Genomic DNA, 230,686 nt, shown 5'->3' with positions numbered 1-230,686 from the left:
TTTGTCGGCGTGGTGCTTGACCGGCGCAGCATCATTCGGCAGTGAACGGTGGCGTTGGAACCACAAGGCACCGACGGCGGCCAGCAGGTTCAGCATCGCCGCCGCCAAGGCACTGCCGCGTACACCGAGGGTCGCAATCAACACAAACGCGGCGAGCAGGGTGCCGGCGATGGCCCCGGCGGTGTTCGCGGCATAGAGCTGCCCGCCGGCCTTGCCCAGCTGTTGCGGGTTTGCTGCCAACGAGCGAACCAGCACCGGCAGGGTGCCGCCCATCAGCAGTGCCGGAATGCCCACCAGCGCAAACGGCAATACCCAGGCGAGCAGACCGACATGTTGCTCTAGCCAGGCAAATGGGCTGGCCGCGAGACTCATGGCAAAGGTCGCACCGACACCGAGCACGGCCACTAGCACCTCAAGCCCTGCATAGAGCAGAACCGGCTTTTGCAAGCGATCGGCCCATTGACCGAACAACAAGCCGCCTAACGCCAACCCGGCAAAAAAGGCGCTGATCCCGGTGGTGATGGCGTACACCTCGACGCCGACTACCAGCGACAGCTGCTTGATCCACAGCACCTGATACACCAGCGCTGCGGCACCGGAGACGAACAGCAACAGGGCGGGAATCAGCAACGCCGGAGCTTTGATCCGAGTGGCGGGTAGGGCCGACGACTTGCTGGCGACACGTGAGGACATTGCGGATTGCCTTGTGCAGAACCTGAAATAGTTATGTTTCTACGGTGGACACAAACCTTTGTAGCAGCTGCCGAAGGCTGCGTCCGGCTGCGAAGCAGTCGTAAGTTCAGACGACTCGCTAGACCAGACAGTCCGCGGCGCATGTGGAACGAGGACTTCGTCCTCGAACGCAGCCTTCGGCAGCTGCTACAGGGAGTTGTGTGCACGCAAAACAAGGCCGCTCACCGGTGAAGGCGAGCGGCAGTCAAGCGGTCTTACTGTGCAGGCTGGTTCTTCATTTTTTCAGCGATCTTTGCATCCACGGCCGCGCGGATCTGATCAATGCTGAAGCTGGCCGGTTTCTGGCTTGGCGGATACTCGATGAACGTTTGCAGGAACTGCGCCGACTTGCCGACGGCTACAGAGGCCAGATAGACGTTCTTGGTTTGCCAATCGTAATACTGATCGGAAACGATGTCGGCCCGCTCATACGGATCCATCCGCAGATTGAAGATTTTCGGTACCCGCAAGCATACGAACGGCTCGCTCCACACCTTGAACCCGCCCGGCGCGCGTTGTTCGCAGAACACTGCTTTCCAGTTATCGAAACGCATGGACACCAGTACACCGTCGTCGTTGAAGTAGTAGAACTCCTTGCGTTCGCCTTTAGGTTGTTGGCCGGTCAGGTAAGGCAGTTGGTTGAAGCCGTCCAGGTGCACTTTGAAGTTGTTGCCACCCGAAGTGGGCGCCCAGCCTTTGAGCAGTTTGCCTTTCACGTCCGCATCGCCTGCTGCCGCCAGCAGGGTTGGGAACCAGTCCATGCCCGAGAACATCTCGTTCGACACTTCACCCGCCTTGATCTTGCCCGGCCAGCGAACGATCGCCGGTACCCGATAGGCGCCTTCCCAGTTGGAGTTCTTCTCGTTGCGGAACGGCGTGGTCGCCGCGTCCGGCCAGGAGAACTGGTTCGGGCCGTTGTCCGTGGAGTAGACGACGATGGTGTTGTCGGCGATTTTCAGGTCGTCGAGGGTTTTCAGCAGTTTGCCGACGTCACCGTCATGCTCGAGCATGCCGTCCGCATACTCGTTGCCGGGCATGCCGCTCTGGCCCTTCATCGAATCGCGCACGTGAGTGAACAAGTGCATGCGGGTGGTGTTCATCCAGACGAAGAACGGCTTGTCCGCCTTGGCCTGTTTCTCGATAAATGCTTGTGCCGCAGCAGTGGTTTCGTCGTCGATGGTTTCCATGCGCTTGGCGGTCAAGGCGCCGGTGTCTTCGATCTTGCCGTCAGCGAAGCTGTGAATCACACCACGCGGGGAGTTGGCCTTGACGAACTCAGGGTCATCCTTGGGCCAGTACGGGCGTTCGGGTTCTTCTTCGGCGTTGAGGTGGTACAGGTTGCCGAAAAACTCGTCGAAACCGTGGTTGGTCGGCAGGTACTCATCCCGGTCGCCCAAGTGGTTCTTGCCGAACTGGCCGGTGGCGTAGCCCTGGGACTTGAGTGCCTGGGCGATGGTGATGTCACGTGTTTGCAAGCCCACCGGGGCACCCGGTATACCGACTTTCGACAGACCGGTGCGCAACGGAGTCTGCCCGGTGATGAATGACGAACGCCCCGCAGTGCAGCTGTTCTCCGCGTAATAGTCGGTGAACATCATGCCTTCTTTGGCAATTCGGTCGATGTTCGGCGTCTTGTACCCGACCACCCCCATGGAATAGGCGCTGATATTGGTCTGGCCGATGTCATCGCCGAAGATCACCAGAATGTTGGGTTTTTCAGCGGCTCCGGCTGTTGCCGAAATCGCCATCACCGAGGCTGCCACCAGGGCGAATTTCGGTAGCCACTTGTGTATGCGAGTCATCTGACTTGCTCCTTTGCTCACTTGCGTCGCTCAAGCGCGACAAACGTTTTTTGCAGTCCTGCGTTTACGCTTTTTTATTGCACGTGCTCGGGTGCGGCGGCCTCGAAGGGATAGATCCGGCGCCATTCGGCGGCCATATCCACGATAGTCCAGCCACGGGTTTTTGCTTCGTCCAGAGCCTTGTCCAGGCGACCGATTTGGGATTGACGGTCATAAGCCCATTCGCGTTTGGCGTCGGTGTGATGCACCAGACCCATGAAGCGTTTGCCCGGTCCGGCGGCAGTCCACTGCAACATTTGCAGGTCGCCGTCGGAGTTGCCGAACGCAAGGATGGGACGTCGGCCAATAACCGCGTCGATGCTTTCCGGTTTGCCCGGACCATCATCGTTGTGGGCCAGTTTGGCGGTGCGCAGGATCGACGGTTGGCCGTCCTTGAGCTGGTAGGCGGTGACAAACGTGGTGCCGATCACTTGTTCCGGCGGGATGCCATAGACCTTCTCGGCGAAGGCGCGCATGAACGCGGTGTCACCGCCGGAGACGATGTAGGTTTTAAAGCTCTGGCTGCGCAGGTAGTCGAGCATTTCCAGCATTGGCTGGAAGATCATCTCGGTGTACGGCTTGCCGGTTTTCGGATGGCGCGCCTGGGACAACCAGGTTTTGGCGTAGTCGTCGAAGGCTTCGGTGGTCATGCCGGTGTGGGTGGCGCCGAAGATTTTCAGGATGCCGTCCATGCCTGACTCGCCCAAGGCCTTGTGATCATTTTCGAGCACGGCCTTGAAGGGCTGGGTGGTTTTCCATTCCGGGTGCTGCGGTGCGGTGCGCTTGACCTCTTCCAGGGCAAACAGCAATTCGAAGTACATCGGCTGCTCGCTCCACAGCGTGCCGTCGTTGTCGAACACGGCGATTCGATCGGCGGGTTTGACGAAGTCCTTGCCGCTTTGATCGGTCACCGCCTGGACGAACTCGATGATGTTCGTTTTCGCCGGGCCGTCGTTCCACGAGGGCAGGGGCTCGCCGGTCTGGGCCAGCGCCGGGAGGCTCAGTGCAAGGGTTAACAGCAACGTCAGCCCATAGCGGTGGCGTAGCGATATCGGGTTCGTCATGGCACATCCTTCTCGTGAGCGGGATTGAGTGGACGCAGTGCAGGTGCGGCTGACGCTGTGTCGCGTTTGGCCTGACTATGCAGCGTAGCCAAGGATTGCTTTAGTTGGCGCAGCGCTTGGTCTGCGCTGGGTTGACGGCTGTAACAGGCGCGCAGCAGGTCTTGCAGGCGCGGACCAAGGTTCGTCAGTTTCAGGCCCATGCGGCTACGTCTGGCCCACAGGTACAGGGCGCTCAACTGTGCGGGTTTGCCGTCGATTTGCCTCGAAATCTGCCGCCAGGCGTAATCGGCGGACTCCAGCCACGCGGCGCGTCGGACTCGGCGCCGGGTTTGCCATTGAAGGTACACACGATGGACGAGCGGACGGGCAAACCAGCCGAGTAATGTCACAGCCACCAGCAGCGCTAAAAGCACCAGCCAATGCCCGGAGAGATGCACGCGACCTTGCTGACCGAGTTCTTTCAGGTCTTCGGTGATCGAAAATACCGGTCGATAGGCGCTGTTGGCCCTGGCATCGAAGGTCACGGCCGGGATTTGGGCCATTCGGGTCTGTCCGGTGCTGGCGTCCCACCATTTCAGTCCGATTGCCGGCAGGTGATGGCGGCCTTTGGTGTCGATCCGATAGGTTGCAGTGTCGATGCGCTGGCCGCCGTTGAAATGGCCGCGACCGTCGCCAAGGTCGCTGATTTGCGCGGCTTTCGGATAACGGCTGAGGCCGTCGACATCGTCCAGTGACGGCGCGGGCAGTGACATGGCCAGGGCGTTGTCGGCTTGCAGCGTGAGTTGCCGGGTGATGCTGTCACCGACCTTCAGGGGTGTTGCCGAGTTGACGATGGTTTGCGTGAAGCGCAGCCCTTGGGCCACCAGCACCGGTTCGCCGGACTGGAACCCCGGTGGTTGTGTGGCGCGAAAGTGCAGTGGCTGGCTTTGGGCGGACAACGGCGCGCTCGCCTGACCGGGCATGGCGCGCACTGTCAACGCCGGAATGTCGAAACCCTGGGCCAGATTCGGGGTGATCCGGTAGCGGTAGCGCATGCCGTTGAACGACTTGCCGTCGAGCGTCTGGTTCAGGTGTTCGGCATGGCCGTCGGGCGGCATGACCAGTGCACCGGGCAGTTTCAGGTCGGGCAGGGTGGGGGCGTCGGTGAACCAGCTGTCGGTGAGGACATCGAGTTGCAGTTCCAGAATGCCGCCGACCATGACCGAGTCTGCGGGTTGCAGGCGGGTCTGGATTCGCAGCTCGGGTTCGGTGGCCAGAGCAGCGGTGGTGATCAGGCACAGGAGTAAGGTGCGAAGACCTTTGGTGACTGGACGGGCGCCATCGCGAGCAGGCTCGCTCCCACATTTGATCCGGGTGCACCGCAAATCCCCTGTGGGAGTGAGCCTGCTCGCGATGGACGCGACTCGGCCTACCAGACGGATCATGGCTTGCCCCCCGCCTGATCCTGCACACTGAATTTCTGCTTCAGGAATTTCGCCGGCGACGTACTGAGGTTTTGCAACCACAGCGCATCCGACGCCGCTTGCTCGGTCTCGACCGGTTTGCTCTGGCCCTTGCCCGGCGCCTTGTCCATTTTGATGTCGTCGGGTTTGACCTCAGGTGCGTTTTGTTCGGCGCTGTCGGTGTCTTTCTGCAAGGCGATGGCCAAGGCCAGGTTGGAGGTGGCTTCAGGGAATTGCGGTTGCAGCTTCAACGCCTGGGTATACGCGGCGATAGCCTGGTCAAACTTGAAGCGGCGCACGTAAATATTGCCCAGATAGAAATACACCTGCGGTGTGTCCAGTCGCGCGAAACTGGCCAATGCCAGGTCGTAATCGGCGGCGTTGTAGGCAGCGATGCCTTTCCAGTAGGGATCGACGAAGTGCGTGGCGGCCTGCGGGAAGTGTTGGTGCTCGAAAGCCCAGCGGCCTTGCTGGTCAGGGGTGAAAAAGGCATCGGTCAAGGGGTTGGCTTCGGCCGGTGCTGGTTGCAAGCCAATGCCCAGTGCCAGCAACCACCCGGCCGTCCAGTTCAGACTCCAGCCCTTGCGCACGCTGAAGAAGGCGATCAGCAGCAACGGCCAGCACAGCCAGTAACCGGCATCCTTCCAGTGCAGTTCACGCTGTTCATCGCTGGCCGCCTGGAAGTGCTGCTGGGCGTGCAGCTCGATCCAGTCCAGGTCGTCGTCATTGAGCGTCAGGCTGCCCAACGGCGCATCCAACGTTGATCCCAGCTGTTTGAGTGCGGCCTGATCAAAACGGCCGAGTGCCGGACGACCGTTGCTGTCGGTACGTGGCTGGCCGTTGGCATCGTGGATGACCCCGCCATCCTCGCTGCCGACGGCCAGAATCAGCACTTGCAGCGCGCTGTCGTCCAGTTGCTGGTCCAGACCGCTGAGTTGTGAGGTGTCGGCGCCGTCGGTGATCAGCAGCAGGGTTCCCGGCGTTTTCTCGGCGATCAGCAGGCGTTTGGCTTGCTCGACCACCGCGCCGACATTTTTCCCCGGTTTGGCAATCAGGTCGGTGCTCAGGGCTTGAATGAAGGTGTCGAGCAGGGCGGGATCGTCGGTCGGCGGCAACACCAGATGCGCGCTGCCAGCATAGGCGATCAACCCGCTGCGAGCCCCGGCGCGACGCTGGATCAGGTCATGCAGCTTGTGTTTGGCCGCTTCCAGACGACTTGGCTGTATGTCGGTGGCGTCCATCGACGGTGACAGGTCGATGGCGATGATCAGTGGCGCGCGATTTTCCAGAAAGTCCGGACGGTCCTGCTCCCAGGTGGGCCCGGCAGCGGCGATGGCGCCCAGCATCAACACCACGCAGGCCAGATGCACGGGCCGAAAACGCTGCTGATCCTGCGGCGTAATCAGCAAATGCGGCAACAAGTGCTCGGCGATGTTGCTACGCAAACGCCGTTGCACGTCACGGCTGCGGCGCCACAGCCAGGGCAACAGGGCGCCGAACGGCACCAGTAACAGCCACAGTGGACGCAGGAAATGGAAGTCACTGAGATTGATCTCCATCTCAAGCCTCCTGCCGCTGACGCGAGAGTGTCAGCTGCGGACGGAGCAGGGCGCCTAAGTGGTAGAGCACGAGCAAGCCGATCGCGGTCCCCATTGGCCACCAGAACAGATCCTTTTTCGGTTGATGGCTGAGGGTTTTCACTTGATGCGGCGTGAGTTTGTCGAGGGTGGCGTACACCTGATCCAGCGCATTGCGATCTTCAGCACGGAAGAACTTGCCGCCCGTGGCCTCGGCGATTTGCTGCAAACCCTGAAGGTTGACCTTGGCTTCACCCGAAGCGTCAGGGTCGCCAATGCCGATGGTGTGAATGACCACGCCTTTGGCAGCCGCCATGGACGCCGCGTGATCCGGGGTAATGGCGCTGCTGGTGTCGTTGCCGTCGGTGAGCAGGATCAGGACTTTTTCCTGTTCGTGGGCCTGGTCGAGCAACTTCAGGCTCAGACCGATGGCGTCGCCGATGGCCGTGTTGGGCCCGGCCATGCCGATGCCGATGTCGTCGAGTAACAGCGACAGGCTGGTGTGATCGAGGGTCAGCGGCGCCTGCGGGTAAGCACCACTGCCGAACACGATCAGGCCCAGCCGATCATCTTTGCGCTTGTCGATAAAGCCACGAACCACGTCCTTGACCGCTGCCAGGCGGTTGATCTTCTGGCCGTTGGCGTCGGTGAAATCGGTGGCTTCCATGGACTGGGAAATGTCGATGGCCAGCATCAGGTCGCGCACCGGTTGCTGGCGCTCGATGGGTTTTTCGACGAACACCGGGCGAGCGGCGGCCAGCAGCAATAGCGCCCAGACCAGCAGGTTCAGCAGTAACTGCCAGCGATTGCTGCGGGTACCGGCCTGGCTGGGTGCCTGGCCGACCGCCCGGCTCATGGCAGCGAAAAACGGTACGCGCACGGCGCTGCGGGCTTCGCGGTAATCGGGCAGGAAGCGGTAGCCGAACCATGGCAAAGGCAAAAGGACCAGCAGCCATGGGTAATCAAACTGCCACATGGTGATGCTCCACCCAGTGTTTGCAGGTAGCGAACAGTTGATCGCGCTGAATGCTTGGCAACGCAAGCAATACGGTGTCCGGCGCATAAGCAAGCTGCGCCAGTTGCTGGCTGAAATCCGCCGGTAATGGCTGCGCACTGTGCAGCTCCAGGAATGCTTGCCAATCTTTCCCGCCTAACGCCGTCACCTGTGGGAGCGAGCCTGCTCGCGATGGCGTCATGTCAGTCGACATCAATGGTGAATGTAAGGGCCTCTTCGCGAGCAGGCTCGCTCCCACAGGGGGGGTATTCCAATCGGTGGGCATCGACAGGGCTACGCGTTTGAGTAGCTCTGGCAGTTCGCGCAGGGCGCCGAGTTGATCGTCGCTGTTTTGCAGTTCAACCAAACGCACCAACGCCTCGCGCCGATAGCGATCCCGCCGCCACTGCCAGTACCTCCGTGCGCTGACCAGCAAAACGGCGATCACTAACAGGCAGAGCAGAACCCACCAACCCCACGTCTGCGGCGCATAACTCACCGGCGCGGGCAGGGCGATCTCCTTGAGCTGTTCGATGCTCGGGATGTTCGGGTTCATCGCCGCCCTCTGCCGAGCTTGCCCAGTTCGGCGCGCAATTGTTCCTGTGCCTCGGTGGCGGTGCTGAACATCATCAGCGGCACCTGACTGCGGCGCAGCAACGTAGCGACGTCTTTGAGCCGACCACTGAGAAAGTCCCCCAGCGGCTGATGAACGCTGCGTTGCTCGACGGCCAGTTCCACCTGCAACTGACCTTGAGTGATCAGCAAACGGCCATTCTTTGGCAGGTTCAGCGCCAACGGGTCGTAGACCTGCATCGCAATCACATCGTTGTGAGCCGCCAATTGGCGCATCAACTGCAAGGTGCGTTCACCGGCGCCGGCAAAGTCGCTAACGATGCAAATCAGGTGATCGTGACCGGCCACCGCCAGGCAACGCTGTAAAACCTTGTCGAGTTGATCCTCACCTTCGGCGTCCGGATTGGCTGCGTTCAGTTGTTGATTCTGCTCAGCGATGCGACTGCACAGCGCTTCGACACGTTTACGGCTGCGCAGCGGGGCAATGGCCTCGATGCGCAAATCATTGAACACCAGGCCGCCGACCCGATCTCCCGCGTGGAACACCATCCACGCGGCCAACGCGCCAAGTTCGGCGGCAATGGCGGATTTGAAACTGCGCTGGGAGCCGAAGAACATCGACATGCGCTGATCGACCAGAATCAACGCCGGGCGGTCGCGTTCTTCGGTGAAGGTGCGAACCACCGGTTTGCCGGTGCGCAGTGATGCCCGCCAATCCAGATGACGCAAGTCGTCTCCCGGCTGATAGCGGCGCAGTTCATCGAAGTTCAACCCACGGCCACGCAGGCGCGAGGCATGGTTGCCGGCGAGAATGCTGCCCTGCGGCTGACGCGCGAGGAAACTCAGGTCACGCGCCTTGAACTCCAGGGCCATCAACTGCGCCAGAGAGACATAGACCAGACCGTCTGCACTGTTCATTTCAACCTCAGGCCGGAATCGCGACGTTGTCGAGCAGGCGATCAAGCACCTGATCGGCAGAGACACCGTCAGCGACTGCGTCATAGCTCAGTTGCAGCCGATGACGCAGCACCGGATGCACCACGGCGCGAACGTTGTCCGGCGAGACAAAATCCTGCCCCTGTAACCAGGCATCGGCCCGGGCGCAACGATCCAGGCCGATACCGCCGCGAGGGCTGGCGCCGATGGCAATCCAGCGACCGAGGTCGGCATCGTAATCGGCTGGGTGGCGGGTGGCATTGATCAGGTCGATCAGGTAGCGGTCGATGGCCGGGGACACGTGAATGGCGCTGACTTCCCGACGCGCTGCGAAGATCACCTCCTGGGATAGCGCGAAGCCTTGCACCGCAGCCGTTTTCGCGCCCAGCGCAAACTCCTCTTCACGCAACAGGCGCAGCACCTGGCTTTCGTTTTCTGCGCTCGGGTAATCCAGCAGAACTTTCATCAGGAACCGGTCCATCTGCGCTTCCGGCAGCGGGTAAGTGCCTTCCTGCTCGATCGGGTTCTGGGTCGCCACCACGATGAACAGCTCCGGTAAAACATGACTGTTGCCTGCCACGGTGATCTGCCGTTCTTCCATGGCTTCCAGCAGCGCGGCCTGAACCTTGGCCGGGGCGCGATTGATTTCGTCGGCCAGGATCAGGTTGCCGAACAGTGGGCCGGGCTGGAACTGGATCTCGTTCCTGCCATCGATCTGGTGCAGCACCTCGGCGCCGGTGATGTCTGACGGCAGCAGGTCGGGCGTGAACTGGATGCGGCTCATCTTCGCGTCCAGGTGTTTGGCCAGCGCCTTGACCGTGCGGGTCTTGGCCAGGCCGGGCAGGCTTTCGAGCAACAAGTGCCCGTTGGCCAACAGGCCGAGGATAATCTGGCGGATCACCTGATCCTGGCCGAGTACGGCTTCGGCGATGCTGGCTTGCAGGGCGTTGAGGTCTTGGAGTGCAGTCATGGGATGTTCCTCTCCTAGAAAAACGCCAACGTCAGGTTGACGCTGAAGCCGTTGCCTTCAGGGCGGTTCTTGGTGTCGAACTCCGGTACCCAGCGCGCGCTGACGCTGGCCTGGGCATCGGCAAATTTTCCGGCCCAACCCACCACCGGACCGGCTCCGACGGAGCGGCCGCGAAAGCCGTTGAGTGAATCGGCGGTCTGGCCCTTGTCATCGGTGATCTGCTGCACGTAACCGCCGACAATGCCGGCGCTCCAGCCATTGCCGAAACCGTGGGTCCACAGCGCATCGAGGGTGAAGATGTTGCCGTTGCGATAGTCCGTGGCGTCGTTCTCGGTGTAGAACTCCAGGCCGCTCGACAGGGTGAACTCGCCGCCCTTGCCGTCCAGATGGGTGAAGGCCACGGTGGGCATGAAGGTGTAAGTGTTCTGGCCGGGGTTGGCCAGGCGATCGTCGTTATAGGCACCGGTCGGCACGTAGATCGGCAAGGAAAGCGAGAGGTGGTTGACCTCGTCGAAGTGGTAGCCGGCGGCGATCGGCGTGATCAGCATGTCGGCGAACTGTGTGCCGGTGTCTTCGGTGCCCAGTGTCCGCCCGCGCGGGCCGGTAATACTGATGCTGACGTCGGTGTACTGCACCGGCACGCCGATGGCCGAGGCGTAGTTCCAGCGACCTTTGCCGGTGTCCCAGATATGGGTGAAGTTGGCCATCGTGTAGGAGACTTTCATGTCCAGGCCTACACCGACTTCACCGGAAATCGGCGCCCCCTTGCCGCCCTTGAGCTCACCGTCATACCAGATGCTGGTGAAGGACGTGACCCAGCCGGGTTCTGGCGGCACGATCCCGGCATTGGAAAACACCTGTTGCCCGGTGATCGGCCGACCGACACCGCCCTCCGCCCCGAGAGTCAGTGGGCTTGTACCGAGCACGCACAGGGCCAGTAAAGGACGCACAACATAAGGCCTGAGCATGACGGCCCAGGCGCTGGTGCTCAGGGCGATCGACAGTGCGGTGAGCAGCATGCGGTTATTCATGAAACTTCCTTATAAAACGCTTGGGCGTCATTCCACAGCCGTGATGTCGTCGAGTTTCCAGCTTTTATCGAAGTAGGCTTCGGTGGGTGCGTACAGACGGAAATAGCTGAACCAGTGTTTGCCCGGCACGGTTTGCACCCAATTGTTTTCGAACCCTTGTGGCGCGGTCGGGCCGAAGTACAGGTCCACCGAGCCGTCAGGGTTCTTTTTCAGATCCTGACGGGACGACAGATCGGCCTTGCGCTGCGGGTTGTCGATCAGGCAGCGGCTGTCGATGTCATAGACGGTCATCGACCAGAACTGCTTGGCCGGCGGGTTGGCGCCGACGTGCAGGCGATAACTTTTGCCACCGTCGAGCCAGTTGCCCTTGGCGTCGGTGTAGGCGCCGAGGTAGGTCTGGCCCAGGCCCGGTGTCTTGGAAACCATGCCCTTGGTGTTGGTCACCGCTTCGTAGAACCAGGCGCTGCGCTCCCACAACTGGTCGTAATAAGCCACACGCTGGGACGGCTCGGCGATGTTCAGCACGGTGTCCCATTGCCGGTCTTTCCAGTACTGGGCGTCTGGAAAACGCTTGGCGAACGTGTTGGCCTTGGCGATCAGCTCTCCGACTTGTGCGCCTTGTTCCAGCGCCTTGCGTTGGTTGTCATTGGGGTTGAAGGGTTTGTCTTTTTCGATGCCCAGGCTGGCCAGCATTGCCATGTAGAAGCGATCACGTTCGTTGACCGGTTCTTTCTGAATGATTTGATGCAGCCGTTCCCAATAAGCCAGGCCGCGCGGCTGGGTGCCGGACCAGGCCTTGCCGCCGGGGGAGAGCAGTTGGGTCTTGGCCGGTTCGGCGCGTTTGGCGTACGGGTACATCTTGAACTGTTCGACCAGCGCCTTGCCCTTGGCCGGGTCGGGATCGAGGACGCGAAAACCCACCAGCACGTTCATCGTTTCCGACTTGGCGAGGTAATACTTGCCAGCGTCGGCCGGTGGCTCGGCACCCGGAGGCAGCACCAGATACTTGCCGCCCTTGCCTTTGTCGGGGCCGGTCTGGCCCATGTCGATGATTGCACGCTGCCAGAAATCACCCACACCACCCGCCGTCGGGCCGGGCGGCAGTTCGATCACCAGCGGACCGGTTTCATTCAGGTCGACGAAACCGAGGATGTACGGCGTGGTGGCGTTGGCGGTGATCACACCCAGTTTGTCTTCGTAACTGTCGAGCACCATCAGGTCGCCGCTGTGGGCTCCGAGTTTGTCGCGAAACGCTTCCTGCCATTGCGCGTAGGACACCAGCGGCAAGGCCCACAGGTAACTCTGGGTCGCCTGTTGGAAATCCAGCTCGGCGTAGAGTTTGGCAATGGATTCATGGGCCGGCAGTTCGCCTTCCATCGCGATCTTGCCGATCCGCGTATCCAGCTCCTGGGCGCCGACACCGCAACTGACAAACATGGTCATCAGGCTGAAACCGGCTGCGCGAATTGCACCGTGCATAGGAAAGTCCTTATTTGCCAAACGTGACATTGATCCCGGCAAACAGCGTGAACTGCGGCAGGCCATCGCCTTTGCGTTCCACTGTCCACTGAGGTTCGATGAAGGCATTGAGAATATTGGAACCTGATTTCCACACTTTGCCGCTACCGAACCCGATGGGGATGTAATGGGTGTCGTTTTTCAGGTCGAACGTCCAGATGCCGGTCGAACGCAAATACCAACCCTTTTCCAGGTTATGGATGATGAAAGGTTGCAGGGTTGCGGTTTCGACGTGGGCGCGATCATGGTCACCGGCGAACGAACTCTGGTACTGGACCAATGCGCCGAGCAGGCCACGAGGCGATGAATCAATTGCAATGGCCGCCAGGCCCGCCTGCCATTTGCCAGTGCCCAGTTCGTCCTGGTCGGCGGTGGGGGCGGTGATCAGCGGGCCGATACCCAGCTGCACACCGTCAGTCTTGAGAAGGAAGATGTCGAAAATATTCAGATCACCTTCACCAGTGCTGTAGCCGCCGTTTGGATCGGGGCGAGTGCTGATCGGCACGGTGGCGCGCAGCAATTGCGGCACACCAATGAAGTCATTGGGTGCGATGGGCAAAGTGCCGCGCATCAGGAGGTCGTTGGTGTGGGCATTGGTGTCGTAAAGCTTGGGTGTGTAGTAATCCTGAAGGTTGACGCCGGGCGCCAGGTTCAGCGGGTTGTTACTTTTGTTGGCCGTATCGGCGTTATCCGCGTGGGCATAAACGGCAGACGCCATCGATGCTGCCAATAGAAAGGCGTGTGTTCCCCAATTGTTCAACATGATTCCCCCCGTTCCTTCGTGGCTCATTGGACAACTCGGCACTGGGCGGCCGTTACTGCGAAATCTCTTTCCTATCAAGCCTGTAGGACACGTCTGTTGAAGCTAGCAGCTAACTAAGGGTTCGCCAGTCGAAGAGGGGAATCTTCGGTTTTTCGTACACGCGAGCGGGAGTTTATGCGTACTAAAAAGTTAATACGAAACAGGAGGTTGAGATCGACGGACTACTAGATGTGGCGAGAGGACAAGCCCCTTCGCCACAACGATCGGACAATTCAGGGTTTCTTCACCTGTGCACGCAGCCGCTCTTCCTGTTCCCGCAGTTCCGGTGTGAACTCGTCCCCGAAATCCTCGGCCTCGTACACCTGGCGAATCTCGATCTCGGCGTCGGTGCCTGGCATCGGGTTGGGGCAACGCTTGACCCATTCGATCGCCTCCTGTTTCGACTCCACTTGCCATATCCAGTAGCCGGCGATCAGCTCCTTGGTTTCGGCGAACGGGCCGTCGATCACCGTGCGCTGGTCACCCGAGAAACGTACACGAGCGCCTTTACTGCTGGGCTGCAGGCCATCGCAGTCGATGAGGATTCCCGCCCTGGCCAGTTCCTCGTTGAAATTGCCCATTGCAGTCATCAGTTCTTTGCTGGGCATCACACCGGCCTCGGAATCGGGGCTGGCTTTCACAATGATCATGAATCGCATGGTCTTGCCTCCGCTGGATGTGAGTGACTCACTGACTGGTCGAATGGCCGTCATTTAAATCGACAACGCTGGCTGCCTTTCGTCATGAACACCGGGTTGCAGGCGGCGAGGGCGGTACGCTGTACACCGCTCCCACAAGGGAATTGTGTTGATTGTCAGAGTTGTATCCAGTTTAGGGGGACAACACTTCACAATTTGTATTCTGGGCATAGGTCGTCGGGCCATTTCGTGGTTAACTTCGGCCTCTTCAAAATTCTCTACAACAACGTTCAGAAGGACTCCGTTCATGGCTCAAGTCACTCTTAAAGGCTCCCCGGTTCAAGTCAACGGCCAACTGCCACAAGCCGGTTCCAAGGCGCCAGCCTTTTCCCTGGTTGCCGGCAATCTGTCCGACGTGACCCTGGCGAGCTTCGCCGGCAAGCGCAAAGTGCTGAACATCTTCCCAAGCGTCGATACCCCGACCTGCGCGACTTCGGTTCGCAAGTTCAACGCCCAGGCCAGTGATGTCGCCAACACTGTCGTGCTGTGCATCTCCGCTGACCTGCCGTTCGCTCAAGCGCGCTTCTGCGGCGCCGAAGGCCTGGAAAACGTACAGAACCTGTCGACCCTGCGCGGTGCAGAGTTCATCGAGAACTACGGCGTTGCCATCGCTGACGGCCCGCTCAAAGGCCTGACCGCCCGTGCCGTCGTGGTGCTGGACGAAAACGACAATGTTCTGCACAGCGAACTGGTCAAGGAAATCGCTGACGAACCGAACTACGAAGCAGCACTTGCCGTTCTTAAATAAGTAAAGCATTACAATTGTTAACGGCCTGGCCCTGTCCAGGCCGTTTTCATTTGTGCTTCAGTGTCTTAGATAAATCTCCTGTTACGTAAGCCGAAGGTAAATTGCCGGTAAAGCCGCTTTGCTTAATGCCCGCCAGTGCTTATCGTTCAGCCTCCTGTAGAAGAAGCCCACGCGCCCAATGGTTGATCATTCCATGCAATCCTCCGTTTCCCGTAGTCCCCGTCGCTGGCTGTTCGGCCTGCTTGTCCTGTTGGTCATCGCTGGCCTGTGCTGGAAATTCTGGCCCGCCGGCACTGCCCAAAAAGAGGGCGCTGGGCAAAAAGCCGTTGCCGGGCAAACCGGCAGGTCGGGGGGGATGCGTCCCGGTTTCGGCGGGGCGACCGGGCCGGTCCCGGTGCGTGTCGCGCCAGCGGTGAAGGGTGATTTCCCGCTGTACTACAAGGCGCTGGGCACTGTGACGGCGCTGAACACCATCAATGTGCGCAGCCGCGTCGGTGGTGAGCTGATGAAGATCTCCTTCGAGGAAGGGCAGATGGTCAAGGCGGGCGATCTGCTGGCTGAAATCGACCCGCGTCCTTACCAGAACGCCTTGCTTCAGGCCGAAGGCACGTTGCTGCAGAACCAGGCCCAACTGAAAAACGCCCAGGTCGATGTCGAACGCTATCGCGGCCTGTATCGCGAAGACAGTATCGCCAAGCAGACCCTGGACACCGCCGAAGCGCTGGTGGGCCAGTATCAGGGCACGGTCAAGACCAATCAGGCGGCGGTCAACGACGCCAAGCTCAATCTGGAATTCACCAAGATCCGTGCGCCGATTGCCGGGCGTGTGGGCTTGCGTCAGCTGGATGTCGGCAACCTGGTGGCAGCCAACGACACCACCGCGCTGGTGATCATCACCCAGACCCAACCGATCAGCGTTGCCTTCACCTTGCCGGAAAACAGCCTGGAAACCGTGCTGGCCCGTTATCGCACCGGCGCCAAATTGCCCGCCGAAGCCTGGGACCGCGGCGACACCAAGTTGCAGGCCACCGGCGTCTTGCAGAGCCTGGACAACCAGATCGACGTCACCACCGGCACACTGAAATTCAAGGCTCGTTACGAGAACCGCGACCAGGCGCTGTTCCCCAACCAGTTCGTCAACGTCCACCTGCTGGCCGACACCCTCAAAGACGTGGTGCTCGCACCTTCGGCAGCGATCCAGTTCGGCACCAACGGTACGTTTGTCTACGCTCTCGACGGCGACAAGAAAGTCACGATTCGCCAGTTGAAAGTCGGTGCCAGTAATGGTGAAAACACCGTGATTACCGAAGGCCTGGCCGCAGGGGAGCGCGTGGTCCTTGAAGGCACCGACCGCTTGAAGGAAGGCAGCGAAGTGGAAGTGGTCAACGACACCAAGGATGTACCGACCACCCCGACCGGGCACCTGCAAGGCAAATCGGCCGCCACGGTGCCTGACGCGACGACCACCGACAAGGCGAAAAAGGGCGGCGCATGAACATCTCGCGGCTGTTCATCCTTCGCCCGGTCGCCACGACCCTGAGCATGCTGGCCATTATCCTGGCCGGCGTGATCGCCTATCGGCTGTTGCCGGTGTCGGCATTGCCACAGGTCGATTACCCGACCATCCGTGTCATGACGCTGTATCCCGGTGCCAGCCCGGATGTCATGACCAGCGCGGTGACTGCGCCCCTTGAGCGTCAATTCGGGCAGATGCCCGGCCTGACCCAGATGGCGTCGACCAGTTCCGGCGGCGCTTCCGTGCTGACCCTGCGTTTCAGCCTCGACATCAACATGGACGTCGCCGAGCAGCAGGTGCAGGCGGCGATCAACGCTGCGACCAATTTGCTGCCCAAGGACCTGCCGGCGCCGCCGGTGTACAACAAGGTCAACCCGGCGGACACCCCGGTGCTGACCCTGGCCATCACCTCCAAGACCATGTTGCTGCCCAAGCTCAATGACTTGGTCGACACGCGCATGGCGCAGAAAATCGCCCAGATCAGCGGCGTCGGCATGGTCAGCATTGCCGGCGGCCAGCGTCAGGCCGTGCGGATCAAGGTCAATCCAGAGGCACTGGCGGCCAATGGCTTGAACCTGTCGGACGTACGCACCTTGATCGGCGCGTCCAACGTCAACCAGCCCAAGGGCAACTTCGACGGCCCGACCCGGGTGTCGATGCTCGATGCAAACGATCAACTGACCTCGCCCAAGGACTACGCCAACCTGATTCTCGCCTACTCCAACGGCGCGCCGTTGCGGCTCAAGGATGTGGCTGAGATCGTCGATGGCGCGGAAAACGAACGTCTGGCAGCGTGGGCCAATGAAAACCAGGCGGTGCTGCTGAACATCCAGCGCCAGCCTGGCGCCAACGTCATCGAAGTGGTCGACCGGATCAAAGCCCTGCTGCCGAGCATCACCGACAACCTGCCGGCGGGTCTCGAAGTCACCGTGCTGACCGACCGCACCCAGACCATCCGCGCCTCGGTCACCGACGTGCAGCACGAATTGTTGATCGCCATTGCGCTGGTCGTGATGGTGACCTTCCTGTTCCTGCGTCGGGCCAGCGCCACGATCATTCCGTCGGTTGCAGTGCCACTGTCACTGATCGGCACCTTCGGCGTGATGTACCTCGCCGGTTTCTCGGTCAACAACCTGACCTTGATGGCACTGACCATCGCCACCGGTTTCGTGGTGGACGATGCGATCGTCATGCTGGAGAACATTTCCCGATTTATCGAAGAGGGCGACAGCCCCCTGAATGCAGCGCTCAAGGGCGCCAAGCAGATCGGCTTCACCCTGATCTCCCTGACCCTGTCGCTGATTGCAGTACTGATTCCGCTGTTGTTCATGGCCGACGTGGTGGGGCGGCTGTTCCGCGAATTTGCCATCACCCTGGCGGTGGCGATCCTGATCTCCCTTGTCGTCTCCCTGACCCTGACGCCGATGATGTGCGCACGGCTGCTCAAACGTGAGCCGAAGGAAGAAGATCAGGGCCGTTTCTACCGGGCCAGCGGCGCCACAATTGATTGGATGATCGCGGCTTACGGGCGCAAGTTAAAGTGGGTTCTCAAGCATCAACCGCTGACCCTGCTGGTGGCCGTTGGCACGCTGGTGTTGACCGTGTTCCTTTACATGGTGGTGCCCAAGGGCTTTTTCCCGGTGCAGGACACCGGGGTGATCCAGGGCATTTCCGAAGCGCCGCAGTCGATTTCCTTTGCGGCCATGAGCGACCGTCAACAGGAACTGGCTAAAGTGATCCTGGCGGATCCGGCGGTGGAGAGCCTGTCGTCCTATATCGGCGTTGACGGTGACAACGCGACGCTGAACAGCGGTCGTCTGCTGATCAATCTCAAATCCCACAGCAATCGCGACTTGAGCGCCACCGAGGTGATCGCACGTCTGCAACCGGAACTGGACAAACTCACTGGCATCCGCCTGTTCATGCAACCGGTGCAGGACCTGACCATTGAAGATCGCGTGAGCCGGACTCAATACCAGTTCAGCATGTCGTCGCCGGATTCCGAGCTGCTGAGTCTGTGGAGCGGTCGTCTGGTGGACGCCCTGGCCCAACGGCCGGAGCTGACCGACGTTGCCAGCGATTTGCAGGACAAGGGCTTGCAGGTGTATCTGGTGATCGACCGCGATGCGGCGTCGCGGGTCGGTGTGTCGGTGTCGAACATCACCGATGCGCTGTATGACGCTTTCGGTCAGCGGCAGATTTCCACCATCTACACCCAGGCCAGCCAGTACCGCGTGGTGCTGCAATCGCAGTCGGGCGAGAAGATAGGCCCGGAGGCGCTGAACCAGATTCACGTAAAAACCACCGACGGCGGGCAAGTGCGCCTGTCCAGTCTGGCGCACATGGAAGAGCGTCAGGCCCAACTGGCGATCACTCATATCGGTCAGTTCCCGGCGGTGATGATGTCGTTCAACCTCGCGCCCGGCGTGGCGCTGGGGCATGCGGTGGAGCTCATCGACCAGGTGCAGAAAGACATCGGCATGCCGATTGGCGTGCAGACCCAGTTCCAGGGCGCGGCCGAGGCATTCCAGGCGTCGCTGTCGAGCACCTTGCTGCTGATTCTGGCGGCGGTGGTGACCATGTACATCGTGCTCGGCGTGCTGTACGAGAGCTACATCCACCCGATCACCATTCTTTCGACCTTGCCCTCGGCGGCGGTCGGTGCCTTGCTGGCGTTGCTGTTGAGCGGCAATGATCTAGGGATGATCGCGATCATAGGCATCATTTTGTTGATCGGTATCGTGAAAAAGAACGCGATCATGATGATCGACTTCGCCCTCGACGCTGAACGCAATCAGGGCATGGACCCGGAAACGGCGATCTATCAGGCGGCGCTGCTGCGTTTCCGGCCAATTCTGATGACCACACTGGCCGCGTTGTTCGGCGCGGTGCCACTGATGCTGGCGACCGGTTCCGGCGCGGAACTGCGTCAACCGTTGGGTCTGGTGATGGTGGGCGGCTTGTTGCTGAGCCAGGTGCTGACGCTGTTTACCACTCCGGTGATCTACCTGTACTTCGACCGCCTCGGTCGGCGCTGGGGCCGCAAGTCTGAAACCGTGGAAGCGGCAGAACAGCCATGAACCTGTCCGGACCATTTATCAAGCGCCCGGTCGCAACGATGTTGCTGAGCCTGGCGATCCTGCTGCTGGGCGGCGTGAGCTTCGGCCTGTTGCCCGTATCGCCGTTGCCGCAGATGGACTTCCCGGTGATCGTGGTCCAAGCGAGTCTGCCCGGTGCGAGTCCGGAGGTCATGGCCTCGACGGTGGCCACGCCGCTGGAACGCTCCTTCGGCGCCATTGCCGGGGTCAACACCATGAGCAGCCGCTCCAGCCAGGGCTCGACCCGGGTGATTTTGCAGTTCGACCTGGACCGCGACATCAACGGCGCGGCGCGGGAAGTGCAGGCGGCGATCAACGCTTCGCGCAATTTGCTGCCGAGCGGGATGCGCAGCATGCCGACCTACAAGAAGGTCAACCCGTCCCAGGCGCCGATCATGGTGCTGTCGCTGACCTCTGACGTGCTGGAAAAGGGCCAGCTCTATGATTTGGCCTCGACGATTCTGTCCCAGAGCCTGTCTCAGGTGCAGGGCGTCGGCGAAGTGCAGATCGGCGGCAGTTCCTTGCCGGCGGTGCGCATCGAACTCGAACCGCAGGCGCTCAACCAGTACGGCGTGGCGCTGGACGATGTGCGTAACACCATTGCGAATGCCAACGTGCGCAGGCCCAAAGGGTCGGTCGAAGATGGCCAGCGGCTATGGCAGGTTCAGGCCAACGATCAACTGGAAAAAGCCAAGGACTACGAGTCGCTGATCATTCACTACGCAGACGGCGCGGCCCTGCGCCTGAAGGACGTGGCCAAGGTCAGCGACGGCGTCGAAGACCGCTACAACAGCGGCTTCTTCAACAACGACGCGGCGGTACTATTGGTGATCAACCGCCAGGCTGGCGCCAACATCATCGAGACGGTCAACGAAATCAAGGCTCAACTGCCGGCGTTGCAGGCCGTGTTGCCGGCCAGCGTGAAGCTGAACGTAGCGATGGACCGGTCGCCGGTGATCAAGGCGACCCTGCATGAAGCGGAAATGACCCTGCTGATTGCCGTGGCGCTGGTGATCCTGGTGGTGTTCCTGTTCCTCGGTAACTTCCGCGCCTCGTTGATTCCGACCCTTGCGGTGCCGGTGTCGCTGGTCGGCACCTTTGCGGTGATGTACCTCTACGGATTCTCCCTGAACAACCTGTCGCTGATGGCGCTGATCCTGGCCACCGGGCTGGTGGTGGACGATGCCATTGTGGTGCTGGAGAACATTTCGCGGCACATCGACAAAGGCGTACCGCCGATGAAGGCTGCGTACCTCGGGGCGCAGGAAGTCGGCTTCACCTTGCTGTCGATGAACGCCTCGCTGGTGGCGGTGTTCCTGTCGATCCTGTTCATGGGTGGGATCGTCGAAAGCCTGTTTCGCGAGTTTTCCATCACGTTGGCGGCGTCCATCGTGGTGTCGCTGGTGGTTTCCTTGACGCTGACGCCGATGCTCTGTGCCCGTTGGCTCAAGCCGCATACGCCGGGTGAGGAAAACCGTTTGCAGCGCTGGAGTCAGCGCGCCAACGAGTGGATGGTCGGCAAATACGCCACAAGCCTGGATTGGGTGCTGCGTCATCGCCGGCTGACCTTGCTTAGTCTTATCGTTACGGTTGGCGTTAACATTGCGCTGTATGTCGTTGTTCCTAAAACATTTATGCCTCAGCAAGATACCGGCCAGCTGATCGGTTTCGTGCGCGGCGACGACGGACTGTCATTCAGTGTGATGCAGCCGAAAATGGAAACCTTCCGCCGCGCCGTGCTCAAGGATGACGCAGTGCAAAGCGTCGCCGGTTTTATCGGCGGCACCAACGGCACCAACAACGCCTTCATGCTGGTGCGGCTGAAACCGATCAAGGAACGCAACCTGTCCGCGCAAAAGGTCATCGAACGTTTGCGCAAGGAAATGCCCAAGGTCGCCGGCGCGCAACTGATGCTGATGGCCGATCAGGACCTGCAGTTTGGTGGTGGCCGGGAACAGACCACGTCGCAGTATTCCTACATCCTGCAAAGCGCCGACCTCGGCGAGTTGCGCCAGTGGTATCCGAAAGTCGTTACTGCGCTCAAGGCCTTGCCGGAGCTGACGGCGATTGACGCCCGTGAAGGGCGCGGCGCCCAACAGGTGACCCTGATCGTCGATCGTGATCAGGCCAAACGCCTGGGCGTCGACATGGACATGGTCACCGCGGTGCTGAACAACGCCTACAGCCAGCGGCAGATTTCGACGATTTACGACAGCCTTAATCAATATCAGGTGGTCATGGAGGTCAATCCGAAATATGCCCAGGACCCGATCACGCTTAATCAGGTCCAGGTGATCACGGCTGACGGTGCACGGATTCCGCTCTCGACCATCGCTCATTACGAAAACAGCCTGGAAGACGACCGCGTCAGCCACGAAGGCCAGTTCGCCTCCGAGAGCATTTCCTTCGACATGGCCGAAGGCGTGGCGGTGGAGCAGGGCACAGCGGCCATCGAGCGGGCGATCGCCAGACTTGGCATGCCGGAAGACGTGATCGTGAAAATGGCCGGCACTGCCGACGCCTTTGCCGCGACCCAGAAGAGCCAGCCGTGGATGATTCTCGGGGCGCTGGTGGCGGTGTATCTGGTGCTCGGTGTGCTGTATGAAAGCTACATCCATCCGCTGACCATTCTCTCGACCTTGCCATCTGCCGGGGTCGGCGCGTTGCTGTCGATTTACGCGCTGGGCGGTGAGTTCAGCCTTATCTCGTTGCTCGGGTTGTTCCTGCTGATCGGCGTGGTGAAGAAAAACGCCATTCTGATGATCGACTTGGCCTTGCAGCTGGAACGGCATCAGGGCATGGCCCCGCTGGAATCGATTCGCAGTGCTTGCCTGCAACGTCTGCGGCCGATCCTGATGACCACCCTGGCGGCGATCCTCGGCGCGTTGCCGTTGCTGCTGGGCCGCGCCGAAGGTGCGGAAATGCGCCAGCCACTGGGCCTGACAATCATTGGCGGGCTGGTTTTCAGCCAGGTGCTGACCCTTTACACCACCCCGGTGGTTTACCTCTATCTCGACAAACTGCGCCATCGCTTCAACCATTGGCGTGGGGTGCGTACCGATGCTGCTCTGGAAACTCCGCTATGACTGACCGTTCGCTTATCACTCTGGCTGCACCGCTGGTATCGGCCCGAGGCTCGCGTTTGTTGAGCCTGGCGCTGTGCGTGGCGATGCTCAGCGCCTGCGCCATCGGCCCGGATTACCAGCGCCCGCCAGCGGCTGCGCCGGCGCAATACAAGGAAGCGGCAGGCTGGCGTCAGGCCAATCCCAGCGATTCCCTGGCCCGTGGCGCCTGGTGGGAGTTGTATGGCGATCAGCAGCTCAACGGCCTGATCGAAAAACTCAACAGTGCCAACCAGACCGTTGCGCAGTCCGAAGCCCAATACCGTCAGGCCCAGGCCTTGGTGCGCAGTGCCCGTGGCGCGTTTTTCCCGACCGTGGACCTGACCGTCGGGAAAAACCGCTCCAGCCAGGGCACCGGCAGCAGCAGTTCGAGCCTGACCAGTTCTTCCAGCGGGATTCGCGACACTTACACCGCACAGGCCGGGGTCAGTTGGGAGGCCGACGTTTGGGGCAAGTTGCGTCGAGGCCTTGAAGCCGACACCGCCAACGCCGAGGCGAGTTATGCCGATCTGGCGGCGATGCGCTTGAGCCAGCAGTCGGAACTGGTGCAGAACTATCTGCAACTGCGCGTGATCGACCAGCAGAAACGCCTGCTGGAAGCGACGGTCGAGGCCTATCAGCGCTCACTGACAATGACTGAAAACCAGTACCGCGCCGGTGTCTCCGGCAAGGACGCGGTGGCGCAGGCCCAGACTCAGCTCAAAAGCACCCAGGCTGACATGGTTGATCTGATCTGGCAGCGTGCTCAATTCGAGAATGCCATTGCCGTCCTGATCGGGTTACCGCCGGCCGAGTTCAGCCTGGCTGAAACCAAAGACATTCCTGCGTTGCCCCAGATACCGCTGAGCCTGCCTTCGCAATTGCTCGAGCGCCGCCCGGACATCGCCTCCGCCGAACGTTCGGTGATGGCGGCCAATGCCAACATCGGCGTGGCCAAGGCGGCTTATTACCCGGACCTGACGCTGAGTCTGAACGGCGGTTACAGCAGCAGCACCACTTCCAACTGGATCAGCGTGCCGAACCGCTTCTGGTCGGTCGGACCGCAACTGGCCATGACCTTGTTTGACGGCGGCCAGCGCTCCGCCGAAGTTGACCGCAGCGAAGCGGCCTACGACGAGACCGTGGCCAAGTACCGTCAGACGGTGCTCGATGGCTTCCGTGAAGTGGAAAACTACCTGGTGCAGCTCAAGGTCCTGGAAGACGAAGCGGGCGTGCGCCAGGAAGCACTGGACGCGGCGCGTGAATCCTTGCGCCTGACTCAGAACCAGTACAAGGCCGGTGTGATTGCTTACCTGGGCGTGGTGGTGGTTCAGGCCACAGCGTTGAACAATGAACGCAGCGTGCTGAGCCTGTTGCAGAGCCGGTTGATTGCCAGCGTGCAATTGATCGCGGCATTGGGCGGTGGTTGGGATGGGGCGTTGCAGGTGAGCGAAAAAGAGTAGATCCCCTTCTCTGAAGGCAACTCGATACTTTGTAGCAGCTGTCGAGCCTGCGAGGCTGCGTTCGGCTGCGCAGCAGCCGTAAAACCTGTATATGCGGTCTCCCTGAAACACCGAGTCGTCTGATTTCACGACTGCTGCGCAGCCGAACGCAGCCTCGCAAGCTCGACAGCTGCTACAGCTGGTCGTGGCCGTTGCGAGGTGTCAAACAAGCGTTTCATCGGCTTGATGGCCATTTGCTTATTTTGTCGGTGCGTTCGTTTGCGAAATCAGTACAATCGCCCGATTTGCCCCGCCGAGAACGGAAGCAGTACGGAGGGGCTGTCGCGAGTAGTCTCATGCTTATCGGTAGCTATTCCCCCACGCTGGTTATCATCTCGCTGTTTGTAGCGATTCTCGCCTCCTATACCGCGCTCGACCTGACCGGACGCATTGCCACGGCCAAGGGCCGGGCCGTGCATCTATGGACGGCGGGCGGCGCCTTTGCCATGGGGATTGGCGTGTGGTCGATGCATTTCATCGGCATGCTCGCGTTCCAGTTGCCCATCGACCTCGGCTACGACATCGGCATCACATTGCTGTCATTGCTGATCAGCATCCTGTCCTGCGGCTTTGCCCTGTGGCTGGTCAGCCAGCCACAATTGCCAGCCTGGCAACTGGCATTCGGCGCGCTGGTCATGGGCGGCGGGATCAGCGCGATGCATTACACCGGCATGGCCGCCATGCGCATGCAACCGGGTATCGATTACGATCCGACGCTGTTCAGCGCCTCGCTGCTGATCGCCGTAGTCGCCTCGGGCGCCGCCTTATGGATCGCTTTCCGCCTGCGCCAGCACACGCCTTATGTCGGCCTGATCCGTGGCGGCGCGGCGGTGATCATGGGGTTTGCGATCGTTGGTATGCATTACACCGGCATGGCGGCGGCGCGTTTCCCGGATGGCAGCTTCTGTGGCGCGGCCATCAGCGGCCTGAACGGCAAGGGCCTGGACAATCTGGTGCTGATCACCACCCTGGCAGTGTTGAGCCTTGCCTTGTTGACCTCAATCCTCGATGCGCGCCTCGAGGCCCGCACTGCAGGCCTTGCCCACTCATTGACCGAGGCCAACCGCGAACTGACTCAACTGGCCCTGCATGACACCCTGACCGGCCTGCCGAATCGCGTGTTGCTGGCTGACCGCATCGATCAGGCGATGTCCATGGTCCAGGAGCAGGGCGGTTGTTTCGCGTTGATGTTCATCGATCTCGACGGGTTCAAACCCGTCAACGATGCCTTCGGTCACCATATGGGCGATCTGTTGTTGCGTGAAGTCGGTCTGCGCTTGCGCGAGGATTTGCGCAGCCACGACACCCTGGCGCGGATCGGCGGTGACGAGTTCGTTCTACTGGTGCAGCTCGGCGAACAGAATGACGCATTGAGCCTGGCCGCCCGCCAGGTCGGGCTTATCGCGCGTTCGTTCCGGGTCGCTGAACATGACTTGCAGATTTCCGCCAGTGTCGGCATCGCGATTTATCCGGGTAACGGTGAAACCGCCGAAGAATTGCTGATGAACGCCGACGCGGCGATGTATCACGCCAAGGGCGCCGGCAAAAACGGCTATTCCTTCTTCGACGCCTCGATGAACAGCAACGCGCGCAAACAGCTGCAATTGTTGCAGGACTTGCGAATCGCCCTCGATCAGCAGCAGTTCAGTCTCTATTACCAACCCAAGTTCGATGCCAACAATGGTAAGCCGGTCGGCGCCGAGGCGTTGCTGCGCTGGGTGCATCCGACCCAGGGCATGCTGTTGCCGGACAAGTTCATCGAACTGGCGGAAAAGACCGGGTTGATCATTCCGATTGGCGAGTGGGTGCTCAACGAAGCCTGCCGTCAGATGCGCGAGTGGTACGTGCTCGGGTACACCGACTGGCGCATCGCCGTGAACCTTTCAGCCCTGCAGTTCTGCCACGCAGGCCTGGTCCAGAGCGTCGCCAAAGCCTTGGCCACTCACCATTTGCCGGCCAACAGCCTGACCCTCGAGATCACGGAAACCACCGCCATGAGCGATGCCGATGCGAGCATGACGGTGCTTCAGGAGCTGTCGGCAATGGGGGTCGACCTGTCGATCGACGACTTTGGCACCGGCTATTCGAGCTTGATGTACCTCAAGCGCTTGCCCGCCAATGAACTGAAAATCGACCGCGGTTTTGTCCGCGACCTGGAGCGTGACAGCGATGATGCTGCCATCGTTTCCGCCATCGTCGCCCTCGGTCAGGCACTGGGGTTGCGGATCGTCGCCGAAGGGGTGGAAACCGGTTCGCAGCAAGACTTCCTGACGCAACTCGGTTGTGATTCGCTTCAGGGTTATCTGCTCGGGCACCCGCTGCCGGCTGAACGCTTCATGGTGGATATTCTGCGTGCAGAGCAATTGGCGGTGAGTCTAGAGCAATGTGATTGATGTGGGTCCATGCAAAAGCCAGCCATGACGGTTATTCTTGGCCCTGACTGCTAACGCTTGGTATGGGGGAAATTTCGCATGGACAAAGTCATCGTCATCACTGGCGGCAGCCGTGGTATCGGCGCCGCCACAGCCCTGTTGGCCGCCGAACAAGGCTATAAGATCTGCATCAACTACCTGGCCGACGAATCCGCTGCGCAAACGGTGCTGGAGCAAGTCCGCTCCCTCGGTGCCCAAGCCATCGCGGTACGCGCTGACGTCAGCATCGAAGATGAAGTGATCGCCTTGTTCCACCGCGTGGACACTGAGTTGGGCCGGGTCACGGCACTGGTGAACAACGCCGGCACCGTCGGACAGAAGTCCCGGATCGATGAAATGTCGGAATTCCGTATCCTCAAAATCCTCAGAACCAACGTCCTGGCGCCGATCCTCTGCGCCAAACACGCGATCCTGCGCATGTCGCCCAAGCATGGCGGGCAGGGTGGCAGCATCGTTAACGTGTCCTCGGTGGCCTCACGCCTGGGTGCGCCCAATGAATACGTCGATTACGCCGCCTCCAAAGGTGCGCTGGATACGTTCACCATCGGCCTGTCCAAGGAAGTGGCTGGCGAAGGCATCCGCGTCAACGCGGTGCGCCCTGGTTACATCTACACCGACTTCCATGCGTTGAGCGGTGACCCGGATCGGGTCAGCAAGCTGGAGTCGGCGATTCCAATGGCTCGGGGCGGACGTGCGGAAGAAGTGGCCGAGGCGATTGTGTGGTTGCTGTCGGACAAGGCTTCCTATGCGACCGGGACATTCGTCGACCTTGGTGGTGGGCGTTAAGTCCATAGATTTACATTGTTTGGGCGGGCCTCATCGCGGGCAAGCCACGCTCCCACAGGATTTGTGTCGTTCACAACCTTCTGATCGACACCGTCCATTGTGGGAGCGTGGCTTGCCCGCGATGAGGCCGGTACCGGCAAAACCAAGCCCTCAGAACGACCGCACAATCCGCCCCAACGTTTCCATCGCCTTCTCGGCCGTCTCATCCCAGGGGCTGCCGTAATTCAGGCGGATGCAATTGCGAAAGCGCTGGGTCGGAGAAAAGATCGGCCCGGGCGCAATGCTGATTCCTTGCGCCAACGCCATCTGAAACAACTTCAGTGAATCCATCTGCGGTGGCAACTCCAGCCACAAAAAGTAGCCGCCGGCCGGTTGGCTGACGCGAGTCTGCGCCGGGAAGTAGCGCGCGATAGCGGCGAGCATGGCGCTCTGCTGTTCTTCCAGGGCGTAACGCAGTTTTCGCAGGTGCCGGTCGTAGCCGCCGTGTTGCAGGTAATCGGCGATAGCCGCCTGGGCTGGCATCGATGCGCACAGCGACGTCATGAGTTTCAGCCGTTCGATTTTCTGCGCATAACGTCCGGCGGCGACCCAGCCGATGCGGTAGCCGGGGGCCAGGCTTTTGGCGAACGAACCGCAGTGCATCACCAGCCCTTCGGTATCAAAAGCCTTGGCCGGTTTCGGCGCCTGTTGGCCGTAATAGAGTTCGGCGTAGACGTCGTCTTCGATCAGCGGCACCTGATGGCTGCGCAATAGCTCAACCAGTTCCTGCTTCTTCGCCTCGGGCATCGTCGCGCCCATCGGGTTCTGGAAGCTGGTCATGCACCAGACAGCCTTGATCGGGTGCCGTGCCAGGGTTTGCGCGAGTACGCCAAGGTCGACGCCATCGCGCGGATGCACGGGGATTTCCACGGCTTTGAGCTTCAGCCGCTCGAGGATTTGCAGGCACGCGTAGAACGCCGGGGCTTCGATGGCCACCAGGTCGCCGGGCTCGGTGACCGCTTGCAGGCACAGGTTCAGCGCTTCCAGCGCGCCGTTGGTGATCAGCAGTTCTTCCATGGGCAGCATCAGGCCGCCGACCATGTAGCGCAGGGCGATTTGTCGCCGCAGTTGCGGGTTGCCCGGCGACATGTCGGTGACGACCATGCGCGGGTCCATCTCGCGGGCGGCGCTGGCCAGGGAGCGGGACAGGCGTTGCAGCGGGAACAGGGTCGGGCTGGGGAAGGCCGAGCCGAAGGGCACGGTGTTCGGGTCCTTGATCGAATCGAGGACCGAGAACACCAGTTCACTGACGTCGACTTCTGTGGATTCATTGACCTGACTGCTGATCACCGGCTCCGAGAACGGGCTCGGCGCGTGTGCGTTGACAAAGTAGCCGGAACGCGGCCGAGCGCGGATCAGGCCGCGACGTTCGAGCAGGTAGTAGGCCTGGAACACCGTGGATGGGCTGACCCCGTAAGTCTGGCTGGCGTAGCGCACCGACGGCACACGCTGGCCGGGGCCGAGAACGCCGGAGCGAATCAGTTCAGCGATGTCATCGGCGAATTTTTCGTAGCGTTTCATCGAGTGCCTGGAATGAAGTTATTCAGGAGATACGCTGTTGTGGCGAGGGAGCTTGCTCCCGCTGGGGTGCGCAGCGCCCCTGAAATTTTACGACTGCTGCGCAGCCGAGCGGGAGCAAGCTCCCTCGCCACAGAGCTCCATAGTCTAGGGGATCATCTGTTCATCGGCGCAACAAACCGGCTCTTCGCCACGCTATAAATCTCAGGCTCATCACTGTCGGCGATCTTGAAGCTGATCGTCTGCGAACTGCTGCTCGGCCGTTCCGTGGTCATCGCCACCGACACCGGCACATCGATAATCTCGCCTGGTGCCAGGCTCAGTTCGGTCTTGCCTTGCAGCAGGAAGCCGTCGCCATCGACCAGGGTCAGGCGGTAATCCTGGCGTTGCTGGGTCTTGTTGATGACTTTCAGGCTGTAGATGTTCTCGATCTGCCCCTGACTGTTCTCGCGGAACAGGCCACGGTCCTTGCTCACGTCCAGCGAGACCATCGGCCGCTCCACCAGCGCCAGGGCCAGCGCACCGATCATTACTAGCAGGACCGCGGTGTAGCCGATCAAACGTGGCCGCAACAAATGCGTCTTGCCACCCTGCAATTGATGCTCGGAGGTGTAGCTGATCAGCCCGCGAGCGTAGCCCATTTTGTCCATGATCGAATCACAGGCGTCGATGCACGCGGCGCAACCGATGCATTCCATCTGCAAACCGTCGCGGATGTCGATGCCGGTCGGACAGACCTGCACGCACACCTGACAGTCGATGCAATCCCCGAGGCCGACTTCTGCCGGTGCCACGTCACGTTTGCGCGGGCCACGGTTTTCGCCACGGGCCACGTCGTAGGAGATGGTCAGGGTGTCTTTGTCGAACATCACGCTCTGGAATCGCGCATACGGACACATGTGCATGCACACCGCTTCACGCAGCCAACCGGCGTTGATGTATGTCGCGCCGGTAAAGAACAGCACCCAGAACAGGCTGACACCGCCCATCTGCAAGGTCAGCAGTTCTTCGGCCAGTGGCCGGATCGGGGTGAAGTAGCCGACAAAGGTCAGGCCGGTCAACAGGCTGATGGCCAGCCACAAGGTGTGCTTGGCCGAGCGGCGGATCAGCTTATTCAGGCCCCAGGGCGCGGCTTGCAGCTTGATCCGCTGGTTGCGTTCGCCTTCGGTGAGTTTCTCGCACCACATGAAGATCCAGGTCCAGGAGCTCTGTGGGCAGGTGTAACCGCACCAGACTCGCCCGGCAAACACGGTGATCGCGAACAGGCCGAACGCGGCAATGATCAGCAACGCCGACAGCAGAATGAAATCCTGTGGCCAGAAGGTCGCACCGAAGATATGGAATTTGCTTTCGGAAAGGTCCCAGAGCACCGCCTGGCGGCCGCCCCAGTTCAACCACACCGTTCCGAAGAACAACAAAAACAAAAAACCCGCGCCGCTCAGGCGCAAGGTGCGGAATAGACCGGTGAAGCTGCGGGTATGGATCAGGTTGTCGCTGGACTTGGCCTTCATCTTTGGGCGCGAAGGCTCATAGCTTTGAACGGACGGGGCACTTTCAACAATTCGGACGGGGATTCTATCGCTCATGGTCTTTCGCTCATCAGCCTCCATCAGGCCTGAGCACTATGAGCGGCGATCTGTTTGCATAACAGACTCACCTATTGCAATAAAAAGCGGATCAGATGGACATTGATCCGCTGCCTGCGACAAGTTGATGCACCCGCTACAGCGGGACCCGGACGCCTATATCAAGCGCCGGCGGGGGTTATTGATCCGGGTCAGTCAAATCACCGAACCACTGTCGGTGGCTTTCAAATGCCTACGCCCGTCGACTGCGCCTGCTACGGTCAATGCGTCGGCTTCTGCTTCGGTGATGTAGAAAGGCTTGTCATTGAGTTCCACCATCGACATGGATTTTTCCGGGTCGGTGACGATGGTGACGTCGGGACACAAACGAATTTCTTCGCCGTTCGCGGTAATGAAGAAGCAGGTCTGGTTTTCGATGCGCACAGTCATGAAGGTGTCCTTTTTTTCTGTGGTTTCTAAAACGTTAGGGCGCAGCCTTGGATCATCGTTCTGTGCAACTGATTAATGGTCGACGCGGTCCATCGTCAATAGAGCAACTTTCCATTAAGTCATCACAAGGACAACACCATGAACGCTTGGTGGCATGAGGTTTGGGTGACCCTGCAAGCGGAGTTCGCCGACATTGGCGATGCTTCACAACTGACGCGCATTACCGTGCGCTTGCTGATGGCTGCGGTGTTGGGCGGGATTCTCGGCTTCGAACGCGAGCACAAGGGCAAGGCCGCCGGGGTTCGCACCCACATGCTGGTGGCCCTCGGCGCGGCGCTGTTCGTGCTGGTGCCGCAAATGTCCGGCTCGCAAGCCGATGCCATGAGCCGGGTGATGCAGGGGGTGATCGCCGGGATCGGCTTTCTCGGCGCGGGGACTATTCTGAAAAACAACGATGGCGACGAGGGGCACGTCAAAGGCCTGACCACCGCCGCCGGGTTGTGGATGACCGCGGCCATTGGTGTTTCGGCCGGGTTGGGGCGAGAGGCGACGGCGGTGCTCAGCACGTTGTTGGCATTGGCGATTCTCGGCGTGATGCCCGCTGTTGTGCGGATGATCGACAAGGACAAGGACCAAACTCCGTGAATGATCGTTCCTACGCTCTGCGTGGGAATGCAGCCCGGGACGCTCCGCGTCCCATCCAGAGCCGAACGCGGAGCGTCCGTGGAGGCATTCCCACGCAGAGCGTGGGAACGATCAGTGCGCGATTATTCGGGGGTGACGACCACCGGTGGCATCGTCTCTGGCGGGTCTTCGCGTGGTGGCGCAGTGGTGCCGGGCGGGTCTTGCTCCGGTACAGGTGCAGGCTCGGTCGGCGGAATGGTTGGGCTGTCGATGTTTGGATCAGGCGTTTCGGCAGGGATCGGAATGCTCATGAATTCAACCTCCAGTGGCACATGGCGTAAGTCGTGCTTAAGTGTGTTGACCACTGCGCAAAGGAATTGATTCCTTCGAAGGCCCGGGCAAATCTTCGTGAACTTTTACCGGTGCCTGTCGCTCGGAACCTAAGTGAGTTCATTCCAGGGCGGACGATCCTGCGGGATGACTATCCTGTTACAAGCCACAGACACAAGAGCGTCCATGGGGCGTAAAGGAGAGATGCTCGATGACTGCTGAAAAACCGACAGAGCTGAACTACAACCCTCATATGCCGCTTTCGCAGGCTTTACTGCTGCCGCGCATTGCCATCGAAAACACCATGCCGACCCTCGATGGCGGGCAGTTCGCCGTCAAAGCCGTTGTGGGTCAGGACGTGGTGGTGACCAGCAAAGTGTTCGCCGACGGTCACGACAAGTTGGCGGTGCGGGTGCGCTGGCATGCCGAGGGCGAGGAAACCTGGCATAGCGAAGTCATGGCCGATCTGGGCAATAACGGTTGGCAGGGTCAGTTCCGGGTCGCGCGCCAGGGCCGTTATGTGTTTTGCATCGAAGCCTGGATCGATCAGTTCGCCAGCTTCTGTTATGAGCTGGAGAAAAAACACGCCGCCCGGGTGCCGATCAGCCTGGAGTTGCAGGAAGGGCGAACGCTGGTCCAGCAAGCTGCCGAACGCACCGAAGGACAACTGAGCGAGCAACTGGCGACGCTGCACCATGATCTGTCGGGGTTGCTCGAAATCGAGCAGGTCGAGCTGTTTCTGCACCAGCGTAGCGCCGAGCTGATGACGCTGGCCGATCATCGTCCCTATTTGAGCATCAGTCCTGAGTACCCGCTCGACGTCGAACGGGACCTGGCGCAGTTCGCCAGTTGGTATGAATTGTTTCCGCGTTCGATCACCGACGATCCGGCCCGTCATGGCACCTTCAACGATGTACATTCGCGGCTGCCGATGATCCAGGACATGGGTTTCGATGTGCTGTACTTCCCGCCGATCCACCCGATCGGCCGCAGCTACCGCAAAGGCCCGAACAATTCCCTGACTGCCGGGCCGGACGATCCGGGCAGCCCGTATGCCATTGGCAGCGAAGAGGGCGGTCACGAAGCCATTCATTCAGAGCTGGGCACGCGTGAAGACTTCCGGCGACTTGTCGCCAGGGCCGCAGATCATGGACTGGAAATCGCCCTCGATTTTGCCATTCAGTGTTCTCAGGATCACCCGTGGCTGCAACAGCATCCGGGCTGGTTCAACTGGCGTCCCGACGGCACGATCAAATATGCCGAGAACCCGCCGAAGAAATACCAGGACATCGTCAACGTCGATTTTTATGCCACCGATGCGATTCCGAGCCTGTGGGTCGAGTTGCGCGACATCGTCGTGGGTTGGGTCGAGGAGGGCGTGAAGCTGTTCCGCGTCGATAACCCTCACACCAAACCGCTGCCGTTCTGGCAGTGGTTGATCGCCGATGTGCGGGCGCTGTACCCCGAGGTGATCTTCCTGGCCGAAGCCTTTACCACCCCGGCAATGATGGCGCGGTTGGGCAAGGTCGGTTACTCCCAGAGCTACACCTACTTCACCTGGCGCAACAACAAGTCCGAGCTGGCCACTTACTTCACCGAACTCAACGAATCACCGTGGCGCGAATGCTTCCGGCCAAACTTCTTCGTCAACACACCGGACATCAACCCGGCGTTTTTGCATGAGTCGGGGCGCGCCGGTTTTCTGATCCGCGCGGCGCTGGCCACCATGGGCTCCGGTCTGTGGGGCATGTATTCAGGCTTCGAACTGTGCGAAGCGGCACCGGTGCCGGGCAAGGAGGAGTACCTCAACTCCGAGAAATACGAAATTCGCCCGCGGGACTTCAATGCACCGGGCAACATCATTGCCGAGATCGCCCAGCTCAACCGCATCCGCCGGCAGAACCCGGCGCTGCAGACGCATCTGGGCCTGAAGGTCTACAACGCCTGGAACGACAACATTTTTTACTTTGGCAAACGCAGCGCGGATGGCAGCAATTTCATTCTGGTGGCCGTCAGCCTTGATCCGCATAACGTCCAGGAAGCGAATTTCGAATTGCCACTGTGGGAAATGGGCTTGCCCGACGACGCCAGTACCCACGGCGAAGACTTGATGAACGGCCATCGCTGGACCTGGCACGGCAAGTACCAATTCATGCGGATCGACCCGGCGTATCAACCGTTCGGGATCTGGCGTATTACCGTTTAACTGATAAGCACTGATCGTTCCCACGCTCTGCGTGGGAATGCAGTCCGGGACGCTCTGCGTCCCATCCAGAGCCGAACGCGGAGCGTCCGTGGAGGCATTCCCACGCAGAGCGTGGGAACGATCTGGGACAAGGCGCTTTCCAGTTTTCAACAGGAGTTTCAAATGGCGAAGAAACCCAAGGCTGCCACCTTTATCAAGGACCCGCTCTGGTACAAGGATGCGGTGATCTACCAGGTTCACGTTAAGTCTTATTTCGACTCCAACAATGACGGGATCGGCGACTTTCCCGGTCTTATCGCCAAACTCGACTACATTGCCGATCTGGGCGTCAACACCATCTGGCTGTTGCCGTTCTATCCTTCGCCACGACGCGATGACGGCTACGACATTGCCGAATACCGTGGCGTGCATTCCGACTACGGCACCATGGCCGACGCCAAGCGTTTCATCTCTGAAGCCCACAAACGTGGCTTGCGGGTGATTACCGAACTGGTCATCAACCACACCTCGGACCAGCACGCCTGGTTTCAGCGTGCGCGCAAGGCCAAGAAAGGCTCGGCGGCACGGGATTTCTACGTCTGGTCCGATGACGATCATAAGTACGACGGCACCCGCATCATCTTTCTCGACACCGAGAAGTCCAACTGGACCTGGGATCCGGTGGCCGGCCAGTACTTCTGGCATCGCTTCTATTCCCACCAGCCAGACCTGAACTTCGATAACCCGCAAGTCATGAAAGCCGTGCTGTCGGTGATGCGCTACTGGCTGGACATGGGCATCGATGGCTTGCGTCTGGATGCGATTCCGTACCTGATCGAACGCGACGGCACCAACAACGAAAACCTGCCCGAGACCCACGACGTCCTCAAGCAGATCCGTGCCGAAATCGACGCCAACTACCCGGACCGCATGCTGCTGGCCGAGGCCAACCAATGGCCGGAGGACACGCAACTGTACTTCGGCGACACCGACGCCAAAGGCCTGAACGGTGACGAATGCCACATGGCGTTCCACTTCCCGCTGATGCCGCGCATGTACATGGCGCTGGCCCAGGAAGACCGTTTTCCGATCACCGATATCCTTCGTCAGACTCCGGAGATCCCGGCCAACTGCCAGTGGGCGATTTTCTTGCGCAACCACGATGAGCTGACGCTGGAAATGGTCACCGACAAGGAGCGCGATTACCTGTGGAATTACTACGCGGCCGACCGTCGGGCGCGGATCAACCTGGGGATTCGCCGCCGCTTGGCGCCGTTGATGGAGCGCGATCGTCGTCGCGTGGAACTGCTCAACAGTTTGCTGCTGTCGATGCCCGGCACGCCGACCCTGTATTACGGCGATGAAATCGGCATGGGCGACAACATCTACCTCGGCGACCGTGACGGCGTGCGCACGCCGATGCAGTGGTCGATTGACCGTAACGGCGGTTTCTCCCGCGCCGACCCGGCCAGCCTGGTGCTGCCGCCGATCATGGACCCGCAATATGGTTACTTGTCGGTCAACGTCGAAACCCAGGCCGGCGACCCGCATTCGTTGCTCAACTGGACCCGGCGCATGCTCGCCGTGCGCAAGCAGTCCAAGGCCTTCGGCCGCGGCACCCTGAAGATGCTTTCGCCGACTAACCGGCGAATCCTGGCCTACACCCGGGAATTCACCGGACCGGACGGCAAGCACGAAATCATCTTGTGCGTCGCCAACGTGTCCCGCAGCGCGCAAGCAGCGGAGCTGGACCTGTCGGCCTACGTCGGCATGGTGCCGGTGGAGATGCTCGGCGGTAACGCCTTCCCGCCTATTGGCCAGTTGAATTTCCTGCTGACCCTGGCGCCTTACGGCTTCTATTGGTTTGTATTGGCGGCGGAAAACCAGATGCCGAGCTGGCACGTGGAACCGGCGCAAAGCCTGCCGGACTTCACCACGCTGGTGCTGAAGAAACGCATGGAAGAACTGCTCGAAGCGCCGTCTCGCGACACGCTGGAGCAGGGCATCTTGCCGAGCTGGCTGCAGAACCGTCGCTGGTTTGCCGGCAAGGACGCGGCCATCGAACAGGTCAACATCGCTTACGGCGTGCGCTTCGGCGATCCGCTGCATCCCGTATTGCTGAGTGAAATCGATGTCACCAGCGGCGGCCAGACCAGCCGCTATCAGTTACCGTTCGGTTTTATCTCTGAAGATCAGGTGGGCGCCGCGTTGCCTCAGCAACTGGCCTTGTCGCGGGTCCGGCGCGTGCGTCAGGTCGGCTTGATCACCGATGCCTTCAGCCTTGATACCTTCGTGCATGCAGTGTTGCAGGGCATGCAAAGTAATACCGTAGTGCCATCCAGTGCGGGCGATATCTGCTTTGAGCCAACGTGGGAGCTGGCGAAACTCGGCCTGACCGGGGAATCGGAAGTGCGTTACCTGTCCGCCGAACAGTCCAACAGTTCGGTGGTAATCGGCAACTGTCTGGTGCTGAAGCTGATCCGCAAGATCGCGTCCGGCGTGCACCCGGAACTGGAAATGAGCGCGTACCTGACTCACGCCGGTTTCCGCAATATCTCGCCGCTGCTGGGTTCAGTGGTTCGCCGTGATCCGGCGGGCGAGGAAACGTTGCTGATGATTGCCCAAGGCTACTTGAGCAATCAGGGCGACGCCTGGGAATGGACCCAGAACAACCTCGAACGGGCACTGCGCGACGAACTGGCCGACGCCGTGTCCGAGCAGGAGCAACACTACAACGCCTTGGGTGAACTCAAAGACTTCGCCGGCATGCTCGGCCAGCGCCTGGGTGAAATGCACCAGGTACTGGCAGCGCCCAGCGACAATCCGGACTTCGCCCCGCAGGTCACCACCCAGAAAGATGCCCTGGCTTGCACCAAGGACGTGGTGGCGCAACTGGAACACGCGCTGAAGTTGCTCAAACAGCATCAAAGCGAATTGAACCCGGCAGACAAAGCCTTGGTCACTCATTTACTGGACAACAAAAAAGCCATCCTCAGCCATGTTCAGGAGCTGGGCAAAAAAGCCGTTGGTGGTCTGCGCATTCGCGTCCACGGCGACTTGCACCTGGGCCAGGTGCTGGTGATCAAGGGTGACGCCTACCTGATCGACTTCGAAGGCGAGCCGGCGCGGCCGCTGCATGAACGACGGGGCAAACACAGCCCGTACAAAGACGTCAGTGGGGTATTGCGCTCCTTTGACTACGCTGCGGCGATGGCGATGAATGTGCACAACGTCGACAACACGGTCGATGCCCAAGCCGCTCGTCAACGTGTCGCCGATCGCTATTTGATTGAAGCAAGACAAGCATTTGTCGACGCTTATCGGCTGGCGGCAGCTAGTCTTGCTCATGCATGGCAAGATCCGGAAGGCGAGGACGCCGCATTGGCGTTGTTCGGCCTGGAGAAGGCAGCGTATGAAGTGGCCTATGAGGCGGAAAATCGCCCCACATGGTTGCCCGTGCCGTTGCACGGTTTGTATGGGTTATTGAGTGGGCTTAAACCCTTTTCCGATCTTGGTGGAGAGTAGTCATGAGTTTCTCGAACAAGGAACAGGGACACGCTAAAGAAGCGTTGCTGCCCAGATCGCGGGACATCGACGCGCTGGTACGCGCCGAACATCACGACCCTTTTGCAATTCTTGGTCCCCACGGCGATGGTGCCGGCGGGCAATTCATTCGGGCCTATTTGCCGGACGCCTTGAGCGTGCAGGTCCTGGCCAAGGACTCCGGGGAAGAACTCGGCAACCTTGAGGCCACCCAGACGCCGGGCCTGTTCGTCGGGCACTTCGATCGGGCGCAGCCGTATCTGCTGCGAACCCGGTGGGCTGGCGGCGAACAGGTTTGCGAAGACCCTTACAGCTTTGGCCCGTTACTCGGCGAGATGGACTTGTACCTGTTCGCCGAAGGCAATCACCGCGATCTGAGTGCTTGCCTGGGCGCGCAGCTGAAAACCGTCGATGGTGTCGATGGCGTGCGGTTCGCCGTGTGGGCACCGAATGCCAAAAGGGTGTCGGTGGTCGGGGATTTCAACAACTGGGACGGTCGTCGGCACCCGATGCGCCTGCGCCATCCTACCGGCGTATGGGAGATTTTCATCCCGCGCATGCAAGCGGGGGAAACGTACAAATACGAAATCCTCGGCGCCCACGGCATTCTGCCGCTCAAGGCCGACCCGATGGCGCTGGCCACTTCGCTGCCGCCGGATACCGCGTCAAAAGTCGCATCGCCGCTGAACATCGATTGGCAGGATCAGGAGTGGATGCAATCGCGGGGCGACCGTCATCGGCCAAGTGCGCCCCTGTCGATCTACGAATTGCATGCTGGCTCGTGGCAATGTGAGCTGGATGATCTGGGTGAGGTCGCCCGGCAGTACACCTGGCATGAGTTGGCAGAACGGCTGATTCCCTACGTGAAGGAGTTGGGTTTTACCCACATCGAGCTGATGCCGATCATGGAACACCCGTTCGGCGGTTCCTGGGGCTATCAACTGCTGTCGCAATTCGCCCCGAGCGCCCGCTACGGCTCGCCGGATGACTTCGCCGCGTTCGTCAATGCCTGCCACCAGGCCGACATCGGTGTAATCCTCGACTGGGTGCCGGCACATTTCCCGACCGATACCCACGGCCTGGCGCAATTCGATGGCACTGCGCTGTACGAGTACGGCAACCCGCAGGAAGGCTTCCATCAGGATTGGGACACGCTGATCTACAACCTGGGTCGCACCGAAGTGCACGGCTACATGCTGGCTTCGGCGCTGCACTGGCTCAAGCATTTCCACGTCGACGGCCTGCGGGTCGATGCCGTGGCGTCGATGCTGTATCGCGATTATTCGCGCAAGGCCGGCGAATGGGTGCCAAACCGCCACGGCGGTCGGGAAAACCTCGAAGCCATCGACTTCCTGCGCCATCTCAATGACGTGGTCGACCTCGAAGCCCCCGGCGCGCTGGTGATCGCCGAAGAATCCACCGCATGGCCGGGTGTCAGCCAGGGCACGCAACAGGGCGGACTAGGCTTCGACTACAAGTGGAACATGGGCTGGATGCACGATTCGCTGCACTACATCCAGCAAGACCCGGTGTACCGCGCCCATCACCACAACGAACTGAGCTTCGGTCTGGTGTATGCCTGGTCCGAGCGCTTTATCCTGCCGATTTCCCACGACGAAGTGGTACACGGCAAGCACTCGCTGATCGACAAGATGCCCGGCGACCGCTGGCAGAAATTCGCCAACCTGCGCGCCTACCTCAGTTTCATGTGGGCACATCCAGGCAAGAAGCTGTTGTTCATGGGGTGCGAGTTTGGTCAGTGGCGTGAGTGGAACCACGATCAGCAACTGGACTGGTACTTGCTGCAGTATTCGGAACACAAAGGAGTGCAGAAACTCGTCGGCGATCTGAATCGGCTGTATCGCGAAGAACCGGCGCTGCATGATCAGGACGACGCGCCACAAGGCTTCCAGTGGTTGATTGGCGATGACGCCACCAACAGCGTCTACGCCTTCATGCGCTGGAGCAGGGATGGGCGGCCGGTGTTGGTGGTGGCTAACTTCACGCCGGTGCCGCGTGAGGGTTATCGCATCGGCGTACCGTTTGCCGGGCGTTGGACCGAGGTGATCAACAGCGATGCGGCCACTTACGCCGGTTCGAACTATGGCAACAGCGGCGGGGCGTTTACCGAGGACGAGGCGAGCCACGGCCAGGCACTCTCATTGGTATTGAACCTGCCACCGCTGGCAGTGTTGATGCTGCGTCCGGAGGGTTGATCCAGAACCGAGTCGCTCCCATCGCGAGCAGGCTCGCTCCCACATGATCGTTCCCACGCTCCGCGTGGGAATGCAGCCCGGGACGCTCCGCGTTCCTACGATGTGACGCAGAGCGTCACTGGAGGCATTCCCACGCAGAGCGTGGGAACGATCATTTCACCACCGCATCCGCACACCCAGACTCCCAATCAACCCGTTCAAATCATTGTCATCCACATCACTGCTGTAGTCGGCGCTGACGTAAAGACTCACGGCAGGTGTCACTCTGGCCACCAGGCCCAAACCCACTTCGACGGTCGATGAATAACGGCTGCTGCTGATCTTCTCGACCTGATCGAGGTTCACCGTATTGCCGGTGTACACCGTGTGCCACAGGTTGGTTCGCACATAGGGTTCGACCCCCAGCCCGTTGATGTCGTAACTACCTTTCAAGCGTGCACCGACCCGCCCGCTCCAGGACGTCAGTTCGCTGGACGAGGCATTGCCAGACCCGCCATACGGGGTGTCCAGGGTAATGCGTTGATTGATCAACTGCGCCTGGGGTTCAACGACCCAATTGTCGCTCAGGCCAATGGGGAAACCACCTTCTACCGACAGCGTCACCGCGCTGCCTTCGGTCGCCATTCGGGCGCCCTGGTCATTGCGGGTATAGCCGTTGACCCGACCGCCGCTGGCCGTCAAATCCACGTGCCAGCCCTGGGGACCGGTCAAACTCCAGTAAGCACCGAGGCTTTGGCCTTCGAGGCTGAGGGTGTCGTGGCTGGGGTCAGCATGGGCGCGACCGGTCAGCAGCCCGTTGCTGTTGCCTTGTAACTGAGTGGTGCCGCCAACCAGTCCGACTCGCTGGGTATGACCGCTACCGCTTTTCAGAGTCAGGATCGCCGGACCTTTGAATTCGCTACTGCCAGGGCCGGCAAACCCCTGAGCCAGAACATCGGTTTGCGCTTGCCGCGAAGCTTGTCCATATACCTGATCCCAGGCCGAAGGCGCAGCGTCCTCGATGGTCAGGCGCGAACTTCGAGTATCGGAGGCGGCGCTGAAGCGGCGGGAGTAGGGAGCGGTGAAAGTGACAGCGGGTAAGGTCATGACCGGAACATCCTGACGGTACCAAGGCGTGGCTTCATCCGCTGCCGGCCCTGCCTGCACTTCCATGGACGAGCACAGAAGGAGTGAGCTCGATACAGTGCAAAAAGTAACTTTGATCTCTTGTTGGGTGAATGAAGTTTTCATGGAGGTCTACCTTGCAATCGCATGCGGTATCTCGCTCTGGCGTCTCTCCTACCCCGAATGAGGGGCGACCGAATGTAATGGGGCAAGCCTCTGGCCGCCCGTTTTTGCGGGTGTCTGGAGGCTTGCCCCTGGTGTATTTCCGGGGGTAGTAACGTGTAGCTAAGAAGACCCTTGATACTGCGTCAAGAAAATGGCCGATAAGTGGTACGTGTATTTTAGGGTTCGCAAGTGACTGATTTTCGCCGCACATCTAAGCTGTTGTTTGTTCGAAAAATCGTCAAGAAACCTGCGTCCCAGAGCGTTTTTTAATAGTGGGCTACCGGTCTACCAACTCACCCTGACACCGATATTTGCAGACGTTGCGCGCTGCTGATGACTGTCGATATTGCTGGTGTAGTCGACTGCGCCATACACGCTCACGCTTTTCGCGAGGCTAACCACAACACCGACACCGAGGTCGGCCGATGACGATTTTTGCTCGGTATCGATCCGGTCCACACCGTCGAAGGTGACCGAGTCGGTACCGGAAAGGGTGTGCCACAGATTGGCTCGAATGTAAGGTTCCAGTGGTCGTCCGCTGACTTGGTAGCGGCCTTTTAGTCGAGCGCCGAGGCGACCGGTCCAGGCTCCGTCGGAGTCGAATGAGACGTGGGAAATGCCGTCGTCCTGGCTGTCCAGCGAGACTTTTTGATGGATGAGCTGCACCTGGGGTTCGACCACCCAGTTACCCGTCACTTGAGCTGGATAGCCGGCTTCCGCCGAAGCAGTCAAGGCATGGCCTCGGTTATCCAGCTTGAGGCCGCGTTCGGAGTGGCTGTCACCGTCGAGCCGAGTGCCCATGAGGACGGTGTCGACGTACCAGCCCTTGGGATCGGTCAACGTCCAGTACACGCCATAACTGTCGCCTTCAAGTTCCACTTTGCCTGCACGTTTGTTTTCGAACCCTTGGTTGAAACCGTCGACATCGCCCTGCAAACGCGTATGCCCGACAAAAAAACCAATGCGTTGGGTCTGTCCATGGACAGTCAGTGAGCTGTACACATCGTTACCCACCTGAAAGCCGCTGAGCGAACCGTCGAGCCTTGGCGTTACGGTGCCGGCCCAGGTCTGATTCACATTCTTGCCATAGACCCGGCCCCAGCCAGCGCCAAAGGCCCCGGTTTCGTGGAGCAGGCGCTGGTCGCCTTGGCGATCATGGAAAGTGCCGAGTGCATTGAGGGTCAGTTGCGCGGCGGCGGGAGGCAGTACCGACCAGGTTGGAACCTCGGGGCGGTACAGCGCAATCGGTGACGCGCCCGGTACGGCTGTCGGCAAAACCGGCAACGGTGGGCTGCCGACGGGTGCAAGTGCGGGTACCGGCGTTGCGACAACCGGGACGACAATCGGTGGCAAGGCCGGATCCGGGTTGGGGAGGGTGAGGGTCGTGGGGGCCACAATGGCAGAGCGCAAATACCAATTGTTTTGGCTGTTTGCGGTAACGCCACCTTTGAACAAGTAGTAATCGAAGGCACCCGCAGAGACCGGACCTTTGAGCGCAAACGCATCGGGGGTGCTGACAGCAGTGCCTTGCGCCTGTACCAACTGGATACCGTTCTGCCGCGTCAACCCGCCGGTTCCGCCCAGATTGGTGACCGTGATCAATGTGCTGCCGGTCAATGTCCCATCGTTCACCACCAGTTTGTCACTGGGGGAGTTGTCATCGCCGACTGCACTTTGCAAAAACAACTGGCCGTTGTTACCCGAATAATTACCCTGCACCGTGAGCGTATCGTCGGTCCGGCTATTGCCGCTGCTGAGGTCGATTAGCCCGGCATTGTTCAAGGTTGCACGCTGGCCGGCGGTGAATGGCGTGATGCGGCCCTGGGTCGACGTCAGCGTGCTGCTGCCATCGATATTGAATACACCGGTGCCGCTGGCACTGTCGCCCAATACAAAAATGCCGGTCAGATCGATCTGCGAACCATTGTTCAGGTTGACCGTTTCCCAGTTGATGTACCGGGGAGTACCCGCTGCGGTGGTGTCATCGAAGGTCAGCAGGTCTGTGCCGTCTCCACCATCAATGCTCGGGGTGAGGGCGAGGGTGCTTTGGCCGAGATTTCCCAAGGTGGCACTGTCATTGCCGGTGCCCATGAGGATGGCAGAGCGGATGATGCCGCCACCATTCCACACCAACGTGTCATTACCGGCGCTGGCACGGACCTCGCCGAGGATCTCGCCACCCGTCACGGTGATGCTGTCATTGCCGCCGCTGACACTGACGTTGCCGCCGATTCGCCCGGCGGACACGATGATCGTGTCGGTGCCGAAACCAGTCACCAGGTTGCCGAGGATCTGGCCGCCGGACATGTCGAAGGTGTTGTCGTCGAGTTTCATATTGACGCGACCGATCGTGCCACCGGTCATCTGCGCAAAGTCACCATCTTCAAAGTCCTCGGCAATCGTGCCGCCAGTCATCAGGAACTGGTCGAAACCATCGCCCTGCGCCAGAGAATGAATACTCCCGCCATTCATGTTGAAGGTGTCGATGCCGCTGTGCTGGTGGACTTCGCCGGTAATCTGCCCGTTGTCGATCTGCAGAAAATTGGCGCCGTCGCCCTGATCGAGTACGCCTGCGATGGTGCCCGCCGCCATGACGACCCGGTCAGCACCTGCGCCGAAGGTTACATCGCCATTGATGGTGCCATTGGCGAGAAAGATCAGGGTGTTGTTGCCCGACAAGTCGGTCAGCGGGCCACCGCTGGTGCTGTCGCACACGTAATTGTCGTTGCCGGCGGTCGGTGTGAGCGTACAGCTCGCCTGGGCGGTGTTGGACCAGCCTATCCATAAACAGAGAGAAACGGCGCAGGCTGAGTAACGGTAGTTGGGCAATTCTGTCGGAAATATCATGCTCGTCTCCACGCATCGATTGGCGTCCGACCCCTTCACTCGTAGTGGGTGAAAAAGAGTCTGACGTCCTTGGCAGCGTGAATTGCGAGACGACATCGGTAATACAAGTCCCCGAACTGGAAACCTTCGGCAACGTTGGCTGCTACGGTTGAAAGCTCGTACATGCAACGGGTACGGACCTGCGCACCGTATCAACAGATTTTGGAAGTCGCTACTGTCAGAAGTAACAGGTAGGGCAAGGGATTTCGTTTTCAGGCACCGTATTCTACGAAGCTATTGGGCGTTTCAAAGGTGCACTTCCACCGCCAACGGCAAGTGATCCGACAAATGCGTCCAGGGCTTGTGCCCCAGTATTCGCGGCTCATGACTGCTGGCATTGCGCAGATAAATCCGATCCAGGCGCAGCAGCGGAAAGCGTGCCGGATAGGTTTTTGCCGGGCGACCGTGGTGGCGCTCGAAGGCTTCATGCAGATAGTCGCGCCGGGCGAGGGCGGTGTTGCCTTGCAACTGCCAGTCGTTGAAGTCGCCGGCGATAATCACCGGTGCATCGTCGGGTAACGATTCGAGCAGTTGGCAGAGTAGTTGGAGCTGCAGTTGGCGATGGCTTTCCAACAGACTCAAATGCACGCAGATCGCATGCACTTCTTTGTGACCCGGCACATCCAGTACGCAATGCAGCAAGCCGCGGCGTTCGGGGCCGGTGATCGAGACGTCGAGGTTGCGGTGTTCGCGGATCGGGTATTTCGATAACAGGGCATTGCCGTGGTGACCGTTGGGGTAGACCGCGTTACGACCGTAGGCGAAGTCGCTCCACATGCTGTCGGCCAGGAATTCATATTGTGAGGTCTGCGGCCAATCGTTGTAGCGAGTGGAATGGCGGTCGTGTTCACCGACGACTTCCTGCAAGAACACCAGGTCCGCCGAGGTACTGCGTACCGCTTCACGCAATTCCGGAAGAATGAAACGTCGGTTGAGTGCGGTAAAACCCTTGTGGGTGTTGACCGTCAGCACTCTCAGACGATGAATCGCGGGGGGCGTATTCAATGGAGATGATTCGACGGCCTGCCACTTGGAATCACTGGTCACGTTCACTCCTCTGAATGGGATGGGTTATGCATGCGACTGATACAGCGGCAGGCAGTTCAGAGTGATTCGTCGCAAGCTCGACAGCTGCTACAGGCTTATGTCAGACGAAGACAATTTCATAGGGCAACCGTATCCGTTCCAGAAGCACCGGGGGCAGCAGCGGGGCGAGGCCGATGGCCGGTTCGCCGTCGAGCTGGCTGGCATAGGCGTGGGTAGCGTGGCTTTTGCGCGCGACGGTCCAGGTGTCCAGGCGAACCTTGCGCGCGCGATGCCAGGGGATAAGCCCTCGATCACGCGTTGGCCAGTGCCAGGCCCAGACCGGTACTTCGTTGAGCGTCGCCCCGACCATGGCCGCGGCCTTGACGCTGGCCCGGCCGACGGCGTCATGGTCGACAATGCCATCCTCGCGCCACGTGCTGAACACCACATCCCCGGGGCGTAAATAACGGGCAATGAACTGAGTCATCTGAAACTCCCGTTCGGCCAGGGCGTTGTCGGTGAAACCGCCACGAATCCATTTGAGGCTGTGCATCGGCAATCCGAGCCGGCGCAAGGCTTCGAGGCTTTCCTGGGGGCGAAACACGCTCAAGCGTTTCTCCGACCATTGTTGCGAGCCCGGATGGCTGGCGCTGCCGTCGGTAATCGAGATCAATTGGAGGGGATGACCCAAGGCGCTGAGCAGCTGCAGCAGGCCGCCGCAGGTCACGACTTCATCGCCAGGGTGTGGGGCAATCACTACAGCGCGTGCGCCGGCGGGGACCAGGGTCTGAGTGCTGATGACAGGGATGTTGTCCAGTTGCGGCGCGCTGTTCCAGATTTGGGCGCAGAGTCTGCTTTCACTGATGGAGACCGTTTTCATGGCTACGTCCTTGTTCTCGTTGATAGCAATGTGCGGCGCTCCAAACCCTGGATTGCCGCGAACAGAGTATTGCTCATGTCACGCTATTCGTCGCCCCGATGTTCAATCCGGTGCGGTTTTATTACCCCCGGCTGTGTCCCGATCCCGGCCAATGGATCGCTGTGGGGGGCGAATAGGGCCGGAAACCTTGAAGGTTTACTTCACTCTTCTTCCTCACGCTGCAATTCGAACAGCAGCAGCGAACGGCCAGTGACTGAATATTCGTGCCCGAACTCGAAGCGTTCCTGCCCCCTGATCGACGGTTGATTGGTGTCGATCATGCAGGTCCAGAAACCGCCGTCGGGCACTTCCGGAAGCAGGAAATTGACGATGTCGTGATGCGCATTGACCACCAACAGCAAGGTGGCGTCGGCGCCTTTGCGGCGGATACCGGTTTCCTGGGCGCGGCCATCCATCAACATGCCGAGGCAGCGGCCATGGGCTTCCTCCCATTGTTCGACAGACATTTCGCTGCCATCCGGGGCGAGCCAGGTGACGTCCTTGACGCCGATGTCCTCATTGTAATTGCCCACCAGGAACCGACCGCGACGCAGGATCGGATAGGCCAGGCGCAACTTGATCAGCCGTTTGACAAACTTGAGCAGGGCCTTGCCGTCTTCGCTCAGGTCCCAGTTGACCCAACCGATCTCGCTGTCCTGGCAATAGGCGTTGTTGTTGCCTTCCTGGGTTCGAGCGAATTCGTCGCCGGCCACCAGCATCGGTGTGCCTTGGGACAGCAGCAGCGTGGCAAAGAAATTGCGCATCTGGCGCTGACGCAGCTCATTGATCTCGGGATCGTCGGTCGGTCCTTCGACGCCATGGTTCCAGGACAGGTTGTTGTTACTGCCGTCCTGATTGTTCTCGTCGTTGGCTTCGTTGTGTTTGTCGTTGTACGACACCAGGTCGTTCAAGGTGAAACCATCGTGGGCGGTGACGAAATTCACCGAGGCGTACGGCCGCCGGCCACGCTGATTGAACATCTCGCCGGAAGCGGTCATGCGACTGGCGAAGTCCGCCAGTTGGCCGTCGTCGCCCTTCCAGAATGCACGCACGGTGTCGCGGAATTTGTCATTCCACTCGACCCAGCCCGGTGGGAAGTTACCGACCTGATAGCCACCGGGGCCGCAGTCCCAGGCTTCGGCAATCATTTTCACCTGACGCAGCACCGGGTCCTGACGGCAGGCCACAAGGAAGCTGTGACGTTCGTCGAAACCGTCGTGGTAACGCCCGAGAATGGTTGCCAGGTCGAAGCGGAAACCGTCGACGTGCATTTCCGAAGCCCAGTAGCGCAAGGAGTCGGTGACCATTTGCAGCACGCACGGGTGACTCAGGTCCAGAGTGTTGCCGGTGCCGGAATCGTTGATGTAGAAGCGCTTGTCGTCGGGCATCAAGCGGTAGTAAGAGGCGTTGTCGATGCCGCGCATGGACAGGGTCGGGCCTTGTTCGTTGCCCTCGGCGGTGTGGTTGTAGACCACGTCGAGGATCACTTCAAGATTGGCTTCGTGCAGGTGCGCAACCATCTCCTTGAATTCGGCGATCTTGCCGCTGGCCAGGTAACGCGGGTCGGGAGCGAAGAACGCAATGCTGTTGTAGCCCCAGTAATTGGTCATGCCTTTGTGCAACAGATGCTGGTCGTTGACGAAGGCATGAATCGGCAGCAATTCGACAGACGACACGCCGAGCTTGCGGATGTGTTCCAGCACGTCATCGACCATCAACCCGGCGAAGGTGCCGCGCACGTTATCGGGGACGGAGGGGTGGCGCATGCTGATACCGCGCACGTGAGTCTCGTAAATGATGGTCTTGTCCCACGGCACGCTGACCCGATGGTCGTGACCCCAGGTGTGAGCCGGGTCGATCACTTTGCACTTGGGCACGAACGGGGCGCTGTCGCGCTCATCGAAACTGAGGTCGGCGTCGGGGTGGCCGATGGTGTAGCCGAACAGGGCTTCGGACCATTTCAACTGGCCGACCAGTTGTTTGGCGTAGGGGTCGATCAGCAGTTTGTTGTGGTTGAAGCGATGCCCGTTTGCCGGGTCGTACGGGCCATAGACACGGTAGCCGTAGATCATCCCGGGGTGCGCGTCGGGCAGGTAGCCGTGGTAGATCTCGTCGGTGTATTCCGGCAGTTCGATGCGTTCCAGTTCGACCTCGCCGGCATCATCGAAGATGCACAGCTCGACCTTGGTGGCATTGGCGGAAAACAAGGCGAAGTTGACCCCCAGGCCATCCCAGGTCGCGCCCAGCGGGAAGGGCAGGCCTTCACGGATTCGCGAGGCCTCGTGCTGAGGTTCTGGCGCGGCTTTCTTCGGACTGGTCATAAGTGCTCCTGCAAAGGGGGGACAATTCGTGGCTCTGGTTTTTTTTCGAGGGCGAGCGAGCCCTCGGTGGCGAGAAGGCTCGCCACGAAGTCAATCAGGACAAAAGTGAAAGGCGTCAGACAGCGGGCGGCTTACGCGCTGCTCGAGGCTTTTTCTCGCTGGCTTTTTCGCCCGGCGGTATGACCTTGGAGGCGGCGGCGGGCTTGGCTTTGGTTTTTGGCGCCGCGGCCTTGCCATTGCCTTTGCTGGCCGGAGCCTTGGCGCCGTCGGTCTTGCTGCCAGCGGCTTTCGGCGATTTGCTCGGTGCGAGAGCTTCGGCTTCGGCCAGTTTGCGGGCCATCTCCCAGTGGCGAGCGTCCTGGCCCTCGGGTTTTCCTTCCGATTCCCAGATCTGATAGGCGAATTCGCGGATGCGTTTATCGTTGATGCTCATCGCAATGCTCCTGAACTGAACTCAAGTATGGGTAGTTTGGATTAAAAGATTGACCGGGAAATCTCCCAGCGCGTCGCTGATGTTCAGCTCCCGTTGGTGTGTGACTGTTGTGCTTGAAAAAAGTCCCTTCAAATTTTCATCAGGGGCGGTGAACGGTAATTTGACCCGTGTATCGCCCCACAGCGGCGCGTCAATACGGGGCTCGGCACTGTTTTTCAGCAATTCGGCGCAGCGAATCGGCACGATCGCGACGGCGCGTTTTCCCTCCAGCGTGCGAGCAAATGCGAGCACCCTGTGAGCCTGGCTGCCGACGACTTCAAGGGCTTGATAGGTCCCTCGCCGAAACAGCTCGGTGTGCTCGAGCCGCAAGTTCAACACCTGAGCGATCAGCGCTTGTTTAATGCGCCCGTCCCGCCAGCCAGCCAACAGCTCGGGCAGTTCCGAGGGTGTCTGCATCGACTGCTGACGGCTGGCGTAATCCACCGGCCGGCGGTTGTCCGGATCGACCAGCGAGAAGTCCCAGTACTCGTTGCCCTGATAAAGATCCGGCACCCCCGGCACTGTCATGCGCAGCAAGGTTTGCGCCAATCCATTGAGTGCGCCGGGTACGGCGATGGTCATGGCTGCCTTGCCGAGGGCCGCGCGTAACGGTTCACCTTCGGGACTTCGCAGCAGACGTTGCAGGAATCGGTGAACCGCTTGTTCGTAAGCCTCGTTCGGCGCGCTCCAGCTGCTTTGCAATTTGGCTTCGCGTAAAGCTTTCTGTTGCCACTGCCACACTCGTTGAGTGTAGTTCTCCAGCGCTGCTTGATCGTCACGGCGCAAATCGAGCGGCCAGCTGCCAAGGATCGCTTGATAGAGGATCAACTCATCGCCCGCAGTCGGCATCTGGTCGTGGTCGCGCAGGGGGCGGGCCAGGGCCTGCCAGAGCGGGACTTGCTCGGCGTACCAGGCACTGCGCTCGCTCAGCACCGCCAGGCGCGCGCGGGTGTCTTCGCCGCGTTTGTGGTCGTGGGTGGCGGTGGCCAGCAAATTATCGGGGAACTCGTCGAGACGGTTGACGCAAGCCGCATGGAAATCGGCCACCGGGGCGCTGAACTGTTCGGTGCTGAAGCCCACGTCATTGCGTGACAACAATGTCGCCGAGCGATAGAACGCGGTGTCCTCCACGGCTTTCGCCGCCGCCGGCGACGTCAGTTGCTGAAAACGCACACAGGCATGCTTGAGCATCTTGCGCGGCCGGCCCAACGGGCGTTTGCGCCATGATTCACCCCCGAGCCAACGGGCCAGGCAATCGAGCACCGGCCAGTCGGCTTCGCTGAGGGCATGCCTGGCACCGGTCATGGCTTGCTGGAAAAACACATCGTCTTCAGCCGAACGCCCGCGGGGGCTGATGTAGGTGCGGTACACCGGGAAATGCACGATCAGTTCCTGCAACGCCCGACGAATCGCGCCCAGGGTCAGGTCGCGGGTCATCAGGTCATCCCGGGCCACTTGCAATAGGGCCTGGGCGACGCTTTCGAAGTCTCCGGCGAGGGAGCCGTTGAGGATCTGCTGGCGGGCCAGTTGTGCTTCCTGACGGAAATCGGCGGGCCGTTCGCTGTAGCGATTCCACAGTTCGGCGAGCGTGTGGGCGCCTTCCGGAGCATGTTGCAACAGCGACAGCTGATTCATGAACTCGTAACCGGTGGTGCCATCCACCGACCAGTCACGGTGCAGGGTTTCACCTTCGCCGAGGATTTTCTCGACGTAGATCGGCAGGTGCCGATCCGGCGACAAGCTGTCGACTCGCCGCCGCAGTTTGCGGCAGTAGCCGCGTGGGTCGGCGAGACCGTCGATGTGGTCGATGCGCAGACCGTCAACCAGGCCTTCGGCCACCAGCTCGAAGATTTTGGCGTGGGTGGCTTCGAACACGGCGGGGCGTTCGACCCGCAGGCCGCCCAGTTCGTTGACATCGAAAAAACGCCGCCAGTTGATGTCATCGGCCGCCGTACGCCAACTGGCCAGCCGATAACTTTGGCGTTCCAGCAACTGGTGCAGGCGTTGGAAACCTTCGGCCGTGAGCGAGTCGTAAGCGCTGAGGTTTTGCTGGATGGCCTGCAGAATCGCCGGATCGCTGGCCAGTTCACGCAACTCTGTTTTCAGCGGTATCGCCAGGCTGTGGGCGTCAGTCTGGTAGCTCAAGGCGCTGAAACGGTCTGCCAGCGACTTGAGCGATTCGGCGCTCAGTGGGTCATCGGTCCTGAGCAGTTCGCCGTAGTTCGTCGGGCAGATCGGGAAGTGGTGCTCGTAGTGCTCGACATAAAACATGCCCTTTTGCGCATTGAAGCGCAGGGGCAGGGTGCCGTCCTGCAAGGCGATGCCGTAGTCGCTGCCGAGGAAGGGCAACAGCAACTGGCCTTCCATCAACGGATCGGGTGAATGCCACTGGATATCGAAAAACTCGCCGTAAGGGCTCAAGCGTCCCCATTCCAGCAAATCCTGCCACCAGGGATTATCGCCACCGCCGACGGCCATGTGGTTGGAGACGACGTCGAGGATCAGCCCCATGTTCTGCTCGCGCAATGCGCTGACCAAACGCCGCAGCGCCGCTTCGCCGCCCAGCTCGGGGTTGACCGTGGTCGGGTCGACGACGTCGTAGCCGTGCATGGAACCGGCGCGAGCACTCAGTAGCGGTGACGCATAGACGTGGCTGATACCGAGGCTGGCAAAGTACGGCACCAGTGGCACCGCATCGTCCAGCGTGAAGTTTTTATGAAACTGCAGCCGCAGGGTTGCCCGCAGCGGTTGGATAAGCGTTTGCTTCATTGGTCACGCTCGGCCGCCTGAAGCCGCGCACAGGCGAGCAGTTCCAGGCGCCGGGCGGCGTCCGGGTTATCGAGCAAGGCTTCACTGTCGCCGGGCAAGCGTCGGGACCAGTTGGGGTGCGTGTCGATGGTACCGGGCAAGTTGGCCTGCTGCTCGATGCCCAGGGCATCTTCCAGCGGCAGCAACACCAGCGGCGCACGGGTATGACCGAGGAAACGTACGGCGGCGTCGAGTACCTGATCAGTTTCATGGGACTCTTCGCGAAAGTTCTGCGGATCCTCGCTCAACACCCGGCGCAGGCCTTCACGCTCGCGTTCGCGGTGGTGGCGCCATTCGATTTCACCCGAGGCGTCGACCAGGCCCAGTCGGGCGTTCCAGTCGATATCGCGGCCATGCCACCAGCCATTGAGCGTGGGCAGGTCATGAGTGCTGGTGGTCGCCAGTGCGTTGTCTGGCCAGTCGAGAATCGGCTTGAAGTGCGCGTTGTCCTGCTCGAACAGCAGCACGCGCATGCCGAGAATCGAGCGGGCGATAAGCTTTTCTCGCAGACCGTCAGCCACGGTGCCGAGGTCTTCGCCAAGGACGATGGCCTGATGGCGATGGGACTCGAGGGTCAGCAAACGCAGCAGGTCGTCCACCGGGTAATAGAGGTAGGCGCCGTCGGCGGGGGACGCGTCATTGGGGATCACCCACAGCCGTTGCAGGCCCATGACGTGATCGATGCGCAGGCCACCGGCGTGGGCAAAATTGGCGCGGAGCATTTCGATGAAGGCACGAAAGCCGTTGCGTACCAGGCCTTCGGGCGAGAACGCGGAAATTCCCCAGCCCTGACCGGTACGATTAAGGATATCCGGTGGTGCACCCACGGTCAGCGAGGCGAGCAATTCGTCCTGACGACTCCAGGCCTGACTGCCACCGCCATCGGCGCCCACCGCCAGATCGGCGATCAGCCCAATGCTCATGCCGGCGCTACGGGCGGCGGTTTGTGCCCGTTCCAGGCACCGCGTGATCAGCCATTGGCAGAAGGCAAAGAAGCCAATGCGCCCGGCGTTCTCTTCGGCGAATTCAGCCAGGGCCGCGCTACGCGGGTTTTGCCATTGCTCGGGCCAATGCCGCCAGTCGAGGCTTTCACCCTTGGCGGCGCGGGCTTCTTGAATGGCTTCAAAGCGGCAGTGGTTTTCCAGGGCTTCGCCAGCGGCGTGGCGGAAACTGCTGAAGTCCTCATGCAGCGGGTGTTCGCCCTGGACAAAGCCTTCGTACAACGCCTGCAACAGACGATGTTTGGCTTCGGCAGCCACTGGCCAATCAATCAACGGCGAGGCTTCAAGGTGCTTGAGTTCTGCCGCCAGGCCGGTTGCATCTATCGCGGCCCGCAATGCTCGATCACCCAGGATGGCGCCGGGTGCGGCGTACAGACTGTTGAGAAACAAACGGCTGGAAGGCGAGTACGGGCTGTAGCGCTGGGTATCGCTGCCGAACATCGCATGCAGCGGACTGATCGCCAGCGCTTCGGCACCGCGTTCGCCGGCCACCCGCGCAAGGTCTTCCAGCGCCTGGGTATCGCCAAAACCACCATCGCCCGGACGACGCAGCGAGTACAACTGCACGCTCAGGCCCCAGGCGCGGGGGATCGGGCTGTCGACGGCATCGCCGACGCTGTAGCAGCGCGCCGGTGCAACGGCCAGCGTAAATTCCTGTCCGTCGATGCTGACGTGTTGATAACCGACCGGGACCAGGCCAGGCAATACCGCCTCGCCATCCAGTTTCAAATGAAGTCGCGAGCCATCTTCAAGGTTGATCTCGCACGGTGTTTCGGGCTCAAAGTAATGCGCAAGGCTCAGGCCGACACCGAAGTCTGCGGTCAGCAGCGGTGGCAGGTGTCGGGTTTGTTGCACCTGCTGCAGTTCCAGCAGGCTGGCGTCGATTTCCTGAGCGCTGCCAGCCGGGTGGCCGAGTCCGGTGAGGACATTGCGTAACACTGATGGCGCGACTTTCTGTGGGCGGCCGTTGGCGTCGATCCAGTCGACGGCCAGGCCAGCTCGGCTGGCCAGTATTTCCAATTGCGCATCGCTCATTGGCGCTCTCCATCCGGGGGTAGCAAAGGGGCTGCGGCCGTGAGGCTGACTAGCGCGCAATACGGGGCAAGTGTGCCCTGATCCAACAGGCCGGCTGACTGTGGTGGGTATTCGAACAACAACAACGAAGCGTCGGCCTGTGGGGAGTGGACCACAGCTGTGTCGCTGAGGTTCAGGTCAATGCGCAGCTGACTGCCATCGCCCAGTCGCCAGCGCGCCGTCACCGCGCCTGTGGCCAGCACCTCGGCGCCCAGGGCTTGCGCACCTGGAAGACGGGGAATGATCTGCTGGTGGCGGATCTGCAACAGTTGGCGATACAACTCGTGCATGGCGGATTGTCGAGTTGACGTCAGCTCGGGGCGTGAAGCCTCGAAGGTCTGGCGTGCGTTGGGATCGGGAATCTGCTCGCGTGTGTGCGGATCAGCAAACGCGCTGAAGGCGGCGAACTCGTTGCGTCGTCCCTCGCGGACCAACTCCGCCAGCTCACCGTGATGACTGGTGAAGAACAGGAACGGTTGCTCGGCGGCGAACTCGTCGCCCATGAACATCAGCGGGATCATCGGTGACAACAGCAGTAATGCGGTGGCTGCCTTGAGCGCGTCGGGATTGGCCAGTTGATGCAGCCGTTCACCCAGGGCGCGGTTGCCGATCTGGTCATGGTTTTGCAGAAACAGCACGAAAGCCGTCGGCGGCAAATGACCGCTGGGCTCGCCTCGGGTTGTGCCGTGACGGGTGACGTGGCCCTGAAACACAAAGCCCTGGCTCAGGCAGCGCGCCAGTTGTTCAGTCGGGTTTTGCGCGTAGTCGGCGTAATAGGCGTCGGTTTCGCCGGTCAGCAGCACGTGCAAGGCGTTGTGGCCGTCGTCGTTCCACTGCGCGTCAAAGCCTTCTTCGAGCAGGCTGGCCTGGTTGTGTTCGTTTTCAACGGTCAGCCACACATGCCTGGCCGGATCGACTTGCTGGCGAACCTTTTGTGCCAGTTCCCGAAGAAAGTCCGGGTCTTCGATGGCATGCACCGCGTCCAGGCGCAAACCATCGAAGCGGTATTCCAGCAACCACATCAACGCATTGTCGATGAAGAAGTCCCGCACCTCCCGGCGCCGGAAGTCGATCGCCGCACCCCACGGGGTGTGCTTGTCTTCGCGGAAGAAGCCCTTGGCGTAGCGATGCAGGTAATTGCCGTCCGGGCCGAAGTGGTTGTAGACCACGTCGAGAATCACCGCCAGGCCATGGCCGTGGGCGGTGTCGATCAGGTGTTTGAGTTGTTCGGGAGTGCCATAGGAGGCTTGGGGTGCGTAGGGCAGAACCCCGTCGTAACCCCAATTGCGATCACCGGGGAACTGCGCCAGCGGCATTAATTCGATTGCGCTGATGCCCAGCTCCACGAGGCGTGCCAGGTGCTGCTCGACTTCACTGAAGCCGCCGAGCGCACCGACGTGCAATTCGTAGATCACCGCCTCGTTCCACGGCCGTCCGAGCCAGGCGCTGTGTTGCCATTGATAGGCAAGTGGATCGACCACCACGCTGTGGCGGTCGATATCACCGGCCTGCGCGCGGGAGGCCGGGTCGGGCACCTCCAGCTCGCCGTCGATGTTGTAGCGGTAACGCGTGCCGGCGGGGCAGCGGGTATTGATCACGAACCAGCCATCTGCCTGGGGCAGGAGCGGCAAGGATTGTCCATCTTCCAGTTCGACACTGACGTAAAACGCATCTGGCGCCCACAAGGCAAAACGCGTGTGTTCTGCGTCCAGCATGATTGCGCCGTGGGGCCAGGTCTCAAGGGTCCGTAACGGCATCTTTGAAAACCTCTTAATGTTTGCCCGATTTGCCCAGCGCTTTGGTCACCAGTTTTTCGTAGAGTTCGGCGTACGGTTCGACCGCCTTGCACCAGTTGAAAGGCGCGGCCATGGCCCGGCAGCGCATGGCATTGAGCAGGTCGGGGAAGGCAAAAACCTTGAAGGCCCGGCTCAGCGCTTCCTCATAACTTTCAGGAGTGGATTCGTCGAACAGGAAACCGGTCACGCCGTTTTCAATGGTGTCGGCCAACCCTCCGGTGTTGCGTGCCACCGGCAACGAACCGAAGCGCTGGGCGTACATCTGGCTCAGCCCGCAAGGCTCGTAACGCGAAGGCATCAGCAGGAAATCACTGCCGGCGAACATGCGCCGGGCGTCGGTCTCGTTGAAACCGATGCGCACGCCGATCTGGCCTGGAAAACGCAGGGCCAGTTCACGCATGGCTTGTTCTTCCTCCGGCTCGCCACGACCGATGATCGCGATCTGCCCACCAGATTTGACGATGTACTCGGAGACGGCTTCAGTCAGGTCCAGGCCTTTCTGATAGACCAGTCGCGACACCACGGCGAACAACGGACCTTTGGAATCTTCCAGGCCGAACAGCTCACGCACGTGGGCGGCGTTGACCGCTTTGCCTTCCCAATCGCCAATTTTGAAGGGGCAGAACAAATGGGGGTCGGTGGCCGCGTCCCAGCTTTCATCGATGCCATTGGGAATGCCACTGAGCAGACCTTGCTGGGTCTTGGCGGCAAGAAAACCGTCGAGGCCGCAGCCGAAGGCCGGGGTGGTGATTTCCTGGGCATAGGTGGCGCTGACGGTGGTGATGTGGCTCGAATAAGCCATGCCGGCCTTGAGGAACGACATCTTGCCGTAGAACTCCATGCCTTCCTGTTGCAAGGCATGCATGGGAATACCCAGTTCCGGGCACGACCCAAGACTGGTCACGCCCTGGTAGGCGAGGTTATGAATGGTGAACAGCGTCGGGGTGCGCTGTCCACGCCAGTGCATGTAAGCAGGTGCCAGACCGGCAGGCCAGTCATGGGCGTGCACCAGGTCCGGGCACCAGTGAATTTGTGCGAGGTTGGCGGCGATATCGGCGGCTGCCAGGCCCAGGCGGGCGAAACGAATGTGGTTGTCCGGCCAGTCGCGGCCGTTGTTGGCGCCGTAAGGCGAACCCTCGCGCTCGTAGAGTTCGGGGCAGATCAACACGTAAATGACCAGACCGTCAGGCATGTCCATACGCCCGATCTTGCAGGGAGGCAACGCGGCGTGACCACCGAGCTCACCAATGATATGAATCGGGTTTTCACTGTGCAGCACTTGCGGATAACCGGGGATCAACACTCGCACATCATGCAAATGAGCCATGGCTCGCGGCAGCGCTGCTGAAACGTCGCCCAGGCCACCGGTTTTCACCAGGTCGGCGATCTCCGAGGTGACGAACAGCACTTTCTTCCTGTTGGGATTCCGACTGGCCACCGGTGCCAGCGTCTTGGTGCCGGGGACGCTGATCGATTGGTGACTGGGGGCACTCACGGCGCTTGTTTCGCCGACTTGCTGATGAGCACGTTCTCCCTGAATATCTAAAGCCGCACTGATCATATGAATCTCCCATGTTGTTGATCTAATTCTTAGGTCTGGCAGAAACGTTGTTTCGTGGCCAATTCCTGTGGCCGGGCGCAAACGCGCTACGCATCGGTGAGCAAACGCTGCCAACACGTTGAAGCACAATGGCTGGAGAGATCGTTGCAAGGATTGCACCAGTCGCAACGCACCTCCTTTTAAGCTGACTCGTCACGACCGGCAAAAGTTTCGACTTTTTTTTCACTTTGTGACCGACCGGTTTTACCTGGCGGAACTGAGTCTAGGCCAGAACTTAGAGCGGGGGACGCCGGATGGCAAAATTGTTCGACAATCGGTTTAAAGAGGTACGGACGTACCGCTTGGAAGGGAAAATGCCCCGATGAAGGGCATGTTTTTTTACCTTTTTGCCTCAAAAAATAATTTAGGTGTCACATGAATGTGCGAAGCGCGGTCACGTTCGCGCACTGTTGTGGTGCATAACGACCAGTCCTGTCTTTGGCCGAACCGCTGCCTTACAGCCGGCCATGTTGCCTTGTTATAGTCCGGGCCTCATTTTCTGCCCGGTAAAAGGATCACTGCCATGTCTCAGTACACTGCGTTCACCGTCGAACTGGCCGATAAAATCGCCCATGTGCAGATCAACCGGCCAGAAAAGATCAATGCGATGAATGCTGCGTTCTGGAGCGAAATCATCGAGATTTTCCAATGGGTCGACGACACCGATGAAGTCCGCGTGGTGGTGCTCAGTGGTGCGGGCAAGCATTTTTCTTCCGGCATCGACCTGATGATGCTGGCCGGTGTGGCCAATGAACTGGGCAAGGACGTGGGGCGCAACGCGCGCCTGCTGCGTCGCAAGATTCTCGCCCTGCAAGCCTCTTTCAATGCCGTCGACAATTGCCGCAAGCCGGTACTGGCGGCGGTTCAGGGTTATTGCCTGGGCGGCGCCATTGATTTGATTTCCGCGTGCGACATGCGTTACGCCGCTGAAGACGCACAATTCTCGATCAAGGAAATCGACATCGGCATGGCCGCCGATGTTGGCACTTTGCAACGCTTGCCGCGGATCATCGGTGACGGCATGCTGCGTGAACTGGCTTACACTGGTCGCACGTTCGGCGCCGAAGAAGCGCGTGGCATGGGCCTGGTCAATCGCGTTTACAGCGACACCGCCAGCCTGCTCGACGGTGTCATGGGCATCGCCCGGGAGATCGCCAGCAAGTCGCCGATTGCGATCACCGGCACCAAAGAGATGATCAGCTACATGCGCGACCATCGCATCGACGACGGCCTCGAATACGTCGCCACCTGGAACGCCGCCATGCTGCAATCCAACGATCTGCGCGTGGCCATGGCCGCCCATATGAGCAAACAGAAACCTGAATTTCTGGATTGATTGAAAATGACTTCACGCTGGACCACTGCAGTACTGGACACCGATCAGCCCGGCGGCTGGGCGGTGGCGCGCAGCCCCGAAGGCTTTCTGTTCGATGACAATGGCGCGCTGTTCCCCCGCGAATGGCTCAAGCGCCAGGACCTGTCGATCCTCGCCGAACATGGCATCGGTCACCTGGACGGCGAACCGGTCTATTTGCTGGAGCTACGCAGTCACAGCGAAGTGCCGGGCTGCAACTGGAAAGGCCTGCGGGCGTTCATGCTCGAAGGCGACCATACGGTTTACAAGATGCTCGGCTACGCCGCGCAAATCGGTACCTGGGCCCGCGAACACCGCTTTTGCGGTAACTGCGGACAGGCGATGACCCAGGTGACCCGGGAACGGGCGATGTATTGCGAGCCGTGTGATTTACGCAGCTATCCGCGCATTTCGCCGAGCATGATCGTACTGGTGACCCGGGGCGATGAAGTCCTGCTGGCGCGTTCGCCGCGTTTTGTCGCCGGTGTCTACAGTACGTTGGCGGGGTTTGCCGAACCGGGCGAATCGGCCGAAGACTGCCTGATTCGTGAAGTCCGCGAAGAAGTGCAGATCGACGTCAAGAACATCCAGTACATGGGCAGCCAGTGCTGGCCGTTCCCGCATTCGATGATGCTGGGTTTCCATGCCGAGTACGCCGGTGGCGAGATCGTGTGTCAGGAAGACGAGATCGAAGACGCCCAGTGGTTCAACGTGCACGAGCTGCCGCCGTTGCCGGCGTCACGCTCGATTGCCCGTTACCTGATCGACGTCTATGTGGCGCGGCGCTTAGGCCACGCTGAACCAGTGTTGCCAGGCTAGCCGCACGGTCAAGCCCAATACCACGGTGATGAACACCGGGCGGATGAACTTCGCACCGCCGCTGATGGCGGTGCGAGCCCCGAAGAACGCCCCGACCATCACCGACAGGCCCATGCTCAGGCCGATGATCCAGTCCACTTGCCCGGAAAACACGAACACCGACAGTGCCGCAATGTTGCTGACGAAGTTCATGCTGCGCGCCACGCCGCTGGCTTTCACCAAATCGATGGGGTACATCAGCATCGTGCTGACGGTCCAGAACGCGCCCGTGCCGGGACCGGCCACACCGTCGTAAAAGCCCAGGCCGAAGCCTTGGGTCGATTGCCACTTTTTCTTGATCGGTGCGTCGCTGTCCAGCGGCGCTTTTGGCGTGCCGCCAAACAACAGGTAGACGCCGCAGGCGAAAACGATTACCGGGAGCATCTTGTTCAGCCATTCAGCCGGCAGGTAGTGAGCGACCACGGCACCGGTCAGCGCGCCCACCAGCGTGCCGACAATCGCGTGCATCCACTGCCTTGGATGGAACAGCTTGCGTCGGTAGAAGGTGAAGCTGGCGGTGGCCGAGCCGAACGTCGAACTGAGTTTGTTGGTGCCCAGCACCAGATGCGGGGGCAGGCCTGCGGTCAGCAGCGCCGGAGTGGTCAACAGACCACCGCCACCGGCAATGGCGTCGATGAAACCGGCAATGAAAGCGACGAGGGCCAGAATGGCCAGGGTGGTGAGGTCAACACTGAGTTCGAAAGGCATGGAATCGGCTTATTCGGCGGGGTGCAGGACAAGGCTGCGGGGAAGGGCCGATATCTTACCTATAAAGTTGTCCTCCTACAGCTGATCGTTCCCACGCTCTGCGTGGGAATGCCGCCATGGACGCTCTGCGTCCGCTGTTAACGCTGGGACGCGGAGCGTCCCGGGATGCATTCCCACGCGGAGCGTGGGAACGATCAGCGCGGTGGTGGTTAGTTGTGCGGACCATTGCCGATCTGCCACACAAACGGCGGTTCGGTCCCGTTGATCGCCCAGTCCCCGACAATCCGTGCCTTGTAGATCACCGGATTGTGCGACGACACCGTCCGCGCATTGCGCCAATGCCGGTCCAGCGATTTACCCACCCGAGTATCCGAAGCCCCCAGCGCATTGAACAGCGCAGTGGTCGCTCGCTGGATCAACTCCGACACCACCACCTGCGCCTTGGCCGATTCGATTTCCGCCGCGACATTAGCTTCTTTTTCCGCGGCCTCATCACCCGAGAAACGCGCCAGATAAGCCCGCTGCGCCGGTTGTGCAGCCTTCAAGGCGCTCGCTTCGGCCGCATACACCAATGCCGCGATTTCGCCGACCACTTGCTGCACCTGCGAATCCTGGCTGACATGCTGCGCATTGCCATGGCTGTAGATACGTTTGCGTTCACGCACCTGATGAGCCACATCGCGCAACGCCGCACGACCGATCCCGGCCAGGGTTGCCAGCAGCACCAACTGATAAAACGCGGTCTGGTATTTGAAGCGAGTGGCGAAGTCGATGATGTTCTTGGCCTCTACATCGGCATCGATAAACCGTGAAGTACCACTGCCGGTGGTGCGCTGGCCGAAGCCGTCCCAGTCGTCGCTCAGCACGATGCCCGGCTGGCGGGTCCGGACTGCGGCAATCACATCGCCGCCGGTGTCGCTGCGTTGCGCGTACACGTCGATCCAGTCGGAAAACAGGCTTCCGGTGCTGTAGAACTTCTCGCCGTTGAGCCGCCATTGGTCACCGTGGGGCGAGACTTTGGTGATGACGTCGCCAATCGCCACGTTGCCGGTTTCGGTCCAGGCGTTGCCGGCGATGTCGCCGTCGACGAAGCGCTTGAACCACAGATCCCGCGTCGGCCCGGGTGGCGAGTTCAAGCGATCCTCAGCGAATGCGAAATGTCCGCGCAAGGCCTGAGGGATGTTGGAGTCGGCTTCGGCCAGTTCGATCAGCAACTCAAACAGTTGTGGCAGGGAGGCACCGCCACCGCCGTATTCAATCGGCACCCGCACCGCGCCGAAACCGGCGTCCTTGAGCCACTGAATCGGTTCGTACGGAAGACTGCGGGACTGTTCGCGCTCAACGGCACCGGTGGCGATGCGCTGGAAGATCGGCCGGAATCTTTCGGCAAGCGCTTCATAGTCGGTGCCAATGGACAGCGGATTGATTACCTGGTGTTCGGTCATGGGACAGCTCCTTGGGGCGGCAGTAGAAAGTGTTGCGTTTGCCAGGGCTATTGCAGGGTCCATGCCGAAGCTCGCGAGCCAGGATTTACTGGAGAAACTGGATGTCGGTACGCAGTGAATTGTTGCTGTAACAACAGTGCATCAGCAATTTGCCCCAGGCACACCACACTTTGTGGCGAGGGGGTTTACCCCCGTTGGACTGCGCAGCAGTCCTGTTTTTTGGGGCCGCTTCGCAGCCCAACGGGGGTAAACCCCCTCGCCACAGTTCTCGCTCACCCCGCGATTTGTGCGCTGGCACGGTTGCTGCTCTCACCCCAGGACATCCCTAACGTCCCGAGGACATGCCAATGAGTCAGCAAGCCGTCAAATTTGCCTACTGGGTGCCGAACGTCAGCGGCGGGCTGGTGGTCAGCAAGATCGAGCAACGCACCCACTGGGGCATCGACTACAACCGCAAACTGGCGCAACTGGCCGAAGAGGCAGGGTTTGAATACGCCCTGACGCAGATCCGCTTCACCGCCGGTTACGGCGCCGAGTACCAGCACGAATCGGTTGCCTTCAGCCACGCGCTACTCGCTGCCACCACCAAACTGAAAGTGATCGCCGCGATCCTGCCCGGCCCTTGGCAACCGGCGCTGGCGGCCAAGCAATTGGCAACCATCGACCAGCTGACCAACGGCCGGGTGGCGGTGAACATTGTCAGTGGCTGGTTCAAGGGTGAATTCCAGGCGATTGGCGAACACTGGCTGGAACACGACGAGCGATATCGCCGCTCCGAAGAATTCATCCGCTCGCTGAAAGGCATTTGGAGCCAGGACAACTTTAGCTTTCGCGGCGACTTCTACCGCTTCGACAACTACAGCCTAAAACCCAAACCGCTGGGTCAGCCGGAAATCTTTCAGGGTGGCAGTTCCCGCGCGGCTCGGGACATGGCGGCGCGGGTTTCGGACTGGTACTTCACTAACGGCAACACCCCGCAAGGCATCAAGGCCCAGGTCGATGACATCCGCGCCAAGGCGGCGGCGAACAATCATTCGGTGAAAGTCGGCGTGAACGCGTTTGTCATTGCCCGCGACACCGAAGAAGAAGCGCGAGCGGTGCTGGCGCAAATCATCGATCAGGCGGACCCCGAGGCGGTGAATGCGTTCGGCGATGCGGCGAAGCAGGCGGGCAGGGCGTCACCTGAGGGTGAGGGCAACTGGGCCAAGTCGACGTTCGACGATCTGGTGCAGTACAACGACGGCTTCAAGACCAACCTGATCGGCACGCCGCAGCAGATTGCCGAGCGGATCGTCGCGTTGAAAGCGGTGGGCGTGGACCTGGTATTGGCGGGGTTTCTGCACTTCCAGGAAGAAGTGGAGTATTTCGGCAAGCGGGTGTTGCCGTTGGTGCGTGAGCTGGAAGCTAATGCAGCGGCCAGGCAGCAGGCCGCGGTCGCCTGAACACCCCAAAACCCTGTGGGAGTGAGCCTGCTCGCGATAGCGGTGTAACAGGCAACTTATTTGTTGAATGTTCAACCGTCATCGCGAGCAGGCTCACTCCCACATTTGGTCTATGTGAAGTTACAGGCCCAGGTCGGACAAGCTTGGGTGATCGTCAGGCCGGCGGCCCAGCGGCCAGTGGAACTTGCGGTCGCTTTCCTTGATCGGCATGTCGTTGATGCAGGCAAACCGATTGGCCATCAAACCGTTTTCGTCGAACTCCCAGTTTTCGTTGCCATACGAGCGGAACCAGTTGCCCGAGTCGTCGTGCCATTCGTAGGCATAACGCACGGCGATGCGGTTGCCGGTAAAGGCCCAAAGTTCTTTGATCAGGCGGTAATCCAGTTCCTTGGCCCATTTGCGCGTCAGGAAGCCTTTGGCTTCTTCGCGGTTGTAGGCGAACTCGGCGCGGTTGCGCCATTGGGTGTCCAGGGTGTAGGCCAGCGATACCCGTTCCGGGTCGCGGGAGTTCCAGCCATCTTCGGCCAGGCGTACTTTTTCGATGGCCGACTCACGGGTGAACGGCGGCAATGGCGGACGAACTTCGGCATCAGACATTAATAGTCTCCCTATCAAAGTAAAGTTCTAGCAAGTTGTCGGGCTTGATTAAAGTGTTACAGGTCCAATAACTTTCGCGCCATGCATTGCGCATTATCGGCGGCACTGTGATCACCCATGACAAGCGCCACGGTAATGGCACCGTCGATCAGGATCAGCAGCTGTTTGGCCAGCGTCTCCGGGTCTGTGGCGCCATGTTCGGTGCAGAGCTCGCGCACGTAGTCGAGCAGCTTCTGTTTATGCTCTTTGGCAACCAGGCGAACCGGGTCTTGCGGGTCGCCGGTTTCGCCACTGGTGTTGATGAATGCACAGCCACGGAAGCCTTCGGAGGCGAACCAGGCCTTAAGTACGGTAAACAGGTTGAGCAAGCGGTCGGCCGGCGTTTCGGCCTGGTCGACTTCGCTTCGGTACCAGTGCATCCAGCGCACATCACGGCGTTGCAGCGCCGCGACGGTGAGCTCCTCCTTGTTGGCGAAGTAGCGGTAAATACTCTTTCTGGAAACGCCGGCGGTTTTCACCAGAAGATCCATGCCGGTGGCCGCGATGCCACTTTTGTAGATCAACTTTTCGGTGACATCCAGAATGATGTCGCGTGTGTCGTTGCTGGTTATTTCGTTCATGTTGCGAACAGTAGAACGATCGTTCTCCTTGGTCAAGCAGATATTTTTTGTTGACTGAAAAATCGCTTTCGCGAGTAGGCTCGCTCCCACAGGGAATGCATTTCAATGTGGGAGCGAGCCTGCTCGCGAAGGGGCCTTTACAGACACTCACAAGACCCGAGCCGATCCATGGTGTAAGCTCTCGGGTTCTTCGGATTCGACCTTTTTGCGAGCCCTATGCCGTCGCTTTTCAAACGCTCTCTGCTGCCTAAACTGCGCAGTTTTCCGCTGACCGCCGATGCCGTCACCTTCCTTTCCGGTGCTGCCGAGTTTCGTCGGTGCCTGCTGGAAAAGATCGCCAGCGCCACCCGACGCATCTATATCGTCGCGCTCTATCTGCAACAGGATGAAGCCGGTCAGGAAATTCTCGATGCCTTGCACGCGGCCAAACTGGCACGTCCGGAACTGGACGTGGTGGTCGTCGTTGACTGGCTGCGCGCCCAGCGCGGCTTGATCGGCGCCGGCAAGCAGCCGGGCAACTCGGCCTGGTATCAGGAAACCACCCGCACTCATGCCAGTGAAGTGCCGGTGTATGGCGTTCCGGTGCAGACCCGAGAGCTGTTCGGCGTGTTGCATTTGAAGGGCTTCGTGATCGACGATTGCGTGATCTACAGCGGCGCGAGCCTGAACAACGTTTACCTGCACAAATTCGACAAGTACCGCTACGACCGTTATCACCTGCTGCAGAACAGCGCCCTGGCCGATTCGATGCAGCACCTGATCCAGCACGGTCTGATCGCCTCCAAAGCGGTGCATCGTCTGGATTTGCCAAACCTGCCGACCACCCGCAGCCTGCGCAACGACATCGGCGACCTGCGCAGTCGCCTCAAGCACGCGGCGTACGACACCACGACTGGCACCACGGAAAAGGGCAGTTTGTCGGTCAGCCCGTTGCTCGGTGTCGGCAAGAACAACCCGTTGAGTCGAGTGATTTGCGAGTTGATCGCCAGCGCTCAGCATCAACTGACCATCTGCACGCCGTACTTCAACCTGCCGCTGGCCGTGACCCGGGAAATCAACCGGGCACTGGCACGCGGCGTTAAGATCGACATCATTGTCGGCGACAAGACGGCCAACGACTTCTACATTCCGCCGAGCGAGCCGTTCAAGGTGATTTCGGCGCTGCCTTACCTTTACGAGATCAGCCTGCGGCGCTTCGCCAAGCGTCATCATCGCAGCGTCGACAGCGGCCAGTTGAACCTGCATCTGTGGCGTGACGGCGACAACACCTATCACCTCAAGGGCATGTGGATCGACCAGCGCTACACTTTGCTGACCGGCAACAACCTCAACCCGCGGGCGTTCCGGCTCGATCTGGAAAACGCCTTGCTGATCGATGATCCGAAAGGCGAGTTGCTGGAGCCGCGACGTAAGGAGCTGGCGGAGATTTTCGAGAACACCCGTCGCATCGAGCGATACCAGGAATTGGAAACGCTGCTGGAGTACCCGCCAGGGGTGGCCAAGTTTCTCAAACGCGTGAGTCGGGTGCGGATCGAGCGGTTGTTGTACCGGATTCTGTAGCACGGCGGGCAAATAGGCCCACCACTTCAAACAAGAACAGGGCTTAGCTCGGTCAATGTCGGAAAAAGACACCATCTCCATTCAACTGGTGCGTGAAGCACTGTTGCAAAGTTGCGCCCCCGGGGCGACCACCGATGAGGTGTTGACCAAGGTCGGTATCGATCCGGCACTGCTCGACAGCAGCGATGCACGCGTGCCGGCCACCGCTTATGCGCGTCTGTGGCGTTTACTGGCCCGACGTGGGGACGATGAGTTTTTTGGCATGGACCCGCGCAAACTCAAATCCGGCAGTCTGGAGTTTCTCTGTCGCTGCTCCATGGTCCAGCCGAGCCTGGCTGCCGGCCTGACCTCGGGTTTGAGCTTTTTGTCGTTGATGCTCGAACACCTGCCCGCGCAACTGGTTCGTCAGCAAAGCCTGGCGGAAATCGTCCTGCTCGAAGACGACCAGGACCCGCGCCGCGCCTTCACGTATTTCACCTACTGGATGATCGTTCACGGCGTCGCCTGCTGGCTGGCGGGGCGGCGAATTCCGATCCTGGCCATCGAGTTGCGCTGCCCGCAGCCTGACTTCTGCGATGACTATCAGGTGATGTTCTCCGAGAACCTGCGTTTCGACCGGCCGCGCACGCGGATGATTTTCTCCGCCGAGTGCCTGGACTTGCCGATCAAGCGCAGCCCGGAAGAACTCAAGCGTTTCCTGGCCCATGCGCCGGCCAATATTCTGGTCAAGTACCGCGACCCGGAGAGCCTGGCCAGCCGGATCAAGCACGATTTGCGACAACTGCCCGCCGAACACTGGCCGGAAACCGAACCCCTGGCACAACAGCTGTGCATGTCGGCTTCCACCTTGCGTCGACGCCTCGCCGAAGAGGGCCAGACTTACCAGGGGCTCAAGGACAGCGTGCGCAAGGAGTTGGCGATTGTCTGGCTGGCAGAACCGACCATCAGCTTTGCCGAGATCGCCACGCGGCTGGGCTTTGCCGATACCAGCTCGTTCTACAAGGCGTTTCGCAAGTGGTCGGGGTCAAATCCCGGGCATTACCGCAGCCTGATCCTCAACGAAGCCAGCTGACTGATCCGAAGCCTGTGGTGTCTGGTCTGACGCTATCGCGAGCAGGCTCGCTCCCACATTTGGAATGCGTTCCCCTGTGGGCGCGAGCCTGCTCGCGATGAGGCCCTGGCAGGCGCCGTATCTCTCCAATCTTGGCCAAACCAGTCACGCAACTTGATAGCTTTGACCATTGTCCCGCGCCCCGCGCAGAGCGAGTATTTCCTTGTTAATCGAGGTTCCCCAGCCTAATAAAAAAACAAAGGGATTCTGGCAATGCGCGATTACTTGTCTGCTACATCACAGTTCAATTATCAGCACACCGTCGACGCTGCACTCGCAGGCGATTTGACTGCCCTCAATGCCTGCGTCGAGTGTTGCGACCGGCATGCCTTGCCGGGGCGCATCGCGCTGTTCTGGGAAGGCCGCGATGGCGCCAGCGCGACCTACACTTTCAGCGACTTGCAGGACAAAGCCGCGCGTTTCGCCAATTTCCTGCTGGCCCAGGGCGTGAAAAAAGGCGACAAGGTTGCCGGTCTCCTGCCACGTAACATCGAACTGTTGATCACCGTATTCGCCACCTGGCGCATCGGCGCGGTCTACCAGCCGCTGTTCACGGCATTCGGCCCGAAAGCCATCGAACACCGCCTCAGCTCCTCGGGCGCCAAAGCGGTGGTCACCGACGCGGGCAATCGCTCCAAACTCTCTGAAGTCGCCGACTGCCCGACCATCGTCACCGTGGCCGGTCCCAAAGGCCAGGGCATCGTCCGCGGCGATTACAGCTTCTGGGCCGAACTGGCCAATTATTCTGCCGAGTGCGAACCGGTCCTGCTGACGGGCGAAGACCCGTTCCTGCTGATGTTCACCTCGGGCACCACCGGTCCGTCGAAAGCGCTGTCCGTTCCGCTCAAGGCCATCGTCGCCTTCCAGAGCTACACCCGTGACGCCGTGGACTTGCGCCCTGAAGACGCCTTCTGGAACCTCGCCGATCCGGGTTGGGCCTACGGCATTTATTTCGGGGTCACCGGGCCGATGGCCATGGGGCATCCGATCACCTTTTACGATGGCCCGTTCTCCCTCGAAAGCACCTGCCGGGTGATCAACAAATACGGGATCACCAACCTCACCGGTTCGCCGACGGCCTATCGCCTGTTGATCGCCGGTGGCGACGAGTTCGCCCGTTCGATCAAGGGCAAGCTGCGCATCGTCAGCAGCGCCGGTGAGCCGCTGAACCCGGAAGTGATTCGCTGGTTCGCCGACAACCTCGGCGTGGTCATCCACGACCACTATGGCCAGACCGAACTGGGTATGGTGCTGTGCAATCACCATGGCCTGGAGCACCCGATCCACATGGGCGCCGCCGGTTTTGCCTCGCCGGGCCACCGCATCGTGGTGCTGGATGACGAGTACAAGGAACTCGGCGTCGGCCAACCGGGCATTCTGGCCATCGATCGCACCCAGTCGCCGATGTGCTGGTTCGCCGGTTACGAAGGCGCACCGACCAAGGCCTTCGTCGGCAACTATTACCTGAGCGGCGACACCGTCGAGTGGAACCCGGATGGCAGCATCAGCTTCGTCGGTCGCAGCGACGACGTGATCACCACCTCCGGGTATCGCGTCGGTCCGTTCGACGTGGAAAGCGCGTTGATCGAACACCCGGCCGTGGTTGAAGCGGCGGTGGTCGGCAAGCCCGATCCGGAACGCACCGAACTGGTCAAGGCCTTTGTCGTGCTCAGTCCGCAATACCGCGCGGCGCCGGAACTGGCCGAAGAATTGCGCCAACACGTGCGCAAACGACTGGCCGCGCACTCGTACCCCCGTGAAATCGAGTTTGTCAGCGAATTGCCGAAAACCCCAAGCGGCAAATTGCAGCGCTTTATCTTGCGCAACCAGGAAATCGCCAAGGCTCAAGAGGCCGCCGCGAAGAACGTTTCAGCTTGAATCCAAGGAAACAATGATGCAGATCGAAAACAAGGTTTTTCTCGTCACCGGCGGTGCATCCGGCCTCGGTGCGGCCACGGCTGAAATGCTGGTCGCGGCCGGTGCCAAAGTGATGCTGGTGGACATGAACGCCGAAGCCGTTGCGGCCCAGGCTGAACGTCTCGGCGCGCAAAGCGTGGTGGCGGACATCAGCAACGAAGCTGCGGCCGAAGCTGCTGTGCAGGCGACGGTCAAAGCCTTTGGTGGCCTCAATGGCCTGGTCAACTGCGCCGGCATCGTGCGCGGTGAGAAGATTCTCGGCAAGAACGGCCCGCACCTGCTGGCCAATTTCAGCCAGGTGATCAACGTCAACCTGATCGGCAGTTTCAACATGCTGCGCCTGGCCGCGGCGGCGATTGCCGAAACCGAAGCCGATGCTGACGGCGAGCGCGGCGTGATCATCAACACCGCCTCGGCTGCCGCCTATGACGGCCAGATCGGTCAGGCCGCGTATGCCGCCTCCAAGGGCGCGATCGTCAGCCTGACCTTGCCCGCCGCTCGTGAACTGGCGCGCTTCGGCATCCGCGTGATGACCATCGCCCCGGGCATTTTCGAAACCCCGATGATGGCTGGCATGACCCCGGAAGTCCGCGCATCTTTGGCGGCTGGCGTGCCGTTTCCGCCGCGCTTGGGCAAACCGAGCGAGTATGCCGGGCTGGTCAGGCATATCATTGAAAACAGCATGCTCAATGGCGAGGTGATCCGTCTCGACGGCGCCTTGCGCATGGCCGCCAAGTAAGGAGGATTTGTCATGACTATTTCCAACGATCCCATTGTTATCGTCAGCGCCGTCCGCACCCCGATGGGCGGTTTCCAGGGCGAACTGAAAAGCCTGACCGCACCGCAACTCGGTGCTGCGGCGATTCGCGCCGCCGTCGAACGTGCCGGTGTGGCGCCAGACTCGGTTGAAGAAGTGCTGTTCGGTTGCGTCCTGTCCGCCGGCCTTGGCCAAGCGCCAGCGCGTCAGGCTGCATTGGGCGCCGGGCTGGATAAATCGACCCGCTGCACCACCCTCAACAAGATGTGCGGTTCGGGCATGGAAGCGGCCATTCTGGCCCACGACATGCTGGTGGCCGGCAGCGCCGACGTGGTTGTCGCCGGCGGCATGGAAAGCATGTCCAACGCGCCGTATCTGCTGGACCGCGCCCGTAGCGGTTACCGCATGGGCCACGGTCGTGTGCTTGATCACATGTTCCTCGACGGTCTGGAAGACGCTTACGACAAGGGTCGCCTGATGGGCACCTTCGCCGAGGATTGCGCTGAAACCAACGGTTTCACTCGTGAAGCCCAGGACGCGTTTGCCATTGCCTCGACCACCCGCGCGCAGCAGGCGATCAAGGATGGCAGCTTCAAAGACGAGATCGTGCCGCTCACCGTGACCGTCGGCAAAGAGCAGGTGCTGATCAGCAACGACGAACAGCCACCGAAAGCCAAACTGGACAAGATCGCGTCCTTGAAACCGGCGTTCCGCGATGGCGGCACAGTGACGGCGGCAAACTCCAGCTCGATCTCCGATGGCGCTGCGGCACTGGTGTTGATGCGCCGTTCCGAAGCTGAAAAGCGCGGCCTGAAACCACTGGCAGTGATTCACGGCCACGCGGCGTTTGCCGACACCCCGGGCCTGTTCCCGGTGGCACCGGTGGGCGCGATCGAGAAGCTGATGAAGAAAACCGGCTGGTCGCTGGACGAAGTCGATCTGGTCGAAGTCAACGAAGCCTTCGCCGTGGTCAGTCTGGTGACCATGACCAAACTGGAAATCCCCCACGAGAAGATCAACGTTCACGGCGGCGCCTGCGCCCTCGGCCACCCGATCGGCGCATCCGGGGCGCGGATCCTCGTGACCTTGCTCTCGGCGCTGCGCCAGAAAGGCCTGAAACGCGGCGTTGCAGCGATCTGCATCGGCGGCGGCGAAGCCACGGCCATGGCCGTTGAATGCCTGTACTAGGTCAACCTCACCCCTGTGGGAGCCAGCCTGCTGGCGATGACGGTGTGTCATAAAAGTAGACATTGACTGACACGACGCCATCGCCAGCAGGCTGGCTCCCACAGAGTTCTGTGCCGTACCCCGGATTTAAAGGATTCACCATGATTCCCAATGACGAACAACTTCAGATCAGCGACGCGGCCCGGCAGTTTGCCCAGGAACGGCTGAAACCGTTCGCCGCCGAGTGGGACCGTGAGCATCGCTTTCCCAAGGAAGCCATCGGCGAGATGGCCGAGCTGGGCTTCTTCGGCATGTTGGTGCCGGAAGAGTGGGGCGGTTGTGACACCGGCTACCTGGCCTACGCCATGGCCCTTGAAGAAATCGCGGCCGGCGACGGCGCCTGCTCGACCATCATGAGCGTGCACAACTCGGTGGGTTGCGTGCCGATTCTCAAGTACGGCAACGACGACCAAAAAGAGCGATTCCTCAAACCGTTGGCCAGCGGCTCGATGCTCGGGGCGTTTGCCTTGACCGAACCGCAGGCCGGCTCCGATGCCAGCGGCCTGAAAACCCGCGCCCGCCTGGAAGGCGATCACTACGTGTTGAACGGCTGCAAGCAGTTCATCACCTCCGGGCAGAACGCCGGGGTGGTGATCGTGTTCGCCGTGACCGACCCAAGTGCCGGCAAGCGCGGCATCACGGCGCTGATCGTGCCGACCGATTCGCCGGGCTACAAAGTCGCACGGGTCGAAGACAAACTCGGCCAGCACGCCTCGGACACCTGCCAGATCCTGTTCGAAGACGTGAAGGTGCCGGTGGCCAACCGCTTGGGCGAGGAGGGCGAAGGTTATCGAATCGCCCTGGCCAACCTCGAAGGCGGCCGTGTCGGCATCGCTTCGCAATCGGTGGGCATGGCCCGCGCTGCGTTCGAAGCAGCCCGCGACTATGCCCGCGAGCGTGAAAGCTTCGGCAAACCGATCATCGAACATCAAGCGGTCGCGTTCCGCCTGGCGGACATGGCGACCCAAATCGCTGTGGCTCGGCAGATGGTGCATTACGCGGCGGCGCTGCGTGACAGCGGCAAACCGGCCTTGGTCGAAGCGTCCATGGCCAAGCTGTTCGCCTCGGAAATGGCCGAGAAAGTCTGCTCCTCGGCGTTGCAAACCCTCGGCGGTTACGGTTACTTGAACGATTTCCCGCTGGAACGGATCTACCGCGACGTACGCGTTTGCCAGATCTACGAAGGCACCAGCGACATTCAGCGCATGGTTATTTCGCGCAATCTTTGAGAAGGAGTCATTTGTGAATTACGAAACGATTTTGCTGGAAACCCACGGCCGTGTGGGCCTGATTACCCTGAACCGCCCGCAAGCGCTGAATGCGTTGAACGCACAGATAGTCAGCGAGCTGAACCACGCCCTCGATGGCCTGGAAGCTGATTCGAACATCGGCTGCATCGTGCTCACCGGCTCAAAAAAAGCCTTTGCAGCCGGTGCCGACATCAAGGAAATGGCCGAGCTGACCTACCCGCAGATCTACCTCGACGACCTGTTCAGCGACAGCGATCGTGTGGCTAACCGCCGCAAGCCGATCATTGCCGCCGTCAACGGTTTCGCCTTGGGTGGTGGTTGTGAACTGGCGCTGATGTGCGACTTCATCCTGGCCGGCGACAATGCCAAGTTCGGTCAGCCGGAAATCAACCTCGGCGTACTGCCGGGCATGGGCGGCACCCAGCGCCTGACCCGCGCCGTGGGCAAGGCCAAGGCCATGGAAATGTGCCTCAGCGGTCGCTTGATCGATGCGGTGGAAGCGGAGCGTTGCGGGATTGTGGCGCGGATTGTTCCGGCTGATGAGTTGCTGGAGGAAGCGTTGAAAGTCGCGGCGTTGATTGCCAAGAAGTCGTTGCCGATTGCAATGATGATCAAGGAAAGCGTCAACCGCGCGTTTGAAGTGAGCCTGTCGGAAGGTGTGCGTTTTGAACGTCGGGTGTTCCATGCGGCGTTTGCCACACAGGATCAGAAAGAAGGGATGGCGGCGTTTATTGCCAAGCGTGAAGCCGAATTCCAAGGCAAGTGATGTAGCATTCTCACGGACGCCTTCGCGGGCAAGCCCGCTCCCACAAGGGATCTCATGAACACTGGAGATCCACTGTGGGAGCGAGCCTGCTCGCGATGCTTTTAAGGTTTCACACCAGGTAGTGCTTCAACTCCCGGGCAATCACCATCCGCTGTATCTCGCTCGACCCTTCATAAATCTGCGTAATCCGCGCATCCCGGTAGTAACGCTCCACCGGGTAATCCTCCAGATACCCGTACCCGCCGTGAATCTGCATCGCCGACGAACACACTTTCTCGGCCATTTCCGACGCAAACAATTTGGCCTGTGAAGCCTCCGACAGACACGGCTTGCCGGCACTGCGCAACCGCGCGGCATGCAGGATCAGCAGTCGTGCTGCGTTCAACCGGGTGTGCATATCAGCCAGCAGGTTGGCAATGCTCTGGTGCTCGATGATCGGCTTGTCGAACTGTACCCGATCCCGCGAATAGGCCAGCGCTGCTTCAAACGCCGCGCGAGCAATGCCCAGCGCTTGTGCCGCGATGCCGATGCGGCCGCCTTCGAGGTTCGACAGGGCAATCGCCAGTCCTTTGCCGCGCTCACCCAACAAATTGGCTTCAGGGATCGTGCAGTTGCTCAGGGTCACCGCGCAGGTATCAGACGCGCGAATGCCCATTTTGTGTTCGGTGCGATCAACGATGAAACCCGCGGTATCGGTCGGCACCAGGAACGCGGAGATGCCGCGCTTGCCCAGGTCCGGATCGGTCACCGCAAACACGATAGCCAGTTTCGCCCGTTTGCCATTGCTGACGAATTGCTTGGCGCCGTTGATCACCCACTGGCCGTCGCGCAGTTCGGCGCGGGTGCGCAGGTTGTGGGCTTCGGACCCAGCTTGGGGTTCGGTCAGGCAGAAGCAGCCGATGGCCTGACCGCTGGCCAGATCCGGCAGCCAGGTCTGTTTCTGTTCTTCGGTGCCGTAGTTGAGGACCGGACCGCAACCCACGGAGTTGTGAATGCTCATCAGTGCGCCAGTGGCGCCGTCACCGGCCGAAATCTCTTCCACGGCCAAGGCGTAGGCGACGTAGTCGACATAGGTGCCGCCCCATTCCTCGGGCACCACCATGCCCAGCAGACCGAGTTCGCCCATCTTCGCCACCAGACCGTCATCGATCCAGCCGGCCTTTTCCCAGGCCTGGGCGTGGGGGGCGATTTCGCCGCGGGCAAAGTCCCGGGCCATGTCGCGGATCATGACTTGCTCTTCGCTCAATTCGATATCGTGCATGGCTCAGCTCCCGCTTTGGTCAAAACCGCTGAAGAAACTCGCGACGTGCTCGGCGTCCAGCGCCGGCAAGGTCGGCGGGTTCCAGCGCGGCTTCTTGTCTTTGTCGATCAGCAAGGCGCGCACGCCTTCGATCAGGTCGCCGCGCTCGAACCACTGACGGTCCAGGTGCAGCTCAAGGGCGAAGCAGTCTTCAAGACTCAAGTGCCGACCACGACGGAGCATTTCCAGGGTCACGCCCATGGCCAGCGGTGAACGGCTTTCCAGCAGGTCGGCGGTGGTCATGGCCCACTCGTGGCTGTCGGCGACCGTTACTTCACGCAGTTGCTCAACAATACTCGGCACATCGGGCAGGGCGAAGAAGTGATCGATGGCCGGACGCAACGCGCTCAATGGCGCGTCGGGTAGCTGTTGCACCGCCAGTTTCGCCAGCAGACCTTGAAGGTCCTTCAACGGCGTTTCGTGCCATTCGAGTTGATCGAGTTGCTCGTCCAGCGTGCCCAGCTTGTCGCTTTCCAGGTACCAGTCGGCGAGGCCGCAATAGAGCGCATCGGCCGCACGGATCTGCACGCCGCTGACGCCGAGGTAAATCCCCAGTTCACCGGGAACGCGCGGCAGGAAATGGCTGCCACCGACATCTGGGAAATAACCGATCGCCACTTCCGGCATGGCCAGACGGCTTTTCTCGGTGACCACCCGCAAGTCGGCGCCTTGCACCAGGCCCATGCCGCCGCCCAGGACAAAACCGTCCATCAAGGCGAGCACAGGTTTGCGGTAATGATGAATCGCGAGGTCGAGGGCGTATTCCTCGACGAAGAAATCTTCGTGCAGCGTGTCGCCGTTTTTAAAGCTGTCGTACAGCGAACGGATGTCGCCGCCAGCACAGAACGCCTTCTCGCCAGCACCGCGCAACACCACCGCGTGTACGTGCGGATCCAGTGCCCAGGCGTCGAGCTGACGCTGCAGGTTACGCACCATGTTCAGGGTAATGGCGTTGAGGCCGGCGGGGCGATTGAGGGTCAGGTGACCGATGTGGTTGCGAACCTCGGCCAGCACTTCGTTTTGCGTGGCATCCATGGACGAAGTCCGCGGAGAAGAAACCTGAGCAGTCATCACTAACTCCCTGCTTTTATTGTTCTTTATAGAGAAGCTCGCGCGCGAGCGATGCTGGATCGTAACAGTGCAAATTTGTGATGTACAACCGGCATATGTGCAGGTCTTGCCTGCATTTTTGTAATGGCGGTGGAGAATTCCTTTCTGAATACCGCCGTGGGCCGGGCTCACGACAGATTCGGCTGTCAAAACAGCCTTATCAGCGCAATCCGGGTGTCTACACCGGCCCGTACGACACCTGTACCCGCTCATCTCTTGGCATTCTGGCCTCGGGTTTGAAGCCTTCTGCCGAGGGTTTCAGGCCGGGTGCCGCTGAGTGCGGCCCACCGTGCAAAACAATAAGAACGCTGTTGCGGTGTTAGCCGCATCGACTCTCTGTTCCTGCCCATAAAGGTGGCCGGGTTAGCCTGGCCGCGATAATTCCAAATAAATCGGGATTCAAGAAGATGAAGACTAGATGGCTGAGCTTGTCGGCAATCGCATTGCTGTGCTGCACCACCGGCGCCAGTGCCAAGGAATGGAAGGAGCTGCGATTCGGCGTCAACCCGAGCTACCCGCCTTTTGAATCCTCCACCGCCGATGGCGGCGTGCAGGGCTTTGGCGTGGATTTGGGCAATGCGATCTGCGCCGAATTGAAGGTTAAATGCGTGTGGGTCAGCAATGACTTCGACGGGCTGATTCCGGCGCTCAAGGCGGGCAAGTTCGATGCCATCGAATCGTCGATGACCGTGACCGATGCGCGCAAAAAACAGATCGACTTCACCGACCGCCTGTATGCAGGGCCGACCGCCATCGTCACTCGCAAGGATTCCGGGCTGTTGCCCACCGCCGAGTCGCTGCAGGGCAAGACCATCGGTTACATGCAGGGCACGATCCAGGAAACCTACGCCAAGGCCAAGTTGGGGCCGGGCGGTGTGAAACTGCGGGCCTATCAGAATCAGGATCAGGTCTACGCCGACCTGGTATTTGGCCGTCTCGACGCCTCGATCCAGGACAAGATGCAGGCGCAAATGAGCTTTTTGACTTCCCCTCAAGGTGCTGACTTCAAGAACAGTGAAGGCATCAGCGACCCGTTGGTCCCCTCCGACATCGCCATCGGCGTGCGCAAGGGCAACGAAGAACTCAAAGGCATGCTCAATGCCGCCATCAAGGCCCTGCATGACAAGGGTATCTACGCGCAGATCCAGCAGAAACACTTCGGCGATCTGGACCTCTACAACTACTGATCCCCGCGCCCCAAAGGCTGCGTCCTGGTGACAGGCGCAGCGCTTGCGCGCGGGCGCCTCAAGACAGGTGACTGACGTGAACTCCTTCCTGAATCTGATCGGGGTCGATCTCTCGGCCCTGCAAGGCTATGGCCCATTGTTGCTGCATGGCACCTGGGTCACGCTGAAATTGTCAGCGCTCTCGCTGCTGGTGAGCATGGCGCTGGGCCTGCTCGGCGCGGCAGCGAAACTGTCGCCGCTGAAGCTGTTGAACCTGCCGGCAACCTTCTACACGACGCTGATTCGCGGGGTGCCGGACCTGGTGCTGATGCTGCTGATTTTCTACAGCCTGCAAGGCTGGCTGAGCAGCCTGACCGAAGCCATGGACTGGCCCTACATGGAAATCGATCCGTTCGTGGCCGGGGTCATCACCCTTGGTTTTATCTACGGCGCGTATTTCACCGAGACCTTTCGCGGGGCGATTCTGAGTGTACCGCGCGGCCAGCAGGAAGCCGCCGCGTGTTTTGGCCTGAACCGCTGGCAGCGATTCCGCTTCGTGGTGTTCCCGCAAATGATGCGTTTTGCCTTGCCAAGCCTGGGCAATAACTGGCTGGTACTGCTCAAGGCCACGGCGCTGGTGTCGATCATCGGGTTGTCGGACCTGGTCAAAGTCGCGCAGGAAGCGGGTAAAAGCACCTTCAACATGCTCGATTTCCTGCTGCTGGCAGCCGCGTTGTATTTGCTGATCACCAGCGCTTCGAACTACGTTTTGCGCGTGTTGGAACGGCGCTACAACCAGGGTGTGCGGGGGATGGCACGATGATCGAGTTGATTGCCGAATACTGGAAACCCTTTCTGTTCAGCGACGGCTACAGCCTCACCGGGTTGGCCATGACCTTGTGGCTGCTGGTGGCGAGCATTGTGATGGGGTTCTTCCTGTCGCTGCCATTGGCGATCATGCGAACCTCGCGCTGGGGCCTGCTGCGCTGGCCGGTTCAGCTGTTCACTTATGTGTTTCGCGGCACGCCGCTGTATATCCAGTTGCTGATTTGCTACAGCGGGATCTACGGCATCGCGGTGGTGCGCTCGCAACCGTTGCTCGAAGCATTTTTCCGCGATGCGATGAATTGCACCTTGCTCGCGTTCACGCTCAACACCTGCGCCTACACCGTGGAAATCTTCGCTGGGGCAATTCGCAGCATTCCCTACGGTGAAATCGAGGCCGCCCACGCGTATGGCTTGAGCGGTTGGCGCCTGTACCTGCGGCTGATTCTGCCTTCGGCGTTGCGCCGGGCATTGCCGTATTACAGCAACGAAGTGATCCTGATGTTGCACGCGACCTCAGTGGCGTTCACCGCCACCATTCCAGACATCCTCAAAGTCGCCAGGGACGCCAATGCCGCGACCTTCATGACGTTCCAGGCCTTCGGCATTGCCGGGCTGCTGTACCTCGCGCTGTCGTTCGGCCTGGTCGGCGCCTTCCGGTTCGCAGAGAAGCGTTGGCTGGGTTTTCTCGGCCCGACTCACTAAATCCCATTTTCTGTCCAGAGCGGTGCCGCCAGGCCTGCCGCTCCAGGAGTGCTGACATGTACAAACTCACGGTTGAAAATCTGTATAAACGTTTTGGTGACAACGAAGTGCTCAAGGGCGTCTCGTTGAATGCACGGGCAGGCGATGTGGTGAGCATGATCGGCGCCAGCGGTTCGGGTAAAAGCACGATGCTGCGCTGCATCAACTTTCTGGAACGCGCGGACGAAGGCGCCATTGAACTGGACGGCGAGCGCGTGATCACGCGCCCGGGTGCCGGTGGCATGCGCGTCGCTCATCCGGCGCAATTGCAGCGTCTGCGCACGCGCCTGGCAATGGTGTTCCAGCATTTCAATTTGTGGAGCCATCTGACGGTGCTGGAGAACATCGTGCTGGCGCCGTGCCGGGTGTTGGGGATCAGCCGCAAGGCCGCCGAAGAAAGTGCGCGGGCTTACCTGGACAAGGTCGGTCTGGCGCAACGAGTGGCCGATCAATACCCGGCGTTTCTGTCCGGTGGCCAGCAACAACGGGTGGCGATCGCACGTGCCCTGGCGGTGGAACCGGAGATTCTGTTGTTCGACGAGCCGACCTCGGCACTCGATCCGGAATTGGTGGGTGAGGTGCTGAAGGTCATTCAGGCCCTGGCCGAGGAAGGCCGTACCATGTTGATGGTGACCCACGAAATGGGGTTTGCCCGTCAGGTTTCCAGCCAGGTGTTGTTTTTGCATCAGGGAAAGGTCGAGGAGCAGGGTGATGCTACGATCCTCGACCAGCCAAAAAGTGAACGTTTGCAGCAATTCCTATCGGGTCGTTTGAAGTGAGGCAAGACGTACATGGCGGATATCCGCGATCTGTCGATCGTGCTTGATCGTATCGATCAGGCAATCATCGAAGTGTTGCGCCACGAAGGGCGCATCACTTATCAAAAGCTTTCCGAGCGCGTCCATCTCACGCCCAGACCGTGCCTGGAACGGGTGCGCAAACTCGAACAGCTCGGGGTCATTCGTGGGTATGGCGCGATTCTCGATGAAAAGAAACTGACGCCAGGCTTGTCGTTGCTGGTGTTGGTGGCGTTGTCGAACCAGAGCGGGCGCGCGGCGCAGAAGGCGTTCGAAGCCAAGGTCCGCGCCTGCCCGCAGGTGATGGAATGTCAGTTGATCAGCGGCGCGTTCGACTACAGCTTGCGCATGCGTTGCCGGGACATGGAGCACTATCGGGTGCTGACCGAAGTCTGGTTCGATGACCCGGAATTGCACATCGACAAACTGGTCAGCCATCCGGAACTGGCGATGGTCAAGACCACGATGGAATAGGTTTGGCAGAACAAAAAATCGCAGCTTCGGGCTGCGATTTTTTTTGTGTTCAGCTCCGCCGAATCGGCTGGGCCACACACGTTTTTCAGCCGTTTCCATCACGCCGCAGACACTTATCAACCGGGTTTTCCAGCCTGCGAAACAGACAATGAGTACCTCTCAGCCCTCATTGAATCTGTGCCCATGCAAACCACCAATACCGTTTTGATGATTCGCCCGACACGTTTCTCCTTCAATCAGGACACGGCGGCGAACAACCGTTTCCAGCAGCCGGCCGCCGTCAGCGAAGACGTGCAGCAAAAGGCGTTGCAAGAGTTCGATGGCTACGTTGCAGCGCTGCGTCAGCACGGTGTCGAGGTCAGGGTGCACAACGACCGCGAAGCGCCGCATACCCCGGATTCGATCTTCCCTAACAATTGGTGGAGCAGCCATCCCGACGGCACCTTGGTGCTGTACCCGATGCAGGGCCACAACCGGCGTTTGGAACGGGACAAAGGCGTGCTCGACTGGCTGCGGGACGAGTACCGGGTGGAACAGTTGCTGGACCTTTCCAGCCTCGAACAGCAGGAAGTGTTCCTCGAAGGCACCGGTAGCATGGTGCTGGATCGTCAGCAGCGAATTTGCTACGCCGGTTACTCCACCCGCACCCATGCCCGCGCTCTGGACCAGGTGGTCAGTCATTTGGGTTACGAACTGTGCGCCTTCAACGCGGTGGACCGTCAGGGCGTCGCGATTTACCACACCAACGTGATGATGAGTGTCGGCACACGCCTGGCCGTGGCCTGCCTGACGTCAGTCACGCACCCGGCCGAACGCCTGGCCCTGCGTAAACGCCTGGAAGACAGCGGCAAACAGGTGATTGCCCTGAGCTGGGAACAACTGGAATCTTTCGCCGGCAACATGCTGGAAGTCCACAACGCTGCGGGCGAACCCTTGCTGGTGATGTCGCGCACGGCCTGGCAATCGCTGGATGCCGCCCAACGTCGTTTGATCGAAACCCACGCCACGCCGCTCCCCGTGAACATCGACACCATCGAACGCATCGGTGGCGGCAGCGCGCGCTGCATGTTGGCCGAAGTCTTTCTGTCCAAACACCGGGCTACCCAGGAGCAAATGCAATGATCGTTCGTCCAGCCACACCGGCAGACCTGTCGGCACTGTTAGCCCTGGCCCATAGCGCCGGAACCGGCTTGACCACCTTGCCTGCCGACGCGGGGCGTCTGCGCCAGCGTCTGGAGTGGGCAGCGAAGACCTTCGCCGGCGAAGCCGAACGCGCCGATGCCGATTACCTGTTTGTGCTTGAGAATGACCAGCATGAAGCCATCGGCATCTGCGCACTGGCCGGGGCCGTCGGCCTGCGCGAGCCCTGGTACAACTACCGACTGGGCCTGTTTGTCGCGGCCTCGAAAAACCTCGGGATCAATCAGCAACTGCCGACGTTGTTCCTCGGTAACGACATGACCGGTCACTCAGAACTGTGTTCACTGTTTCTGCATGCCGATCACCGCAGCGGTCTGAACGGGCGCTTGCTGTCCAAGGCGCGGTTCCTGTTTCTGGCGGAATTTCGTCAGCACTTCGGTGAGAAAGTCATCGCCGAGATGCGTGGCTACTCGGACGAAGAGGGCATTTCACCGTTCTGGGAAGGCCTGGGTCGGCACTTCTTCAAGATGGACTTTGCCGATGCCGACTACCTCACAGGGCTGGGCAACAAAACCTTCATCGCCGAGCTGATGCCCAAGTTTCCGCTGCCCACCTGCCTGTTGCCTGAAGCGGCGCGAACCGTCATCGGGCGGGTTCACCCCAATACCGAACCGGCGTTGGGGATGCTCAAGGCTGAAGGATTCGAGCACCGCGACTACATCGACATCTTCGACGGCGGCCCGCTGATCGAATGCGCCACCGGGGATATCCGTGCGGTGCGCGACAGCCAGGTGCTGCAACTGAGCATTGGCACACCGGGGGAGCAGGCGGCGACTTACCTGATTCATAACCGTCAATTTGCCGAGTGCCGGATTATCGCGGCACCGGCGCGGGTGGCTGCCGGGACGTTGATTGTCGATGCGGCAACTGCGAAGAGTTTGGGATTGAGTGTCGGGTCATCGGTGCGCGCGGTGAGTCTGGCGGTGCCGGTGCGGCAACAGTCAGCAGCCTGAACAGATTTTTGGGTTGGCGCTGAACCTGTGGGAGCGAGCCTGCTCGCGATGGGGCGCTGTCAGTCAATATTGATTTGTATGACACACCGCCTTCGCGAGCAGGCTCGCTCCAACAGGGGATCTTTGTTTCTTCAGGTTCTACCGCTGAGGACTTCACCAATGCTGCGCCGTTTGGCATGCAACTCACTGGCATGGATCAGCTGTTCAAGGTCTTCGGGGGTGACGTCGTAGAAGGCCTCCATGTCGGCAAGGGCCAGTTTCAGATCCGCGGCAGTGATCGCCTGGCTGTCGGTGGGCGGGCGGTCGGCCGGCACGATGGACGCCGGTTCGCTGGCGCGTTTTGGGTAACGAATACGGGTCAGGTTGTTGTAGGCCAGGGCGCTGAGCAGCATGGTCGAGCCGCTGAGCATCACCGGGCCGAGGGCTTTCCAGTCCAGGGCAATGGTCGCCGGGTCTGCCAATACCAACAGCAACGCCAAGGCCCCGGCCGGTGGGTGCAGGCAACGCAGCCAGCACATCAGAATCAGCGCCATGCCCGCCGCCAGGCAAGCGCTGCCAAGGGTTCGCCCGAGCACGTGAGCGACCAGCAGTGAAACCACTCCAGCGCTGAGGTAGCCGCCGAGAATCGACCAGGGCTGGGCAAGGGCGCCGGAGGACACTGCGAACAGCAACACGGCCGATGCGCCCAGTGGACCGATCAGGTGTTGCGCCACTTGCATGCCGAATACCTGGCTGCAGAGCCAGACGCTGAACATCGTGCCCAAGGACATGCCGATCGCGGCGCGACTCCATTCGGAGGGGCGGGTGTTGATGGCAGCGGGAAACCAGCGAGCAAACATGAGGCAGACGATCCGTTGAAAAAAAACCGAGGCAAAAAAAAGGCTTAGCTGGGATACCCAGAAAGCCCTTGAAGTTGTTCCAACTATTGGGGGAGGAACGAGGCACAGTGTGCCGCTCATTCCCGATGCTGACAAATTCATATTAATGCAGTTTTAGTGCATTAATTTTGCTGTAAAGCCACCCGGCGACCGCTCATGAAACACAGGAATCCGCCCATCGCGGTCAGTGCGCTCAAGGCATAAAACATCGTTGGCGCTGGGGTGTGCATCAGCAGGAAACCGCAAATCACCGGGCTCAGTGCACCGCCGAGGGCTGCGAGGTTTTGCGCGCCGTAATAACTGCCGCGCAGCTCTTCCGGCGCCAGGGTGTCAACGAAGAGGAATTCGGCCGGGTAAATGATCATTTCACCGAGGGTGAAGATGAACATGGCCACGCACCAGCTCACAAGGCTGTCGGCCAGGCTGAAGCCGATCAAACCGACGATGAACAGGCTGGTACCGCCCGCGATCCAGTAACGCAATTGTTCGCGCTTGAGGAAACGGCCGATCTGGTATTGCAGCAGGATCACGCTGATCGCATTGCAGGCGAGCAGGGCGGCCATGGTTTCCAGTGCCCGTTTGGTGTCTTGAGTCACCAACAGGTATTGCGACAGGTACAGGGTGAAACGGCCATGGACCACGGTGCTGAGCAGGCAGCCGCAGGTGAACATGATCAGCGTGCGATCGTTTTTCAGGGTGATCAGGGTCTTGAGAAAACTCGTTGGCTGGCCAATCGCGGGAGCCTGGGCCGAATCCTTCGGTATTCCGATCATCAGGAAAATACTGAAGAACGCGATGCCGCCCGCGATCAGGAACGGTGCTATCGGATACACGCCGGCAATCACCACGCCCAGCATCGGGCCGGTGGCGTAGCCGATGTTGGTCAAGGTGTAGCGCAGGGAAAACGCCTTGGCGCGCTGGCCCACGGGCAGGTTTTCGCTGAGGATCGCCTTTGAACCGATCAGGAACAGTGCCGAGGCGGTTTCGGTGATGACCAGGGTGGCGGTGGTCAGGTAGAGGTTGTCGGCGAAGGTCAGCAGCACGAAGCCGATGGCGCTGGAGAGCATCGCCAGGATCAACAGTCGGCGCTTCTCGAGGCGGTCGATGATGTAACCGCCGTAGAGCGCGAGCAGGGTGGCGATGAACACCGCAATGCCCAGCAGCAAGCCGACATCCTGTTGGTTGAGGCCAAGTTTGTTGCTCAGGAACAGCGTCAGCAGCGGGCTGGTGATGGCGCGGCTGACGACGATGGTCAGCGAAACGATCATCAACCGGCGGATAACGAGTGAGTAAGTGGCCACGGTGGTGCAAATATCCTTATTTAATGTTCTCTGAGTGATCGTACCCACGTCGAGGCGTCGAACCGTCTGCGTGGGAATGCCTTACCGGACGCTCTGCGTCCGCTTTTGGGACGCGGAGCGTCCCGGGCTGCATTCCCACGCGGAGCGTGGGAACGATCAGTGCCTCGACAGATTCCAGCTCTTCAACCCGCCACAACTGCTCAAGCAGTTCTGCCGCTTGCCCCCGCGGCATCACCCGCAACGCCAGGCTGAAAAACTTATCCTTCAGCGCCGCATCACTCAACGGATTGCCCGGCGCACCCAATGGCGGGTCGACACACAGGCTCGCCTGCCGACCGTCCACGGTCCGCACGCTGACGATGGGCTCGCCATCCTCTGACAGTTGCGGATCCACTTCAAGACGGATGCGCGACATCCAGTGAGCAATCCGAGGATCGCCCCGTTGTTCATCGTCATACGCCTCCAGCCGGCAATGCCCCTGCACCAGCCGGGCTGCGAGGGCATACGGCAGGCTCATCTGCGCCGCCGCCAGCGTACCGACGTCGCGCCCGCCGCACATGCCCTGAAGAAACCCGCACAACGACACCTGAACATCTTCGACTTGATCTGCGCTGACCTGCAGCTGATCCAGCAACAGCCCCAGCGCATCGATGGCGGAATGCGTTCCGCGACATGCGGCGTAGGGTTTAATCGAACAGCGAGCAAGTTTCCATACGACGCCCAGATCGGCATCCAACGCGTCAGGTTGTGCAGTCTCGCCTGCCAGGGTTTTCAGAAACCCGCCCCAGACATCATCGAACAACTTCGTCGGCCCGGTGATGCCTCGTTGGGCAAATCGCGCCGCCAGCAATCCACCCTCGGCGGCACGACCGCTGTGAAGTTTTTTACTTTGCGAACCGTCGTGGATAAACGCCCACAACCCTCCACTGAAACTGCCGGCAATGCCCAGCGCCGAGACGGTTTGCGCGGTATCCAGTCCAAGAATTCGCGCACTGGCCGCCGCCGCACCGAACACGCCGCAGGTGGCGGTGGAGTGCCAGCCGGCGCCGTTGTGGGCTGAATAGCTGCCACAGGCTTCGAGCACCCGGCGGCCGATTTCGTAGCCGATTACCACAGCGGTGATCAGCTCCCGGCCATTCACCGATTGTCCAGACATCGACACCGCCGCCATGACTGCCGGCAGCACCACCGCGCCGGAGTGGTCGCAACCACCGGTGTCGTCCAGTTCCAGGGCATGGGCGGCGACACCATTGAGCAGGGCGGCCTGGGCCGCGCCAGTGCGTTGATCGGTGCCCCAGATCAGCGTGTTCCCGACCTCACCGTCGAAGACCTGCCGTGCCTGCTTCGCGACATCACTGCCAGCCCCGGCCAGGGTCGCGCCGAAGGTGTCGAGTATGTGTCGCTTGGCTTGGGTCACCAGTGCGGGCGGCAAGTCTTCGAATCGGCTGTCGACGCAGAACTGCGCCAATCGCTGCATCCGCTCACTCATACGAGGTAATCCCGATAATGCCGCTCATACACGGCCGCCGGATGGTCCTCGGTCACCTGTCGCGCCGATTCGGCCCACCATTGAGCAACGTCGGCGCCTGTGGCAATCCACACGTCGTCGTGCTGTTGAATCCCCTCCAGCAACTCGCGCAACACGCCAATCCGCCCGGGTGTCGCAATGATTTCCGGGTGCAGTCGCAGCACATAACACAGGCCGAATCGGTGAAACCCGGCAAAATCCAGTTGCAGGTTGCCCAGGGTATGGCTGTAAGAGGCGATCCGCGATTGCGCCGGTGGCACGGCCGGGCTCAGGTTGAAGGCGAAGTAGGGTTCGTCTTCCAGTTCGTAGTGCAATGGCAACTCGATGACGTCGGACGCCGTCGGATGAGCGAATGGCAAATCATCGCCACGCCACGATGAGGACCAGCGAATGCCGTGATCCTTCAACGCTTCGATGAAGCCCGGTGCACCGTTGCCGGCCGGGATGCGAAAGCCTGTTGGACGCTGGCCAGTCAGCGTGGTCAACGCCTCGCAGCCTTTGGCAATCTCGGCGCTTTGTTCGTTGAGGCTCAGGGTGTCGTAGTGCTGGTGGCGATACCCGGCGCAGGCGATCTCATGTCCACCGGCCTGGATTGCCCGAATGTGCCCGGGGTTTTCCTCGGCGACGATCCCGGGCACAAACCAGCTGCTGGAAACCCCCAGTTCTTCGAATAAACCGAGCAAACGGTCGACGCCGCGTTGGGTGCCATAGCGCCAGACCGACAGCGTCTTGTCGCGCCCGGCGACCTCCGGGGCCTGGGTGAGGATGCCGTGGATGTCGTTGTAATCGACGGTCAGTACCACGGCGCAGCGGTAGCCTTTGGGCCAGACAGTGGAATCAGTCATGGTGATGCTCCTTCAGCCACCACTGGGCGACATCGCGGCAGGTGGCGAACCACACGTCATCGCGCTGGCGCATGTGTTCGAAGAGTTTTTCCAGCAGCAGGATGCGTCCCGGTTTGCCGGTGATCTTGGGGTGGAACAGGGTGGTCAGGCACAGTCCTTCGTTCATGGCGCCGTCGTATTCGCGGCACCAGTTATCGAGGGTCAGTGCGTAGCTGGCGGTGCGGTCCAGCCCGGAAGGAAAGTCCGGCGCGCGGGTGTAGGCGAGGGAGGCGTAGTCGTCCATTTCCCAGCGGCCGGGGATTTCCACCAGCGGCGTGTCGTGCCCCGGTACTTTCACCAGGTATGGCCGGTCATCGCCGCGCATGCTGCTGGAGTAGGTCACGCCAGCCTCCACCAGCATCGCCGGGGTTTCGGCCCGCCAGTCACCGGACGGGGTGCGAAACCCTTCGGCGCGGATGTTCAGGTGTTTCCAGAACACCTCGCGGGATTTGTTCATCACGTCCTTTTGCTGTTCCAGCGTCAGGGCGTAAAAGGATTCGTGTTTGTAGCCGTGGTAGGCCACTTCATGCCCGCGCTCGACAATCGCCTGGCACTGTTTCGGCCAGTTCTCCACGACCCAGGCCGGGACGAAAAACGTCGTCGGGATTTGGTACGCGTCGAGCACATCGAGGATGCGGGGCAAGGCGCGGTAAGGGCCGTAACCGCCGAAACCGAAGTACTCGGGCTTGCGCCAGATCGAGCCGTTGAGCATGGCATCGCCGGTCGGACCGTCGAGGTCGAAGGCCAGGGCGAGGCAGGCTTTGTGCTGGTCGGGCCAGTTGGGTTGTGGCAAGGAGGACATGTGGTGCTCCAACTATTCATAAATAAACACCGAACCCTGTGGGAACGAGCCGGCTCGCGATTGGGCTGGCACATTCAACATCCCTTTCGCCTGACAGACCGCTATCGCGAGCAGGCTCGCTCCCACAAAGGCATCACGCCGATCCCTTATTTCCCGGCGTTAATGGTCACAGTCTTGATCGCCCCCAGTTCCAGGTCCCACTTTTTCAGGATCGCCTGGTAGCTGCCGTCATCCACCATGCTCTGCAACGCGACCTTCACCGCCTCGCTCAGCTCAGGCTTTTTCTTGCTCACGCCCAGCCCGGTGAACTGCTTGGAGATCGGCAGGCCCACGGTTTTGTACATGTCCTTTTCCTGAGTCTTCAGGTAGGACAGGGTCTCGCTGCCCTGCATGGCCGCGTCGATACGGCTCTGACGCAATTGCGCGCGGGCATCGGCGGAGCCTTCGGTGCCGATCACGTTGATCGCAGGCTTGCCGGCGGCTTCGCAATTGGCCTTGCTCCACTCGGCGATTTCAGCCGGGAAGGTGGTGCGGCGGCTGGTGCCGACTTTTTTGCCGCACAGGTCGATGATCTCGTTGAAATCCTTGTTTTTCTGCAAGGTGTAGAACTGCGGACCACTGGTGAAGTAGTCGACGAAGGTCACGCTGGCCTGACGTTCGGCGGTGTCGGTCATGCCCGACAGCACCATGTCCACACGGTCGGTGGTCAGCGCATTGATCATTTGCTCGAAGCCGGTTTCCTGCCATTTGATCTTCACGCCCAGACGTTCGGCCAAGGCATTGCCCAGGTCGTAGTCAAGACCGGTGAGGGTGTTGGTGGCCGGGTCCTTGAAGTCCATCGGCGGGTAGTTCGGCATGATCGCGACCACGACCTCGCCTTTTTCCTTGATGCTGGCCGGTAGTTCGGCGGCCCAGGTGAAGCCGGAAGCCATAACGCCTGCGAGTACTGCTGGGATAACAATGTTCTTCATGGTCGTTCTCTTATGAGTGTTGTGAGCGCCAAAGGACGCTTAGGTTCGAACGGCAGAAATGAAGCTTTGGGTGCGCGGGTTTTGCGGACTTATTAGTATTTCTTCGGGGCTTCCAGCCTCCACGATCTGCCCGCCGTCCATGAACACCATGCGGTTGGACACTTCGCGAGCGAAGCCCAGTTCATGGGTGACGACGATCATGGTCATGCCGGTTTGCGCGAGGTCACGCATCACCGACAGCACCTCACCGACCAGTTCCGGGTCGAGTGCCGAAGTGGGCTCATCGAACAGCATCAGCTTGGGCCGCATGGCCAGTGCACGGGCAATGGCGACGCGTTGTTGCTGACCACCCGAGAGTTCGATCGGGTAGCTGTTGCGCTTGTCGGCCAGGCCGACGCGAGCGAGCAATTCCAAGGCTTCCTCGTGCGCCTCCTTGGGCGAACGCTTGAGCACCTGGCATGGCCCTTCGATGATGTTTTGCAGCACAGTCATGTGCGGGAACAGGTTGAAGCGCTGGAACACCATGCCGGTGGCCAGGCGTTGACGGGCGATCTGCGACTCGTTGAGTTCGTGCAGCTTGTTGCCGACGATCCGGTAACCCACCAGTTCGCCATCGACCCAAAGACCGCCCTTGTCGATTTTTTCCAGCTGATTCACGCAGCGCAGCAGGGTGCTTTTGCCGGAGCCGGACGGGCCGATGATGCACAGCACTTCGCCTTGCTCGACTTCGATGTTGATGTCCTTGAGCGCGTGGAAATGGTCGTAGTACTTGTTCAGGCTCACGGCCTTGACGATGCTTCTCATGTGGGGCTCCTCAAGAACGCTTGCCGGCGCCGCGAGCGAAACGACGCTCCAGACGGCTTTGACCGAAGGACAGGACGGTGACCGTGGCCAGGTACCAGATACCGGCGACGATCAGCAGCTCCATGACCCGGGCATTGGCGTAGTAGATGTTCTGGGCGTTGTAGAGCAGTTCCGAGTACTGGATGACGCTCGCCAGCGAGGTCATCTTCACCATGCCGATGAACTCGTTACCGACCGGCGGAATGATCACCCGCATGGCCTGCGGCAGGATGATCCGGCGCAGCGCTTGCAGGCGCGGCATGCCGATCGACTTGGCGGCTTCGTACTGGCCGGTGTCCACCGACAGCAGGCCGGCTCGCACCACTTCGGCGGTGTAGGCGCCCTGGTTGATGCTCAAGCCGAGGAGGGCGGCCGCGAACGGGGTCATCAGGCTCACGGTGTCCATTTCGAACAGACCGGGGATGCCGATGGTGGGGAAGATCAGCGCCAGGTTGAACCACAACAGCAGTTGCAGGATCAGCGGCGTACCGCGGAACAGCCAGGTGTAGGTCACCGCCACGTAGCGCAGGATCGGGTTGGCCGACATGCGCATGATCGCGGTGATCACCCCGAAAACGATGCCCAGTGCCATGGCCAGCACCGCCATGACGATGGTGTTGAGCAAGCCCCACATGATCGCCTGGGACGTGAGGAACTGGCCGATGTAGGACCACTCGATCTTGCCTTCGGCGAAGGCTCGTACCAGGCCGATAATCGCAATGACGATCACGGTGGCGAAGAAAATCCGCCCGTAATAACGCCGTGGCACATGGTGGTACTGGGTGATATCGAACTGGTTTTCCGCCAGTTTGCGCTCCGACTGGAGTCGTTCTGCCTGAGTCTGGCTCATGTTGTTTCTCCGTACTCTGATATTTCAGGTCAGCACAGTCCCTGTGGGAGCGGGCTTGCCCGCGATAGCGGACTGTCAGTCAACAAAAATGTGGATGTGATGGCCTCATCGCGGGCAAGCCCGCTCCCACAGGTTTTGTGCTCTGACTTAAAGGCGAAAGCCCTGATAGTTCTCGGTCCATTGCTGCTGCGCAGCCAGGGCAGTTTTCAGTCGACCAATCTGCTCGCGCACCTGTTGCGGTGCGGTGCCGCCCCAGCCACTGCGGGCGGCGATGGCGGCTTCGAGGGTCAGGCTCTCGCGCACTTCCGCGGTCAGGCGCGGGTCAATTTCGGCCAACAGCGCCGGGGAGGCTTCCCACAATTCGATGTCGTGTTTCTCACAGGCCTGGACCAGCGCACCGGTGATTTCGTGGGCTTCCTTGAACGGCACGCCGCGCATGGCCAGCCAGTCGGCGACTTCGGTGGCGAGAGTGAAACCCAGTGGCGCCTGACGCCGCAGTTCTTCGACGTTGACCTTCATGGTTGCGACCATCCCGGCCATGGCGGGCAGCACCAGCAACAGGGTGTCGACGCTGTCGAGCACACCGTTTTTGTCTTCGCTCAAGTCGCGGTTGTACGACAGCGGCAGGGATTTCAGCGTAGAGAGCAGACCGGTCAGGTTGCCAATCAAACGACCCGCCTTGCCCCGCGCCAATTCAGCGATGTCCGGGTTCTTCTTCTGCGGCATGATCGAGCTGCCGGTGGCGTAGGCATCGTCCAGCACGACCCAGCGAAATTGCCGCGACGACCACAGGCAGAACTCTTCGGCGAGGCGCGAGATGTTGATCCCGAGCATGCTGGCAATGAACAGGAACTCGGCAACGTGATCGCGGCTGGCTACGGCATCGATGGAGTTTTCACACACGCCGCTGTAGCCCATTTCCTTGGCCGACTGCTGCGGCAGACGAGCGATGGCAGAACCGGCCATGGCCGCCGCGCCGAGTGGCGACAGCGAAGTGCGTACGTCCCAGTCCACCAGGCGTTGCACGTCACGCAACATCGATTGGGCGTGGGCCAGCAAGTGGTGAGCGAACACGATCGGCTGGGCTTGCTGCAGGTGAGTGAACCCTGGGCAGATGCTTTCGATGTGCTGCTCGGCCTGATCCACCAAGGCTTGTTGCAGGGCCAGGACTTCAACGGCCAGGGTGCGGACGTGATCACGCAGGAACAGGCGCAGGTCGTTGGCAGTCTGGTCGTTGCGTGAACGGCCGGCGCGCAGCTTGCCGCCCAGCGCGCCGAGGCGTTCGGTCAGCAGGCGTTCGATGAAGGTGTGGACGTCTTCGTCATCCAGGGTCGGCGCGATGCTGCCGTCGCGGAAGTCATCACCGATGCGCTCCAGGGCGTCGAGCATGGTCTGGGTTTCTTGTTCGCTCAGCAGCCCGGCGCGCTGCAATTCACGGGCATGCGCCTTGGAACCGGCGAGGTCGTACGGGGTGAGGCGAAAGTAGCGCTCGGGGCAACGGGACAAGGCCGCCAGGGCTTCGGACGGACCGCTTTTGAAGCGGGCACCCCAGAGACGGTCGGTGGTTTGAGACATTGTTGTTTTCCTCGTCGGTAAAGCGAACTGAAATCGGTGTGCCGGGCCTGAAACACTCGCCGCAAATCAATTGGGCGTGGTTTGGCCTAAACATTATTCAAGGGCAGGGGGAAAGCGCAGTTGCATCGTTACGAGAGCTGATCGAAGTGTCAGCTTTTAATAGTTCGAAATCAGTGAGTTGGCACTGATGTGCGGGATTTATTAGCGGTTGCCAAGCCTGGTTTTCTGTGGTCATTATTATTTACCAGCACTATTTTTGTTGTTGGACACAGGTTGTTGAATAGGGCGCCAGAGGTAAATAGGCATTATGGAAACCCCACTTTCCAATTCCGGAAACCCGCCGCTGAAAACGGGTCATCGGGCACCGCTGACCCTCAGCGGCCTGGATTTCAAACTGCTCAAAGTATTCAAGGCAGTGGTCGAAGCCGGCGGCTTCAGTGCTGCCCAGAATGAGCTGAATGTGGGTCTGGCAGCCATCAGCAAACAGATCTCCGACCTGGAGATCCGCATCGGCATGCGCCTGTGCACCCGCGGTCGCGAGGGTTTTCACCTGACCGAAGAGGGTCGCCTGGTGTATCAGGCGTCCATTGATTTATTTGCCTCGGTCGACAACTTTCGCGACCGCCTTAGTTCAGCTCAGAATGAACTGATCGGTGACCTTGGCGTGGGGGTTATTGATAATACGATTTCCGATGCTAATTCGCCGTTAGTTGCTGCGCTTAGAACAATTAATGAAACATCGCCGAAAGTAAGATTTCAACTTCAAGCCTCACAACTGGATGAGGTGGAAAGAGGTGTTGTAGAGGGACGGTTAGTGGCGGGGATCGTGCCGGTTTATCAGAAGCGCGAAGAGTTTGATTACTACCCGCTTTATGAAGAACGCTCTGAAGTTTATTGCGCGGTCGGTCATCCGTTATTCACGGTGCCGGACGCAGAAATCGGCAGTCATGTGCTCAAGGATTACGAGTGCATCAACCACCGCTATGCGATTCATCGCGACAAACTGAATTTTGCCCACTACGACAGCTTTTCCGCCTCGGCCAGCCAGGTCGAAGCGGTGGCATTGTTGATCAAGACCGGGCGTTTCGTGGGTTTTCTGCCACAGCATTACGCCGCGTCGATGGTGGCGCAGGGACAGTTCCGGGCTGTGCGCCCGGACCTGATCAACATCAGCACCCCGTTCAATCTGATCCTTCGTCACAACACTGTGCGCAGTCCGCTGGTCAAGGCGTTTGCCCAGGCGTTGGGGGTCGATTTGAAGGCGCCGCTCTGATAACGGCTGACATCGTATTCAAGCGACGACCGAAGCAGCGGGCCACTGCTGATGCGGAATCGGCAAGTTGCGCGACTCACCACGGCCCATCGGGAAGTACATGAAACCGGCGCGGGCCAGGCGATCGGCGTCGTACAGGTTGCGTCCGTCGAAGATCACCGGTGCGTTGAGTCGCTGCTGGATCAGGCTGAAATCCGGGGCCTTGAACTGCTGCCATTCGGTGCAGATGATCAGCGCGTCAGCGCCGGACAATACCGATTCCGGCGTGCCCATCAGCATCAACCGGGATTCATCGGGATACAGTTGCTGGGTTTCCTGCATGGCTTCCGGGTCGAACGCGCGGACATTGGCCCCGGCGGCCCACAGCGATTCCAGCAGCACCCGGCTCGGTGCATCGCGCATGTCGTCGGTGTTCGGTTTGAACGCCAGCCCCCACACGGCGAAGGTCCTGCCACGCAAATCACCCCGGTAGAACGCGTTGATACGCTCGAACAACTTGTGCTTCTGACGCTGGTTGATCGCTTCCACCGCTTGCAGCAAATCGCTGGAGCAATGCGCCTGTTCGGCGCTGTGGATCAGCGCGCGCATGTCCTTGGGAAAGCACGAGCCGCCATAGCCGCAGCCGGGGTAGATGAAGTGGTAACCAATGCGCGAGTCGGCACCGATGCCCAGGCGCACCGATTCGATGTCGGCGCCCAGGTGTTCAGCCAGTTCGGCGATCTGGTTGATGAAGCTGATTTTGGTCGCCAGCATGCAGTTGGCGGCGTACTTGGTCAGCTCGGCGCTGCGCAGGTCCATGAACATGACCCGGTCATGGTTGCGGTTGAAGGGCGCGTAGAGGTCACGCATTACGTCACGCACTTCATCGCGTTCGCAGCCGATGACGATCCGGTCCGGACGTCGGCAATCGGCCACGGCTGAGCCTTCTTTCAGAAACTCCGGGTTGGAGACGATATCGAACTGCAGCAGCCGACCGACCTTGATCAGGCACTTGTCGATGTGTGCGCGCAAGGTGTCACCCGTGCCCACCGGCACCGTGGATTTTTCCACCAGAATCACCGGCTGTTCACGATGACGCGCCACGGCTTCGCCCACCGCCAGCACATAACGCAGATCCGCCGAGCCATCGTCCCGGGACGGTGTACCGACGGCGATAAACAATACCTGGCCATGCTGCACCGCAAACTGCTCGTCAGTGGTGAACTGTAGACGATGGGCTTCCAGGCCTTCGCGCACCAGGCTGGCCAGCCCCGGTTCGAAAATGCTCACGTGGCCTTGTTGCAGCCGTTCGACTTTGCGCTCGTCAATGTCCATGCAGACCACGTCGTGGCCGACTTCAGCCAGGACAGCCGCTTGCACCAGGCCAACGTAACCGCTACCAAATACACTGATTTTCATGGGGCACTCCTGAGTCCGGATGCGAGAGCAGGGCGAGCGTTGAGGGCGATGACGGTCGACTCGCTGCTGTGCGGCGTCAGGATAGGCGTGGTCATATTTCAATTCGTCTATCGTGCTGGACAACGCCACGTCCAGACGTTTCAGACTCCAAGCCACGGCCTCGCGGCGGTATTGAGCGAAACGCAATACTTGCGTTACGACGGCAGTTTCTTCATCGCCGGTACTGGAACGGGACAACAGGAAAAAGCCTGGTTGCTGGAGAACTTTCGGGCGTAAGCCATCCTTCAGCGTCAATGCCGAAAGAAACGTGATTTCAATGATTTAGCTAACGACCAGACGCACACTGTATTTGACATTTACAGCCGTGGCCGGCAGGTTGGGAGCCCACCGAGGCTCACTGGATTGATTGAAGGTTATGTCTGGTTTTGTGAAAGGGGCACGAGAAAACCGGTGGGTGAATTGCTTACCTGAAAGTCATACAGTCACTGTTCAGACTTCTGCCGTTCATCGAGTTTTTTAGTGGAAATTCCTACAGAAGTGTTCCGCGCTATATGAAGGATGTTTCAATCCTTAGTTGTTTAATGAACTGTTTTCCACTTAAGGCCGTTTCGTTTGATTGACTTACCCGCAACCGATTCCATTCCCTCAAAGACCAACCCGCTGACCCTGTACCTGGCACGTCTGGCGCCCTCCAGCCAGCTGACCATGCGTTATGTGTTGCAGGACGCCGCTGACCGGTTGGGCTTCGAAGACATGAACGTCGAGGAGATTCCCTGGCACAACCTGCAACCGGAAGATGTCATCGCGCTGGTCGCCACCTTGCGCACCGACGGCTATGCGCCCAACACCTCTTCGCTGTACGTCAATGCGGTGCGCGGGGTGATGAACGAGGCGTGGCGCATGAGCCTGATCAGTCAGGAGCACTTGCTGAAAATGCGCTCGGTCAAGGGAATTGCCGGCACGCGATTATCCCAGGGGCGCAACCTCAGGCGCACGCTGATCCAGGAACTGATGGCGGTCTGTGCTGCCGATCCACGGCCACAAGGGTTGAGGGATGCGGCGATCATCGGGATTTTGTATGGCTCGGGCATGCGCAAATCGGAATCGGTAAACCTGGACCTGAAGCAGGTCGATTTCGCCGAGCGCAGCCTCCGTGTGACCGCCAAGGGCAACAAGCAACTGATCAAGTACGCACCGGCCTGGGCGTTCGCCAAACTCAATGACTGGTTGGAACTGCGGCGCTCGCTATTGAAGGAGGGCGAAACGGACGATTCATTTCTGTTCAATCGCATCCGCCGCGGCAGCCACATCACCCGCGAGCGCATCACCAAACATGCGATCTATTACATCGCCCGCCAGCGGGGCGCGCAGGTCGGGGTGAAAATCATGCCGCATGATTTCCGACGTTCGTTCATTACCCGAGTGATTGAGGAGTACGACTTGTCGATCGCCCAGAAACTCGCCCATCACAGCAACATCCAGACCACGGCCAACTACGACGTGCGCGATGATAACGAGCGACGTCGTGCTGTGGACCGGTTCGATCTTTGATGGAAGGGGTTCACGTTTCGCTCAGTACGTGGGCATGGCCGATTGTCGAAACGTGAACTGCACTGCCGGCAGGTGGCGCATACAGGCCAGAACTGCGCACCATCAATGATCGCCCAGGCTGTTGCCCGGACGCCAAAGCCTCCAGTTCCACGGTCAAGGTGCAGGTATTGCCGCTGAAATCCCGCTCGGTCACGACGGCGCGACACCCGCCAGCCTTGGATGGGTTGGGCTGGATGCTGACGAGTTGCAATTGTTCGGGGCGCAGCATGATCTGCGCCGATTTATTGGCCCGGTGATTGTTCACCGGTATCCGGCCAAGGTCGCAATGGGCCCAGCCGGCTTCGATTCGGGCGGGCATGACGATGGCATCCCCGAGAAACAGCGCGGTTTGTTCATCCTCGGGGTAGCGGTAAAGGTCCAGCGGATGGCCCGACTGCACCAGCCGACCGTCACGCATCACCGCCAGCTGATCGGCGAACGACAAGGCTTCACTCTGGTCATGGGTGACCAGAATGGTGGTCACGCCGGCGTCGGTCAGCAGCCGGGCGACCATTTTGCGCATGGCGCCACGAAGCCCGGTGTCGAGGGCCGAAAACGGCTCGTCCAGCAGCATCAAACGCGGTTGTTGGGCCAACGCCCGCGCCAGTGCGACGCGCTGTTGCTGGCCGCCGGAGAGCTCGTGGGGCCAACGGTTGGCCATGCTCGCATCCAGCGCCACGCTGTCCATCAACTCAGCGACTCGCTCCTGTTTTGCACCGCCCCTGATCGAAAGCCCGAAACCGATGTTCGCGGCCACGGTCATGTGCGGGAACAAGGCGCCGTCCTGCGGAACATAACCAATCAAACGCTGATGCGCCGGGACTTCGTGGGTACTGTCGACGAGCGTTTGGCCATTGAGCGAAAGACGCCCCGAGTCCGGGAATTCGAAGCCGGCGATCATCCGCAACAAAGTGGTTTTACCTGAGCCGGACGGGCCGACGATGACCGTTCGGCTGCCTGTGGGTACCGACAGATTGATGCTCTCCAGCGCTTGATGGGCGCCGTAGGACTTGGAAATGGAATGGAGTTCGAGAGCGTTCATCGGCCAGCCGTTCGTTTGGATTGGTGATAAAGAAGTCCGGTCAAGGGCAGCGACAGCAGGATCATCAACAGGGCATAGGGCGCAGCGGCGGCGTAGTCGATTTCGCTGGTCATCGCCCAGAACCCGGTGGCCAGGGTGCGTGTGCCGTTGGGGGCGAGCAGCAGGGTGGCGGTCAACTCATTGGTGATCGCCAGAAACACCAGCGCGGCGCCAGCGGCAGCGCCGGGCGCGGCCAGACGCAGGGTGATCAGCCACAATGCCCGGGCTGGGGAACGGCCGAGGCTACGGGCCATGTTTTCCAGCTCTACCGGCGCCTGGGCGATGCCGGCGCGCAAACTCACCAGGGCGCGGGGCAAAAACATCAGCAGGTACGCTAGCAGCACCGTGACCGTCGTCTGGTAAATCGGCCGGGCAAAATGGATGGTGACAGTCACCAAGGCCAGGGCCACGACGATCCCGGGCAACGAACTGGTGATGTAGTTGCAGCTTTCCAATACGCGTTGCAACCGGCCCGGAGCGCGAATCGACAGCCAGGCAATCGGGATGGCAGCGCAGGTGGTGACGGCGGCGCCCGCAACGCCGAGCAGCAGCGTCTGTTCCAGCGCCGGCAGAAGCTCGTCCATTTGCCACACCTGCGTGCCGCCGGCGATCAGCCAGTTACCTAAAGTCACCAGTGGCACGCCGAGTGCCAGTGCGCAGGTCGCCATCTGGACGGTCAGGGCGAGGAGGGTGGTTGCGGGTTTCAGGCGCACCACCCGCTGTTCGCGAGCGCTTCCCGACCCGACCCGGGCGTAGCGCGCCGTACCACGAGCGGCCGATTCTGCGGTCAGCATCACCAAGCAGCATAAGGCGAGCACGCTGGCCAGCATGTGGGCGGCGGGGCCGTTGAAGGTGGACTTGAACTGATCGAAGATGGCCGTGGTGAAGGTGTCAAAACGGATCATCGCGTACAGACCATATTCGGCCAGCAGATGCAGGCCCACCAGCAATGCGCCGCCGCAAATGGCCAGGCGCAGTTGCGGCAACACCACACGGAAAAATATCGCCCAAGGCTTGAGCCCCAGCGATTCGGCAACGTCTTCGATGGCTGGATCGAGCCTGCGCAGGGTGGCGGCTATCGGCAAATACAAGAACGGGAAGTAAGCGATGACCGAGACCAGCACCCCGGCAAACAGTCCGTGAATCGGCGGCACCAGACTGACCCACGCATAGCTGTGCACGAACGCTGGCACCGCCAGCGGCGCGGTCGCCAGCAACGACCACCAGCGCCGCCCCGGCAGGTTGGTGCGCTCTGTCAACCAGGCCAGCGACAGGCCTAACGTGACGCACAACGGAATCGTGATCACCACCAGCAAAACGGTGTTGATCAATAATTCAGCGACCCGCGGCCGGAATACCAGCGGCACAAGGGTCGCCCAGCCTGTCTGAAACGATACGCCGATGACGAAGGCAATCGGCAGCAGTGACAGCAGCGAAATCAGCACCGACAAACCGATCACCCACGCGCCACCACGTCCCGCGAAGAGGCCGCGGGATCGTCGTCGCAAATTCGCGGGTATCGCCTCAGCGACACCCGCCGGCAAGGTTTCAGGCAGCAATTAGAGCAGTCCCGCCTGTGTCATCAGCTCCACGGCTTTTTTACTGTCGAGTTTTGAAGCATCGACTGTCGGCGCGTCGAGTTGCTGCAAAGGCACCAGTTTTGGATTGGATTCAGCGTTCTTGCCCACCGCGTATTCGAACGATTTGCCGGTTTTGAGGATGGCCTGGCCATCTTTGCCGGTAATCCATTTGAGGAACGCCTGGGCTTGTTCCTTGTGTTTGCTGGACGCCAGCACGCCGCCACCGGAGACACTGACAAACGCACCCGGATCCTTGTGCTTGAAATAGTGCAGGGTGGTGTTCTTGCTGTTCTCGCCGGTCTTGGCCTGGTCGCCGAAGCTGTAATAGTGGTAGATCACGCCGCTGTCGATCTGCCCGGCATTGACCGCTTTGAGCACGGAGCTGTTGCCCCGGTACGCGGTAAAGTTGGTTTTCATCCCTTTCAACCATTCCAGGGTCGCGACTTCACCCTTGAGTTCCAGCACGGCAGCGACGATGGCCTGGAAGTCGGCACCGGCCGGTGAAGCGCCCCAGCGACCTTTCCAGTTCGGGCCAGCAAGGTCCATCAGTGACTTTGGCAGTTCGGCTTCGGGCAGTTTGCTCGGGTTATAGACAAATACCGTGGAGCGCGCGGCGATCCCCACCCATTTGCCATGGGCCGGGCGGTAAGCATTGCCGACCTGTTCCAGGGTGGCCGGCGCAACCGGTGCAAACAGCCCCGCATTGTCGACCAGCACCATGGCCGGGGAGTTTTCGGTCAGGAACACGTCGGCCGGGGAGGCCGTGCCTTCCTGCACGATCTGATTGCCCATCTCGGTGTCGTCACCATTGCGCAGGGTGACCTTGATTCCGGTCTCCTTGGTAAAGCCTTCGATCCAGGATTTGGTCAGGCTTTCGTGCTGGGCGTTGTAGACCACAATGCCATCGGCATCCGCCGCATACACATAACCGGCACTCACCAAAGCGGTGGCCAGCAGTGCTGTTTTCAGGAAAGAAGGGAACGGGGGATTCATGCGTTGGCAGCTCCTGTTTTTATTAAAATCCTGCGCGCAAACTCGGCAGAATCGACGGGAAAGGGTCGTCGATCAGTGTAGTTCAATACGAATCATTTGCATGTTCAAGGCGCGGCAAATGTAAAGTGTTAAATGAGAAAAAAGCGTCAAAATTTCAGTAGCAACGCATCACCTGTAGCAGCTGGCGAAGCCTGCGTTCGGCTGCGAAGCAGTCGTGAAATCAGGCACCACGCTGTTTCAGGTAAATCGAACTGGCTGGATTGACGACTGCTTCGCAGCCGAACGCAGGCTTCGCCAGCTGCTACAGGTCGCGTGATGGCTTGATTAAGCCGATGGACACCCTTTTTGTATTCCGCCAGCGGCCTGGCTGATCAGCGCAGCCAGGCGTCTGACATTGTTTTGTTGAGCCGCCACCAGCTCATCGATGGAAGCGCCTGAAGGCGTCTGCAAAGTGCTGCGGCAGGTGACCAGCGCGGCATCACTTTCACTCAGATTGCGCAGGCGCCACTTGACGTCGATCAACGCATATTGACCGGGAATCGAATCGAATCGCTGCACCTCTATCCGCACCGATACGTTGCGCCGGGGATTGCTGTTGACCATTTGATCGATCAGCGCGCTGCGCAATTCATCCACCAGGCTCGCCGCCCACCACTCGGTTTCGAGGATTGCCATGCCACTGTTGCCTTGGCGAATGACGATCTGCGGACGATCGACCTGGGGCGGCACGCTAATGCCCTCGATCTGGATTTCCGCACCGCTGTTGCGCGCCGCAAGTCCCGGTTGAGCCGGAATCAGGGTGTGAAATTGAATTGGATCACTGCGGCATGCAGCCAGTAGCAACAATGCAGTGACCAAGCTGATCTTCAGCGGATAAACCATGAGTGATGCTCCTGTGGTCATTTGCGCGGTGGCCCCTGCATATCCATCGGCGCGGCATTGTCGGGACGACCGCGAATCAGCGATTCCGGATGGCGTCCCAGGTAATCCGAGAGTTCACGCAAGGATCGCGACATGCGCCCGAGCTCGTCGAGGGTTTGACCTAATTGTTCGCGTTGCGGCGAGTCTTCGGCCAAGGTCGAACTGGCCGATTGCAGGGTCTTGCTGACATCCGCCAGGGTGGTCTGCACGCCAGGCAAAGTCTTGGCGTTGAATTGCGCCAGACCTTTACGCAGTTCGACGAGGTTGCTGTCCAGGTTGCCGGCAATGCGTTCGATGGGCAGTTGGTTGATCTTGTTAACCATGCCCTCGAGTTTTTCCTGCAACTGCTCGAGGCTGCCAGGAATAGTCGGGATAGCGACTGGACGGGCGGTCGGGTCGAAGACGACTTTCTCCGCCTTGGGGTAGAAGTCGAGCGCAATGTAGAGCTGACCGGTCAACAGATTGCCGCTTCGAGCCTGGGCCCGCAGACCGTTTTCGATGAAAGAACCCATCAAACGTACGCCAGCGGCTTCGTCGTTGGGGTCATGCTTCAACACCTCGAGCATTTTGGTGTGGGCCTGGCCGAGTCGTTGCGGGTAGATCATGATCCCGACATTGACCGGGAAACTGCGTTTTTTCGCGTCGAAATCCAGATTGATCGCCACGACTCTGCCGAACTCCATGCCCAGGAATTCCACCGGCGCACCGACCCTGAGCCCGCGCAAGGCTTGATCGAAACGCAAGCTGAGGAATTGCCCCTTGCCGCTGGGCGGGGCGAGCGCGGTTAGCTGGTCTTCGAACAGATCGAAGACTTTGTCCTCTTTAGCCGGTTGGTCATTCGGGTTGTAATCCGGAGCGCGGAAGGCGATGCCGCCCACCAGGATGGATGACAGCGACTCGGTTTTCAGCGAAAAGCCGTTGGCGCCGACATTCACGTCGATCCCGCTGGCGTTCCAGAACCGGGTATTTTCAGTGACGTAGGCATCGTTGGGCGAGTGGATGAACACTTCGATGTTGACCCCTTTGCCGTCGGCGTTCAGGGCATAGGCCACCACTTGACCCACCGGAATCTTGCGGTAGTAAACCGGAGAGCCGATGTCCAGCGAACCGAGGTCCTGGGTGTTCAGGGTGAAGCGCTTGCCCGGCTCGCCATAGGTAATCGGTGGCGGGTTTTCCAGGCCAATAAAGTTTTTTGCACGAGCGTTGGCCTGGCCAATGTCGGCGCCAATGTAGTCCCCGGACAGCAGGGTATCGATACCCGATACCCCACCGGCACCAATACGTGGCCGCACGACCCAGAACTGCGAGTCTTCGCGGGTGAAACTTTCCGCCTGCTTGGACAGTTTGATGGTGGCGTTGACGCTCCTCTGATCGTTGCTCAGCTCCACGTCCGAGACATGCCCGATCACCACGTTGCGGTATTTGACTTCGGTCTTGTTGGCGGTCAGGCCGCTACCGGTTTTGAACGTAACGGTAATGGTCGGACCTTCCTGCATCATGGTGTGCACGACCAGGGAAATCCCCACCAGCACCGCGACGATCGGCACAATCCACACCAATGAAACGCTGAAACGGCGGGTCTTGACAGGGGCCTGACCGGGGGCTTGCGGCCCGTCAGTGATTTGCGACTTCATCCATGACCTCCTCGTTTGGGTTATCCCGTTCTTCTTTATCCCAGATCAGGCGTGGGTCGAAACTCATTGCCGACAGCATGGTGAAGACCACCACCAGGCCAAAAAACAAGATCCCCGGGCGCGGTTCGATATCGGCCAGGGCTTGAAACTTGACCAGTGAGGCCACCAAGGCGACGACGATCACATCGAGCATCGACCAGTAACCGATGAGCTCGACGAAACGGTACAGCGTTGAACGCTGCTTACTGGCCCATTGGCTGTCGCGCTGCACGGTCACCAGTAACAGCGTCAGGGCGACGAACTTGATGCCCGGCACCGCGATGCTGGCGATGAAAATAATCAGGGCAATGTCCCAGGCGCCGTGCTGCCAGAACTCAATGACACCGCTCATGATCGTGCTATCGGCGCCGCTGCCAACCATCTTGGTGTTCATCACTGGCAGCAGATTAGCCGGGACGTAAAACGCCAGGGCAGTGAACATGTAGGCCCAGGTCCGGGCCAGTGAGTTGGTTTTGCGCCGATGCAGCGGCGCGCCGCACCGTGGGCATTCGTGAGGTTCATCGGTGATGTCACAGGCCAGGCCGCAGCTATGGCACAGGCACAGGTTGAGTTCACTCGCCACCGGGGGTCTGTTCATAAGATCTCCCATAGGTCACGAATGTCGCGCCCGGCGATGCGGATCATCATCAGACTGAGAATGGCCAGGGCAAACAGGCCGATGCCGGGCAGCACATCGAGCAATCCGGCGAGTTTGATGACCGCGACCATTGCCCCCAGCAGACAGACCTCCAGCATGCTCCAGGGCCTGAGGGTTTCCAGCCAGCGCATGCAAAACTTGAAGCCAGGCGAGCGCTGGTGGGCGAGGGCGAAGCTCAGCACCCAGATCAGCAGCAACAACTGGAAAATCGGCGCGATGATCATCGAGATCGCCGCCACCATGGCGATGAACGTGATCGGCCCCAGACTCAGGGCCAGCACCGAATCCCAAAGCGTTGCGCTGTTTTTCAGGCCTTTGAGGCTGATGCTCATGACGGGGTAGAAGTTGGCGAAAATCCACAGCATCAACGCGGTGAAGGTCAACGCCAGACGTTGCTCCACTGTCAGGCCGTTATAGCGCTGAAGCACGCCGCCGCAGCGTGTACACAGGGTTTTCTGATGTTTGGCGAGCGTGACTTTTTCATACACGCAGTCGCAGTGCTCGCAGATGATCAGTCGGTCAGTCGTAGCCATAGGCCGCACTCGCCAGGACGCAGGGAAGTCAGAGCACTCCCTCAATATAGAAGCGCATCGCGATTGAGCAAATTAAAAGGCGGGTACTGATCGTTCCCACGCGGAGCGTGGGAACGATCATAAGAGGAGGGGGAGAGTTATCGTCACCCAAGCAGTTCGCGCAGCCGATACCAGAACATACCGAGGGCCAGCAGTGGAGAGCGCAGCATGGGCCCACCGGGAAAGGTCATGTGCGGCACGGCGCTGAACACGTCAAAGCCCTGACTGTGTCCGACGTGGATCGCTTCACCCAACAGTTTTGCGCACCAGTGGGTCACGTTCAGGCCATGGCCGGAATAGCCCTGGGCGTAGAAAACGTTCGGATGCTGGCTCAAGCGCCCGACCTGGGGGAAGCGATTGGCGGTGATGCCAATCTTGCCGCCCCATTGATAGTCGATGCGCACGTTGGCCAGTTGCGGGAAGACCTTGAGCATGTGCGGGCGCATGTAGGCTTCGATGTCTGCCGGATCACGCCCGGAATAATGGCAGGCACCGCCGAACAGCAAACGTCGGTCCGCCGAGAGTCGGTAGTAATCCAGGCCGACTTTCTGGTCGCAGAGCGCCAGGTTCTGCGGGATCAATTGCGCTGCAACGTCGGGCGCCAGCGGCTCGGTGGCGATGATGTAGCTGCCCGCAGGAAGCACCTTGCCGCTCAGTTTCGGTTCGAGCTCATCCAGATGAGCGTTGCACGCCAGCACCAGACTGCCGGCGCGCACCGTGCCACCGGCACAGCGAACCTGCACCGTGCTGCCATGGATCAATTCCAGCACCGGGCTCTGCTCGAAGATCTGCACCCCCAGGGATTGCGCCAATAGCGCTTCGCCAAGGACCAGATTGAGCGGGTGCAAGTGACCCGAGCCCATGTCGACGAGCCCACCGGCATACACGCCTGAGTCCACCACCTGCTGACGGATCTGCTGCGGCCCGACGAGTCGGGTTTCATGGGCGTACCCCGATTCGGCAAGGCCTTGCTGCTCAGCCTCGAACGCCGCGAACTGCGCTTTGGTATTGGCCAGTTCGCAGAACCCCCAGCGCAGGTCGCAATCAATCCCGTGTTCACGAATGCGGTTGCCCACGAGCGCTACCGACTCGACGCCTGCACGCTCAAGGTAGCGCACGCCTTCTTCACCGACATGACGCGCGAAACCGCTGACGTCATGGCCGATACCGCGAATCAACTGCCCACCGTTGCGCCCGCTGGCACCCCAGCCGATCCGTCGGCCTTCCAGCAGAATCACCGAGAGCCCGTGCTGCGCCAGTTCGATCGCCGTGTTAACCCCGGTAAAGCCGCCGCCGATCACACAGACATCGGCTTCAAGGTCCTCGGCCAGTGTAGGGTAGGGCACCATTCGATTGGCTGACGCCGCGTAATAGGAATGAGCGTGTTCGTTGCTGTGCTGGTTCATTGGTTGGACTTCACTTTGCTCCAGGAACGGGTCATCAAGCGCATGATCGACTGGGGCGGGGTGGTGGAAATGTAGAGCTTGTCGAGGACTGCCTGAGGCGGATAAACCTCAGGATTTTTGACCAGTTCAGGGTCCATGTCTTGCTTGGACGCCGGGTTCGGGTTGGCGTAGCCGACTGACGCGCTGACCTTGGCAATCACTTGCGGATCAAGCAGGTAATTGATGAAAGCATGCGCCTCTTTCTGATTGCTGGCGTCTGCGGGAACCGCCAACAGGTCGAACCACAAGTTACTGCCTTCCTTGGGAATCGCGTAGGCGATGTTCACGCCGTTCTTGGCTTCCTTCGCCCGGTTCGCGGCCTGGAACACGTCACCCGAGTAACCGAACGCCACGCAGATGTCGCCGTTGGCCAGGTCCGAAACGTACTTGGATGAATGGAAATAGGTGATGTAAGGGCGGATAGTCAACAGCTTGGCTTCAGCTTTTTTGAAGTCTTCAGGGTTTTCGCTGCGCGGGTCCATGCCCATGTAATTGAGAACGGCGGGGAACACTTCATCGGCCGAATCCATCATCGACACGCCGCACTGACTAAGTTTCTTCAGGTTCTCCGGTTCGAAAAACACCGCCCAGGAATCGATGCGGTCAATGCCCAGCACTTGCTTGACCTTGTCGACGTTGTAGCCGATGCCGTTGGTGCCCCACAGGTACGGAACCGAGTGTTCGTTGCCCGGATCGTTTTTTTCGAGCAGTGCCAGCAGTTTCGGGTCGAGGTTCTTGAAGTTTGGCAACTGCGAACGGTCGAGCTTCAGGAACGCGCCGGCTTTCACCTGGCGAGCCAGGAAGTGGTTGGACGGCACCACCACGTCGTACCCGGTGCGACCGGCGAGCAGCTTTCCCTCCAAGGTTTCGTTGGAATCGAACACGTCGTAGATCACCTTGATCCCGCTTTTCGCCTGGAAGTCGGCCAGGGTGGTCTCGCCGATGTAATCGGTCCAGTTGTAGACGCTGACCGTTGGCTGAGCCTGCGCAACGGCGCTGAACAACACGGCCAGCGCGACCGGAACCACGGATTTCAATAGACGCATACGACACCTCTTCGAGTTGTTGGTTTTTTCAGGCGTTTCTTTGGTGTTCTCTAACCCTGTGGGAGCGGGCTTGCCCGCGATGGCGGCCTGTCAGTCAACCGAGATGTTGAATGTGCCGGCCTCTTCGCGGGCAAGCCCGCTCCCACAGGGGATGTGTGATGCCATGGGGGAGCGAGGTTTCTAAACGCTAAGCAGCAGAAACTCTCGCTCCCACGAGCTGATCACCCGCTTGAAGTTCTCGTGTTCCGCTCGCTTGACCGCCACATAACCGCGAACGAATTTGCTGCCCAGATAACGCGAAACGGTGTCGCACTCTTCCATTTGCGTCAGGGCATCCTCGATGGTGATCGGCAGGCGCAGATTGCGGCGCTCATAGGCCCGCCCCTGAACCGCAGCGCTCGGTTCGATGCGTTCGACCATGCCCAGATAACCGCACAACAGGCTTGCTGCGATCGCCAGATAAGGATTGGCGTCGGCGCCTGGCAAACGGTTCTCCACGCGCATCGCGTCCGGCGTTGAAGTCGGCACACGCAGGCCCACAGTACGGTTTTCTTCGCCCCATTCGACGTTCACCGGCGCCGACGTGTCCGGCAGGAAGCGGCGGAAGGAATTGACGTTCGGTGCGAACATCGGCAGCACTTTGGGAATGTACTTTTGCAGGCCGCCGATGTGATGCAGGAACAGTTCGCTCATCTGCCCGTCGGCATCGGCAAAGATCGGCTGGCCGGTGGCGATGTCCACCACGCTCTGGTGGATATGCATGGCGCTGCCGGGTTCATCGCCAATCGGTTTGGCCATGAAGGTCGCGGTGACGTTGTGCTTGAGCGCCGCTTCGCGCAGGGTGCGCTTGAACACGGTGATCTGGTCGGCCAGATCCAGTGCGTCGCCATGCCGGAAGTTGATTTCCATCTGCGCCGGGCCGTCTTCGTGGATCAAGGTATCGAGGTCCAGGCCTTGAAGCTCACACCAGTCGTACACGTCTTCAAACAGCGGATCGAATTCGTTGGCAGCGTCGATGGAAAACGACTGCCGACCACTTTCCGCACGGCCCGAACGCCCCAGCGGTGCCTTGAGCGGCAAGTCCGGGTCTTCGCAGCGCTGGGTCAGGTAGAACTCCATTTCCGGCGCGACAATCGGCCGCCAGCCTTTGTCGGTGTACAGCTGCAGGACTTTTTTCAGCACGTTGCGCGGCGACAGCTCGATCGGGTTGCCGAACTTGTCGAAGGTGTCGTGAATCACGATGGCGGTAGGCTCGATGGCCCATGGGATCACGTACACCGCATCGGAAACGGGCTTGCACACCATGTCGATGTCGGCCGGGTCGAGCAGGTCGTAGTAGATGTCGTCGTCGACAAAGTCCCCGGTTACCGTTTGCAAAAGCACACTTTCCGGCAGGCGCATGCCTCGCTCATGCAGGAACTTGTTGGTGGGTGCGATTTTGCCGCGTGCGATGCCGGTCAAGTCGCTGACCACACACTCGACTTCGGTAATCTTGTGATCTTTCAGCCACGTGAGCAGCTGATCGAAAGGGACATTCATAAAGACCTCGTTATTGGTTTTATTGACGCCGGGGAGGCTGGTTTCATCCACCACACACTTCCCCTGTGGCGCGTTGACGACTATCTTGGGCGAGCCTTGACGTTCCATCTATCCACTTTCAGCAGCACCAAAACGCACCAAACGAGTGCGTAAGGTCACCCATGACAACGTGCAACCCCCTGCAAGTCCAAGCGTTCAACACCGCCGATGTCGCCGAGCAAATCCGCGCCACGCCGGGCTGGGTCCAGCATTACCAGCAAATGTCACCGGGGCATTTCGCCGGGCGTGTGCGCTATCTGGACCTGCAAGGCGTGGAGATTTACGAGGAACAGATGAACACCCGGGTCGAGCAGAATTTCAGCGCGCCCGAAGGCTCGCTGGCGTTCTGTTTCGATCGCAGCGACAACGCTCTGTACGTGTTGAATGGCGAAAGCCGCAACATCTGGATCACCCCGGAGAACTACCAGGAAATCGCCGTGGTGTTCGGTCCAGAGTTCGTGCAGCGTCACGGTTTGAACGTGGCCAGGCTCGAAGGCCTGTTCATGGCGCCACTGAACTCGGGACAGAACGCATTGTTCAGTCGCTGGCTCAGCGGGACGTTGACCCGACTGGCGCAGACCCTCGATCCACCGAGCAAGGAAGCGTTGACCCAGCAGTTGCTCGAAGATTGCCTGTACATCCTCGACAACGCCTGTGTTTGCCTTGATCGCGGCGGTTTACAACGTCGCGCCGAAGAACGTGCAGTGATGAAACGCATCGGTGAATGGGCGGCTGATGCGCCGGAAGACACCCTGAACCTGCTGGAGCTTTCGCAGATTTCCGGGGTGTCACTGCGGCAATTGCAGCATGCATTCAAGGCTTATACCGGGATGACCCCGACCCATTGGCTGCGCTTGCGCCGACTCAACAGCGCACGCCGCGAATTGCTCGGTCGCACAGCGACGCAAACCACCGTTGCCGAAGTGGCGATGCACTGGTCGTTCTGGCATTTAGGGCGATTTTCCAGCAGTTATCGCGCGTTGTTCAACGAACTTCCCAGTCAGACGCTCGCCCGCAAACCTTGTGGCGCAACAGGTCGCGGGTAAGCCGGAAATAGTCAGCGGCTTTGTGGCTTACGCAGCAGGGGCCGGTTTGGCCAATTTGATGCCGGCCGCACTCAGTCGCTTCAGGATCTCAAAGAGCAGATCGCTCTTGGTCGTACTGACAATCCTTGGGCTGCTGACATACCCGGTGATGGTCAGGGTGATGCCATCAGGGCTCAGATGGCTGAAGCGGACAACGGGAGCAGGTTTGTCGAGGATGGTTTCATGCTCCTGATAAGCGGTGTACAGCAGGTTTTTGACTTCTTCGGGGTCGATGTCCAGAGGGAACACCAATTCGAGCGTGGCCACCCCTTGGGCGCTTCCGCCCATGGTCACATTGCGCAGGTTCTGGGAAATAAGCTGCGAGTTGGGCACGATCACAATCGAACGGTCGCTGAGCTGTATCTCGGTGGCCCTGACATTGATTCGTCGGATATCGCCTTCGACCCCGCTGATGCTGATCAGGTCACCGACCTTGACCGGACGTTCGGTAAGCAGGATTAACCCGGATACGAAGTTCTTGACGATCTCCTGCAAGCCGAAACCGATACCCACCGACAACGCACTGACGATCCAGGCCAGATTCGTCCATTTGACGCCCAACGAAGACAACGCCAACAGGATGACCAGGACGTACCCGATATTGCTGAACAGGGTGCTTAGCGACGCTCCCATGCCGGGGTCCATATCGGTTTTCGGCAGGAATTCGTTATCCAGCCATCTGCGCAGCGATCGAATCAGGTAAATACCGATCAACAGCGCGAGGACCGCATTCAACAGGTTGCCTGGAATGATGTTCAGCTTGCGCAATCCATCGCCGCCGAGGATCGCAGAAACCCTGTCAGTCAGTTGGCCAAAGGTCGCCCCTATCCCCCCACAAACGTTGTAATGACGGCAATTAGCAGTAACGCCGCTCTGCCAATACCCGCCACGACAACCTCGATTTGTTCGAGCCGTACATCACCGATACCCAGCAGCTGTTTGATCGCCTTGCCGCTTGGCTGTTTTGGCGAAAACAGGTAATCGCACAAGTCCCTGAATAACTGCGTCAATAAATAGAAGCTGGCGATAACGATATAGAGCCAGACAATTTCGTAAGTGATGAATCGGGCCAGGGAGATGTAACCGATCAACAGGCCAAATATGGAGATCAGCACGGCGATACTGACACCGGTATAAATCACCCCCGCCAGCGTAGTGCCTGACTCGGGATGTTCCCCGGCAATCACCATCGCCCGGCGGGTTCTACTGACGCGTATCAACAGCGCACCGATAATCATAATGACCACTAATGACACGACGCCCCGGCTGAAGAGCACCACTTGCGTACTCATACCCGTTGCGTTGGTGACTTGTACCAGCGAGATGAGTATCAGCATTGACCCGGCCAGCAGTGCCGGAAAAGGGTTTATTGCAAGTGCTACTTCATCGGCGATGCCAGGCAACCGCCATGAGGGATTGCGTTTGGACAGCAGGGCCCGACTCAAACCGACAATCAGCGCGCAGGCGTAAGCGACTTTCTCGACATCATCGAAGTAACCTTGAAGTGGCTGCGGCAATGGCTGAAAGCGGGTAGCCGCAGCGGAGATGAGCTGAATGGCACACACCGCGCTCAACATCGTGGCAACTACCGTCGCAATCGCCAATGAACTTCTGCGCAAGCGACCTTCGGGTACTCGATGGATACAGATCCATGTCAAACCCCTTTCAGCCAGTCTTCGTCCCGGCGTCCAGAAGGCCAGGGCCAGCAATAACAACGTGACGGTCGCGGCACGCCGGCCGGGTTGCCAGACCGACTGGATGACACTGTTGGACTGATCAATCAAAAACCTCAGACGGTTTTCATCCTCCCGCAACGGAGAAAACAGCGGTAGCCAAAAGCGGGGGTTGAGGAAGCTGGCAGTGCGCTGGGCCAGCTCGGTTTCCAGTTGAGTGCGCCGAATAGCGGCAATCTGGGTGATGAGGTTAGTTGCGCCTTCCTTGATGGCCAGCAGTATGTTGAGATCGTTATCGATCTTGTCTTTTTGAGCGGTGAGATAGGACCTCTGTTTCGCCAGTTCGGACTTTTCCATGGCCACGCTAGTGGCGGATGTCGTTCCGAGCACACTGAGTTGTGCTTGCAATTGAGCTTGCTCGGGAAGTAAAGCGGTCACCAACTTTTCCACATCACTGAAGAGCAACTGAACCTTGTCCTGAAAGCCTATCAACTGGGTGTAGTTACTGGTCAATGACACCTGCTGCTTAAGGTTGTCCAGCCTCAATTGCAGTGCTTCCAGATCGCTTTTCGACACATTAACGGTTGCGCTGGTCTCACTGTTGTTCGAAGTGTCGGGCAGTTCATCCGCCGACAGTCCGCCGATGTTCGCCCCCATCAGCGCAAACACAACGAATATGAGTAACTTCAATGCAGGATGCATAGGCATGCCACCAGCGGCTTTAGCCATTGAGGTTAGGTCATGACGTGTGCAGGCGCGAAAAAAATCCGCTCGTGATCATTAATAGGGAAGGGCGCGCGCGGGTGAGAAGGGGTGATCTACAATCTTTTATGCTGAACCACGCTCAGGATCACGAGGTGTGACGGATTGAGCGGTCTGTTTACTGACCCAGTGTGCTTGCAAAATGCCGGGCCCTGTCGGAGGTCATCATGAAAAGCTTGTCATCCATAAGCCTGTGCATTGCACTGTCGGTTTCCTGGACCCAGGGTTGGGCGGAAACAGTCGTGCCGATGAAAGGGCAGAGTTCGCAACAAACCCAAACGGACATTGCCGAATGCCAGAATATCGCGGCCGGCCAGAGCGCTTCGGCTACATCGCCTTCCGGCGGAAGACTGAAGGGCGCCGCGGCGGGCGCTGCCGCCGGTGCGGCGGGGGCCCAGGTGCGTGGACGTCAGCATGACGAGTTTTATGATCGTGTCGACGATGATGTTAAGCAGGATTATCGCCAGAATCGCGCCAAGGAGACCGCCGTGGCAGGAGCGGTCGTCGGTGGCTCGCGTCAGCGTCAGGAACGTCGGGCACAAGAGAAAACCAGCGCTTCAACCAGCTCAACCGCCTATACCAGTTGCCTGCAAGGGAAGGGCTATCAGGTTAATCCTTGAACGTCATTTTGCCGCCGTTGATCGAGCAGATGAACCATCAGGCAGGCATACAAGGTCACGAGGATGAACAAGCCCATGCGGATGGCAAACGCGGTGTAAACGTCCTTGCCTGCTGCGCTGTCCTGTACCGACTGGCCCAACAGAATGATCAGGGTAATCAAGGTGTTGAGCCAAAATCCCGGGGTAAATCGCGTCGGACTCAGGGCATACAGCTTGCGCGCCAGCACCAGTCCGAACAGCAACATCCATAGAAAGAACATCCACAAATGCACAAACAGGCTGAGGGCGCTCCAGAACAGGATCGCCAGCAGGCCTGCGAGTAACGTCGAACCGAGCAGTTCGCGACCGGCAATGCGGGCGTTTGTCGTGGAGCTTTGCTGACCCAGGCTGACGGCCTTCAGGATGATCGGCAGATAACCGGCCGGGTCGATCAACGCCAGCAGGAATGCCGGTAACACGATCAGGGTTGCACGTAGCGCAATCCGACTGACCTCTTCTGTCGGCAGGGGTGGGGCGGGCGGCGGAGAAGGGGCGTTGGGTGGATCGGGGAATAACCCATGACTGAACCCCACGACGACAACGGCGAGCAGCAAGCCCTTGACCAGTGCGCCGATGACCATCGCCGCCAGTTCGAATTCGGCGATACCGGCTGAGGAAATCATGGTCAGGCCAATCACCAGGAAGGTCATGATCAAGGTGTTGCCGCCGCGCAGGCCAAAACGGAAGGCCAGGAACAGACCGACGCTGATCAATAGCACGCCGCTAACAGGGTAATAACGCAGGAGCGGGATCAAAAGCAGGCCGATGCCGGTGGTCAACAGCGCGGCCAGTGCGAGAACCAGTCCGGCCTTGAACGGCAGCGGGCGATTGATCGAGGCCAGTAACAACAGGCAAAGCACCGGCGCCAAAAAAGGAATCGGCAAGCCCAGGCCGAAACTGGCAGTGAGGCACAACGCCGTACCGGTAGCCAGGCGCAGTGCGCGTTGATCTCGCGGCGTGCGCCGGGTAGACATACCTTTAATAGGCATAGCTCAGCCAGCTCATGAACCCCACAAATACGTGCCCTAGAGGGTTCAACGGATTGCCCTCGGTGGGGAAGGCCATGACTTCAGCCTGCCCACCGGCACGGATCCCTCGACTGTCACGCAACGTGTTCAATGAGTCTGGCGAGAACTCGATAATGACTGGAAAACGTTGGGCCGGACGTAACCAGTCGCGGCTGTTCTGCACGCTGGGCAAGGTGCCCGGTGCGGGTGTCTGTCCCACGCTGACGCCGTAACCGACGCTGCGCACGCGCCCCTTGAATATCTCGCCCGGCAGAGCATCCAGAACAATCGAAACCGGCGTATCGAGCTTCACCAGACCGAGGTTGTTCTCGGTCATGTCCGCACTGACCCACACATCATGAAGAGCGATCAGGGTCATGACCGGACTACCGGCCGCAGCGAATTGACCGGCGTCAGTACGCAGGTCCGTAATCAATCCGGCCGAGCGAGCGCGAATCTGCGTGTTGGACAGATCCAGTTCGGCTTTGGACAACGCCGTGGCGGCACTGCGCAGCAAGGCGTTGTCCTCCTCGCTGCCACCTTCCTGCTCCCGCGCACGCTGCACTTCGGCGCGGGCCGCAGCGACCTGACTCACAGCCTGTTCGCGGTTGGCGCGAGACACCTCGAGCAGTCGTACGGAAATGGTGCCAGGGTCTTCACGATACAAACCCTCTAGACGCTGATTGTCCTGGCGCGCCTTGAGTTCATTGGCCTGGGCTGCCCGCAAGTTGGCTTGCGCCGAGGCAATGCCGGCGGTGCTCGCACCGATCTGCCGACGGGTGGATTCAAGGTCGGCACGTGCACGGTCGACGGCAATCTGGTACGGCTGAGGGTCCACCTCGAATAGAACTTCACCGGCCTTGACGTCCTGGTTGTTGCGCACGTTCACTCGGATCACGCGGCCTGCCACTTCCGAGGCGACCGGAATCACAAAGGCGCCCACCCGGGCTTGTTGTGTATAGGGTGTGAAACGATCCGCCAACAGGTACCAGGTCAGACTCAGGAGGATCAATAACAGCACCCACTTGATGCCTTTTTTCGCCGGGTCGGCAGCCGGCGCTGGCGCCTGGGTGACAGGTGTCTCGGGCGTTGGCTTGGCGGCTTCACTCATTGGTCTTTTACCTTGTAAGACATTGGAATGGCAGGCTGTGCAGCGGCGGGCTCTTTCAGCAGATCGCCCCAGTCGGTGCGTTTTTCCATTTGCTGGCGGGTGGCTGGATCAACTTTCGGCTGGGCGCTGTACCAGCCACCGCCCACGGCTTTGTACAAGGCAATGACATTACTCACGGCATTGCTGCGGGCGACCAGATAATTGTCCTGTTGTTCGAGCAAGGCTCGCTGCGCATCCAGCACCCGCTGGAAGTCCGAATAACCTTCGCGATACTGCGCGCTAGCCAGCACCAGCGAGCGTTTGGCCGCCACTTCGGCCTCACGCAGGATGCTTTCGCGCTCCAGGGATTTGATCAGTCCATAGGCCGCATCGTCCGCCTCGCGTGCTGCCTGGCGAACCTTGTCGCGGTAGGCTTCGATCAGCTGCTGCAACCGCGCATCCTGGACGCGAACGTTGTTGCTGATCTGGCCGTGATCGAACAGATTCCAGCGCAGGCTTGGGCCGCCGATCAGATCCAGATTTCGGGGCGTGCCACTGAGCGTGTCGGTTGACCAGACAATGCTCCCCAGCAAGGTCAGCGACGGATAGAAATCACTTTCGGCCACACCGATCAGCGCAGACTGGGCGGCGACATTAAGCTCGGCAGCGCGTACGTCGGGCCGACGCAGGAGCAAGTTAGCCGGCACATCCTGCAACACAGCACGATCGACCAGCGGGATCAATCCCATGCTCTGGGCCAGTTGCGGCAGTGCGCCAGGCGGCTGACCAACCAGCACCGCCAACGCGTTGCGGGTTCGTTGCAACTGGTCTTCGAAATTGGGGATGGTGCTCAACGTGCCCAGGTACTGGGTTCTGGCTTGTTGCAAGTCGAGTTCGGCAGTTTGGCCACTGTTGAAGAGCTTCTCGGTAATCTCGAAGTTGCGTTTTTGCTGCTTGGCGTTTTCCTGGGCGACACGCAAACGGGCTTCGGTGGTGCGCAGCGAGAAATAGGTATCGGCCACTTGTGCGCGCAGCAGTACCAGTACGTCTTCATAGTTGGCCTGGGCGGCAAAGTAGCTGGCATCGGATGACTCAATGGCGCGACTGAAGCGGCCCCAGAAATCCAGCTCCCAACCCACATCGAACCCCGCGCTGTGTTGCCAGAAATGACTGTCTTGCGGGTTGGTCCCGCCGGATTGCCTGCGGTTGAAGTAAAGACTGTCGACACTGGCTTGCTGCAGTTGCGGGTAAAGCCCGCTTTGAGCAATGCCGAGTTGAGCGCGGGCTTCCATGACGCGCAGACCGGCGATTTTTAGGCTGGAGTTGCGTGCATCCGACTCGGTAATCAAATGATCCAGGACAGGATCGGCAAAGACGTGCCACCACTGACGGAAGTCCGGGTTCAGGCTCCGCTGGCTGGATTGCTGGAGGGCAGGGGTGCTCCAATGTTTGACCCATTCTTCGCCGGGCGGCTGGAAGTCCGGCCCGAGTCGTACGCAGCCACTGAGGCCGAGTACGCCAAGCAGCGCGAGCCGGCCTGGCCAATTCAGCAGGGTTGTACCTGGATGCATTCCACATTTCCCGACCAACAAAGTTCACTGGAGCATAGTCGTCCAAATGGTCACATGGCTGCTACGCTTTTTAAGCGCCATCAAATCTACTGTGATCAGTCAAAAAAGGTACGGAAATTATGAGTAACACCGAAGGTGTCGCTGAATCGCATTCAGCCAGCTGGCGCTTTAAGTTGGGGATAGCAATTATCTGCTTGATGCTGGGCTCCTGGTTATTGGTGCCTCTCGCCGCGGCTGCCGACGTGCCGGGATCAAAGATCGCTGCACTGACCGGCGTGCTGTTCATCAGCAACAAAGTCCTGTTGATCATCGTTATAGCGGTGATGGGCAAAGCCGGATTCCAACAGCTAAAACGAAGCCTGTTCGGATATGTGTCCTCACTTGCACCTAGCGCAGAAGTCGAAGTGGGCCCATGGCGTCACAGAGTTGGCATCGTTATGTTCTTCGTGCCGCTGATTTCTTCTTTTCTTGAACCCTACATCGACAGCATTTGGCCAGGGCTCAGGCCCAACCTCTGGCAAGCTCAAGCGCTGGGTGATCTCATGCTGATTGCCAGCTTTTTCGTATTAGGGGGTAATTTCTGGGAGAAAGTGCGCGCCTTGTTTATCCGCACGGCTCGTGTCGCAAACACCAGTGCGGCGTGAATAACAATAGGGGGCGAGGTAATGAGTACTCGCCTGTTCAAGCTCCTAATGGGTAGCTCGACTAAAGAGCTATTTAGCATAGTTATTATTAATCGAGTCAATAGACACGATAGCGCCAGAGCATTAGATGCTCGTTATTTCACATGATTTACCAACACCTTTGATGAACACATTCCCAGCGCTACAGGCTGTAATCACAGCGTTGAGGCTCCCACATAAAAACGGTTTCTAACGCAGAACCTTTCAAGCTCAACGCCGCGCGATGGTTGGGACCGCTGGCGGTCGGCGCTGCCTGATGACATCTGTTTATTACTTGCTGATGAAGAGTTCGCCGATGGTCATTTGAACCAATCAGACATCGTGCATTTAATACCAAGTGGGAGATGCAATTCAGTGCAGGCCGGATTTTCCGGACGGCACATTAAAAACGGTGTGATGGGCAATGATGAATCGCGCCGAACAATGTCTGCTGTTTACATGTCCCGGGGGGCGTCTGGAAAAGCTCCGCAGCTTACAAATGGATTGGCGGGATACGGTCTGGTTGGTGAAGCGGTTACGCCAGGGTTTGATTTTGCAGATATGGAGTTGGTCGGCCAGCAACATACAGAGTAATTTCCCGAACACACGCAGCTGATTGAGACGTTGAGTGGCAGAGGTGATTTGAACGCTGCAAAATCTGCGCGCAGCTGGGTTAATCTCGAAACATATCGTTACGTGTAATGTATATTATGTTAAACGAGGTGCTATGTCAGATATGTTCATGAGCAGCTCAAAGCACTTGTCAGCGACTATGGTTAGCCGGAATTTCCTCCTACGTCCTATCTATCTGTTTTAAAAAGAAAAAATTTTTCTGCATAGGTCGTGATTCCCTAACCAGGGCTTGTTCTCCGGAAACGGCCCCATAAATTTCTCGGGTTTAGACACAACTGATGCAACTCTGGTTGACCAAATACGTTTTTCCGGCTGATTTCCGTCGTTTTTCCGGCGATTTAGACTTATGCATTTCAGTGCCTATTCCCCTGGAACCCTTTAGGTGCGCTCCTTTCAATAATTTCCCCCAGTATGAACACGCCTTCTAAAAAATATCGATGGTTTGCATCTTTCCGGTCGATGACTACATCAAATCAGACAATAGCTGAGGTTCATTCCGTTGTCTGACTGCTCATAATCTTACATCCCAGCGTCACGATTGATGTCCGAGGAATCGTTGAACCTGTTTTGCCGACGGTTTCCGCACTCGAAGTGAGGATGCCTCCGGATAGGTGTTACAATCTCTGATGTGCGCAGAACATTGAATTTGTCGTCAGCTTCTACTTACCTTCATCGTGGACATGGTGTGCGTCATACCCGAGGCGGAGAGAAGGATTAGGTGTGGTGTAATATCCGATAACTGTCAGACCCGGATATTGCATAACTCCGCTTAGCCGTCCAAGCTAATGCCATTCCAGTACCGTATTGGTCCATTCATGTCACGCATCCCTCAACCGCTGTTTGATACCTTCGAGTGCTTCCACGAGCTCAACTTTCTCCAACTTAATAATGAGCGTGCAGCCGTCCAGCAATATCTCAAGAGTTTCGAGGATAATTGTCACGCCGTTGACAGCTACTTGGTCGTGCGGAGTTTTTTGAAATCGTACGCCGGCAACCAGTCCACCTTCAATTCTTTCAGGACACATGTCGAGCGCCTGTTGCTCTGGTCGCTGATTGTGGCGCGGAAACCGCTGTTGGAGCTTCGCCGCACTGATGCGGAGCAATTTATGGAGTTTTGTCTTAACCCGCCGGCGGACTGGGTTGGTCCTGTAGTCAAGTCCAGGTTCAAGCGCGTCGGCGGCCGGAAGCGTTTTGAGTCAGATGAGTACGTCGTGAATTCTGATTGGAGGCCTTTCTGTTACACCGTTTCAAAACGGGAACGCAAGCTTGGGAATGAGGCGATCAGTGAACTCTCCTCACGTCCTTACCATATGGCCCAAGGCTCGGTGGCTCAGGTCTTCGCTGTCTGCGGTAGTTTCTTTCAACACGCGATGGATGAAGGCCTTACAGAGGCTAATCCGTTCCGGGCCATCAAACAGAAGTCGATTTACAAACAGCGGAACATACAGGACGTCGCGTCCCGATCGCTCACTGAGCTTCAGTGGAGTTTTGTAATCGACACGGCAGAACAGATGGCTGACGAAGACGCTCGCCACGAGCGCACGCTGTTTGTGCTGGCCACGCTGTTCGCAATGTACCTCCGAGTGTCTGATCTGGTCGGCCGTGATAACTGGCGGCCGACTATGGGAGACATTCGACGAGACACGACGGGTAACTGGTGGTTTCACGTCGTCGGCAAAGGCAACAAAGGGGCCAAGATCAGTGTCCGGGACGAGTATATCCAGGAGTATCTAGTGCGTTATCGCCGATCATTGGAACTGTCACCTCTTCCCTCACCACAAGAAAAAACACCGTTGATTGCGACGCTCAAAGGACGCGGCGGACTGTCGGATCGACACATACGATCGCTTCTTCAAACGGTGTTTGATCGGGCACTGCAACGTATGCAGTGTGAAGGTTGGAGTGAGGATGAAATCGACCAGCTTCGCTCAGCGTCTCTGCACTGGCTTCGCCATACCGCGGCTACGTTTGACGCGCCACTTCGTGACATGAAAGACCTACAAGCGGATTTGCGTCATAACAGCCTTAGCACCACACAAAATACTTACTACAACAGCCTTGATGAGCAAAGAGCTCGCTCAGTCAAAGAGCTCAAAATGCGCAGATAGCCTAAAGGCTTTTTTGTTCATGAGCTCATCCCTGCCCTGCTCCTTCGATTTGGATTCGGCACCGGCGCATTACAGGTTCAGCGTTGCCTCTGAAATTCCGGTTTATCGGGCTTGTGACTTCATGAATTTGAAACTTTTCCATCAGAAATGCCGGTAACGCTCCCCTTATGAAAGGTAAATTTGAAACTGTCGTGCAAAGAAATCTGCAAATCTGAAACTTTTCGCAATTTGTACGAGCTCCAGCTCTCGGGTCAGAGCGTGCGAAACTTGATCCCGCAGCACCCTTACGAACGTTGTATGAGTTGATGCGCCTCGGCTGATTGCGTGCAACGCGACTGGCTGTTGGTCCGGCGCATTTCAGCTTTACGCCTGCATCCGCAAAATCCAGATTATCGAGGCAATGCGTCTTTCGTTGCGATGAGTCGCTTAACACCTTCTAGCTTCCCATCACGAACAAATTGACCTTTTCTTTTTCTTGCTTCACCAAAATTAGGTGAGCCACTGAGCCTTTGATCAATGGCTTTTCAAGAGTCGATGGCTTCCAGATCCTTTCGCACTTGAGCTAGAAACGCTTTGAGATCCGTGATGTTTTCCTTTCGCATATAGCACGCCGTTACCAGGCTGACGGGATGAACTCCCAAAACGCTGCACAACTCCTCGAGCTTTACAAGCGTCGGGCTGGTCCCTCCACGCTCAAGCAAACTGACATTTGTGCGGCTGCTTACCAACGAAAAATGCTCCTGAGTCAGGCCTTTCCGAAGGCGAGCCTGTCGGAGCGTCGCCCCAAATGCTTCTTTCAGTTCCATTTTGCTTCTCACAAAAGGAACGATAAGGCGACATTGCGCAATATATGACTACAACATATATTGTTCATTCGAGATGCTGAGGTACCAGCGATGAACACGGATCATGAAGGGCCGACTATTATTTCCAGCCTTTTCAATGCTGATTTTCTGGGGCGTCCGTTCATGCGGCAGACGGTAATGATCCCTTGGTTTTACCTTGAAGCACACGTTCGATATGGTAAGGAATTCGTTGGGGAAATGCTCATGGTGTCCTCATTTTAGGCACTGAAAGACATTCTCAAGGTCCAACATGAGTCATTTCGGGTGCGATCCATTCAGTACGTCACCCCTGGTTTCGTAAATGAAACCGGTCATTGGAAAATGGAGCCGCTCCTTGAGGCAAGTGAGGCGATTAATCCACAGGGGGAACGGGTTCCGCTGTTCAAGGTTTCTGATCGCACCTACACGCACTTGGGGGTGAACACCGAGGTGAACCTAAAAAGCGTTAGGGTTCTATTCCCAGCAGTCAAAAAAAAGCGCGACTGACATCGACCATAAGGCTGCTATGCCTAAATCGTCGCAGCACCGCCTCAAACGCTCAAGACTGGTGTGTCATGTCTGTTACCGCCAATATCGTCAAACGCCTCAAGTACACCCCGAAAGCGCAGCCTTTCAGTATCAATCGCTTTGCTAATTTAGGTTCGCCAGGGGCTGTGGCCAAAGCCTTATCTCGCCTTGCTGCATCAGGTGAGCTGGAGCGACTGAGTCGTGGTATTTACATGCGACCAAAGCTGAGCCACTTCACTGGTTATGTGCGACCAAGTACTAAGTCAGTCCTAGGAGCAATCGCTAGTCATAATCGTGAAATTATTCAGGTACATGGTGCACAGGCTGTCAGGTATTTCGGATTGAGCACTCAGATGCAGATCAGACCGGTTTATTATACGAGTGGCGCTAGCCGCGAGGTGAAAGTTGGGGCGAAGCGCATACGTTTGCTCCACGTTGCCTCTCAAAAACTACAGCATGCTGGCACGATCGTCGGATTAGCGCTTTGCGCCCTCTTCTACTTAGGCAAAAATGGCGTGAGCGATACGGTCATAGCTAGTATCAAAGCTAAAATGGCTCCGTCTGAATTCAAGAAAATCGCGGACTGTGAGATTCCTACCTGGATGCAGGCCGCACTTCGTCATGCTATTTCATGGCCAACTCAGCAGGCTGTAGCGGAGCGTCGCATCCGTCCTCATGGAGATGAATAATGACGATGCCAGACGAGCGTTCCCGCGCGGTGGTGCAGACTCGCGAATTTTTAGTTGAGCTATGCCGAGATAATTCGCTTCCAGATCGGGTAAGACGTGATGCCAAGTTTTTGTTACGGCACTTTCCAACTCGAGATGACGTGGCTTTGGCGGGACGAATAGAGGAACATAGCGACACTTTGCCTTTCGGAGCTTCGGGGCCCGTATTCAGCTCTACAATTGCGCGATGATTTTTTGGTGACGGTTCGCCGCCCCCTTCCCGGAAGGCTCCATCCAGGTTTCCCGTTGCTCATCCATACTGAAACAATGAATACCCCAACGACCGCTCGGCGTCAGCTAAACAAGAAAGGCGAATTGCGTGATGCCGCTATCGCCGCATTCTCGGATTTCAGCGCCAATCGCGTTTTACTGAAGGACTCAGAGCGATTGCTCCAGATCAAAGCAGGGTTTTCCGCTGAGCTTTTCCAGGTGGTTTGCATAGCTTTTGACCTCCAGGGGCATAGCTTAGAGATACTCCTCAACACGTCAATCTCCACGTTCAAGCGACGTAGCCGTGAGCAAAAGCCCCTCAACTCCGTCGCTTCAGAACGGCTAGATCGTGTTGCCGTGGTCTGCCATTTGGCTGAACAGGTGTTCCAAAATAGAAATATGGCCGCGTGCTGGATGTCGAAGCCAAACAAAGCCCTCGGCGGAGATACGCCAGTACTGCTCTGTGGCACTGAGATTGGAGGCAAGCAGGTTCGTCGGGTACTTCAAGCGCTGGAATGGGGAGGTCCTGCCTAGATTCAAAATTCGGAGCGTAAGCGTTCCGCTAATCGACGCCTGGGTTTTAGGAGATTTCATTAGAGAGGTTTTCGGTTGGGCTCTTGCGGGCTGTGTACAGTTGAATCGGTCAAATACAAACGATACCAGTTGCTCGAATAAGTTGGGCAGCGGGTTGGTTGGGTATTAAGTGAAAATAAGATCCCATTCACGAGCCAGCAAGACCCGGCACGCGGCCACTGAACCACCGAAGCACCGTTGTGAAACCGTTTGCATATTGGCTTCGGTAACGTAGGTAATCACTTCGCCTCGCTCATCAAATAAAACGCCGCCCGCTCCTATCAAGAGTGCGTGGCCCGCGACAACGTCATGTGCTGAAACCGGATAAAGAGAGACGCCACAGACCCCCTCCCCGGCGGCGACTTTGGCGAGCCTGTAGGCAATGGATGGCATTGCTACAAAAGTGCTGGGGCTGCAGAGCTCGCTATTAAGTTCAGGCTTATTGATTGCGGCGGCACTGACCATCACGAACTCGTCGCTCGACAGCGTTTTGGTCGTAAGCCGTGACGTGACCGACTGTCCATTGCGGTTCACCTCGGCCATCCCTTCTGCCCAAGCAATGCAATCAGGCGTTCCCTCAACGGTGACGGGGGCATACACAACACCTAATACCGGCGACTGTTTGTGCAATAGACCGATGGAAAGGGATGAGCCTTTGAGCCCCTTGAGAAAATCTGCGGTCCCGTCGTTCGGGTCAACTACCCAGCACCACGGATGGCCGGTCAGAAGATGTCCGGTCTCTTCTCCCCAGAAGTCGCAAGGAAGCAGCTTCAGTAGATGCTGATGTAAGAACTGTTCGATTTCTTCGTCTACGGCGGCCTTGTCACCTTGACCCCGAGGTCCGTCAACTCTCGCCCACTCGGCAATTAGTAGTTGCCCGGCACGAATAACGACCTCAAGGGTCTGACTGAGCAGTTTTTCAAGGTTTGGGGTTCGCACGAAATGGGACGCCCTATGGTTGGGTGAGGTAATGCAGTGGTCTCGACTATAAGGCGACGCGAATTGCCCCTTAGTCGTCTAATAAACTGTCAGCCAAACTGGAAACATCGCTTTTCAAAATCTGTGTTTACCCTTCTGCCTCTTCCCGCAGGATTCGATGGACTTCGCACTCAATCTACGCCCGCAATGACTGTTGATGGTTGATAAACCTACGCGCTGTGAAGGGATTTCGCTGCCATTAAGACGCTGTCCGTTTTGGGTTAAGGATTGGCGAGTCAGGTTTTTCAATCTGTACGCCCTGTTGCTTCGACCTGTACTAGCAGAAAAGCCGCTTTTCCTTTCTGGGTGATGACGAACGTCTGCCCCTGCGCAACCAGCACCAGCATACGGCGGCGAGCTTGGCTTTTGCTGTAAGTGGTGCGCATGGCCGATCCCCTGACCAGATTTTAGACAGAGTAGCCTGTTATTCCATTCTGCTACCTCAGCGCACTGACGGCGCCACCCAACACATGGGGGGTGACACAGCGCTCGCAGGCCGATTACACCTGGATTTCCAGGCGCTATCGAGATAAATCTGTAGTTGTGCGTAGAATCCTAGGAACTCGCTCAATGAAATGTTTGGTGGCAAGCGGGTTATCGCGTAGGCGGTTGGACAACTAGCAATGAATTCGGATGATCGTTTCAGATAGATCAAATCACCGCTGGTTGAGGGAGGACTTTTCCAATCTGCTGATATCTGGGCAACTGCTCTGACTCGACCACTCATTTGCAATCGACCTGACCAGCCATTTGGATCTGACTTGACCCACACGCTTAGCCAACATGAACGGCAGTGAACGGCCAGAAGCTGACGGTCGCTTATCGGAACCGCAGATCACAGCATGACATCAGCGGAATCATCTGCAATTCCGCTGGTGCAATTTAATTAAGGGCTGACAATGACCTTGATGTCCGAGCCCGAGATACTCTTGATGTATGAGTAGCTCGTTCCCAAGACGGCCAACTGTTCCTTCGACACCTTCTTCGCTGATATTGCGGGTTGGACGATCACAAATTTGAAGATCAGCTCATGGTCGTGGCATTTGTTGCGCAGTATCTCCAACTGCTGAGGCGTGCCCTTCAGGATTCTGTCGAAGTCCTTCAGCAGTGATTGCTGATAACGATCCATCAGTCGGTTGAAGAACTTATCGTCCGTGTACAGCCATTTCACCGATCTCGACGCCTGACCGCATACTTCATATACGTCGGCGACGCGGGCCCCGGGGGCGTCCGTCACGGGGCAGAATTTGCAATGGTAAAGGTCGACGTAAATGGCGTCCTTGTTTTCCCGAATTGCCACGAGATCAGCAATTTCGCCTTTGCCGTCATCGTTGAAGACTATGGAGTAGTCATCAGCGATCTTGTCAAAGGTGAAGCCTTGTACTGAGTCCTTACGTCGGTCTGCACGCATGGACTCTTGATGGATTTTCGTCGTTCCCCAATCCCAAGGCTCGAGCAAACCGGCAGGCAATTTTACATCCATGCTGTTGAGCGAGTACTGACGGTAGTTGCCTTGCACCATGGAACCGTCGACCTTGAGCAAAACAAGCGGCTCTGCATCCAGGTAGGAGTCCAGTGGCATTTCGTGGGGGTAAAGGATCTTCACACCTGGGCAGGAGGTCTTGTATCCGTCCTCCAACAACTTGATGGCGATGGTAGTGAGGCGACGTTCTTCGCCTTCGTTACCCACGACAAGGACGGGGATCTCCAGCGTCCGCACTCCACTGTACTCAGGCTTACCAAGCTCGACGTCGAGAAGGTTGAAAGTCTCTCCCTGAAAATATAGCGAGATCCTTTGCTCGTTTTCGATCGCGATCGACACAGGCCAGTCGGCGTAGAACAGGCCTTCTGGCCATCTGTCCTTGATTTGGTCAACGCGCATGACATTTTTGAGTACGTCAGCAGGGTCGATGGTGTTGTCGTTGAGTTTGACTGACATGCGCTTGCACCACTCGACCCAGTAGTTGATTGGAGAGGAGTTCATCTCCCAAATCTTGCCCTTGTGCGAGCAGCCCACAGTGGTTCGTTCTCCATCCTCAAAACCGGTGGCGAAGATGTTGGACTTTGTCGCATTACCTTTCTCGATGTCGCTAATCACCTGGTTGATATCGCGCCCCACGTGCATCGTGAATCGCAGGTCTTTCCGGGCGCGGGACAGGCCAACGTTCTGCAGCTTCATCAGCTTGATGTCGTGGAGCGCACGGAAGGTCGGCTCACCATTGATGCGACGAGGGTCTTTGGCTACCAAGTTGAGAAAGCGAGTTGCCTGGGTATCGTCACCTGAGGTGTGAATGAACAGGGTTTTCTGCGCCTTGTTATAGAAAGCAATGTACAGATTCCAATTGGTATCGACGATTTCTTCGGTCTGAGCCCACCCAACCATAGTCTCTCGCCGAGTCACGGCAATGACGGTATCGGCCTGATCATTGATCGAGATGTACTGCAGTGTTTCCCTGCGTCCATCCAGACCCTGCGCACGCTGTGGTGTCCAGTCTTTAGAGGAGACGTGATACGCCACGGCGCTGATCTTGGGGTTCGGGTTCAGCCCAAAAATCACTTGGGCATCGTCACCGTCAGCAAACTGCTCGTTGAAGTCCGCCCTCTCAATTTCCCGACCTACCTTTTGCTCGCTCACGTTGCGAATGACTGCACCCCAGTCAGCACTCTCCTTGTAGAGTTCTGCCATCTGGTGGTCGGTTTTCTGATTAGCGATGTTCGCCACGAACTTGGCATCACCAAGGGCGGCATCAACCCTCGTCAACCGACCAATGAACTGGAGCGTCACCGCGGGGCTTTGATGTTGATCATGAATTGCGGCGATTTTGAGCTCAGGCAGATCGAAGCCTTCCCCAAGCATGTCGACGCAGACGATGATCCGGTGCTTCTTCTCGACGATCTCCGCCATCACTCTGGCTTGGTTCGGCACCTTGCTGTGAATCAGGACTGGCGTTAGGTCGACGTGCTGCTTATAAATCTCAAACAGGTCTGTCGCCCGCTTGTGCGACTTGGCTCGCACCATCATCAAATGGTTGTACCCATCCTTGAGGTCAGCCCGGAGCAGCTCAACCGCCTTGTCTGCGATGGCCTGGTCAGACAGCTTGAGGTTGTATTCTCGTACCGGATGGAACTCGATGCCTTTGAAATAGCCATCAAGCTGCGCATCCCTGAGCGGGTAGTTGTAGATGATCTTGCCGGCCAGAGCCAGACCATCCTCCCGGAATGGCGTCGCTGTGAACTGAATACAAGGTTTGCCGCTGAAGGCGGTTTTGATTCGGTTCCAGCTCGCTGCCACCACATGGTGAGCCTCATCGATCATCAGGTGGCTGCACGTGTTCACCAGCGCCCCCAAGGCAGCGTCTTCAAATAGCAGTAGGGCCTGGGGGGTGGCCACAATGATGTTGGCAGTAGCTAATTCTGCAACCTGTGCCTGAGACAGCTTCGAATCGATGGCTGCAACAATGGGGTTGCGCGCTATGTCCGATACCGCCCCCACGGTGCGGAGTGTCTTCATCTCCGTGCACTTGCCCACCAACTGTGTTCTGAGGGCATCCGAGGGAACCAGGATCAAGGTTCTGGCCATCCTCGCAGCGATGATTAGTGCGAGCATGGTGTCAGTCTTCCCTGTACCGGTCGGCATTACCACCGTGGCGGTCGAAGAAGGATCAATCACCAGGTGCCCCAAGGTGGCGTAAAGCGCAGCCAGTTGCGGCTTGCGCAGCCCGGGTGCGTTCGTCTTGGGATCGTCGATACTGAAATTGAAGAGATGGTTTTGCCAGCTCTGGTACACATCCAAATGCGTTATGACTACATCGTCCATGGCGAATACCTAGAGGCAGAAAAACTTCTTGGGAAAAGATGGCTATATGGTAGCACGCCCCTATTTTTTCCATGACCTTAACCATTAGAGATATGGACAAAACGAGTCGAGCCCCACGCGGGATGGCCGAACTGTCGTGCCCGCTTTTGCCGTAAGCAGCCTCGCGCCGGAGGTTGTCAGGCACTGCAAAGATGCTAACGTAACGGCCGACTCAGCCCCTTCGGCTTCGGATACGCGTAAACAACGTGTTCACGGCCTCAATATCCCCAAGCAACTCATCAGGATGTGTTACGGGACGCTGCTGGCCGGCCGCATGTGAATGCGCGCTCACATTGCGGCAGCATCGGTCGTGCAGGCGTTGCACTTCACGGAATTCCTGCTCCAGCACAGCCATCACGCCGTTAAGCCGACCTACTGAAATTCCATCGCGGAACCGGACAACAGTTTCGTTGAGTATCGTGTCCTCGATACCGATTTCGATCGTCACGCGAAGATCACTGTATGCATTACGGATCGCATACCGCTCAGTGTCTCCGGGAGGGCTGTTGAAGGTTGCTGCAATTTGCTGCTGGTCACGACGGTGTTGCGCGATGCGCTCGCGGTGCCGGCGCATGTCATACGGCAAACCGGCATCGACGTAGCCAGGGCCTTCCGCCCGGTAGCTGATCGACCTCACTTCAGGTGCCAGACCCGCATCTTGGCAGAGCGTTAACAGTTCACCAAAGAATACAGCGTCGTGGGTGAATACAATGACTTGCCGGTTGGCGGACTCTTCGACAATTCGTTGCGCGACGGCGGTTCGATGGCTGTGGTCGAGGCTTGAGACCGGGTCGTCGAAAACGATTCCGGAAGTCGATCCCGACTGGTGAAGCTCAGCGAAGAAGTAGGCAAGCGCACACATACGCTGCTCTGCCTCGCTCAACACTTGGTGCGGGGCAAGCTGGCAGTCCAACAGCTGAATTCCCAGGCGAACTGCCCCGGCCTCACCGGCTGAGCTGACTCCAGCTTCAACGTGCCTAAGCTCCAGCCTAGTGAGCTCCTCGTTCATGCGTCCAGCCAGAGCCTCACTGATGTAAGTCCGAGTCAGTTGGCCAGCCAGCACGCTCATCGGCCGTGTGGCTGCAATGTCATTTAGGCAATTCTGGAGCCGAGCCCTGTGGGCCAGGTTTTCAATCACCCGTGCTATGCCTTCGATATGCTCGGAAAGTAGCTGCCGCGCTTCCAGCTCTTTCAACCGTAGCTTCTTGGCCGCTAAGGCCTCTGCGTCCATGTTTGCGCGCAGGCGGCCCGCCTCTACGCGAAGTACTTCCGCAACCTGAGTGATCGACGCCACCGGATTCGCACCACGATACCCAGGACAGTCCTGCCATACCCCAGTAGCCACCGCACTTTTGAGCCACTGAAGTCGGGCGACCAAGTCATTCTGAAAGGTCTGGATGTCGTCCGGAAGCGCTGGCACACGCGCCCTCAGGCTCTCCAGCATGTTAGGGGCAACTGTGAAGTCGACACTTGCGGGACCGACTTCTCGAACGATCTGCTGCCAAGCGTTGCGTGCAGCCTGAGCAGTCTCCGCCGCCCGGTCTCGAATGTAGTGATCGAATCGCTGCAAGCGGTCCTGCGCTTCAGGACTGAGCTTTTGTTGGCAAAGTACACAGACTGCATCGTCATAGGTGACCGGGAAGGCCTGTCCTGAATATGCAGTGCTGGACGAGTACTCACGAGCAGCGTTGAATAGCAACGCCCAAGGACCTTGCCCCGTTCCAGGAAGTAGCTGTGTAGCATCTCCTGCCTGCAACATGGCGGACGCTGCACGTTCAGCTGTCTCAGCCTCAACGACGGCTCGATGTACCTGGTGCTTGGCATCGATAGCCTCATTAGACACTACGCTGGCCACCACAGCGATGAGGCTGGCCAATTCATCGACCCGCGTTGCAGCATGGTCAAGTAGCGAGGCCTGGGCAGTTGGGTCCGCTTCGCTGATTTCCTGCGGAAGTCGTAGACGCTCTGCCTGCTCATCATCGGCGAGCGTAGCCAATTCAAGCGCTCGCGTCAGATCAGTGGTTGGGCCAATCGGATGCACCGCCCGTCCGGCATCGGTGTCGGACGGAATGACAGTGAACGGTGTCGTGTCTGTTGCAAGGCCCGTGATCTCAGCCTGTAGCGCGGGGCGCAGAGCCTGATTGAGTCCATTCGCCAACTGCTGGAGATAATTCAGAGCAGATGGCTGAAAGTTGGCAGCTTCTCGTGACTGGAGGTAATGCCGAGCGCAGTCGCCATCGAAAACGGAAATGCCCCGGAGTTCTGGCTGCGGTATGTTATCGCGATGACTGCTCCAGGTTGTCTGTTCGGCAGCGCCGTCCAGCGCGAAGTCAATAGCAGCGCTTGGTATGAGTTGCTGGTAATCCGCAGCGTAAGCATTGGCGTAGACAGCACCTGGGCTCCGAGCACGGCACGCCTGCTTCAGCACCCGTGCGTAACCGGACTTCCCCGTGCCGTTTCCGCCGTACACGATGGTGAGACCATGCGGCTGGAAGTTCAGAGCCTGACTGTTCGGGATCTTCCCCACGTTAGTAAGTGAATGCAGGGACTGCAATACGACGGTGTGGTCCCGATTCGCCTCGGCGGGAAAATGGTCTGCGGCGAATAGGACAGGCTGAAGAACCGGCAGAAATGCGCTTCGCACACCATGGTGTTGCTTAGCGAGATCGAGAATTTCGACAAGATCCTGATCAATCCAGTCACCCTGGACACACAAACGGCGCAAGGCGTCGCTGCGCCACGGCGGCAGCCTTTCCGACCAAACCAGCACTTCCTCGTATATAGTCATGCTTTAACCTCTAAGTCCGTGAGGTTGTAAGGATAGTGCACCAGTCGCTACCTGGTGGCCGGCGAGCTCTGAGTCTGGATGACGACGCCCGCGACTCCGTCGCCTTTTGACAACCTGACTGTATGGCATAGTGGTCCTGCTTCCGCACACAAAGAATCAGCTGCTCTCAATGCGTAGGTAGAGCAAGTGCGAGATACCAAGATCCCATTTGGCGAGCACGTCGGTCGTTCTCTCAACCGGCAGTTTCCGACCCGAAACCGGACTCCGCGAAGGACAGTTATTGGCCGTTCTCTGCCGGTCATGTCCAAGAATTGTGCTGGTCAAATCCGATGCAAATGACGGGTCAAATCGAATGCAAATGGGTGGGCAAGTCCGTGTCATTACCCAATTGGATCTGAGTAGGTGGGACTATCGACTGGACAAACTCGCCATGCTGATAGAATGCACTCGCTGCTCATAACCTCCCCCTCTTGAGAATTGGCATGAATCCAGATTTAACTGAAGAAGAAATGCGCCGCGCGCTGTTCGGTGGTAGCGAGCAAGCTCCGCAATCCAGTGAATCCCCAGCGCAGAAGCCCGTCTCGGATATCGTGATCAGACAACCAGCAAAAGTGGCCGAGAAAAAGAAAGTCGCGAAAACATTTACACCCAGGCTGAGAGTCACACTTCGAGTGGGCAATGAATTTGAAGGCGAGACGCACGAGATGGTTCATGAGGCCGATACGTTAAGTACCATTTTAGCCGAGCAAGAAGCTACGAGGGCAGCCAAGAAAAAATTCCGATTTGTGGAAGTGGTTTCGATCAAGTCAATGTAAGAGAACTTTCCCAAGGCTTGCGGGCAAGGTGTGGAACGCTTTTCACTTGGCGAATGACTCGAACGATCTCTTTAGGATGGGGGATCCAGGCCTGATGTCATTGATGGGAATCGACCTAGTACGGTCTGTCGATGCCGGCAGTTTATCCCCGATTGCCGCCGCTGATATCCGAAGATCGTTTACAGCTACAGCGTTGTGCCGATTGGCCGCCCGGTTTTCTCGGAAACATCGGTGCAATCATCGTTGCCCTCGACTTCGATCAGGTATGCCCAGCCCTCCTTGAGGGGGTAGACGTGCTGGTGACACTAGGCAGCACCGCCAGGGAGTTGGCCGAACAGTTCGCCAAACGCATGCGGCGCCGATATGGATGCGGGGGATTTTTCCAATTGGTTCCGCAAGGTGATTCGGGACGATGTGCTTGCCAATAAGACACACCTTATTGAAACAGACAGAACACTGGCGCCCAAGAATGCATTGGAACAGATCACGCGCCTTGTGCAATCGCGCTATCACCTCTAGGAAATCACGGCTGAACTACATGGGCCAGCCCACCGTCAGGCGCTCACAGGGCATTGATACAGTCCGAACCGTCCTCCTCCGTCACAGGTTCAAGGGCTAGAGGATCAAGCCTGTGCCTATCGACCAACGCCAGGCGCACCATACCGTTTTTGTCGAGGAGCTTGTGTGCCAGGCATTCACACAAAGATCGAGGCAAGGTATTTGTAAGGGACTCTATGCCGGCATTCTCAAGCTCTATCTCGAATCTCGCGGTGCACGTACTTATCAAATCCTGCATGGCGCGAGAGGCGAATTGAAACGTTGCAAGATAAGCCATCGCCAGCGCCAGCAGGATCGACAGCAGGATGATTGCCTTGCGTTTCCAGGGCCTGGTGCCCGACCGATGCAGGTGCCCGAGTGCCAAGCCTTTGCCCGAGCACCAGTCGTGTACCGCGTGAATCCTGCTGACAAGCTTGTTGGTTGTCATGACCGGACCTCTCGCCCATGTTTACCAAAATCATGGCGCCGATAGACAGATGCCGTTTGACCTGGATCAACTTGCGCGCGAGCGGTTCCCCTTCATCGTGCCCTGTGCAGCGTGAAAGGGGTGGTAGCCGGATGTTTGGATGTTTGAAGGGATCCGAGTACACGTCTGGGCGCCAGCTGGCGAGATAAACAAAGAAAACCTCTCTGAACGACCGCGACGAATGCGCCACCTTTCAAGGCTGCCAGAGAAAAACGGTCTAATCCCTCCGGGAGCTTGAGGAATACACTTGATGAGGGGCTCCTGGCCAAATGTGTTTAGGGAGCCCACCAAGCATCTACTTTCCAGGAGCTTCCCCATCCACGTCTGACAAAAGTCATTTGGCTGACTCCCGTCAAGGTATGTCGCCATGTTATCGACTCTGGAACTGCGCCACCTCGTAGAGCAAAGCTTTCTGCCGACACGCTGCGACTGTACGGTAGATCCACCGGCAACGCTGACCGTTCGTTTTTATCAGGGCACCTCGAATCAGGAAATCCTGACGGTCACCGGGATCCCGATTGCCCCGCTCAACAACGGTTTTGCCATCGAGACCCTTATCTCGGATCTGCGCAACGACCTCGATCGTGTCAGCCCTGTTGCTCCCCGCTACTCGGCCAATCATTTTGAGAAAAGGTAGCAGCGAACACGAAAGCAATAGCAAGCCGGGCATCAGGCCCGGGCCGAGAGCTATCAGCTTGCCGCTTATTCCCTATCTTCCAATTCTCACGCCTTCCACTGCCTGGGCATAACGTTTGGTCGCCTCAGTCACCAGGTGCTTTCGCTCCTCTCGGTCGATGAAACCTTGTCTCAGGTACACCTCTACCAGTCGGAGCAATTCTTCATATTGCTCCTGCGCAGTCATGCGGATATCAGAGCAATCCAGCAAGTTATGCCACGTGGCTAGCGCTTGTGATTTCCGGTCTTCGTACATGGCACCCGTTTCCAAGGGCTGTATGCGGTAGAGACTGCCAACTGGCGAGACGTTCACCGGGGACGACATACGGCATCTCGCGCTACCTGACCCAGCGTCAACAGAACGTTGTTTTTTCGAAAGACCGCATAACCGCTGATCAGTTAGTTCGGTTTTTTGACACTTCCCCGATATGTGGTCACAACTTTTGCGCTCCACCGGGTCATAACACGGTAGCCGCCGATGGAATATTGGCATTTATCGTAGTTTTGGCCTGATATGGAGATAAGCATATGATTTTTAACGTACAAAATTTTGGCGCCAAAGGAGATGGCATCACTGACGACACCGCGGCTATACAAAGTGCAATTGATGCAGCGGCCGCCGCAGGGGGTGGGCAGGTGTATATGCCGACCGGAACTTATATCGTTTCGGGAGGCGAAGAACCCTCCGACGGTTGCCTGATGCTCAAGAGCAACGTCTACCTGTACGGCGACGGCATGGGCGCAACTACGGTCAAAGTGGCTGACGGCTCCGACACCAAGATCACGGGGGTCATCCGCTCTGCCTATGGCGAGGAAACCCACGACTTCGGTGTCAGCAATCTCACCATTGATGGCAACCGTGACAGCACTACGGGCAAGATCGACGGCTGGTTCAACGGCTACATTCCCGGCGAAGAAGGCTACGACTCCAACGTCACCCTCGACAGCGTCGAAATCAAGGATTGCTCCGGGTACGGTTTCGACCCGCACGAGCAGACCGTCAACATGGTCATCAAGAACAGCGTGTCCCACGGCAATGGCCTGGACGGCTTCGTGGCTGACTTCCTCAGCGACAGCACCTTCGAAAACAACGTCGCCTACGACAACGACCGCCACGGTTTCAACGTTGTCACCAGTACCCACGACTTCACCCTCACCAACAACATTGCCTACAACAATGGCGGCAATGGCATCGTGGTGCAGCGCGGCAGCGAAGACATCCCCTCCCCCAGCAATATCACCATCACCGGTGGCGAGGTGTACGGCAACGGCGCCGAAGGGGTGCTGATCAAAATGTCCAGCGAGGTGACCGTCAGCGGCGTTGATATTCACGACAACGCCAGCGCCGGGATTCGCATTTACGGCAGTAACCACGTCGAGGTCATCGACAACACGCTCACCAACAACTCCCTGGGCAACCCCGTACCGGAAATCATCATCCAGTCCTACAACGACACCCTGGGCGTGTCCGGCAAGTACTTCAACGGCAGCGATAACACGATCCAGGGCAACATCATCACCGGCAGCAACCTGTCGACCTACGGCGTTGCGGAGCGCAATGAAGACGGCACGGATCGCAACGCCATCATCGGTAACACCATCAGCCACACCAGCAACGGTGCCACGCTGGTCTATGGTGACGGCAGCTACGTCAGCGCCACGGTGCCGATGACCACCGTGCAAGGCACGGCTGGCAACGACACCCTGCTGGGCAGTGCCGCCAGCGAGATTTTCTATGGCGTTGCCGGCAACGACACCATCAATGGTGGGGCCGGTGGCGACATTCTGGTGGGCGGTGCCGGTCTCGACAAACTCACCGGCGGTGCCGGCGCCGATACGTTCCGTTACGTCGCTCAGTCCGACAGTTATCGCAACGCAACCACAAGCTTCGATGACACCATCACCGACTTCGACGTCACCCAGGACAAGATCGACCTCGCAGGCCTCGGTTTCACCGGCCTGGGCAATGGCCGTGGCGGCACCTTGCAGGTCAGCTACAGCGCCAGCAACGACCGCACCTACATCAAGGACTACGATGCCGACGCCAGCGGCAATCGCTTCGAGTTGATTCTCTCGGGCAACCTGGCCAGCACCCTGACCGCCAGCAATTTCATCTTCAACCGAGTGATCACCGGCACCAGCGGCAGCGACTCGCTGTTGGGTACCGACTCGGCCGATACCCTGCTCGGCCTGGCGGGCAACGACAGCCTCAGTGGTGGCGCGGGCGACGACAAGCTCGACGGCGGTGCCGGTATGGACTCCCTCACCGGCGGCACTGGCGCGGACATCTTTGCGTTCTCCAATCGCCTGGACAGTTACCGCAACTACAACACCGGCGGTGCCAATCTTAGCGACGTGATCACCGATTTCGATATCGCCGCCGACAAGATTGACCTCTCGGCCACTGGATTCACCGGCCTGGGGGATGGCAAGAACAACACCGTGTACGCGGTGCTCAACAGTGCCGGCACCAAGACTTACATCAAGTCCCTGACCGCCGACGCCAATGGCAACCGCTTCGAAGTGACACTGGACGGCAACTACCTCAACACGCTGACCAGCGCCAACTTTGTCTTTGCCACTTCGCCAACGGTCAACCATGCGCCGGTGGTGGCAACGGCGTTGCTGGATCAGAGCGCGACCGAAAACACCCCGTTCAACTACGCGGTGCCGGCCACCAGTTTTACCGATCCGGATAACGACAGCCTCAGCTACACCGCGACCCTGGCCGATGGTAGCGCCCTGCCCGCCTGGCTGAGCTTCAATGCCACCAACCTGACCTTCACCGGTACGCCGACCAGCACCGCCTCCGGCAATTACAACGTGCTGGTCAAAGCCACGGACCCAGCCGGTGCATCGGTCAGCGATAGCTTCGCCCTGGCGGTGGCCGATGCCCCCGCCCCCGTTAACACCATCACCGGCACCAACAACGCTGAAAGCCTCAACGGCACGGTGGGCGAAGACCTGATCCTCGGCCTCGGTGGCAACGACACAATCAAGGCCGGCACTGGCGCGGACATTGTCGACGGTGGCGCCGGACGCGATTCGCTGTACGGCGGCGACGGTGCCGACACCTTCCGCTACACCAACTTACTCGACAGCTACCGCAATTACGGCACTGGCGGTGTCACGGCCACCGACACCATTTATGACTTCACCGTGGGCGTCGACAAGATCGATGTGTCGGCCCTGGGCATTCTCGGCCTCGGCGATGGCAGCAATGGCACGTTGTACATGACCCTCAACGCGGCCGGCGACAAGACCTACATCAAATCCGCCGAAGTCGACGCCAATGGCAATCGCTTCGAAATCGCCCTCAACGGCAACTACCTCAACACCCTGACCGCCAGTGATTTCGTGTTCGGCGAACGTGCTCAGCAGGACATCCTCTACCTGCCTGTCCTCGGCCAATCCAATGCACGCCTGCTGCGCATGACGGAAGACGACAATCAGTCCGGCACCTCGATGCTGGTCAACGACCTGGACCGCTACACCACCTATGACGTGCGCAGCCAGTTCAACGACGCCGATGGCAACGGCATCGACCTCGCGGTAGGCGGCAGCACGGTCACCGGCCTGTCGACCCTCAGCGCCGAGGAACTCAAGTTGTGCTGGTGGCTGACCGACACCAACCAACCCGGGCCTGCGCTGTTGCGCGCCGAGACGCTGCTGCGCGAACAGCTCACCGAACTGCAATCCATCGATAACGTCACCATGGGCATCATTTGGGGCCAGGGCGAGGAAGCCGCCCAGGAGATCGGCCGCGCCACGGACAAAGCAGCGGCAGCAGCGGCCTACAAGGCCGCGACCCTGAAGGTGTTTGATTACCTGCATGCCCAGCTCGGCAACTTCAGCGTGTACATGATGGAAACCGGTCACTACGATCAGGGCGCTGCGCGTACCCGCGGTTATTCGGAAGAGAAGATTGCCTCCATCGTCGAGGGGGTTGGCTATGTTCGCGCCGCCCAGGAAGCCATCGCCGCCGAGCGCAGCGATGTCAAGCTGGCGGTGGACTACACCGACCTCCCCTTGCGCCACGAAGTCGACCCGCAGGCGTATCCCGACGACGTCTGGCACCTGCACGAAGAATCGGCGGAAATCGTCGGCCAGCGTCTGGCTGACTACATCGCCAGCGACCTTGGCTTCCAGGGCAACCCTAATGACAACAACAGCGTGCAGGACATTTTCGACAACGCTCAGAACATGATTTCCGGTACCGACCAGGCAGATACCCTGGTGGGCACTTCGGGCAACGACACACTCGATGGACGCCTGGGCGCCGACACCATGACCGGTGGCGATGGCAACGACATCTATGTAGTCGATAGCGCGTCCGACCGCGTGGTGGAAAGCAACACCTCGACCTCGCAGATCGATACGGTACAGGCCTCGGTCAGTTGGGCCCTGGGCGCCAATCTCGAGAACCTGGTGCTCACCGGTGTGTCGGACATCAACGGTACCGGCAATGAGCGGGAAAACTTCATCACCGGCAATGCCGCCAATAACGTGCTCAATGGTGCGACAGGGGCCGATACCATGACCGGCGGCGATGGCAACGACACCTACTATGTCGACAACGCCGGCGACAGCGTGGTCGAGATCAGCAGCAATGCCGTGTCTGGGGGGATCGACCGTGTACATAGCAGCCTGACGGCTTATACCCTCAGCAACAATGTCGAGCATCTGTATGTCGATAGAACTGGTGCCGCCAATGGCACGGGCAACGCGCTGGACAACACATTGTTCGCCGGAGCCGGCAACAACGTGCTGGACGGGCGCGATGGCATTGACACGGTGTCTTATGAAAGCGCCCTGTCTGGCGTTACCGTAAACCTCTCGACGTCAGCGCAACAAAACACTGTGAGTTCGGGGCTCGACACCTTGAAATACTTCGAAAACCTGACGGGAAGCGCCTACGCCGACAGTTTGTCCGGCAACAGCGCCGCGAACGTTCTGAACGGGGGCGCGGGTAACGACACGCTGGTGGGCGGTTCGGGCGATGACCGGCTGATCGGCGGAGCCGGCACCGACAACCTCTCCGGTGGCACAGGCGCGGATACCTACGCATTTGGTGCGCTGTCGGACATGGGCGTCGGGGCGTTGCGCGATGTGATCAACGGTTTCAAGACCACCGAGGGTGATCATCTGGACTTCACCGGCCTGGACGCCAACCCGCTGACCGCCACTGTCGACGCCTTCACATTCATCGGCAGCAATGCCTTCGACCCTGCCAACGCCACCGGCCAACTGCGCTTTGCCGATGGCATTCTCTACGGCAGTGTCAACGCCGATGCCACCCCCGAGTTCGAGTTCGAACTGGTGGGCGTCAAGGAGCTGCACGCCAGCGACTTTACAGCCTGAGTCAAGCCCCAAACCTGTGGGAGCGGGCTTGCTCGCGAAGGCGGCGGTACATTCAGCATGGAGGCTGACTGAACAACCGCTTTCGCGAGCAGGCTCACTCCTACAGGGTTAGGCTGAGATCTTGAGCTTTGGTTAGAACCGAGGCTTTTTCAGAACAGGCTTTGCACCTGTTCCAGAACTCCGCGGTTCATCTGGCCGGTGTGGGTGTGCAGGCTCACATAGCTTTGCAGCATGTCGAGTTTGGTGTTGAGCAGGTCTCGGCGGGCCTGGAATACCCGCTGCTGTGCATCAAGAATATCCACCGTGGAACGCACGCCACCCTGAAAGCCTTTTTCCGTGGAAGTCAGGGCTCGCTGATTGGACTCCACCGCCCGCTGCATCGCCTTGCTCTTGCTGAACCCGGCCACCACGCCCAGGTAATCGGCTTCGATGTCCTCGGCCAACTGTTGACGCTGCACATCGTAGTCAGACTGGGCACCGGCCAATTGTGCTTCGGCCTTCGCCACCGAGGCGCGTACCGCCCCGCCGCGATACAACGGAATATCCAGCTGCACCCCCACGTAATAGGTGTCCTGGCGCGGATCGAGATCCTCGTATTGACGGGTTTCCCGACGGGTTAACTGGGTGGTCAGCGACAAGGTCGGATGATGCCCGGCGCGCTGGCTGTCGGCCTGCGCCTCGGCGACTTTCACCGCTGCCAGGCGGGCTGCCAGCTCGGGGCTCGCTTCACGGGCAATCGCTGTCCAGTAAGGCAAATCCTGCTCCGGCGGGATCGGGCTACCGGCGGCGAGTTCTTCGCGCATCGGCTGGATGTCATCGATAGGCAGGCTGGCGCGACCGGACAATGCCCGCAACGCAGCCACGCGACGGGCCTGGGCTTCAGCCTCCTGGGCTTCGACGAGATCGAGCCGCGCCTGGGCCTCATCAATGTCGGTGATCGCGCCCTGCCCGCCCTGATAAAGCTTTTTGCTCTGCGTCACCAAGCCACTGATGGCAGCCTTTTGCTGGGCGATCAACTTGATCTCGTTTTCAGCCCGGGCGACGTCGAAGTAGCCTTTGGCGACCCGGTCGTACAGGGTCTGGCCGGCAACATCAAATACCTGGTTACCCAACTGCCCTCGCGCCTTGCCTTCCTGATACGCCGCCCAGCGCCCCTTGTCATAGAGCGGTTGTTGCGCCGCCAGAGTGACGTTGTTTGCCTGGTAGTCATTACTGTTGACGTAGGTGCTGTCGTCGCCGCCATCGATACGCCCGCCGTAGCCGTAGCGTGACGTCAACGACACTTGCGGATATAGGCCCCCGCGGCCAATCGCCTCTTCCTGCTTCGAAGCATCAAAGGCATGCGCCGCCGATTGCACGGTCGGGTCATTGGCGCGCGAGGCGTCATAGGCAGCGGTCAGGCTCAGGCCTCCTTCGGCTGCCCAAACCGGATTGACCACGGCCCAGCTGATATACAAACCCAGCAGCACACGGGAGCGATAGCGACAACGGTCGGTCATGCTCATTCCTCTTTGAAGGCCGCAAGCAAGCGCTCACGCAAAGGTTTCATCAGGTAGTTCATCAAGGTGCGTTCCCCCGTCACCACCGTGACATCGGCGAGCATGCCGGGGCGCACCAGCAGACCGGCGGCCTGGAGCGAAGCGACGGTGCCGGCGGGAATTTCGACCTTGGCGGAAAAGTACGGCTGGTGCGTCTGCTCATCGATCAACTGGTCCGCCGACACCGTAGTCACCGTACCGGTGACCGTTGGTGTATCCACCCGTTGCAGCGCGGTGAAATGCACATGCACCGGCAGACCCGGACGCAACTTGTTGGCCATCAGCGGCTCGAAACGCGCGGTGATCGCCATCGGCGCATCCAGCGGCACCACCTGCATCAGGGTTTGTCCAGCCTGCGCAACGCCCCCGACCGTATGAATACTCACGTCCATGACCTGTCCGGACACCGGCGCACGGATCGCACCGTTGTCGACTTCAAACTGCAAGGCACGAATCTGATCGGCATACCCTGCCGCCTCGGCAGAGACTTCGCTGAGCTGGGTTTCGGCATCGCGGCGAAATTCCTGCTGCGCCTGCAAGGCCTTGAGCCGGCTTTCATTGATCGCCTGGCGGGTCCTGCCGACATCGCCCACTCCGGAGGCTATCTGCCCGGCCAATTGAGCGGCGTTGCGCTCGGACTCGAAGAGTTTGTTGCGCGGAACGTAGCCTTCACGGGCCAAATCACGCAGGCCTTCCAGCTCCTGCTGTTGAAAGCGCATCTGCGCGTCGTAGTTGCGCTTGACGCCTTCGTAGCCGTGCAATTGCTGCTGCAATGCCGCGGCTTCGTGTTCGATGATCTGCAAGCGGCTGCCCAGTTCTGCGCGGCGAGTCAGAAACAACTGGCTCTGCAAAGCCATGGCGGCCTTGACCCGCGGTTCGTCGGCGCGCTCCAGCAGCTCAGCGGGCCATTGGATCTCGGCTGAGCCCAGGCGCTCGGCAATCAATCGCGCTTCAATGCTGCGATCGTTGAGCAACTTGCCCAGGGTCACGTCCAGTTGCGACTGCGCCTGCACTGTATTGAACTGCACCAGCAACTGCCCCTGGGTGACGCGATCGCCATCGCTGACCAGCAGCTTTTCCACCACCCCACCGACCAACGACTGCACAGCCTTGCGCTCGCCCGCCACCACCACGGTGCCGCTGCCCACGACACCCTGGTCGAGCGGCGCCAGGCAAGCCCAGAGCAGGAAGCCGCCCAGCGTCAGGATCAGGAAACCCACGCCATAGCGTGCCGCTCCGCCGGCGTCGGTACTGGCGCTGGGCAACGTGTTGGCGCTGCGCACGCTCAGCCCCTGCTCACGGGTCAAATCATGCATCTTCGCCAGTCTCCTTTACCGCGGCCGGTCTTGGCCCCGGCATCAATGCCTTGAGCACCTGGTCCCTTGGACCGAATGCTTGTTGAGTGCCGTCCTTGAGCACCAGGATGGAATCGACCACCGCCAGCACATTAGGCCGGTGGGTAATCAGCACCACGGTGCTGCCAGCAGCCTTGAGCACACTGATGGCTTGCACCAGTGCCAGATCTCCGGCTTCATCGAGGTTGGAATTGGGTTCATCGAGCACAATCAGCGACGGGTGCCCATAGAGCGCGCGAGCCAGGCCGAGGCGTTGCTTTTGTCCACCGGACAAGCCAAGCCCGCCGGGGCCCAGCGGTGTGTCGTAACCCTTGGGGAACCTGAGGATCATTTCGTGAATGCCAGCGTGACGCCCGGCGGCGATGATCTTGTCGGCGTCCTGCTCGCCGAAGCGGGCAATGTTGTCAGCCACACTGCCATCGAACAGTTCGATGTCCTGCGGCAGGTATCCAAGGTGCGGGCCAAGGGCATCGTGGGACCATTGACTGATCTCGGCGTCGTCCAGGCGCACCGACCCGCCCATGGCCGGCCATACTCCGACCATCGCCCTGGCCAGCGTTGACTTACCACTGGCGCTGGGGCCGACAACGGCGAGCACATCACCTTTGGCCAGGCTGAAATTGATGCCCCGCAAGATCGGCTGCGAGGCGCCGGGCGGTCCGACATACAGCTGTTCCAGGCGTACCGCGCCAGTGGGTGGTGGCAAAGGCATGCGCAGGCGCTCGCGCGGATGCTGGGCCAGCAGCTGGCTCAGGCGCTGGTAGCTCTGGCGGCCGGAGTTGAACTGCTTCCACGAGCCAATGGCAATTTCCACCGGCGCCAGGGCACGCCCCAGCAGCAGCGACATCGCAATCATCATGCCCGCCGACAATTCGCCTTCGAGCACCAGCAACGCCCCCAGGCCCAGGGCCAGAGACTGTCCGGAGATGCGCACGAAACGGGTCATCGAAGTGATTCGCGCGCCGCGGTCGCTGGCATGGGCCTGGGCGGCAACAATGCGTTGCTGCAACAGACTCCAGCGCTGACGCAACGGCCCGAGCATGCCCAGGGCCTGGATGACTTCGGCATTGTGTAACGTGCTGTTTACATAGATCGACGACTGCACGCCCAGGCGATTGGCTTCGCCCAAACGCGTGCGAGTCGCCAACTCGCCCCACAGCGCCAGACCGATCAGCACCAGGGCCAGAACCAGCGTCAGCACGCCGAACCAGGGGTGAAAGATGAACGCCACCAGCAGGAAGATTGGCAACCACGGCGCATCGAGCAAGGCGATCAGGCCCTGGCCGGTGATCAACTGCCGCAGCGTCGCCAGATCGGTGAGTACCTGCGCCGGGTTGGCGTTGTGCTCGCGCAGGCTGCGGGCGAAGGCGGCATCGAAAATCCGCTCGCCCAAGGCATCGTCCAGCCCCGCGCTCATGCGAATCATCACCTCACCGCGCACCCACTCGATCAGGGCGCTGAACATGAACAGGCCCAGGGCGATCAAGGTGAGCATGAACAAGGTGGTTTCGTTGCGGCTGGTGAGAACCCGGTCGTACACCTGCATCATGTAGAGCGACGGCACCAGCACCAGCAGGTTGATCACCCCACTGAACAGCGCCAGCGACCAGAACACCCGGCGATAGCTTAATAAAGCGGCATCAATGTCATGACGCGGATCGAGAAGCAAACCCATAAAGTGTCGCCCGCAAAAGAAATAGTCGGTCCAGGACGCAATCCATCGCTGGTTTTTGCCCTAAGGCAGTGGAGAAAACGCTAAACGTAGCCTGATGTGCCGCTATCAGAGACGATCCCCGTCGCTACAGGCGCCAATTACTGACCGCGCAACCTCGGGTTAGTGCCGGTTCGCTGGTCTGGGTTTCCATGTGGGTGACGGGCGGAGATGTTGCACAGCGCGACAATGGCGGATAAAACCCGACCGATTTTGAACCCTCGTACCATGTCCTGATTTGCAAGCGGAATATGCGGCACCGTTCCTGCGCGCCCTTATCCCGCTTTTCCCCTCCCGAGTAGTCTGAAACTCCCACCCCGCTTGGGAGTATCGGCCGATGCGCAATCCCCGGCGCTTACACATAGTTGCAAGCCATAGCAGTAAAAAGTCTACGGTCCGGCCTCGATGGCCCGTGTTGCTCTGGAGAAAATCATGGCTAATCACAAAAAAAACTCATCGCTAACAAGCAACCAGGCCGGTAACACCGGTGCCCCCCTATATGCTCCGACCGTCACCACCGACCTGAGCGACTACGCGCCCGGCAGCACCGCCACCATCACGGCTGGTGGGTTCGCACCGGGCAGCACAGTGAAGCTCGAAGTGGAACACGCCACCGGCGCCGGCGCGGATAACGTATGGGGCACGCCCGACGACGTGCTCGATACCGACACCGGCGAGGGACACGAGCCCTGGTACGTGACCGACGGCGGTGCCGGCGATCTCGACGGCCAAGTCAACGGCAGCGTCACAACCTCGTGGTACGTGAACCCGGACGACTCCGCTGGTGCGACGTTTCTGCTCACCGCGGCCTCTGCGGGCGACGATCGTGTGTTCGGTACCAGTGACGACGCAGTGGCGACAACGTCGTTTACGGACAGCGCTCTGAGCGTCGTGGCGACCGGCGCGAACGTGACGCTGGACGAAACGGCCGGGTTGCAGAACGCCGCCGCCACTCCAAGCCCTGCGGAAGACGCTAACGACAACGACATTCTGGTAGCGTCCCTGCCCTCGATCTTCTCTACCCGCTTGACTGCACTGGGCGCCGGCACTGCAACGGGAGCGGCCTTGAGTGGCTATACCGGTGCCGTGGGCAACACAGGCAGCAATGCATTCACCGTCACCGCAGACCCCGGAGCCACCATTACCAATATCAGCTTCGTCGATAGCGCTGGTGCACCGCTCAATGGCCTGGACAGTGGACTGGATACCCTCAATGGCACCAGCATCCTTCTCTATACGGATGCGAACAACGACAACATCGTTCTGGGCCGGGCCGGTGGCTCGACCGGCGCGATCGTGTTCGCGGCCTATATCGAAGAAACCGGGTCGCCGGTCTCGGGTGGCAAGATCTGGACCGTGGAGTACCAACCGATCAAGCATACAGATACGGCGAATCCCGATGATTCGCTCAGTCTGCTGAATAAGGTGTTCATCGGAGCCAGTCAGGACCTGGAGTTCAGTCTGGCCAATGCGCCCTCCGGTCAGAACCTCTTCCTGATGTTCACGAAAGCGAACCCAACAGTTGTCGACGACGGAGGTGTCTTGCGGATCACGGACCCCACCATCATCGCCACCGGCAAGGACCCCGCAAACCAGTCCACTGGCGTCAATATATCGACTGGCGACACGATCAATACCAGCCAGGCGGGTGGCCCGACCACCTTCGGCACCAACAGCCAGATGATTACGGAACAGGAAGGCATCCGTTATTCGTTCGTCACCGGTGCCAGGCAGGACCTGACCATTCCCAACCTGGATCAGACCGAAGCAGATGTTGAAGCCAATATCAACTTTACCGGCGTTTTCAATGCGAAGTCGGCCAGTTTCGACGTCGTGCAGTTGCAAAGCGGCAAGAGTGCTGTCGTAAAAATCAGCGCATTCAGCACCGCTGTTGAATCTGGCACGAACTTCATCGACGGCTATGCGAACGATACGCCGGTTGCCATCACCAATGTTCGCGTCTTCAACAGCGCCGGGGTGGTGATCGAGAATTCAAACGGATCGGTGAATGATGGGGCCATTGGCATCACCTTTTCCGGTGGGGTTGCTACCATCACCGGCGTTTTGGCCGGCTACCAGATTGAATACACCACAACGACGGATCACAACCGCGTCCTCGTCGAAAACGGCGCGGCGCTCGACGCCAAGGGCAATAACCACGCCGATTTTGATATCGGTGGTTTCACGCTGGTCCAGGCCTCTGTTTCGAAAACCGAAATCGGCTCCCAAATGATCTTCGAGGACGACGGGCCGAGCATCAGCACCACCGGCACCGAGCCGACGCTGACGGTGGACGAGACAGTGCTGGCAACCAACGCCACCCAGAACTTTGCCGCCAATTTCAGCTCAGCGTTTGGCGCCGATGGCGCCGGCACACTGACCTATGCGCTGGGCGTGGTGGTCGGTGCCTCGGGGCTGACCGACACAGCTACCGGCGAGGTGGTAAACCTGTCGCTCAACGGCACCGTGGTGGAAGGTCGCACGGCCACGAGCAACGATTTGGTGTTCACGGTGAGTGTCGCCGCCAACGGTGACGTCACGCTCGACCAGATCCGCGCCGTGGTGCATCCCGACACCACCAATTCCGATGATTCGAAAACTCTATCGGCGGACAACCTCGTGACGCTGACGGCGACCAAGACCGATGGCGACGGCGACAGCGCCCAGGCGACCCTCAACATCGGACAGAACCTGGTGTTCAAGGACGATGGGCCGAGCATCAGCACCACCGGCACGGAGCCGACGCTGACAGTGGACGAGACGGTGCTGGCGACCAACGCCACCCAGAACTATGCCGCCAACTTCAGCTCAGCGTTTGGCGCTGATGGTGCCGGCACACTGACCTATGCGCTGGCCGTGGTGGCCGGTGCGTCGGGGTTGACCGACACGGCCACTGGTCAAGCGGTGAATCTGTCGCTCAACGGCACAGTGGTGGAAGGTCGCACCGCCACGAGCAATGAGCTGGTGTTCACAGTGAGCGTCGCCGCCAATGGTGACGTCACGCTCGACCAGATCCGCGCCGTGGTGCATCCCGACACCACCAATCCCGATGATTCGAAGACGTTGACCGCTGACAATCTGGTAACGCTGACGGCAACCAAGACCGATGGCGACGGCGACAGTGCCCAGGCGACCCTCAACATCGGACAAAACCTGGTGTTCAAGGACGATGGGCCGAGCATCAACACCACCGGCACGGAGCCGACGTTGACAGTGGACGAGACGGTGCTGGCGACCAACGCCACCCAGAACTTTGCCGCCAACTTCAGCTCGGCGTTTGGCGCTGATGGCGCCGGCACACTGACCTATGCGCTGGGCGTGGTGGTCGGTGCGTCGGGGTTGGTGGATACGGCCACCGGCCAGGCGGTAAACCTGTCGCTCAACGGCGGCGTGGTGCAAGGCCGCACGGCGACGAGCAACGATCTGGTATTCACGGTGAGCGTGGCCGCCAATGGTGACGTCACGCTCGACCAGATCCGCGCCGTGGTACATCCCGACACCACCAATCCCGATGATTCGAAAACGCTGACCGCTGACAATCTGGTAACGCTGACGGCAACCAAGACCGATGGCGACGGTGACAGTGCCCAGGCGACCCTCAACATCGGGCAGAACCTGGTGTTCAAGGACGATGGGCCGAGCATCAGCACCACCGGCACCGAGCCGACGTTGACAGTGGACGAGACGGTGCTGGCGACTAACGCCACCCAGAGCTTTTCCGCCAACTTCAGCTCGGCGTTTGGTGCTGATGGCGCGGGCACACTGACCTATGCGCTGGGCGTGGTGGCGGGTGCCTCCGGGCTGACTGACACGGCCACTGGCCAGGCGGTGAACCTGTCGCTCAACGGCGGCGTGGTGCAAGGCCGCACGGCCACCAGCAACGATCTGGTATTCACGGTGAGCGTCGCCGCCAATGGTGACGTCACGCTCGACCAGATCCGCGCCGTGGTGCATCCCGACACCACTAATCCCGATGATTCGAAGACGTTGACCGCTGACAATCTGGTAACGCTGACGGCAACCAAGACCGATGGCGACGGCGACAGTGCCCAGGCGACCCTCAACATCGGGCAGAACCTGGTGTTCAAGGACGACGGGCCGAGCATCAGCACCACCGGTGCGGAGCCGACGTTGACGGTGGACGAGACGGTGCTGGCGACTAACGCCACCCAGAGCTTTGCCGCCAACTTCAGCTCGGCGTTTGGTGCTGATGGCGCGGGCACACTGACCTATGTGCTGGGCGTGGTAGCCGGTGCCTCGGGGCTGACCGACACGGCCACTGGTCAAGCGGTGAATCTGTCGCTCAACGGCACAGTGGTGGAAGGTCGCACCGCCACGAGCAATGAGCTGGTGTTCACGGTGAGTGTCGCCGCCAACGGTGACGTCACGCTCGACCAGATCCGCGCCGTGGTGCATCCCGACACCACCAATTCCGATGATTCGAAAACGCTGACCTCTGACAACCTGGTGACGCTGACGGCGACCAAGACCGATGGCGACGGCGACAGCGCCCAGGCGACCCTCAACATCGGACAGAACCTGGTGTTCAAGGACGATGGGCCGAGCATCAGCACCACCGGCACGGAGCCGACGCTGACAGTGGACGAGACGGTGCTGGCGACCAACGCCACCCAGAACTATGCCGCCAACTTCAGCTCAGCGTTTGGCGCTGATGGTGCCGGCACACTGACCTATGCGCTGGCCGTGGTGGCCGGTGCGTCGGGGTTGGTGGATACGGCCACCGGCCAGGTGGTAAACCTGTCGCTCAACGGCACCGTGGTGGAAGGTCGCACGGCTACCAGCAACGATCTGGTATTCACGGTGAGCGTCGCCGCCAATGGTGATGTCACGCTCGACCAGCTCCGCGCCGTGGTACATCCCGACACCACCAATCCCGATGATTCGAAAACGCTGACCGCTGACAATCTGGTAACGCTGACGGCAACCAAGACCGATGGCGACGGTGACAGTGCCCAGGCGACCCTCAACATCGGGCAGAACCTGGTGTTCAAGGACGATGGGCCGAGCATCAGCACCACCGGCACCGAGCCGACGTTGACAGTGGACGAGACGGTACTGGCAACCAACGCCACCCAGAACTTTGCCGCCAACTTCAGCTCGGCGTTTGGCGCTGATGGCGCCGGCACACTCACCTATGCGTTGGGCGTGGTGGTCGGTGCGTCGGGGTTGGTGGATACGGCCACCGGCCAGGCGGTAAACCTGTCGCTCAACGGCGGCGTGGTGCAAGGCCGCACGGCGACGAGCAACGATCTGGTGTTCACGGTGAGCGTGGCCGCCAATGGTGATGTCACACTCGACCAGATCCGCGCCGTGGTGCATCCCGACCCCACCAATCCCGATGATTCGAAGACTCTATCGGCGGACAATCTAGTGACACTGATAGGGACCAAGACCGATGGCGACGGCGACAGTGCCCAGGCGACCCTCAATATCGGGCAAAACCTGATATTCAAGGACGACGGCCCATCGCTCGCATTCGGCAACCTGATCGGGACCGGTAGCGTCCTTGCTCAATATGGGTTCTGGAACAATTCGGCCGGAGCCGACGGGCTGGGTACGACCGGTCTGAATATCTCGTTGGTGAATGGTGAGTTCACCATCGTCAGGCCAGATAACACGACCTCGACCGGGACCGGCACGCTCACCGAGCAGACGCCCTCACCGGATGCCAATGGCGCGTACCAATTCGCAGGGACGTTGACCGGCGATTTCGACAATAACGCCAACACAGCGGATACCAGCGTCGACTACACGTTGACCGCCTATGCCAATGGCAGCTATGCACTGGATCTTGAGCAAGGCTTCGGTTCGACGATCGTCCAGAGCTCTGAAGACGGCTCGCTCGGTGCCGGTGGCCCGGATCCCGTGCGCACATTGTTAATTCCGCCGCAGAATCCGCCGACTATTCCTTCGCCCTCTGAGGAGATTGTCTTTTTTGGTGTTAACGCGACCACTACCGCAGGCGAAATATTTTCCGCCATCACCGTGGGAGCGCCCGACCTCACCGAAACGCAAATAGAAGCCGGCGGGTTTGCATTCATCGGCACCGCGAACATGAACGTCAGCACCTCCGGCATCGGTATTGCCAACAACAACCTGGATGGAAACGGGACGGCAGGCATCAATGCCGGTGACGAGAGTTTCGTCATCAATCCCGAGACCTTGTTGACGAGCCTGAAAGTTTTCATCGACAACTCGGTGCAGGGGTATGACCCGGCAACGGAGGAACTGTATTACACGATCTTCTACGATGACGGCACGACGTCGGGTTCGCCGACGAAGGTTCTTGCCGCTGACCTGACCTCGGAAGATGGAGGACAGATGTCGTTCCTCATCGAGCGAGTGGACTCCAAGCTCATTGACGCGGTTCAGCTGACGATGGGCCTGGGCGTGATCAAGATCCCGGTGATCGAGTTCATTCAGGAGTCCGAGAACCTGGCCAGCGACCTCCAGCTGCAGTTCAGCGCGACGCTGACGGACAAGGATGGGGACTCGGCGACGAGTACGTTTGACGCCAACCTGTTCGCCAACGACCCGGCCAACGCGCTCTTCGACTTCACGCTGGTTGGTACAGGCGGAGAGCGTGATGCCTTCAACATTGATTTGTCAGTCGATGAGAACCTGTACCAGGTCACCGGCTTCGATGCGGACCCAAGCCTGCGAGACACGCTGGTGCTCAACGGCGACCAGAATGCCGTGGTCCAATCGATCGACATCTCCGGCGCAGACAGCATCGTGACGATTGCCGAGGATGGCGGACAAACAACCACCATCACCTTGGTCGGGGTCGATGTTCTGGCTAGCGACATTGTTTTTGGCGGCGCCTGAGGTATCGCGCGCGTAAAGAATACGAGGGTGGCGCAAACCACCCTCGCAGCGGATCGCCTGCGTGCTGAATCCTCTGGGACGACAACACGGTGACGGCCCAGACGCGCCAAGGGGTGTCAGAGCGTCTTGTTTTGACGTGAAGCCAAATCCATTTCCACCCAAGTGGAATCGAGTGGTTTTTCGTCGTTGGTAAGCCCGTGCTTCAGCGCATACATCAGCAAGTCGATGCGGTTGATGAGATTAAGCTTTTGATAAATGTTGCTGAGGTGGTTGTGCACGGTGTGCTCGCTGATGCCCAGGCGCCCGGCGATGCTGATGTATTTGGCGGACGGATCCCCCACGATGGCGCGAATCAGTTCTCTCTCGCGCAACGTCAGCCGCGCTTGTTTCGCCTGCTCCAGATTGCACTTCAAATGTATATGTCCGGTCGCGGCGTAGCCGGAAAGCCCACCGGCCCAGGCTCTATCCAGTCCAATGTCGCGGTGGTGGACCGTGATGATGGCCTGGATGATCGATTCTGTCGGGTCTTCCGCCAGCACGATGCCGCGAGCGCCCGCCTCTATTGCCTGGGCAACGGGGACGGCTTCGTACAAGCCCTTGAGCACCAGTAATTTCATTTCAGCGCTGCGGGTGAGTTGCGCGACGACCTCCAACGGGTTCAGCGCATCTGGAAAGAAACTGAAAAAAATGACATTGGGACGCATCTGATCGGCAAGATCCAGCGCGCTGGTATAGGTGGTGGCCTGGCCGCTCACTTCCATCTGAGGCTTCCTGGCATTGATCAGGTCGTGAAGCCCCATGAGCACGAGGGGGCGACAATCGATCAGCATCACGCGTATGGGTTTTCTGTGGGTCGTCATTACTTTGCTGACTCCCTTGAAAATGAACCATGACCTCCATCCATTGGACTTCCTGGATCAGCGGCCCGCTCACTTGGTCCGCGCGATCGAAGGACAGATACGAGCGCCGACAGGCCCAAGGGACACTAGCGTCACCGGCTGAAGTTGAGGACGTTTGCAAAACCCGGGCAAGCTATCGAAAAAACTTAAATAGGAACAACAATCAATAGCTTGCGCATGTGGATGTGCTCCCTCCAGCCACTGAACTGAGTCTAGGCCAGCCCAGCGCACTACCCGCCCGCCCATTCCATCAGCCGTCACCTCAAACCTCATGCGCATAGCCCCGTAAATCTTCCCACGGGTGCCCTCAACCTCAAGAAATCAAGGTCTTAGGCTCGCTGCGGAAGACCTGCGACCTAAGCCTGAATCTGATCAAAATCGTCAACTAACCGACAAGTGGCGTGAAGCCAGCACAGAATAAACTCTGGCGTCAATTTTTCGGCGAAGCCTGTCTCGCCGAGCCATGCAACCACCGCCAGAACTGCTGGAGGTCAGGCTGAAATTGGCGTTCAGTTTGGGCGGGATCCACAGTCGGTATTGCGGCAGGATCAGGGGGATGTCAGGTTTTGGCTGGCGCTGACGGGGCCCAGCCAGGCATTAACGCTTTCGACACTTTCGGCAGGCGACTTTCCCGCCCAGCGATTGAGCGTGAGGACATTGGTGACGAACTCATATTGCGTCTTGAGCAGATCACGACGAGCCCGGAATTCGTTGCGTACGCTGGCTAGTACATCGACGGCATTGACCATTCCGTAGTTGAGCGCTTTCTCTGCCGCCACCCTGGACAGCTGGGCCGAGCTCAGGGCATTTCGGCTCGCGCTGATCTTTTCTACGCTCGAATTGGCGGTCAGGTAAGCGCTCGTGATCTCTTTGACCACCCGGCGCCGGATCGCTTCCAGTTCCTGCTCGGCGGTAATCTGATCCTGGTAGAGACCACGGACCCGCGCCGAGGTCGAGCCACCGCTGTACAGCGGCACCTGAACGCCAATGCCGGCGACATAACTGTCTGTGCGCGGCGTCAGGGCATTGTTGTAGCCTTCGTTTGTCTCTTGTGCGCTCAGGCTCAGACTCAGGGTCGGATAGTGCCCGCCCTTACCGCTGCGCAACGCAGCGCCCGCCGCTTCGACACCGCTTTCGTTGGCCTTGAGTGCAGGGTTTAGCGCCATACCCTCGCGCACCCAGGTTTCAAGGCTCTGCGCCGAAACCCGTAGTTGCACGTCATCGCGAATCCGGTTGAGCTTCTCCTTGACTGGCCGGCCGACGATCTCCGCCAATGCCTCGCGACTGATACTGGCCTGGTTGCGGGCATCCAGCTCCTGCGCAGCGAGCAAATCGACCCGGGCCTTGAGGTCGAGTTGGTCGGTAATCAATGCCAACTGCTTTTCGTACAACGCATTGACTCGGTCCAGGCTCTTTTGCGTGGTTCGACGTTCCGCCCTCACCAACTCCAGTTCATCCTCGGCCGCCAATGCGGTGAAGTAACGCCGGGCCAACTCCACGGTGGCCTCGGCCTGGGCTTCCAACGCCTCAGATTCGGACTGCCTGGCCAGGCTTTTGAATTTCTGATAGTTCTCCCATGCGACCTTGTTGTAGAGGTACTGACGCAACACCAGGCTGTAGCTTTCGCTATCGTAACTCTGCTGCACCAGGTCGTTTTCCTGGTGAATCCGATTCGTCCCGGCGTTCATCGATACCTGCGGAAACAGCGCCCCCATGGCCTCGCGCTGATGTTCCCGGCCCGCCTGCGCTTGTGCAAAGGAAGCCAATATCCGCGGATCCTCCAGTCGCGCCTCGCGATACAACTGCATGAGGTCGGTCGAAAACGTCGAGGCGCTGACCCCGTTTGGTGTTGCTGCCGGGGTTTGCGCCAGCGCGGCACCCGCTGCAAGCATCAGCAGACCGCCCAGCAGAACTGCCGACGCGCGCACGGTTATTCCTCGATCATCGATTGAGACAGGGCATCGCGAGCCGGCTGCACCAAGTACTGCAACAGCGTGCGCTGCCCGGTGATGATCAACACGTCCGCCGGCATCCCCGGCAGCAACTTGCGCTCACCCAGGGTCTGCGCACCGGCTTCGGTGACCCGGATCCGCGCCAGATAATAGGCAGCCCCGGACTTTTCATTGGTCAGTCGGTCAGCCGATACGCCGCTGACCTCGCCTTCGATCACCGGAGTGGTCGAGCTGTTGAACGCGGCGAAACGGATATCGGCACGCTTGCCGATGGCGATGCGATCAATATCTATCGGGTCCACCTGGGCCTCTATGACCAGTTCGGAAACCGATGGAACAATGTCCAGCAGCGGCGTTGCCGGGCGCACGACGCCACCAATGGTGTGCACGGTCATGCCAATCACCATGCCCGCGTCGGGTGAGCGGATGACGATACGGCTGAGCCGGTCTTCCAGGGCTGAGGTTTTCTCTTGCAGGTCGTACATCCTGGTTTGCACTTCGGCCAGCTGCTTGACGACCTCGGCATTGAAATCCTTGTCGATTTGCAGAATCTGCAGCTGTGTTTCGTTGATCTGCAGACGAGTCCTGTTGATGGTTGAACGGTGATCGGCCACTTCCGACCTGAGCATTCCCAGCTTGCGCTCCTGCTCAATCAGACGTTGTTTGTCAACGAACCCTTGCTTGAGCAGGTCGGTCAATTCACCGATTTCACCGCTGTAGGATTTCTCCAGGTGAACCTTGGCAGCGATCATCGATTCCAGTCCCTTGATTTGTTGATGCAACTGGCCAATGCGCTCCTTCAACACCGAAATCTGGCCCAGCCTCGAGCCCTGCCGGGCATTGAACACCTGGGTCTCGCCTTGGCGCGCTTCCACACCTCGCACACTGGAGGGATCGGCTATTTCCCCAAAGCTGATTGCCGACAGCGCGTCGCGCTCCGCCCGGAGTCTTGCTTCCATGGCTCTGGCCGCGACGAGCTGGCTTCGGGTCATCTCGTATTCGAAGCGCAACTGGGCATCATCGAGAATGATCAGTGGATCATCCCGCTTGACGATGTCACCGTCATGGACCAACACCGCTTTGACGATGCCCCCTTCCAGATGCTGGACCGTTTTGCGGTAAGACTGCACGGTGACCACGCCAGGCGCGTAAGCGGCACCGTCCAGCGGCGCGAGCGCCGCCCACGTGCCGAACAGGCCGAAGATCACCCCGACAATGCCAAAACCCAGGCGACGGATTTTTCGATCGGATACCGGCAGGTCGGCGAAGCTGTCAATTTGACGATTGGGCATCGTACGGTCCATCCGCATCGTCCTTGCTGGTAGCGACCGAAGCCATGTTGGCGCCGGCTTGCGCGGTGTGCTTTTGTACCTGCTGCTGCGCGTTGAGTTTGGCCAGCACGTGATCGCGTGGCCCATAGAGGCTGATAACGCCGTCGGTCATCACCATCAACCGGTCAAGTTGCGACACGATGTTGGTTCGGTGGGTAATCACAAACAGGGTCGCGCCATTCCGCTTGAGCTGCTGGATGGCTGCTGCCAGGGCGCGATCACCGACTTCGTCGAGATTGGAATTGGGCTCGTCGAGAACAATCAGCCGTGGGTTGCCATACAGAGCGCGGGCCAGTCCTATGCGCTGACGCTGTCCTCCCGACAGCATGACGCCTTCGCTGCCAATGACGGTGTCGTAGCCATCCGGCAACAGCAAAATCATTTCGTGAACGCCAGCAGTCCTGGCGGCCAGAATGACTTTCTCGGAATCGACCTCGGTGAAGCGCGCAATGTTCTCGCTGACGCTGCCTTCGAATAATTCAATGTCCTGGGGCAAGTAACCGATATGGGGCCCAAGCTCATGTTTGTCCCACGCGCTGATGTCGGCCCCATCCAGGCGGACCACCCCATGCTGCGGTACCCATACCCCCATCAGTGCCCTGGCCAGGGTCGACTTGCCCGCGGCACTTGGGCCAATGATTCCCACCATGCAGCCGGCAGGTACGCTGAAGCTGATGTTTTTGATGATCGGGGTTTTCGAACCAGGTGCCGTGACTACCAGGTTTTCCACTTGCACGTGCCCCTGAGGCGCAGGCAAGGACATACGCTCGGGCTGAGCCAGTTGTTTGTCGAGAATGTCGTTGAGACGGGCGTACTGCGAGCGGGCCGCAATAAAACCCTTCCAGCTGCCGATGATCAGGTCGATGGGAGCCAATGCGCGCCCCAGCAGCACGGACCCGGCAAACACCAGGCCTACCCCCAACTGCTGCTCCACGGCCAGGTACGCCCCCAGTCCAAGGACCAGTGATTGCACGAGGATACGGAAGGATTTGGAAATCGTACTGACGATGGCCCCTCTATCGCTCGCCCGGGACTGCAGCAACAGGACGTTCCTTTGCCGACGCCCCCAACGGTCCATCAGGGTTTCAAGCATGCCCATGGACTCGATGACTTCAGCGTTGCGCAGATTTTTCGTGGTGTAGAGCGTCGCGCCAATATGCTCCTTGTTGGCCTGGGCCAGTGCCGGTCCCGTCAGCCGCTCATTGATAAACGCGAGTAACAGCAACAACAGCGCACTGCCCGTCGCGACCCAGCCAAACCAGGGATGAAACAGGAACATCACCGCGATATAGATCGGCAACCAGGGCGCATCGAAAAAGGCGAACAATCCATTACCGGAGAGAAACTGCCTCAAGCCCGTCAAGTCGTTCAGCGACTGGGCCGAAGCATCCATGCCGCCACTGTCCAGTGCCCGTTTGAAACTGGCCTTATAGACCTGGCGACTGAGCAACACATCCAGCCGGGTGCTGACCCGGACCATGATCCGAGAACGAACCCATTCCAGTGAGCCGAGCGTGACCACCAGCAAGGTCATGATCAGCGTCAGCATTGCCAGGGTCGTCAGACTTCTACTGCTCAGCACTCTCCCATACACCTGAAGCATGTAGAAGATAGGAACGAGCATTAGCGCGTTGATGAAAAGGCTGAAAAAACCCACAGAAATGAAGCTGTCTCTACAGGCTTTCAACGCATTTTGCAGGCTGTTTTCAGGTGTGCTTCGCATTGAAACCCCTGCTCGAGAAGCCATCCATTGTGGAGCTTAGATCATGCCGTACCACTACGTACGGCAATCGGCCGGATCGCCTCAGGCAACGAGCATTACCCCTGCAACAACCCGGCGATGAACAACGCGCAAGAGACTGCCGACGTCGAAGCCAGGATGGATTTCAGTGGTTCGCGCCGGAACGAAAAAAGGACCCGAAGGTCCTGATTTCAATGATTTACAGAATTCAATGGCGCTCTGTAGATCTTTAGCTGGAGCGGGAAACGAGACTCACCTGTATTTCAGGAGCCTCAGGCGTTTCAGCTCCACGGACGATCTCCATTTTCGTCCTTGATGCGGGTCGGCAGGCCCATCACATCCAGCGCCTTGAGGAACGGCTCGGCCGCAAGCTCCTCGACGTTGGCCATGCGCTGCACGTCCCACTCGCCACGGGCGACCAGCAAGGCTGCGGCCACGGGCGGCACGCCTGCGGTATAGGAAATGCCCTGGCTGTCAGTTTCCGCATAAGCGTCTTCATGATCAGCCACGTTGTAGATGAATACTTCGCGCGGCTGGCCATCCTTGGTGCCCTTGACCAGGTCGCCAATGCAGGTTTTGCCGGTGTAGCCAGGCGCCAGCGAGCTCGGATCAGGCAGCACGGCCTTGACCAGTTTCAGCGGCACGACTTCCAGGCCTTCGGCGGTCTTGACCGGTTGCTCGGAGAGCAAGCCAAGGTTCCTGAGTACGGTGAACACATTGATGTAGTGCTCGCCGAAGCTCATCCAGAAACGCACGTTGGGCACGTCGAGGTTCTTCGACAGCGAGTGCACTTCATCGTGGCCGGTCAGGTACAGGTTCTGCTCGCCGACGACCGGCAGGTCGTCGGTGCGTTTGACTTCGAACATCGTGTTGCTGGTCCACTGGCTGTTCTGCCAGCTCCACACTTGTCCGGTGAATTCGCGGAAATTGATTTCCGGGTCGAAATTGGTGGCGAAATACTTGCCATGGGAACCGGCGTTGACGTCGAGAATGTCGATCGAATCAATGCGGTCGAAATACTGTTGTTGCGCCAGTGCTGCATAGGCGTTGACCACACCCGGGTCGAAGCCCACGCCGAGAATGGCGGTAATGTTCTTCTCTTTGCACTCTTCGAGGTGGTTCCACTCGTAGTTGCCATACCAGGGCGGCGTCTCGCAGACTTTGCCTGGTTCTTCGTGAATGGCGGTGTCCAGATAGGCCACGCCGGTATCGATGCAGGCGCGCAGCACCGACATGTTGAGGAACGCGGAACCGACGTTGATGACGATCTGCGATCCGGTTTCGCGGATCAGCGTCTTGGTCGCTTCGACATCCAGGGCGTTCAGCGAGAAGGCCTGGATTTCGGCGGGCACTTTGAGGCTGCCCTTGGCCTTGACGCTGTCGATGATGGCCTGGCACTTGGAGATGTTGCGCGACGCGATAGCAATACGACCGAGTTCATCGTTGTGCTGCGCGCACTTGTGGGCCACCACCTTGGCGACACCTCCTGCACCAATGATAAGCACGTTCTTCTTCAATTTTTCTCTCTCTCCTTCTCTGCCAGCTTACGAAAGGCTGGACATGTAGTCGTTGTAATCAAACTCACGAACCACTTCGACTGTACCGTCGAGTTGTTTCACTACGATGGACGGCATTTTCAGGCCGTTGAACCAGTTCTTCTTGACCATGGTGTAGCCCGCTGCATCGATGAACGACAGCCGATCCCCAATCGCCAGCGGACGATCAAACTGATATTCACCGAAAATGTCTCCGGCCAGGCAGGATTTGCCGCACACCATGTACGTGTGCTCACCCTCGCTAGGCGCCAGCTTGGCATTCAGGCGATAGATCAGCAGATCGAGCATATGCGCTTCGATGGAGCTGTCCACAACCGCCAGGTGCTTGCCGTTGTAGAGGGTGTCGAGCACGGTGACTTCCAGCGACGCGCTCTGCGTGATGGCCGCTTCGCCCGGTTCCAGGTAGACCTGAACGCCGTATTTTTGCGAGAAAGCCTTGAGGCGCGCGCAGAACTCGTCCAGTGCGTAGCCTTCACCTGTGAAATGGATACCGCCACCGAGGCTGACCCACTCGACCTTGTGCAGCAAGTCGCCAAAGCGTTCTTCGATGGTGCACAGCATCTGGTCGAACAGGCCGAAATCACCGTTCTCGCAATTGTTGTGGAACATGAAGCCAGAGATCTGCCCGATGACCTGCTCGATCTTCACCGGGTCCCACTCGCCCAGACGGCTGAACGGTCGCGCGGGGTCAGCCAGCAGATAATCCGAGCTGCTCACCTGCGGGTTGACCCGCAGGCCACGCACCTTGCCGGCCGAAGCCTCAGTGTAGCGCTGCAACTGACCGATGGAGTTGAAGATGATCTTGTCGCAGTTTTCGAGCATCTCCTCGATCTCGTCGTCGGCCCAGGCCACGCTGTAGGCGTGGGTTTCGCCAGCGAACTTCTGTCGACCGAGCTTGAGCTCGTAAAGCGACGACGACGTGGTGCCGTCCATGTATTGCTGCATCAGGTCGAACACCGACCAGGTGGCGAAGCACTTGAGTGCCAGCAGGGCCTTGGCCCCGGACTGTTCGCGCACGTAGGCGATCTTCTGCATGTTCGCCAGCAGCTTCTGTTTATCGATGAGGTAGTACGGCGTTTTGATCATTTCGAGGCGCCTCCGGCAAGGCCAGCCAAAAAAGGATGCGCATTGTGCCTTCACTGGCCACATATCGAAAGAGCAGGAAGCGCTCTCCTGGTGAAACGCGGTTCAATTTATGTCCAAAGCACCCCGCAGGCCAGACCGGGAGTGGCAAGTTTTGAGCACTGACTTACACTCGATACACCCAATGCGAACGAATCAATGTCCAACGGATCGATAGGTTCCATGGCACTCCGGGGATCACGTAATGATCTGGGTGAAGCCAACATGAAAACGGTCACCAACCTTTTCACCTGTCTGCTCGCTGCCAGCGTTTGCGCGGTGACGAGCACCTGCGCCCAGGCGGCATCGTTCGAGACCAGCTTCGACTGCGCCACGGCCAGGGCATCCGTCGAAAAGCTTATCTGTCGTGATCGGCAACTGGCGCAGATGGATATCGAACTGACGCGTCTTTATCGCCTGGCGCTCACGGATCAACGGTCTGTACCGCGGCCAGATAAAATCTTGATCGACCAGGAGTTCTGGATCGACGCCCGTAATCAGTGTGCATCCACGTCTGAGCCCAAGGCGTGCACGATCCGAAGTTATGCCGAGCGCGCGCACCAGCTGCGCCAAGGCTCGGCCATTGTAAGAACCAAGGATCCAGACAGGCTCACCGAAGGCCCCCTGGCTTTTCGGTGTACCGGGTTAACCCCACTGATTGCCGCCACCTTCTTTAATACGCAGCCAGGCGTCGTGTACCTGAAATGGGCGAACACCTCGATCACCCTGAACCAGGTGCCGAGTGATTCGGGAACCCAATACACAGGCAAGGATTCCCAGGGGAGCTACCGCTTCTGGCAAGACGGCAACGGGGTGATTTTCCAGAAACCAGGTTCAGGGGCGATGAGTTGTACGGCTGAACCGGTCAGCTGATTTCTCCGAGACAAGTCCGAAAAATCAAGCGCCGCTATTTCCGTATTTCAGCCGCAACACTTTTGTAGCAGCTGCCGAGCCTGCGAGGCTGCGTTCGGCTGCGCAGCAGTCGTAAATCAGTCATTTGCAGTACGTCAGACATACCGCGTCAGCCGGACTCACGACTGCTGCGCAGCCGAACGCAGCCTCGCAGGCTCGGCAGCTGCTACAAATCGTGTTACGGATCGGTATCAGGTAGAGCGCCGGCCCTCCCTCACGTACTCGGCGATTTATGCCACGGATAGCCTTTCGCGCTGAGTTCAAAGGCGTATTCGAACAAGCGCTTCATGTACTCGCCATCGAATCTGTGATTACGGGAAATATCAAAGTCGGAGCCGATGTACGCCAGATTGAAGTCCGCGCCATCCTGCTGTGCAATTCGGTAAATCCGATCCAGATCGCTGATCCCCTGAGTCTGGATCAACGCGCTGATGGCGCGACCGCCGATGCTCAAGGTGCGACGCTTGGTTCCGGACCATTGCAGCTCCAGTTTGCCGTTGCGAATGACATAGAAATGCCGTTCATCACGCAAACGCGCCCCGGTCACGCGGTTCAGCGCCATCACAGTGCCAGGTGGATAGAGAAACACCTGAGTCAGGACGCCTCCGTCCACGTGCATTTCCTGAAACTGTTGGCCATCAACCTCCACATCGATCATGACCGGTGAGACTGCGCCGGGAATACTCATCGACGCGATCATGATGTTGCGAAACAGGTCGAGCGCGCCCGGTGCCTGGCTTGAGGCAATAGCGCCCATGTTCCAGGTGACCGGGCGCCCTGAATCGAGATCGGTGGTGCCGATCATCAGAAGGCGTCCTTTGGCGTATTCCGAGGCGATCGCCGCAAGAACTTCGGCGGTAATGTGCTGTGCAATCAGCCGCGACAGTGGCTTGCTGTGCGCCATACCATCGCTGGCAAGACGGGTCAGCATATTGCGCGGATGGAAAATGTCTTTTGGACCGACTGCATTGCAGATACCCAGAATGACACTGTCGTACTGGGGCCCCAGGTAGGCAAATGGGGCGACCAGGGCGCCAGCGCTGATGCCGGTGACGACTTTGAACACGGGACGAGACCCATGCTGGGTCCACCCCGCAATGATGCCCCCGGCGAATGTGCCGGCATCGCCGCCCCCGGAAACGGCCAACATGCTGGCCAACGGCAGGGTGTCATTGGGCATCCCTGCGCTGGCAAGCGCTTCGGCTTCTCGAAGGTTGGCCTGACTCACATCCCGAATGAACGGCGTCAGGTCCTGGTCCAGCCAGTAGCGGGCATCTGGAATGCCTGGAATAAGCGCTTTTTCGGTTAAGGTTGGCGGCACCGCATCACGGCGTTGCAGGCACGCTTGGCGCAACATGTTCAGCGTTGAAGCGCCAGGCATGAGCAGGAATGTTTTCACAACGCCGCCTCCCGCCCCTGCAATCGACAAGGAACGCGCTCAGTGCAACGGCAAGACGCCTTGCCGCTCACGCCCGCTCCATATACCCATGACTACTGTCTCAATCAGGCGCCGGTCTTCTGAACACCAGCAGTTTGCCGGTGGCTCGTTGCACGACCTTATCGTTTTGATTGAGTGTTTCCATGAACAGGGTCACCACACCCCGGTCCGGCTTGGTGCTGGACGGATCGATGGCCTGAACGGTGCATTGCAGGCGCAACAGATCGTCCGGGTAGGTTGGCGTCGGCCAGCTCAATTCGATACCCAGACCGATGATCCCGTCTGCCAACGGCACGCTTTCCACCAACAACTTCATGGTCAGGGCTGCGGTGTTCCAGCCACTGGCTGCCAGACCACGGAACAGGCTCAGTTCGGCGGCTTCAGGATCGAGGTGAAACGGTTGCGGGTCGAATTCCTGAGCAAAGGCCAGCATCGACGCTCGATGGACACGCAGGCTGTCGCTTTCGAACTGCTGACCCAGGCTCAAGTCATCTAGATAGAGTTTTTCCCAGGAATGAATGGTCATGATTCAACCCTCTCTAGGCGTAGCTGATGTCGCTGAGGTCGATAGCCACCAACAAGACGTCCTTGTCTGGCTGCCCGTCTGCTCCGCGCCGATAGGCTCGCCGTTTGCCGGGCATGCGCAGCCCGTCTGCTTCAACGTAGTCATGAACATACTGCGCGGCAGGCAGGCCACCACTCACGTCAACGTTGTAGTCATGTCGACGAAGCAGGAAGTCCTCGCCGAAATAGAAATCCTGCACCGCGCAGTGGGTGGCGATGTTCTCGGGAAAGGTCACCTGTAATCGTCGCCAGCGCTGTGTTCCCTCTTGCCAGGGTTCGACTTCCTCGGCCAGGACACCCGGCAAGGTGAACAGGAACGGCATGGTCAGGTAGGACCAGAGCGCGTAACCGTTGAAGTACGCCCGCTGAAGTGGATCCCAAGGGGATGTTTGCCCGTGACCGCGAAAGGATTCCCGGGGCGCTGGTCGCTCGGCAATCACCTTGCCCTCGGTGGTTTCGATGGCGATGCGGTCCGGCGTGTAGGCGGTCCGTTGATCAGGCCCACCGAATGGCATCACCGAAGCGCGCTGTTCATGCAGCCAAACGGTCATCTGCCGGGGCGTGCTGTCCTGCGTCAGCCCTTTCATGCCCCATAGCGAGCCGCCAGTCACGAGGGTGGCGCGAACTTTACTGAAGTGGCTCCAGCGTTCCAGACCACCATGGGCGATCAGCACCTGGTCCAGCAGTTGATGACACTGTGTCGTCATGGTGGCAGCCCTGCTCGTCAGGGCGAATGGCCTGAATATCTTTCATGCTAGCGCAAGCCCGGGCAGTCATAACGTCGGCGGGACGTCCGGTCTGTTCGGCGGCTGATCCTCTACCCATTGCCAGAACAACTGATAGCCGACCGCAAGCACTACCGGGCCAATGAACAAGCCGAGGATACCGCTCGTGACCATGCCCCCCAAGGCACCGATCAGCACCACCGGCATTGGCACATCGACGCCGCGCCCCAGCAGCAACGGCTTGAGTACGTTATCCACCAGACCGGCAATGAACACATAGATGGCGAAGATGATCGTCACCGTACTGGCCCCTTCGGTGGCGAACACATAGGCAATCACCGGCAGCGTAATCAAGGTTGCAGGTAATTGCATGATGCCGAGCAGCAGCACCGCCAAGGCCAGCAGACCGGCACCGGGCACCCCCTTGAGCACGAATCCGATGCCCACCAACAGCATCTGGATGAAGGCGATGCCGACCACGCCCAGCGCGACTGCACGAATCGTCGCGGTACACAGTTCGGCGATTTTCGGCCCCTTGCCCGGATCGCTGACGCGTGAAGCGATCTGTATCGCACTGCGCCTGCCGCTCTCGCCGTAGGCCATGAAAATGCCGGCAATGATCAGGGCAAAGATAAAGGTAAGAAAGCCCATGCCGACGCCGGCCAGTTTGGCGAGGAAACCCACACTGAAATGTTTTATCTGCGGCAGGTACTTCGCTGTCAGGTCTGGAAGATCGGTAGAGGCCTGCAGCCATACTGCCGAGATCGACTTGCCCACTAAAGGCCATTCAGCAACTGAATCGGCGGGTGGCGGAATATGGAATTTGCCGTCCCTGATGATGGTCATGGCGTGCTCGACCGAATCGGCAATCGAGGTGACCAACAGATAGATCGGCACCATCAGCACTACGATTGCGACCAGCACAATCAGGGTCGCAATACGGCCGTCTTTCTGCCCCAGCGGCCCCTTGAGCCGCTCTTGCAAGGGATAAAGCGTGATCGCCAGGATCAGCGACCACAGCATGAGGTCGCGAAACGGGCTGAAGATCTCAAAGCAGAACAGCACCAGTACGGCAATCAACCCGGCACGGATCAAAACATCGAGCAGACTGCGAGTAAACGCTTTCTCGGAACTGGATGTGGGCACCATTGCTGCCTCCTTGCAGATCGCTGCAGAGGGATGGGATCGGTAAGCCCAGCATAGACGCCAAATGGAAAGCGTGAGCAATCACCGCAGCTTCAGCGGATCGACCAGTTCAGCGGCGATGGCCATGCCCACCAGGTCCGGCAAGGTATTGGCCTGCATGCGTTTCATTACCCGAGAGCGATACAGGTCGACGGTTTTTGCGCTCACGCCCAGTTGTTCGGCGATCTCGCGGGTGGTGTAACCCTGGACCAGCGGCAGCAAGACATCGCGCTCTCGTGGGGTCAGTGTCAGCAAACGCGCCTGCAAGGCTTCATGGCCCTGATTGCCCGAGCGGTTTGCCGCGCAGTTGCTGAGCGCCTGTTGCACGCTGTCCAGCAGCAATTGCTCGTTGTACGGCTTCTCGATGAAGTCATGGGCGCCCGCCTTGAAGGCGCGAACCACGATCGGTACATCTGCGTGCCCGCTGACGAAAATGATCGGCAGGTTCAGCTCACGTGCGCGCATTTCTTCCTGCACGTTCAAACCGCCCATGCCGGGCATGCGAACATCGAGCAGCACGCAAGCATCAAGACTGGCATCACAGGCATTGAGAAACGCCACGCCGCTGGTAAACGGCAAGGCCTTGAGTCCGACCGATTCCAATAACCAGACCGTTGAGTCGAGCATGCCTTGGTCATCGTCGACCACATACACCACGTGCTCTGTCACACCTGCCATTACGTTATTCCTGTTGTTGTTTTGTTGGGCCGGCCAGCGGCAAGCGACAGCACATCAGCAGCCCGACAGGTTGGCGTCGGGCCTGCAATTCGCCACCGAAACCTTCGATGATGCTGCGGCTCATGGACAAGCCAAGCCCCAGGCCATCGGCCTTGCTGGTATAGAACGGGGTAAATATCTGCTCCAGTTCCGGCTCGCTGACACCCGGGCCCTGGTCTTGCACACTGATTTCCACGGTTGCACCAGCGCCCTGCTCCGCTGCCATCACGATCAGCGAAGGCTGCCCCGGATGTCGTTCGCGGTTGGCGTCGATGGCGTTTCGCAGGAGATTAAGCAGGACCTGCTCCAGCAGCACCCGGTCGGCATAAATCGGCGGCAGATTATCCGGCAGGCGGTCCTCGATTGTCACTTGGCAATTGCTCGCTTCCCAGGCACACAAGCGCACGGCCTCGCGGGCGACGTCGGTGAAATTCAGGGCTTGCATCCGGCGTTGTCCCTTGCGCAGAAACGCGCGCAAACGTCTGATCACTTCTGAAGCATGCGTGGCGTGATGGGTAATGCGCTCCAGCCCTTGCGCCACTCGGGCGGCGGCCTGGGGATTGGAGTCCAGCGTCTGCAAATAGCGCTGACTGGCATTGGCGTAATTGACCACCGCCGCCAACGGCTGGTTGATTTCGTGTGCGATGCCCGAGGCCAATTCACCCAGGGTGACCAGCCGCGCGGTGTGCGCCAGTTCGTCCTGATGGCGGCGCTGTTGCACTTCACGCAGTTCACGCTCGGTCATGTCCCGCGCCACCAACGAGTAATAGCGCTCGCCACCGGCCGAACGGTGCGCCAGCAGCACCAGCGACACCGGCACCGAAGTGCCGCCCCCCGGTGGCTGCAATCGCGCGTCGGTGCTCCAGACACCGTCGCGTTCGGCGCTGCTCCAGCCATCACGTTGCAGACGTGCCAGGTCGCTGCTGGCGAACAGTTCCGCCAGGGCCGGCATCGGTTGTTGCTCATCGATGCCGAGGATGCGCCGCGCCGCGGGATTGAGGTAAGTGACTTGCCCCTCGGGGTCGATGAACAACACCGGGTCGGTGTTGGCCTCGACCACCTCCGCCAGGCGCCGCTTGTTCTCCTCGGCTTGCACCCGGGCGGTAATGTCCCGGGATACGCTGACCACTTCAACCACCGTCCCGGTGTAGGTTTCACGAATCGCCCGGCTCGCGGTTTCGAACCACAGGTAATGCCCGTCGCGATGGCGAATGCGATAGGTCATCGTGTGATAACCGTCCTGCTCCAGGGCATCCCGCGCGCGTTGCACCAGGCTGGCCAGGTCCTGACCATGGAACAAACCCTGGGCCATTTGTCCGCGCAGCTCTTCCGGCCAGTAGCCGAGCAATGTCCAGGACGCCGGCGAGGCATCCAGAAAGCGCCCGTCGGGTGTATGCCTGGAAATCAGGTCGGTGGTGTTTTCGATGATCAGCCGGTACAACCGGCGTGCCGTGGCCGCTTCACGCTCGGCCAATACTTGTGCCGTGGCATCGCGGCAACGGGCAAGCACGCGGTTGTCCTGAGGGTCGGGGATAAACGTCCAGATCAGGATCTGCGCGTCCAATTGGGCTTCGACCCCTTCGATGGCGCGCTGCTGGTCCAGGCAGGCACGGACCAGCACCCGGTGATTGACTGGCAGAAAACCCAGCACATCAGTCAGCGGTTTTTCGGCGAGCAGTGCCAACAGCGCGGCATTGAACTCCAGCGGTCGGCCCTGGGCATCGAGCAACAGGCTCGGTTGCGGGTCGTGGCCCAACAGCGGCGAGCCGCGCAGCATGCCGTTGACGCTGCTCAGCAAGGTCGTCAGCAAGTCCTGCACCCAACCCAGCCAATCAAGACTCACGCCTTCGCACACTTCCACCAGCAACAGCCCCGGCTGCCCCGGCTGCAAGGCCAGATCAAACACCTGGCCATGGCTGATAGCGGCCCGGCGCAATCGCCCGGCCAACCAGCAATCGAGTTGACGTACTTGCGCCAGATCCAGCCGCCCCGCTTCGGCCAGCCGATCAAACAACCGCTGATCGCTGGCCAGCGAAGGGTCGCCCAGCCCCGGTGGAAAATGCTGGGCGGCGCCCTCGTGGCTGTAAATCCGCGCATTGGCTTGCCAACTCAGATAAACCGCCCGGCGCACCTCGGGGCAATCCTGCAGCGCACGGCACAACGCATCGGCCCGGGCGGCCAGAGACACACCCTCGCGCTGCAGGCGCAACCAGCTGTGCAATCGAACGGGGGTCAGGGTCATCACAGGTCCGCTTCGTTGGGGAAGCCAAGGATATACCGGCCTTGGCGGTGTGGCTGTATTGATTTAGATCCGCAAGAATCAAATATAGTATATATCCTATATGACGTAGGTTGTACTTCCATATAAGTGGCTGAATGTTATATAAAGCAAACCGGACATAAAAGGTGCCCCCAGCGGCGACGCTGCAAGGGTCACCTATAGAGCTAACAATCAGCCACCGAGTACCCGTACATGTCGATCTATGAACAAGGGCTAGGCCCTGCGGCTGTCAATCATATTGCCTTGTCTCCGCTCAGCTTCATCGAGCGCACCGCCAGCGTTTATCCAGACTACCCCGCCGTCATCCATGGCTCTATCCGCCGCACCTGGGCGCAGACCTACACCCGCTGCCGTCGCCTGGCGTCGGCTCTGGCCGGGCGCGGCATCGGCAAGAACGACACCGTAGCGGTGATGCTGCCCAACATTCCCGAGATGCTGGAAGTGCACTTCGGCGTGCCGATGATCGGTGCGGTGCTCAACCCGCTCAACGTGCGCCTGGATGCCGAAGCCATCGCCTTCATGCTGCAACATGGCGAAGCCAAGGTGCTGATTACCGACCGCGAGTTCCATGATGTGATCCACGCCGCGATCGGCATGCTGGATCACCCGCCGCTGGTGATCGATGTCAATGATCCGGAATACGGCGAAGGCCAGGCGGTCAGTGATCTGGACTATGAAGCGCTATTGGCCGAAGGCGACCCTGCTTTCGCCTGGCAGTGGCCCGATGATGAATGGCAAGCCATCTCGCTGAACTACACCTCAGGCACTACTGGCAACCCTAAAGGTGTGGTTTACCACCATCGCGGTGCATACCTGAACTCGCTGGGCAACCAGATGACCTGGGCCATGGGCAACCACCCGGTCTACCTCTGGACCCTGCCGATGTTCCATTGCAATGGTTGGTGCTACCCGTGGATCATCACCGCCATGGCCGGTGTGCATGTGTTCCTGCGCCGCGTCGATCCACAGAAAATCCTCACGCTGATCCGCGAGCATCAGGTCACCCACCTGTGCGCCGCGCCGATCGTGCTCAATGCCTTGGTCAACATGCCGGAATCCGCTAAAGCGGCGATCGATCACCCGGTCAACGCCATGGTCGCCGGTGCCGCGCCACCGGCCAAAGTGATCGGTGCCGTGGAAGAAATGGGCATCAAGGTCACCCACGTCTATGGCCTGACCGAAACCTACGGTCCGGTGACGCTCTGCGCCTGGCATGCGGAGTGGGACGAGTTGCCGCTGGACGAACGGGCGCAAATCAAATCCCGTCAGGGCGTGCGCTACCCGACGCTCGAAGGCGTGATGGTCGGCGACTCGAAGACGCTGGAGCCGACCCCGCGAGACGGTCAGACCATCGGTGAGATCTTCATGCGCGGCAACACCGTGATGAAGGGCTACTTGAAGAACCCGACCGCCACGGCCGAAGCGTTCGAAGGCGGCTGGTTCCACACTGGCGACCTGGCGGTGTGTCATCCCAACGGTTACGTCGAAATCAAGGACCGACTCAAGGACATCATCATTTCCGGCGGCGAGAACATTTCCACCATCGAACTGGAAGGTGTGCTCTATCGCCATCCAGCCGTCATGGAAGCGGCCGTCGTCGCCCGCCCTGATGAGAAGTGGGGTGAAACGCCCTGCGCCTTTATCACATTGAAGGCTGATCACCAGGACGTTCGCGAGGCCGACATCATCGGTTTCTGCCGCGAGCATCTGGCCGGTTTCAAAGTCCCGCGCACGGTGGTTTTCACCCTGTTGCCGAAGACCTCAACTGGCAAGATCCAGAAGTACGTTCTGCGCGACAGGGCTAAAGCGCTCTAACCCGAACCAACGTTGTACCCGTCAAGCGGCAGGTGCCTTTACCTGCCGTTTCGGGCTCGTGCACGCCGAATTCGGCGCTGCCCTGCCCCTTACACACTGATAACAAAAACAATGTGGAGCCACCCATGATCGACATCCATTCAACCGATACCCAACGCTGTGAACGCATTCGGTCCAACCCGAAATTCCTTCAATTGGTGAACAGCCGTTCGCGCCTGGCCTGGTCGCTGAGTGCTGCGGTGCTGGGCATTTACTATGCGTTCATGCTGGTGGTGGCGTTTGCCCCGCAGTGGCTGCATGCACCGCTCGCCGAACATCGGATGTTGACCCTGGGCATGCCGGTTGGCGCGGCGATCATCATTTTTTCCTGGCTACTGACCGGTTGGTACGTCTACAGCGCCAACACCCGCTTCGACGCACTGGGCGCGGCCATTCTCGAGGAGAGCAAGTAATGAACCTGCTACGTAAACTTCTCCTCGCCGCTGCCGGGCTGTTGCCGGCCTCCGTCGTGCTGGCTGCACCCGCGCTGGGTGCGGTGGAAAAACAACCGCTCAACCTGCATGCGATCGGCATGTTCTTCGTCTTCGTGCTGGGCACGCTGGCCATCACCTGGTGGGCCGCGCGGCAAACCAAATCAACGTCCGACTTCTACACGGCGGGTGGTGGCATCACCGGGTTCCAGAACGGTCTGGCGATTGCGGGCGACTACATGTCTGCGGCCACGCTGCTGGGGCTGTCCAGCCTGGTATTTGCCAAGGGCTACGACGGCTTCATCTATACCATCGGTTTCTTCGTCGGCTGGCCGATCATCACCTTCCTGATGGCCGAGCGCTTGCGCAACCTGGGGCGTTACACCTTTGCCGACATCGTGTCCTATCGACTGGACCAGAACAAAGTGCGGATCTTCGCCGCGTTTGGTTCGCTGACGGTGGTGTGCTGCTACCTGATCGTGCAGATGGTCGGTGCGGGGCAGTTGATCAAGTTGCTGTTTGGCCTCGACTACCCGGTAGCCGTGGTGATCGTCGGCGCGCTGATGCTGGTGTATGTGATTTTCGGCGGCATGATCGCCACCACGTGGGTGCAGATCATCAAGGCTGTGTTGCTGTTGGCTGGCGGCACGACCCTGGCGTTGATGGCCATGTCGCAATTTGGCTTCAGCTACGAAACCCTGGCCAGCAAAGCCGTCGAAGCCCATGCCAGCGGCTGGAACATCATGGGCCCCGGCTCAATGCTCGCCGACCCGATCAACACCGCTTCGATGTCGCTGGGCCTGGTGTTCGGGATTGCCGGTCTGCCGCACATCCTGATGCGCTTCTTCACCGTGCCTAACGCCAAGGAAGCGCGTAAGTCGGTGTTCTACGCCACGGGCTTCATCGGTTTCTTCTTCCTCGTTGTCTGCACCCTGGGCTTTGCCGCGATGGTGATCATCGGTACTGACCCGCAGTACTACGTCAATGGTGAAGTCGGCGGCGCCTTGATTGGCGGCGGCAACATGGTTGCGATGCACCTGGCCAAAGCGGTCGGTGGCAACCTGTTCTTCGGGTTCCTCTCGGCCGTAGCCTTCGCCACCATTCTGGCGGTGGTCTCCGGGCTGGCCCTGGCCGGTGCTTCGGCGATTTCCCACGATCTCTACGCCACGGTGTTCAAGAAAGGCAAAGCCAGCCAGAAACAGGAAATGCGCGTGACCCGCATGGCCACTGTCGGCCTGGGCATCATCGCGATTCTGCTGGGCATTCTGTTCGAGAAGATGAACGTCGCGTTCCTGGTGGGCCTGACCTTCGGTATCGCCGCATCGACCAACTTCCCGGTGCTGATCATGGCCATGTACTGGAAAGGCCTGACCACCAAAGGCGCAATCATCGGCGGTTTCGCCGGCCTGATCTGCGCGCTGGTGCTGGTGATCCTTTCGCCAGCGGTCTGGGTCACCGTGCTCGGCCATGCTCACGCGATCTTCCCGTATGACCACCCGGCACTGTTCTCCATGCCGCTGGCGTTCTTCGTGATCGTCGTGGTGTCGAAACTCGACCAAAGCGTGCGGGCCGACAAGGAGCGTGACGCTTACGCCGACCAGTTCGTTCGCGCCCAGACCGGCCTCGGTGCCGCCAGCGCTTCCGCTCATTGATTGAAAGGGCACGGCCTGCTAAAGCGGCGCCGTGCCCATCGCACAACCTTTTGAGGTTCACGTTATGCCCGAATTCAACGCCCCGCTGCGCGACATGCGCTTTGTCTTGCACGAAGTGTTCGACGCCCCGGCCCTGTGGGCACGCTTGCCGGCCCTGGCCGACAGTGTCGACGCCGCCACCGCTGACGCCATTCTTGAGGAGGCGGCCAAAGTCACCTCGCACCTGATTGCGCCATTGAATCGCAGCGGCGACGAGGAAGGCGCCCAGTGGGTCGATGGCCAGGTCAGCACGCCAATCGGTTTCAAACAGGCTTATGCCACCTACATCGAAGGCGGCTGGGTGGGTCTTTCCGGTAACGCTGATTTTGGCGGCATGGGCATGCCGAAGATGCTCGCGGTGCAGTTCGAAGAAATGCTCTACGGCGCCAACTCCAGCTTCGCGCTGTATTCGGCGTTGAGTTCCGGTGCCTGCCTGGCGCTGGATGCTCACGCCAGCGACACCCTGAAAAACCTTTACTTGCCGCCGATGTACGAGGGCCGCTGGGCCGGCTCCATGTGCCTGACCGAAGCCCACGCCGGCACCGACCTGGGGATTATCCGCACCCGCGCCGAACCTCAGGCCGACGGCAGCTTCAGCATCACCGGCAGCAAGATCTTCATCACCGGTGGCGATCAGGACCTGACCGAAAACATTGTGCATCTGGTGCTGGCCAAACTGCCGGACGCACCCGCGGGGCCGAAAGGCATCTCACTGTTCGTCGTGCCCAAAGTGCTGGTTAATGCCGACGGTTCCCTCGGTGCAGCCAACGCTGTGAGTTGCGGTTCGATCGAACACAAGATGGGCATCAAGGCCTCGGCCACCTGCGTGATGAACTTCGACGGCGCCAGCGGTTGGCTGGTCGGCGAAGCCAACAAAGGTTTGGCGGCGATGTTCACCATGATGAATTACGAACGCCTGTCCATTGGCATTCAGGGCATTGGCTGCGCCGAAGCGTCCTATCAGAGCGCCGTCGCCTATGCCCGTGAGCGGGTTCAGAGTCGCGCGCCGACCGGTGCCATTGCTCCGGACAAAGTGGCTGACCCGATCATCGTCCACCCCGACGTGCGCCGCATGCTGCTGAGCATGAAAGCCATGACCGAGGGCGGCCGTGCGTTCGCCAGCTATGTCGGCCAGCAACTCGATCTGGCGAAGTTTTCCGATGACGACCAGGAACGAGACAACGCGCAAAACCTGGTTGCGCTGCTGACGCCGGTGGCCAAGGCGTTCTTCACCGACACTGGCCTGGAAAGCTGCATCCACGGCCAGCAAGTGTTCGGCGGCCATGGCTACATCCGCGAATGGGGCCAGGAACAATTGGTCCGCGACGTGCGCATCGCGCAGATCTACGAAGGCACCAACGGCATTCAGGCCCTGGACTTGCTTGGACGCAAAGTGCTCGCCGACAAGGGCTTCGCGCTGCGCCAGTTCACCGCTGAGATCCGTCATTTCGCCCATCAGCCTGATGCGCCCTACTGCGCTCAACTGTTCGATGCCGTGCAGCGTCTGGAAGACCTGAGTGACTGGCTGCAGGATCGGGCCGCGACCAATCGCAACGAAGTCGGCGCCGCGTCGGTGGAGTATTTGCACCTGTTCGGTTACGTCGCCTACGCCTGGCTTTGGGCACGTATGGCACAGGTTGCCAAGCAAAAGCTGCCCGAAGACCAAGGGTTTTATGGCGCGAAGATCGCCACCGCCGACTTCTATATCCACCGCCTGCTACCGCGCATTTTGAGCCTGGAGCAATCCATCCGCGCGGGCAGTGCCTCGTTGTTTGGCCTGAGCGCCGAACAGTTCTAACGATTGAACCGCACGCGGCGCCACGCTCCTCTCTTTTTGGCGTTCGCGTTTTTTTATCGATAAGCCCTCGCCCACCTGGCGAGGGCCGCGGGACCTGTCTTTCCATAATAAAAACAAAGGGGCTTCACCATGGACCGCAACACCCGCACCCTCGCTACCCGACTGTTGCTGGCCGGCGGCGTCATCAGCCTCTCGGCCCCCGCCGCCGCTGACTTTGTCAAAGACAGCAAGGCCAGCCTTGAGCTGCGCAACTTCTATTTCAACCGTGACTATCGCCAGGACAACGCCGCCCAATCCAAACAAGAGGAATGGGCCCAGGGGTTCCTGCTGCGCTACGAATCGGGATACACCAACGGGTTGATCGGTGTCGGCTTCGATGCCATCGGCCTGCTCGGCGTCAAGCTCGATTCCAGCCCTGATCGCGCAGGCTCCGGCCTGCTCAAACGTCACCGTGACACGAGCAAAGGGGCGCAGGACGAGTACGGCGAACTGGGCCTGACCGCCAAAGTGCGTGCCTCAAAAAGCACACTGAAACTCGGCACGCTGCTGCCGAAACTGCCGACGGTACTGGCCAACGATTCACGGCTGTTGCCACAAACCTTCAAGGGCGGTCAGTTGACGTCGCTGGAACTCGAAGGCCTGACCGTGGATGCCGGGCGACTGACGCAAGTCAATCAGCGCGACTCCTCGGACTACGAGGACATGGGCATCACCCGCACCGGCGCCAAGGGCATCACCACGCGTCATCTCGACAGCGACAGCTTCGATTTCGCCAGCCTGAACTACAAATGGACCAGCAACCTCGCCACCGGCTACAGCTACGGCCACCTCGACAACTTCTACAGCCAGCACCTGGTCAACCTGACCTACGTCTTGCCAGTCACCACCGGCCAGTCGCTGAAGACCGATCTGCGCTTCGCCCGCTCCACGGACGATGGCGGCAGCAATGTCGATAACAACGCCATCGGCGCGATGTTCACCTACAACCTCGGCGGGCATGCGGTGGGCCTGGGTTATCAAGGCATGAGCGGCGACACCGGCTACGCCTACGTCAACGGCACCGATGCGTTCCTGGTGAACTTCGTGCAGATCGGCGACTTCGCCAGCAAGGACGAACAGTCCTGGCAGGCGCGCTACGACTACAACTTTGCGGCCATCGGCATTCCGGGCCTGACCTTCATGACCCGCTACCTCACCGGTGACAACATCGATCTGGGCGGCAATCGCCCGGAAGGCAAGGAATGGGAACGTGATACCGACATTGGCTATGTCGTGCAAAGCGGGCCATTGAAGAATGTCGGCGTGAAGTGGCGTAACGCGACGGTGCGCTCGACCCACTTCGGCAGCGACCTGGATGAAAACCGGTTGATCGTCAGCTACACCTTGCCGATCTGGTAAGCAAGCCCTCCTCCCCCGATCGTTCCCACGCTCTGCGTGGGAATGCAGCCCGGGACGCTCCGCGTCCCTACAGCGGACGCAGAGCGTCCATTGATGCATTCCCACGCGGAGTGGGAACGATCGGTACCCGCTAATCCGCGGCAGGGGCCAGAGTAGGTTAAGATGCCGGCAAACCAGGCCCGCCGCGAGACGCCCCGCATGACTGACACCACCCCCCGCCTGATCAAGAAGTACCCCAATCGCCGACTGTATGACACCCACACCAGCAGTCATTTGACGCTGGCGGACATACGCCAGTTGGTGGTCGACAAAGTTGCCTTTCAGGTGGTCGATGCCAAGAGCGGCGAGGACCTGACCCGCAGCATCCTGCTGCAAGTGATCCTGGAAGCTGAAAGCGGCGGTGAGCCAATCTTCACTACCGAAATGCTGATGGGGATTATCCAGTTCTACGGCCCTTACCAGGGCGTACTCGGCAGCTATCTGGACAAGAGCATTCAAACCGTGATCGACATCCAGTCCCAGACCGGCGCACAGTCGTCCGAGGCCTGGAGCGACTTCATGCACCAGCAGGCGCCGGTGATGCAGGACCTGATGCGCCAATATGTCGACCAGTCAAAGGCGCTGTACCTGAACACCCAGAACCTGTTCGGCATGTTCGGCGGCAAGCCCGGAGCCGATGGCGGGACGAAAAAAAATGGCGATGGGGAATAAACCCATCGCCATTGGTGCTGCTTATCTAATGTGACTTACTTGTTACCGCTGGTAGCCTTGGCACTTGCTTCTGAAGCAGCTTTGGTGGCCGTGGCAGTCGCTGCGTCGAAACTGGTCTGAGCCACATCGGCAGCCTGTTTTACGGCTTTCTGTGCGCTTTCGAACACAGTACCGGCGTTCGCCAGGCTCGACTTGAACGCGGCCACAACAGGCTCGGAGCCGGCAGGTGCATTCTTGCTGATGGTTTCAACGAACTCTTGCACCTGTTGGGTGCCCGCTTCGACCTGGCTCGAGGTCAATTTGGCGATGTCCGACTGAGTACCGACGATCAGCGCTTGAACCTGACGGTTGAACTCGGCCAGACGTTCGGTCTGCGCACTCGGCTGGGTGAAAGAAGCCTGCAGCTCGGCGAAACCTTGTGGATCACGCACGGCCAACAGCTTGCGAACGCCTTCGAAGTGCTCTTCGGTGGAGTCGCGCAGTGCCTTGAACTGCAACTGGCTGAGCTGTTCAACGCTGGCGAAGACTTTGCCGCTGATTTGCTGCAAAAGGTCGAGGTTGGCTTTCTGAGCGGTTTGCAGTTTTTCCGAATTGAAAAAAGACATGCTTGAATCTCCTGGTGCTGGAAGGCCCTGATGAGCCTGAGGACGCGATAGCGATCCGGCCAGTCATCGCGTTAGCCTTGATATTGCAGTGCACAAAACTATTTGGCAACGTGTATTTTTGTGCGGTGCAAAATAAACTTTGCTAATGCCCTCTACATACGCTGTAAACTCTTGCTCATCGAACGGCCAGGCTAGCCCTCTTTAACTTGAGGGGTCTGAAGGGCCGGTTCCCATGCACAGCGTCAGGAGATCACGATGGGTCAGGAACTAAATATTGCGCTGCAAGATGAAGAGTTCTCCGAGCCCGCCGGCTTGTTCGAACACTTGAATCATCTGCAACGCCTCAACACCCGTAACGTCCTCGACGCCGTGCAGAAGCGCCAGGCAAAAACCTTCGCGCCTTTAAGCCTTGGGCAACTCCGACAGCCAACGCCTGCTGACTGGCAGGAATACTTCACGGACCTTGGCCAACGCAGCGTGTTGTTCTGGGACACCTTGCGTCAGCGCGGCGACAACACCCTGGCCCACGAGCGCGCCGGGTATCCGCTGCTGCTCAAGTTCAATCATGAAACGCTGGTCGCCGGTGAAGACCTGCCCCGCCCGGTCAACTATTCGTTGTTGCAAATCCTCGGCGGTCCTGGACAACAGATCGACAGCAAGAAACAGCCGGTGATCATCATCGATCCCCGCGGCGGTCACGGCTCGGGCATCGGCGGTTTCAAACAGGATTCGGTGATCGGCGAAAGCCTGAGAGCCGGCCACCCCACCTACTTCATCTCCTTCAGTCACTCGCCCCGCCCAGGGCAAACCCTTGCTGATATCACCGACGCCCAAGCGCGGTTCATCGAAGTCGTCAGCGCCCGGCATCCAGACAGCGCCAAACCAGTCGTCATTGGTAATTGCCAGGCGGGCTGGGCGTTAATGGGCCTCGCGGCCACCCGGCCGGAGCTGCCGGGGCTGATCATCGTCAACGGTGCGCCGTTGTCATACTGGGCCGGCGTCAATGGCCGCAATCCGATGCGCTACACCGGCGGTTTACTGGGCGGTGGCTGGATGGCGCGGCTCGGTAGCGATCTGGGCAATGACCGTTTCGACGGCACCTGGCTAGTCAGCAATTTCGAAAACCTGGACCCGGCCAACACCTTTTGGGGCAAGTACTACCACCTGTTCAGCGAAGTCGACAGCGAGGCCGCACGCTTTCTGGACTTCGAACGCTGGTGGGGCAGCCCGACCCTGCTTAATGGCGAAGAGATCGAGATGATTGTCGACGACCTGTTCATCGGCAATCAGCTGTCCGGTGGCCTCGGGCGCAAGAGCAGCGGGCTTGATCTCAAACTGATCGAAGTGCCGGTGGTGGTGTTCTGCTCGTACGGTGACAACATCACTTCCCCGCAGCAGGCACTGGACTGGATCACCGACGTCTACCCCAGCGATCTCGCGTTGCAAAATGCCGGACGCACCATCGTTTACCTGCGACACGCGAGCATCGGTCACCTGGGCATCTTCGTGTCCGGTGACGTGGCGCGGCGTGAACACCGTGAATTGCTCGGTGCGGTCGACGCGATCAATGCACTGTCAGCCGGGCTGTATGAAATGCTGATCGACGACCTGCCGGAGCATTCGGCGACGCCATATGCCGTGCGTTTCGAGCGCCGGCGTATCGCAGACATCCATGGCGAAGTGAAGCCGCCCCGTGATGATGATCGCGAATTCGCCCTGGTGCAGCGCGCGTCCGCCATCAACAACAGCGTTTACGACGAATGCATACGTCCGTGGTTGCGCCAGCTGATCAACGAACCAAGCGCCGAAATGCTGCGCCGGGCGCATCCTTTCCATCAGCAACAAGTGGCCTGGAGCAGTTTGAACCCGGCGCTCTGGTGGCTGGCAGGCAGCGCCGCCCAAGTGAGCAAGGATCGTCACCCCGCCAGCCAGAACAACCCGTTGCTGGTCTGGCAGGAACTGTTTTCCAATCAGGTGCAGGATGCCTTGAACGGTTATCGCGACCTGCGTGATGCGGCTCAGGAAATGTGTTTCTACGGCGTGTATGGCGTACTCAACAGCCTCACTGGCAATGCTCCCGGGCGAAATCTTCAGGAACATGCCGAGCAGCACGACAAGGTGTTGATCGAGCGTTTGCAGGATGCCCTGCCCCTCGGCGGCCTGATGGAAGCCTTGATACGGATCCTGTTCCTGCTGGGCCGCGACAGCGACGAGCCGGGCAAGGAAAGTGTCGAAAAATTGATCCTGCAACTGCAAGTGTTGCTTCAGGACTACAGTGCCGAGCCGCTTGATTTGCGCGAAACTCTGCGCCTGCAAAAACTGCTGGTCGCCACCCATCCGCAAGAAAGCCTGCACAGCCTGCCCTTGATGCTTGCCGAGGTCGAAGAACGCCAGCAAGTACTCGCTGCCGTCGCCAACTTGCTGCCGGAACTGCTGACCAAAGGCGCAGACAACCACTTCTGGCGTGAACTGCACACGCTGCTCGACGTGCCAATGCCTGGTTTCAGCCTGACTCAACCACCCGGTGAAGCCGATGCCAGCGTAGAGAAAGTGCCGGTGGTTACCCCTGAGCCGATCAAGCAGAAAGCCCCAGTGGCAACCCCGGAGCCAATCAAGCAGATCACCCCGCTGGAAATCCCCAAGCCAATCAAACAGAAAACCCCGGTCGTCATCCCCGAGCCAATCAAGCGGAAAATACCCGCAGTGACCCCAGACCCCATCGCCAAGGTTGCCAGTCCAGCGCGCCAACCTGCCAAGGGCAAGAAAGGCGTGAAAAAACCTCCGGTGAAATAACGTTGAGCACCGAGGAAGACCGCGTCAGACCGACGCGGCTTCCTTGATTTCAAACGATTCATCGGCCCGATACTGACCGGGCGTCATGCCAAACCAGCGGCTACAGGCTTTGTTGAAACTGCTGTGATCATGAAAACCAAGGAGATACGCGACATGCTTCATGTTGAAGTGAGAATGGCGCAGGTAGAAATCGGCGAGTTGCCGGCGAACATCGTTCTGCACGTCCTTGAATTGCGTCCCTTCCTTTTCCAGCGCGCGTTGCAGCGTCCGCTTGCTGATGTTCAATGCCGCCGCGATCGACTCCATGTCGCACTGCCCCTGGCCCTGGCTCAAGCGCTCGGTAATCAATGCGCGAATCCTGCTGACAATGCAAAAACCAAACAGCAGGTCCAGTTGAGCCTCGGCAAAACTGTCATGCAGCACCGCCAATGTTTCATTGGCCATGCTCAACGGACGCATCAGTTCCTGACCATCAAACAAAATGCTGTCGAAAGGCGCGTCGAAATGCAGGTCGCAGCCAAACAGCCGACGATGCTCGGTGGTGTCTTCAGGTTCGGGATAGGTGAATCCCACGCTCAAGGGTTGCGGTGCGTTTCCGCCCGCCAGCTTACGACAGAAGCCCAGCAATGAAGCCAGCGCTGCATCGGTGTATTGGCGAGGTTTGACCGAACCTTTTTGTTGATGATCGAAGCCGGAAAGCCGGTAGTTCTGCTGTTCCGATGTAAAGAAAAGGCTGAAGCCGGTACCAATCAACGGACTGAAACGGACCAGTCGTTCAAGGGCTTTTTTCAGATTCAGACTGGACATCATGGTGTAGCCGACGATCTGAAAGCTGCCGGGATGGAAACTTCCATAGGCCTTCAAGCCGATGTCTGGATCACCCGAGGCCTGGGCGGCCAGGTCCCATAGTCGATAGATTGCCCTTCGCTCGCAAAACGCTCCTGGTTTGTTCGCAAGCTTCATGTCTAGTTCAGCCTCCTGGCACAGACTGGCAACATCCAGTCCTTGAGCCAAGAGCGTATTTACCAACACGCTGGCATAGCCTGAACTCATTCTGTACATGGCGTCCTCAATGACCTGTGGAACCGAACATCCTGTCCGGAGCCATAACTGATCTGCGATGAATCAAAACTCTAACGGGTTGTTTCGTTGCCAATATTGATCCCAGTATAGGTACTCCTCGTTTTTAGCCAGTATTTCAGGCCGGTCGTCGCCTTGTAGCAGTGGCCGATGAGCGACGAGACGACGACAGAAAGTTCCGTTGCGCTTCGGGCATGGCACCGTTGGACACCAGACCGTCACCTCTCAACACTTCCGCACACCCCGCCAATACCGAACAATCCCCCATCTTGCAGCGCAAAATACAAAAAGGAAGAGTGCATATGAAGTCGCTTGGTCGTATTGCGTTGGTCACGGGTGGTATGGGTGGGATTGGCACTGCGATTAGCCAGCGCCTGTACAAGGAAGGATTCAAGGTCATCGTGGGCTGCAGCTCCGATTCCCCCCGCAAGAAAGAATGGATGGCGAGCCAACAGGAGGCGGGTTATCAATTCGAATGCATCTATGGCGACATCACCGATTGGGAATCAACGCGCAAAGCGTTCGAAATGGCACGTGAGCAATTCGGTCCGATCGATGTATTGGTCAACAACGCCGGGATCACGCGTGATGCGTCCTTTCGCAAGCTGACGCCCGAAGACTGGAACGCGGTCATCGGCACCAACCTCAGCGGCCTGTTCAACACCACCAAACAGGTGATTGAAGGGATGCTGACCAAGGGCTGGGGCCGGGTCATCAACATCTCCTCGATCAACGGTCAGCGCGGCCAGTTCGGTCAGACCAACTACAGCGCGGCCAAGGCCGGCATCCATGGTTTCACCATGGCCCTGGCGCGGGAAGTATCCGGCAAGGGCGTGACCGTCAATACCGTTTCCCCAGGCTACATCCAGACCAGCATGACCGCGGCCATTCGCCAGGACATTCTCGACACCATGATCGCGGCCACACCGGTCGGGCGTCTCGGCCAACCAGAAGAAATCGCCTCCATCGTGGCCTGGCTGGCTTCCGATGAATCGGCCTACAGCACCGGGGCCGACTTCTCGGTCAACGGCGGCATGAACATGCAATAGACCTGTCAGGGCATGGATGCCCTGCTTTCGCTCGACAACATCTTAATGAGGTCACGCATGAACGAAGTCGTAATCGTTGCCGCTACTCGTACCGCCATTGGCAGTTTTCAAGGTGCCTTGTCCGCGATTCCAGCCACCGAGCTGGGCGCGGCGGTCATTCGCCGTTTGCTGGAAGAGACCGGTCTGGACGGCTCGCAGATCGATGAAGTGATCCTCGGCCAGGTACTCACCGCAGGCTCGGGGCAAAACCCGGCACGCCAGACGGCGATCAAGGCCGGCCTGCCCCACACCACCCCTGCCCTGACCCTGAACAAGGTCTGCGGCTCGGGCCTCAAGGCGGTCCAGTTGGCGGTCCAGGCCATCCGTTGTGGCGACGCCGAACTCATCATTGCCGGCGGTCAGGAAAACATGAGCCTGGCGCCGTATGTTCTGCCCAAGGCCCGCACCGGTTTGCGCCTGGGTCATGCGCAACTGCAAGACAGCGTGATTCAGGACGGTTTGTGGGACGCCTTCAACGACTACCACATGGGCATCACCGCCGAGAACCTGGCGCAGAAATACGAACTGAGTCGCGAAGACCAGGACGCTTTCGCCGCGGCCTCGCAACAGAAAGCCGCTGCGGCCATCGAAGCGGGCTACTTCAAGCGTGAAATCACCCCGATCCTGATCCCTCAGCGCAAGGGTGAACCGCTGGTCTTCGATACTGATGAACAGCCGCGTCCGGGCAGCACCCTGCAAGCGCTGGGCAAGCTCAAACCCGCGTTCCAGAAAACCGGCAGCGTGACCGCCGGTAACTCGTCGACTCTCAACGACGGCGCCGCCGTGCTGTTGCTGGCCAGCGCCGCCAAGGCCCTGGCCCTCGGCTTGCCGGTACTGGCGCGGATCAAGGCTTACGCCAGCGCTGGCGTGGACCCCTCGATCATGGGGATCGGCCCGGTCCCGGCCACCCGCTTGGCATTGACCAAAGCCGGCTGGAGCCTGGACGACCTCGACCTGATCGAAGCCAATGAAGCGTTCGCCGCGCAATCACTGGCCGTCGGCAAGGAGCTGGGTTGGGACACCAGCAAAGTCAACGTCAACGGCGGCGCAATTGCCCTGGGTCATCCGATCGGCGCATCGGGTGCGCGAATCCTGGTGTCGCTGTTGCACGAGCTGATTCGTCGCGACGGCAAAAAAGGCCTGGCCACGTTGTGCATCGGTGGTGGCCAGGGTGTCAGCCTGGTCATCGAGCGCTAGAAGAAACACAGGACTGCTTGCTTGACTGCTAACGCGGCGCCGAAGTCCGGCGCCGCGGTTTTTTTCAGCCCGGTTTACTGATGTGGGCAAGGAGTTCCATGGACAATAACTCGCATACTTTCAACACCTTCTGGTCAGGCCAGGTTCCGTTCATTGCCTCCTTTGCAGTGCAACAGCTACGTCTCTGGGTCAGCACCAATCCGTGGTTTACCGGCCAGGACTACAACGCGTGGTTTGACCTGCCGCGCAGCACCCTGGACAGCCTTCAATCGGACTACCAACAGCAATGGGGCGCACTCGGCCAGCAACTGCTGACCGGTCAGCCATTCAGCTTCGAGGATCGGCGTTTTGCCAGCGGCAACTGGAGCCAGCCCCTGTTCGGCTCGCTCGCTGCGTTTTATCTGCTCAACGCCGGGTTCCTGCTCAAGCTGCTGGACAAGTTGGCGATCCCGGACAAAAAACCGCGCCAGCGCCTGCTCTATCTGGTGGAACAAGCCATCGCCGCCGGCGCGCCGAGCAATTTCCTGGCGAGTAATCCCGATGCGTTGCAACGTGTCGTCGATACCCAGGGCAGTAGCCTCCTCACCGGCCTGTTGCACCTGGCCAGCGACCTGCAAGAAGGCAAGATGCGCCAGTGCGACGCTGGTGCATTCAAAGTCGGTGTCGATCTCGCCAACACCCCTGGCGAAGTGGTGTTCGAGAACGAACTGTTCCAGCTGATTCAGTATTACCCGCAAAGCGAAACCCAATACCGGCGCCCGGTGTTTGTCGTGCCGCCGTCCATCAACAAGTACTACATTCTCGACTTGCGCCCGGACAACTCGATGGTTGCTCATCTGTTGAAACAAGGGCATCCGGTGTTTCTGATGTCGTGGCGCAACTTCGACCAGGAGCACGCCGCCACCACTTGGGATGACCTGATCGAAACCGGCATCATCAAAGGCCTGCAAGTGACCCGCGAGATCAGCGGCGAGCAACGGCCCAATTGTGTCGGCTTCTGCATTGGCGGCACCTTGTTGAGTTCGGCGCTGGCGGTCCTGGCGGCGCGCGGCGACCGCGAGATTGGCAGCGTGAGCCTGTTGACCACCTTCCTTGACTACCTCGATACCGGTCCTATCGACATTTTTGTCGACGAACAATTGGTGGCCTACCGCGAGCGCACCATCGGCGGCCAGGATGGGCCCATCGGCCTGTTCAAGGGCGAGGACATGGGCAATACCTTCTCGCTGCTGCGGCCCAACGACTTGTGGTGGAACTACAACGTCGACAAATACCTCAAGGGCCAGAAACCGATCCCCCTCGACCTGCTGTTCTGGAACAACGACAGCACCAACCTGCCGGGCCCGATGTACTGTTGGTATTTGCGCCACACCTACCTGCAGAACGACCTGAAATCCGGTGAGCTGGACTGTTGCGGGGTCAAGCTGGACCTGCGCGCCATTGATGCTCCGGCGTACATCCTCGCCACCCACGACGATCACATCGTGCCGTGGCGAAGCGCTTACGCCAGCACCGAGTTGCTCTCCGGGACCAAGCGTTTTGTGCTGGGCGCATCAGGGCATATCGCCGGGGTGATCAACCCGCCGGCCAAGGAAAAACGCCACTACTGGACCAACAACCGGGTCACCAAAAACCCGGAAACCTGGTTCAAGAACGCCCAGCAACATTCCGGTAGCTGGTGGAATGATTGGTTCGTCTGGCTGGCTGAACAGTCCGGTGAACGCCAGCCCTCGGTGCTGCATACCGGTAACGCGCAATACCCGGCGATCGAGTCGGCGCCGGGGCGTTATGTGATGCAGTGATCGATAAGCCCGCGCGATAACCACTATCGTGCGGGGGCTCTTTCTTCACCATCCCCGTAAAAACAGCACATACATTCAATATCCTCACGGCAATCCCGGCAACCATGTCCTCCTCACTCACACCGTAAGGACATTGTCATGGCCATCGCAAAAGCTGCTCCCGGCAAAACCCTGCTGACCCCGTCCGACCACACCCTGATCATGATCGATCACCAGTCGCAGATGTCCTTTGCGACCAAGTCAATTGACGCCGTCACCCTGCGCAACAACGCTGCACTTGTGGCCAAGGCCGCGCGGGGCTTCAAGGTCTCGACCATCCTGACCACCGTCGCCGAGAAGAGCTTTTCCGGGCCGATCTTCGACGAAATCAAGTCAGTGTTTCCGGAACACAATGTCATCGACCGTACCAGCATGAACACCTGGGAAGACGAGCGCATTGCCGTCGAAGTCAACGCGTTCGGCAAACAGAAAATCGTCCTCGCCGGTCTGTGGACCTCTGTGTGCATCGTGGGCCCGGCACTGTCGGCCATCGACCAGGGTTTCGAGGTTTACGTGATTGCCGATGCCTGTGGCGACGTCAGCACCGAAGCCCATGAAATGGCGATGCAGCGCATGATCCAGATCGGTGCCCGCCCAATGACCTCGCTGCAATACCTGCTTGAACTCCAGCGCGACTGGGCACGTACTGAAACCTATGACGAAACGGTGAAAACCTCGATTGCGAACGGAGGTTCCTACGGTCTTGGCCTGATCTACGCCAAAACCATGTTCGGTGCTTCGGAAGGCCATTAAGCGGTTTTCCTATAAAAAGCGAGTGACTGCGGACATTCCGCAGTCACTGCTGCCGGTGATTGACCGATGAAGTTTGGTAAGCGAGACCTTTGCGTCAGGTTCCCCATCTGGTTATCGGTGCTCTTCGCCGGTACCGCCGGGACAGCCATGGCTGATGAATTTGCACAAGGGTTTATGGACAGAGCGACGCTTGAGGTGCTCAGCCGAAATTTCTACCTCAACAGTGAAGACCAATCCCCCTCACCTGGAGACAAACGCTCCAAAAAAGAGTGGGCTCAAGGATTTATCAGCGCTTTTGAATCCGGTTTCACACCTGGCACGCTTGGGTTTGGTCTCGACGCCCATGCCTTTGTGGGGCTGAAGCTGGATGGCGGCAAAGGACATTCCGGGACGGGATTGTTGCCCGTGGATGATGACGGTCGTAGCGAAGACAACTATTCCAGTGGTGGCGGCGCGCTGAAAATCAGAGCCTCCCGAACGACCTTGGCGTTCGGTGAAATGATGGTGGAAACCCCGGTATTCGACACCGCGGACAAGCGTCTGCAACCGGAGTACGCCACAGGATTACTGCTAAACAGCCACGAAATTGAAGGCGTCAATCTGGTTGCCGGTCATTTCACCGCGTTCAAGAACCAGGACAGTTCTTCGGGCAAGGGCAACTTCTACGGCTACGGCGCCAACACCGAGGCCGGAGGCATTACGTTTCTCGGCACCGACCTGTTCACCCAACGTCCAGTCGGCGGCGCGCTCTATGCCTCAGAACTCAGCGACACCTGGCATCAGTACTACGCCAACCTGCACCTGAAGCAGCCTGGGGTATTCCTCGACGCCAATCTCTACCACACGCAGGACGCCGGCAAAGCGCTGGCTGGTGCCATCGACAACACCGCGTTCAGCCTGTCGGGCAAGTACACCGTCGATGCGCATGCCTTCACCCTGGCCTATCAAAAAATCAATGGCGACACGCCGTTCGATTTTGTCGGTGGAGACTCGATCTACCTGGCCAACTCGATCAAATACGCCGACTTCAACGGCGCCCATGAACGCTCATGGCAAGCACGCTACGACCTCGATTTGAGCGCTTTCGGGATTCCCGGCCTGAACTTCATGACGCGTTACGTCATGGGCAGCCAAATCGACGGCACCCATGCGCCCAAGGGCGGCGCCTACAACCTTTTCGATGACTCAGTCGATGAATACGTGCCTCAACAAGGCGATGGCGGACGGCATTGGGAACGCGACATAGACCTGCGTTACATCGTGCAGTCCGGCGCGGCCAAAGGACTGTCCGTGCAGCTGTCCCATGTTTCGCATCGAGCCAACACAGCCCAGGCGGGGGATGATATCGATAGGGTTTATGTGGTCATCCAGTACCCGCTGAGCTTCGGGCATCTCTGATGGGGAAAATGGCGGAAGGCAGCCGGAGTCGAACCTGCCCGGGAACGGATGCCGTCCCCAACCGGGTTTGAAGCCCGGCCGCGCCACCGGGCGCGATTGCCTTCCTTGAAATCAGTGATCGGTGCGTTGGGCCAGGGCATTGTCGAGGCGCAGATGGCGCTTGTCGCCAAACCGTCGCGTCAGGCCGATCCGGTCGAAGTATTCGAGAATCTGGATGCTACGCTTGCGACCCAGGCCCACGGCATCACGAAACGCCGTGACCTGAATCACCGGGTTTTGCGCGGCCAGTTGCACAAGCATAGCCGCCAAACGGCGGATCATCGTGTCGGTGTAGAACAGGTCGCGGACGACTTGATGCAGCAATCCCAACCTCGCCATCTTGCACAACAGCAAGCGCACGGCCGCCTCGTCATGGCCAAGGTCGCGCACCCACGGCGGATCAAAACCAGCCTGTTCGAACAACGGTTGCAAGTGCTGCCACAGGGCTTCGTCGGCTTCGCTCAAACGCACTTGATGGTCAGGCAAATGCAACCAGGGTCCGCTGGCGGCAAGGGCACCGCTGGCGAGTAATTCGTCGAGCAGGCTGATGAACGTCGGACGCTCCAGCGCTGTGCCGCTGAACCGCCGCAGGCGATCCCGGTCCGGGCCCATTTGATCCGGTTCCAGTTGATGAAAACGGGCGAGGTGGTCCAGCAACGGCGCTTTCAGCGCTTCCCAACGGGCCGCACTGAACAGCAACGGGCCTTGGCGGGTGTCGATCAGGCGCACGTCATCGGGCAAAACCCAGGTGTTGCGGGGGCGGTTGAACTGACGCTCCAGACGCCGCGGGTCGAACCCTGTGTCGCTGTTGGCCAATAACGCCGGCAGGATCTCCTCCAACGCATTGCCTGTGGCGAGGGCGTGTAACTGCGCCAACCGTTCGGGGCTGCGGCGTTGTCGGGTCGGTGCAAACGGGTCGAGCACCCGCGCGCCACCAAGGGTGCGTTGGGCGCTCTGGTCCCGCAGGATCAAGGGATCGCCCTTGACGACCTGCACCGGCGCATTCAACAGCAGCTGCGCGAACATCCGCTCACTCGGCAAAAGGCGGGAGCCTTCCAGCAACGCCACCCGGCCGGTGACATCCTGAGTACCCACGTGAACGTGCACGGGCTGAAAGTGCTCGAAGGCTTTGGGTTCGCTGGCCAACAATTGCAGGTCGATATCCAATCGCTGGGTTGGCGCGTACAGCCACTCGGCCGACAGCCATTGACCGCGATGGATCTGCTCCAGGGCCAAGCGTTCGCCACTCAGGTTCAACGCGACGCGCTGTCCGGCCATTGCGATCTCGGCCGCCCGATTCTGCGCATGCAGACCGCGCACGCGAACGGGTTTGCCCCGCGGGCCGAGCATCAGCGTATCGCCCACGGCCACCACGCCAGACAACGCAGTGCCGGTCACCACGATACCGACGCCGGCGACGCTGAAGGCACGATCGATCGCCAGGTGAAAACCGCCAAGGGTGCTGCGTTGAAGCACTTCACGTTGCGCCGCGAGCAGGGCCTGTCGCAGCGTCTCGATGCCCTCCCCGGTCACACTCGACAGCGCAATCTGCGGCGCGTCGGCATAAGGCCCCGGTGCCAGCAATGTCTGGACCTGATCGCGAACGGCTTGCACTCTGGACGGTTCGACCCGGTCACATTTGCTGATCGCCACCAGCGCCCGAGGGATGCCCAGCAGTTCAACGATGGCCAGGTGTTCGCGGGTCTGCGGCATGACGCCATCGTCGGCCGCGACCACCAGCAACACCAGATCAATGCCCTGGGCCCCCGCCAGCATGTTGTGGGTGAAGCGCTCATGACCGGGCACATCGATAAAACCGGTCAGGGGCGCATGGGGTTCCAGTGCCGCGTAGAGGTAGCCGAGGTCGATGGTCATGCCGCGTTCACGCTCTTCCCGACGCCGGTCGCCGAGCAGGCCGGTCAGTGCCTGGAGCAAGGCAGTCTTGCCGTGATCGATGTGCCCTGCGGTGCCGACGATCACGCTACGGTGCCTGCAATCTGATCGAGTTGCGCCAGCCACGCCGGTTCATCGTCCAGTTGCCGCAAATCCAGCCACAACGCATCGTCATCAATGCGCCCGAGCACCGGAATCGGCAACGCACGCAGGATCGCTTCCAGACCATGCAGTTGCCGTCCGCGAAGACGTTTGGAGACGTTCGGTCGCAGGCATAACGCCGCACTGGGCAATCGCGCTACCGGTTGGCTGCCGCTGCCGATCATGCCCAGCGCCGGTACTGCGCGGACGCTCCAGTCATCGCCCAGGATTTTAGCCAGCGAGGGTTGCAGACGCTCAGCCTGGGCGAGGATGTCCGCCTGCGGTCGGGTCAACAGGCGCAAACTCGGCAGTCGCTCAGCCAGACGATCAGGGTCGCGGTACAAGCCCAACACCGCTTCGAGGGCAGCGAGGGTCAGTTTGTCGACCCGCAAGGCGCGTTTGAGTGGGTTCTTCTTGATCTTCGCAATCAAGTCTTTGCGGCCGACAATCAACCCGGCCTGGGGGCCACCCAGCAGTTTGTCGCCGCTGAAGGTGACGATGTCAGCGCCATCGCTCAGCGCCTGGCGCACCGTGGGTTCGGCGGGCAAGCCCCAGCGCGTCAGGTCCAGCAGGCTGCCGCTGCCGAGGTCTTCAAGCAATGGCAAACCGTGTTGATGCGCGAGTAGCGCCAACTCGGCGGTCGGCACCCGCGCGGTGAAGCCTTCGATGTTGTAGTTGCTCGCATGGACGCGCATCAGCAAACCGCTACGTGGGCCAATGGCCGCCTCGTAATCCCGGGCATGAGTGCGATTGGTGGTGCCGACTTCGTGGAGCCTGACCCCCGCCCTGGCCATGATGTCGGGAATGCGGAAGGCGCCACCGATTTCGATCAGTTCGCCCCGGGAAATGATGCCTTCCTTTCGCGCGCCCAGACTGTTGAGCGCCAGCAACACCGCAGCAGCGTTGTTGTTGACCACCGTCACCGCCTCGGCGCCGGTCAGCTCGCGGATCAGGCCTTCGATCAGGTCATCACGGTCGCCACGCTGGCCGCTGTTCAGATCGAATTCCAGGTTAAGCGGATAACGGGCTGCCCTCTGCACCGCTTCGATGGCTTCCTCCGGCAACAACGCTCGCCCCAGATTGGTGTGCAGCACCGTGCCGGTGAGGTTGAACACCCGGCGCACGTTGCTGCGATGCTGAGTCGCCAAGCGTTCACCCGCCCTGCCCGCCAACGCTTCAGGCGCGATTTCAATGGCGTCGAGTTGCCCTGAAAGCACCGGTTCACGCAAGTCATCGAGCAATTGCCGCAGGCTGGCCAGCAGTGCATCACGCCCGTAACGCTCGGCCAATGGCTGACAGGCGCGATGACGCAGCAAGCTGTCGATTGAAGGCAGCCGCAGGGTTGAGCTGGCGGATCTGGAAGACATCAGGCGCTCCCGCAAACGTTGACCGTCGCGCCTGAGTGTAGCTGCTGGGCTCGGAGGGATAGCTTAAAGGGATCGCTCAGTTACCTCCCGGTGCCAGCAACAGATTAGGCGCCGGACGCTGGTAGCCTTCCTGCTCCAGGCGCATGTCCAGCAACAGGCTGGTCAGGTCCGTGGAGAGCGCTTCGGCCTCGGCGTCGTTTTCCAGGTAAAGCAGTTTCAGGTAGCTGCGGCAGCCGGGGCAGACCTCCGCGCGTATGGGTGCCTGATTGGCGGCGTGACGGTCGTCATCGAGGCTGACGTATTCAAGGCCTTTGCTTTGTTCGCAATACACGCATTTGACCCGCACCACATGCCATTCGCAGGCACACAGCGAGCACACCAGATACCGCAAGCCGTTGTACTTGCCGCGGTGTCGAATCACCCCGGCCATGGCCGGCGAACCGCAGGCCGGGCATTGGCTGAGGCTATCACCGGGTTTCAGCGCATGGTCCGGTGTGCTCAGCAACCAATGACTCCAGGCCACTTGCAACGCCGCGCCGAGAAACGGCACCACGGCGGCGGGCAGCAAGGTGAACTGGCCGCTGACCAGCGCAATCGCCCAGGCCTTGCGCTGCCCGACGTTGGCGCTGCGCAACATCGCCACGGCTTTTTCCACGGCCGGTTGCGGAGGTGGCTGGTAACGCTGCAACAGGGCTTCGAGGTAAGGCAGCCAATGGTCCTCGCGCACCAGGCTGTCGGCGGCGAGCGGAGGTAAGCCGTGTTGCTGGCACACGCGCCTACGTTCGGGATCGGGCATGGCGGTGACGGGCGGGTCGTCCAGCAGCCCCTGCTGCACGTGGCACAGGCCGGTCACCAGCCGCAGGTAATCGGCCAGCGGATGGCCGTCGACCAGACGCTCCAGGCGCAAGGCGCGCAAAGTGAACAGATTGTTCGGTGGCAGGTGCAGAAACGGCGGCGAGCTCGCCGCCGCTTCGATCTCGCCAGGCTCAAGAATCGTCGCCAAGGGGTTATCCTTTTTTGTTGATCGGCCGGTCGGGGTGCTCGTCTCGGGTCACTTCGCGGTACCAGAGTTCATGGTGTCTCCTCGCCCAGGCGCGGCTGACCCAGCCATGCGTCATGGCGCTGACCGACCCCCTGATCCAGATGCCGGCATAGATGTGAACGATGATGCTCAGCACCAGGATCAAACCCGCCAACGCATGCAGCAGCATGGCCCAACGAATGCTGGTGATGCCGAAGTACTCGCTGAAATACTCGCGCCAGATCACCAAGCCGCTGAACAACAGCACCAGCATGCACATCAGCAAGATCCAGAACAGCAGCTTCTGCCCCGGGTTGTATTTGCCGATCGCGGGCACGCCCTCTTCTTCGTTGCGGATCACCCGCCCGACACGTCGCAGCCACAAGCGATCGTTGGTGATAAAAATGTTCGCCCGGAAAAATTGAATCACCAAGCCCAGGAACAGGACGAACATCACCACGCCCATGAACGGGTGCAGAATGCGCGTCCACGGGCCGCCGCCAAACAGGTTGCTCAGCCAGAACAGCGCCGGGTGGAACAACGCCAGCCCCGACAGCGCCGCCATCAAGAAGAAAATCGCCACCAGCCAGTGATTGGTGCGCTGGTTCGAGGTGTAGCGCAGGATCTGTCTGCGGATCATGGTCTGTCCTCCCCGCGCGGATCAAAGGTATGCACCGACGGATCGACTTCATGCACCGCAGGGTCAACAGTGGTCGGCAGTTCGTCCTCCTCGACCAATTGCGGCCCGACCCGCACGTAGTGGAAGAACCCGGCCAGCACGGCCAAGCCCATGGCCAGCAATCCCAAGGGTTTGCTCACGCCTTTCCACAGGTCCACCAGCGGACTGATGGTCGGAGCGCTCGGCAGGCCGGCATACAACTTCGGTGTGTCGGCGTGGTGCAACACGTACATGACGTGGGTGCCGCCGACACCTTCGGGGTCATACAGGCCAGCATTGTCGAAGCCACGACTCTTGAGGTCGACGATCCTTTCGGCCGCATGATCTTTCATGTCTTCCTTGGTGCCGAACACAATGGCGCCCGTCGGGCAGGTTTTGACGCAGGCCGGCTCCAGCCCCACCGCCACGCGGTCCGAGCACAATGTGCATTTGTAGGCCTTGTGATCCTTTTGCGAGATTCGCGGAATATCGAACGGGCAACCGGTGATGCAATACCCGCAGCCGATGCAATGGTCCTGGTCGAAATCGACGATGCCATTGGCGTGCTTGATGATTGCCCCCGGGCTCGGGCACGCGGCCAGGCAACCGGGCTCGGCGCAGTGCATGCAGCCGTCCTTGCGAATCAACCACTCCAGATTGCCGGCGGCGGTTTCGTGTTCGGTGAAGCGCATCAAAGTCCAGGTATCTGCGCTCAGGTCCCGGGGGTTGTCGTAGGTGCCGAGGTTGTGACCGACCTCGTCGCGCAGTTCGTTCCATTCCGAGCAGGCGACCTGACACGCCTTGCAGCCGATGCACTTGGTGGTGTCGATCAGCTTGGCCACTTCCTCCTGGTTGCGCACCGAGGACGGGACGGTCGTGGTGGCCGAACGGGCGATGATGTCTTGGCTGGCCATTTAGACTTTCTCCACGTTGACCAGGAATGACTTGGATTCCGGGGTCTGAGTGTTGCCATCGCCGAGGAACGGCACCAGGGTGTTGGTCAGGTAACCGTGGCGCGTGAGCCCGGTAAAACCCCAGTGCAGCGGGATTCCGATCTGATGCACCACCTGATTGTTGACCTGCAGCGGACGTATCCGCTTGGTCACCACCGCCACCGCTTCTATGTGCCCGCGCTTGCAACTGACACGAACCCGGTCGCCAGCGACGATGCCTTTTTCCTTGGCCAGTACTTCACCGATCTCGACGAACTGCTCGGGTTGGGAAATCGCGTTGAGCTCGCAATGCTTGCTCCAGAAGTGGAAATGCTCGGTCAGCCGGTAGCTGGTCGCGGCATAGGGATAGTCCTTGGCTACGCCTAAGGTCTCCCAGACCGAATCGAAGATCCGCGCCGCCGGGTTGCTGGTGGCTTTCTTGTTTTGCGGGTGCAACGGGTTGATCCCGATCGGCGTTTCGAACGGTTCGTAGTGCTCGGGGAAAGGTCCTTCGTTCATCTTGTCGACGGCAAAGAACCGCGCCACGCCTTCGGGGTTCATGATGAACGGATTCATCCCGGCTTCCGGTGGCGAGTCGGACTTGAAGTCAGCCACATCGGTACCACCCCAGGATTTACCGTTCCACCACACCAGGCGTTTTTTCTCGTCCCACGGCTTGCCTTGCGGGTCGCACGATGCGCGGTTGTAGAGAATCCGCCGATTCGCCGGCCAGGCCCAGGCCCAGCCCTGGTGTTGCTTCATGCCATACGGATCGCTGTTGTCGCGCCGGGCCATCTGGTTACCCGCCTCTGTCCAGCTGCCGCAGAAAATCCAGCAACCGGAAGCCGTGCTGCCGTCGTCCCTGAGCAGGCCGAAACCGGCCAGTTGCGCGTTGCCCTTGATCGTCGCGCCGCTAGCGTCGGTGAAGTCGGCGGTGGCATAGCCGTTGATTTCCTTGGCCAGCTCTTCCGGCGAGGGCTCTTCGGCGATTTTGTAGGGCCAGGACAGTTTGAGGATCGGCTCGGCATAAGCGCCGCCGTTGGCCTGGTAACGCTGACGCAGACGGATAAACAGCTCGCTCATGATCCGTATATCGGTGCGCGCTTCGCCTGGGCCGTCGGCGCCTTTCCAGTGCCATTGCAGCCAGCGGCTGCTGTTGACCAGCGAGCCGTCTTCTTCGGCGAAACAAGTGGTGGGCAGGCGAATCACTTCGGTCTGGATGCCGGCGGTTTCAACGTCGTTGTACGGCCCGACATTGCGCCAGAACTCCGAGGTCTCGGTGGCCAGCGGGTCCATCACCACCAGCCACTTGAGCTTGGCCAGCGCCGCCATTACCCGGTTTTTGTCGGGTAGCGCGGCGATGGGGTTGAAGCCCTGGCACATGTAGCCGTTGACCTTGCCCTGGCTCATCAGGTCGAACACTTTGAGGATGTCGTAGTTCGGGATGTCCAGTTTCGGCAGATAGTCAAAAGCCCAGCGGTTTTCGAGCGTGGCGTTCGCGCCGTACCAGGCTTTCATCAGGCTGACGTGGAACTTGCCGTAGTTCTGCCAGTAAGACAGTTGCCCCGGCCGCAACGGCAGTTGCGTGCGTTTGGTGATATAGGCGCTGTAATCCTGCTCCGCATCCTGCGGCAACGTCAGATAACCCGGCAGCGCATTTGACAGCAAGCCGAGGTCGGTCAGCCCCTGGATGTTGGAGTGCCCGCGCAAGGCATTGACGCCCCCGCCCGGCATGCCGACGTTGCCCAGCAGCAATTGCACCATGGCGGCGCTGCGAATGATCTGCGAACCGATCGAGTGCTGAGTCCAGCCCAGCGCGTAGAGAATCGTCATGGTCTTGCCCGGTTGCGAGCAAGTGGCGATTTCTTCCCAGATCTTCTGCATGGCATCGACGGGCATGCCACAAATCTGGCTCGCCAGTTCGATGGTGTAGCGGCTGTAATGGGTCTTCATCAATTGATAGACGCAACGCGGGTCGTGCAGGGTCGGGTCGACTTTGACAAAGCCGTCATCACCGATTTCATAACCCCAGCCAGACTTGTCCGTGTAGATGCGTTTGGCCGCGTCGTAGCCGCTGAAGATCCCGTCCTCGAAGCCAAACCCGGCTTTAACGATGAATGACACGTCGGTATAGGCGCGTACGTACTCGTGCTGGATTTTGTTTTCGGTCAGCAGGTAATTGATCAGCCCGCCCATGAAGGCGATGTCGGTGCCGGTGCGGATCGGCGCGTAATAGTCGGCCACCGAGGCGGTCCGGGTAAAACGTGGATCGACCACGATCAAGCGTGCCTTGTTGTGCGCCTTGGCTTCGGTCACCCATTTGAAGCCGCACGGGTGCGCTTCTGCTGCGTTGCCGCCCATCACCAGGATCAGATTCGCGTTACCGATATCGGTCCAGGTATTGGTCATGGCACCACGGCCGTACGTCGGGGCAAGACTTGCCACCGTCGGGCCGTGTCAGACACGCGCCTGGTTATCGAACCCCAGCATGCCGAGACTGCGAATGACTTTGTGGGTGATATAACCCGCTTCGTTGGACGACGCCGAGGCCGCGAGGAAACCGGTGGTCAGCCAGCGGTTCACCGTTTGGCCCTGGGTATTCTTCTCGATGAAGTTGGCGTCGCGGTCGGCCTTCATCAGGTCGGCAACGCGATTGAGCGCTTCATCCCAGGAGATGCGCGTCCACTCGGTGGTGCCGGGTTTGCGCACCTCTGGGTATTGCAGGCGGCCGGGGCTATGAATGAAATCCAGCAGGCCGGCACCTTTGGGGCACAAGGTGCCGCGATTGACCGGGTGGTCGGAATCGCCTTCGATGTGAATGATGTTTTGCGCGACGTTCTTCGCAGCATCGCCCTGGCTGTACATGATCAAGCCGCAGCCGACCGAGCAATACGGGCAGGTGTTGCGGGTTTCATGGGTGTGGGCAAGCTTGAAGTGGCGCACCTGCTCGGCGAAGGCAGTCGCGGGGGCCATGCCCAGCGCGCCGAGGCTCGAGCCCGCAAGGCCGATACCAGCGACCTTGAAGAACTGACGACGGTTGAGGTCCATCGTGCACTCCTGTCAGGTGGAGACCCGGTATTTTTGCCGGGTTTTTCTGGACAATCACGGTTGTGGCAGTCTGGCTGCCGACACTTGAAACTGTAGACAATGTTAGAACTGACTGTGTGAAAACCGACCATCGGGCAATCCCAAGGCGTAAGCCATCACACACCCTGTGGGAGTGAGCCTGCTCGCGATAGCGGAGTGTCAGTCACCATAGATGCTGACTGTTGTGACGCCATCGCGAGCAGGCTCGCTCCCACAGGGGCTTGGCGCTTATCATGGCCCCACGTTCAACCCCGCTTTTTATGAGACTGAGCATGACTTTCGATTTTGATCAGGTGTTCGACCGCCACAACACCGGCAGTACCAAATGGAGCCGTTACCCGGCCGACGTGTTGCCGATGTGGGTGGCCGACATGGACTTCTGTGCACCGCCGGTGATCATCCAGGCCCTGCAAAAACGTCTGGAACACCCGATGCTCGGCTATAGCGTGGCCCAGGATGACTTGCGCAATGCCATCGTCGCCGACCTCTGGAAAAAGTACGCCTGGCACGTATTGCCTGAGGAACTGATTTTCCTGCCGGGCGTGGAATCGGGGTTCAACATGGCGCTGAATGCGCTGGTCCAGCCGCAACAGAACGTTGTGGTGCAGGTCCCGAACTACCCGCCGCTACGCCATGCGCCGGGGCACTGGGGACTGAACAAGGTTGAACTCGAATTCGACGCGTTGGCGGACGGCACTTACGCCACGCCACTTGATGCCCTGAATCGGGCGCTGACCGGTGGCGGTGCGCTGCTGCTGAGCAACCCGCACAACCCGCTAGGCAAAGTCTTCCCGCGAGAAGAACTGCAAGCGGTTGCCAACATCTGTCTGGAACAGGACGCCTGGATCATCTCGGACGAGATTCATGCCGAGCTGTGTTTCGACGGGCGCGTGCACATTCCGACGGCCTCTCTGAGCCCGGAAATCGCCAAGCGCACCATCACGCTGATGTCGGCGAGCAAGGCCTACAACATTGCCGGGCTGAAAACATCGTTCATGATCATTCAGGACTCGGCGTTGCGTGCAAAGGTCAACCACGCCCGCTGCGGCATGGTCGACAGCGTCAACCCGTTGGGCATGGAAGCGACGCGCGTCGCCTACAGCGAAGCCGGCCCTTGGCTGGCCGGGTTGAAGGCATATCTGCAAGGCAATCGGGATTATCTGGTGGACGCGGTCAACACCCGACTGCCGGGAGTGACCATGAATATCCCGCAAGGCACGTACCTGGCGTGGCTCGATTGCTCGGCGCTGGGACTGGAGAACCCGCAGCAGTTTTTCCTTGAGCAAGCCAAGGTCGGTTTGAGCCCTGGCCTGGATTTCGGCGATGCCAACAAACAGTTCGTGCGCCTGAATTTCGGCTGCCCACGGTCGTTGCTGGAAGAAGGCATTGCGCGGATGGAACGCAGCTTGCTCAATCGCAAAGCCTGATGATGATCGTTCCTACGCTCCGCGTGGGAACGATCAGCGACAAGAGTGACATCCCGGAAATCCAACCGAACTCAAGGCAAAACACCAGGGTCAACCCTTTGACTCCTCTGCCTTGAGAACGGAGATTTCGCAATGACTTCCTATCCAAAACCACCCTTCCCTAAACAAAGCCAGCCTGTCCCCGGTTCCCAAAATAAAATGGACCCGTACCCCGACTGTGGCGAACAAAGCTACAAGGGTTCAGGCCGACTGGACGGCAAGATCGCCCTGATCACCGGCGCCGACAGTGGCATCGGTCGCGCCGTCGCCATCGCCTTCGCCCGTGAAGGCGCGGATGTCGTCGTCGCCTACCTCAATGAACATGAAGACGCACAGGAAACCGCACGCTGGGTCGAACACGCCGGCCGGCAGTGTCTGTTATTGCCTGGTGACCTGGCGCAGAAAGCCCACTGCCAGGCCCTGGTGGACAAGACGGTCGAACGTTTTGGCCGAATCGATGTGCTGGTCAACAACGCCGCGTTCCAGATGAGCCACGAAAACCTCGAGGACATCCCGGACGAAGAATGGGTGATGACCTTCGACGTCAACATCACCGCTATTTTCAGGCTCTGTCAGGCCGCGTTGAAGCACATGAAACCCGGCAGTTCGATCATCAACACCAGTTCGGTCAATTCCGACATGCCCAAACCGACCCTCCTGCCTTACGCCACGACCAAAGGCGCGATTGCCAACTTCACCGCTGGCCTGGCGCAGATGCTGGGGCCGAAGAACATTCGGGTGAACTGCGTGGCACCGGGGCCGATCTGGACGCCGCTGATTGTCTCGACCATGCCCGCTGAAGAGGTTCAGGACTTCGGCGGTCAAACCCCGCTCGGACGGCCGGGCCAACCGGTGGAAGTGGCGCCGATTTATGTGTTGCTGGCATCGGATGAGGCCAGTTACATCACGGGGCAGCGGTACGGGATCACCGGCGGTAAGCCGATGCTTTGAATGCAGTACGTTGAGTTAGTGAGAACCCTGTGGCGAGGGAGCTTGCTCCCGCTGGGCTGCGTAGCGGCCCCAAAAATCTGGCAACGATCACCGATTTTGTGAGTGCTACGCCCTCAAGCGGGAGCAAGCTCCCTCGCCACAAAAAGCCAGGTATGGCCGCAATTCATTGCTCACGACGGCTCTTGAGCAATCACCGATATCTTGCCGTTGCGCTCCAGGATCGCGAACTTGATCTGCTCAAGGGTTTCGATGCCCTGGCTCGAACGTGCCGCCTCCATGACGTCGGCCTCGATCAATCGCGCGTGACGCAGGCGTTTGTGCAGAATCGGATTGGTCGATCCGTGGCGGTGGAACCGCTCGTATTGCACCCGGACCTTGCCATCGTCGCCCTGAACGTCCCGGGTACTCAGCGGCCCGCGTGAAAACAGGCCGAGCAATGCCAGCAACACCACCAACGCCAGGAAGTACCAGCCCCAACGCTCGAATTGCCAGACCTTGACCTGATGCGCCATGTCTTCGCGCACGGGATAGTCGCGGCTGTGGTAATCGGTATGCCCGGATTCATCATTCATCGAGTGCGCCCTGCCCTTGCTCACCCGCCAATGCCCGTTGGTGGAAGTGCGGCAGCAACTTCAGCGCGTGCTCCGCGGCCAATAACTGCACCTCACTGCGTGTACCGGAAAACCGCACCTGTCGGCTGAAAACACACCGTCCCTGCCCGGTCTGATAGGCCCAGGCGAAACAAATGGTGCCAGCCGGGATGCCATCGACGTCTTCCGGCCCGAGGATGCCGGTGGTCGCCACCGCAACATTGGCCGTGCTGTCGCGCAACGCACCCACGGCCATTTCCTGAGCGACTTCACAACTGGTGAGATTGAATGTTTCGATCGTCTTCGGGCTGACGTGGAGCAAGCGCTGTTTCGCTTCGGTGGAATAGACCACGTACCCGCATTCGATCGACTCCCCGCTGTGCGGAATCTCAGCCAGCAGCGTGACGATTTTTCCGGCGGTACAAGACTCTGCGGTGGTCAGCAGCAAGTCGTTTTGACGCAAGTATTCGACCACGGATTGGCTGACGTTCATGGCACATCATCCAGAAAGGAGAGCTGCTCGGTTGACCTTGCGCGTTCGCAAACATTCCCTCTATCCGACCACGCCCGGCTTTGGGATAAAAAACTGAACCCCTGTCAAAACTCGCCCCTCAATACGTTTAGGGCCCCCTGCTACGGGCCGCTCCAGATCCGGAGGTCATCATGTCCGCACCTATCGTCAAGCTGTTCACCCAACCGAACTACGTATGGACGGATATCCGCAAGGAAGAGGAAGCGCATCCATGCCACTACCTCGCCCATTTATTGTTGCTCGCCATGATTCCCGCCGTGTGCCTGTTTGTTGGCACCACCTACGTCGGCTGGAGCCTGGTCGAAAACGAACTCGTTAAGCTCAGCACCGCCAGCGCGCTACAGCTCTGCGTGTTGCTCTACGTGACCATCGTCGTCGGCGTGGCGTTGATGGGGCTGTTTATCCGCTGGATGTCGCGCACCTTCGACGCACGGCCGACCGTCAACCAATGCATCGGCTTTGCCGCTTACACCGTGACCCCGTACTTCCTCGCCGGCATTGCCGGTTTGTACCCCAGCCGCTGGCTGGCGATTGTGGTGCTGGGCGCAGCGTCGATCTATTCGACGTTTCTGCTGTTCGTCGGCTTGCCGACCTTTATGCATGAGCGCAAGGAACAAGGCTTGCTGAACGCCGCTTGCGTCTGGGGCGTCGGCCTGCTGGTGCTGGTCACCCTCCTGGTCTCGATGATCCTGCTATGGTTCAACGTATTGACGCCTGAATACCTGCGCACGACCGTCGGTTGATGGCGGATCCCGCATCGCAGGCATGCACCCAACGAGTACCGAGCATGAGCTTCATTTTATGGGTGGCGGTGTTGGGTGCGGTGCTGCTGACGCTGGCACTGACCTCTTCGTACCTGCGCTGGATGCCGGTGACCACGTCGGCGGTGTGCCTGGTGCTGGGCGCCGCCATCGGTCCCGCGGGGCTGGGCCTGTTGAAACTGGACACCGAAGAGGCGTCCATCTGGATGGAGCACCTGACGGAAGTCGCGGTGCTGTTTTCATTGTTTGTCTGCGGTTTGAAGTTGCGCTTGCCGCTCAGGAACGAAAACTGGCGTATTGCCTACGGCCTGGCCGGCCCGGTCATGGTGTTGACCATTGCCGGGGTCAGCCTGTTGCTGCATTACGGCTTCGAATTGTCCTGGGGCGCGTCCGTGTTGATCGGCTCGATTCTGGCGCCCACCGACCCGGTACTCGCCGCCCTGGTGCAAGTCAACGACGCCCGGGATGACGACAGCGTGCGCTTCGGGCTGTCGGGTGAAGCCGGGCTCAATGACGGGATCGCCTTCCCGTTCGTTATCCTTGGCCTGCTGCTGGTGCAACACGACAGTAACCCCGGCTGGCTGAGCGACTGGGTGCTGAGCAGTCTGTTGTGGGCAGTCCCGGCCGGTTTGCTCACCGGCTACTGGATGGGCCGTGGCATTGGCCGCCTGACCTTATTGATGCGCATCAAAAATGACGACAGCACCCTGTCCCCGAACGATTACCTGGCCCTTGCCTTGATTGCCCTGGCGTATGTCGGGGCCGAGTGGATTCACGGTTATGGCTTTTTGTCGGTATTCGCCGCCGGCCTGGGTTTGCGCCACGAAGAAGTCAAATCCACAGGCGACGACGAGCTTCCCGCCGAGCATCTGGTTCAGCCCGTGGTGGGACATCAGAACGTCGAGCCGCAACATGCGGTTCATGGTGATACCACAAGCCTTGAGGACAAGCAGGTCGCCGCGGGCATCATGATGGGCGACATGCTCGCCTTTGGCAGTCTGGTGGAACGGGCCATGGAAGTGTTTCTGGTGACGCTGCTCGGCGTGGTGTTGATGGCTCACTGGGATTGGCGTGCGTTGCCGATCGCTGGCGTGCTGTTTTGCCTGATACGCCCCCTGAGCGTCGTCGCCATGCCTTGGGGCCGTTTGCTCAACGGCCACCAGCGCATGCTGATTGGCTGGTTCGGCATACGCGGCATCGGCAGTCTGTATTACCTGTTTTATGCCGTGAATCATGGGTTGGGCGATTCGATAGCAACGTTATGTATCGACCTGACGTTATCCGTGGTTGCGCTCAGCATTCTGTTCCACGGCATCAGTACTCAACCGATCCTGGCTCGATATGAACGGCAAAAAAATCAACTTTTTTGATATGGCCGTGAATGTTTGCCGCGTGAGTTATCGAATTTCTTCGCTGATAAATTTGAAATCCTTGAGCAATCCCGCAGGTCACAACCTTAATCCCGCTCGGCTTTTGCACGGCGGGACGTGTCGGGTTCGGGCCCCTGCGGCATCGATCTCTATCAAAAAGAACTTCGAAAAAATCAGGTGCTGGTCATGGTTCACTATTCCACCTCCGATGAAATCAAAGCCTGCCGGGCTTTCGCCCTGGAACGTAATCATCAAATGTTTGAAGAGGCCCAGGCACTCAGCCGCAGCGCCTTCGCGTTACTGGAGGGCGGCGACATGGATGTGAACCAGTTCGATCGCTATCAGGCCTTGCGCAGAAAGGCCGACATGAAGTTCGAGGAGGCGATCGAGCACTTGCGGCTGCTCAACGAAAATTTCCCGCCGGTCTCGATATCCACGCAAAACGCTCATCGTTCGCTCCAGCAGCCGGAATCCATATCCTGAACTTGAAAAGCCCGGCACAGTCGCCGGGCTTTTTTTGACTGAAAAAACATCAATGTTCCACTGCGAACTGCATGAGTCAATTTCCGGACTCATGCAGGCTGCATGACCCCAGTTCGCCATCAGTCACTTCAACTTATTGTTTTATAAACACGTTATCGCACTGGCAAACCGGCACGACAAATGCTCAGAGACCATGAGCGACTTTCGGCCTAGAGACCGTTCGCGCTCACCCCCTGACATGTGGAGAGACTCGACCATGAACGCCATAGACTTGTTGAAAGCTGACCATGAACGCGTAAAAGGCATCCTGACCCAATTAAGCGAATCCACCGAGCGTGGTGTTAAAAAACGCAGCGAATTGCTGGCCAAGCTGGAAATGGAGGTTGCCATCCATACCCGCCTCGAAGAAGAAGTCTTGTACCCGGCGTACAAGAAAGCCGGGGGCAAGGAGCAGGACGTCATGTATTACGAAGCCAAGGAAGAACACCGCACCGTAGATTCGCTGGTGCTGCCAGACTTGAAGGCCACCGACCCGACCACTCCGGAATTTGCCGGTCGGGTGAAAGTGATCAAGGAACTGCTGGAACATCACATTGAAGAAGAGGAAACCGAGATGTTTCCTCAGGCCAAGAAGCTGCTGGGCAAAGCCACCCTGGAAGAGTTGGGCGCGCAGATGGAAAGTTTGAAAGCGCAGTACAAGAAGGAAATGAGTGCAGCCCATCTGGCGGCTTGATGCACCGTCATGCTGTCTGGTTGATGGTTGATTACTCGCTTACCCATTGATCGTTCCCACGCTCTGCGTGGGAACGATCAGGAAAAAGCTGCGAACGCCCGCTTCTCATGCAACCAAACAGCGAGCACCCGTAATCACTTCATGGTCGAGGCGATGATTTCCACCAGATTGAGCTGGGTAAAGGGTTTGGACAGACGCGGCAGTCTGGTCGCAAAACCTTCCAGACGCTCGGCGTAACCGGTAGCAAGAATGATCGGCAGGTCCGGCTTTTTAATGCGGATAGCTTGCGCCAGTTGTGCGCCGTTCATCTGCGGCATGGCCATGTCGGTGATGACCAGGTCGATCGCTGCTTCGGCGTCGAATACTTCCAGCGCTTGCGCCCCGGATGTCGCACTGACCACCCGATGCCCCAGGTCTTCGAGTAACAGGCAGGTACTGGTCAACACCAGGCTATCGTCATCCACCACCAACACGCATAGACGGGGCACCGGCGGTGCGGTCTCCTCGGCAACGGGCCTGGCAACCGAACCGGTCGTGGCGATGGGTATCCACAATTCGGCGACGGTGCCTATGCCCTTCTGGCTCTTGAGGACGAATCGCCCGCCCAATTGCTCGATGTAACCATGCACCATCGAAAGACCCAGCCCCGTGCCTTTGCCAATGCCTTTGGTCGTGAAGAACGGGTCCATTGCCGAACCGAGCGTGGTTTCATCCATGCCCTCCCCCGTATCGCTGACGCTCAGGCACACATACCGGCCTGGCAGCAGGGATAACTGCGGTTGATCCACGGTTTCTTCGGTCTTGGTACTGATGACGATTTTCCCGCCATGGGGCATCGCATCACGGGCATTGGTCACCAGGTTCAACACCGCCAGTTCAAGCTGATTGACATCCGCCAGGACCGGTTCGAGCTCTGGTGAAAAGCGGGTTTCGAGCACCACGGACGGCCCGAGCGAGCTGCGCAACAGGCCAATGATGCCTTGCACCAGCGCCGGGATCTCGACGGGTTCGGCTTTGAGTTCCTGACGCCTGGCAAACGCCAGCATGCGCTGGGTCAGGGAGACACCGCGCAAGGCGCCCTGGGTGGCATTGTCCACAAGCCGGGTAATTTTCGGATCCTCTCCCACTCGTTTGCGCACGATTTCCAGATTGCCGAGGATGACCGTCAGCAAATTGTTGAAGTCGTGGGCAATACCACCGCTGAGTTGGCCAATGGCCTGCATTTTCTGCGCCTGGAACAGCGCCTCGCGGGTTTGCTCCAGCGTCTGCTGGGCTTGCGTGACTTCGGTGATATCACGGGTGATCTTGGCGAATCCGAGCAAAGTGCCGGTTTCGCCCCAAATCGGATCGACCACGACATTGGCCAGGAACCGCGTACCGTCCTTGCGCACGCGCCAGCCTTTGTTTTCGAACCGCCCTTCTCGCACTGCAATGTCCAGGGTCCGTTGCGGTTCGCCGGCCTCGCGGTCTTCCGGGGTGTAAAACATCGAGAAGTGCTTGCCGATGACCTCTTCGGGCAAATAACCCTTGATGCGCTGGGCTCCGGGATTCCAGTTGGTCAGGCAGCCATCCGGGGCGAGCATGTAGATGGCGTAATCAGTGACGCTTTGAACCAGCAGGCGGAACTGCTGCTCGCTTTGCTTGAGGACTTCTTCGGCCATCTTGCGGTCGGTCAGGTCACGGGTAATCTTGGCAAACCCGAGCAACTTGCCCGACGGGTCGAGAATCGGGTCAATGACCACGTGGCACCAGAAATGCGTGCCGTCCTTGCGAACCCGCCAGCCTTCCCCCTCGAAACGCCCCTCCCTGATCGCCGTGTCCAGTGCCCGCTGGGGCAAACCGGCACGGCGATCCTCTTCGGTATAAAACCGCGAAAAGTGCTGGCCGAGGATTTCGGACTCCTCGTACCCCTTGAAACGCCTGGCGCCGCTGTTCCAGCTGGTGATGATGCCATCGGGATCAAGCATGTAGATCGCATAGTCAATCACAGCATCGATTAACAGGCGAAAACGACTGTCGTCGATGGCGTTGGTCCGATCCTCGTTCATTGATCCCTCTTGGTATGACCGTTTTTTGGAGTATGCGACATACCACGCATTTGGAAAGCCGGAAAAACGGTACTCGTCGCCCAGCGTTATCGATTGACGTGTTTGACGATGTAGGCGTACAGATCGTTGTAGACGAATTTGGGAACATGCGAAGCATGAGTCGCCATCTTGAGCAGTGCCAGGTGGCACTCTTTGATGACTTCATCGCGATCGCTCGCCGCGAAGATGTGGTTGTCGATAATATTCGAATAGATGCTGTACGCAAAATCCACCTTGGTTGTCGTTGTGGCAACGGAACCGCCGGCAGTTTTGGAGTAAGTACTCTGGGCAATCAAGGTCCGTTCGTTCAACACGCCGAACCCGCGTTCGTACACATTGACTTGCGAGCCGCTGACCGCTTTTGCAGCCGTCTCCAAGGCCAGGATGATCGCAGGCGCATAACTCATGCTGGCATCCAGCGTCGATACCGTGAGAAACCGTTCCATTTCCTGGTCTTCAAGGCTTTTGAACGCTCGTTTGATGCTCGACACATGAGCAAACGCTTGAGTGCAGCCCACAATGTGAGTTTCGAACTGATAACCGGCGGCGGTCGCCGACGGCGGGAAGGCTGCAAAATCGAGGCTATCGAACGCACATTCCATGATGATGTTGAATTTGCCGCTGAAGGCTTGCTTATAGATTTTCGTACTGACTTCGCGAACAAATGCCTCGGTATGCTCATACGCATGCAAGACCCCGTGTTTGATCATCTCTGTGTATTGGGGGTGTTTCTTGCGGTAGTCGGGCAGGTAAAGACGAACATAATTGTTGTAGCGATTTGAAGGCAGCAGGGTCTTTTCCAGCAGGTAGGTTTTACCTGACCCTTGCAGCCCGGCAACGACCAGGATTTTGGGGGTTGCCTCGGCCGTGATGCCGCTGAACAGCGTCGCTTTTATTTCATTGAATGCTACGGTGACCTGCTCAGGGGTGTACGTGTATTGCGGTGCTACTGACATATCTTGATTTCCTTATCAAAGATTCAGCTTGAAAGTGATGACGGGCTCTTTGAATAAAGACAGTATTCGCTGCTTGTTCAAATGGGCGTGTCTTTCAAGATATGTCGATGTTTTTAAAGTAAAAAATCCTACTCGATAGTGTGCAAAATCCTCGGAGCAATCGACCACCAGCGCGGCAGTAGCTGTTTGACCTTGCTGTCGCCAAACCGGTCATCGATCAGCATCACCACCCCTTGATCCTGCTGGGTGCGGATCACCCTCCCCGCCGCCTGCACCACTTTCTGCACGCCGGGAAACAGGTAGGTGTAGTCATAACCGGCGCCGAAAATGGCTGCCATGCGCTGTTTCAACTGCTCGTTGACCGGGTTGAGTTGCGCCAGCCCGAGGGTGGCGATAAACGCTCCGATCAGGCGCGCGCCCGGCAAGTCGATGCCTTCGCCAAAAGCCCCGCCCAATACCGCGAAACCGACGCCCTGACTCTCGGCGGTGAACTGATCGAGGAAGTCCTGTCGCTGCCCTTCCCCCATGCCCCGGGACTGCGACCACAGAGTGATGTCAGGATGCCGCTGGGCCAGCAACTGCGCCACTTGCTGCAAATAATCGAAGCTGCTGAAAAACGCCAGGTAGTTGCCGGGGCGTTGGCTGAACTGCCGGGCGATCAGCTCGACGATCGGTGCGAGGGATGACTGGCGATGGACAAACCGCGTGGAGATCTGGCTGACGATGTGCACTTGCAGCTGATCGGCGTGAAAGGGCGATTCAACGTCTATCCACACCGTGTTCGTTGGCGTACCAAGCAGGTCGGCATAGTAGTGGCGAGGGCTCAGGGTCGCAGAAAACAGCACGGTGCTGCGTGCGGCCGTCAGGCGTGGGCGGATGAAACCGGCGGGCACCACGTTGCGCAGGCACAGCTGCGACAGGTTGCGTTGGCGGTCGAGGTCGCGCTTGCTGATGTCGAACAGGAACTGTTCATCAAACAGCTCGGCCACTCGGCAAAACTGCAGCATGTCGAAATAGAAGTTCTGTAACGCCCCGTCCAGGCCTTGCGGGTGATCGTTCAGGTAATCGCCGATGCTCGCGCTGCACGATGACAACGCCTGGAGAAGTTTTTCCGGCGCCTTGTCATAGGCTTGATAGGCACCGAGTTGCTGGTTATGCAGGGCATTCCACTCACGATTGACCCGCTGCAAGGATTTTTTCAACGCCTCGGGCGCGGTTTTTCGTACAGCGTTGAGGGTCGATTGGTCGAGGCTGGCGCTATACATCTGCCGGCCGCGCTCCACCAGGTTGTGTGCTTCGTCCACCAACACCGCGACTTTCCAGTTATTGGCCTGGGCCAGCCCGAACAGCAGCGCGCTGAAGTCGAAATAGTAGTTGTAATCGGCGACTACCACGTCTGCCCAGCGGGCCATTTCCTGGCTCAGGTAATAGGGACAGATGTCGTGTTGCAGGGCGACCTCGCGCAAAGCGTTCTGGTTCAGCAGGGACAATTTGCTGGCCGCCTGGCGAGCGGCGGGCAAGCGATCATAAAACCCCTGGGCCAACGGGCAGGATTCGCCGTGACAGGCTTTGTCCGGATGTTCGCAGGCCTTGTCCCGGGCGATCATTTCGAGCACCCGCAAGGGTGGCGCGCCGGCGCTGTCGAGGATCACTTGCGCGGCGTCCAGCGCCAGTTTGCGCCCCGGGGTTTTCGCCGTGAGGAAAAACACCTTGTCCAGTTGCTGCGGCGCCAGGGCCTTGAGCATCGGGAACAGCGTGCCGACCGTCTTGCCGATCCCCGTGGGCGCCTGGGCCATCAAGCAACGACCGGTGCTGACCGCCTTGAACACCGATTCCGCCAGATGACGCTGCCCCGGTCGAAAGTCGGCATGGGGAAACGCCAGTTGTTGCGCCGCCCGATTACGTCCTTCGCGATGAGCCATTTCCTGTTCGGCCCAGTGCAGGAACAAGGCGCAATGTTGTTCGAAGAACAGCCGCAGTTGCGCGGCGCTGAAAGCCTCGACCAGGCAGGTTTCCTGTTCATTGACGATGTTGAAGTACACCAGGGCCAGATTGATCTGCGTCAGCTGCAGTTTCTGGCACATCAACCAGCCGTAAATCTTCGCCTGCGCCCAGTGCAACTGACGGTGGTTGGCCGGTTGCTTGCTCAAGTCGCCGCGATAGGTTTTGACTTCTTCCAGGCAATTTTGCGCGGGGTCATAGCCGTCGGCCCGGCCCTTTACCTTCAACGTTTGGTACAGGCCTTCAAGCGCGACTTCACTCTGGTAGCCCTCGCTGCGCCGGGACGCCACCGTGCGGTGCCCGACCATCCCTTCCAGCGCCGTCGGCGTAGGCGTAAAACGCAGGTCGAGGTCACCGACCTTGGCGGTGAATTCACACAGCGCCCGCACCGCGATGCTGTAACTCAAGCGCTTTGCTCCGCCCACTGCACGTAGCAGACGGCAATCGGCATCTGGTGCTCATGACAGAACTCGAGCCAGCGCAATTGATTGTCTTGCAGGCGATCACCGGGGCCTTTGACTTCGATCATCCGGTAGGTTTTGTCCTGCGGCCAGAACTGGATCAGGTCCGGCATGCCGGCACGATTGGCCTTGATGTCCAACAGCAGTCGATTGAACCAGTGCCTGAGGTGTTCGGCCGGCAGGCAATCGAGTGCCTGATCGAGCAATTCTTCGCTCAGCACACCCCAGAACACGAAGGGCGACTGCACGCCCCACTTGCTGGCATAGCGTTGGCGAATCGTCTGGCGGTAACGCCCGTCATCCAGTTCAGCCAGGCAGCCCTGGAACAGCTCCGCGCGGCGTGCGTGGAAGTCCTCATTGAGCAGATCCACCGGCCCACGCTGGAACGGGTGGAAAAACGCCCCCGGCAGCGGCGCGAAAATCGCCGGCCAGCACAGCAGGCCGAACAGCGAGTTGATCAGGCTGTTTTCGACGTAATGCACCGGCGCCGAATCTTCCGTCAAATGCGCCTGTACGTAGGATTCCACCGACAATGCCGGGTCGGTTCTGGGCAGTTGCAAGTCCAGGCGCAGCATTTCCCGTGGCGACGAGCGCTTTATCACCGGTCCGCCCAGCTTGCGCCGCAGCCGGGGCAGCACACGCAGCAATTGTTGCTGCTCGGCGGCACTTTCCGGTGCTTGCTCCGCTGCGGTGGCCAGGTCCATGGCCAGCTGGTATTCCCCGCAGCGCTCCAACACGCGAATCAAGCGCAGGCGCGCGCCGGGATAGGCGCACTCGCGGTAGATCACCAGTGCGGTAGAGAAATCCGCCACACGCTCGCAGTGCTGGCCAATCTGGAACAACAGTTTGCCGCGACGTCGTTGCAGCCAGGGATTGCTCAGCGCCAGCCCTTTGATCTGCTCGACAATGCCTTCCACGGCTTCGCCGGCTTCGAAATGTTGCTGACATTCATGCAGGAAGAGGCAGGCGTCCACGTCGTCGCGGCTGCGCAGCCCTCGGGAATCGGCGCAGAACTCGACTTTTTCATAGGTGAAGATGCCAAGGTCGGCCAATACGAACTCGGACCAGTCCTGGTAAAGATTGCCGAAAAACATCAAGCGCAGCCGGTCGCACAGGCCCATGATGGTCAGGCTGAACAATCGGTCATCCAGCGACGGGCACCACTGTCCGAAGCTGAGAGCCTGAGGAAACTGTTCGCTCAGCGCCGGCAGCCAATCGGTCTTTTTGCCCTTGGGTTGATCGATGACGGGGCCAAAATGCTGGAGAATTTCCGCCTTGAGCAGCATCTCGAACAGCACTTCGATCGACAGCGGCAATTGCTCATCGATCCAGCCCAGCGCCAGCAGTGGCTCGGCGGCGATGCCGATGTCGCCGATCTCCAGGTAACGCAGCTTGCTCGCCCGGAAGTGATGCCCCTTACGCATCACCATCCTGACCAGCAACGCCCTGGATTCACGGGGCAACCGTTTGAACTCGCAAATGAAGTGTTGCTCTTCGACACTCAACACATCGGCATAGCGATGCTCAAGCCAATCAAGCACTTGCATGAAGTTGTTCAAGTAATAGAACGGATCGTCGAGAGGATTTGCAGTCACAGGAAAAAAGCCATGGTGAGCGAGTACTGGTTATGCGTACAGATACCAGCTACGCCCCGCCCGGGCAAACGGAAAAGGATAAGCGGCGGCCTGAGCCGCTAATTTTTCCTGTGCCTCTGAACTTTCTGCCGATCCATCGCACCAACCGCGATAGAGGTACAGTGACGGTTGATTTCGTTCGTGGCATTCGCACTGTTTTTTTTAAAGGATGAGAGGTGGTTATGAATATCAAGACTCTGGGTTTGCCCTTGGCGGTAGCGGCCTTTCTGGCCCTGGCCGGTTGCTCGACGCCAACGGTTGTGACACTGCAGAACGGCACCCAGTATTTGACCAAGGACATGCCGAAAACCAAGACCAAGGACGGCTTCTTCGAATTCGAAGATATTTCCGGGGCGAAAGTGAAGGTCCGGGCCGATGAAGTAAGCACGATCCGAAAGGAAGATTAAATACCGGGTTATCGTTCATCGCGAGCAGGCTCCCACAGGGGGATTTGTGAACGCCACAGATCCAATGTGGGAGTGAGCCCGCTCGCGATGGGGCCCTTCCAGTCAGCCCATCACCCTCAGGCGATAACCACCCCTGAACTGGACAAACTATCCAGCCCAACCCCGACCAACGTCACCGAATCCCCCCCAAACGTCAGCACCGTGTCGTGCCCCACCGCCGTGGCATGGGCCCGATAATCGTTATCCGGCGTCACCCCCTGAACCCCGAGAAACACCAGTTTGTCGCTAGCCTGGTAGCCAACCACCCGGTCCTGACCGAACGCGCCGCTAAACAGGAACGTATCGACCCCGCCGCCCGACTCCAACACATCATTGCCCGCCCCGCCGACAAACACGTCGTTACCGTTGCTGCCGAGCAAATGATCGTTGCCGTCCAGTCCAAACAACCAATCGCCACCAGCGTGAGCCGTAAGCGTATCGGTCCCGGCGCCGCCCTTCACTGTTGACGCGTACTGCGTCAGGTTGCTGTCCGCCTTAAGACCTTCGGCGGTGACGCTGTGGGTCACGTCATCCTTGAACAGCCCCCACAGAAAACCCGGCTCCTTGCTCACAATGCTGCCAATGTCGCGGGTGATGCTGACGCCGCCATTGACGTCGCGGATGTACAGGTTGCCGGCGCCGTCATTGGCGAAGTCGAAGTTTTGCACCGACTGCTGCATGTCCAGCACGTTGTCGCCCTTGCCCCCCAACAGGATGTTGTAGCCACCACCCTCACGGAAGGTGTCGTTGCCATCGCGGCCTTCCAGATAGTCGTTGCCCCGGCCACCCTGGATCAGATCGTTGCCGTCGCTGCCGATGATGAAAGTGCTGCCCTTGTGGGTTTCAGCATTGCGATTGAGGTCCTGAACCCAGGTGTTGGCACGCGCCGGGTCCGACAGGTTGGCAACGATAATCGTCGAATCTTTGCTGGTGAGGTCGTAGAACTTCGACTCGATCACCCGGTTCATGCCGTCGCCATAGGCGGTGGGCAAGTGCGAGATCCAGGTCGGGATGTTGAGGATGGAAAACGGCAGCACATTCCACGCTGTCGAAGCGTAGTGGTCGTTGAAGCTGACGATGTTATCGGTCGCCGAGACCTTGGCGGCGTCGTGCACGCCCACCGATGCCAGGTTGAACGATGAACCGTCGAGGGCGCGGTACACCGGGTCGTTCTCGTAACCGACATTCAGCACTTTATCGGTGCTGCTTTGGGTCGGCGAGGCGTAGGCGATGTAGTTGGAATCCTGGTAGAACCCGGCCCACTTGTCGCGGCTCAAATCCGCCAGGCTGTTGACCGCCAGCCCGCCGAGGCTGTGACCGCTGACCAGCACGTCCTTGCCCGACAGACCATTGGCCTGGGCAAAGGCCGCGACGTCGCCGAGCAGATTGCCGAAGGCTTCGCCGACGTAGTTTTTCGCATAATCCTTTGGCCCGAACGCCGCCAGCAGGTCATTGATCACATCGCCGATGGAGTCGCTGATCTGGCTTTCTCGTGGGCCGCTGGTGCCGCGAAAGGCGATACCAATTTCGCTGAGATGACCCTGCGCGTCGTACTTGCCGAGGATTTCCACCTGAGCGCTGGTGTACCCGGCCTTTTCGCCGAAGAACGTTCCGCGTGCATCAACCTTGCCGTCATAGCCCAGTTGCGTGGCGGTGATCGGCGTCCAGCCGGCTTTCTGCACCGCATCCAGCGCAGCTTTTTCCGAATCGGGGTTCCAGGGGATTCCGGGAATGACGCCCTGGGAGTCGGTACCACCGATCAGTGCGCTCACCAGTGTCGCCGGCAAGCCAAGGCCGAAGCCGTTGTGCTGATAACCGGTGGCAAAGCCGTTATCGAGGTTGTGGTAGGAATACAGCGTGATCGCCATCGCGTCGGTAAATAACACTTTGGAATCGGCTGTATCGAAGTTTTTGTAGTCGTACACACCCATTGGTATTGCCTCTCTTTTTGTTGGAATTGTCAGAGATAGCTCACAACCAGGACGCCTCACTACGAGGCGTCCCGGAGCATTTAGTGCATGCCGCCTCAGGCAAACGTAATGCCTGAAGCCGACAGGTTATCCAGTCCCACCCCCACCAGGGTCACGGCAAAATCGCCAATTTTCAGCACCGTGTCCTGGCCCGACTGCGAAGCGTGTTGTTTGTAGTCATACCCCTGCCCCGCGCCCTCAACGCCCATGAACAGCAGTTTGTCGCTGCCCTGGTAGCCATTGATCGCGTCGAAACCGAAGGCGCCGCTGAACAGGAACGTATTGTTGCCACCCGAGGCCTGCATCACGTCATTGCCCGCGCCACCGACGAAGGTCACCTGGCTTTTGTCGCTGCGCAGCAGGTCGTCGCCAGCATTGCCGAACAACCAGTCGCCGTCGATGCTGGCTGCCAGTGTGTTGCCGTAGGCATCACCGTTAAGCGAGTGGTTGTACTGGGTAAGCTCGCTGCCGTTGAGCAAACCGTTGGCGGTAACGCTGTAACTCACCTCCTTGCTCCCCCACCATGAGCCCGGCTCTTTACTGACCAGCGCCCCGATGTCGCGGGTCATGCTGAGGCCGCCATAGGCATCACGCACGTACAGCGTGCCGTCGCCGTCATTGGCAACGCTGAAGTTCTGCAACGGCTTCTGCAATTCGAAGGTGTTGCTGCCCTTGCCGCCCAACAGGAGGTTGTAGCCACCGTCATCGCGGAACCGATCATCGCCGTCGCGACCTTCGATGAAGTCATTGCCGGCACCGCCCTTGAGCAGGTCGTTGCTGTCGGTGCCAATGATGAAGGTGCTGCCAACGTGAGGTTCGCCGCTGCGACCGAGGTCCTCGACCCAGGTCTTGCCCCGGGATTCTTCCGTCAGGTTGGACACGATCAGCGTCGAGTCCTTGTCGGTGAGGTCGTAGAAGCGCGAGTCGATCACCCGGTTCAACCCGTCGGCATAACCCAGCGAACCGTGAGCCGACCAGTTCAGCGGATTCAGGATGCTGAACGGCACCAGGTTCTGCGCGGTGGACGCGTACTGGTCATTGAAGTTGACGATGTTGTTGGTCGCCGAGCCCTGATGTCCGTCGTGCTTGCCCAGGGAGCCGCTGCTGAACGTGGTGCCGTCCAGCACCCGAAACACCGGATCGTTCTCGTAACCGATGTTCAGCACATTGTTGCCGGTAGCGCTCTGGGTCGGTGAGGCGAAGGCAACGTAGTTGGCCTCCTTGAAGAAACCGCCCCAGTTGTTGCCACTCAGTTCGGCGAGGCTGTTGACGCCCAGCCCGCCCAGGCTATGACCGCTGACCAAAACATCCCTGGCGCCCAGGCCATGGGCAATCGCAAACGCGGCAACATCCTTGAGCAAGTTGTCGAAGGCATTCTTCGCGTAGTTCGTCGCGTAATCCACCGGGCCGACGGCAGCCAGCAGGTTGTTTTTCATGTCGCCGAAGGTGTCGCTGTAACCCAAGCCGCCGGTGCCACGAAAAGCAATGCCGATACCGATCAGCTTGCCCGCCCCGTCGTACTTGCCGAGCACTTCGGCTTCGGCGCTGGTGAAACCGTCCTTCTCGCCATAAAAGGTGCCTTGAGCGCCGACCTTGCCTTGATAACCCAGCTGCGTAGCGCCAATCGGCGCCCAACCGGTCGCCGGCAGCGGTTGACCGGTTGGCGTGTACGCATACAGCGTCAGTGCGATGGCGTCGGAGTACAACGCCTTGCCGTCCGCATTTTTGTAATCAAACAGTCCCATAGGTTGGCTTCCTTTGCGTTAAATCAGAACTGCCAGTCGAGCGTCAGACCCACACCGTGGTCTTTCTCGTTGGAACCAAGCAGTCCGTTGTAATCCAGGCTCAAACGAACGTCCTGCGCCACCGCCAGACCGGCCCGCGCACCCACAACGGCGGCGTTACGATCCAGGGAAACGCTCTGCACGCTGAACCCGGTGTTGCCGTTGGCGAAGGCCAGATGACTTTCGGAACGTGTGTTGCTCAGGTTGTGCTGCCAGCCCAGCGTGGCGGACAGTTCCAGTTGCTGTTGGTCCGACAGGGCAATCGCTTTGCTTGCCCGCACACCGAGGGTTGAGAGCACGGCGTCGCGGTTGTCTTCGCCACCCTTGAGCGCCGCGGCATCACCTTTCTCGGTGAAGCTGTCGCTGTTGAGGTGCACGTAAGCCAGGTTGGCGAACGGCTCCAGTGCCAGCGGTTGCAGGTCCAGGCGATACGCCGCTTCGGTAAACAGTTGGGCGGTGGTCGCATCGCGTTTGGATTTCTGTTTGCCGCTGACGTCGCCCAATTGCAGGTCACGCTTCACGTCAATGCGATGCCAGCTGTAAGTGCCGCCGACGCTCAAACGCAGGGCGTCGATTTCGTGGCCCAGATAGGCGCCCAAGTGGTAGCTGTCGACGGAGGCTGACGAATGCGTGCCATCGCCCATGCTTAACGAACTGTCGCTGTAACCGGTGACGAAACCCAGGCGCGTATCTTCAGTGATCAGCCCGTCGACACCGGCCAGCAAGCCGCCAATGGAGCTGTTGGAACTGGCGTTGTCATGCCCGCCATCGCTCTTGCCCCAGGCGCCAAGCACTTTGACCCAGGCGTTGCTGCGGTCATCGGTGGGTGCCGCCGCGTTGAACAGATCACGCTCGCGCAGGCGTTCGCCGACGGCATCGCGCAGGTAACGGCTGTCGTTGATCAGCAGCGTGCCGATCGCCGGGTGAACCTCGCCCGACAGTTGCTGGAAGGCTTGTTGTGCGACGGCGGCGGTCGGCGAAAGCAGCAAGGTTTCATAGAGCGAATTGCCCGCGCCCAGTTGCTCGGCGGCCGCGGCAACGGCGCGTTGATTCGGGGTTTGGCCGACGCTGGCGAAGGACGCTGCGTTGCGCTCAACCGCCAGTTGGATGCCATTGGCCGAGTAGTCGAGTGTGCCTCCGATGAACAGATAATCCGGGAGCACGGCGCCGAAACGCCCTTCGATCCCGCCGGCCGCTTGCAGAATGTTGTATTGGTTGCCGAGCAATGATTTCACTTCGCTAGGGGTCAGCAAGGTCGGACTGTTTTCCAGGGACAGGCTGACGGTCGCGCCGTCGATCACGGCTTTACCGCCCGCCACGATCTGATCGCTGCGGGTCGGCGATAACTCCACGGCGTAGGTCGAGCCAGGTTCGAAGGTCACGTCCCCTGCTACTTGCAAGGTGCCGATGGAGTTGCCTGGCGCTACCGTGCCGCCGCGTTTCGCGGTCAATGCGCCGATGCGGCCATTACCGCCGAGGATCCCGCTGTCGTTGACGGTGACCGCCGAGAGCAGCGAACCGTTGATGGCCAAGCGGCCCTGATTGACCAGCGTCGGACCGGCGTAGGTGTTGGCGCCGGTCAGCACCAGCGTGCCGATGCCCTGCTTGGTCAGGCCACCATGGCCGGAAATGTCGTTGCGCCACGTGTCGAGGCCGCAGTGCACGTCATTGCACACGCGCTCGGTCGGTTTGCCCTTGTCGATAATCGCACCGATCCCCGGCAAGTCCGCCACAAACTGGCTTGAACCGTAGGCACCCTGGATGCGGAACTCCTCGGGAATGTCCTGCTCGGTGACCAACATCGCCGGGCCATCGATGCCTTTGCGCAGGTTGATCATCCCCCAGCCGTACAGCGAATCGACGCCGGGTGCACCGAGGTCGGTGGCCGTGGTGCGCAACACGCTGGCGACCTGGGCGCCGGTCATGTACGGGAAGCGTTCCATCAGCACGGCCATGGAGCCGGCGACGTGCGGCGCTGCCATCGACGTGCCGTTGTAGTTGGTGTAGCCGGTGGTCAGGTTGTCGGCGTTGGTACCGCTGATGATCGAGCTGTAGATCTTGCTGCCCGGTGCGGACACGCAAAAGCTGGCGGTGTAGCCGCAACGTGATGAGAAGGTGCTGATGGTGTAGGGGTTCGGGCTGTTGAGGTCCGGGTTTTTCTGCAACGCCGCCACGGTCACCCAGTTCGGCGCGATGTCCGGCACGAAGTAGCCCAGGCCTGCAATGGCGTCCGGGTTGTTGAGGTTGTAATCGTTGCCGGCGGCGAAGATCGTCACGATACCGCTGCGGGCCGCCGCGATGGCGCCGTCATAGGCTCCGCCCGGTTTGGTCCCGAGTAACGGACTGATCTCGTTGAACTGCAATTGCGCATCTTGCACGGTGAAATGCGGGTAGGCGGGGTTGCGTCCACCGAGGTCGAAGCGATCGGTGATGCCGATGCCCCAACTGTTATTGATGATCCGCGCGCCGCTGGCGATCAAGGCATCCCAACCGGCCTTGTAGACCGCGCCGTCGTTGCCGCGAATGATGCCGTCCTCCGGGCCCGGATCGCCGTTGTCCGCACTGATGATCTGCGCACCAAATGCCACGCCATGCATCGGGCCGCCATCGCGACTGCCCGCAGCGATACCGGCAACGTGGGTACCGTGGGCACCATACTCGCCGTCGGAATCGATCGTGGGCGAACCGTCATAACGAAACGCATCGCCGGCTTTGACCGGGATGTACGGGTCGGTGTATTCGCGGATACCGCTGGTGACCAGGTTGATCACTTTGTTCGGGCCGGAGAATTCCGGATGCGCGGCGTAGACCGGTTGGTCAAAGATCCCCAGCTTCACGCCTTTGCCGGTGTAACCGGCGGCATAGGCCGTTTGTGCGTTGACCGCTCCCAGCCCCCAATCGGCGTTGAATTCAGTGCTGCGCCAACTGTTGGGATCGCCTGCTCGACCGTTTTCCACGTAAGGCGCCGCTTGCGCGGTACCGAGGGTGGCCAATGCGCAGAGCAAGGCAAGGTTGTTGTGCTTGTTATTCATCCAGTTACCGTCCTTAGTTGTGTTGCCAAATCCTGTGCCTTGAAAGCACTCATTTTTATTTGTGAAACACGCCCCCCTGTAGCAGCTGGCGCAGCCTGCGTTCGGCTGCGAAGCAGTCGCAATATCAGGCACCGCGGTCCGTCAGACACACCGCGGATGCAGGGTTTACGACTGCTTCGCAGCCGAACGCAGGCTGCGCCAGCTGCTACAAGGGTTCTGCTTTAAAACTGCCAATTGAGGCTGAGGCCCACGCCATGGCTCTTCTCGCGGCTGGCCAGTTGGCCGGTGTAATCGAGATTCAAGCGGATGTCCCGGCTCAGGGCCAGGCTGGCATGGGCGCCCACCAGCGCCGCATCACGCACCATTGGCGAACTCTCCACGGAAAACGCTGTGCTGCCGCCGGCAAATGCCAGGTGTTCTTCGGAATCGGTATGGCTCAGGTTGTGCTGCCAGCCGAGGCTGCCGCTCAGGTCCAGCTTCTGCTGGCCGGACAGGTTCACGGTTTTCAATGCACGCACGCCCAACGTGCTGAGTACCGCGTCACGCGTGTCGCCACTGCTTTTCAGTGCCGCAGCGTCACCTTTCTCGGTGAAACCTTCAGTGTCGAGGTGCACGTAGGCCAGGTTCCCGAAGGATTCGAGCGCCAGCGGTTGCAGGTTCAGGCGATACGCCGCTTCACCGAACACTTGGGTGGTCCCGGCATCGACCTTGGCTTTCTGTTTGGCGCTGACGTCGCCGTAGTGCAGGTCACGTTTGACGTCGGCGCGATGCCAGCTGTAGGCACCGCCGGCACTCAGGCGCCAGGCACCCGACTCGCGGCCGGCATAAGCACCCAGGTGATAGCTGTCGACCTTGGCCGATGAGTGAGTGCCGGAGCCCATGCTCACCGAGCTGTCGCTATAACCGGTGACCAGGCCGATCCGGGTTTGCTCATCCAGCGCCCCGTCGACACCGGCCAGCAAGCCGCCAATCGAAGTGGTGTAACCGGCGGTGTCATGGCGCTCATCGGTTTTGCCCCAGGCGCCCAGCGCCTTGATCCAGCCATTGCTTTGAGTGCCTTGGGCGTCAATCAACCGCTCACCGACAGCATCGCGCAGGTAGCGGCTGTCGTTGATCAGTACCGAACCCAGCGCCGGGTAGATTTCCCCCGACAACTGCTGAAACGCCTGTTGGGCGGACGTCGCGGTGGGCGACAGCAGCAGGCTTTCGTAAACCGGATTGCCCGCCCCAAGCCCTTCAGCGGCGGAGGCTACGGCGCGCTGGTTCGGCGTTTGGCCGACGCTGGCGAAGGTCGTGTCGTTGCGCTCGACACTCAATTGAATACCGGTGGCCGCGTAATCGAGGCTACCGCCGATGAACAGGTAGTTGGGCAGCACCGCGCCGAACTGACCTTGAATGCCGCCGGCCGCTTGCAGGATGTTGTACTGATGACCGAGCAGGCTTTGCACTTGTTGAGTGCTGAGCAAGGTCGGGCTGTTTTCCAGTGACAGGCTGACGGTCGCGCCGCTGACCGTGGCCGTGCCGCCCGCGACGATCCGGTCACTCGCGGTCGGCGACAGCTCCACGGCGTAGGTTGAACCCGGCGCAAACGTGACGTCGCCGCTGACCTGCAAGGTGCCAATGGAATTGCCCGGCGCAACCGTAGCGCCGCGATTGGCGGTCAGTGCGCCGACGCGTCCAGCCCCACCCAGCGTGCCGCTGTCATTGACGGTCACTTGCGATGCCAGCGAACCGTTGACCGACAGCAGACCGCCATTCACTGTGGTCGGCCCGCGATAAGTGCTGTTGCCGGTGAGCATCAGGCGCCCGACACCAGACTTGATCAGGCTGCCTTCGTAGACCCGAGTGGCGGCGGCGAGATCACGGGCCGTGCCCACCGCATAGTCGGTCAGATCCTGCTGGCTGGCACCGAGCGGTACACCGTTCTCCCAACCTTTGGTCTGCAGCGTCTGTTGCCAGGCACTGTGCTCCGCCGCGTCTTCGCTTTGACGCTGAATCAGCGCCTTGTCGGTGATGTCGTTGCTCCAGACATCGCTCTGCCCTGCCCCCAGATTGGCGTCGAAACGTCCGAGCAATTGGCCCGGCCCGTGCATCGCCCGTTCGAGGTTGGCGACGCCCCAGCCGATGCGGGTACTCGGCGCCTCGGTGATCGAGCCGTCGAGTTGGGTGGCGGTGGTCAGCAGCGTTTCCAGCGCCTGCTGGTTGTTCATGTACGGATAGCGTTCCATCACCAGCGCCAGGGCACCGGTGGCATGCGGCGCGGACATGGAAGTGCCGGACTTGATCGCATAGCCTGCGCCGGGAATGGTGCTGTCGATCTTCGCGCCGGGGGTGGTGATGCACCAATACTTGGCGATCCCGCACTGGTTGTATTTCTGTTGGTTGCCTTGATCCAGCCCCGACACCGCCAGCCAGTGGCCTTCCAGGTCCGGCTCGAAATAGGGCAAGGCCGAGCGCACGCTGGCGTTGGGGTAACCGCTGTTACCGGCACTGAACACGTTGATCACACCGCGTCGGGAAACGTCTGCGGCCTCATCGAGCCAGGTGCCTTTGTTCCAGTGCTGGGCGTAGGCCGCCTGCAGATCGGCGAGGGTCCGATAGCTGACATCCGGCGGTTGGCTGCCCCAGCTGTTGTTGATCGCTCGCACACCGGCATCCGCCAACGCGTTATAGACCGCTTTGAAGTAGCGAGGATCAGGATTGGGGCCGAACAGGAAACTGTCGTTCTTGTTGGTGTTGCCGACGTAGACCTGCGCGTTGTAGGCCACGCCATGCATGCCGGTGCCGTCGCGCGAGGCACCGATAGTGCCGGCGACGTGTGTGCCATGGGAGTCGTTGTTGGCGTTGAGTGTGCCGTCGACATTGAACGGGATGCCGTCAACGTAACTGCCGCTGGCGGTCACCGCGTGATAACGGTCGGTAGCGAATTCGGGGTGGGCAGCATCGAAGCCAGAATCGAGCTCGCCGATTTTTACGCCTTTGCCGGTGATGCCGGCGGCGTAGGCTTGATCGGCTTGCATGCGGGCGAGTCCCCAGTCGCGCTGGAACTCCGCCGAGCGCCAACTGGCGGCATCGCCGGGTTTGCCGGTTTCCAGATAAGCGGCTTGCACCGAGACCGGTATTGCTGACACCAGGAGTAATAGCGTGCCGACCGACATCGGCTTGATCTGTACATCCATGTTTACTTCTCGCTTTTTTGGCGTTTTTAGAATTCTGGTTACCCATAACGGGCAGCAACGCATCTCCCTGTAGCAGCTGGCGAAGCCTGCGTTCGGCTGCGGAGCAGTCGTTAATTCAGACGGCGCGGTGTTTCAGGAAGACCGCGAACTCAGGTTTTACGACTGCTCCGCAGCCGAACGCAGGCTTCGCCAGCTGCTACAGGTTCAACTTATTAACTCCTCGGGCCTTGGCCGAACGCCTCGTCAACCTTGGCCAAATCCTGCTCATTCAACGTCCCGGCGTAGTAATGCAACTTGGTCCAGGCCATCAAGTAGTCGTAGCGTGCCTGTGCCAGATCGCGGCGGGTGGTAAATAGTTGTTGTTCTGCATTTAATGCGTCGAGGTTGACGCGCTCGCCGCCCAAAATGCTTTGCCTGGTTGAAATCACCAGCGCTTCGGCAGACTTCAGGGCTTTCTGATAAGCCCGCAACTTGTTCACACCCGACAGGCAGGCGCTGAACTGGCGGCGCAGTTCAATCAACGTTTCCCGGGTCTTGCCGTCCAGTTCGTACTCGGCCTGCTCCATGGTGCGGCTGGCCTGGCGAGTCGAGGCGGATACCCCGCCTCCGGCATACAGCGGCACGTTGACTTCGATGCCGATGGTGTTGGTGTCGTAACGCTGGTTGTAGGTGTTGCCGCTTTCCGACTCGTTCTGGCGCACCGAGGCGTAGGCGCTGACTTTGGGCAGGTGCCCGGCGCGGTTGCGTTCGACTTCATAACGCGCGACTTCCACGGCATGGCGCTGCGACGCCAGGTTCGGGTTGTTGGCCACGGCCATCTCGTGCCAGGTGTCGTAATTGGCCGGCTGCAGGGTGAACGTCTGGAAACTCTGATCCAGCGGCGCCAAATCCCCAATGTTGATCGCCGGCACGCCAATCAACGCGCCCAGCTCTCGTAACGACGCGTCCTGCTCATCACGGGCTTCTATTTCCTCGGCCGTGGCCAGTTCATAGCGGGACTCGGCCTCAAGGATGTCGGTGCGCGTGCCCTCGCCCTGGCGGAACATGTGTTCGTTCTGCTGGAACTGTTGCTCGAAAGCCTTTTTCTTGGCTTGCGCGATGTCAATCTGATCCTGAGCGAACAGCGCCTGGGTGTAATGCTCCAGCACCCGAACCAGCAACTCCTGGCTCTTGCCGCGAAAGGCTTCGTCGGCAAACAGCGACTGCGCCACGCCTTTGCGGTACGACGCGTAAGCCTCGTAGTCGAGCAACGGTTGTTGCAGGGTCAGGGTCGAGCCGTAACTGCTGTAGTTGCGGTCATCGGTACGGTTCTGCCCGCGCTCATTGAGGGCGGTGGCCTTGGAGGAGTTGCGCCCCTTGTTGTAGTTGTAACCGATCCTGGGCAACAGCCCGGCGCGGCCAATGGCGCGGTTTTCTAGGCCGGCATCGCGTTCCTTGATGGCGCCGAGAAACACCGGATCATTGCGCAATGCTTGTTCGTAGATGTCGAACGGTCCCATCGCCAGCACACTGTTGCAGGTCAGCAACGCCAGGGTCGCTGCGAGCATGGAAAACTTATTCATACAGCGGAACATCCTTATTCCTCAGTCAACGCGGAACCTGCCCGGTCGAGCAGCGGCTTGAACAAATAGTTGAGGAGTGAACGTTCGCCGGTGCGCACGAACATTTCCGCCGGCATGCCAGGCTTGATCACCAGGCCGTTGAGTTTTTCCATGGCCTGGTCACTGACGCTGCTGCGCAGTACGTAATACGGCGCACCGGTTTTCTCGTCGATCATCTGGTCGGCGGAAATCAGGCTGACTTCGCCGGGCACGCGCGGCGTGCGGCTCTGGTTGAACGCCGTGAACAGAATGTCCACCGGCAAGTGCGTGCCAACCTTGTCGACCAGGTTGACCGGCAGGTGCCCTTCCACCTCCAGGCTCGTCCCCTGAGGCACGATCTCCAGCAAGGTTTCGCCCTGACGCACCACCGCGCCCACGGTGTGAACCCCGAGGTTGACCGCAATGCCATCGGCGGTGGCGATGATCTCGCTGTGCTGCAGATCGAACCCGGCGGAGGTCAGCTGCTCCTCCAGCGTCACGCTTTTCAATTGCGCATCGGCCAGTTGGGTGCGGACTTCTTTCTGGTATTCCTCGATGTGCTGTTGCAGTTTCAGCCGCGATTCGAGGATGCCCTGCTCCACACGGCCGCTGTCGCCGCTGTTTTCCGCCAGTTGTTGCTGAACCTGCGACAGCTGACGCTGGTACTCCATCAACCGATTGCGTGGGATGTAGCCGTTGTCCGCCAGGGGCTGAAGGTTGCTCAGCTGTTGTTGCAGAGAGCTGGCCTGGGCCGTCAAGTCCGTGCGGGCGCGGCGCATGCCGGCCAGCTGCGCGCTGGCGCCTTCGATGCTGGCGCGCAAGGCCGCCTGCTCGCGGGAAAACGCTTCACGGCGGCTGCTGAACAACTGCCGTTGACCTTCCAGCACCAAGGCCAGGCGCGGGTCGGGGTTGTTGCTTAGTTCAGCAGGGAAACTCACTTGCTTGAGGTTGTCCCGTTCACTCTGCCACCGCGCCAGACTGGCCCAGGCCATGCGGTATTGCGCTTGCAGCGATTGCACGTCCGCGGCGACTTGGGTCTGGTCGAGCTGGAACAATGGCTGGCCCTGCTTCACCACTTGACCCTCGCGCACCAGAATCTGGCTGACCACGCCACTGCTCATCGATTGCACGGCTTTGCGCTTGCCCGACACCACGACCGTGCCTTGCACGGGAATGCCTTGGTCAAGCGGCGCGAGACTGGCCCAGGTGAAGAAACTGCCGGCGCCGACGATCGCCAGAATCCAGCCCATGCGGACAAAGAAACGCGCGTCGCGCTCAGGGCGTTCGGCGATGTAGTCATGTTCCATGGTGGCTTCGCTGATGTTGCTCATACGCCCGAATTCCTTGTCGAGGGCTGATACTGCCGGCTCATGCTGAGCCCGCCCGGTGCTGGCGCGGTTTTCTCCCGCGGCTGCTCCTGATTGGCGGCGAGTGCCTTGAGCACGTCCTGGCTGGCGCCGAAGGCTTGCAGGCGTCCTTCGTTGAGCACCAGCAGCTTGTCGGCCTGGGCCAGTGCCGAGGAGCGATGGGTCACCAGAATCACGCTGGTGCCTTGGGCTTTCATTTGCGCAATGGCACTGGCCAATGCGGCTTCGCCCACGGTGTCGAGGTTGGAATTGGGTTCATCCAGCACCACCAGGCGCGGGTTGCCATACAACGCACGCGCAAGGGCCACGCGCTGCTTCTGTCCCCCGGACAAGCCGCTGCCGTCCTCGCCGAGCACGGTGTCATAGCCTTGCGGCATGCGCAGAATCAGTTCGTGAACGCCGGCCTGCTGCGCGGCTTGAACGACTTTCTGCGGGTCCGCCTCGCTGAACCGGGCGATGTTTTCGGCGATGCTGCCGCTGAACAGCTCGATGTCTTGCGGCAGATAACCGATGTAGGGGCCAAGATCGTCGCGGTTCCAGCGATGAATGTCCGCGCCGTCGAGCCGCACCGTGCCACCCAGGGTCGGCCAGACGCCAACGAGTACCCGGGCCAATGTCGATTTCCCGGAGCCGGAGGCGCCGAGCACGCCGAGCACTTCCCCTGCACCGAGGCTGAAATTGACCAAATGCAGCGTGGCGGCCCGTTGCCCAGGTGGCGCGGCGCTGACCTGCTCGAACGCGATCTGGCCTTTCGGCGCCGGCAGCGCCATGGCCTCGTCACTCGGTGGAAAGGCTTGCAGCAACGAATCAAGACGACGGTAAGCGAGCTTGGCGCCGCTCCACTGCTTCCACACGGCGATCAACTGATCGATGGGGCTCAGGACGCGGCCCATCAGAATGGAACCGGCAATCATCATTCCGGCCGTCATATCACCCTGGATCACCAGCAGTGCCCCCAACCCCAGCACCAACGATTGCAGGCACAGGCGCAGGGTTTTGCTCAGGGAGCTGATGACGGCACCGGTGTCGCTGGCCTGGTTCTGCAAGCCGAGGAAACGTGAATGGACCTGAAACCAACGTGTACGCAATACCCCGAGCATGCCCATGGCCTGAATGGTTTCGGCGTTGTGCAGGTGACTGGTGGCCAGTTGGCTGGATTTCTGGGAAAAACCGGCGGCGTCGCCCAGGGGCTTTTTGGTCATTGCCTCGTTGAGGCACGCAAGGCCGATCAACAGCACCGTGCCCACTGTCGCAAACACGCCGAGCCAGACATTGAACAGGTAGATCACGAACAGATAGACCGGAAACCACGGCGCATCGAAGAAGGCAAACAGCGCGGGACCGGTGACGAATTGGCGAATTTGCGTCAAGTCCCCCAACGCTTGCCCGGCGTTGCCCTCGCCCCGAAACAGGTTGCGCTCGAAGGCGGCCTGATAAACCCGCAGGTTGAAGCGGCGCTCCAGTTGGCTGCCGATGCGGATAACGATAAAGCTGCGCACGATCTCAAGCAGACCGATGAAGGCAAAGAACCCGACCACCATCAACGACAGCATCGCCAGGGTGGTTTCATTTTGCGAAGACAGCACGCGGTCGTAGACCTGAAGCATGTAAATCGACGGAACCAGCATCAGCACGTTTATTAACGCGGTAAAACAACCGATGCTGATCAGGATGCTCTTGTAGTCGCCCAATGCTTTGAACAAGGGAGCGCTGGCCGGACTCTTTGCCATCTTCATGGGTTATTCCTGAGGTGTTCTTCCTCGCCTTCTTCTGGCGAAGTTTCCATTAACTGTCCGCACTGGGGCGGATATAGGCCTTGCGGTAGCGCTTACAAACTAATAACAACTTTCTGTGGGCGACAGAACGCTGCCACTAGTTGGGTGGTGCTTATGCCAACCATGACAAGCGTTATGTTTGAATCGTGTTATTGCACCTGACGCACAAGTGTTATGACCAGATCGGATTTCAATGTGGCTTTATACGATCCATCACGTTGGCGGCTGAGAAATAGAACCTTCGAACCTTCTTTGCCGGTGATTGCCAGGCCATCCGGCTCAGGGAACCAGCCAATCGCAGATTCGCCGTCCAGCCAGGCGCTGAGACAATCGGCGCCCGCACCCAGCGTCTGTTGCGGTTGAAAGTCGATGACGCAGACATTGGACGGTTTGTCCTGCAACGCCAGGGACTCTGGCGAGTCATCTTTGGCGCTCAGGGTCGCCTGCCATTTGCCGGCCAGTTCCGAGGGGTCTGCTAATTTCAGGCTGCTCGCCATGGCTACATCTCCAAAAATCATCATGAACGTCGCCAATAGCCACGCGGTTGTTCTGTCAGTGAAGCCGTTGTGGATCATAAGGCGCTTTACTCCGATCAAGGCCCAGAGAGCAGCGCGTCTGCGCCGCCCTCCTTTTCACCTCACATTACGCAGCGATGTCGGAGTAAGCCGCCTGGCCCACGGTGCTGACCATGAAATCAGCCACGCCGTGCCCAGAGAAGTCCACCGACAACAGGCTGTTGCCGCCCGAAGAGGTCAACACTGCATCGCCTGCCGCACCGGTGAACGAGTTCACGAAATGCAGGCCCGCGCCGTTGGTGATGCCGGTCAGGTCAATCTTGTCCAGGCCGCTGACAAAATCGAGGATCTGGTCGATAGCACCGGGTTTGGAATCGCTGCTGGCGGCGAACACGAAGGTGTCCGAACCGGCGCCACCCCACAGTTTGTCCGCGCCGCCCGCGCCGAAGAGAATGTCGTTGCCGGCACCGCCCTTCAGTTCGTTGGACACACTGTTGCCGATCAGCAGGTCGCTGCCCGAACCGCCGATAGCGTTTTCGACGGTGACGCCCTTGGCGATGGACACGTTACCCACCATGCCGCCAACGTCGGAGAACGAGGCCTCATTCAGGTTGATCTTCTGGTTTTGGGTAAAACCGGAGAAGTCCAGGGTGTCCTTGCCGCCCGCATCCCATACCGAAAACACAACCTTGTCCGACGACGAAGCCGCGCTCAGGAAGTCCCGTCCGGCGTTGGAGTTGAAGCCGTAAGTGGTGTCACCGGTACGGGTGGTGGTGTTGGCGCCGTAGAGCTTCTGGATGGCGGCGATATCGTCCATCAGCGGGCCGGACGAATAGGTTTCGACGCCGCCCTTGCTGAAGTTCTGGCTGGTATTGCTTTCACTCCAGTAGCTCATGACGCTGTAACCGCGGGTGTCTTGCCCGTAGGAAGCGTCGTTGTAGGTCGGAGCACCTTCGCCGGCGTTGTAGTCGCCAGGGTGGGCCAGGCCCAGGGAATGACCGATTTCGTGGGTCAGGGTCTGACGCCCGTAGTTGTTCAGGTCCGGCGTCTTGTTGACGTTATAGCCACTGCCCGTCAGATACCACGAAGTACCGTCATAACCAGCACCGGTGCCCGGCAGATAAGCGAATGCCGCTGCGCCATCCTGGCCACCGCTGTAGTTGCCGAAGGTCATATGAGCGTCGCCGCCCGTGGCCTTGTCGGTGAACGTGACATTGGCCACATCGGCCCAGGATTGCATGGCCAGCACGGCCTGGGCTTTCTGCTGAGCGCTGAACTGGCTGAACCCGGTAATCCCGTGCTTGTTCATGGTGCTCGACGACGCCGAGGTCAGGAACGTGTAGGTGAGTTCGATTTTGCCGCTGCCGTCCTTGTCCTGGTAGGCAGCGCCATCGCGCAGCAACTGGGTGGCTGCCTGGTCGACGGAGAATGAGGGTTTGCCATTGACCATGAGGTTACCGCCCCGATCATACTGATGGCTGAAGCTATTGATCTGGTTGAACGCAGAACTGGATGCAGCCAATGCTTGCAGTGGCTGGAATGCCTGTTCGGCGGTATCAATAGCGTTGTCTTTTACTTTCGACATAAACACACTTCCTTGTTTAGCTATGGAACAGTTTTTTGTCAGACAGCGACAATCTCTGGCGAGATCGTCCTATCACTCGTCCAATGAAGGCGAAAGAAAACTGACACAATTCGAAATCAAACGTCTACATTTTTTTTGACGTCAAATTGAGTTGTTCCTGCAAGTACCCGGAAACAATGCCTGCGCTGTCGAAATATTGTTTGTTAGATGGCGGTTTGCGCAAATCGTCTGACGATTTGTTATTTAATTATTAAATAGAGGTAAGTTACTTTTTTGTCGACGGGGTCTCACTTTGCTGAACTTATTAATATAAGTGCCAGCGCATTGATATCAGTTGGATCTTCATTGGATTAAAGATTTTGGCGACTGCTTCGCAGCCGAACGCAGGCTGCGCCAGCTGCTACGAGGATTGCGGTGTACACAAAACCTGTAGCAGCTGCCGAAGGCTGCGTTCGGCTGCGCAGCAGTCGTCAGATACTCACAACCAACACGCATCCCACAGCGGATAATCATGAACCCGCGTCACCAGTCCCGCCCGGATCGGATTAGCTACGACATACCGCGCAAGCGCTTTCACATCGTCCTCCCTCCGAACCGCACGATCGTGGTAACCCTTCTGCCACATCCGCCCTCGCCGCCCTAGAGCCTGATTGACCGCCAAGCTACTGCGGGATTTGATTCGGCACATCAGCTCCGCCAGCGTTTTGTCTCGCAGCTGTACCAAACAGTGCATGTGATCCGGCATCACAACCCACGTTAGAAAGTCGCCCCAACCCTCCTCCTGTGCCTGACGCAACTCTCGTACGACCAACCTACCCAATTGCCAATCAACAAAAAACGGCTGCCGCTGATCAACGACAACCGTTAGCAAATAAATGCGCCCTGACTCAGAAAAGCGACCAAGACGTACCTGTCCCGCATTTATACAAACAGGCATTCCATTGCCTCCTGATCCATCGAAAGGAGGCCTGGAATCTACAGCGTGTCAGTCAGCCCGATGAGCACCCAATGACTACAAGGTATGAACCCTCAACTCCCGGTCCGAATCTTGTTCCAGACCCGTGTCCGAATCCGGTCGATGTTCAACGGCATCGCCTCCAGCGCAAACAGTTTCCCCATCATGTCCGGGCTCGGGTAGACCTTCGTGTCGTTCTTGATCACCGGGTCGATCAGGCTGTCGGCCTGTTCGTTACCGTTTGCGTAGTGCACATAGTTGCTGATGCTGGCCATGACGTCCGGGCGCAGCAGGTAGTTCATGAAGGCGTAGCCGGCCTTTTCGTCCGGGGCGTCCACCGGCATGGCGACCATGTCGAACCAGATGGCGGCGCCTTCCTTGGGAATCTCGTAGCCGATGTCGATGCCATTCTTCGCTTCTTTCGCGCGGTTTTCGGCTTGCAGAATGTCACCGGAGAAGCCGACGGCCACGCAGATGTCGCCGTTGGCCAGGTCGCTGGTGTACTTGGACGAGTGGAAATAGCTGACATACGGACGGACTTTCATCAGCAGCGCTTCAGCCTTTTTGTAGTCTTCCGGGTTCTTGCTGTGATGCGGCAGGCCCAGGTAGTTCAGGGCCGCCGGCAACAGCTCGGGGCCGTTGTCGAGGATGGCCACGCCGCACTTTTGCAGCTTTTGCATGTTTTCGGGTTTGAAAATCAGGTCCCACGAATCCACTGGTGCGTTATCACCCAACACAGCCTTGACCTTGGCGATGTTGTAGCCGATGCCGGTGCTGCCCCAGAGATACGGGAAGCCGTGTTCGTTGCCCGGATCGTTGGTTTGCAGGGCTTTGAGCAGCGTCGGGTTGAGGTTTTTCCAGTTCGGCAGTTGGCTCTTGTCGAGTTTCTTCAACGCCACGCCTTGAATCTGCCGCGCCATGAAGTGGTTGGACGGGAAGACCACATCGTAGCCGGATTTGCCGGTCATCAATTTGCCGTCGAGGGTTTCATTGCTGTCGAAGACGTCGTAGCTGAATGCGATGCCGGTTTCTTTCTGGAAGTTTTTCGTGGTGTCCGGGGCGATGTACTCCGACCAGTTGTAAATCTTGACGGTCTCGGCCGCGTGGCCGAGGGTCGCGAAGAGCGCAAGGGGAGCCAGAGTCAATGTCTTTCGGATCATGAGTCGATTCCTGTTTGATTTGTCTTTTTTTATTGGGGGAGCTGGCAGGCAATCAGTGGATCAAAAAATCAAAACGTAGGTCTTGCGCACGGTTTCCTGGATATCCCAGATACCGAGGCTGTTGGCTGGCAACATCAGTGCATCGCCGGCTTCTATGTGCAGGGTTTCACCGTCATCCGGGGTAAACGTGCAGCGCCCCTGGAGAAAGTGACAGAACTCCTGGGCGACGATCTGCCGCCGCCAGCGGCCGGGCGTGCATTCCCAGACGCCGGTTTCGACGCCGTCGTCGCGTTCAACGCTGGTGGTCGAGGCCACTGCCACGGGCAAGCCCAGCGGTACGGCGACCGGATTCGACTGTTCCAGCTTCAGGGTTGCGGTGTTCTTGAATTGGGTGATGCTCATGGGAGTACCTGTCGATTGAGCCGATAGATGAATAACGCGCCGTTTACCGCATGAAACCTTCCATGAAGCCGGCAATACCGGTGGCCAGTTTTCGGCGCCAGGGTGCGGTGGTCGGGTTGGCCAGGGTCTGGTCTTCGTGGACAAAGCTGCGGATGATCGCGTTGTAGCCAAGCCAGCGGCAGGGCTCCGGTTCCCAGGCCCGGAGCGCGTCGAGCCCTCCGTGGATGACCCACGGCTGCCGAACCAGTTCGGTGTCGCGCTGCAGAATCAGGTCGGCCAGCGTCCGGCCGCCCAGGTTGCTGGCGCCGACGCCCTCCCCGCCATAGCCACCCGACAATGCGATGCCACTGGCCTGATCACACAACATGTGCGGCTTGAAACGCCGGGACATTCCCAGATTGCCGCCCCAGGCATGGGTAATCCGCACGTTCTTGAGTTGCGGGAAGAGTTCGCCAAACAGATAACGCCGCAGCTCCACTTCGCTGGTGGTCAAGTCGAAGTTGTGGCGTAACCTGGCAGCGAACTGATAACCGCCCCGCGCGCCGAACACTAACCGGTTGTCAGCCGTGCGCTGGCCGTAAGTGACCTGGCGACTGCTTTCGCTGAAAGCCTGGCCGCGACTCAGGCCGATTTCATCCCACGTGGCGGCGGATAACGGCTCGGTGGCCACTATCAAGCTTTGCACCGGCAACTGATAACGCCCCAACGGTGGCAAGGTGACCGAGTAACCTTCGACCGCCGGCACGATCCAGCGGCTGCGAACCGAGGCTTTCGCCGTGCGTAGCCCCCCCGACTGCCATTGGGTGACCGGGCTGTTTTCGTAAATTCTGACGCCCATTTTCTCCACCGTCCGGGCCAGGCCTCGCACCAACTTTGCCGGGTGAATGGTTGCGACGTGCGGTGCATAGATGCCGCCATATGGTTTGGCGATTCTGATCTGTTGCGCCAACTGCTCGGGGCCGAGCCAGCGGTAATCGCTTTCGGTCAATCCCTGGCTATAGAGCGTGTCGAGATAGTGCCGAAGGCTGGCTTCTTGTTCCGGATAGCGGGCCGCGCAATACAGCGCCCCGCCTTTGCGGTAATCGCAGTCGATGCCTTCACGTTCGAGGACAACCCCGACTACGTCAGGAATGCCGTGTAGCAAATCGAAAGACGCCCGGCGCTGTTCGGGCGGCAAATCGGCGAGCAAGCGGTCTTCGCCCAGCACATTGCCCATCAGCCAGCCGCCGTTACGCCCCGAAGCGCCAAAACCGGCGGTTTGTGCTTCAACGATGGCAATGCTCAGGTCGGGCGCCTGGCGTTTGAGGTAGTACGCGGTCCAGAGGCCGGTGTACCCCGCGCCAATGATGGCGACGTCAACGTCCAGATCCTGATCCAGCGCTGCACGCGCCAATAATGGCTCGTCGAGTTGATCCATCCACAAACTGATAGTGCGCCACGCCGACATGCAAGACTCCGCCACTCAAACTTCGATGGCGTCGATCCTAGTGCTTGGACTCAGAGGCTGTCTTGCGCGCGTGCACGCAAAGAAATTTGTTTGACGTAGGCCTTGGGCGACTGGCCGGTGTGCTGGCGGAAGCAACTGTAAAACGCCGACAGCGAATTGAACCCGGCGGCAAACGCCAGTTCGTCGATACGCAGTGGCGGCGTGGCGCTATCCAGTGCCGCGAGCAAATGCTGCAGGCGCGCGTGGTTGACGTATCGATAGAAGCTCTGGCCAAGCACCTGATTCAGCAAGTAGGAAATTTGATTGCGGCTGTACCCGCACTCCTTCGCCACCCGTTGCAGGTCGAGTTCGGGATCGAGATAAGGTTGCTGGCCCTGAAAATACTGCTGCAAGTCTTCAGCCATGAAACTCAGCTGGCGTGCAGACAGCCCGAGTCGACTGACCGCCGGACGTTGGCTGCTGGTGGCCTTGCTGACGGGCTGTTCATGCACCAGCGAGGCATATTCGTTGACCCGCCAGATCAGTCCGTCACGGACGGTAATCGCCTCGCTGGCCCGGAACGACACCAGGCCTCCACCACCGCGCAGGGTAATACGGTACTGAATGAACGCCGTGTTGCCGTCCAGACGAATACGGTCCGAGTGCTCCAGGGCTTCATCGGCATCGCGAGGCATGCTACTGCGCACGTATTCACGCAACTCGGACAGCCCCATCACACGGTTCTGGAAGAAATCGCTGTACTGAATCTCTGGATGATAGAGCGCCATCACCCCGTCCAGATCCCGGTGTTTCCAACGCAAGTGATAGCGCATCACCGTGTCGCCCGTGGCCTGGGCTTGCAGCGGACCATCATCATCGGCGTGCATAGAGGACTCGGCGAAAAAAAACCGAGCTTGCCGAAATTCCGTCTCGGCTTCAATGACCAACCGTGATGGCCCATTGCCGGACCCGGGCTATTTCTATGACCTGCATCAAAAAAACTGAACCAATCGCTAAACGGCCTGAAAAATCCACATTCTTTTCACATTCGGATGCTACTTTTAAAGGCAGTCACCGGTTGAGCCATTGAAGGCTCTTCCCTCCTAACATGAGCTAAAGGAAGCGCTCGATGAATAAGGCGGGCTACATATGAATAAAGGCTTCAGTAAAGTCACCTTTCCCAATGCCTGCCAGCTGATGCGCTGGCATTTTCATCCCATGGGTTTCGAGGCGAGCATGGATGCGCCGGGCAGCATGATTGCCCGTCTTTTTGACCGTGCCAGTGGCGAGACCATGATCGCCATCGCCGGCATTCCTTGCGCGACGGTAATGAATGCTGCGGATGTAGAACGAATAATCGAAGCGGTGGAAGACGAGCTTGAGGCCTTCATTCCGCCAGCCGCCCTCAGGAGCTATGCCTGAAGGCTGAACTTCAAACAACAAGCCCACGTTTAGTGGGCTTTTTTGTGCGCGACGATTTTTTACGGTTTACGCCGATGCCTTGCCCTGCCGGTGATCGGCAAAGAACGCCTTGCCCTTGCCGATCCGATCGGACGCTTTAGGCACGTTGGCTGCCTGGGTGTCTTGCCCATCGACATACCAATAGCAATGACTCACCGCCCGAGTGATGCCGACGTAAGCCAGTCGCAGGATCTCGTCTTTCTGTGCGCTGTCATACGCTTCGCTGTCGCCTGGTTTGCCGAGACCCGCCATGCGGTAGACCTGATTCTTGTACGGCGAACTGGTGAGGTGTTGGCAGTCACCCAGCAGGAACACGGCGTCAGCCTGAAGTCCCTTGGCGCTGTGATAAGTCAGCTGCTTGAGCCTCCGCGCTTCGTACGGCAAGCTAGAATCCACATTAACTACAGACTGAATATGTTCTTCTATCAATGACTTATCGCTGCTTTTTCGATAAAGCATCAAGATTGAATCGCCCTTTTGGTAGTGCTCCATCAGGCGTTTGGCCATGCCTTGATCGTCACGATCGAGAACGTTAACCGGCAGCAATGCCTTCGGCTCGCCACTGGCCTTGGCCTTCTTGCCTGCGATCGCCGGCGCCGCACGAACGATATGTTCAGCGGCATCGATGATGTGCTGGTGACTGCGGTAGTTGTCGCTCAGCATGACTTTGGTCGTGCCAGGTGAAGGGAATTCCTTGTTGAATTCCATGAAGTACGTCGGCGAACTGCCCCGCCAGCCGTAGATGGACTGCCAGTCATCGCCGACACACAGCAACGACGAACGTTGTGCGCCGCGCCCCACATGCATGGCCGGGCCGCGACTGCGGATTTCCGTGAGGCTCGCGCGAATCCAGGAAACGATCTGCGGCGATACGTCCTGAAATTCGTCGATCATCAGGTGCGACATCGGCCTGAGCAGCTCATCGCTCAGCAACCTCAGGTTTTCCGGCGAATGTTCGCTGAACAAGGCGAACATCCGGTTGTAGGTCATCACCGGTGGCTTCTGATCGAGCAGATGATCTTCCAGCGCTCGCCAGTACAAGCTCAAGGCCTCGAAGAAAAACCGGTCGGGGTCGTCCTTGGCAAAACTCATCTGGCCCACGGCATTGGGTACATCCAGGCCAAGATTCTCGATAAATCCGGCGGCAGCGACAAAACAGTCCAGCAACGGCGCAGAACTGAGCTCGCCCTTGACCTTGTAATCGAAGCCCGGCCCGGCGCTGGCATCGCCTGCAAGGGACGCCAATACACGCTTTGACGATTCGTAACTATCAAGCCATATCAAAGGCTTACGACAGAAAGCTTGAAACAGGGTGCGCTTGACCGCCCATTCCGCTCGAACGCTCAATTTGGCATTCGGGCGGCTGGCCTGCGGGTTTTCCCGTGGATCGAATCCCAGCACCACCCAAGCGTCCAGGCTGGGAATATAGCCATGACAATGAAATGTCGAGCCGTTGATATCGAATGTCTGGCGCTTCGGTTCAATGCCTTTGATTGGCCAGGCACCCGCGCGAAACCACAAATCTTCGATAGCGTCGCAGAGCTCTTCATCACGCTTGGCGGCCAGTTCGGTCACGGCCATGCGTTTCTGCACATCCGGGTGATCGCGCTCCAGCTCCTTGAGTTGCAGTGCATGACGAGACAACGGCTTGATCAGTTCGCGAAAGCGCTCATCGCGCGTGTGCAGGCTGTGATAGCAGGCGTTGAGTTGCTGGCGCTGGGCGTCGTTGATCCGCAGGTCGAAAGGGTTGCTATCGACCTCCTCATCGCCGCTTTGCGCACGGTGACTGAGGTTTTCGAAGGCTTGCAGCCGCTCGAAACCGGGCAGGCTGCGAACCATCGGCAGGATTCGCGAATGGAAAGTGCGCACCAGATCGCGCGCCTCCTTGAGGCTGAGCGACCGGCCCCAGAGCGCAAACAGCTCGATCAGTTTGTTGATGAAGTCTTTGCGCGATTCACGGGTAAAGGTCACCACCGTCATCGAACTCAGCTCGAACCCCAGATAATGGGTGAGCAGCAAAATACGCAACACCAACGTGGTCGATTTGCCCGCACCCGCGCCGGCAATCACTGAGGTCGAGGGCGTGTCGCTGAAGATCATTTTCCACTGCGCAGCGCTGGGTTGGGCGTGCGGTGGCA

General features: G+C 59.5%; 170 protein-coding genes, 1 tRNA gene and 2 pseudogenes (2 of these 173 only partly in view). 65 read left to right on the top strand and 108 right to left on the bottom strand.

Annotation, left to right across the window (positions count from 1 at the left end):
• From BLW70_RS19895 to BLW70_RS19835, 13 genes are all read right to left on the bottom strand, one after another.
• Window positions 1–693 carry the start of a fused MFS/spermidine synthase gene (locus BLW70_RS19895; RefSeq protein ID WP_074876823.1) on the bottom strand. 1,824 nt of this gene lie to the left of the window's left edge, so the window shows 693 of its 2,517 coding nt (coding positions 1–693); it begins with the start codon at window positions 691–693; its stop codon lies beyond the left edge, outside the window.
• A 254-nt stretch (window positions 694–947) separates the two neighbouring features.
• Window positions 948–2,534 carry an arylsulfatase gene (locus tag BLW70_RS19890; protein WP_074876822.1) on the bottom strand — a complete coding sequence of 529 codons (1,587 nt, stop codon included), beginning with the start codon at window positions 2,532–2,534 and terminating at the stop codon, window positions 948–950.
• A gap of 74 nt (window positions 2,535–2,608) precedes the next feature.
• On the bottom strand, window positions 2,609–3,637 hold the full coding sequence (locus tag BLW70_RS19885; protein WP_074876819.1) for an HAD family hydrolase: 1,029 nt from the start codon (window positions 3,635–3,637) through the stop codon (window positions 2,609–2,611).
• Complete coding sequence (locus tag BLW70_RS19880; protein WP_074876816.1) at window positions 3,634–5,061, bottom strand: BatD family protein; 1,428 nt, start codon at window positions 5,059–5,061, stop codon at window positions 3,634–3,636. The genes BLW70_RS19885 and BLW70_RS19880 overlap by 4 nt, the downstream gene beginning before the upstream one ends.
• Window positions 5,058–6,638, bottom strand: coding sequence for a VWA domain-containing protein (locus BLW70_RS19875; RefSeq protein ID WP_074876814.1), 1,581 nt, complete (start codon window positions 6,636–6,638; stop codon window positions 5,058–5,060). The genes BLW70_RS19880 and BLW70_RS19875 overlap by 4 nt, the downstream gene beginning before the upstream one ends.
• Window position 6,639: 1 nt before the next feature.
• Window positions 6,640–7,632, bottom strand: a complete 993-nt coding sequence (locus BLW70_RS19870; RefSeq protein WP_074876813.1) for a vWA domain-containing protein — start codon at window positions 7,630–7,632, stop codon at window positions 6,640–6,642.
• Entirely contained in the window at window positions 7,619–8,206 is a 588-nt protein-coding gene (locus BLW70_RS19865) for a DUF4381 domain-containing protein (RefSeq protein WP_074876811.1), read from the bottom strand. Before BLW70_RS19865 ends, BLW70_RS19870 begins: the two co-directional genes overlap by 14 nt.
• On the bottom strand, window positions 8,203–9,141 hold the full coding sequence (locus BLW70_RS19860; protein WP_074876809.1) for a DUF58 domain-containing protein: 939 nt from the start codon (window positions 9,139–9,141) through the stop codon (window positions 8,203–8,205). Before BLW70_RS19860 ends, BLW70_RS19865 begins: the two co-directional genes overlap by 4 nt.
• 7 nt (window positions 9,142–9,148) lie before the next feature.
• A complete protein-coding gene (locus BLW70_RS19855) occupies window positions 9,149–10,129 on the bottom strand; it encodes an AAA family ATPase (RefSeq protein ID WP_074876807.1) in 981 nt (326 codons plus the stop codon).
• 14 nt (window positions 10,130–10,143) lie between these two features.
• Window positions 10,144–11,097 carry a SphA family protein gene (locus BLW70_RS19850; protein ID WP_074880705.1) on the bottom strand — a complete coding sequence of 318 codons (954 nt, stop codon included), beginning with the start codon at window positions 11,095–11,097 and terminating at the stop codon, window positions 10,144–10,146.
• 90 nt (window positions 11,098–11,187) lie between these two features.
• Window positions 11,188–12,639, bottom strand: coding sequence for a DUF1254 domain-containing protein (locus BLW70_RS19845; protein WP_074876805.1), 1,452 nt, complete (start codon window positions 12,637–12,639; stop codon window positions 11,188–11,190).
• Window positions 12,640–12,649: 10 nt separating this feature from the next.
• Window positions 12,650–13,441 (bottom strand): hypothetical protein, encoded by a 792-nt coding sequence (locus tag BLW70_RS19840; RefSeq protein WP_074876803.1) that lies wholly within the window; start codon window positions 13,439–13,441, stop codon window positions 12,650–12,652.
• Between the two features lie 272 nt (window positions 13,442–13,713).
• Window positions 13,714–14,139 (bottom strand): YciI family protein, encoded by a 426-nt coding sequence (locus BLW70_RS19835; RefSeq protein ID WP_074876801.1) that lies wholly within the window; start codon window positions 14,137–14,139, stop codon window positions 13,714–13,716.
• A 286-nt stretch (window positions 14,140–14,425) separates the two neighbouring features.
• Here BLW70_RS19835 and tpx point away from each other — a divergent pair, with 286 nt between their 5' ends.
• The 7 genes from tpx (at window position 14,426) to BLW70_RS19800 (ending at window position 27,361) form a co-directional block, all read left to right on the top strand.
• The gene (tpx, locus tag BLW70_RS19830; RefSeq protein ID WP_033054703.1) at window positions 14,426–14,926 is read left to right on the top strand and encodes a thiol peroxidase; all 501 of its coding nucleotides are present in this window, start codon (window positions 14,426–14,428) and stop codon (window positions 14,924–14,926) included.
• 178 nt (window positions 14,927–15,104) lie between these two features.
• The gene (locus BLW70_RS19825) at window positions 15,105–16,421 is read left to right on the top strand and encodes an MdtA/MuxA family multidrug efflux RND transporter periplasmic adaptor subunit (RefSeq protein WP_074876799.1); all 1,317 of its coding nucleotides are present in this window, start codon (window positions 15,105–15,107) and stop codon (window positions 16,419–16,421) included.
• Window positions 16,418–19,522: an MdtB/MuxB family multidrug efflux RND transporter permease subunit gene (locus tag BLW70_RS19820; protein ID WP_074876797.1), complete on the top strand. Its 3,105-nt coding sequence runs from the start codon at window positions 16,418–16,420 to the stop codon at window positions 19,520–19,522. The genes BLW70_RS19825 and BLW70_RS19820 overlap by 4 nt, the downstream gene beginning before the upstream one ends.
• Window positions 19,519–22,626 carry an efflux RND transporter permease subunit gene (locus tag BLW70_RS19815; protein WP_074876796.1) on the top strand — a complete coding sequence of 1,036 codons (3,108 nt, stop codon included), beginning with the start codon at window positions 19,519–19,521 and terminating at the stop codon, window positions 22,624–22,626. Before BLW70_RS19820 ends, BLW70_RS19815 begins: the two co-directional genes overlap by 4 nt.
• Window positions 22,623–24,104 (top strand): efflux transporter outer membrane subunit, encoded by a 1,482-nt coding sequence (locus BLW70_RS19810; RefSeq protein WP_074876794.1) that lies wholly within the window; start codon window positions 22,623–22,625, stop codon window positions 24,102–24,104. Before BLW70_RS19815 ends, BLW70_RS19810 begins: the two co-directional genes overlap by 4 nt.
• A gap of 335 nt (window positions 24,105–24,439) precedes the next feature.
• Window positions 24,440–26,536, top strand: coding sequence for a putative bifunctional diguanylate cyclase/phosphodiesterase (locus tag BLW70_RS19805; RefSeq protein ID WP_074876791.1), 2,097 nt, complete (start codon window positions 24,440–24,442; stop codon window positions 26,534–26,536).
• 78 nt (window positions 26,537–26,614) lie between these two features.
• Window positions 26,615–27,361, top strand: a complete 747-nt coding sequence (locus BLW70_RS19800; RefSeq protein ID WP_074876789.1) for an SDR family oxidoreductase — start codon at window positions 26,615–26,617, stop codon at window positions 27,359–27,361.
• A gap of 150 nt (window positions 27,362–27,511) precedes the next feature.
• Here the strand turns inward: BLW70_RS19800 and mapR are convergent, their stop codons facing one another.
• The 3 genes from mapR to BLW70_RS19785 form a co-directional block, all read right to left on the bottom strand.
• A complete protein-coding gene (gene mapR, locus BLW70_RS19795) occupies window positions 27,512–28,921 on the bottom strand; it encodes a GntR family transcriptional regulator MpaR (RefSeq protein WP_074876787.1) in 1,410 nt (469 codons plus the stop codon).
• 152 nt (window positions 28,922–29,073) lie between these two features.
• Window positions 29,074–30,504 (bottom strand): cytochrome c oxidase accessory protein CcoG, encoded by a 1,431-nt coding sequence (gene ccoG / locus BLW70_RS19790; protein WP_074876785.1) that lies wholly within the window; start codon window positions 30,502–30,504, stop codon window positions 29,074–29,076.
• 195 nt (window positions 30,505–30,699) lie between these two features.
• Window positions 30,700–30,933: a DUF3203 family protein gene (locus BLW70_RS19785; protein WP_074876784.1), complete on the bottom strand. Its 234-nt coding sequence runs from the start codon at window positions 30,931–30,933 to the stop codon at window positions 30,700–30,702.
• A 138-nt stretch (window positions 30,934–31,071) separates the two neighbouring features.
• On the opposite strand from BLW70_RS19785, the gene BLW70_RS19780 reads away from it, so the two are divergent.
• The gene (locus tag BLW70_RS19780; protein ID WP_074876782.1) at window positions 31,072–31,578 is read left to right on the top strand and encodes an MgtC/SapB family protein; all 507 of its coding nucleotides are present in this window, start codon (window positions 31,072–31,074) and stop codon (window positions 31,576–31,578) included.
• Window positions 31,579–31,700: 122 nt separating this feature from the next.
• Here BLW70_RS19780 and BLW70_RS30840 read toward each other — a convergent pair whose 3' ends face one another.
• Window positions 31,701–31,868 carry a hypothetical protein gene (locus BLW70_RS30840; RefSeq protein ID WP_162842860.1) on the bottom strand — a complete coding sequence of 56 codons (168 nt, stop codon included), beginning with the start codon at window positions 31,866–31,868 and terminating at the stop codon, window positions 31,701–31,703.
• A gap of 230 nt (window positions 31,869–32,098) precedes the next feature.
• Between BLW70_RS30840 and BLW70_RS19775 the strand changes: the two genes are divergently transcribed.
• From BLW70_RS19775 to glgB, 3 genes are all read left to right on the top strand, one after another.
• Window positions 32,099–34,093: an alpha-1,4-glucan--maltose-1-phosphate maltosyltransferase gene (locus tag BLW70_RS19775; RefSeq protein ID WP_074876781.1), complete on the top strand. Its 1,995-nt coding sequence runs from the start codon at window positions 32,099–32,101 to the stop codon at window positions 34,091–34,093.
• Between the two features lie 162 nt (window positions 34,094–34,255).
• Window positions 34,256–37,597, top strand: a complete 3,342-nt coding sequence (gene treS / locus BLW70_RS19770) for a maltose alpha-D-glucosyltransferase (protein WP_074876779.1) — start codon at window positions 34,256–34,258, stop codon at window positions 37,595–37,597.
• Between the two features lie 2 nt (window positions 37,598–37,599).
• A complete protein-coding gene (gene glgB, locus BLW70_RS19765) occupies window positions 37,600–39,831 on the top strand; it encodes a 1,4-alpha-glucan branching protein GlgB (RefSeq protein WP_074876777.1) in 2,232 nt (743 codons plus the stop codon).
• A 156-nt stretch (window positions 39,832–39,987) separates the two neighbouring features.
• Here glgB and BLW70_RS19760 read toward each other — a convergent pair whose 3' ends face one another.
• From BLW70_RS19760 to glgA, 10 genes are all read right to left on the bottom strand, one after another.
• The gene (locus BLW70_RS19760; RefSeq protein WP_074876775.1) at window positions 39,988–41,061 is read right to left on the bottom strand and encodes an autotransporter domain-containing protein; all 1,074 of its coding nucleotides are present in this window, start codon (window positions 41,059–41,061) and stop codon (window positions 39,988–39,990) included.
• 324 nt (window positions 41,062–41,385) lie between these two features.
• Window positions 41,386–43,947, bottom strand: a complete 2,562-nt coding sequence (locus BLW70_RS19755) for an autotransporter family protein (RefSeq protein WP_074876773.1) — start codon at window positions 43,945–43,947, stop codon at window positions 41,386–41,388.
• A gap of 285 nt (window positions 43,948–44,232) precedes the next feature.
• Window positions 44,233–45,033 carry an endonuclease/exonuclease/phosphatase family protein gene (locus BLW70_RS19750; RefSeq protein ID WP_074876771.1) on the bottom strand — a complete coding sequence of 267 codons (801 nt, stop codon included), beginning with the start codon at window positions 45,031–45,033 and terminating at the stop codon, window positions 44,233–44,235.
• 100 nt (window positions 45,034–45,133) lie between these two features.
• The gene (locus BLW70_RS19745) at window positions 45,134–45,892 is read right to left on the bottom strand and encodes a PIG-L deacetylase family protein (protein ID WP_074876770.1); all 759 of its coding nucleotides are present in this window, start codon (window positions 45,890–45,892) and stop codon (window positions 45,134–45,136) included.
• A gap of 200 nt (window positions 45,893–46,092) precedes the next feature.
• Entirely contained in the window at window positions 46,093–48,252 is a 2,160-nt protein-coding gene (gene glgX / locus BLW70_RS19740) for a glycogen debranching protein GlgX (RefSeq protein WP_074876768.1), read from the bottom strand.
• 115 nt (window positions 48,253–48,367) lie between these two features.
• Window positions 48,368–48,685, bottom strand: coding sequence for a DUF2934 domain-containing protein (locus tag BLW70_RS19735; RefSeq protein ID WP_074876766.1), 318 nt, complete (start codon window positions 48,683–48,685; stop codon window positions 48,368–48,370).
• A gap of 21 nt (window positions 48,686–48,706) precedes the next feature.
• Window positions 48,707–51,493: a malto-oligosyltrehalose synthase gene (locus BLW70_RS19730; protein WP_074876764.1), complete on the bottom strand. Its 2,787-nt coding sequence runs from the start codon at window positions 51,491–51,493 to the stop codon at window positions 48,707–48,709.
• A complete protein-coding gene (gene malQ, locus BLW70_RS19725) occupies window positions 51,490–53,568 on the bottom strand; it encodes a 4-alpha-glucanotransferase (protein WP_074876762.1) in 2,079 nt (692 codons plus the stop codon). The genes BLW70_RS19730 and malQ overlap by 4 nt, the downstream gene beginning before the upstream one ends.
• Window positions 53,565–55,364, bottom strand: coding sequence for a malto-oligosyltrehalose trehalohydrolase (treZ, locus tag BLW70_RS19720; protein WP_074876760.1), 1,800 nt, complete (start codon window positions 55,362–55,364; stop codon window positions 53,565–53,567). The genes malQ and treZ overlap by 4 nt, the downstream gene beginning before the upstream one ends.
• A 13-nt stretch (window positions 55,365–55,377) precedes the next feature.
• The gene (glgA, locus tag BLW70_RS19715; protein ID WP_074876758.1) at window positions 55,378–56,964 is read right to left on the bottom strand and encodes a glycogen synthase GlgA; all 1,587 of its coding nucleotides are present in this window, start codon (window positions 56,962–56,964) and stop codon (window positions 55,378–55,380) included.
• A 562-nt stretch (window positions 56,965–57,526) separates the two neighbouring features.
• Here glgA and BLW70_RS19710 point away from each other — a divergent pair.
• A complete protein-coding gene (locus tag BLW70_RS19710; protein WP_074876755.1) occupies window positions 57,527–58,339 on the top strand; it encodes a crotonase/enoyl-CoA hydratase family protein in 813 nt (270 codons plus the stop codon).
• A gap of 6 nt (window positions 58,340–58,345) precedes the next feature.
• On the top strand, window positions 58,346–59,176 hold the full coding sequence (nudC, locus tag BLW70_RS19705) for an NAD(+) diphosphatase (protein WP_074876754.1): 831 nt from the start codon (window positions 58,346–58,348) through the stop codon (window positions 59,174–59,176).
• Here nudC and BLW70_RS19700 read toward each other — a convergent pair.
• Window positions 59,144–59,923 (bottom strand): TSUP family transporter, encoded by a 780-nt coding sequence (locus BLW70_RS19700; protein ID WP_008152714.1) that lies wholly within the window; start codon window positions 59,921–59,923, stop codon window positions 59,144–59,146. The genes nudC and BLW70_RS19700 overlap by 33 nt on opposite strands.
• Window positions 59,924–60,132: 209 nt before the next feature.
• Window positions 60,133–61,368 carry an acyl-CoA dehydrogenase family protein gene (locus BLW70_RS19695; protein WP_074876752.1) on the bottom strand — a complete coding sequence of 412 codons (1,236 nt, stop codon included), beginning with the start codon at window positions 61,366–61,368 and terminating at the stop codon, window positions 60,133–60,135.
• A gap of 347 nt (window positions 61,369–61,715) precedes the next feature.
• Between BLW70_RS19695 and sfnG the strand changes: the two genes are divergently transcribed.
• Complete coding sequence (gene sfnG / locus BLW70_RS19690) at window positions 61,716–62,810, top strand: dimethylsulfone monooxygenase SfnG (protein WP_074876751.1); 1,095 nt, start codon at window positions 61,716–61,718, stop codon at window positions 62,808–62,810.
• A gap of 120 nt (window positions 62,811–62,930) precedes the next feature.
• Here the strand turns inward: sfnG and BLW70_RS19685 are convergent, their stop codons facing one another.
• Window positions 62,931–63,407 carry a nuclear transport factor 2 family protein gene (locus BLW70_RS19685; RefSeq protein ID WP_074876748.1) on the bottom strand — a complete coding sequence of 159 codons (477 nt, stop codon included), beginning with the start codon at window positions 63,405–63,407 and terminating at the stop codon, window positions 62,931–62,933.
• Between the two features lie 56 nt (window positions 63,408–63,463).
• Window positions 63,464–64,027, bottom strand: coding sequence for a TetR/AcrR family transcriptional regulator (locus BLW70_RS19680; RefSeq protein ID WP_074876746.1), 564 nt, complete (start codon window positions 64,025–64,027; stop codon window positions 63,464–63,466).
• 216 nt (window positions 64,028–64,243) lie between these two features.
• Between BLW70_RS19680 and pssA the strand changes: the two genes are divergently transcribed.
• From pssA to BLW70_RS19645, 7 genes are all read left to right on the top strand, one after another.
• The gene (gene pssA / locus BLW70_RS19675) at window positions 64,244–65,587 is read left to right on the top strand and encodes a CDP-diacylglycerol--serine O-phosphatidyltransferase (RefSeq protein ID WP_074876745.1); all 1,344 of its coding nucleotides are present in this window, start codon (window positions 64,244–64,246) and stop codon (window positions 65,585–65,587) included.
• Between the two features lie 55 nt (window positions 65,588–65,642).
• A complete protein-coding gene (locus tag BLW70_RS19670) occupies window positions 65,643–66,659 on the top strand; it encodes an AraC family transcriptional regulator (RefSeq protein ID WP_074876742.1) in 1,017 nt (338 codons plus the stop codon).
• A 252-nt stretch (window positions 66,660–66,911) separates the two neighbouring features.
• Window positions 66,912–68,576: an AMP-binding protein gene (locus tag BLW70_RS19665; RefSeq protein ID WP_074876740.1), complete on the top strand. Its 1,665-nt coding sequence runs from the start codon at window positions 66,912–66,914 to the stop codon at window positions 68,574–68,576.
• A 16-nt stretch (window positions 68,577–68,592) separates the two neighbouring features.
• Window positions 68,593–69,354, top strand: a complete 762-nt coding sequence (locus BLW70_RS19660) for an SDR family NAD(P)-dependent oxidoreductase (RefSeq protein WP_074876737.1) — start codon at window positions 68,593–68,595, stop codon at window positions 69,352–69,354.
• Between the two features lie 12 nt (window positions 69,355–69,366).
• Window positions 69,367–70,560: an acetyl-CoA C-acyltransferase gene (locus BLW70_RS19655; RefSeq protein ID WP_074876735.1), complete on the top strand. Its 1,194-nt coding sequence runs from the start codon at window positions 69,367–69,369 to the stop codon at window positions 70,558–70,560.
• A gap of 140 nt (window positions 70,561–70,700) precedes the next feature.
• Window positions 70,701–71,828 (top strand): acyl-CoA dehydrogenase, encoded by a 1,128-nt coding sequence (locus BLW70_RS19650; protein WP_074876733.1) that lies wholly within the window; start codon window positions 70,701–70,703, stop codon window positions 71,826–71,828.
• A 13-nt stretch (window positions 71,829–71,841) separates the two neighbouring features.
• Complete coding sequence (locus BLW70_RS19645) at window positions 71,842–72,615, top strand: enoyl-CoA hydratase (protein WP_030131385.1); 774 nt, start codon at window positions 71,842–71,844, stop codon at window positions 72,613–72,615.
• A gap of 109 nt (window positions 72,616–72,724) precedes the next feature.
• Here BLW70_RS19645 and BLW70_RS19640 read toward each other — a convergent pair whose 3' ends face one another.
• A complete protein-coding gene (locus tag BLW70_RS19640; RefSeq protein ID WP_074876732.1) occupies window positions 72,725–73,876 on the bottom strand; it encodes an acyl-CoA dehydrogenase family protein in 1,152 nt (383 codons plus the stop codon).
• Window positions 73,877–73,879: 3 nt separating this feature from the next.
• Window positions 73,880–74,986: an enoyl-CoA hydratase/isomerase family protein gene (locus BLW70_RS19635; protein ID WP_074876731.1), complete on the bottom strand. Its 1,107-nt coding sequence runs from the start codon at window positions 74,984–74,986 to the stop codon at window positions 73,880–73,882.
• Window positions 74,987–75,432: 446 nt separating this feature from the next.
• Between BLW70_RS19635 and BLW70_RS19630 the strand changes: the two genes are divergently transcribed.
• From BLW70_RS19630 to astA, 7 genes are all read left to right on the top strand, one after another.
• The gene (locus BLW70_RS19630; RefSeq protein ID WP_074876729.1) at window positions 75,433–76,212 is read left to right on the top strand and encodes a transporter substrate-binding domain-containing protein; all 780 of its coding nucleotides are present in this window, start codon (window positions 75,433–75,435) and stop codon (window positions 76,210–76,212) included.
• A 76-nt stretch (window positions 76,213–76,288) separates the two neighbouring features.
• Window positions 76,289–77,014, top strand: coding sequence for an ABC transporter permease (locus BLW70_RS19625; RefSeq protein ID WP_033054762.1), 726 nt, complete (start codon window positions 76,289–76,291; stop codon window positions 77,012–77,014).
• Window positions 77,011–77,721 carry an ABC transporter permease gene (locus tag BLW70_RS19620; protein ID WP_074876727.1) on the top strand — a complete coding sequence of 237 codons (711 nt, stop codon included), beginning with the start codon at window positions 77,011–77,013 and terminating at the stop codon, window positions 77,719–77,721. Before BLW70_RS19625 ends, BLW70_RS19620 begins: the two co-directional genes overlap by 4 nt.
• Before the next feature lie 56 nt (window positions 77,722–77,777).
• Window positions 77,778–78,539, top strand: coding sequence for an ABC transporter ATP-binding protein (locus BLW70_RS19615; protein ID WP_074876725.1), 762 nt, complete (start codon window positions 77,778–77,780; stop codon window positions 78,537–78,539).
• Between the two features lie 12 nt (window positions 78,540–78,551).
• Complete coding sequence (locus BLW70_RS19610) at window positions 78,552–79,031, top strand: Lrp/AsnC family transcriptional regulator (protein WP_074876723.1); 480 nt, start codon at window positions 78,552–78,554, stop codon at window positions 79,029–79,031.
• A 183-nt stretch (window positions 79,032–79,214) separates the two neighbouring features.
• On the top strand, window positions 79,215–80,153 hold the full coding sequence (ctlX, locus tag BLW70_RS19605) for a citrulline utilization hydrolase CtlX (protein ID WP_074876721.1): 939 nt from the start codon (window positions 79,215–79,217) through the stop codon (window positions 80,151–80,153).
• Window positions 80,150–81,184, top strand: coding sequence for an arginine N-succinyltransferase (gene astA, locus BLW70_RS19600; protein WP_074876719.1), 1,035 nt, complete (start codon window positions 80,150–80,152; stop codon window positions 81,182–81,184). Before ctlX ends, astA begins: the two co-directional genes overlap by 4 nt.
• Before the next feature lie 131 nt (window positions 81,185–81,315).
• On the opposite strand, the gene BLW70_RS19595 is transcribed toward astA, so the two are convergent.
• From BLW70_RS19595 to argH, 9 genes are all read right to left on the bottom strand, one after another.
• Window positions 81,316–82,023 (bottom strand): HPP family protein, encoded by a 708-nt coding sequence (locus tag BLW70_RS19595; protein ID WP_074876717.1) that lies wholly within the window; start codon window positions 82,021–82,023, stop codon window positions 81,316–81,318.
• A gap of 161 nt (window positions 82,024–82,184) precedes the next feature.
• On the bottom strand, window positions 82,185–83,363 hold the full coding sequence (locus BLW70_RS19590; protein WP_074876715.1) for an MFS transporter: 1,179 nt from the start codon (window positions 83,361–83,363) through the stop codon (window positions 82,185–82,187).
• A gap of 16 nt (window positions 83,364–83,379) precedes the next feature.
• Complete coding sequence (locus BLW70_RS19585; protein WP_167837240.1) at window positions 83,380–84,852, bottom strand: MmgE/PrpD family protein; 1,473 nt, start codon at window positions 84,850–84,852, stop codon at window positions 83,380–83,382.
• Complete coding sequence (locus tag BLW70_RS19580; RefSeq protein ID WP_074876713.1) at window positions 84,849–85,736, bottom strand: polysaccharide deacetylase family protein; 888 nt, start codon at window positions 85,734–85,736, stop codon at window positions 84,849–84,851. The genes BLW70_RS19585 and BLW70_RS19580 overlap by 4 nt, the downstream gene beginning before the upstream one ends.
• A complete protein-coding gene (locus tag BLW70_RS19575) occupies window positions 85,729–86,577 on the bottom strand; it encodes a polysaccharide deacetylase family protein (protein WP_074876711.1) in 849 nt (282 codons plus the stop codon). The genes BLW70_RS19580 and BLW70_RS19575 overlap by 8 nt, the downstream gene beginning before the upstream one ends.
• Window positions 86,578–86,723: 146 nt before the next feature.
• Complete coding sequence (locus tag BLW70_RS19570) at window positions 86,724–87,548, bottom strand: ABC transporter substrate-binding protein (protein ID WP_074876709.1); 825 nt, start codon at window positions 87,546–87,548, stop codon at window positions 86,724–86,726.
• Window positions 87,549–87,587: 39 nt separating this feature from the next.
• Complete coding sequence (locus BLW70_RS19565; RefSeq protein ID WP_007934202.1) at window positions 87,588–88,352, bottom strand: amino acid ABC transporter ATP-binding protein; 765 nt, start codon at window positions 88,350–88,352, stop codon at window positions 87,588–87,590.
• Between the two features lie 10 nt (window positions 88,353–88,362).
• The gene (locus tag BLW70_RS19560; protein ID WP_074876707.1) at window positions 88,363–89,241 is read right to left on the bottom strand and encodes an amino acid ABC transporter permease; all 879 of its coding nucleotides are present in this window, start codon (window positions 89,239–89,241) and stop codon (window positions 88,363–88,365) included.
• A 147-nt stretch (window positions 89,242–89,388) separates the two neighbouring features.
• Entirely contained in the window at window positions 89,389–90,816 is a 1,428-nt protein-coding gene (argH, locus tag BLW70_RS19555) for an argininosuccinate lyase (protein ID WP_074876705.1), read from the bottom strand.
• 307 nt (window positions 90,817–91,123) lie between these two features.
• On the opposite strand from argH, the gene BLW70_RS19550 reads away from it, so the two are divergent.
• Window positions 91,124–92,089, top strand: coding sequence for a LysR family transcriptional regulator (locus tag BLW70_RS19550; protein WP_074876703.1), 966 nt, complete (start codon window positions 91,124–91,126; stop codon window positions 92,087–92,089).
• Window positions 92,090–92,107: 18 nt separating this feature from the next.
• On the opposite strand, the gene BLW70_RS19545 is transcribed toward BLW70_RS19550, so the two are convergent.
• The gene (locus BLW70_RS19545; protein ID WP_074876702.1) at window positions 92,108–93,487 is read right to left on the bottom strand and encodes a UDP-glucose dehydrogenase family protein; all 1,380 of its coding nucleotides are present in this window, start codon (window positions 93,485–93,487) and stop codon (window positions 92,108–92,110) included.
• An 87-nt stretch (window positions 93,488–93,574) separates the two neighbouring features.
• On the opposite strand from BLW70_RS19545, the gene BLW70_RS19540 reads away from it, so the two are divergent.
• A complete protein-coding gene (locus BLW70_RS19540) occupies window positions 93,575–93,763 on the top strand; it encodes a hypothetical protein (RefSeq protein WP_139273399.1) in 189 nt (62 codons plus the stop codon).
• A gap of 336 nt (window positions 93,764–94,099) precedes the next feature.
• On the top strand, window positions 94,100–95,038 hold the full coding sequence (locus tag BLW70_RS19535; protein ID WP_074876698.1) for a site-specific integrase: 939 nt from the start codon (window positions 94,100–94,102) through the stop codon (window positions 95,036–95,038).
• A 10-nt stretch (window positions 95,039–95,048) separates the two neighbouring features.
• On the opposite strand, the gene BLW70_RS19530 is transcribed toward BLW70_RS19535, so the two are convergent.
• The 10 genes from BLW70_RS19530 to BLW70_RS19485 form a co-directional block, all read right to left on the bottom strand.
• A complete protein-coding gene (locus BLW70_RS19530) occupies window positions 95,049–96,119 on the bottom strand; it encodes an ABC transporter ATP-binding protein (RefSeq protein WP_074876696.1) in 1,071 nt (356 codons plus the stop codon).
• Window positions 96,116–97,714 (bottom strand): ABC transporter permease, encoded by a 1,599-nt coding sequence (locus tag BLW70_RS19525; RefSeq protein ID WP_074880702.1) that lies wholly within the window; start codon window positions 97,712–97,714, stop codon window positions 96,116–96,118. The genes BLW70_RS19530 and BLW70_RS19525 overlap by 4 nt, the downstream gene beginning before the upstream one ends.
• A 3-nt stretch (window positions 97,715–97,717) precedes the next feature.
• The gene (locus tag BLW70_RS19520; RefSeq protein ID WP_074876694.1) at window positions 97,718–98,731 is read right to left on the bottom strand and encodes an iron ABC transporter substrate-binding protein; all 1,014 of its coding nucleotides are present in this window, start codon (window positions 98,729–98,731) and stop codon (window positions 97,718–97,720) included.
• A 324-nt stretch (window positions 98,732–99,055) separates the two neighbouring features.
• Window positions 99,056–99,613, bottom strand: coding sequence for a PqiC family protein (locus BLW70_RS19515; RefSeq protein WP_074876692.1), 558 nt, complete (start codon window positions 99,611–99,613; stop codon window positions 99,056–99,058).
• Between the two features lie 17 nt (window positions 99,614–99,630).
• Window positions 99,631–101,286, bottom strand: a complete 1,656-nt coding sequence (locus BLW70_RS19510; protein WP_074876690.1) for a PqiB family protein — start codon at window positions 101,284–101,286, stop codon at window positions 99,631–99,633.
• A complete protein-coding gene (locus BLW70_RS19505) occupies window positions 101,267–101,923 on the bottom strand; it encodes a paraquat-inducible protein A (protein ID WP_074876688.1) in 657 nt (218 codons plus the stop codon). The genes BLW70_RS19510 and BLW70_RS19505 overlap by 20 nt, the downstream gene beginning before the upstream one ends.
• Window positions 101,920–102,516 carry a paraquat-inducible protein A gene (locus BLW70_RS19500; RefSeq protein ID WP_074876686.1) on the bottom strand — a complete coding sequence of 199 codons (597 nt, stop codon included), beginning with the start codon at window positions 102,514–102,516 and terminating at the stop codon, window positions 101,920–101,922. The genes BLW70_RS19505 and BLW70_RS19500 overlap by 4 nt, the downstream gene beginning before the upstream one ends.
• Window positions 102,517–102,659: 143 nt before the next feature.
• Window positions 102,660–103,961 (bottom strand): NAD(P)/FAD-dependent oxidoreductase, encoded by a 1,302-nt coding sequence (locus tag BLW70_RS19495; protein WP_074876684.1) that lies wholly within the window; start codon window positions 103,959–103,961, stop codon window positions 102,660–102,662.
• On the bottom strand, window positions 103,958–105,046 hold the full coding sequence (locus tag BLW70_RS19490) for a polyamine ABC transporter substrate-binding protein (protein WP_074876682.1): 1,089 nt from the start codon (window positions 105,044–105,046) through the stop codon (window positions 103,958–103,960). Before BLW70_RS19490 ends, BLW70_RS19495 begins: the two co-directional genes overlap by 4 nt.
• A gap of 180 nt (window positions 105,047–105,226) precedes the next feature.
• Window positions 105,227–106,585 (bottom strand): glutamine synthetase family protein, encoded by a 1,359-nt coding sequence (locus BLW70_RS19485; RefSeq protein WP_074876680.1) that lies wholly within the window; start codon window positions 106,583–106,585, stop codon window positions 105,227–105,229.
• Between the two features lie 161 nt (window positions 106,586–106,746).
• On the opposite strand from BLW70_RS19485, the gene BLW70_RS19480 reads away from it, so the two are divergent.
• Window positions 106,747–107,670: a helix-turn-helix domain-containing protein gene (locus BLW70_RS19480; protein WP_074876678.1), complete on the top strand. Its 924-nt coding sequence runs from the start codon at window positions 106,747–106,749 to the stop codon at window positions 107,668–107,670.
• 27 nt (window positions 107,671–107,697) lie between these two features.
• On the opposite strand, the pseudogene BLW70_RS19475 reads toward BLW70_RS19480, so the two are convergent.
• A pseudogene (locus tag BLW70_RS19475) lies at window positions 107,698–110,084 on the bottom strand (DUF3772 domain-containing protein).
• Window positions 110,085–110,311: 227 nt separating this feature from the next.
• Between BLW70_RS19475 and BLW70_RS19470 the strand changes: the two are divergent.
• Entirely contained in the window at window positions 110,312–110,764 is a 453-nt protein-coding gene (locus tag BLW70_RS19470) for a YMGG-like glycine zipper-containing protein (RefSeq protein ID WP_074876676.1), read from the top strand.
• On the opposite strand, the gene BLW70_RS19465 is transcribed toward BLW70_RS19470, so the two are convergent.
• Genes BLW70_RS19465 through BLW70_RS19455 form a run of 3 tightly spaced genes read right to left on the bottom strand, consistent with a single transcriptional unit; the run spans window position 110,749 to window position 114,471 of the window.
• Complete coding sequence (locus tag BLW70_RS19465; protein ID WP_074876674.1) at window positions 110,749–111,777, bottom strand: DUF2955 domain-containing protein; 1,029 nt, start codon at window positions 111,775–111,777, stop codon at window positions 110,749–110,751. The two genes, BLW70_RS19470 and BLW70_RS19465, sit on opposite strands and share 16 nt — an antisense overlap.
• Window positions 111,778–111,781: 4 nt before the next feature.
• Window positions 111,782–112,921, bottom strand: a complete 1,140-nt coding sequence (locus BLW70_RS19460) for an HlyD family secretion protein (protein ID WP_074876672.1) — start codon at window positions 112,919–112,921, stop codon at window positions 111,782–111,784.
• A complete protein-coding gene (locus tag BLW70_RS19455) occupies window positions 112,918–114,471 on the bottom strand; it encodes an efflux transporter outer membrane subunit (RefSeq protein ID WP_074876670.1) in 1,554 nt (517 codons plus the stop codon). The genes BLW70_RS19460 and BLW70_RS19455 overlap by 4 nt, the downstream gene beginning before the upstream one ends.
• 119 nt (window positions 114,472–114,590) lie before the next feature.
• Between BLW70_RS19455 and BLW70_RS19450 the strand changes: the two genes are divergently transcribed.
• The 3 genes from BLW70_RS19450 to BLW70_RS19440 all read left to right on the top strand — a co-directional run bounded on the left by BLW70_RS19450 (window position 114,591) and on the right by BLW70_RS19440 (window position 117,874).
• On the top strand, window positions 114,591–115,115 hold the full coding sequence (locus tag BLW70_RS19450; RefSeq protein ID WP_074876668.1) for a transporter suffix domain-containing protein: 525 nt from the start codon (window positions 114,591–114,593) through the stop codon (window positions 115,113–115,115).
• A gap of 360 nt (window positions 115,116–115,475) precedes the next feature.
• Entirely contained in the window at window positions 115,476–115,727 is a 252-nt protein-coding gene (locus tag BLW70_RS31520; RefSeq protein ID WP_413037963.1) for a cupin domain-containing protein, read from the top strand.
• An 854-nt stretch (window positions 115,728–116,581) separates the two neighbouring features.
• Entirely contained in the window at window positions 116,582–117,874 is a 1,293-nt protein-coding gene (locus tag BLW70_RS19440) for a tyrosine-type recombinase/integrase (RefSeq protein WP_174553770.1), read from the top strand.
• A 524-nt stretch (window positions 117,875–118,398) separates the two neighbouring features.
• Here BLW70_RS19440 and BLW70_RS19435 read toward each other — a convergent pair.
• Window positions 118,399–118,680: a helix-turn-helix domain-containing protein gene (locus BLW70_RS19435; protein WP_074876666.1), complete on the bottom strand. Its 282-nt coding sequence runs from the start codon at window positions 118,678–118,680 to the stop codon at window positions 118,399–118,401.
• A 593-nt stretch (window positions 118,681–119,273) separates the two neighbouring features.
• Here BLW70_RS19435 and BLW70_RS29825 point away from each other — a divergent pair.
• Genes BLW70_RS29825 through BLW70_RS19415 form a run of 3 tightly spaced genes read left to right on the top strand, consistent with a single transcriptional unit; the run spans window position 119,274 to window position 120,698 of the window.
• Entirely contained in the window at window positions 119,274–119,915 is a 642-nt protein-coding gene (locus tag BLW70_RS29825; RefSeq protein WP_174553769.1) for a DUF6088 family protein, read from the top strand.
• The gene (locus tag BLW70_RS31155; protein WP_074876662.1) at window positions 119,915–120,145 is read left to right on the top strand and encodes a BPSL0761 family protein; all 231 of its coding nucleotides are present in this window, start codon (window positions 119,915–119,917) and stop codon (window positions 120,143–120,145) included. The genes BLW70_RS29825 and BLW70_RS31155 overlap by 1 nt, the downstream gene beginning before the upstream one ends.
• Before the next feature lie 55 nt (window positions 120,146–120,200).
• Window positions 120,201–120,698 carry an antitoxin Xre/MbcA/ParS toxin-binding domain-containing protein gene (locus BLW70_RS19415; protein ID WP_315903115.1) on the top strand — a complete coding sequence of 166 codons (498 nt, stop codon included), beginning with the start codon at window positions 120,201–120,203 and terminating at the stop codon, window positions 120,696–120,698.
• Window positions 120,699–120,863: 165 nt separating this feature from the next.
• Here BLW70_RS19415 and BLW70_RS19410 read toward each other — a convergent pair whose 3' ends face one another.
• From BLW70_RS19410 to BLW70_RS19400, 4 genes are all read right to left on the bottom strand, one after another.
• On the bottom strand, window positions 120,864–121,676 hold the full coding sequence (locus BLW70_RS19410) for an inositol monophosphatase family protein (protein WP_074876658.1): 813 nt from the start codon (window positions 121,674–121,676) through the stop codon (window positions 120,864–120,866).
• A 284-nt stretch (window positions 121,677–121,960) separates the two neighbouring features.
• Window positions 121,961–122,101 carry a hypothetical protein gene (locus tag BLW70_RS30725; protein WP_159439168.1) on the bottom strand — a complete coding sequence of 47 codons (141 nt, stop codon included), beginning with the start codon at window positions 122,099–122,101 and terminating at the stop codon, window positions 121,961–121,963.
• 500 nt (window positions 122,102–122,601) lie between these two features.
• The gene (locus BLW70_RS19405) at window positions 122,602–125,532 is read right to left on the bottom strand and encodes a DEAD/DEAH box helicase (protein ID WP_074876656.1); all 2,931 of its coding nucleotides are present in this window, start codon (window positions 125,530–125,532) and stop codon (window positions 122,602–122,604) included.
• A 211-nt stretch (window positions 125,533–125,743) separates the two neighbouring features.
• Window positions 125,744–128,359, bottom strand: a complete 2,616-nt coding sequence (locus tag BLW70_RS19400; RefSeq protein WP_074876654.1) for an AAA family ATPase — start codon at window positions 128,357–128,359, stop codon at window positions 125,744–125,746.
• A gap of 482 nt (window positions 128,360–128,841) precedes the next feature.
• Between BLW70_RS19400 and BLW70_RS19395 the strand changes: the two genes are divergently transcribed.
• Together BLW70_RS19395 and BLW70_RS31515 are read left to right on the top strand one after the other, a co-directional pair.
• Window positions 128,842–129,174: a hypothetical protein gene (locus tag BLW70_RS19395; protein WP_074876652.1), complete on the top strand. Its 333-nt coding sequence runs from the start codon at window positions 128,842–128,844 to the stop codon at window positions 129,172–129,174.
• A gap of 185 nt (window positions 129,175–129,359) precedes the next feature.
• A pseudogene (locus tag BLW70_RS31515) lies at window positions 129,360–129,693 on the top strand (HAD-IIB family hydrolase); the annotation flags it as partial.
• 43 nt (window positions 129,694–129,736) lie between these two features.
• On the opposite strand, the gene BLW70_RS19390 reads toward BLW70_RS31515, so the two are convergent.
• Window positions 129,737–130,159: a hypothetical protein gene (locus BLW70_RS19390; RefSeq protein WP_074876650.1), complete on the bottom strand. Its 423-nt coding sequence runs from the start codon at window positions 130,157–130,159 to the stop codon at window positions 129,737–129,739.
• Window positions 130,160–130,565: 406 nt separating this feature from the next.
• Here BLW70_RS19390 and BLW70_RS19385 point away from each other — a divergent pair, with 406 nt between their 5' ends.
• Window positions 130,566–130,835, top strand: a complete 270-nt coding sequence (locus BLW70_RS19385; RefSeq protein WP_074876648.1) for a DUF1652 domain-containing protein — start codon at window positions 130,566–130,568, stop codon at window positions 130,833–130,835.
• 566 nt (window positions 130,836–131,401) lie between these two features.
• Window positions 131,402–136,234 (top strand): M10 family metallopeptidase C-terminal domain-containing protein, encoded by a 4,833-nt coding sequence (locus tag BLW70_RS19375; RefSeq protein WP_074876644.1) that lies wholly within the window; start codon window positions 131,402–131,404, stop codon window positions 136,232–136,234.
• Between the two features lie 149 nt (window positions 136,235–136,383).
• Here BLW70_RS19375 and BLW70_RS19370 read toward each other — a convergent pair whose 3' ends face one another.
• Genes BLW70_RS19370 through BLW70_RS19360 form a run of 3 tightly spaced genes read right to left on the bottom strand, consistent with a single transcriptional unit; the run spans window position 136,384 to window position 140,802 of the window.
• Entirely contained in the window at window positions 136,384–137,733 is a 1,350-nt protein-coding gene (locus BLW70_RS19370) for a TolC family outer membrane protein (protein WP_074876642.1), read from the bottom strand.
• Between the two features lie 2 nt (window positions 137,734–137,735).
• A complete protein-coding gene (locus BLW70_RS19365; protein WP_074876640.1) occupies window positions 137,736–139,088 on the bottom strand; it encodes an HlyD family type I secretion periplasmic adaptor subunit in 1,353 nt (450 codons plus the stop codon).
• Window positions 139,081–140,802: a type I secretion system permease/ATPase gene (locus tag BLW70_RS19360; RefSeq protein WP_074876638.1), complete on the bottom strand. Its 1,722-nt coding sequence runs from the start codon at window positions 140,800–140,802 to the stop codon at window positions 139,081–139,083. The genes BLW70_RS19365 and BLW70_RS19360 overlap by 8 nt, the downstream gene beginning before the upstream one ends.
• Before the next feature lie 468 nt (window positions 140,803–141,270).
• On the opposite strand from BLW70_RS19360, the gene BLW70_RS19355 reads away from it, so the two are divergent.
• The gene (locus BLW70_RS19355) at window positions 141,271–147,687 is read left to right on the top strand and encodes a DUF5801 repeats-in-toxin domain-containing protein (RefSeq protein ID WP_235865009.1); all 6,417 of its coding nucleotides are present in this window, start codon (window positions 141,271–141,273) and stop codon (window positions 147,685–147,687) included.
• A 116-nt stretch (window positions 147,688–147,803) separates the two neighbouring features.
• Here BLW70_RS19355 and BLW70_RS19350 read toward each other — a convergent pair whose 3' ends face one another.
• The 6 genes from BLW70_RS19350 to BLW70_RS19325 all read right to left on the bottom strand — a co-directional run bounded on the left by BLW70_RS19350 (window position 147,804) and on the right by BLW70_RS19325 (window position 156,252).
• Entirely contained in the window at window positions 147,804–148,547 is a 744-nt protein-coding gene (locus BLW70_RS19350) for a response regulator transcription factor (RefSeq protein ID WP_074876636.1), read from the bottom strand.
• Between the two features lie 587 nt (window positions 148,548–149,134).
• Complete coding sequence (locus BLW70_RS19345) at window positions 149,135–150,514, bottom strand: TolC family outer membrane protein (protein WP_074876634.1); 1,380 nt, start codon at window positions 150,512–150,514, stop codon at window positions 149,135–149,137.
• Window positions 150,515–150,516: 2 nt separating this feature from the next.
• Window positions 150,517–151,830, bottom strand: a complete 1,314-nt coding sequence (locus BLW70_RS19340) for an HlyD family type I secretion periplasmic adaptor subunit (RefSeq protein WP_074880690.1) — start codon at window positions 151,828–151,830, stop codon at window positions 150,517–150,519.
• On the bottom strand, window positions 151,811–153,592 hold the full coding sequence (locus BLW70_RS19335; RefSeq protein WP_074876632.1) for a type I secretion system permease/ATPase: 1,782 nt from the start codon (window positions 153,590–153,592) through the stop codon (window positions 151,811–151,813). Before BLW70_RS19335 ends, BLW70_RS19340 begins: the two co-directional genes overlap by 20 nt.
• 299 nt (window positions 153,593–153,891) lie before the next feature.
• Complete coding sequence (locus BLW70_RS19330) at window positions 153,892–155,127, bottom strand: saccharopine dehydrogenase family protein (protein WP_074876630.1); 1,236 nt, start codon at window positions 155,125–155,127, stop codon at window positions 153,892–153,894.
• A 27-nt stretch (window positions 155,128–155,154) separates the two neighbouring features.
• Window positions 155,155–156,252 (bottom strand): carboxynorspermidine decarboxylase, encoded by a 1,098-nt coding sequence (locus tag BLW70_RS19325; protein WP_074876628.1) that lies wholly within the window; start codon window positions 156,250–156,252, stop codon window positions 155,155–155,157.
• Between the two features lie 261 nt (window positions 156,253–156,513).
• Between BLW70_RS19325 and BLW70_RS19320 the strand changes: the two genes are divergently transcribed.
• Entirely contained in the window at window positions 156,514–157,161 is a 648-nt protein-coding gene (locus BLW70_RS19320) for an MliC family protein (RefSeq protein WP_074880688.1), read from the top strand.
• 253 nt (window positions 157,162–157,414) lie between these two features.
• Here BLW70_RS19320 and BLW70_RS19310 read toward each other — a convergent pair whose 3' ends face one another.
• From BLW70_RS19310 to BLW70_RS19285, 6 genes are all read right to left on the bottom strand, one after another.
• Window positions 157,415–158,599, bottom strand: a complete 1,185-nt coding sequence (locus BLW70_RS19310) for a patatin-like phospholipase family protein (RefSeq protein WP_074876626.1) — start codon at window positions 158,597–158,599, stop codon at window positions 157,415–157,417.
• A 100-nt stretch (window positions 158,600–158,699) separates the two neighbouring features.
• The gene (locus BLW70_RS19305; protein WP_074876624.1) at window positions 158,700–159,164 is read right to left on the bottom strand and encodes a MaoC family dehydratase; all 465 of its coding nucleotides are present in this window, start codon (window positions 159,162–159,164) and stop codon (window positions 158,700–158,702) included.
• A gap of 13 nt (window positions 159,165–159,177) precedes the next feature.
• Window positions 159,178–159,909, bottom strand: coding sequence for a hypothetical protein (locus BLW70_RS19300; protein ID WP_074876622.1), 732 nt, complete (start codon window positions 159,907–159,909; stop codon window positions 159,178–159,180).
• A gap of 66 nt (window positions 159,910–159,975) precedes the next feature.
• Window positions 159,976–161,076: an AI-2E family transporter gene (locus BLW70_RS19295; RefSeq protein ID WP_074876620.1), complete on the bottom strand. Its 1,101-nt coding sequence runs from the start codon at window positions 161,074–161,076 to the stop codon at window positions 159,976–159,978.
• Between the two features lie 78 nt (window positions 161,077–161,154).
• Entirely contained in the window at window positions 161,155–161,790 is a 636-nt protein-coding gene (locus BLW70_RS19290; RefSeq protein WP_074876618.1) for a response regulator transcription factor, read from the bottom strand.
• A 4-nt stretch (window positions 161,791–161,794) separates the two neighbouring features.
• Window positions 161,795–164,071 (bottom strand): PAS domain-containing sensor histidine kinase, encoded by a 2,277-nt coding sequence (locus tag BLW70_RS19285; protein WP_074876614.1) that lies wholly within the window; start codon window positions 164,069–164,071, stop codon window positions 161,795–161,797.
• Window positions 164,072–164,302: 231 nt separating this feature from the next.
• On the opposite strand from BLW70_RS19285, the gene BLW70_RS19280 reads away from it, so the two are divergent.
• From BLW70_RS19280 to phaR, 6 genes are all read left to right on the top strand, one after another.
• Window positions 164,303–165,925 (top strand): acyl-CoA synthetase, encoded by a 1,623-nt coding sequence (locus BLW70_RS19280; RefSeq protein ID WP_074876612.1) that lies wholly within the window; start codon window positions 164,303–164,305, stop codon window positions 165,923–165,925.
• 125 nt (window positions 165,926–166,050) lie between these two features.
• Window positions 166,051–166,377 (top strand): DUF485 domain-containing protein, encoded by a 327-nt coding sequence (locus BLW70_RS19275; RefSeq protein ID WP_074876610.1) that lies wholly within the window; start codon window positions 166,051–166,053, stop codon window positions 166,375–166,377.
• On the top strand, window positions 166,377–168,047 hold the full coding sequence (locus tag BLW70_RS19270; RefSeq protein WP_074876608.1) for a cation acetate symporter: 1,671 nt from the start codon (window positions 166,377–166,379) through the stop codon (window positions 168,045–168,047). The genes BLW70_RS19275 and BLW70_RS19270 overlap by 1 nt, the downstream gene beginning before the upstream one ends.
• A 64-nt stretch (window positions 168,048–168,111) precedes the next feature.
• Window positions 168,112–169,884 carry an acyl-CoA dehydrogenase C-terminal domain-containing protein gene (locus BLW70_RS19265; RefSeq protein WP_074876606.1) on the top strand — a complete coding sequence of 591 codons (1,773 nt, stop codon included), beginning with the start codon at window positions 168,112–168,114 and terminating at the stop codon, window positions 169,882–169,884.
• 129 nt (window positions 169,885–170,013) lie between these two features.
• Window positions 170,014–171,282 carry an OprD family porin gene (locus tag BLW70_RS19260; protein WP_074876604.1) on the top strand — a complete coding sequence of 423 codons (1,269 nt, stop codon included), beginning with the start codon at window positions 170,014–170,016 and terminating at the stop codon, window positions 171,280–171,282.
• Between the two features lie 162 nt (window positions 171,283–171,444).
• Window positions 171,445–171,993, top strand: a complete 549-nt coding sequence (gene phaR, locus BLW70_RS19255) for a polyhydroxyalkanoate synthesis repressor PhaR (protein ID WP_102614684.1) — start codon at window positions 171,445–171,447, stop codon at window positions 171,991–171,993.
• A gap of 35 nt (window positions 171,994–172,028) precedes the next feature.
• Here the strand turns inward: phaR and phaP are convergent, their stop codons facing one another.
• Complete coding sequence (gene phaP / locus BLW70_RS19250) at window positions 172,029–172,598, bottom strand: TIGR01841 family phasin (RefSeq protein ID WP_074876602.1); 570 nt, start codon at window positions 172,596–172,598, stop codon at window positions 172,029–172,031.
• 255 nt (window positions 172,599–172,853) lie between these two features.
• Here phaP and BLW70_RS19245 point away from each other — a divergent pair, with 255 nt between their 5' ends.
• Window positions 172,854–175,391, top strand: a complete 2,538-nt coding sequence (locus tag BLW70_RS19245; RefSeq protein ID WP_074876600.1) for a DUF3141 domain-containing protein — start codon at window positions 172,854–172,856, stop codon at window positions 175,389–175,391.
• A gap of 24 nt (window positions 175,392–175,415) precedes the next feature.
• Here the strand turns inward: BLW70_RS19245 and BLW70_RS19240 are convergent, their stop codons facing one another.
• Complete coding sequence (locus BLW70_RS19240; RefSeq protein WP_074876598.1) at window positions 175,416–176,453, bottom strand: AraC family transcriptional regulator; 1,038 nt, start codon at window positions 176,451–176,453, stop codon at window positions 175,416–175,418.
• A gap of 320 nt (window positions 176,454–176,773) precedes the next feature.
• On the opposite strand from BLW70_RS19240, the gene phbB reads away from it, so the two are divergent.
• From phbB to BLW70_RS19215, 5 genes are all read left to right on the top strand, one after another.
• Window positions 176,774–177,520 carry an acetoacetyl-CoA reductase gene (gene phbB / locus BLW70_RS19235; protein ID WP_074876595.1) on the top strand — a complete coding sequence of 249 codons (747 nt, stop codon included), beginning with the start codon at window positions 176,774–176,776 and terminating at the stop codon, window positions 177,518–177,520.
• 57 nt (window positions 177,521–177,577) lie between these two features.
• Window positions 177,578–178,756 (top strand): acetyl-CoA C-acetyltransferase, encoded by a 1,179-nt coding sequence (locus BLW70_RS19230; protein ID WP_074876593.1) that lies wholly within the window; start codon window positions 177,578–177,580, stop codon window positions 178,754–178,756.
• Between the two features lie 98 nt (window positions 178,757–178,854).
• Window positions 178,855–180,558, top strand: a complete 1,704-nt coding sequence (gene phaC / locus BLW70_RS19225; protein ID WP_074876591.1) for a class I poly(R)-hydroxyalkanoic acid synthase — start codon at window positions 178,855–178,857, stop codon at window positions 180,556–180,558.
• A 138-nt stretch (window positions 180,559–180,696) separates the two neighbouring features.
• Entirely contained in the window at window positions 180,697–181,350 is a 654-nt protein-coding gene (locus BLW70_RS19220) for a hydrolase (protein ID WP_074876589.1), read from the top strand.
• Window positions 181,351–181,416: 66 nt separating this feature from the next.
• Entirely contained in the window at window positions 181,417–182,748 is a 1,332-nt protein-coding gene (locus BLW70_RS19215; RefSeq protein WP_074876587.1) for an OprD family porin, read from the top strand.
• Window positions 182,749–182,757: 9 nt separating this feature from the next.
• Here the strand turns inward: BLW70_RS19215 and BLW70_RS19210 are convergent.
• The 7 genes from BLW70_RS19210 to fdnG form a co-directional block, all read right to left on the bottom strand.
• Window positions 182,758–182,853, bottom strand: a tRNA-Sec gene (locus tag BLW70_RS19210).
• A gap of 6 nt (window positions 182,854–182,859) precedes the next feature.
• Window positions 182,860–184,767 carry a selenocysteine-specific translation elongation factor gene (gene selB / locus BLW70_RS19205; RefSeq protein WP_074876585.1) on the bottom strand — a complete coding sequence of 636 codons (1,908 nt, stop codon included), beginning with the start codon at window positions 184,765–184,767 and terminating at the stop codon, window positions 182,860–182,862.
• The gene (gene selA, locus BLW70_RS19200; protein ID WP_074876583.1) at window positions 184,764–186,188 is read right to left on the bottom strand and encodes an L-seryl-tRNA(Sec) selenium transferase; all 1,425 of its coding nucleotides are present in this window, start codon (window positions 186,186–186,188) and stop codon (window positions 184,764–184,766) included. The genes selB and selA overlap by 4 nt, the downstream gene beginning before the upstream one ends.
• A gap of 76 nt (window positions 186,189–186,264) precedes the next feature.
• Window positions 186,265–187,191 carry a formate dehydrogenase accessory protein FdhE gene (gene fdhE / locus BLW70_RS19195; RefSeq protein ID WP_074876581.1) on the bottom strand — a complete coding sequence of 309 codons (927 nt, stop codon included), beginning with the start codon at window positions 187,189–187,191 and terminating at the stop codon, window positions 186,265–186,267.
• A 4-nt stretch (window positions 187,192–187,195) separates the two neighbouring features.
• A complete protein-coding gene (locus BLW70_RS19190) occupies window positions 187,196–187,849 on the bottom strand; it encodes a formate dehydrogenase subunit gamma (protein ID WP_074876579.1) in 654 nt (217 codons plus the stop codon).
• A complete protein-coding gene (gene fdxH, locus BLW70_RS19185) occupies window positions 187,846–188,781 on the bottom strand; it encodes a formate dehydrogenase subunit beta (protein WP_074876577.1) in 936 nt (311 codons plus the stop codon). Before fdxH ends, BLW70_RS19190 begins: the two co-directional genes overlap by 4 nt.
• The gene (gene fdnG / locus BLW70_RS19180; RefSeq protein WP_139273398.1) at window positions 188,782–191,847 is read right to left on the bottom strand and encodes a formate dehydrogenase-N subunit alpha; all 3,066 of its coding nucleotides are present in this window, start codon (window positions 191,845–191,847) and stop codon (window positions 188,782–188,784) included.
• 311 nt (window positions 191,848–192,158) lie between these two features.
• On the opposite strand from fdnG, the gene BLW70_RS19170 reads away from it, so the two are divergent.
• Together BLW70_RS19170 and BLW70_RS19165 are read left to right on the top strand one after the other, a co-directional pair.
• Complete coding sequence (locus BLW70_RS19170) at window positions 192,159–193,313, top strand: MalY/PatB family protein (RefSeq protein ID WP_074876571.1); 1,155 nt, start codon at window positions 192,159–192,161, stop codon at window positions 193,311–193,313.
• Between the two features lie 132 nt (window positions 193,314–193,445).
• Window positions 193,446–194,303: an SDR family oxidoreductase gene (locus BLW70_RS19165; protein WP_074876568.1), complete on the top strand. Its 858-nt coding sequence runs from the start codon at window positions 193,446–193,448 to the stop codon at window positions 194,301–194,303.
• Between the two features lie 170 nt (window positions 194,304–194,473).
• Here the strand turns inward: BLW70_RS19165 and BLW70_RS31140 are convergent, their stop codons facing one another.
• Complete coding sequence (locus BLW70_RS31140; protein WP_074876566.1) at window positions 194,474–194,875, bottom strand: YetF domain-containing protein; 402 nt, start codon at window positions 194,873–194,875, stop codon at window positions 194,474–194,476.
• Complete coding sequence (locus BLW70_RS19155) at window positions 194,868–195,386, bottom strand: CinA family protein (RefSeq protein ID WP_074876564.1); 519 nt, start codon at window positions 195,384–195,386, stop codon at window positions 194,868–194,870. The genes BLW70_RS31140 and BLW70_RS19155 overlap by 8 nt, the downstream gene beginning before the upstream one ends.
• Before the next feature lie 170 nt (window positions 195,387–195,556).
• Between BLW70_RS19155 and BLW70_RS19150 the strand changes: the two genes are divergently transcribed.
• The 4 genes from BLW70_RS19150 (at window position 195,557) to BLW70_RS19135 (ending at window position 198,772) form a co-directional block, all read left to right on the top strand.
• Window positions 195,557–196,168: a Yip1 family protein gene (locus BLW70_RS19150; RefSeq protein ID WP_074876562.1), complete on the top strand. Its 612-nt coding sequence runs from the start codon at window positions 195,557–195,559 to the stop codon at window positions 196,166–196,168.
• Between the two features lie 44 nt (window positions 196,169–196,212).
• Entirely contained in the window at window positions 196,213–197,556 is a 1,344-nt protein-coding gene (locus BLW70_RS19145) for a cation:proton antiporter (RefSeq protein ID WP_074876560.1), read from the top strand.
• Window positions 197,557–197,673: 117 nt separating this feature from the next.
• On the top strand, window positions 197,674–198,039 hold the full coding sequence (locus BLW70_RS19140) for a hypothetical protein (RefSeq protein ID WP_235865007.1): 366 nt from the start codon (window positions 197,674–197,676) through the stop codon (window positions 198,037–198,039).
• Between the two features lie 256 nt (window positions 198,040–198,295).
• The gene (locus BLW70_RS19135) at window positions 198,296–198,772 is read left to right on the top strand and encodes a hemerythrin domain-containing protein (RefSeq protein WP_074876558.1); all 477 of its coding nucleotides are present in this window, start codon (window positions 198,296–198,298) and stop codon (window positions 198,770–198,772) included.
• Window positions 198,773–198,906: 134 nt separating this feature from the next.
• Here BLW70_RS19135 and BLW70_RS19130 read toward each other — a convergent pair whose 3' ends face one another.
• From BLW70_RS19130 to BLW70_RS19115, 4 genes are all read right to left on the bottom strand, one after another.
• On the bottom strand, window positions 198,907–200,820 hold the full coding sequence (locus BLW70_RS19130; protein ID WP_074876556.1) for a hybrid sensor histidine kinase/response regulator: 1,914 nt from the start codon (window positions 200,818–200,820) through the stop codon (window positions 198,907–198,909).
• 86 nt (window positions 200,821–200,906) lie between these two features.
• Complete coding sequence (locus BLW70_RS19125) at window positions 200,907–201,815, bottom strand: zeta toxin family protein (RefSeq protein ID WP_074876554.1); 909 nt, start codon at window positions 201,813–201,815, stop codon at window positions 200,907–200,909.
• 128 nt (window positions 201,816–201,943) lie between these two features.
• Window positions 201,944–204,223 carry an ATP-dependent DNA helicase gene (locus tag BLW70_RS19120; protein ID WP_074876552.1) on the bottom strand — a complete coding sequence of 760 codons (2,280 nt, stop codon included), beginning with the start codon at window positions 204,221–204,223 and terminating at the stop codon, window positions 201,944–201,946.
• Window positions 204,220–205,872 (bottom strand): VRR-NUC domain-containing protein, encoded by a 1,653-nt coding sequence (locus BLW70_RS19115; RefSeq protein WP_074876550.1) that lies wholly within the window; start codon window positions 205,870–205,872, stop codon window positions 204,220–204,222. The genes BLW70_RS19120 and BLW70_RS19115 overlap by 4 nt, the downstream gene beginning before the upstream one ends.
• A gap of 221 nt (window positions 205,873–206,093) precedes the next feature.
• Between BLW70_RS19115 and BLW70_RS19110 the strand changes: the two genes are divergently transcribed.
• A complete protein-coding gene (locus tag BLW70_RS19110; protein WP_074876548.1) occupies window positions 206,094–206,318 on the top strand; it encodes a YgdI/YgdR family lipoprotein in 225 nt (74 codons plus the stop codon).
• 116 nt (window positions 206,319–206,434) lie between these two features.
• On the opposite strand, the gene BLW70_RS19105 is transcribed toward BLW70_RS19110, so the two are convergent.
• The 14 genes from BLW70_RS19105 to BLW70_RS19040 all read right to left on the bottom strand — a co-directional run bounded on the left by BLW70_RS19105 (window position 206,435) and on the right by BLW70_RS19040 (window position 227,974).
• Window positions 206,435–208,288 carry a polyurethane esterase gene (locus BLW70_RS19105; RefSeq protein WP_074876546.1) on the bottom strand — a complete coding sequence of 618 codons (1,854 nt, stop codon included), beginning with the start codon at window positions 208,286–208,288 and terminating at the stop codon, window positions 206,435–206,437.
• 95 nt (window positions 208,289–208,383) lie between these two features.
• Window positions 208,384–210,072: a polyurethane esterase gene (locus tag BLW70_RS19100; protein WP_074876544.1), complete on the bottom strand. Its 1,689-nt coding sequence runs from the start codon at window positions 210,070–210,072 to the stop codon at window positions 208,384–208,386.
• Window positions 210,073–210,095: 23 nt separating this feature from the next.
• Complete coding sequence (locus BLW70_RS19095) at window positions 210,096–213,143, bottom strand: autotransporter serine protease (RefSeq protein WP_074876542.1); 3,048 nt, start codon at window positions 213,141–213,143, stop codon at window positions 210,096–210,098.
• A gap of 221 nt (window positions 213,144–213,364) precedes the next feature.
• Complete coding sequence (gene eprS / locus BLW70_RS19090; RefSeq protein WP_074876540.1) at window positions 213,365–216,322, bottom strand: autotransporter serine peptidase EprS; 2,958 nt, start codon at window positions 216,320–216,322, stop codon at window positions 213,365–213,367.
• Window positions 216,323–216,534: 212 nt separating this feature from the next.
• Entirely contained in the window at window positions 216,535–217,896 is a 1,362-nt protein-coding gene (locus BLW70_RS19085) for a TolC family outer membrane protein (protein WP_074876538.1), read from the bottom strand.
• A 2-nt stretch (window positions 217,897–217,898) separates the two neighbouring features.
• The gene (locus BLW70_RS19080; RefSeq protein ID WP_074876536.1) at window positions 217,899–219,233 is read right to left on the bottom strand and encodes an HlyD family type I secretion periplasmic adaptor subunit; all 1,335 of its coding nucleotides are present in this window, start codon (window positions 219,231–219,233) and stop codon (window positions 217,899–217,901) included.
• Window positions 219,230–221,005 (bottom strand): type I secretion system permease/ATPase, encoded by a 1,776-nt coding sequence (locus BLW70_RS19075; protein ID WP_074876534.1) that lies wholly within the window; start codon window positions 221,003–221,005, stop codon window positions 219,230–219,232. The genes BLW70_RS19080 and BLW70_RS19075 overlap by 4 nt, the downstream gene beginning before the upstream one ends.
• Before the next feature lie 188 nt (window positions 221,006–221,193).
• Window positions 221,194–221,619: an AprI/Inh family metalloprotease inhibitor gene (locus tag BLW70_RS19070; RefSeq protein ID WP_074876532.1), complete on the bottom strand. Its 426-nt coding sequence runs from the start codon at window positions 221,617–221,619 to the stop codon at window positions 221,194–221,196.
• Window positions 221,620–221,686: 67 nt separating this feature from the next.
• Window positions 221,687–223,144, bottom strand: coding sequence for a serralysin family metalloprotease (locus tag BLW70_RS19065; RefSeq protein ID WP_074876529.1), 1,458 nt, complete (start codon window positions 223,142–223,144; stop codon window positions 221,687–221,689).
• Window positions 223,145–223,622: 478 nt separating this feature from the next.
• Window positions 223,623–224,081: an REP-associated tyrosine transposase gene (locus tag BLW70_RS19060; RefSeq protein ID WP_074876527.1), complete on the bottom strand. Its 459-nt coding sequence runs from the start codon at window positions 224,079–224,081 to the stop codon at window positions 223,623–223,625.
• A gap of 92 nt (window positions 224,082–224,173) precedes the next feature.
• Entirely contained in the window at window positions 224,174–225,259 is a 1,086-nt protein-coding gene (locus BLW70_RS19055; protein ID WP_074876525.1) for a polyamine ABC transporter substrate-binding protein, read from the bottom strand.
• 60 nt (window positions 225,260–225,319) lie between these two features.
• Entirely contained in the window at window positions 225,320–225,661 is a 342-nt protein-coding gene (locus BLW70_RS19050; RefSeq protein ID WP_074876523.1) for a cupin domain-containing protein, read from the bottom strand.
• A gap of 43 nt (window positions 225,662–225,704) precedes the next feature.
• On the bottom strand, window positions 225,705–227,108 hold the full coding sequence (locus tag BLW70_RS19045) for an NAD(P)/FAD-dependent oxidoreductase (protein WP_074876521.1): 1,404 nt from the start codon (window positions 227,106–227,108) through the stop codon (window positions 225,705–225,707).
• A 50-nt stretch (window positions 227,109–227,158) separates the two neighbouring features.
• Window positions 227,159–227,974, bottom strand: a complete 816-nt coding sequence (locus BLW70_RS19040) for a helix-turn-helix transcriptional regulator (protein WP_074880680.1) — start codon at window positions 227,972–227,974, stop codon at window positions 227,159–227,161.
• 262 nt (window positions 227,975–228,236) lie between these two features.
• Between BLW70_RS19040 and BLW70_RS19035 the strand changes: the two genes are divergently transcribed.
• Window positions 228,237–228,509, top strand: a complete 273-nt coding sequence (locus tag BLW70_RS19035; protein ID WP_008156356.1) for a DUF1652 domain-containing protein — start codon at window positions 228,237–228,239, stop codon at window positions 228,507–228,509.
• Window positions 228,510–228,575: 66 nt separating this feature from the next.
• Here the strand turns inward: BLW70_RS19035 and BLW70_RS19030 are convergent, their stop codons facing one another.
• Window positions 228,576–230,686, bottom strand: the 3' portion of a protein-coding gene (locus BLW70_RS19030) for a UvrD-helicase domain-containing protein (RefSeq protein WP_074876519.1). 364 nt of this gene lie beyond the right edge of the window; 2,111 of the gene's 2,475 nt are visible here — the last part of the coding sequence; its start codon lies beyond the right edge, outside the window; it ends in the stop codon at window positions 228,576–228,578.

It is taken from the genome of Pseudomonas frederiksbergensis, assembly GCF_900105495.1.
Taxonomy (GTDB): Bacteria; Pseudomonadota; Gammaproteobacteria; order Pseudomonadales; family Pseudomonadaceae; genus Aquipseudomonas; species Aquipseudomonas frederiksbergensis.
This window is presented reverse-complemented; position numbering and strand designations above follow the sequence as displayed.

Bases quoted from the DNA above. Each gene is read 5' to 3' on its own strand.
- BLW70_RS19890 (WP_074876822.1), bottom strand. From the start codon at position 2,534: ATGACTCGCATACACAAGTGGCTACCGAAATTCGCCCTGGTGGCAGCC.
- BLW70_RS19885 (WP_074876819.1), bottom strand. From the start codon at position 3,637: ATGACGAACCCGATATCGCTACGCCACCGCTATGGGCTGACGTTGCTG.
- BLW70_RS19880 (WP_074876816.1), bottom strand. From the start codon at position 5,061: ATGATCCGTCTGGTAGGCCGAGTCGCGTCCATCGCGAGCAGGCTCACT.
- BLW70_RS19875 (WP_074876814.1), bottom strand. From the start codon at position 6,638: ATGGAGATCAATCTCAGTGACTTCCATTTCCTGCGTCCACTGTGGCTG.
- BLW70_RS19870 (WP_074876813.1), bottom strand. From the start codon at position 7,632: ATGTGGCAGTTTGATTACCCATGGCTGCTGGTCCTTTTGCCTTTGCCA.
- BLW70_RS19865 (WP_074876811.1), bottom strand. From the start codon at position 8,206: ATGAACCCGAACATCCCGAGCATCGAACAGCTCAAGGAGATCGCCCTG.
- BLW70_RS19860 (WP_074876809.1), bottom strand. From the start codon at position 9,141: ATGAACAGTGCAGACGGTCTGGTCTATGTCTCTCTGGCGCAGTTGATG.
- BLW70_RS19855 (WP_074876807.1), bottom strand. From the start codon at position 10,129: ATGACTGCACTCCAAGACCTCAACGCCCTGCAAGCCAGCATCGCCGAA.
- BLW70_RS19850 (WP_074880705.1), bottom strand. From the start codon at position 11,097: ATGCTCAGGCCTTATGTTGTGCGTCCTTTACTGGCCCTGTGCGTGCTC.
- BLW70_RS19845 (WP_074876805.1), bottom strand. From the start codon at position 12,639: ATGCACGGTGCAATTCGCGCAGCCGGTTTCAGCCTGATGACCATGTTT.
- BLW70_RS19840 (WP_074876803.1), bottom strand. From the start codon at position 13,441: ATGTTGAACAATTGGGGAACACACGCCTTTCTATTGGCAGCATCGATG.
- BLW70_RS19835 (WP_074876801.1), bottom strand. From the start codon at position 14,139: ATGCGATTCATGATCATTGTGAAAGCCAGCCCCGATTCCGAGGCCGGT.
- tpx (WP_033054703.1), top strand. From the start codon at position 14,426: ATGGCTCAAGTCACTCTTAAAGGCTCCCCGGTTCAAGTCAACGGCCAA.
- BLW70_RS19825 (WP_074876799.1), top strand. From the start codon at position 15,105: ATGGTTGATCATTCCATGCAATCCTCCGTTTCCCGTAGTCCCCGTCGC.
- BLW70_RS19820 (WP_074876797.1), top strand. From the start codon at position 16,418: ATGAACATCTCGCGGCTGTTCATCCTTCGCCCGGTCGCCACGACCCTG.
- BLW70_RS19815 (WP_074876796.1), top strand. From the start codon at position 19,519: ATGAACCTGTCCGGACCATTTATCAAGCGCCCGGTCGCAACGATGTTG.
- BLW70_RS19810 (WP_074876794.1), top strand. From the start codon at position 22,623: ATGACTGACCGTTCGCTTATCACTCTGGCTGCACCGCTGGTATCGGCC.
- BLW70_RS19805 (WP_074876791.1), top strand. From the start codon at position 24,440: ATGCTTATCGGTAGCTATTCCCCCACGCTGGTTATCATCTCGCTGTTT.
- BLW70_RS19800 (WP_074876789.1), top strand. From the start codon at position 26,615: ATGGACAAAGTCATCGTCATCACTGGCGGCAGCCGTGGTATCGGCGCC.
- mapR (WP_074876787.1), bottom strand. From the start codon at position 28,921: ATGAAACGCTACGAAAAATTCGCCGATGACATCGCTGAACTGATTCGC.
- ccoG (WP_074876785.1), bottom strand. From the start codon at position 30,504: ATGAGCGATAGAATCCCCGTCCGAATTGTTGAAAGTGCCCCGTCCGTT.
- BLW70_RS19785 (WP_074876784.1), bottom strand. From the start codon at position 30,933: ATGACTGTGCGCATCGAAAACCAGACCTGCTTCTTCATTACCGCGAAC.
- BLW70_RS19780 (WP_074876782.1), top strand. From the start codon at position 31,072: ATGAACGCTTGGTGGCATGAGGTTTGGGTGACCCTGCAAGCGGAGTTC.
- BLW70_RS30840 (WP_162842860.1), bottom strand. From the start codon at position 31,868: ATGAGCATTCCGATCCCTGCCGAAACGCCTGATCCAAACATCGACAGC.
- BLW70_RS19775 (WP_074876781.1), top strand. From the start codon at position 32,099: ATGACTGCTGAAAAACCGACAGAGCTGAACTACAACCCTCATATGCCG.
- treS (WP_074876779.1), top strand. From the start codon at position 34,256: ATGGCGAAGAAACCCAAGGCTGCCACCTTTATCAAGGACCCGCTCTGG.
- glgB (WP_074876777.1), top strand. From the start codon at position 37,600: ATGAGTTTCTCGAACAAGGAACAGGGACACGCTAAAGAAGCGTTGCTG.
- BLW70_RS19760 (WP_074876775.1), bottom strand. From the start codon at position 41,061: ATGAAAACTTCATTCACCCAACAAGAGATCAAAGTTACTTTTTGCACT.
- BLW70_RS19755 (WP_074876773.1), bottom strand. From the start codon at position 43,947: ATGATATTTCCGACAGAATTGCCCAACTACCGTTACTCAGCCTGCGCC.
- BLW70_RS19745 (WP_074876770.1), bottom strand. From the start codon at position 45,892: ATGAAAACGGTCTCCATCAGTGAAAGCAGACTCTGCGCCCAAATCTGG.
- glgX (WP_074876768.1), bottom strand. From the start codon at position 48,252: ATGACCAGTCCGAAGAAAGCCGCGCCAGAACCTCAGCACGAGGCCTCG.
- BLW70_RS19735 (WP_074876766.1), bottom strand. From the start codon at position 48,685: ATGAGCATCAACGATAAACGCATCCGCGAATTCGCCTATCAGATCTGG.
- BLW70_RS19730 (WP_074876764.1), bottom strand. From the start codon at position 51,493: ATGAAGCAAACGCTTATCCAACCGCTGCGGGCAACCCTGCGGCTGCAG.
- malQ (WP_074876762.1), bottom strand. From the start codon at position 53,568: ATGAGCGATGCGCAATTGGAAATACTGGCCAGCCGAGCTGGCCTGGCC.
- treZ (WP_074876760.1), bottom strand. From the start codon at position 55,364: ATGCCGTTACGGACCCTTGAGACCTGGCCCCACGGCGCAATCATGCTG.
- glgA (WP_074876758.1), bottom strand. From the start codon at position 56,964: ATGATCAGTGCGGCTTTAGATATTCAGGGAGAACGTGCTCATCAGCAA.
- BLW70_RS19710 (WP_074876755.1), top strand. From the start codon at position 57,527: ATGTCTCAGTACACTGCGTTCACCGTCGAACTGGCCGATAAAATCGCC.
- nudC (WP_074876754.1), top strand. From the start codon at position 58,346: ATGACTTCACGCTGGACCACTGCAGTACTGGACACCGATCAGCCCGGC.
- BLW70_RS19700 (WP_008152714.1), bottom strand. From the start codon at position 59,923: ATGCCTTTCGAACTCAGTGTTGACCTCACCACCCTGGCCATTCTGGCC.
- BLW70_RS19695 (WP_074876752.1), bottom strand. From the start codon at position 61,368: ATGACCGAACACCAGGTAATCAATCCGCTGTCCATTGGCACCGACTAT.
- sfnG (WP_074876751.1), top strand. From the start codon at position 61,716: ATGAGTCAGCAAGCCGTCAAATTTGCCTACTGGGTGCCGAACGTCAGC.
- BLW70_RS19685 (WP_074876748.1), bottom strand. From the start codon at position 63,407: ATGTCTGATGCCGAAGTTCGTCCGCCATTGCCGCCGTTCACCCGTGAG.
- BLW70_RS19680 (WP_074876746.1), bottom strand. From the start codon at position 64,027: ATGAACGAAATAACCAGCAACGACACACGCGACATCATTCTGGATGTC.
- pssA (WP_074876745.1), top strand. From the start codon at position 64,244: ATGCCGTCGCTTTTCAAACGCTCTCTGCTGCCTAAACTGCGCAGTTTT.
- BLW70_RS19670 (WP_074876742.1), top strand. From the start codon at position 65,643: ATGTCGGAAAAAGACACCATCTCCATTCAACTGGTGCGTGAAGCACTG.
- BLW70_RS19665 (WP_074876740.1), top strand. From the start codon at position 66,912: ATGCGCGATTACTTGTCTGCTACATCACAGTTCAATTATCAGCACACC.
- BLW70_RS19660 (WP_074876737.1), top strand. From the start codon at position 68,593: ATGCAGATCGAAAACAAGGTTTTTCTCGTCACCGGCGGTGCATCCGGC.
- BLW70_RS19655 (WP_074876735.1), top strand. From the start codon at position 69,367: ATGACTATTTCCAACGATCCCATTGTTATCGTCAGCGCCGTCCGCACC.
- BLW70_RS19650 (WP_074876733.1), top strand. From the start codon at position 70,701: ATGATTCCCAATGACGAACAACTTCAGATCAGCGACGCGGCCCGGCAG.
- BLW70_RS19640 (WP_074876732.1), bottom strand. From the start codon at position 73,876: ATGCACGATATCGAATTGAGCGAAGAGCAAGTCATGATCCGCGACATG.
- BLW70_RS19635 (WP_074876731.1), bottom strand. From the start codon at position 74,986: ATGACTGCTCAGGTTTCTTCTCCGCGGACTTCGTCCATGGATGCCACG.
- BLW70_RS19630 (WP_074876729.1), top strand. From the start codon at position 75,433: ATGAAGACTAGATGGCTGAGCTTGTCGGCAATCGCATTGCTGTGCTGC.
- BLW70_RS19620 (WP_074876727.1), top strand. From the start codon at position 77,011: ATGATCGAGTTGATTGCCGAATACTGGAAACCCTTTCTGTTCAGCGAC.
- BLW70_RS19615 (WP_074876725.1), top strand. From the start codon at position 77,778: ATGTACAAACTCACGGTTGAAAATCTGTATAAACGTTTTGGTGACAAC.
- BLW70_RS19610 (WP_074876723.1), top strand. From the start codon at position 78,552: ATGGCGGATATCCGCGATCTGTCGATCGTGCTTGATCGTATCGATCAG.
- ctlX (WP_074876721.1), top strand. From the start codon at position 79,215: ATGCAAACCACCAATACCGTTTTGATGATTCGCCCGACACGTTTCTCC.
- astA (WP_074876719.1), top strand. From the start codon at position 80,150: ATGATCGTTCGTCCAGCCACACCGGCAGACCTGTCGGCACTGTTAGCC.
- BLW70_RS19595 (WP_074876717.1), bottom strand. From the start codon at position 82,023: ATGTTTGCTCGCTGGTTTCCCGCTGCCATCAACACCCGCCCCTCCGAA.
- BLW70_RS19585 (WP_167837240.1), bottom strand. From the start codon at position 84,852: ATGAGTGAGCGGATGCAGCGATTGGCGCAGTTCTGCGTCGACAGCCGA.
- BLW70_RS19580 (WP_074876713.1), bottom strand. From the start codon at position 85,736: ATGACTGATTCCACTGTCTGGCCCAAAGGCTACCGCTGCGCCGTGGTA.
- BLW70_RS19575 (WP_074876711.1), bottom strand. From the start codon at position 86,577: ATGTCCTCCTTGCCACAACCCAACTGGCCCGACCAGCACAAAGCCTGC.
- BLW70_RS19570 (WP_074876709.1), bottom strand. From the start codon at position 87,548: ATGAAGAACATTGTTATCCCAGCAGTACTCGCAGGCGTTATGGCTTCC.
- BLW70_RS19565 (WP_007934202.1), bottom strand. From the start codon at position 88,352: ATGAGAAGCATCGTCAAGGCCGTGAGCCTGAACAAGTACTACGACCAT.
- BLW70_RS19560 (WP_074876707.1), bottom strand. From the start codon at position 89,241: ATGAGCCAGACTCAGGCAGAACGACTCCAGTCGGAGCGCAAACTGGCG.
- argH (WP_074876705.1), bottom strand. From the start codon at position 90,816: ATGTCTCAAACCACCGACCGTCTCTGGGGTGCCCGCTTCAAAAGCGGT.
- BLW70_RS19550 (WP_074876703.1), top strand. From the start codon at position 91,124: ATGGAAACCCCACTTTCCAATTCCGGAAACCCGCCGCTGAAAACGGGT.
- BLW70_RS19545 (WP_074876702.1), bottom strand. From the start codon at position 93,487: ATGAAAATCAGTGTATTTGGTAGCGGTTACGTTGGCCTGGTGCAAGCG.
- BLW70_RS19530 (WP_074876696.1), bottom strand. From the start codon at position 96,119: ATGAACGCTCTCGAACTCCATTCCATTTCCAAGTCCTACGGCGCCCAT.
- BLW70_RS19520 (WP_074876694.1), bottom strand. From the start codon at position 98,731: ATGAATCCCCCGTTCCCTTCTTTCCTGAAAACAGCACTGCTGGCCACC.
- BLW70_RS19515 (WP_074876692.1), bottom strand. From the start codon at position 99,613: ATGGTTTATCCGCTGAAGATCAGCTTGGTCACTGCATTGTTGCTACTG.
- BLW70_RS19510 (WP_074876690.1), bottom strand. From the start codon at position 101,286: ATGAAGTCGCAAATCACTGACGGGCCGCAAGCCCCCGGTCAGGCCCCT.
- BLW70_RS19505 (WP_074876688.1), bottom strand. From the start codon at position 101,923: ATGAACAGACCCCCGGTGGCGAGTGAACTCAACCTGTGCCTGTGCCAT.
- BLW70_RS19500 (WP_074876686.1), bottom strand. From the start codon at position 102,516: ATGGCTACGACTGACCGACTGATCATCTGCGAGCACTGCGACTGCGTG.
- BLW70_RS19495 (WP_074876684.1), bottom strand. From the start codon at position 103,961: ATGAACCAGCACAGCAACGAACACGCTCATTCCTATTACGCGGCGTCA.
- BLW70_RS19490 (WP_074876682.1), bottom strand. From the start codon at position 105,046: ATGCGTCTATTGAAATCCGTGGTTCCGGTCGCGCTGGCCGTGTTGTTC.
- BLW70_RS19485 (WP_074876680.1), bottom strand. From the start codon at position 106,585: ATGAATGTCCCTTTCGATCAGCTGCTCACGTGGCTGAAAGATCACAAG.
- BLW70_RS19480 (WP_074876678.1), top strand. From the start codon at position 106,747: ATGACAACGTGCAACCCCCTGCAAGTCCAAGCGTTCAACACCGCCGAT.
- BLW70_RS19470 (WP_074876676.1), top strand. From the start codon at position 110,312: ATGAAAAGCTTGTCATCCATAAGCCTGTGCATTGCACTGTCGGTTTCC.
- BLW70_RS19465 (WP_074876674.1), bottom strand. From the start codon at position 111,777: ATGTCTACCCGGCGCACGCCGCGAGATCAACGCGCACTGCGCCTGGCT.
- BLW70_RS19460 (WP_074876672.1), bottom strand. From the start codon at position 112,921: ATGAGTGAAGCCGCCAAGCCAACGCCCGAGACACCTGTCACCCAGGCG.
- BLW70_RS19455 (WP_074876670.1), bottom strand. From the start codon at position 114,471: ATGCATCCAGGTACAACCCTGCTGAATTGGCCAGGCCGGCTCGCGCTG.
- BLW70_RS19450 (WP_074876668.1), top strand. From the start codon at position 114,591: ATGAGTAACACCGAAGGTGTCGCTGAATCGCATTCAGCCAGCTGGCGC.
- BLW70_RS19440 (WP_174553770.1), top strand. From the start codon at position 116,582: ATGTCACGCATCCCTCAACCGCTGTTTGATACCTTCGAGTGCTTCCAC.
- BLW70_RS19435 (WP_074876666.1), bottom strand. From the start codon at position 118,680: ATGGAACTGAAAGAAGCATTTGGGGCGACGCTCCGACAGGCTCGCCTT.
- BLW70_RS29825 (WP_174553769.1), top strand. From the start codon at position 119,274: ATGTCTGTTACCGCCAATATCGTCAAACGCCTCAAGTACACCCCGAAA.
- BLW70_RS31155 (WP_074876662.1), top strand. From the start codon at position 119,915: ATGACGATGCCAGACGAGCGTTCCCGCGCGGTGGTGCAGACTCGCGAA.
- BLW70_RS30725 (WP_159439168.1), bottom strand. From the start codon at position 122,101: ATGCGCACCACTTACAGCAAAAGCCAAGCTCGCCGCCGTATGCTGGTG.
- BLW70_RS19405 (WP_074876656.1), bottom strand. From the start codon at position 125,532: ATGGACGATGTAGTCATAACGCATTTGGATGTGTACCAGAGCTGGCAA.
- BLW70_RS19400 (WP_074876654.1), bottom strand. From the start codon at position 128,359: ATGACTATATACGAGGAAGTGCTGGTTTGGTCGGAAAGGCTGCCGCCG.
- BLW70_RS19395 (WP_074876652.1), top strand. From the start codon at position 128,842: ATGAATCCAGATTTAACTGAAGAAGAAATGCGCCGCGCGCTGTTCGGT.
- BLW70_RS19390 (WP_074876650.1), bottom strand. From the start codon at position 130,159: ATGACAACCAACAAGCTTGTCAGCAGGATTCACGCGGTACACGACTGG.
- BLW70_RS19385 (WP_074876648.1), top strand. From the start codon at position 130,566: ATGTTATCGACTCTGGAACTGCGCCACCTCGTAGAGCAAAGCTTTCTG.
- BLW70_RS19375 (WP_074876644.1), top strand. From the start codon at position 131,402: ATGATTTTTAACGTACAAAATTTTGGCGCCAAAGGAGATGGCATCACT.
- BLW70_RS19370 (WP_074876642.1), bottom strand. From the start codon at position 137,733: ATGACCGACCGTTGTCGCTATCGCTCCCGTGTGCTGCTGGGTTTGTAT.
- BLW70_RS19365 (WP_074876640.1), bottom strand. From the start codon at position 139,088: ATGCATGATTTGACCCGTGAGCAGGGGCTGAGCGTGCGCAGCGCCAAC.
- BLW70_RS19360 (WP_074876638.1), bottom strand. From the start codon at position 140,802: ATGGGTTTGCTTCTCGATCCGCGTCATGACATTGATGCCGCTTTATTA.
- BLW70_RS19355 (WP_235865009.1), top strand. From the start codon at position 141,271: ATGGCTAATCACAAAAAAAACTCATCGCTAACAAGCAACCAGGCCGGT.
- BLW70_RS19350 (WP_074876636.1), bottom strand. From the start codon at position 148,547: ATGACGACCCACAGAAAACCCATACGCGTGATGCTGATCGATTGTCGC.
- BLW70_RS19340 (WP_074880690.1), bottom strand. From the start codon at position 151,830: ATGCCCAATCGTCAAATTGACAGCTTCGCCGACCTGCCGGTATCCGAT.
- BLW70_RS19335 (WP_074876632.1), bottom strand. From the start codon at position 153,592: ATGCGAAGCACACCTGAAAACAGCCTGCAAAATGCGTTGAAAGCCTGT.
- BLW70_RS19325 (WP_074876628.1), bottom strand. From the start codon at position 156,252: ATGATCAAAACGCCGTACTACCTCATCGATAAACAGAAGCTGCTGGCG.
- BLW70_RS19320 (WP_074880688.1), top strand. From the start codon at position 156,514: ATGAAAACGGTCACCAACCTTTTCACCTGTCTGCTCGCTGCCAGCGTT.
- BLW70_RS19305 (WP_074876624.1), bottom strand. From the start codon at position 159,164: ATGACCATTCATTCCTGGGAAAAACTCTATCTAGATGACTTGAGCCTG.
- BLW70_RS19300 (WP_074876622.1), bottom strand. From the start codon at position 159,909: ATGACGACACAGTGTCATCAACTGCTGGACCAGGTGCTGATCGCCCAT.
- BLW70_RS19295 (WP_074876620.1), bottom strand. From the start codon at position 161,076: ATGGTGCCCACATCCAGTTCCGAGAAAGCGTTTACTCGCAGTCTGCTC.
- BLW70_RS19290 (WP_074876618.1), bottom strand. From the start codon at position 161,790: ATGGCAGGTGTGACAGAGCACGTGGTGTATGTGGTCGACGATGACCAA.
- BLW70_RS19285 (WP_074876614.1), bottom strand. From the start codon at position 164,071: ATGACCCTGACCCCCGTTCGATTGCACAGCTGGTTGCGCCTGCAGCGC.
- BLW70_RS19280 (WP_074876612.1), top strand. From the start codon at position 164,303: ATGTCGATCTATGAACAAGGGCTAGGCCCTGCGGCTGTCAATCATATT.
- BLW70_RS19275 (WP_074876610.1), top strand. From the start codon at position 166,051: ATGATCGACATCCATTCAACCGATACCCAACGCTGTGAACGCATTCGG.
- BLW70_RS19270 (WP_074876608.1), top strand. From the start codon at position 166,377: ATGAACCTGCTACGTAAACTTCTCCTCGCCGCTGCCGGGCTGTTGCCG.
- BLW70_RS19265 (WP_074876606.1), top strand. From the start codon at position 168,112: ATGCCCGAATTCAACGCCCCGCTGCGCGACATGCGCTTTGTCTTGCAC.
- BLW70_RS19260 (WP_074876604.1), top strand. From the start codon at position 170,014: ATGGACCGCAACACCCGCACCCTCGCTACCCGACTGTTGCTGGCCGGC.
- phaR (WP_102614684.1), top strand. From the start codon at position 171,445: ATGCCGGCAAACCAGGCCCGCCGCGAGACGCCCCGCATGACTGACACC.
- phaP (WP_074876602.1), bottom strand. From the start codon at position 172,598: ATGTCTTTTTTCAATTCGGAAAAACTGCAAACCGCTCAGAAAGCCAAC.
- BLW70_RS19245 (WP_074876600.1), top strand. From the start codon at position 172,854: ATGGGTCAGGAACTAAATATTGCGCTGCAAGATGAAGAGTTCTCCGAG.
- BLW70_RS19240 (WP_074876598.1), bottom strand. From the start codon at position 176,453: ATGTACAGAATGAGTTCAGGCTATGCCAGCGTGTTGGTAAATACGCTC.
- phbB (WP_074876595.1), top strand. From the start codon at position 176,774: ATGAAGTCGCTTGGTCGTATTGCGTTGGTCACGGGTGGTATGGGTGGG.
- BLW70_RS19230 (WP_074876593.1), top strand. From the start codon at position 177,578: ATGAACGAAGTCGTAATCGTTGCCGCTACTCGTACCGCCATTGGCAGT.
- phaC (WP_074876591.1), top strand. From the start codon at position 178,855: ATGGACAATAACTCGCATACTTTCAACACCTTCTGGTCAGGCCAGGTT.
- BLW70_RS19220 (WP_074876589.1), top strand. From the start codon at position 180,697: ATGGCCATCGCAAAAGCTGCTCCCGGCAAAACCCTGCTGACCCCGTCC.
- BLW70_RS19215 (WP_074876587.1), top strand. From the start codon at position 181,417: ATGAAGTTTGGTAAGCGAGACCTTTGCGTCAGGTTCCCCATCTGGTTA.
- selA (WP_074876583.1), bottom strand. From the start codon at position 186,188: ATGTCTTCCAGATCCGCCAGCTCAACCCTGCGGCTGCCTTCAATCGAC.
- BLW70_RS19190 (WP_074876579.1), bottom strand. From the start codon at position 187,849: ATGATCCGCAGACAGATCCTGCGCTACACCTCGAACCAGCGCACCAAT.
- fdxH (WP_074876577.1), bottom strand. From the start codon at position 188,781: ATGGCCAGCCAAGACATCATCGCCCGTTCGGCCACCACGACCGTCCCG.
- BLW70_RS19170 (WP_074876571.1), top strand. From the start codon at position 192,159: ATGACTTTCGATTTTGATCAGGTGTTCGACCGCCACAACACCGGCAGT.
- BLW70_RS19165 (WP_074876568.1), top strand. From the start codon at position 193,446: ATGACTTCCTATCCAAAACCACCCTTCCCTAAACAAAGCCAGCCTGTC.
- BLW70_RS31140 (WP_074876566.1), bottom strand. From the start codon at position 194,875: ATGAATGATGAATCCGGGCATACCGATTACCACAGCCGCGACTATCCC.
- BLW70_RS19155 (WP_074876564.1), bottom strand. From the start codon at position 195,386: ATGAACGTCAGCCAATCCGTGGTCGAATACTTGCGTCAAAACGACTTG.
- BLW70_RS19150 (WP_074876562.1), top strand. From the start codon at position 195,557: ATGTCCGCACCTATCGTCAAGCTGTTCACCCAACCGAACTACGTATGG.
- BLW70_RS19145 (WP_074876560.1), top strand. From the start codon at position 196,213: ATGAGCTTCATTTTATGGGTGGCGGTGTTGGGTGCGGTGCTGCTGACG.
- BLW70_RS19135 (WP_074876558.1), top strand. From the start codon at position 198,296: ATGAACGCCATAGACTTGTTGAAAGCTGACCATGAACGCGTAAAAGGC.
- BLW70_RS19130 (WP_074876556.1), bottom strand. From the start codon at position 200,820: ATGAACGAGGATCGGACCAACGCCATCGACGACAGTCGTTTTCGCCTG.
- BLW70_RS19125 (WP_074876554.1), bottom strand. From the start codon at position 201,815: ATGTCAGTAGCACCGCAATACACGTACACCCCTGAGCAGGTCACCGTA.
- BLW70_RS19110 (WP_074876548.1), top strand. From the start codon at position 206,094: ATGAATATCAAGACTCTGGGTTTGCCCTTGGCGGTAGCGGCCTTTCTG.
- BLW70_RS19105 (WP_074876546.1), bottom strand. From the start codon at position 208,288: ATGGGTGTGTACGACTACAAAAACTTCGATACAGCCGATTCCAAAGTG.
- BLW70_RS19100 (WP_074876544.1), bottom strand. From the start codon at position 210,072: ATGGGACTGTTTGATTACAAAAATGCGGACGGCAAGGCGTTGTACTCC.
- BLW70_RS19095 (WP_074876542.1), bottom strand. From the start codon at position 213,143: ATGAATAACAAGCACAACAACCTTGCCTTGCTCTGCGCATTGGCCACC.
- eprS (WP_074876540.1), bottom strand. From the start codon at position 216,322: ATGGATGTACAGATCAAGCCGATGTCGGTCGGCACGCTATTACTCCTG.
- BLW70_RS19085 (WP_074876538.1), bottom strand. From the start codon at position 217,896: ATGTTCCGCTGTATGAATAAGTTTTCCATGCTCGCAGCGACCCTGGCG.
- BLW70_RS19080 (WP_074876536.1), bottom strand. From the start codon at position 219,233: ATGAGCAACATCAGCGAAGCCACCATGGAACATGACTACATCGCCGAA.
- BLW70_RS19075 (WP_074876534.1), bottom strand. From the start codon at position 221,005: ATGAAGATGGCAAAGAGTCCGGCCAGCGCTCCCTTGTTCAAAGCATTG.
- BLW70_RS19070 (WP_074876532.1), bottom strand. From the start codon at position 221,619: ATGATCCACAACGGCTTCACTGACAGAACAACCGCGTGGCTATTGGCG.
- BLW70_RS19065 (WP_074876529.1), bottom strand. From the start codon at position 223,144: ATGTCGAAAGTAAAAGACAACGCTATTGATACCGCCGAACAGGCATTC.
- BLW70_RS19060 (WP_074876527.1), bottom strand. From the start codon at position 224,081: ATGCCTGTTTGTATAAATGCGGGACAGGTACGTCTTGGTCGCTTTTCT.
- BLW70_RS19055 (WP_074876525.1), bottom strand. From the start codon at position 225,259: ATGATCCGAAAGACATTGACTCTGGCTCCCCTTGCGCTCTTCGCGACC.
- BLW70_RS19050 (WP_074876523.1), bottom strand. From the start codon at position 225,661: ATGAGCATCACCCAATTCAAGAACACCGCAACCCTGAAGCTGGAACAG.
- BLW70_RS19045 (WP_074876521.1), bottom strand. From the start codon at position 227,108: ATGTCGGCGTGGCGCACTATCAGTTTGTGGATGGATCAACTCGACGAG.
- BLW70_RS19040 (WP_074880680.1), bottom strand. From the start codon at position 227,974: ATGCACGCCGATGATGATGGTCCGCTGCAAGCCCAGGCCACGGGCGAC.
- BLW70_RS19035 (WP_008156356.1), top strand. From the start codon at position 228,237: ATGAATAAAGGCTTCAGTAAAGTCACCTTTCCCAATGCCTGCCAGCTG.